Source organism: Paenibacillus sp. 2003, from assembly GCF_031455635.1.
In the GTDB taxonomy this organism is placed as follows: Bacteria; Bacillota; Bacilli; order Paenibacillales; family Paenibacillaceae; genus Paenibacillus; species Paenibacillus amylolyticus_B.
This window is the reverse complement of record NZ_JAVDTB010000005.1, coordinates 1-230,686: the sequence shown is the minus strand read 5'-3', so window position 1 is coordinate 230,686 and position 230,686 is coordinate 1. Positions and strand designations below refer to the sequence as shown.

At 47.7% G+C, this 230,686-nt stretch carries 194 protein-coding genes, 2 tRNA genes and 2 other annotated features; of the genes, 167 read left to right on the top strand and 29 right to left on the bottom strand.

Translation table 11 applies throughout. The annotated features are described in order from the left end of the window. Nucleotides 1-2: 2 nt before the first annotated feature. The 3 genes from J2X75_RS21095 to J2X75_RS21085 all read right to left on the bottom strand — a co-directional run bounded on the left by J2X75_RS21095 (nucleotide 3) and on the right by J2X75_RS21085 (nucleotide 1,802). Nucleotides 3-890 carry an SDR family oxidoreductase gene (locus J2X75_RS21095; protein ID WP_310339787.1) on the bottom strand — a complete coding sequence of 296 codons (888 nt, stop codon included), beginning with the start codon at nucleotides 888-890 and terminating at the stop codon, nucleotides 3-5. A 67-nt stretch (nucleotides 891-957) separates the two neighbouring features. After that, nucleotides 958-1,302, bottom strand: a complete 345-nt coding sequence (locus J2X75_RS21090) for a putative quinol monooxygenase (RefSeq protein WP_310339783.1) — start codon at nucleotides 1,300-1,302, stop codon at nucleotides 958-960. A 152-nt stretch (nucleotides 1,303-1,454) separates the two neighbouring features. After that, entirely contained in the window at nucleotides 1,455-1,802 is a 348-nt protein-coding gene (locus J2X75_RS21085) for a winged helix-turn-helix transcriptional regulator (protein ID WP_124117520.1), read from the bottom strand. Between the two features lie 252 nt (nucleotides 1,803-2,054). On the opposite strand from J2X75_RS21085, the gene J2X75_RS21080 reads away from it, so the two are divergent. Further along, complete coding sequence (locus J2X75_RS21080; RefSeq protein WP_310339781.1) at nucleotides 2,055-3,629, top strand: class I adenylate-forming enzyme family protein; 1,575 nt, start codon at nucleotides 2,055-2,057, stop codon at nucleotides 3,627-3,629. Nucleotides 3,630-3,777: 148 nt separating this feature from the next. On the opposite strand, the gene J2X75_RS21075 is transcribed toward J2X75_RS21080, so the two are convergent. Then, nucleotides 3,778-6,606, bottom strand: coding sequence for an endo-beta-N-acetylglucosaminidase (locus J2X75_RS21075; protein WP_310339779.1), 2,829 nt, complete (start codon nucleotides 6,604-6,606; stop codon nucleotides 3,778-3,780). 402 nt (nucleotides 6,607-7,008) lie between these two features. Between J2X75_RS21075 and J2X75_RS21070 the strand changes: the two genes are divergently transcribed. From J2X75_RS21070 to dnaI, 11 genes are all read left to right on the top strand, one after another. Beyond that, a complete protein-coding gene (locus J2X75_RS21070; RefSeq protein WP_373428313.1) occupies nucleotides 7,009-8,838 on the top strand; it encodes a sensor histidine kinase in 1,830 nt (609 codons plus the stop codon). Nucleotide 8,839: 1 nt separating this feature from the next. Continuing rightward, entirely contained in the window at nucleotides 8,840-10,360 is a 1,521-nt protein-coding gene (locus tag J2X75_RS21065; RefSeq protein ID WP_310339778.1) for a response regulator, read from the top strand. Between the two features lie 280 nt (nucleotides 10,361-10,640). Next, nucleotides 10,641-12,113: an ABC transporter substrate-binding protein gene (locus J2X75_RS21060; protein ID WP_124117530.1), complete on the top strand. Its 1,473-nt coding sequence runs from the start codon at nucleotides 10,641-10,643 to the stop codon at nucleotides 12,111-12,113. Between the two features lie 77 nt (nucleotides 12,114-12,190). Beyond that, nucleotides 12,191-13,120: an ABC transporter permease gene (locus J2X75_RS21055; RefSeq protein ID WP_307542345.1), complete on the top strand. Its 930-nt coding sequence runs from the start codon at nucleotides 12,191-12,193 to the stop codon at nucleotides 13,118-13,120. Between the two features lie 24 nt (nucleotides 13,121-13,144). Further along, entirely contained in the window at nucleotides 13,145-14,065 is a 921-nt protein-coding gene (locus J2X75_RS21050) for a carbohydrate ABC transporter permease (RefSeq protein ID WP_062837930.1), read from the top strand. A 36-nt stretch (nucleotides 14,066-14,101) separates the two neighbouring features. Further along, a complete protein-coding gene (locus J2X75_RS21045; RefSeq protein ID WP_310339953.1) occupies nucleotides 14,102-16,456 on the top strand; it encodes a glycoside hydrolase family 3 N-terminal domain-containing protein in 2,355 nt (784 codons plus the stop codon). 4 nt (nucleotides 16,457-16,460) lie between these two features. Beyond that, nucleotides 16,461-19,670: an alpha-mannosidase gene (locus J2X75_RS21040; protein ID WP_310339773.1), complete on the top strand. Its 3,210-nt coding sequence runs from the start codon at nucleotides 16,461-16,463 to the stop codon at nucleotides 19,668-19,670. Between the two features lie 254 nt (nucleotides 19,671-19,924). After that, entirely contained in the window at nucleotides 19,925-21,244 is a 1,320-nt protein-coding gene (locus tag J2X75_RS21035; protein ID WP_074096344.1) for a glycoside hydrolase family 125 protein, read from the top strand. Further along, complete coding sequence (locus tag J2X75_RS21030) at nucleotides 21,241-24,420, top strand: beta-galactosidase (RefSeq protein WP_310339769.1); 3,180 nt, start codon at nucleotides 21,241-21,243, stop codon at nucleotides 24,418-24,420. The genes J2X75_RS21035 and J2X75_RS21030 overlap by 4 nt, the downstream gene beginning before the upstream one ends. Beyond that, complete coding sequence (locus J2X75_RS21025) at nucleotides 24,417-27,200, top strand: alpha-mannosidase (RefSeq protein WP_310339767.1); 2,784 nt, start codon at nucleotides 24,417-24,419, stop codon at nucleotides 27,198-27,200. The genes J2X75_RS21030 and J2X75_RS21025 overlap by 4 nt, the downstream gene beginning before the upstream one ends. A 264-nt stretch (nucleotides 27,201-27,464) precedes the next feature. Further along, the gene (gene dnaI / locus J2X75_RS21020) at nucleotides 27,465-28,415 is read left to right on the top strand and encodes a primosomal protein DnaI (RefSeq protein ID WP_076319793.1); all 951 of its coding nucleotides are present in this window, start codon (nucleotides 27,465-27,467) and stop codon (nucleotides 28,413-28,415) included. 127 nt (nucleotides 28,416-28,542) lie between these two features. Here the strand turns inward: dnaI and J2X75_RS21015 are convergent, their stop codons facing one another. Next, nucleotides 28,543-28,698 (bottom strand): YqzM family protein, encoded by a 156-nt coding sequence (locus tag J2X75_RS21015; protein ID WP_143781130.1) that lies wholly within the window; start codon nucleotides 28,696-28,698, stop codon nucleotides 28,543-28,545. Nucleotides 28,699-28,962: 264 nt separating this feature from the next. On the opposite strand from J2X75_RS21015, the gene trxA reads away from it, so the two are divergent. Together trxA and uvrC are read left to right on the top strand one after the other, a co-directional pair. Then, a complete protein-coding gene (trxA, locus tag J2X75_RS21010) occupies nucleotides 28,963-29,280 on the top strand; it encodes a thioredoxin (RefSeq protein ID WP_017692451.1) in 318 nt (105 codons plus the stop codon). Nucleotides 29,281-29,754: 474 nt separating this feature from the next. After that, on the top strand, nucleotides 29,755-31,842 hold the full coding sequence (gene uvrC / locus J2X75_RS21005) for an excinuclease ABC subunit UvrC (protein WP_310339762.1): 2,088 nt from the start codon (nucleotides 29,755-29,757) through the stop codon (nucleotides 31,840-31,842). On the opposite strand, the gene J2X75_RS21000 is transcribed toward uvrC, so the two are convergent. Continuing rightward, nucleotides 31,811-33,508: a CPBP family intramembrane glutamic endopeptidase gene (locus J2X75_RS21000; RefSeq protein WP_310339760.1), complete on the bottom strand. Its 1,698-nt coding sequence runs from the start codon at nucleotides 33,506-33,508 to the stop codon at nucleotides 31,811-31,813. The two genes, uvrC and J2X75_RS21000, sit on opposite strands and share 32 nt — an antisense overlap. A gap of 666 nt (nucleotides 33,509-34,174) precedes the next feature. On the opposite strand from J2X75_RS21000, the gene J2X75_RS20995 reads away from it, so the two are divergent. Both J2X75_RS20995 and J2X75_RS20990 read left to right on the top strand, forming a co-directional pair. Further along, nucleotides 34,175-35,494, top strand: coding sequence for a TrkH family potassium uptake protein (locus J2X75_RS20995; RefSeq protein ID WP_076211309.1), 1,320 nt, complete (start codon nucleotides 34,175-34,177; stop codon nucleotides 35,492-35,494). Between the two features lie 53 nt (nucleotides 35,495-35,547). Beyond that, on the top strand, nucleotides 35,548-36,219 hold the full coding sequence (locus tag J2X75_RS20990; protein WP_091020848.1) for a potassium channel family protein: 672 nt from the start codon (nucleotides 35,548-35,550) through the stop codon (nucleotides 36,217-36,219). 60 nt (nucleotides 36,220-36,279) lie between these two features. Here J2X75_RS20990 and J2X75_RS20985 read toward each other — a convergent pair whose 3' ends face one another. Further along, nucleotides 36,280-37,203: a LysR family transcriptional regulator gene (locus tag J2X75_RS20985; RefSeq protein ID WP_307542361.1), complete on the bottom strand. Its 924-nt coding sequence runs from the start codon at nucleotides 37,201-37,203 to the stop codon at nucleotides 36,280-36,282. Between the two features lie 295 nt (nucleotides 37,204-37,498). Between J2X75_RS20985 and J2X75_RS20980 the strand changes: the two genes are divergently transcribed. The 6 genes from J2X75_RS20980 to J2X75_RS20955 all read left to right on the top strand — a co-directional run bounded on the left by J2X75_RS20980 (nucleotide 37,499) and on the right by J2X75_RS20955 (nucleotide 43,870). Beyond that, nucleotides 37,499-38,167: a succinate dehydrogenase cytochrome b558 subunit gene (locus J2X75_RS20980; RefSeq protein WP_310339756.1), complete on the top strand. Its 669-nt coding sequence runs from the start codon at nucleotides 37,499-37,501 to the stop codon at nucleotides 38,165-38,167. 44 nt (nucleotides 38,168-38,211) lie between these two features. Beyond that, the gene (gene sdhA, locus J2X75_RS20975) at nucleotides 38,212-39,954 is read left to right on the top strand and encodes a succinate dehydrogenase flavoprotein subunit (protein ID WP_215075709.1); all 1,743 of its coding nucleotides are present in this window, start codon (nucleotides 38,212-38,214) and stop codon (nucleotides 39,952-39,954) included. Between the two features lie 410 nt (nucleotides 39,955-40,364). Continuing rightward, complete coding sequence (gene sdhB / locus J2X75_RS20970) at nucleotides 40,365-41,129, top strand: succinate dehydrogenase iron-sulfur subunit (RefSeq protein ID WP_036605794.1); 765 nt, start codon at nucleotides 40,365-40,367, stop codon at nucleotides 41,127-41,129. A 175-nt stretch (nucleotides 41,130-41,304) separates the two neighbouring features. Then, a complete protein-coding gene (locus J2X75_RS20965) occupies nucleotides 41,305-42,279 on the top strand; it encodes a metallophosphoesterase (RefSeq protein ID WP_310339751.1) in 975 nt (324 codons plus the stop codon). Nucleotides 42,280-42,337: 58 nt separating this feature from the next. Next, entirely contained in the window at nucleotides 42,338-43,069 is a 732-nt protein-coding gene (locus J2X75_RS20960) for a metallophosphoesterase family protein (RefSeq protein WP_310339749.1), read from the top strand. A gap of 168 nt (nucleotides 43,070-43,237) precedes the next feature. Then, nucleotides 43,238-43,870, top strand: a complete 633-nt coding sequence (locus tag J2X75_RS20955) for a GNAT family N-acetyltransferase (protein ID WP_310339747.1) — start codon at nucleotides 43,238-43,240, stop codon at nucleotides 43,868-43,870. Nucleotides 43,871-44,335: 465 nt separating this feature from the next. Here J2X75_RS20955 and J2X75_RS20950 read toward each other — a convergent pair whose 3' ends face one another. Together J2X75_RS20950 and J2X75_RS20945 are read right to left on the bottom strand one after the other, a co-directional pair. Next, the gene (locus J2X75_RS20950; protein WP_310339745.1) at nucleotides 44,336-45,145 is read right to left on the bottom strand and encodes a histidinol-phosphatase; all 810 of its coding nucleotides are present in this window, start codon (nucleotides 45,143-45,145) and stop codon (nucleotides 44,336-44,338) included. 30 nt (nucleotides 45,146-45,175) lie between these two features. Further along, nucleotides 45,176-46,078, bottom strand: a complete 903-nt coding sequence (locus J2X75_RS20945) for a LysR family transcriptional regulator (RefSeq protein WP_036605798.1) — start codon at nucleotides 46,076-46,078, stop codon at nucleotides 45,176-45,178. 456 nt (nucleotides 46,079-46,534) lie between these two features. Here J2X75_RS20945 and J2X75_RS20940 point away from each other — a divergent pair, with 456 nt between their 5' ends. The 5 genes from J2X75_RS20940 to J2X75_RS20920 all read left to right on the top strand — a co-directional run bounded on the left by J2X75_RS20940 (nucleotide 46,535) and on the right by J2X75_RS20920 (nucleotide 51,408). Continuing rightward, nucleotides 46,535-46,993, top strand: a complete 459-nt coding sequence (locus J2X75_RS20940; protein WP_036605799.1) for a chemotaxis protein CheX — start codon at nucleotides 46,535-46,537, stop codon at nucleotides 46,991-46,993. Between the two features lie 56 nt (nucleotides 46,994-47,049). Beyond that, nucleotides 47,050-47,823, top strand: coding sequence for an SDR family NAD(P)-dependent oxidoreductase (locus J2X75_RS20935; protein WP_310339740.1), 774 nt, complete (start codon nucleotides 47,050-47,052; stop codon nucleotides 47,821-47,823). Nucleotides 47,824-48,034: 211 nt separating this feature from the next. Then, complete coding sequence (locus tag J2X75_RS20930) at nucleotides 48,035-49,408, top strand: DEAD/DEAH box helicase (RefSeq protein WP_310339738.1); 1,374 nt, start codon at nucleotides 48,035-48,037, stop codon at nucleotides 49,406-49,408. Nucleotides 49,409-49,435: 27 nt separating this feature from the next. Then, nucleotides 49,436-50,188 carry an ABC transporter ATP-binding protein gene (locus J2X75_RS20925; protein WP_091020857.1) on the top strand — a complete coding sequence of 251 codons (753 nt, stop codon included), beginning with the start codon at nucleotides 49,436-49,438 and terminating at the stop codon, nucleotides 50,186-50,188. A 2-nt stretch (nucleotides 50,189-50,190) separates the two neighbouring features. Continuing rightward, entirely contained in the window at nucleotides 50,191-51,408 is a 1,218-nt protein-coding gene (locus J2X75_RS20920) for an ABC transporter permease (RefSeq protein WP_310339735.1), read from the top strand. Between the two features lie 173 nt (nucleotides 51,409-51,581). Here the strand turns inward: J2X75_RS20920 and J2X75_RS20915 are convergent, their stop codons facing one another. The 3 genes from J2X75_RS20915 to J2X75_RS20905 all read right to left on the bottom strand — a co-directional run bounded on the left by J2X75_RS20915 (nucleotide 51,582) and on the right by J2X75_RS20905 (nucleotide 54,105). Continuing rightward, nucleotides 51,582-51,707, bottom strand: a complete 126-nt coding sequence (locus tag J2X75_RS20915) for a YjcZ family sporulation protein (RefSeq protein WP_206759599.1) — start codon at nucleotides 51,705-51,707, stop codon at nucleotides 51,582-51,584. Between the two features lie 303 nt (nucleotides 51,708-52,010). Continuing rightward, the gene (locus J2X75_RS20910; RefSeq protein ID WP_310339732.1) at nucleotides 52,011-53,309 is read right to left on the bottom strand and encodes an aminotransferase class I/II-fold pyridoxal phosphate-dependent enzyme; all 1,299 of its coding nucleotides are present in this window, start codon (nucleotides 53,307-53,309) and stop codon (nucleotides 52,011-52,013) included. A gap of 178 nt (nucleotides 53,310-53,487) precedes the next feature. Next, complete coding sequence (locus J2X75_RS20905) at nucleotides 53,488-54,105, bottom strand: pyridoxamine 5'-phosphate oxidase family protein (protein ID WP_310339730.1); 618 nt, start codon at nucleotides 54,103-54,105, stop codon at nucleotides 53,488-53,490. 151 nt (nucleotides 54,106-54,256) lie between these two features. Between J2X75_RS20905 and pdxR the strand changes: the two genes are divergently transcribed. Then, nucleotides 54,257-55,714 (top strand): MocR-like pyridoxine biosynthesis transcription factor PdxR, encoded by a 1,458-nt coding sequence (gene pdxR / locus J2X75_RS20900; protein ID WP_310339951.1) that lies wholly within the window; start codon nucleotides 54,257-54,259, stop codon nucleotides 55,712-55,714. Between the two features lie 176 nt (nucleotides 55,715-55,890). Then, nucleotides 55,891-56,676 carry an AraC family transcriptional regulator gene (locus J2X75_RS20895; RefSeq protein ID WP_169480586.1) on the top strand — a complete coding sequence of 262 codons (786 nt, stop codon included), beginning with the start codon at nucleotides 55,891-55,893 and terminating at the stop codon, nucleotides 56,674-56,676. A 347-nt stretch (nucleotides 56,677-57,023) separates the two neighbouring features. Here the strand turns inward: J2X75_RS20895 and asd are convergent, their stop codons facing one another. Continuing rightward, entirely contained in the window at nucleotides 57,024-57,815 is a 792-nt protein-coding gene (asd, locus tag J2X75_RS20890; RefSeq protein WP_047841263.1) for an archaetidylserine decarboxylase, read from the bottom strand. A gap of 85 nt (nucleotides 57,816-57,900) precedes the next feature. Beyond that, complete coding sequence (locus tag J2X75_RS20885; RefSeq protein ID WP_091020862.1) at nucleotides 57,901-59,031, bottom strand: YheC/YheD family endospore coat-associated protein; 1,131 nt, start codon at nucleotides 59,029-59,031, stop codon at nucleotides 57,901-57,903. Nucleotides 59,032-59,546: 515 nt separating this feature from the next. Between J2X75_RS20885 and J2X75_RS20880 the strand changes: the two genes are divergently transcribed. Further along, nucleotides 59,547-64,751: a WIAG-tail domain gene (locus tag J2X75_RS20880; RefSeq protein ID WP_310339726.1), complete on the top strand. Its 5,205-nt coding sequence runs from the start codon at nucleotides 59,547-59,549 to the stop codon at nucleotides 64,749-64,751. Nucleotides 64,752-64,915: 164 nt separating this feature from the next. Here the strand turns inward: J2X75_RS20880 and J2X75_RS20875 are convergent, their stop codons facing one another. Both J2X75_RS20875 and J2X75_RS20870 read right to left on the bottom strand, forming a co-directional pair. Continuing rightward, nucleotides 64,916-66,481, bottom strand: coding sequence for a M4 family metallopeptidase (locus tag J2X75_RS20875; RefSeq protein ID WP_310339724.1), 1,566 nt, complete (start codon nucleotides 66,479-66,481; stop codon nucleotides 64,916-64,918). Nucleotides 66,482-66,526: 45 nt separating this feature from the next. Then, the gene (locus tag J2X75_RS20870) at nucleotides 66,527-66,844 is read right to left on the bottom strand and encodes a hypothetical protein (protein ID WP_181156162.1); all 318 of its coding nucleotides are present in this window, start codon (nucleotides 66,842-66,844) and stop codon (nucleotides 66,527-66,529) included. 406 nt (nucleotides 66,845-67,250) lie between these two features. On the opposite strand from J2X75_RS20870, the gene J2X75_RS20865 reads away from it, so the two are divergent. The 31 genes from J2X75_RS20865 (at nucleotide 67,251) to J2X75_RS20715 (ending at nucleotide 99,923) form a co-directional block, all read left to right on the top strand. Continuing rightward, the gene (locus tag J2X75_RS20865; protein WP_310339720.1) at nucleotides 67,251-68,207 is read left to right on the top strand and encodes a glycosyltransferase family 2 protein; all 957 of its coding nucleotides are present in this window, start codon (nucleotides 67,251-67,253) and stop codon (nucleotides 68,205-68,207) included. Nucleotides 68,208-68,248: 41 nt separating this feature from the next. Further along, nucleotides 68,249-69,361, top strand: coding sequence for a glycosyltransferase family A protein (locus J2X75_RS20860; protein ID WP_310339718.1), 1,113 nt, complete (start codon nucleotides 68,249-68,251; stop codon nucleotides 69,359-69,361). Beyond that, complete coding sequence (locus J2X75_RS20855) at nucleotides 69,361-70,134, top strand: glycosyltransferase family 2 protein (RefSeq protein WP_310339717.1); 774 nt, start codon at nucleotides 69,361-69,363, stop codon at nucleotides 70,132-70,134. Before J2X75_RS20860 ends, J2X75_RS20855 begins: the two co-directional genes overlap by 1 nt. After that, nucleotides 70,131-70,862: a sugar phosphate nucleotidyltransferase gene (locus tag J2X75_RS20850; protein WP_307542395.1), complete on the top strand. Its 732-nt coding sequence runs from the start codon at nucleotides 70,131-70,133 to the stop codon at nucleotides 70,860-70,862. The genes J2X75_RS20855 and J2X75_RS20850 overlap by 4 nt, the downstream gene beginning before the upstream one ends. An 875-nt stretch (nucleotides 70,863-71,737) precedes the next feature. Beyond that, on the top strand, nucleotides 71,738-72,385 hold the full coding sequence (locus tag J2X75_RS20845; RefSeq protein WP_310339716.1) for a GT-D fold domain-containing protein: 648 nt from the start codon (nucleotides 71,738-71,740) through the stop codon (nucleotides 72,383-72,385). A 66-nt stretch (nucleotides 72,386-72,451) separates the two neighbouring features. Next, a complete protein-coding gene (locus J2X75_RS20840) occupies nucleotides 72,452-74,179 on the top strand; it encodes a glycosyltransferase family 2 protein (RefSeq protein WP_310339715.1) in 1,728 nt (575 codons plus the stop codon). A 194-nt stretch (nucleotides 74,180-74,373) separates the two neighbouring features. Beyond that, nucleotides 74,374-75,327: an aminoglycoside phosphotransferase family protein gene (locus tag J2X75_RS20835; protein WP_310339714.1), complete on the top strand. Its 954-nt coding sequence runs from the start codon at nucleotides 74,374-74,376 to the stop codon at nucleotides 75,325-75,327. Between the two features lie 217 nt (nucleotides 75,328-75,544). Continuing rightward, entirely contained in the window at nucleotides 75,545-75,823 is a 279-nt protein-coding gene (locus J2X75_RS20830) for a glutaredoxin family protein (protein ID WP_036605813.1), read from the top strand. Nucleotides 75,824-76,145: 322 nt separating this feature from the next. Then, complete coding sequence (locus J2X75_RS20825) at nucleotides 76,146-77,489, top strand: LLM class flavin-dependent oxidoreductase (RefSeq protein WP_124117584.1); 1,344 nt, start codon at nucleotides 76,146-76,148, stop codon at nucleotides 77,487-77,489. Between the two features lie 130 nt (nucleotides 77,490-77,619). Further along, on the top strand, nucleotides 77,620-79,263 hold the full coding sequence (locus J2X75_RS20820) for an ABC transporter substrate-binding protein (RefSeq protein WP_310339710.1): 1,644 nt from the start codon (nucleotides 77,620-77,622) through the stop codon (nucleotides 79,261-79,263). A 222-nt stretch (nucleotides 79,264-79,485) separates the two neighbouring features. Further along, nucleotides 79,486-80,418, top strand: a complete 933-nt coding sequence (locus tag J2X75_RS20815; RefSeq protein WP_036605816.1) for an ABC transporter permease — start codon at nucleotides 79,486-79,488, stop codon at nucleotides 80,416-80,418. Between the two features lie 60 nt (nucleotides 80,419-80,478). After that, on the top strand, nucleotides 80,479-81,396 hold the full coding sequence (locus J2X75_RS20810) for an ABC transporter permease (RefSeq protein ID WP_310339708.1): 918 nt from the start codon (nucleotides 80,479-80,481) through the stop codon (nucleotides 81,394-81,396). A gap of 25 nt (nucleotides 81,397-81,421) precedes the next feature. Then, nucleotides 81,422-81,970, top strand: a complete 549-nt coding sequence (gene ssuE / locus J2X75_RS20805) for an NADPH-dependent FMN reductase (RefSeq protein ID WP_210109855.1) — start codon at nucleotides 81,422-81,424, stop codon at nucleotides 81,968-81,970. A 69-nt stretch (nucleotides 81,971-82,039) separates the two neighbouring features. After that, a complete protein-coding gene (locus J2X75_RS20800; protein WP_091020874.1) occupies nucleotides 82,040-82,912 on the top strand; it encodes a LysR family transcriptional regulator in 873 nt (290 codons plus the stop codon). A gap of 240 nt (nucleotides 82,913-83,152) precedes the next feature. Then, nucleotides 83,153-84,211 carry an LLM class flavin-dependent oxidoreductase gene (locus J2X75_RS20795; protein ID WP_210109856.1) on the top strand — a complete coding sequence of 353 codons (1,059 nt, stop codon included), beginning with the start codon at nucleotides 83,153-83,155 and terminating at the stop codon, nucleotides 84,209-84,211. A gap of 50 nt (nucleotides 84,212-84,261) precedes the next feature. Then, the gene (locus J2X75_RS20790; protein ID WP_310339703.1) at nucleotides 84,262-85,488 is read left to right on the top strand and encodes an amidohydrolase; all 1,227 of its coding nucleotides are present in this window, start codon (nucleotides 84,262-84,264) and stop codon (nucleotides 85,486-85,488) included. A 331-nt stretch (nucleotides 85,489-85,819) separates the two neighbouring features. Further along, a complete protein-coding gene (locus J2X75_RS20785) occupies nucleotides 85,820-86,680 on the top strand; it encodes a histidine racemase CntK family protein (RefSeq protein WP_124117594.1) in 861 nt (286 codons plus the stop codon). A 41-nt stretch (nucleotides 86,681-86,721) separates the two neighbouring features. Continuing rightward, the gene (locus J2X75_RS20780; protein WP_310339702.1) at nucleotides 86,722-87,516 is read left to right on the top strand and encodes an SAM-dependent methyltransferase; all 795 of its coding nucleotides are present in this window, start codon (nucleotides 86,722-86,724) and stop codon (nucleotides 87,514-87,516) included. 66 nt (nucleotides 87,517-87,582) lie between these two features. Beyond that, the gene (locus tag J2X75_RS20775) at nucleotides 87,583-88,884 is read left to right on the top strand and encodes an opine metallophore biosynthesis dehydrogenase (protein ID WP_310339700.1); all 1,302 of its coding nucleotides are present in this window, start codon (nucleotides 87,583-87,585) and stop codon (nucleotides 88,882-88,884) included. 215 nt (nucleotides 88,885-89,099) lie between these two features. Further along, complete coding sequence (cntA, locus tag J2X75_RS20770) at nucleotides 89,100-90,728, top strand: staphylopine-dependent metal ABC transporter substrate-binding lipoprotein (protein ID WP_310339698.1); 1,629 nt, start codon at nucleotides 89,100-89,102, stop codon at nucleotides 90,726-90,728. Nucleotides 90,729-90,741: 13 nt separating this feature from the next. Further along, complete coding sequence (gene opp1B / locus J2X75_RS20765) at nucleotides 90,742-91,674, top strand: nickel/cobalt ABC transporter permease (protein WP_310339696.1); 933 nt, start codon at nucleotides 90,742-90,744, stop codon at nucleotides 91,672-91,674. Then, the gene (cntC, locus tag J2X75_RS20760; protein ID WP_310339693.1) at nucleotides 91,674-92,570 is read left to right on the top strand and encodes a staphylopine uptake ABC transporter permease subunit CntC; all 897 of its coding nucleotides are present in this window, start codon (nucleotides 91,674-91,676) and stop codon (nucleotides 92,568-92,570) included. The genes opp1B and cntC overlap by 1 nt, the downstream gene beginning before the upstream one ends. Further along, nucleotides 92,551-93,360, top strand: coding sequence for a staphylopine uptake ABC transporter ATP-binding protein CntD (cntD, locus tag J2X75_RS20755; RefSeq protein ID WP_310339691.1), 810 nt, complete (start codon nucleotides 92,551-92,553; stop codon nucleotides 93,358-93,360). The genes cntC and cntD overlap by 20 nt, the downstream gene beginning before the upstream one ends. Further along, nucleotides 93,361-94,113: an ABC transporter ATP-binding protein gene (locus J2X75_RS20750; protein ID WP_310339689.1), complete on the top strand. Its 753-nt coding sequence runs from the start codon at nucleotides 93,361-93,363 to the stop codon at nucleotides 94,111-94,113. A 14-nt stretch (nucleotides 94,114-94,127) separates the two neighbouring features. Then, entirely contained in the window at nucleotides 94,128-95,321 is a 1,194-nt protein-coding gene (gene cntE / locus J2X75_RS20745) for a staphylopine family metallophore export MFS transporter CntE (protein WP_310339687.1), read from the top strand. After that, on the top strand, nucleotides 95,318-96,583 hold the full coding sequence (cntE, locus tag J2X75_RS20740; RefSeq protein ID WP_310339685.1) for a staphylopine family metallophore export MFS transporter CntE: 1,266 nt from the start codon (nucleotides 95,318-95,320) through the stop codon (nucleotides 96,581-96,583). The genes cntE (J2X75_RS20745) and cntE (J2X75_RS20740) overlap by 4 nt, the downstream gene beginning before the upstream one ends. 336 nt (nucleotides 96,584-96,919) lie before the next feature. Continuing rightward, nucleotides 96,920-98,116 (top strand): GTP-binding protein, encoded by a 1,197-nt coding sequence (locus J2X75_RS20735; protein WP_310339683.1) that lies wholly within the window; start codon nucleotides 96,920-96,922, stop codon nucleotides 98,114-98,116. A 232-nt stretch (nucleotides 98,117-98,348) separates the two neighbouring features. Further along, complete coding sequence (gene rpsN / locus J2X75_RS20730; protein ID WP_310339681.1) at nucleotides 98,349-98,618, top strand: 30S ribosomal protein S14; 270 nt, start codon at nucleotides 98,349-98,351, stop codon at nucleotides 98,616-98,618. Nucleotides 98,619-98,661: 43 nt separating this feature from the next. Continuing rightward, the gene (locus J2X75_RS20725) at nucleotides 98,662-98,997 is read left to right on the top strand and encodes a DUF3024 domain-containing protein (RefSeq protein ID WP_169480557.1); all 336 of its coding nucleotides are present in this window, start codon (nucleotides 98,662-98,664) and stop codon (nucleotides 98,995-98,997) included. A 206-nt stretch (nucleotides 98,998-99,203) separates the two neighbouring features. Beyond that, nucleotides 99,204-99,680: a DUF2975 domain-containing protein gene (locus J2X75_RS20720; protein WP_307542436.1), complete on the top strand. Its 477-nt coding sequence runs from the start codon at nucleotides 99,204-99,206 to the stop codon at nucleotides 99,678-99,680. A gap of 9 nt (nucleotides 99,681-99,689) precedes the next feature. Continuing rightward, nucleotides 99,690-99,923 carry a helix-turn-helix domain-containing protein gene (locus J2X75_RS20715; protein WP_076211193.1) on the top strand — a complete coding sequence of 78 codons (234 nt, stop codon included), beginning with the start codon at nucleotides 99,690-99,692 and terminating at the stop codon, nucleotides 99,921-99,923. 74 nt (nucleotides 99,924-99,997) lie between these two features. On the opposite strand, the gene J2X75_RS20710 is transcribed toward J2X75_RS20715, so the two are convergent. After that, complete coding sequence (locus J2X75_RS20710; protein WP_310339675.1) at nucleotides 99,998-100,855, bottom strand: helix-turn-helix transcriptional regulator; 858 nt, start codon at nucleotides 100,853-100,855, stop codon at nucleotides 99,998-100,000. A gap of 173 nt (nucleotides 100,856-101,028) precedes the next feature. On the opposite strand from J2X75_RS20710, the gene J2X75_RS20705 reads away from it, so the two are divergent. Continuing rightward, nucleotides 101,029-103,101, top strand: a complete 2,073-nt coding sequence (locus J2X75_RS20705; protein WP_310339672.1) for a beta-galactosidase — start codon at nucleotides 101,029-101,031, stop codon at nucleotides 103,099-103,101. Nucleotides 103,102-103,245: 144 nt separating this feature from the next. Here the strand turns inward: J2X75_RS20705 and J2X75_RS20700 are convergent, their stop codons facing one another. Next, nucleotides 103,246-104,289: a substrate-binding domain-containing protein gene (locus tag J2X75_RS20700; protein ID WP_310339670.1), complete on the bottom strand. Its 1,044-nt coding sequence runs from the start codon at nucleotides 104,287-104,289 to the stop codon at nucleotides 103,246-103,248. Between the two features lie 237 nt (nucleotides 104,290-104,526). Here J2X75_RS20700 and modA point away from each other — a divergent pair, with 237 nt between their 5' ends. From modA to J2X75_RS20595, 21 genes are all read left to right on the top strand, one after another. After that, the gene (gene modA, locus J2X75_RS20695) at nucleotides 104,527-105,399 is read left to right on the top strand and encodes a molybdate ABC transporter substrate-binding protein (protein WP_310339668.1); all 873 of its coding nucleotides are present in this window, start codon (nucleotides 104,527-104,529) and stop codon (nucleotides 105,397-105,399) included. Then, nucleotides 105,396-106,082, top strand: coding sequence for a molybdate ABC transporter permease subunit (modB, locus tag J2X75_RS20690; protein ID WP_210109869.1), 687 nt, complete (start codon nucleotides 105,396-105,398; stop codon nucleotides 106,080-106,082). The genes modA and modB overlap by 4 nt, the downstream gene beginning before the upstream one ends. Nucleotides 106,083-106,355: 273 nt before the next feature. Beyond that, complete coding sequence (locus J2X75_RS20685) at nucleotides 106,356-106,688, top strand: hypothetical protein (RefSeq protein ID WP_124117622.1); 333 nt, start codon at nucleotides 106,356-106,358, stop codon at nucleotides 106,686-106,688. Between the two features lie 298 nt (nucleotides 106,689-106,986). Next, nucleotides 106,987-107,826 (top strand): transporter substrate-binding domain-containing protein, encoded by an 840-nt coding sequence (locus J2X75_RS20680; protein WP_310339666.1) that lies wholly within the window; start codon nucleotides 106,987-106,989, stop codon nucleotides 107,824-107,826. Between the two features lie 23 nt (nucleotides 107,827-107,849). Further along, complete coding sequence (locus J2X75_RS20675; protein WP_150366084.1) at nucleotides 107,850-108,593, top strand: amino acid ABC transporter permease; 744 nt, start codon at nucleotides 107,850-107,852, stop codon at nucleotides 108,591-108,593. A 4-nt stretch (nucleotides 108,594-108,597) separates the two neighbouring features. Further along, entirely contained in the window at nucleotides 108,598-109,308 is a 711-nt protein-coding gene (locus J2X75_RS20670) for an amino acid ABC transporter permease (protein ID WP_310339664.1), read from the top strand. After that, nucleotides 109,305-110,057, top strand: a complete 753-nt coding sequence (locus tag J2X75_RS20665; protein WP_017692508.1) for an amino acid ABC transporter ATP-binding protein — start codon at nucleotides 109,305-109,307, stop codon at nucleotides 110,055-110,057. Before J2X75_RS20670 ends, J2X75_RS20665 begins: the two co-directional genes overlap by 4 nt. A 121-nt stretch (nucleotides 110,058-110,178) precedes the next feature. After that, entirely contained in the window at nucleotides 110,179-110,466 is a 288-nt protein-coding gene (locus tag J2X75_RS20660; protein WP_017692509.1) for a hypothetical protein, read from the top strand. A gap of 23 nt (nucleotides 110,467-110,489) precedes the next feature. After that, a complete protein-coding gene (locus tag J2X75_RS20655) occupies nucleotides 110,490-110,831 on the top strand; it encodes an alpha-helical endospore appendage domain-containing protein (RefSeq protein WP_017692510.1) in 342 nt (113 codons plus the stop codon). Beyond that, nucleotides 110,828-111,127 carry a hypothetical protein gene (locus J2X75_RS20650; RefSeq protein WP_017692511.1) on the top strand — a complete coding sequence of 100 codons (300 nt, stop codon included), beginning with the start codon at nucleotides 110,828-110,830 and terminating at the stop codon, nucleotides 111,125-111,127. Before J2X75_RS20655 ends, J2X75_RS20650 begins: the two co-directional genes overlap by 4 nt. 1 nt (nucleotide 111,128) lies before the next feature. Further along, nucleotides 111,129-111,470 (top strand): FliH/SctL family protein, encoded by a 342-nt coding sequence (locus tag J2X75_RS20645; protein ID WP_051446920.1) that lies wholly within the window; start codon nucleotides 111,129-111,131, stop codon nucleotides 111,468-111,470. A 250-nt stretch (nucleotides 111,471-111,720) separates the two neighbouring features. Then, nucleotides 111,721-112,815, top strand: coding sequence for a CgeB family protein (locus tag J2X75_RS20640; protein WP_091020899.1), 1,095 nt, complete (start codon nucleotides 111,721-111,723; stop codon nucleotides 112,813-112,815). Nucleotides 112,816-112,875: 60 nt separating this feature from the next. Next, nucleotides 112,876-114,015 (top strand): CgeB family protein, encoded by a 1,140-nt coding sequence (locus J2X75_RS20635; RefSeq protein ID WP_310339659.1) that lies wholly within the window; start codon nucleotides 112,876-112,878, stop codon nucleotides 114,013-114,015. A 66-nt stretch (nucleotides 114,016-114,081) separates the two neighbouring features. Then, on the top strand, nucleotides 114,082-115,707 hold the full coding sequence (locus J2X75_RS20630) for a glycosyltransferase family 4 protein (RefSeq protein WP_310339657.1): 1,626 nt from the start codon (nucleotides 114,082-114,084) through the stop codon (nucleotides 115,705-115,707). 14 nt (nucleotides 115,708-115,721) lie between these two features. Further along, on the top strand, nucleotides 115,722-116,813 hold the full coding sequence (wecB, locus tag J2X75_RS20625; RefSeq protein ID WP_310339655.1) for a non-hydrolyzing UDP-N-acetylglucosamine 2-epimerase: 1,092 nt from the start codon (nucleotides 115,722-115,724) through the stop codon (nucleotides 116,811-116,813). Beyond that, a complete protein-coding gene (locus J2X75_RS20620) occupies nucleotides 116,806-117,792 on the top strand; it encodes a polysaccharide biosynthesis protein (RefSeq protein ID WP_307542461.1) in 987 nt (328 codons plus the stop codon). Before wecB ends, J2X75_RS20620 begins: the two co-directional genes overlap by 8 nt. After that, nucleotides 117,789-118,616: a dTDP-4-dehydrorhamnose reductase family protein gene (locus tag J2X75_RS20615; RefSeq protein WP_310339652.1), complete on the top strand. Its 828-nt coding sequence runs from the start codon at nucleotides 117,789-117,791 to the stop codon at nucleotides 118,614-118,616. Before J2X75_RS20620 ends, J2X75_RS20615 begins: the two co-directional genes overlap by 4 nt. Next, entirely contained in the window at nucleotides 118,598-119,539 is a 942-nt protein-coding gene (locus J2X75_RS20610) for an NAD-dependent epimerase/dehydratase family protein (RefSeq protein ID WP_307542463.1), read from the top strand. The genes J2X75_RS20615 and J2X75_RS20610 overlap by 19 nt, the downstream gene beginning before the upstream one ends. After that, a complete protein-coding gene (locus J2X75_RS20605) occupies nucleotides 119,536-120,252 on the top strand; it encodes a glycosyltransferase (RefSeq protein WP_310339649.1) in 717 nt (238 codons plus the stop codon). The genes J2X75_RS20610 and J2X75_RS20605 overlap by 4 nt, the downstream gene beginning before the upstream one ends. Before the next feature lie 96 nt (nucleotides 120,253-120,348). After that, nucleotides 120,349-121,065 carry a glycosyltransferase gene (locus J2X75_RS20600; protein ID WP_307542467.1) on the top strand — a complete coding sequence of 239 codons (717 nt, stop codon included), beginning with the start codon at nucleotides 120,349-120,351 and terminating at the stop codon, nucleotides 121,063-121,065. Between the two features lie 250 nt (nucleotides 121,066-121,315). Beyond that, nucleotides 121,316-121,846, top strand: a complete 531-nt coding sequence (locus J2X75_RS20595; RefSeq protein WP_150366091.1) for a GNAT family N-acetyltransferase — start codon at nucleotides 121,316-121,318, stop codon at nucleotides 121,844-121,846. A 144-nt stretch (nucleotides 121,847-121,990) separates the two neighbouring features. On the opposite strand, the gene J2X75_RS20590 is transcribed toward J2X75_RS20595, so the two are convergent. Together J2X75_RS20590 and J2X75_RS20585 are read right to left on the bottom strand one after the other, a co-directional pair. Continuing rightward, nucleotides 121,991-122,161 carry a hypothetical protein gene (locus tag J2X75_RS20590; RefSeq protein ID WP_167483784.1) on the bottom strand — a complete coding sequence of 57 codons (171 nt, stop codon included), beginning with the start codon at nucleotides 122,159-122,161 and terminating at the stop codon, nucleotides 121,991-121,993. Further along, nucleotides 122,158-123,396, bottom strand: coding sequence for a glycosyltransferase family 4 protein (locus tag J2X75_RS20585; protein WP_249912881.1), 1,239 nt, complete (start codon nucleotides 123,394-123,396; stop codon nucleotides 122,158-122,160). The genes J2X75_RS20590 and J2X75_RS20585 overlap by 4 nt, the downstream gene beginning before the upstream one ends. Nucleotides 123,397-123,582: 186 nt before the next feature. On the opposite strand from J2X75_RS20585, the gene J2X75_RS20580 reads away from it, so the two are divergent. Together J2X75_RS20580 and J2X75_RS20575 are read left to right on the top strand one after the other, a co-directional pair. Next, nucleotides 123,583-123,942 carry a hypothetical protein gene (locus tag J2X75_RS20580; RefSeq protein WP_076253288.1) on the top strand — a complete coding sequence of 120 codons (360 nt, stop codon included), beginning with the start codon at nucleotides 123,583-123,585 and terminating at the stop codon, nucleotides 123,940-123,942. Between the two features lie 218 nt (nucleotides 123,943-124,160). Next, nucleotides 124,161-125,690, top strand: coding sequence for a DHA2 family efflux MFS transporter permease subunit (locus J2X75_RS20575; RefSeq protein ID WP_310339643.1), 1,530 nt, complete (start codon nucleotides 124,161-124,163; stop codon nucleotides 125,688-125,690). A gap of 65 nt (nucleotides 125,691-125,755) precedes the next feature. Here the strand turns inward: J2X75_RS20575 and J2X75_RS20570 are convergent, their stop codons facing one another. Further along, a complete protein-coding gene (locus tag J2X75_RS20570) occupies nucleotides 125,756-126,829 on the bottom strand; it encodes a glycosyltransferase family 4 protein (RefSeq protein ID WP_310339641.1) in 1,074 nt (357 codons plus the stop codon). A 245-nt stretch (nucleotides 126,830-127,074) separates the two neighbouring features. Here J2X75_RS20570 and J2X75_RS20565 point away from each other — a divergent pair, with 245 nt between their 5' ends. The 7 genes from J2X75_RS20565 (at nucleotide 127,075) to J2X75_RS20535 (ending at nucleotide 133,920) form a co-directional block, all read left to right on the top strand. After that, complete coding sequence (locus tag J2X75_RS20565; protein WP_310339638.1) at nucleotides 127,075-128,208, top strand: ABC transporter ATP-binding protein; 1,134 nt, start codon at nucleotides 127,075-127,077, stop codon at nucleotides 128,206-128,208. After that, entirely contained in the window at nucleotides 128,205-128,921 is a 717-nt protein-coding gene (locus J2X75_RS20560; protein WP_017692528.1) for an ABC transporter permease subunit, read from the top strand. The genes J2X75_RS20565 and J2X75_RS20560 overlap by 4 nt, the downstream gene beginning before the upstream one ends. A gap of 4 nt (nucleotides 128,922-128,925) precedes the next feature. Further along, complete coding sequence (locus J2X75_RS20555) at nucleotides 128,926-130,320, top strand: GldG family protein (RefSeq protein WP_282320351.1); 1,395 nt, start codon at nucleotides 128,926-128,928, stop codon at nucleotides 130,318-130,320. Next, nucleotides 130,317-131,333 carry a DUF4340 domain-containing protein gene (locus J2X75_RS20550; protein ID WP_310339633.1) on the top strand — a complete coding sequence of 339 codons (1,017 nt, stop codon included), beginning with the start codon at nucleotides 130,317-130,319 and terminating at the stop codon, nucleotides 131,331-131,333. The genes J2X75_RS20555 and J2X75_RS20550 overlap by 4 nt, the downstream gene beginning before the upstream one ends. A 270-nt stretch (nucleotides 131,334-131,603) precedes the next feature. Further along, nucleotides 131,604-132,596, top strand: a complete 993-nt coding sequence (locus J2X75_RS20545) for a YhcN/YlaJ family sporulation lipoprotein (RefSeq protein WP_310339631.1) — start codon at nucleotides 131,604-131,606, stop codon at nucleotides 132,594-132,596. A 248-nt stretch (nucleotides 132,597-132,844) separates the two neighbouring features. Continuing rightward, nucleotides 132,845-133,069, top strand: a complete 225-nt coding sequence (locus J2X75_RS20540) for a helix-turn-helix domain-containing protein (RefSeq protein ID WP_017692532.1) — start codon at nucleotides 132,845-132,847, stop codon at nucleotides 133,067-133,069. Between the two features lie 320 nt (nucleotides 133,070-133,389). Then, the gene (locus tag J2X75_RS20535; protein ID WP_310339621.1) at nucleotides 133,390-133,920 is read left to right on the top strand and encodes a DUF4303 domain-containing protein; all 531 of its coding nucleotides are present in this window, start codon (nucleotides 133,390-133,392) and stop codon (nucleotides 133,918-133,920) included. A 123-nt stretch (nucleotides 133,921-134,043) separates the two neighbouring features. Here the strand turns inward: J2X75_RS20535 and J2X75_RS20530 are convergent, their stop codons facing one another. Next, complete coding sequence (locus J2X75_RS20530) at nucleotides 134,044-134,391, bottom strand: hypothetical protein (protein ID WP_310339619.1); 348 nt, start codon at nucleotides 134,389-134,391, stop codon at nucleotides 134,044-134,046. 226 nt (nucleotides 134,392-134,617) lie between these two features. On the opposite strand from J2X75_RS20530, the gene J2X75_RS20525 reads away from it, so the two are divergent. The 4 genes from J2X75_RS20525 to J2X75_RS20510 all read left to right on the top strand — a co-directional run bounded on the left by J2X75_RS20525 (nucleotide 134,618) and on the right by J2X75_RS20510 (nucleotide 137,919). Further along, nucleotides 134,618-135,481 (top strand): MurR/RpiR family transcriptional regulator, encoded by an 864-nt coding sequence (locus tag J2X75_RS20525; protein WP_310339617.1) that lies wholly within the window; start codon nucleotides 134,618-134,620, stop codon nucleotides 135,479-135,481. 3 nt (nucleotides 135,482-135,484) lie between these two features. Beyond that, on the top strand, nucleotides 135,485-136,213 hold the full coding sequence (nagB, locus tag J2X75_RS20520; RefSeq protein WP_310339616.1) for a glucosamine-6-phosphate deaminase: 729 nt from the start codon (nucleotides 135,485-135,487) through the stop codon (nucleotides 136,211-136,213). Beyond that, complete coding sequence (gene nagA, locus J2X75_RS20515; protein ID WP_310339614.1) at nucleotides 136,210-137,424, top strand: N-acetylglucosamine-6-phosphate deacetylase; 1,215 nt, start codon at nucleotides 136,210-136,212, stop codon at nucleotides 137,422-137,424. The genes nagB and nagA overlap by 4 nt, the downstream gene beginning before the upstream one ends. A 123-nt stretch (nucleotides 137,425-137,547) precedes the next feature. After that, nucleotides 137,548-137,919, top strand: coding sequence for a hypothetical protein (locus J2X75_RS20510; protein WP_074096289.1), 372 nt, complete (start codon nucleotides 137,548-137,550; stop codon nucleotides 137,917-137,919). A gap of 488 nt (nucleotides 137,920-138,407) precedes the next feature. On the opposite strand, the gene J2X75_RS20505 is transcribed toward J2X75_RS20510, so the two are convergent. Next, a complete protein-coding gene (locus tag J2X75_RS20505; RefSeq protein WP_310339612.1) occupies nucleotides 138,408-139,763 on the bottom strand; it encodes a dipeptidase in 1,356 nt (451 codons plus the stop codon). A 215-nt stretch (nucleotides 139,764-139,978) separates the two neighbouring features. On the opposite strand from J2X75_RS20505, the gene J2X75_RS20500 reads away from it, so the two are divergent. From J2X75_RS20500 to J2X75_RS20470, 7 genes are all read left to right on the top strand, one after another. Then, nucleotides 139,979-142,384, top strand: coding sequence for an AraC family transcriptional regulator (locus J2X75_RS20500; RefSeq protein WP_310339610.1), 2,406 nt, complete (start codon nucleotides 139,979-139,981; stop codon nucleotides 142,382-142,384). A 333-nt stretch (nucleotides 142,385-142,717) separates the two neighbouring features. Further along, nucleotides 142,718-143,647: an ABC transporter permease gene (locus tag J2X75_RS20495; RefSeq protein ID WP_026081491.1), complete on the top strand. Its 930-nt coding sequence runs from the start codon at nucleotides 142,718-142,720 to the stop codon at nucleotides 143,645-143,647. Between the two features lie 12 nt (nucleotides 143,648-143,659). Beyond that, nucleotides 143,660-144,547 (top strand): carbohydrate ABC transporter permease, encoded by an 888-nt coding sequence (locus J2X75_RS20490; protein WP_017692544.1) that lies wholly within the window; start codon nucleotides 143,660-143,662, stop codon nucleotides 144,545-144,547. An 18-nt stretch (nucleotides 144,548-144,565) separates the two neighbouring features. Further along, the gene (locus J2X75_RS20485) at nucleotides 144,566-146,071 is read left to right on the top strand and encodes an extracellular solute-binding protein (protein WP_310339607.1); all 1,506 of its coding nucleotides are present in this window, start codon (nucleotides 144,566-144,568) and stop codon (nucleotides 146,069-146,071) included. 236 nt (nucleotides 146,072-146,307) lie between these two features. Next, nucleotides 146,308-149,661, top strand: a complete 3,354-nt coding sequence (locus J2X75_RS20480; protein ID WP_310339605.1) for a glycosyl hydrolase — start codon at nucleotides 146,308-146,310, stop codon at nucleotides 149,659-149,661. Between the two features lie 17 nt (nucleotides 149,662-149,678). Next, on the top strand, nucleotides 149,679-150,500 hold the full coding sequence (locus J2X75_RS20475) for a polysaccharide deacetylase family protein (RefSeq protein ID WP_310339603.1): 822 nt from the start codon (nucleotides 149,679-149,681) through the stop codon (nucleotides 150,498-150,500). 57 nt (nucleotides 150,501-150,557) lie between these two features. Then, the gene (locus J2X75_RS20470) at nucleotides 150,558-152,735 is read left to right on the top strand and encodes a glycoside hydrolase family 88/105 protein (protein WP_310339601.1); all 2,178 of its coding nucleotides are present in this window, start codon (nucleotides 150,558-150,560) and stop codon (nucleotides 152,733-152,735) included. 191 nt (nucleotides 152,736-152,926) lie between these two features. Here J2X75_RS20470 and J2X75_RS20465 read toward each other — a convergent pair whose 3' ends face one another. After that, nucleotides 152,927-153,802 (bottom strand): DUF72 domain-containing protein, encoded by an 876-nt coding sequence (locus J2X75_RS20465; RefSeq protein ID WP_310339598.1) that lies wholly within the window; start codon nucleotides 153,800-153,802, stop codon nucleotides 152,927-152,929. A gap of 216 nt (nucleotides 153,803-154,018) precedes the next feature. On the opposite strand from J2X75_RS20465, the gene J2X75_RS20460 reads away from it, so the two are divergent. The 5 genes from J2X75_RS20460 (at nucleotide 154,019) to J2X75_RS20440 (ending at nucleotide 158,117) form a co-directional block, all read left to right on the top strand. Continuing rightward, a complete protein-coding gene (locus J2X75_RS20460; RefSeq protein WP_310339596.1) occupies nucleotides 154,019-154,762 on the top strand; it encodes a class I SAM-dependent methyltransferase in 744 nt (247 codons plus the stop codon). A gap of 27 nt (nucleotides 154,763-154,789) precedes the next feature. Continuing rightward, complete coding sequence (locus J2X75_RS20455; protein ID WP_310339593.1) at nucleotides 154,790-155,773, top strand: MBL fold metallo-hydrolase; 984 nt, start codon at nucleotides 154,790-154,792, stop codon at nucleotides 155,771-155,773. Between the two features lie 197 nt (nucleotides 155,774-155,970). Then, nucleotides 155,971-156,387 (top strand): hypothetical protein, encoded by a 417-nt coding sequence (locus tag J2X75_RS20450; protein WP_310339591.1) that lies wholly within the window; start codon nucleotides 155,971-155,973, stop codon nucleotides 156,385-156,387. Next, nucleotides 156,384-157,427: an FAD:protein FMN transferase gene (locus J2X75_RS20445; protein WP_310339589.1), complete on the top strand. Its 1,044-nt coding sequence runs from the start codon at nucleotides 156,384-156,386 to the stop codon at nucleotides 157,425-157,427. Before J2X75_RS20450 ends, J2X75_RS20445 begins: the two co-directional genes overlap by 4 nt. A gap of 36 nt (nucleotides 157,428-157,463) precedes the next feature. Continuing rightward, nucleotides 157,464-158,117, top strand: a complete 654-nt coding sequence (locus J2X75_RS20440) for a ferric reductase-like transmembrane domain-containing protein (RefSeq protein ID WP_310339587.1) — start codon at nucleotides 157,464-157,466, stop codon at nucleotides 158,115-158,117. Nucleotides 158,118-158,274: 157 nt separating this feature from the next. Here the strand turns inward: J2X75_RS20440 and J2X75_RS20435 are convergent, their stop codons facing one another. Further along, nucleotides 158,275-158,841, bottom strand: coding sequence for a phosphatidylglycerophosphatase A family protein (locus tag J2X75_RS20435; protein WP_307542531.1), 567 nt, complete (start codon nucleotides 158,839-158,841; stop codon nucleotides 158,275-158,277). 188 nt (nucleotides 158,842-159,029) lie between these two features. Here J2X75_RS20435 and J2X75_RS20430 point away from each other — a divergent pair, with 188 nt between their 5' ends. From J2X75_RS20430 to J2X75_RS20395, 8 genes are all read left to right on the top strand, one after another. Next, entirely contained in the window at nucleotides 159,030-160,085 is a 1,056-nt protein-coding gene (locus J2X75_RS20430; RefSeq protein ID WP_091037631.1) for a GerMN domain-containing protein, read from the top strand. A 118-nt stretch (nucleotides 160,086-160,203) separates the two neighbouring features. Next, the gene (gene rph, locus J2X75_RS20425) at nucleotides 160,204-160,959 is read left to right on the top strand and encodes a ribonuclease PH (protein ID WP_310339582.1); all 756 of its coding nucleotides are present in this window, start codon (nucleotides 160,204-160,206) and stop codon (nucleotides 160,957-160,959) included. Between the two features lies 1 nt (nucleotide 160,960). Then, nucleotides 160,961-161,584 (top strand): XTP/dITP diphosphatase, encoded by a 624-nt coding sequence (locus J2X75_RS20420; RefSeq protein WP_124117689.1) that lies wholly within the window; start codon nucleotides 160,961-160,963, stop codon nucleotides 161,582-161,584. Between the two features lie 348 nt (nucleotides 161,585-161,932). Beyond that, entirely contained in the window at nucleotides 161,933-162,775 is an 843-nt protein-coding gene (locus J2X75_RS20415) for an STM4015 family protein (protein ID WP_310339580.1), read from the top strand. 21 nt (nucleotides 162,776-162,796) lie between these two features. Then, nucleotides 162,797-164,044: an STM4014 family protein gene (locus tag J2X75_RS20410; RefSeq protein ID WP_310339578.1), complete on the top strand. Its 1,248-nt coding sequence runs from the start codon at nucleotides 162,797-162,799 to the stop codon at nucleotides 164,042-164,044. Continuing rightward, entirely contained in the window at nucleotides 164,037-164,822 is a 786-nt protein-coding gene (locus tag J2X75_RS20405; RefSeq protein WP_310339577.1) for an STM4013/SEN3800 family hydrolase, read from the top strand. Before J2X75_RS20410 ends, J2X75_RS20405 begins: the two co-directional genes overlap by 8 nt. Before the next feature lie 55 nt (nucleotides 164,823-164,877). Next, nucleotides 164,878-166,266, top strand: coding sequence for an STM4012 family radical SAM protein (locus J2X75_RS20400; protein WP_310339575.1), 1,389 nt, complete (start codon nucleotides 164,878-164,880; stop codon nucleotides 166,264-166,266). Further along, the gene (locus tag J2X75_RS20395) at nucleotides 166,263-167,126 is read left to right on the top strand and encodes an STM4011 family radical SAM protein (protein WP_310339573.1); all 864 of its coding nucleotides are present in this window, start codon (nucleotides 166,263-166,265) and stop codon (nucleotides 167,124-167,126) included. Before J2X75_RS20400 ends, J2X75_RS20395 begins: the two co-directional genes overlap by 4 nt. Before the next feature lie 186 nt (nucleotides 167,127-167,312). Here the strand turns inward: J2X75_RS20395 and asnB are convergent, their stop codons facing one another. Beyond that, nucleotides 167,313-169,157, bottom strand: a complete 1,845-nt coding sequence (gene asnB / locus J2X75_RS20390) for an asparagine synthase (glutamine-hydrolyzing) (RefSeq protein ID WP_091037612.1) — start codon at nucleotides 169,155-169,157, stop codon at nucleotides 167,313-167,315. 193 nt (nucleotides 169,158-169,350) lie between these two features. Here asnB and J2X75_RS20385 point away from each other — a divergent pair, with 193 nt between their 5' ends. Continuing rightward, nucleotides 169,351-169,650 carry a hypothetical protein gene (locus tag J2X75_RS20385; RefSeq protein ID WP_017692581.1) on the top strand — a complete coding sequence of 100 codons (300 nt, stop codon included), beginning with the start codon at nucleotides 169,351-169,353 and terminating at the stop codon, nucleotides 169,648-169,650. Nucleotides 169,651-169,681: 31 nt separating this feature from the next. Continuing rightward, nucleotides 169,682-170,038 (top strand): hypothetical protein, encoded by a 357-nt coding sequence (locus J2X75_RS20380; RefSeq protein WP_076211283.1) that lies wholly within the window; start codon nucleotides 169,682-169,684, stop codon nucleotides 170,036-170,038. 177 nt (nucleotides 170,039-170,215) lie between these two features. On the opposite strand, the gene J2X75_RS20375 is transcribed toward J2X75_RS20380, so the two are convergent. Beyond that, complete coding sequence (locus tag J2X75_RS20375) at nucleotides 170,216-170,509, bottom strand: magnetosome magnetite crystal formation protein family (protein ID WP_310339567.1); 294 nt, start codon at nucleotides 170,507-170,509, stop codon at nucleotides 170,216-170,218. A gap of 441 nt (nucleotides 170,510-170,950) precedes the next feature. On the opposite strand from J2X75_RS20375, the gene J2X75_RS20370 reads away from it, so the two are divergent. From J2X75_RS20370 to J2X75_RS20360, 3 genes are all read left to right on the top strand, one after another. Beyond that, nucleotides 170,951-171,024, top strand: a tRNA-Arg gene (locus tag J2X75_RS20370). A 289-nt stretch (nucleotides 171,025-171,313) separates the two neighbouring features. After that, nucleotides 171,314-172,084 carry a class I SAM-dependent methyltransferase gene (locus tag J2X75_RS20365; RefSeq protein ID WP_310339565.1) on the top strand — a complete coding sequence of 257 codons (771 nt, stop codon included), beginning with the start codon at nucleotides 171,314-171,316 and terminating at the stop codon, nucleotides 172,082-172,084. A gap of 394 nt (nucleotides 172,085-172,478) precedes the next feature. Then, nucleotides 172,479-176,438, top strand: coding sequence for a S8 family serine peptidase (locus J2X75_RS20360; RefSeq protein WP_310339563.1), 3,960 nt, complete (start codon nucleotides 172,479-172,481; stop codon nucleotides 176,436-176,438). 127 nt (nucleotides 176,439-176,565) lie between these two features. On the opposite strand, the gene J2X75_RS20355 is transcribed toward J2X75_RS20360, so the two are convergent. Beyond that, on the bottom strand, nucleotides 176,566-177,795 hold the full coding sequence (locus J2X75_RS20355) for a CynX/NimT family MFS transporter (RefSeq protein ID WP_310339561.1): 1,230 nt from the start codon (nucleotides 177,793-177,795) through the stop codon (nucleotides 176,566-176,568). A 384-nt stretch (nucleotides 177,796-178,179) separates the two neighbouring features. Then, nucleotides 178,180-178,253, bottom strand: a tRNA-Arg gene (locus tag J2X75_RS20350). A 233-nt stretch (nucleotides 178,254-178,486) separates the two neighbouring features. Between J2X75_RS20350 and J2X75_RS20345 the strand changes: the two genes are divergently transcribed. From J2X75_RS20345 to J2X75_RS20120, 46 genes are all read left to right on the top strand, one after another. Next, the gene (locus J2X75_RS20345) at nucleotides 178,487-179,419 is read left to right on the top strand and encodes a hypothetical protein (protein WP_124117785.1); all 933 of its coding nucleotides are present in this window, start codon (nucleotides 178,487-178,489) and stop codon (nucleotides 179,417-179,419) included. A gap of 138 nt (nucleotides 179,420-179,557) precedes the next feature. Continuing rightward, entirely contained in the window at nucleotides 179,558-180,898 is a 1,341-nt protein-coding gene (gene tig, locus J2X75_RS20340; protein WP_150364100.1) for a trigger factor, read from the top strand. Nucleotides 180,899-181,275: 377 nt separating this feature from the next. Beyond that, nucleotides 181,276-181,866 carry an ATP-dependent Clp endopeptidase proteolytic subunit ClpP gene (gene clpP / locus J2X75_RS20335; RefSeq protein ID WP_036605886.1) on the top strand — a complete coding sequence of 197 codons (591 nt, stop codon included), beginning with the start codon at nucleotides 181,276-181,278 and terminating at the stop codon, nucleotides 181,864-181,866. Between the two features lie 12 nt (nucleotides 181,867-181,878). Then, entirely contained in the window at nucleotides 181,879-183,132 is a 1,254-nt protein-coding gene (clpX, locus tag J2X75_RS20330) for an ATP-dependent protease ATP-binding subunit ClpX (RefSeq protein WP_036605887.1), read from the top strand. Nucleotides 183,133-183,252: 120 nt separating this feature from the next. Further along, on the top strand, nucleotides 183,253-184,350 hold the full coding sequence (gene ispG, locus J2X75_RS20325) for a flavodoxin-dependent (E)-4-hydroxy-3-methylbut-2-enyl-diphosphate synthase (RefSeq protein WP_017692591.1): 1,098 nt from the start codon (nucleotides 183,253-183,255) through the stop codon (nucleotides 184,348-184,350). A gap of 167 nt (nucleotides 184,351-184,517) precedes the next feature. Then, a complete protein-coding gene (gene lonB, locus J2X75_RS20320; protein WP_150364101.1) occupies nucleotides 184,518-186,272 on the top strand; it encodes an ATP-dependent protease LonB in 1,755 nt (584 codons plus the stop codon). 86 nt (nucleotides 186,273-186,358) lie between these two features. Then, nucleotides 186,359-188,698: an endopeptidase La gene (gene lon, locus J2X75_RS20315; RefSeq protein WP_310339553.1), complete on the top strand. Its 2,340-nt coding sequence runs from the start codon at nucleotides 186,359-186,361 to the stop codon at nucleotides 188,696-188,698. 156 nt (nucleotides 188,699-188,854) lie between these two features. Further along, nucleotides 188,855-189,511, top strand: coding sequence for a ribosome biogenesis GTP-binding protein YihA/YsxC (yihA, locus tag J2X75_RS20310; RefSeq protein WP_124117707.1), 657 nt, complete (start codon nucleotides 188,855-188,857; stop codon nucleotides 189,509-189,511). A gap of 267 nt (nucleotides 189,512-189,778) precedes the next feature. Next, nucleotides 189,779-190,366: a non-ribosomal peptide synthetase module gene (locus J2X75_RS20305; RefSeq protein ID WP_310339550.1), complete on the top strand. Its 588-nt coding sequence runs from the start codon at nucleotides 189,779-189,781 to the stop codon at nucleotides 190,364-190,366. A 335-nt stretch (nucleotides 190,367-190,701) separates the two neighbouring features. Further along, nucleotides 190,702-191,103 carry an adenosylmethionine decarboxylase gene (gene speD / locus J2X75_RS20300; RefSeq protein ID WP_091011877.1) on the top strand — a complete coding sequence of 134 codons (402 nt, stop codon included), beginning with the start codon at nucleotides 190,702-190,704 and terminating at the stop codon, nucleotides 191,101-191,103. Nucleotides 191,104-191,445: 342 nt separating this feature from the next. Beyond that, nucleotides 191,446-192,831 carry a glutamyl-tRNA reductase gene (hemA, locus tag J2X75_RS20295; protein ID WP_310339546.1) on the top strand — a complete coding sequence of 462 codons (1,386 nt, stop codon included), beginning with the start codon at nucleotides 191,446-191,448 and terminating at the stop codon, nucleotides 192,829-192,831. Between the two features lie 14 nt (nucleotides 192,832-192,845). Continuing rightward, entirely contained in the window at nucleotides 192,846-193,673 is an 828-nt protein-coding gene (gene ccsA, locus J2X75_RS20290) for a cytochrome c biogenesis protein CcsA (RefSeq protein WP_371129100.1), read from the top strand. A gap of 5 nt (nucleotides 193,674-193,678) precedes the next feature. Beyond that, on the top strand, nucleotides 193,679-194,329 hold the full coding sequence (locus J2X75_RS20285; RefSeq protein ID WP_091037580.1) for a precorrin-2 dehydrogenase/sirohydrochlorin ferrochelatase family protein: 651 nt from the start codon (nucleotides 193,679-193,681) through the stop codon (nucleotides 194,327-194,329). A 2-nt stretch (nucleotides 194,330-194,331) separates the two neighbouring features. Beyond that, nucleotides 194,332-195,288, top strand: coding sequence for a hydroxymethylbilane synthase (gene hemC, locus J2X75_RS20280; RefSeq protein WP_310339543.1), 957 nt, complete (start codon nucleotides 194,332-194,334; stop codon nucleotides 195,286-195,288). A 4-nt stretch (nucleotides 195,289-195,292) separates the two neighbouring features. Continuing rightward, complete coding sequence (gene cobA / locus J2X75_RS20275) at nucleotides 195,293-196,855, top strand: uroporphyrinogen-III C-methyltransferase (protein ID WP_310339541.1); 1,563 nt, start codon at nucleotides 195,293-195,295, stop codon at nucleotides 196,853-196,855. 102 nt (nucleotides 196,856-196,957) lie between these two features. Next, nucleotides 196,958-197,959 carry a porphobilinogen synthase gene (gene hemB / locus J2X75_RS20270; protein ID WP_017692601.1) on the top strand — a complete coding sequence of 334 codons (1,002 nt, stop codon included), beginning with the start codon at nucleotides 196,958-196,960 and terminating at the stop codon, nucleotides 197,957-197,959. 26 nt (nucleotides 197,960-197,985) lie between these two features. Further along, nucleotides 197,986-199,290: a glutamate-1-semialdehyde 2,1-aminomutase gene (hemL, locus tag J2X75_RS20265; protein ID WP_310339538.1), complete on the top strand. Its 1,305-nt coding sequence runs from the start codon at nucleotides 197,986-197,988 to the stop codon at nucleotides 199,288-199,290. Next, nucleotides 199,287-200,195 carry an RluA family pseudouridine synthase gene (locus J2X75_RS20260; RefSeq protein WP_310339537.1) on the top strand — a complete coding sequence of 303 codons (909 nt, stop codon included), beginning with the start codon at nucleotides 199,287-199,289 and terminating at the stop codon, nucleotides 200,193-200,195. The genes hemL and J2X75_RS20260 overlap by 4 nt, the downstream gene beginning before the upstream one ends. A gap of 364 nt (nucleotides 200,196-200,559) precedes the next feature. Next, nucleotides 200,560-202,146 (top strand): LysM peptidoglycan-binding domain-containing protein, encoded by a 1,587-nt coding sequence (locus tag J2X75_RS20255; RefSeq protein WP_310339535.1) that lies wholly within the window; start codon nucleotides 200,560-200,562, stop codon nucleotides 202,144-202,146. Nucleotides 202,147-202,301: 155 nt separating this feature from the next. Then, nucleotides 202,302-202,583, top strand: a binding site (T-box leader). A gap of 61 nt (nucleotides 202,584-202,644) precedes the next feature. Further along, nucleotides 202,645-205,311, top strand: a complete 2,667-nt coding sequence (locus J2X75_RS20250; RefSeq protein WP_036605901.1) for a valine--tRNA ligase — start codon at nucleotides 202,645-202,647, stop codon at nucleotides 205,309-205,311. Nucleotides 205,312-205,389: 78 nt separating this feature from the next. Then, nucleotides 205,390-206,766 (top strand): bifunctional folylpolyglutamate synthase/dihydrofolate synthase, encoded by a 1,377-nt coding sequence (locus J2X75_RS20245; RefSeq protein WP_036673600.1) that lies wholly within the window; start codon nucleotides 205,390-205,392, stop codon nucleotides 206,764-206,766. A gap of 56 nt (nucleotides 206,767-206,822) precedes the next feature. After that, on the top strand, nucleotides 206,823-208,142 hold the full coding sequence (murC, locus tag J2X75_RS20240; RefSeq protein WP_253442774.1) for a UDP-N-acetylmuramate--L-alanine ligase: 1,320 nt from the start codon (nucleotides 206,823-206,825) through the stop codon (nucleotides 208,140-208,142). A 118-nt stretch (nucleotides 208,143-208,260) separates the two neighbouring features. Then, a complete protein-coding gene (locus tag J2X75_RS20235; protein WP_310339533.1) occupies nucleotides 208,261-209,490 on the top strand; it encodes an SPOR domain-containing protein in 1,230 nt (409 codons plus the stop codon). A gap of 145 nt (nucleotides 209,491-209,635) precedes the next feature. Further along, nucleotides 209,636-209,878 carry a DUF4321 domain-containing protein gene (locus tag J2X75_RS20230; RefSeq protein ID WP_047841183.1) on the top strand — a complete coding sequence of 81 codons (243 nt, stop codon included), beginning with the start codon at nucleotides 209,636-209,638 and terminating at the stop codon, nucleotides 209,876-209,878. A gap of 95 nt (nucleotides 209,879-209,973) precedes the next feature. Continuing rightward, nucleotides 209,974-210,585, top strand: coding sequence for a Maf family protein (locus J2X75_RS20225; RefSeq protein ID WP_036673538.1), 612 nt, complete (start codon nucleotides 209,974-209,976; stop codon nucleotides 210,583-210,585). Nucleotides 210,586-210,622: 37 nt separating this feature from the next. Beyond that, complete coding sequence (radC, locus tag J2X75_RS20220; RefSeq protein ID WP_036673540.1) at nucleotides 210,623-211,312, top strand: RadC family protein; 690 nt, start codon at nucleotides 210,623-210,625, stop codon at nucleotides 211,310-211,312. 183 nt (nucleotides 211,313-211,495) lie between these two features. Next, nucleotides 211,496-212,530: a rod shape-determining protein gene (locus tag J2X75_RS20215; protein WP_017692612.1), complete on the top strand. Its 1,035-nt coding sequence runs from the start codon at nucleotides 211,496-211,498 to the stop codon at nucleotides 212,528-212,530. 185 nt (nucleotides 212,531-212,715) lie between these two features. After that, nucleotides 212,716-213,588: a rod shape-determining protein MreC gene (gene mreC, locus J2X75_RS20210; protein WP_047841182.1), complete on the top strand. Its 873-nt coding sequence runs from the start codon at nucleotides 212,716-212,718 to the stop codon at nucleotides 213,586-213,588. Then, the gene (mreD, locus tag J2X75_RS20205) at nucleotides 213,588-214,121 is read left to right on the top strand and encodes a rod shape-determining protein MreD (RefSeq protein ID WP_036605906.1); all 534 of its coding nucleotides are present in this window, start codon (nucleotides 213,588-213,590) and stop codon (nucleotides 214,119-214,121) included. The genes mreC and mreD overlap by 1 nt, the downstream gene beginning before the upstream one ends. A gap of 74 nt (nucleotides 214,122-214,195) precedes the next feature. After that, on the top strand, nucleotides 214,196-214,858 hold the full coding sequence (minC, locus tag J2X75_RS20200) for a septum site-determining protein MinC (protein WP_017692615.1): 663 nt from the start codon (nucleotides 214,196-214,198) through the stop codon (nucleotides 214,856-214,858). A 3-nt stretch (nucleotides 214,859-214,861) separates the two neighbouring features. Next, a complete protein-coding gene (gene minD / locus J2X75_RS20195) occupies nucleotides 214,862-215,656 on the top strand; it encodes a septum site-determining protein MinD (RefSeq protein ID WP_053783092.1) in 795 nt (264 codons plus the stop codon). 148 nt (nucleotides 215,657-215,804) lie between these two features. Beyond that, a complete protein-coding gene (locus J2X75_RS20190) occupies nucleotides 215,805-216,653 on the top strand; it encodes a peptidoglycan DD-metalloendopeptidase family protein (RefSeq protein WP_310339520.1) in 849 nt (282 codons plus the stop codon). Then, nucleotides 216,646-217,506: a M50 family metallopeptidase gene (locus tag J2X75_RS20185; protein ID WP_310339518.1), complete on the top strand. Its 861-nt coding sequence runs from the start codon at nucleotides 216,646-216,648 to the stop codon at nucleotides 217,504-217,506. Before J2X75_RS20190 ends, J2X75_RS20185 begins: the two co-directional genes overlap by 8 nt. Nucleotides 217,507-217,612: 106 nt before the next feature. Next, nucleotides 217,613-218,863 carry an Rne/Rng family ribonuclease gene (locus J2X75_RS20180; RefSeq protein ID WP_310339516.1) on the top strand — a complete coding sequence of 417 codons (1,251 nt, stop codon included), beginning with the start codon at nucleotides 217,613-217,615 and terminating at the stop codon, nucleotides 218,861-218,863. Between the two features lie 56 nt (nucleotides 218,864-218,919). Then, nucleotides 218,920-219,004 (top strand) — a sequence feature (ribosomal protein L21 leader region). Nucleotides 219,005-219,018: 14 nt separating this feature from the next. Next, a complete protein-coding gene (rplU, locus tag J2X75_RS20175; RefSeq protein ID WP_017692620.1) occupies nucleotides 219,019-219,330 on the top strand; it encodes a 50S ribosomal protein L21 in 312 nt (103 codons plus the stop codon). Between the two features lie 14 nt (nucleotides 219,331-219,344). Then, on the top strand, nucleotides 219,345-219,674 hold the full coding sequence (locus tag J2X75_RS20170) for a ribosomal-processing cysteine protease Prp (RefSeq protein WP_310339514.1): 330 nt from the start codon (nucleotides 219,345-219,347) through the stop codon (nucleotides 219,672-219,674). A 23-nt stretch (nucleotides 219,675-219,697) separates the two neighbouring features. Continuing rightward, the gene (rpmA, locus tag J2X75_RS20165) at nucleotides 219,698-220,009 is read left to right on the top strand and encodes a 50S ribosomal protein L27 (protein WP_017692622.1); all 312 of its coding nucleotides are present in this window, start codon (nucleotides 219,698-219,700) and stop codon (nucleotides 220,007-220,009) included. A gap of 90 nt (nucleotides 220,010-220,099) precedes the next feature. Continuing rightward, entirely contained in the window at nucleotides 220,100-220,897 is a 798-nt protein-coding gene (locus tag J2X75_RS20160; RefSeq protein WP_310339510.1) for a Spo0B domain-containing protein, read from the top strand. Nucleotides 220,898-220,914: 17 nt separating this feature from the next. Beyond that, nucleotides 220,915-222,225 (top strand): GTPase ObgE, encoded by a 1,311-nt coding sequence (gene obgE, locus J2X75_RS20155; protein WP_076216952.1) that lies wholly within the window; start codon nucleotides 220,915-220,917, stop codon nucleotides 222,223-222,225. Nucleotides 222,226-222,455: 230 nt separating this feature from the next. Continuing rightward, nucleotides 222,456-222,893 (top strand): ACT domain-containing protein, encoded by a 438-nt coding sequence (locus tag J2X75_RS20150; protein WP_017692625.1) that lies wholly within the window; start codon nucleotides 222,456-222,458, stop codon nucleotides 222,891-222,893. Between the two features lie 58 nt (nucleotides 222,894-222,951). Continuing rightward, nucleotides 222,952-224,238 carry a homoserine dehydrogenase gene (locus J2X75_RS20145; protein ID WP_133387123.1) on the top strand — a complete coding sequence of 429 codons (1,287 nt, stop codon included), beginning with the start codon at nucleotides 222,952-222,954 and terminating at the stop codon, nucleotides 224,236-224,238. Between the two features lie 112 nt (nucleotides 224,239-224,350). Continuing rightward, a complete protein-coding gene (gene thrC, locus J2X75_RS20140) occupies nucleotides 224,351-225,421 on the top strand; it encodes a threonine synthase (RefSeq protein WP_036673546.1) in 1,071 nt (356 codons plus the stop codon). Beyond that, complete coding sequence (thrB, locus tag J2X75_RS20135; protein ID WP_310339505.1) at nucleotides 225,418-226,386, top strand: homoserine kinase; 969 nt, start codon at nucleotides 225,418-225,420, stop codon at nucleotides 226,384-226,386. The genes thrC and thrB overlap by 4 nt, the downstream gene beginning before the upstream one ends. Then, nucleotides 226,383-227,255, top strand: a complete 873-nt coding sequence (gene pheA, locus J2X75_RS20130) for a prephenate dehydratase (protein ID WP_310339503.1) — start codon at nucleotides 226,383-226,385, stop codon at nucleotides 227,253-227,255. Before thrB ends, pheA begins: the two co-directional genes overlap by 4 nt. Before the next feature lie 148 nt (nucleotides 227,256-227,403). Further along, nucleotides 227,404-228,288, top strand: a complete 885-nt coding sequence (gene ilvE / locus J2X75_RS20125; protein WP_017692630.1) for a branched-chain-amino-acid transaminase — start codon at nucleotides 227,404-227,406, stop codon at nucleotides 228,286-228,288. 195 nt (nucleotides 228,289-228,483) lie between these two features. After that, nucleotides 228,484-230,112 (top strand): LysM peptidoglycan-binding domain-containing protein, encoded by a 1,629-nt coding sequence (locus J2X75_RS20120; protein WP_310339498.1) that lies wholly within the window; start codon nucleotides 228,484-228,486, stop codon nucleotides 230,110-230,112. Nucleotides 230,113-230,686: the final 574 nt, after the last annotated feature.

Below are 230,686 nucleotides of genomic sequence, written 5' to 3'. Positions count from 1 at the left end.
CTTCAATCTTTAACTTTAGAAAACGGAGATTTGATTTTAAAGAATTCCTTATATGTCATTGGTTTTCGGCCAATCAGACGTTCAAGATCCCCAGACGTTTCCGAGAATTCTCCAGTGTTAATTCCTCGCACCCAACCTAATAAGAAATCAGTCATAAAAACAGGTAAGCCATTCGCCACCATAGTGTCTATATATTCTTTTTCGCTAATTGCCTCATAAGGGATATTGATCTCACTAATCTCCGAGAGGGCTGCAGCGATGTCTTTGAAAGAGCTTCCCTCGCTGCCACTTAGAGTATATGACTTATTTTCGTGTCCGTTTTGGGTGAGAACGGCTACGTTGGCTGCCGCCAAATCATCCAGAGATGCAGCCGCTACTTTACCGGAACCCTCTGGTACTCGCACGCCGAATTTAAGCGCATCTCCGAAATACGAATGCATGACTTCAAGATACGGTGGATTCCGTAGAATGGTATAATTTAATCCGGATGCTTTAAGTGTTTGTTCAGCGAATAAGTCTGAAATCGATACTTCGGGCAAAATAAGATTTGAATTTTTTCTGCGTATGATCGACGTGAAGATCACTTGTTTAACACCAGCCTGCTTTGCAGCTGCGATCACATTGAAATGTTGCGTATTGCGGTCGGTAAATGCTTGCGCGGAAATAAGCATCACTTTTTCAACACCACTAAAAGCTAGGAGAAGGGAGGTATAATCAAAATAGTCGCCCTGGCGAGCTTCCACGCCTTCTTTAACAAATCTTGCCACTTTACCAGATTCTGGATCACGGACTAATATCGCGACCTGATTTGACGGAACTTTTTTGAGAAGAAGTTCTAGCGTTCTGCTACCGAGATTACCCGTTGCTCCAGTAATAAGTATTTTCCCCATATTAACAACTCCTTTGAACGTCTATAAATACATGAAAATATTTGTTTCACATTCTCATCTTGAAAACTTACCGTCTTACATTCGTCAGTGTACTACCCCATTCACCGACTGGTTCAAGCCAGCTTACGATTCTATCATCAATTAGGTTGGTAAGCGCACCTTCATACTCAGCACGATAAGGTTTAGTAAGTTCATCTTGAATCCAACTTTCTCTTGTTCCATGCCAGATCTCATAGATCACCAGATCATTAGAATGATCAAGATCATCGGAGACGATCGCATTGATAAAAGTGGGTTCGCTTTTGAAATTGCTAATCATCGCGAATAGATTGTCACGAAAAGTTTCTTTCTTACCGGGCTTAATTTTGAAACGGATATTGAGAATGACTTGTTTGTTGGTTGTTGACATCATTCCACACTCCTTAATTCTTTTATTTTCTTTATATTACAAGGCTCATTATGTACCATGTATCACTTTTAAAATAGTACGTACTTTTTGGTTATATAGTAACCAAAAAGTGATAATTGTGATGAATCAGATCATAAATTGATTTTGAAATTACTCTATTCTACATTTAATCTCTGATATTCATCCTTGCTCAACGTCTTCTCTGCATAGATCTGACCCCAATCACAAAGAGTTCGTAAAGCGGGTTCAAGTGACATACCCATTTCTGATATTGAATATTCCACTTTTGGTGGTACCTGATTGTACATTTTTCTTATAATTAAATTATTGCTCTCCAACTCCCGCAACGACTGGACTAGCATTTTCTGAGAAATTGTTGGTATGAGCCTTTTTAATTCACCAGTCCGTTTAGGACCTTTTATTAAGTAATACAGAATAAGAGGTCTCCACTTTCCGCCAATGACATCTAAGGTAATTTCAAGATCGCAATAAAAAGTTTTCATTTAAGAAACACCATCCCTCATTTAATTCCCATTATTATAGTACATGTGTTATGAAGGCATCAAAATGCCTAAATAAGCTAGCAAGTAGGTTAATGGCAAGGATCGTCTGTTGGCAGAACTGTAATATCAGAAGAATTTATGATTTTAATAGGGGATAATGATTACTTATTATTCCAGATATATGCTACTCTCTTTTTATTCCATAGTTTTCTTAACGGAAAAAGTGGAAATTAAAATGTTGGGGGTAATTGCTTGCTTCTATCCGAACGATTGCCAATTGCAGCAAGTCTGTATCCTGAGGAACCTGCGTTAATGCGACATGGCCAAACGATGAGTTATGGGGAGCTTTACGGTCTAGTTGAAAGACTGAGTCATGCTCTATATGTTGAAGGTCTCCGAGCAGGCGATCGGTTTGCCCTTTTAGGTGATCCAGATCCCCAGCTCGTTGTTGCGTTTTATGCAGCAGTTGGGATCGGAGCTATACCAATCGTGCCGTCACCTTTACTAACAGTGCCTGAACTCGCTGCCATATTACAGGATGCAGAACCGCATATGGTTATTCATGATGACCAACATGCTAACGCAGCTATCGCCACGGTAAAGCTTTTTGGGTATTGTCCAAAACTATTCACGATAGACGAAGAAGGGCCGAATGCCATATCGCTCGTAACTCTTTTACAGCATGAACCTGCGTTCTCTCCAAAAGACCATCTCAAACCAAGTGTAGACGATACGGCAGTCCTGATTTATACGGGTGGGACAACCGGTCGACCCAAAGGGGTCATGCATTCGCATCGTGGTATGGCTGCTTGGAATCAACTTACACCTTCTGCAGGCTTTGGTCATGATCTCAGTCGTCGTGTGTTAGTGCTTAACCTATCCCATCTGGTGGGTCAGTTCCAATTGTGGGCGACTATGGCTGCCGGAGGCTGTCTTGTATTTCTGGATAAATATCCGGCGGATGTACACCGCATAATGGAAGCTGTTGAACGTGATCAGATTACACAACTCAGCACCGTAGGCCAACTGCTTCGTGATCTTACCCGCGAGGCATCCGTAGGAGGTAGAAACTTGAAGAGTCTATCGCTTATTGGCTGCGGAGGGTCCATTATTTCCCCGGATACACTACAGGAGGTCGTATCGCAATTTCCTGAAGCTATCATTGTGAACAACTACTCTCAAGCGGAATGTGGAATGTCCATAAGCCGCCTTTTTCCTGCTCAGCATATGGGGAATTCTCATCGTCTTCGATCCGTAGGTCGTCCAGCCGACTTGGCTGTTCAGGGTGAGCAGGCCTTCGAAGTTCGGATATTAAATACGGACGGAAGTGAGACAGTTACGGGCGAGGCTGGAGAAATCGTTGTTCGAGGTGCACAGACCATGCTGGGGTATTGGCGCCAGTTGGAGGCTACTGCCGAGACCATGCCCGATGGCTGGATTCGAACTGGGGATATCGGTTGTCTGGATGTCGAAGGTTATCTTTATGTGTTTGATCGCTTGAAGGATATGGTCATTGTGGGCGGTTCCAATGTATTTTGTGCCCAAGTGGAGCATGTCATTATGACTCATGAGGCAGTAAGCGAGGCGGCCGTAATCGGAGTTCCTCTTCCTGACGAAGGAGAGGAACTCGTTGCTTTCATAGTATTACGGGACGGTGACAGTTTGGATCTGACACAGGTGCGGGCGTTTTGTGAGCCACACCTAGCTCCGTACAAATGGCCGACTCAACTGTTCATTGTGGATACTTTGCCGAGAACAGCCGTGGATAAAATAGACAAAAAGCAGTTACGGAAGCATCTATCCTCAATGTTATCCAACGGGATGTAATCGAAGAAATGCTCATTGCTTTTAACTGATTAACTGAGTTGACCAGGTTTGGACGTTCCTATAGGAACAAACAGCCCTTCAACTTCCTTTTGGAAGTGAAGGGCTGTACGTATCTTAACTAGCATACAGGCGTGAACGAAAATTATAATTACCTCAAAATCGTAGTGGCCTGATTGCCCGCATAATCCTCAATGACCAGCTTCAAAGAGCTGTTGCTGGACGCTGGTGTGAAGGTCAGTTCACTCAGCTTTGTTCTTCCCCGAATGATATACGGGAATTTCTGCAAAACGTAAGTGACGCCGAACTCGCGTGCTACCCCATTTTCATATACATAGATCTTGTACCAATCCTCCAGATCCGGCAGGGCAAGCGTATATTTCCCATCTTTTACCGTGACCTTATCCTTGGCGTATGGTGTAATCTGAAGATCTGCGAGTTGTCCGGTATGGGTAACCGGATTCTGCCCGCCAATGGCGATGTTCAGCACGTAATGTTCACCACTGGTCGGAAGTTCCGTCAGAGCGGCGGATGATTTTCCTTTTTTGACCTGAAGCGACTTGGTGAAGGGTTCTTTCGTATATTCGGTTTCTAGGGTGAGCTGAATGGACTCGTTGCCTTTTCCTTTGTCTTTATTTTTATCCTTGTCTTTATCCTTACCCGTATTTTTATCTTTGTCTTTGCCCGAATCTTTTGCCTTTTTCGGGTTTTTCCAGCTTACAATAGCATCGCCATTCTTTTTGAATTTCACATCGATATTCTGAACGGATGCATTCAGATCATAAGGCAAGACGGTTGCTTCACTTTCGGTACCATCTGCACCAACAGCACGAATGGACAGTTCACCAGAAGGCTGTTTTAGCGATTTGATATAAAAAGTGGAATCATACACGCCGCCAACATAGGCGCCATTTTCATATAAATTGTATTGCTTGACCTCTGAATATTCTTTCATGTCCCAGGCGACAACCAGTTCGTCGGTGTTGGTCAGTGTTTTGACAAGATGGAACCCGGTCGGTGCATCCGGTACAGCCGCTGAACCGTCGGAAATGCGGATCTCGCCAATATTCATCTGGTAATTCTCAATCGCTTTGCCATTCGGGTCAAAGGACAATCCCATAGCGGCAATGGTTTTGCCTTGATAGGCGCTCAAATCCAGCGAAGTTGTCTTCCAACCTGTAGTATGCTGGCCTGACTGAGGCACTTCCACATTGACCACGTTGGATGGATCGTCTTCGAAGATTAACCCAACATGCAGGGAAGAAGCATCGCTAGTGGACGGTTTGTTATACGTCAGCTCCAGTTTGGATTGTACGTTGACGGACAGGTCGGTCTTGTACAGGCGAAGGAAGTTCTCCGCGTTCAATGTACCGTTCACCACGAGAGAGCTACCGCCATTGAACGCACCAATGGAGTCATAGTTGTACCTTGCCCCTTTCTCATAAGATGGACCGTAGTCAAAATCAACACTGAGCTTGTCACCTTTACTATCCATCCACCATTGCCAGGTGACAGGGATATCCTGAATGTTGATATTTGACCATTCTTTATCGTTCGAGACAGCGCCGTCTTCATAATATTTCAGACCGTGACCCGTATTGAAGCTGGTCGCAAAATTAGAGCCGTTGATAACGGAGCGTTCGGTCAGATAAGCGGCGATTCCATCCCAGTTTGCACCGGAAGCATACACATCCGACAGATCGGCAGACGCATTACGACGTGCATCTGTCGGGTCTTGATTCGGCCCTGACCACCACGCACGATCGCGTACAAAGGTCATCCACTGGTACTCATCCTCAGCTCGGTGATTGGTACTGCCATCGCCCATCTCTTCATCCAGGGCGTTGTGGGTGAAGTCGGCACCCAGTGTCGCGATGCTGTTCATCGGTTGACCGTTCTCATCCAGGTTATGGCGCAGGTCATAGGATTGCTTCCAGCGGCCGAATTTGTCATGTCCACCTTCGACACCAGCAAATACGGTTTCCAGTGGATCAAGTCCCAGACTAAGGGCATGATCACGGGAATCGCGGAGCATCTTGTGGTTCCACACATAGTTCAGGAAGATGGAATCCGAGACTCTGCCGAGAACGGAATCTTGTACAAAGGGGCTGTTAAGCCCATTGAATTGGTTCTGGTATTGAATTTTGCCTGTTGTATTGATGGTGGAATCATACCACTGAACGTACAGGCCTTTATCTCTTAGATATTTCATGAATTTCTTGTAGGAAGCGATATCCTCAGGGGCTACACCCCGGGCAACCTCTTCCTGATTGAAGAAATATCCATCGTAGTTGTAGTATTCTGCCATCTCGGCCAGTTTCTCGGCCACAGGGAAATTACCGTTTTCATCCTGGATCAGCATTTGTTTATAGGTTTGTGGCCCACGGTCATTGTCCGAGAAAAAGATGTTGGCAATCGACTTGACGCCATTTTTGTGGGCTGCATTGGTGTAGGCCGGATTCGGAATGTTCAAAATACCAAACTCGAAATATTTCTCCGTCCATTCCTTACTTGGGTCATACAGCTCCTCCGGTACTCCGGCAGAAGCCATGCCATGCCAATAGCTGTAGTAGTCTGTATATTGCCAATAATTGAAGAGGTACTGGCTGAATTCATTGGTGTAAGGTGTGCTATCGAAGAATGCATTGCCGTAATCGCCGCTCATCGTGAATAGCTGGGTATCTGGACTAAGCTCAGGATAAGCCTGTGTGGCAGCGAACGCTTCATTACGGGTCTGCAAGGGAACATGGGCACGAAGCAGATCACCATGGATATCACTTTCGGGTGTCCAGTTCAGAATCTGGGCCGAGGTGTACCCGTGTTGATAGGGCTGATTCACCCCTTTGGCACTTTCACCGGTGTAAGGGAGCGTATCTCCGGCATAAACGGATGATGCAACAACTTGTCCAAGCAGAGCCGTGGTCAGGACCATGGCAGTGACCTTGGGAATGAGGCCTTTTGGTTTGAGTTTGCGTGTCATGCTGTTCCTCCTTCAAGTGGAATGAATGTAAGGTATTCTTTTACACAAAGCTAAACTTATGGTTAACGATAGTGGATGAAAGCGTTTTTAAATAGGGTGAAATTAAAGAAACACAGATATAAACTAAAGAAAAGTTGCAGGTGACAAGTTAATGTCAGAAGCCTAATGATATAATTCTATATAAGTTGAACTAATTTTTTACACGATAACGAAGAGGACAGAAAAAAACTGAAAAAGCGAAGCGTTCGCATTTATCACCGGATTTTCCCCTTAGAAAAAGGGAATTGAAAAATCTGGGGATAACAGCAATTGGAAGGTTATTCTGTCATCGTAGTGTCAGTGTAAATAATCTTTAGTTCAACTTATATAGTCAGGAAAACAGCATCGGAGGGAACATGCGACTTGAAAATTGTTAGCGTTTACAATAATTTCTTCAAAAATAATATGTTTATGAAAATGCTCCTGATCTTCTCGATGATATCGATTGTTACGATCATTACGCTGTCTTATATCATCTTCCTGTCGGTGTCCGACTCCACGATTCGCCGGGAACTGGCGATCCAGAAAGCGGCGATGGAACATGTGGATCGGTACATTCATCAGCAGTATGAGTCGGTACAGAATATGGTGAGGGATATGCATCAGAATGAGGCACTCTCGGCCAACATTACTTACCTGATGAATCATTCGTACGCTGAATATGTTCAGCACATGACGAATGGATATTACGCCAATCAGGATGACTATTCGGCCGATGTGTTGAAACATTTTCAGAACATCATGGATCGCAATTCGCAGATTAACCAACTCATGTTGTATAGCGCCGAGCAGCAGGATCTGTCTACGTTTAATCAACACAAGCAGTTCCGCAAGCTGGACGCCAATGTGGCTCATTCCTATATTCCGGACGTGATGGCGATGGAAACTCCCAATATCAGTGCACCCAACTACTGGATTCGCAAAGAGATTAATCAATGGGACCCTGCGCTCTACTCCATCCGCGTACCGATTAACAATACACAGACTCTTCGGAATCTGGGCCAATTTCTTGTCTTCTTTGACTCGGAGGGAATCGGTAATGCGCTGGACAACTACGAGAGTAATCTCAAGGGAGAAATCGTGGTGTTATCGGCGAAAGGGACAGTGTTATTTGACTCCAACAATCATTATTACGGGAAGAAGTATCCCTACGTGAATGTGGCCGATTCGCTGTTTGATCAGACGGATATGGATTCGATGAAAAAGGAGCAGAACATGTATGTGAACAAGTTTGTCTCCGCCGATCAGGGTTATGTGGTCATTGGCACCGTTCCGGTAGAAGAGATGGCTGAAACCTATGCGGGCATTCGCAATACCATCATCTCGATCAGTATCGTGTGTATTCTGTTTGCCGTGCTGGTTCCGGCGTTTTTCATTATTAACTTTGCCAAACGAACCCGTCGAATTATTCGTTTCACCCAAAAAGTGAAATATGGCAATTTGACGGCTCGCATCGACGATCCACGTGATGATGAACTGGGGCAGATCTCACATAGCTTCAACGACATGCTCGACGAGCTGAATCTGTATATTGAACGAGTCTACAAAGCCGAGATCAAACAGAAGGAGACCGAGCTGGTCGCATTACAGGCGCGCATCAACCCTCATTTTCTCTACAATACGCTTGAAGTGATTCGGATGAGGGCGATATCCCAAGGGGCGAGAGATGTCGGCGAGATGATCTATAGCCTATCCGTATTGTTCAAGAGCCTGGTACAGCAGAAGAAGAATTATACGCTGAAGGATGAGATGGAAGCTTGCCGCTTGTATCTGGAGTTATTCCGAATCCGCTACAAGGATATTTTCATATATACGATCCAGATCGATGCTGCTTATTATCAACACCCTGTGGTGAAACTTTCGCTGCAACCCATTATTGAGAATTATGTCGTGCACGGCATTCAGACGGAACGTTCGGATAACCGATTATCGATTATTGTGGAAGAGACGGATAATGTGGTGCAGGTGGAAGTCAAAGATAATGGCAAAGGTATTGATCCTGCACGCCTGACGGAAATCCTTGAAGAACTGGAACGTCCTGAAGAGTCTGGTCAGATGTTCGGGCTGCGCAGTGTCCATAGTCGATTGCGCTTCCTGTATGGGCCAGAGTTCGGTATCACCATAGAGAGTACCCTCGGAGAAGGAACACGGATCAGGGTGCGTTATCCACATACAGAAGGGACAGGTGTGTAATATGTACAAGGTGTTTATTGTGGACGATGAGCCATTCATCATTGAAGGGTTATACGATATTGTGGATTGGTCTTCATTTGGAATGGAAATTGTGAGCCATGCAGGTAATGGGCAAGCAGCGTTACAAGCGCTCTCTTCTCAGCCTGTGGACATTCTGATTACGGATATATCCATGCCACTCATGAATGGTCTCGATCTGATTCGGGAAGCAAGGCGAGTGCAACCTGAGCTTAAGGTCATTATCCTCAGTGGTTTCAATGAGTTCGAATATCTGAAGGAAGGCATGCAGCTGGGGATCGAAAATTATCTGCTTAAACCGATTAATGTGGAGGAACTGGAATCCACGCTGAGCAACACAGCATCCAAGCTGGATCATACAGTATCACCTCAAGCCGATGATGCGTATGGCATTCAGATTCTGAAAGATAACATTCTTCATCGATGGCTTACGGGACAGATTGCAGCTACCGAATTTGAAGAACGTGCCCAGTTTATGAACCTTTCTTTGGATGCACCGGACGTTGCTGTCGCTATATTGCGTGACAAAGACAAAGGGCAAACATTCGGCATGTTTGAACGTGTGGAGGAGATGCTGAAGGACAAGTCCCATCTGAATGTCTTTCATGACATCGATGGTGATCTCGTCATTGTTGCCAATGTCGACGGTAACGAGGATGAGGAACAGAAGTTAATGGATGGCCTTCAGGCATTATCTGATGCGATAACCGTAACCCATCCGGCGGCACGCATTGGAGCAGGTAGGTTGATGAAAGGGATATACCATGCTCCGGCCAGTTATGAAGAGGCAAAAAAGGCGCTCCAATACGTGATGATCTATCCCGATCTGAAAGTCATCGACCATGCCATTCTGGATCGTTGCGGCAACTCGGCAGCGTCCTTCTTCATTGACTGGAGGGATTACGCGAAACTGATTCTGTCCCGGAATACAGAACAACTTGCGGAACGGATTCGTATGGATTTTGAACAGCATCGCAATGGACTTACGCCTGGGGAGTTACAGAATACCGCATTGGAAGTGGTGATTCGCTTCAAAATGGAACTGGAGAGCATCAAATACTCGGATGAGTCTGCCATATACCAACAAGGGCTTCAACTTGTCCTGGACAGTGGCACTTTTGATGAACTCGTGCGGGCGCTTCAGCAAGTTGCGGCGCAGACGATCCAATCCCTATTGCAGGATCTGAAGAATCCAATTGTGAACCAAGTGCTTCAGCATATCGACAAACACTACGCAGAAGAACTTTCCCTGAAGCTGCTGGGTGCCCACTATCATCTGCATCCGGTGTATTTGGGACAATTGTTTCATAAGGAGACCGGGGAGACGTTTGCCGAATATATCAACAAATACCGGATTGAACGTGCGAAGGAGCAGCTGCGCAATTCCAATCTGAAGGTACATGAGATCGCCCGAAATGTGGGGTATTGGGAGACGGGGTATTTCTATAAACAGTTCCGCAAATATGTGGGGATTTCACCGACTGATTTCAAGGTGTTTGGTTAATTCGGTGACGGGTAGATCCAACCATGGGACAGAGAGCCAAGAGACATATCGGGAACAGGAATGGCATGGTAGAAAATCATGGCATACGTTACCCGGCATGTCTCTTTCATGTAAGCGATTTATTTAAATAGGTTCAAAATAGATGCCCATGGACAATTTCTCTTTAATTTGTACCTCGAAAACTTAAGTTTATCTTCTTTTTGTAAATGCTTTCATTCGATAAGGTTAAAGCAGTTAGTAAGTAGAGCCTAAGGGAACACGAAAAGGGAGGATCAAAGAAATGAGTAAACAAAGAAAACGCTTCTCACTCGTTCTTGCATTGTTAATGGCCGTTACACTTGTTCTTAGTGCCTGTGGAGGAAGCAAAGATGCTTCAGAATCCGGGGGAGCTGGAGATGACGCGGTAGAGTTGATCTGGTATACCATCGGTACCCCTCAGAAAGACGTCAATAAAGTGATGGAAGAAGTGAGCAAGTATACCAAAGAGAAAATTAATGCCACGGTAACGATGAAGATGGTTGACTGGGGTGACTACCCGCAGAAGATGCAGGTTAACGTAGCATCCGGTGAGCCAATGGACATTCTGTTCACTTCTTCTGGTGGATTTGATTATGTACAAAATGCCAGAAAAGGTGCATTCCTTGAACTGGATGACCTGCTTGCTGAATACGGTCAGGATCTTACCAAGACCATCGATCCTGCATTCCTAAGCGGTTCCAAGGTAGATGGACACAATTACGGAATTCCAGCCAACAAAGAGCTGCCTCAACAAGAGGTATGGCGCTTTAACCAAATGCTGGTTGATAAATACAAGCTGGACACCTCTGGTGTCCGTACGTTAGACAGTCTGGAGCCTTTACTGAAAACGATCAAGGAAAACGAGGCAAGTGTAACACCTTTTGCCATGGATAAAAACTATGTTCCTTACGTGCCTTATGACTATGTCATTCAGAATCTGCCAATGGCAATCAAGTTGGATACAACAGACTATAAGCTTGTAAACATACTGGAAACACCTGAAATGAAAGAAGCACTTACTACAATGCACAAATACTACAAGGCTGGTTATGTATCGGCAGAAGCGGCAACAACAGGTTCCACGAACGACCTGACAACATCGGGCAACTGGTTCCTGGATCGTGCACAGACTCAGCCACTCGCGGACAATCAATGGTCTGCAAGTTACGGTTATCAAGTCGTTTCAACACCTGCAAGTGAAGCAATTATAACGAATACATCTGTACAAGGTTCCATCATGGCCATCTCGGCCAACTCGGAATATCCAGAGAAAGCGATGGAATTCCTGAACCTGCTGAATACAGATCCTGTGCTGCGTAATATGGTGGACTCCGGTATCGAGGGCACACACTACAAAAAAGTGGATGACACGCATATGGAAAATCTGCCTGAATCGAAAAACTACGATATGCCTTCATACTCCCTTGGGAATAACATGCTGCTCTATCTGAACAGCAATGACCCGGACAACAAATGGGATGAGTTCAAGAAGTTTAACGCTGAAGGTACCAATTCCCCGATCCTCAGCTTTAACTTTGATTCAAGCAATGTATCTGCCGAACTGACGGCGGTACAGAACGTGAAAGAGCAGTATTGGGCAGCACTGATGACAGGTACACTGGACCCGGCAGCCAATCTGGATCAAGTGATTGAGAAGTTCAATCAAGCCGGACTGGAGAAAGTAATGGCTGAAGCCCAAAGCCAGCTGGATGCCTGGAGAGCGGAAAACAAGTAACAGTACATCGTAAGGATCGGGCGGCTGCTTATCGCGTCCGGTCCTTTTTCATTCAAGCCTGAAGGAGGAACTCCACAATGACTACATTTTTGAAAAACCTGATTAGAAACCGGGTCATGCTGTTCATGGTGCTGCCAGGCGCCATCTGGTTCTTCTTCTTCTCCTACTTGCCTCTTGTGGGTACAGTGGCTGCCTTTAAGGAATATCGGTTCAGCCGTGAAGGGTTCTGGGCAAGTCTGATGAAGAGTGAATGGGTTGGCTGGGACAATTTCAAATTCCTGTTCAGCACAAGCGACGCATGGCTCATTACACGCAACACCCTCTTTTATAACATCGCCATTATCTTCCTGGGACTGGTATTTGCTGTGGCATTGGCAATCCTGCTCTCGGAACTAGTGAATAAACGACTCGCCAAACTATATCAAACGGGCATGTTTCTGCCGTATTTTCTATCCTGGGTTATTGTTGGTTACTTCGCATTCAGCTTCTTGAGCATGGACCGCGGGATGTTGAATCAGATTATCGGCTGGTTTGGGATGGAACCAATTCAGTGGTACTCCGAGGCGAAATATTGGCCGTATATTCTGGTATTCGTAGCGTTATGGAAAACCATCGGTTATAGCAGCGTTGTCTATCTGGCTTCCATTCTGGGGATTGATAAATCGCTGTATGAAGCAGCCATGATTGATGGAGCAAGCAAATGGCAGCAGATTCGTAACATTACGATTCCGTTGCTGTCGCCCATCATCACGATTATGACTTTGCTGGCCGTAGGCCGCATTTTCTATGCCGACTTTGGACTGTTCTATCAGGTGCCAAGGGATTCGGGTACGCTCTATTCCGTGACAAATGTTATTGATACGTATGTATATCGTGGTTTGAAAACTAGTGGTGAGATTGGGATGAGTACGGCTGCCGGATTGTATCAATCTGTGGTGGGCTTTGTGCTTGTTATTATCTCCAACTATGTGGTCCGCAAAATCGATAAAGACAGCAGCCTATTCTAGGACAAGGGAAAGGAGTGAACCACTATGGCTCAAGCAGGGCTTGTTAAAAAACGCGACTTCCACCACGTATCCAGCGGCTGGAACGTGATCATGAACATCATCGCTGGTCTATTCGCTCTGATCTGTGTATTTCCTTTTATATTTGTAGTTATTATCTCGTTTACAGACGAGAAAGCACTGGCCCGTGATGGGTATCGTCTGATTCCGGCAGAATGGAGTCTCGCGGCATATCAGTTTGTCTGGCAGAGTGGGGACACGCTGCTGCGTGCGTATGGAGTTACCATTCTGGTGACGGTACTCGGTACCATTATCAGTTTGATTCTCATGTCGCTGTATGCGTATGCGATTTCCCGCAAGAGCTTCAGATATCGGAGATTTTTCTCCATCTTTGCGATTCTGACCATGTTGTTCAACGGCGGGATGATTCCAACCTATATGGTTGTATCCCAGCTGCTTGGATTGAAAGATACGTTATGGGCACTGATTCTGCCGCTGGCGATGAATGCCTTCTATATTATGATCCTGCGTACATTCTACTCCACCAGTGTGCCGGATGCAGTCATTGAATCTGCGAAAATTGATGGTGCCGGTGAGTTCTATACCTTTATGAAAATCGTGATTCCACTCTCCTTGCCGGGACTGGCAACCATCGGGTTGTTCAGTACACTTGGTTACTGGAATGATTGGTTCAATGCGCTATTATACATCGATAATCCGAATCTGGTACCGCTGCAATCCATGTTAATGCGGATTGAGTCGAGTATCCAGTTTATCCAGCAGAACTCTGCTAACAGTTCGATGAGTCTGGCAGCCATGCAGTCCATTCCGCAGGATACGTCCCGAATGGCGATGGTTGTGCTTGCTACGTTGCCAATTATATTCGCTTATCCGTTCTTCCAGCGTTATTTCGTACAGGGTCTGACGGTGGGTGCGGTCAAAGAATAACCGGATCACGTTATAGGATTGGAGAGATGCAGATTGATGACTTACAAAGACCAAAGCAAATCCGTAGAGGAGCGGGTACAACACCTGCTTAGCCTGATGACTACGGAAGAAAAGGTAGGCCAACTTACGCAGCCATTTGGCTGGCAGACCTATACGAATAATCAGGGAAACATCACATTAAATGAATCCTTTAAGCAGCAAGTGGGGAATGGGGGCATTGGCTCCCTCTATGGTGCACTTCGGGCAGATCCCTGGACTGGCGTTACGCTGGAAAATGGACTATCTGCCAGAGAAGGCGCCGAGGCAGTTAATCTGATTCAACGTTATGCGGTAGAGCATTCCAGACTGGGGATTCCCATTCTGATTGGGGAGGAGTGCTCGCATGGTCATATGGCCATTGACGGAACGGTCTATCCCGTTCCTCTTTTATTGGGGAGCACCTGGAATGTGGATCTGTACCGGGAGATGTGCCAGGCAGTAGCAAGGGAGACACGTGCTCAAGGTGGCGCGGTCACCTATTCTCCGGTATTGGATGTTGTGCGTGATCCGCGCTGGGGACGTACCGAGGAATGTTTCGGTGAAGATCCGTTTCTCATTGGAGAGCTGGCAGTTGCTTCCGTGGAAGGACTTCAGGGTGGAAGTCTTGACCGTGGAGATACAGTAGCAGCAACCCTGAAACACTTTGTTGGTTATGGCAGTTCGGAAGGTGGACGTAATGCAGGGCCTGTACATATGGGCTGGCGTGAACTGCTGGAAGTGGATCTGTATCCATTCCGCAAAGCGGTGGAAGCTGGCGCGGCGTCGATCATGCCAGCGTACAACGAAATTGATGGCACGCCTTGCACCGTGAATACGGAATTGCTGGAAGATGTTTTGCGTAAGGATTGGAACTTTGACGGTCTGGTTATTACGGATTGTGGTGCGATCAACATGCTGGCAAGTGGGCATGATGTCGCGGCAGATGGAATGGAAGCTTCCGTACAGGCGATTGAGGCAGGCATTGATATGGAAATGTCCGGTGAGATGTTTGGGCAATATCTGGTGCAGGCGGTGACAGAAGGCAAGCTTGATGTGCAGGTTCTGGATCAGGCTGTCTCTCGCGTGTTGGCGTTGAAGTTCAGACTGGGATTATTCGAACAGCCATATGTGGATGCCGATCGCGCAGCAGAAGTGATTGGCAGTGAAGCTCATGTTGAGTTGGCGCGACAATTGGCTGCGGAAGGTATTGTACTTCTCAAAAATGAGGCTGACACGTTACCTCTATCGATAACAAATGTGGGCCGGATCGCCGTCATTGGTCCCAATGCAGACCAGGCTTACAATCAACTGGGCGATTACACATCTCCGCAACCGAAGTCGAAAGTGGCGACGGTACTGGATGGGATTCGCAGTAAGCTTGCTAATCATGTGGATGGGCAAAGGGAGAAGAGTTTTGTTGGTCCTTTGACTGGTGACAGCAGTACAGATCAGGTGTTATATGCACCAGGCTGCCGGATCAAAGGTGATTCGAAAGAAGGATTCGAGCGTGCCCTTGAAGTTGCCAGCCAGGCAGATACAGTCATTATGGTGGTTGGTGGCTCCAGTGCGCGTGACTTTGGAGAAGGAACGATCGATCTGAAAACGGGCGCTTCCAATGTCTCGGATAACTCATGGAACGATATGGAGTGTGGCGAAGGGATCGACCGGATGACGTTGGGTCTTGCCGGAGTACAGCTGGAACTCATTCAGGAAATTCACAAGCTCGGCAAGAAGCTTGTCGTTGTTTACATTAATGGTCGTCCGATCACTGAACCTTGGTTAGATGAACATGCCGATGCAATTCTGGAGGCGTGGTATCCGGGTCAAGAGGGCGGTCGTGCCATTGCAGATATTCTATTCGGTGATGTGAATCCGTCAGGCAAATTGACGATCTCCATTCCAAAGCATGTCGGACAATTACCGATCTATTATAACGGCAAACGTTCCCGAGGCAAGCGTTACCTCGAAGAGGATTTGGAGCCACGTTATGCATTTGGATACGGACTGAGTTATACCACATATGAGTACAGCGAACCGAAGCTGAGTTCTTCGTCCATGACAACTGATGATTCAGTTAAGGTATCGGTGAATGTGACCAACACCGGCCGTTATGCAGGTGCAGAAGTTGTACAGATGTATATCTCTGACGTGGTCAGCTCACTGACTCGTCCCGCCAAGGAACTGAAGGGGTTTGCAAAAGTTAACTTGGAGCCTGGAGAGACACAGACCGTGGAATTCCGAATCGGAGCCGAGCAACTGCAGTATATTGGTCGTGATTTGAAACCTGTCGTTGAACCGGGACAATTCCATATTCATATCGGCAGCTGCGTTAACGATACGCAAATGGCCGAACTGACCGTAAGGGAGGCGTAAGACATTGGAACGTATCAGACGATTTATTCGCGAGTTGTCCGAACATCAGTGGCTGGAGCAATTACAGCTGCGTAGCTGGGACATTACCCGCGCTTATTATAATGTGCCAGGACAGTATGAGGATCATGGTGAGTACCCCGAAGGGCAAGATTTTGAGCGTTTTCCGAGCAAACAGGGAACGACTTATTTTTTTAGAACACGTTTGGAGATTCCTGCTACATGGCAGCAAGCACCTTATGGGCTTGTATTTGAGACAGGCGGAGAAGGTTTGCTTCGGGTAAATGGGCACTCTTATCAGGGCCTTGACCGCAATCATACCTACGTCACGCTTGATCCATCCAAAGTCGGAAACGCTCCGGAACTTGAGATTGAGATGTTTGACCCGGTACCTGAACCTGTGGACCCCTTGAATCAACAGGCGGTTATTCAGCCGCCGATCACATCAATTACGAGCCTGCTGGTGAGACCAAATGAAGCGGTTCGTAGTCTGATGTATACCGTCATTATTGTGCGTGATTCGGCTGTGTTGCTACCGGAAAGTGACTTTCGGCGGGTTCGCCTGTTAGAACTGGTGTATCGTGCGATGGATCAATTTGTAGGCATGTCAGCAGAAGAGATTGAGCAGGGAGAGGGTATTCGTCAGATTGAGAATAATCTGAAGCATCATGTGCGTGAGATTGGCGGAAACGCGGAAGGTCTGGAGCATATGGTGGGACAATCCCATATTGATATTGCCTGGCTGTGGCCTGTGCGCGAGACCGTACGTAAGACTAGCCGTACCTTCTCCACGGTGGATGCACTCATGAATGAATATCCTGACTATGTGTATTCGCAGAGCCAACCCTTGTTATATGCATTTTTGAAAGAGCATGACCCTGAGCTGTACGCGCGGGTGAAGCAGCGGATTGTAGAAGGTCGCTGGGAGCTGGTGGGCGGCATGTGGGTTGAGCCTGATCTGAACATCCCAAGCGGGGAGTCCCTGATTCGCCAGATGTTATATGGTCAGCGTTTCTATATGGAGGAGTTTGGCAAGACATCACAGATTGAATGGCTGCCGGATACATTCGGGTACTGTGCTTCCCTGCCACAGATTTTGAAGCATGGCAATGTAGAATATTTCATGACAACAAAGCTCGGATGGAATGACACAAATGTGTTTCCATATGATCTCTTCCACTGGGTGGGCATTGATGGAACACCCATTCTGTCTTACCTCAATCATGGTGTTAACGAGCATACGTTGCCGAAGGACATTCATGATCACTGGCAGTCCTACCGTGAGAAAGCAGCGCATCCGGAGCATATGCTTCTATACGGACACGGAGATGGCGGCGGTGGCGTAACACGCGAGATGCTGGAGTATGTGGATCGCGCAGACCTGATGGTAGGTCAGCCTGCGAGCCGTTATAGCACAGCTGGAGCTTTCTTTGCCGGAATTGAAAAGGAGCAACCTGTACTTCCGAAGTGGCATGGCGATCTGTATCTGGAGTTACATCGGGGAACCTACACGACCCATGCGCGCAATAAGCGCAACAACCGGAAAGCGGAAGTTCTATATCGTGAAGCTGAATTGTGGAATACACTCGCTCTGCCAGATATGGAGGCGGATACCGAAACTGAAGTGCGTTCAGCACTGCATGACGGCTGGAAATTAATTTTGCTGAATCAATTCCACGATATTATACCGGGATCGGCGATTACGGAATCCTACGTCACTTCGAATGAAGAATATGTACAGGTATTTGAATTGGGCAGAACCGGACTGGATCAAGGCATTGCAGCATTGACTACGGGTATCAACACAGAGGGACCGGAAGGTTCATTAGCCTATGTTGTATTCAACAGCCTGGGCTGGAAACGCAGTGCAGTTGTTCAATTGGTTGTGCAGGATAGCTTGGATCGCTACGGCATCGATGAAAAAGGCCAGCGCTTGCGGATGGATCGGGAGGATGGCAGCATGTCTATTCTCGTGACAGACATTCCGGCGTTTGGATATAAGACGATTTGGCTGGTACCGGAAAATACAAGGGAAACGAATGTACGGGAAATGACCACCCTTGCCGCACAACCAACCTTTAATGATACATGGGATACCACCTTTTATCATGTGCAGTTCAATGAACGTGGGGAGATCACCCGTCTGTGGGATAAAACCGCGGAGCGTGAGATGCTGAAGCCGGGTGAACGTGGCAATCAACTTCACTTCTTCCACGATCGTCCAACGCTCTGGGATGCATGGGATATCGACAGTCGTTATGAAGAGCAGATTGCTGGCGAAGTGGAACTGTTGGAGAAAAAGCTGGTGCTGGCGGGTACAACAAAGGATGTCCTGCGCTTCCGCTGGAAGCTGCATCAATCGGAAATCACACAGGATATTGTCTTTTATCATGACTCACGACGAATTGACTTCCAGACACAGGTGAACTGGAACGAAAATCACAAACTTCTGAAAGTTGGCTTCCCGATTGATGTGGTAACCTCCAAGGCCACATTTGAAATTCCATTTGGTGCACTGGAACGTCCAACACATCGCAACACAAGCTGGGAACAAGCCCAGTATGAAGTCTGTGGACATCGCTTCGCGGATGTATCCGAATATGGATACGGTGTGAGCCTGCTCAATGATTGCAAGTACGGGTACGACGTGCAGGGAAGTACCATTCGTTTGTCCTTGCTTCGTGCACCAAAATGGCCTGACCGTACGGCTGATCTGGGAGAACATGAATTCACCTATTCCCTGTATCCACACGACGGAGACTGGAGAAACGCACACACCGTACGCCAGGCAGCTGAACTGAACACGGAAGTGGTCGTGCAACAAGTAGAGCAAAAACAACAGGCACAACAAGAGCAATCGATGGAACAGATGCAGCAGAGGGATCAATCACAACAAAGCGCAGAGTCTGAAGCAACCGCAGGTGCAACAGTAAATTTTGCACACCCACGTCCAGCAACTGGCTCATGGATTAACTTCGAAAGCCAGCATGTCATTCTGGATACCGTCAAACTGGCAGAGGATGGACACGGCACCGTGCTGCGTTTTTATGAGTCGTCAGGCAAACGCGAAAACATCACATTGCAATGGCCACATGCGTTCGAGCAAGCATATCACTCCAACGCACTGGAAGAACCGATCAAACCACTGGCCCACACGAACGGCCAGATTACACTATCTTTTAAACCCTACCAAATACAAACCGTGCTACTGCGGTAAACCTTTTTGAAATATTTCTGAGCTATATAAGACGAACTTAAACATGTACACATAACGGAGAGTGCAGAACCAGATGGAGAAGCGAAGCGTTCGCCTTTATCCCCATATTCCCCCTTTAGAGAAGGGAATCGAAGAAATCTGGGGATAACAGCGATCGGAAAATGGTACTGCAATCGTAGTGTCCCAGTGTACAGTTAATGGGTTTATCTTTTATAGCTACACCATTCAATTTGTTTAAGGAGTTGCACTCATCCATGGAACAGTTCAGATTACCCAAAATACCCATGCCACCTGTTGCTTTGCCACAATCCATTCAGGCCGTGCTCGAAGAAGCAGAACAGAAACTGGCTCACCGACCAAAACTGCTTCAATTATTCAAAAACTGCTTCCCCAACACCATTGAAACAACAACCAAGTTGATGGAGGACGGTACGACTTTTGTTATCACAGGAGATATTCCGGCTTCCTGGCTGCGGGATTCCGTGGAGCAGGTGGTACATTACATTCCGTTTGCAAAAGAAGACGAGGACCTGCAACGCATCATTGGCGGGCTGATCAAACGTCATATCCAGTATGTTCACATCGATCCATATGCCAATGCCTTCAATGAGACTGCTAACGACTGGCATTGGAACACTACGGACGAGACCGAGATGTCACCTTGGGTGTGGGAACGCAAATTTGAGATTGATTCATTATGTTTCGTTGTGCGCCTGGCCTATTTATATTGGAAGGAAACCGAGCTGACTGATATTTTCGATTCCAGTTTCAAGGCAGCGATGCGTAAAATCGTAGATTTGTTCAAAGTCGAACAGCATCACATGGAACAATCCCCATATCGCTTCACACGCAATAACGGTATCCCAACAGATTCCCTGCGCAATCACGGAAAGGGCATGCCAGTCAATTACACGGGTATGATCTGGTCCGGTTTCCGTTCCAGTGATGATGCATGTGATTTCCACTACAATATCCCTGGCAACATGTTCGCGGTGGTAGCTCTGCGCCAAATGCAGGAGTTTGCCGAGTGGGTGTTCCGGGATATGGAACTTTTGCAGGAATTGAAGGATCTGGAGCAGGACGTGGATCACGGCATTCAGTTGTACGGTATTTATCGTCATCCGGAATTTGGACCGATCTATGCGTACGAGACGGACGGTTATGGCAACCACTGTCTCATGGACGATGCGGGTACACCGGGACTCATGTCCATTCCATATCTGGGTTACGTCACAGCGGATGATCCGATCTACCAAAATACCCGCCGCTTCGCTCTGAGCAAAGAGAACCCGTTCTATTATGAGGGCAAGGTTGCCAAAGGAATCGGTAGCCCGCACACACCACCAGATTACATCTGGCATATGGGATTGTCCATGCAAGGTCTGACTGCGCAGTCTGCCGAGGAGAAACTGGAGATTATTCGCATGCTCGAAGCGACAGATGCGGATACAGGTTATATGCATGAAGGCTTCCACGCTGATGATCCAACGATTTTCACACGAAAATGGTTTGCATGGTCCAATAGTCTGTTCTCCCAGTTGGTCTATAAATCCATGAAGGATGGCCTGTTATGAGTATCCAACCTAATGATAAAAAGCTGATTATCTTCGCTGATCCTGCGTTTCCAATGGAAGGTGCTTTTCCAACTGAGCAGGCTCTGAATACATGGAAAGCAGTCAAAGAGATCACCGTTGTAAACGCCGAAGAACTCGCAGAGTCTTTGAAGACTACAGCAGGTGAAGGATGTCTGGTCAATCTGCATGCACCCTATTTTCCCAAGTCCGCCTGGACGGAGATTGCAGCTTACCTGCACCAGGGCGGAAGCCTGATCAGTATGGGGGGCGCACCCTTTAAACGTCCGGTTCGATATGAGAATGGGGCATGGGTTGTAGAGTCCGAGCAGACCGCGTATCATCAGGAACTCTATATTCATGAGGCACTGAACGTATCTTCTGCCAATGTGCAATCGTACACTTCATCCGAACAGATCCCGCTTCTCACTGGGAAAGAGGGGCTGTTCGAGAAGGCAGATACATGGAATCTGGTTCCACATACAACCAAAACAAGTGATCTGCCCCACCAGATGGGTTCATCCGGTCCCATGAGTACGCAGATTTATCCATTACTTCGTGGCATGAGCAAGGATGGACGTAGCATCGCCGCTCCGGTCGTTCTGTGGGAAAACTCGCGCGGGACTTTCGTTGGTTCACGATGGATATTTGTGCACCTGCCGCTGACCACCTCATTCTGGACGCAGGATGGCGCTGACGAGATTGTGAAGTGGGCGCAATTCTGTGCGCAAGGTGTAACTGAGTTATCCCTGAAAACGAATTATGCTTCGTATGAGCCAGATGAACGGGCTGTACTCACACTTCAAGGCCAGATTTTACAGCGTGCAGGCAATAGACTTACCGAGTCCGAGCTGTGGACGTTTGACATAACGGTCGAGCATGAGGATCGCATAAGTGGAACGACGGAGAAGGTATGGAGCCATCAACTGGAGATGGAAGTTTCCGGTGAGCAGCGTTTCGAACGTATACTTCTCCCGGTTTCCATTGAAAGTGGGCTGTATCGGATCGTATGCCACGCGCAGGCACCTGACGGGGAAGTTCGGGCCTTGCGTCAAGGCTTCTGGGGACAAGATGCAGCATTGCTGGCAGAAGGGGAAGTGATTACCCGCAGCAGGGACTATTTTGTAAAAGACGGACGTCCTCTGCCCGTTGTGGGCATGACCTACATGACCTCCGATGTGGCACGGAAATTTTTATTTCTGCCGAATGCGGATGTTTGGGATCGAGACATGGCCCAGATGGCAGAAGCAGGAATCAACTGGATTCGGACGGGAATTTGGACCGCCTATCGCAACATGATGCAGGTGGACGGACATATGGCAGAGGATGTGCTTCGTGCCATTGATGCATTTATTTTAACGGCGAAGCGCCACGGCTTGCAGGTCACGTTCACTTTCTTCTCCTTTACACCGGAGACATGGGAAGGAACGAATCCGTATTTGGACCCGCAGAGTGTCGAAGCACAGAAACGTTTCATCCGCAGTATCGTCAGTCGTCACACGCATACAACCCATGTGGACTGGGATCTGATTAATGAGCCATCCATGTTTGATCCGGTGCGCATCTTCTCAGCTGGTCCACGCTCGGCGAGGGATTCATATGAACAGCAAGCCTTTGTCGAATGGCTTCAGCAGCGGCATCAGACGATTGAAGCGTTGCAGGAGGCATGGAACATGTCACCGAAGCAGCTCCCCAATTTTGCAGCCGCGGTGATCCCGGAGGCAGAAGAGATTAACTTTGATGTACAGGACATGCACAAGGCCAAAAAAGGAACACGCTGGCTCGATTACTGTCTTTTCTCCATGGAAATGCACAATGTTTGGGCAAGAGAGCTTGTAGGTACGATCAAGGATCTGGTACCGGATCATCTGGTCACTGTGGGACAGGACGAAGCCCTTGGTGCACAGCGTCCTTCGCCATTCTTCTATGAACGAGAAGTGGATTATACAACCGTGCATTCCTGGTGGTTGAATGATGATCTGATCTGGGATGGAATTTTCGCTAAAACGCCACATAAGCCAAATCTCATCCAGGAGACGGGCATCATGTATGTGGAAACCCCGGATGGGCGAGCCAAACGTACGGAAGAAGAGCTTCGTGGCATTCTCGAACGCAAGTACGCCTATGCTTTCTCGACAGGCGGCGCAGGAGCGGTGCAATGGATATGGAACACCAACTTTTATATGGATAATGCCAATGAGTCCCATATCGGAGCCCTTCGTGCAGATGGTACGGAGAAACCGGAGGCGGATGTATCTTATGATTTCGGCCGATTCATGCATGGCATTCGTGATCTCTTTGAAGACCGTGAGCTGGAGGATATTGCAGTGGTGTTCCCGTATTCCAATGACTTCTCCAACCGTGCCCTGGCATATGATGCCACAACGAAGCTTACTCGTGTGATGTCCTATGATCTGAAATTGCCATTCCGTGCGTTATCCGAATATCATCTGGAAGCACTGGAGCAGCAGCTACCGAAACTGATTATCGTGCCGAGTCCGCACAATATGGACAGCGATGCACTTCAACAATTGCTCACGTTTGCGGAGAAGGAAGGTACAAGTCTGCTCATCACTGGACCACTGGGGCTGGATGCATACTGGAAGGCAACTGACCGGGCAGATCATATCGTAGGCAAACGCAGTCTGGGTAACGTGCAGCGGGAAGAACTGCTGAATATTAATGGCGTGAATCACCGGGTGACCTATGGACGGCGTCGTATCGCCGAGGTGGCGAAGGAGACTTTGCTTCACAGGGATAATGTTACACCAGATGAAGTACACGTTCTGCCTTTGGGCAAAGGGAAATTAATCTGGACTCCACTGCCGCTCGAGTTAAATGGACGGGATGAGCCACTTGCTGAATTGTATCGTTTTGCAACCGAGATTTCGGGCATCGAACAGGAGTTGGAATGGATATCTGGCGGAGATGTCGCAGGAATCTACGGGCGGAAGCTGAGTTTTCCAAAAGGAAATCTGTATGTAATTGTATCGGAGTTTGCCTTGAACCACGATGTTCACGTAAGAGATCAACGTACAGGTGTATCGTACTCGTTCCAATTGGAGAAAAATCGTTCGGTGCTGTTTGCGACAGATGCTTCCGGAAAGCTGACTGCGGTGTATCGCCCTGATGAGGTTGAGATTGTACAACAAGATGAAAGAGGTGGGATCACACGATGACCAAGAAGAAGAGAGCACATATTATTTCGCATACCCACTGGGATCGGGAATGGTACTTGCCGTATGAGAAGCATCATATGCGGCTTATTAAGCTCGTCGATTCACTGTTGGATCAGCTTGATGAGGGATCGGACTACAAAAGCTTTTATTTGGATGGACAAACGATTATCATCGAAGATTATCTTCAGGTTCGACCGGAGCAGAAGGAACGACTGGAGAAACATATCCGCAATGGACGGATTGTGATTGGACCATGGTACATTTTACAGGATGCGTTTCTAACAAGTGGAGAAGCCAATGTGCGCAACATGCAGGTTGGACATAAGGATGCCAAACGTTACGGCACCCCTTCGAAAATTGGTTACTTTCCCGATACATTTGGATTGGTCGGACAGACCCCGCAGCTGATGCAGCAATCAGGCATTGATAATGTGTTCTTTGGACGTGGTGTGAAGCCTACGGGATTTAATAATACGGTTTCGGATGCCGGATATGAATCAAGCTTCTCGGAGCTGATGTGGGAAGGACCAGACGGATCAAAAGTGCTCGGCGTATTGTTTGCCAACTGGTACTCCAACGGAAATGAAGTTCCAGTAGACGAGGAATCTGCCCGCAAGTTCTGGGAAACCAAGCTTGCAGATGCCGAGAAATATGCATCGACCAATGAGTTGTTGTACATGAACGGATGTGATCACCAACCGATTCAACGAGACCTGCCAGAAGCGATTCGCATGGCTGAACAATTATATCCCGATATCGAGTTTGTTCACTCGAATTTTCCAGATTATCTGGAAGCTTTGAGAGCATCGTCTGAACATGAACTGTCCACGGTCAAAGGCGAACTGCGCAGCCAGCGTACCGATGGCTGGGGAACTCTGGTGAACACGGCCTCGGCTCGTGTGTATCTGAAACAGATGAACCAACTGGGCCAGACCATGTTGGAAAAAGTGGCTGAACCCCTGGCATCCTACGCCTATCTGCTTGGACATGCCTATCCACATGATCAACTGACGTATGCCTGGAAAACGCTGATGCAAAATCACCCGCATGACAGCATCTGTGGATGCAGTGTGGATGAGGTGCACCGTGAGATGGTGACACGGTTTGATAAGAGCCGTCATGTAGCAGAGGCATTGATTGAGGAGAGCACCAGCCAGATTGCCACAGCCGTGGATACCTCCATATTTGCACGTTATGGCGAGCAGGCTCGACCTGTTGTGGTGTTTAATACAACGGGTTGGGAACGCAGCGGTGTGGTTCAGATGGAACTGGACGCGGCTCGGTTGTATTTCCGGGATGGATATACATTGGAAGAGATGGCGGCACAGATGAAAGCCGTTGAACTGTCAGACCGCATACTTGTAGATGAAGATGGTAACCACATTCCATGTACGGTGGAGGATCTGGGTCTGCAATTCGGCTATGATCTGCCGGATGACCGTTTCCGCCAGCCGTATAGCTGTCGGCGCGTTCGTATTCGTTTTGAAACAGAGAATGTAGCTGCATTTGGCCTGAAAACCTATGCATTGGTCAACTTTGCGGATGATGCTAAGAGTGGTACTCCGTCGAAAACGACCACGCTGTTGCGTGGTGAACGTGGCATGGAAAATCAACATATGATTGTCACGATTGCAGACAACGGTTCATTCACACTCACGGATAAACGAACAGGCCGGACTTATAAGGACCTTGGCGTGTACGAAAATGTGGGTGATATCGGTAATGAATACATGTTCAAGCAGCCAGAGAATGAAGTTGCATTGACAACACAAGCACTTCAGGCCGAGATTCGGGTTCTTGAGGATACATCATACTTGGCCTCGTTCGAAGTGATTCATCATTGGGAAATACCAGAGTCAGCAGATGAGATGCTGGATCAGGAACAGCGGGAACTGATTTATTATCCACATCGTAAAGCCCAGCGTTCAACTAAAATGATTCCACTTCAGATCCGTACGGTTATATCACTTAGTCGTAGTGGAAAAGGAGTACAATTGGAGACAACCTTCAACAATCAGGCGAAGGATCATCGGGTACGCGCCCTTTTCCCAACGGATCTTGTATCTGCTGTTCATCATGTGGATTCCATGTTCGAAATTGCAACACGTGATAACAAGCCTGCACCGGAGTGGCAAAATCCAAGCAATACACAGCATCAACAGAGTTTTGTAGATGTAAGTGAACAAAACGCAGGATTGGTCGTTGCCAATCTGGGCCTGAATGAATATGAAGTCCTTCAGGATGGTCGCAATACTATTGCGGTTACGCTGCTTCGTGCTGTGGGTGAACTTGGAGACTGGGGCTTGTTCCCGACACCTGAAGCACAATGCCTTGGTGAACATACGTTTAAAATCGAGATCATTCCGCATGATGGCAATGGTGCAGCGTCAGGTGCATATATTGAGGCGTATCAGTTTCAGGTTCCTTGGACGCTGGCACAGACTGAAGTACACCCGGGTTATCTGACACCTAGCAACACACCGTTTGCATGGCAAGGAGACGGTTTAGCATTTTCTTCTCTCAAGGTAAATGAGGATTCCGGTGATGTGATGCTCCGCTGGTTCAATATGACCACCAACTCTGCCACGTTGAAGCTTGCAACATCACAAGTGATTCCACAGCCATTCGAAACGGCATACAAAAGCAACATCCTGGAGGAAGAGGGCGAAATGCTTCATTCCCACAACATAGAAGAGGCGTTGACATTATCATTTGCCAGCAAGGAATGGAACATACAGACAGGTTCATGCGAGATCGTTACTGTCGGCTTGCGCCGCTGATAAAAGTTGTTTAAAGAGCCGAAAAACAGACTTTTGAAAACACACTAAAAGGTACAGGACTGCAAGTGTGCTCTAAACTAGGCATTACGTACGGTGGTGAAAGGGTTACGCTATTTACCAGATGTATCTGTTGAGTTATTGGTTGTTTTTCTATAGAATGAACAGTAGAATTGCAAATGATCGAAAGTTCCTATGCCATCAAGATGGTCAGGGGTACACTTCAATTGTTCATTCTATATTGAAACATTAAGGGGGCTTGAAGCCATGGAATCCTTGGGAGGACTGCTTCAGCAGCTGAACCCTGCCTTTCGTGAGCAATCGCGGCGGATTGCGGCGGAATTGATGGAAAATCCGTACGTACGCGAATTCCGCGCAGGTCATCCTGAACTGCAAGATGCACAGCTCATGACCGATCTGAGCAAGCTGTTTCAGTACGCCAAAGACTCTAAGAACTGTGCGAATTGTCCGGGACTCGACAACTGTCCTAACGATTTTCAGGGCCACTTTTGCAAACTGGAAGTAGAACATTTTAACGGTAAACCCGAAATCATAGATATAAAAGCGCCTTGTTCCAAACATATCGCTCGGCAAAATGAACATATCATTAAGCAACGCATTCGCAGTTTCTATGTGGACGAGCGTGCGCTCAGTGCTGGGTACAACGACGTTGAGATTATGGGCAAGGATCGGATGCGTGCTCCGGCAGTGAATCAGGTGCTTCGTTATATTAGGGAGACCAAGGAGAATGGATTATCTCCGCAAGGACTGTTTCTGGAAGGAACATTCGGGACGGGTAAGACGTTTCTGATGTGTTATCTGCTGCATGAACTGGCGGTTGCAGGTCACACGGGTGTCATTATCTATATGCCTGACTTTGTGGAGGATCTGAAATCCATGATCAGTGAAGGGCAGAAGCTGAAGGAAATGACGGATATTTTGAAAAGTTGTGATCTGCTCATCTTTGATGATATCGGGGCAGAGAATCTGAACCCCTGGGTTCGAGATCATGTGATGGGGTCCATTTTGAACTATCGGATGAATCGTAAACCTACGTTCTATACGTCCAATTACAATCTGGATGGGCTTGAAAAACATCTTAGTTTCACCAATCGGGACGGCGAGGAAATGAATAAAGGCCAGCGACTCATGGACCGGATTCGTCCATTTGTGGATGTCATCTCCGTTCGGGGTGAGAATCAGCGCGGCAAACGTTAATTGTTTAGTCTTTTGGTCTGATCTACAAATTATACTTTTTAAACAATAAGTAGTCCCAAAAAAAGCCTGGCTTTCGCATTGTCGCGAAAACCGGGCTTTTCTGGTCCTGCGTGAGCCTGGAAGCATCCTATTCGGTGAGGAATTTGAAGATAACCATACCGAAAAAGATCACTGTCATCAGGCCGGCCATGCCGGCAACACCCGCGATCAGATCAAATAGATCGTTGCGGGGTTCCTCGTTCACATGTTCACGCGGGTCGTTGATCCGCACATTTGCATCCATGTTATTGCCTCCTTATGGGGAATACAGCTTGCCCGTATGGGGGCTGAAACCCGGAGTAATTTTAGTATACTTGGAAAAGAAAGCGTTTGTAAAGATTTTGAAGTTGGCATGCCACATCCTGTAATTGTGAAGATTTGATGTTGGGAAGATGAACATTGCAGCGTTCAATTCACAAGTTTGACGTACCTGTGTTATACTGGAAGTGTCGTTCACGACGTTACAGGTTAAAATAAAACCGTAAGTATATATAAGGAGGACAATTTCATGGCTATTGTTAACGTATCCGATCAATCCTTCAACGCTGAAGTAGAAGGCGAAGGAACGGTTCTTGTTGATTTCTGGGCGCCTTGGTGTGGTCCTTGTAAAATGCTCGCTCCAATCCTGGAAGAGCTGTCCACAGAAGTTGGCGATGCAGTGAAAATTGCTAAAGTTAACGTGGATGAAAATCCGGAATCTGCTTCCCGCTTTGGCGTAATGAGCATTCCAACTTTGATCTTCTTCAAAGACGGTCAACCGGTAGATAAAGTGGTTGGTCTGAACTCGAAAGATGCACTCAAAGGAATTATCGCAAAACACCAATAATTTACAGGCTTACACATACGCCTCCGGTTTACATGCCGGGGGCGTTTTGCGTCGAATACCTTTATATAGGACAATATAAAGTAAAAATATTTTTTACACTTGAATGTAGAGTACAGAACCGATCTGGAGAAGCGAAGTGCTCGCGTTTATCCCGGATTCATCTCTGATATATAGTTGGAACTAATTATTTACACAGTAACGGAGAGGACAGAAAAAACCTGAAAAAGCGAAGCGTTCCCCTTTATCAACAGATTTTTCCCTTGAGAAAAGGGAATGAAAAAAATCTGGGGATAACAGGGATTGGAAGGTTGTTCTGTCATCGTAGTGTCAGTGTGAATTATCTTTAGTTTCTTCTTATAAAAAAAGGTGACTCAGAGACAATCCAATAACGGATTGGAAGACGGTATTGTAATCAGAATGGCTTAGTGTAACCTTTTATTTATACTTTTTTCGGGAAGGAGGATTCACCGAATTATGGATCAATTCATGAATGATTTGCAGGATCAGGAGAAGGCATTGGAGCAGATTCGTCACAAGCTCGCTTTGTTGCCAGATATGTCTGGATGTTACCTGATGAAGAACAGTGAAGGCACCATTATCTATGTAGGTAAGGCTAAAGTGCTGAAAAACCGCGTACGCTCTTATTTTATCGGCAGTCATAACGGAAAGACTCAGCGACTGGTGTCTGAAATTCGTGATTTTGAATATATCGTGACAGGCAGTAACATGGAAGCACTCATTCTGGAGTGTAACCTGATCAAGAAACATATGCCGCGGTATAACGTGTTGCTCAAGGATGACAAGACATTCCCATATCTTAAAATTACAAATGAAAAGCACCCCCGGTTGGAAGTAACCCGGCGTGTGCTGAAAGATAAAGCCAAATATTTCGGACCTTATCCGAACTCATATGCGGCACATCAAACGAAAAAACTGCTCGACCGCATGTATCCACTGCGCAAATGTGGTGTAATGCCCAAAGAAGTGTGCCTGTACTATCACATGGGACAGTGTCTCGCCCCTTGTGTGAAGGAAGTGGAGAAGGAGCAGTACGACCAGATTTCCCAAGAGATTGGTTCATTTCTGAGCGGTGGTCACGAAGAGATCAAGAAGGATTTGCAGCGTAAGATGCAAGAGGCTGCGGAGGATCTTTATTTTGAACGTGCCAAGGAGCTGCGCGACCAGGTAATCGCCATCGATGCGATGATGGAAAAACAGAAAATTACGATGGCCGATGCCAGAGACCGTGATGTATTTGGTTTTGCCATTGATAAAGGCTGGATGTGTGTCCAGATCCTATATATGCGTCAGGGTAAAATGATTGAACGTCACGTATCTACCTTCCCGTTCTACGGTGAGGCGTACAGTGACTTCATGTCCTATGTAACGCAATATTACAGCGATAATCCGGCATTGCCACAAGAAATTTTGTTGCCGGAAATGCCCAAGGATCTTGCAACGGATAACGACAGTTTGGATATGGTATCTGTTGATGATGGATCGGTACCTGCCGCAGTTACGGTAGAGTTTGAGCAGGCGGGACAAGTGGAGCACAGTAACGCTTCCCAGCCATTGGTTGCTGAGACTCGTGCAGCTTACGGAGGTTCCACTGAGGCAGAAGGTGAACAACCTGACAGTATGCAAGAGGATGCTCCAACAATGGACTCAACTGATTCAACTGAAAAGCTCCCAGCAGGTCTGGAAGACCCAACTCAGGTTGCCGCTGCTTTACAAGAGTGGTTGGAGATCAAAGTGCTCATCCCGCAACGTGGATTGAAACGCCAGATGATCACCATGGCCGTGGATAACGCACGTGTGGCATTGGAAGAGAAGTTCCGTTTGATTGAGCGAAATGAAGAACGTACATCCAAAGCTGCCGAAGGACTGGGACGTTTTATTGGTTTGGATCAGCTTCACCGTATTGAAGCGTTTGATAACTCGAACATCCAGGGTACAAACCCGGTATCTGCCATGATCGTATTTACCGATGGTAAACCGGATAAGAAGGAATATCGGAAATACAAGGTCCGTTCGGTTGAAGGACCGGATGATTATGAAACGATGAGAGAAGTCATCCGTCGCCGTTACGAGCGGGTATTAAAAGAAAATCTGCCCCAGCCTGACCTGATTGTGGTCGATGGTGGTAAAGGACAGATCTCGGCTGCGGTTGATATTTTGGAAAATGAGCTGGGGCTGTTTATTCCGGTATGTGGTCTGGTGAAGGATGCGAAGCATAAGACTTCACAGTTGATGATTGGCAATCCACCGGAAGTCATCTCCCTGCCTCGGGATAGTCAGGAATTCTACCTGTTGCAGCGGATACAGGAAGAGGTCCACCGTTTTGCGATCTCGTTCCACCGGGAACAGCGTGGCAAATCGATGGTGACATCACGTTTGGATGCCATTCCGGGGATCGGAGAGAAGCGGCGTAAACTGCTGTTGAAGCATTTTGGCTCTTTGCGCAAAATAAAAGAGGCCAGCGTCGAAGACTTCCGGCCTCTATCTATTGGTGACAAGTTGGCAAATCAGATTATTGCAGCACTTCGGGATGAGGAGTCGTAACATACGGCTTCTCTTTTTGTTTTGGATTGAATTTGTAGACCAGATACCCAACAATGGCCGGCAGTATAATCCAGAAGAGTCCGGCAGCCATATTCAGAGCATCGCCCATAAAGACCAGGCTGAGTCCCATCAGCAAGCTGTCGAAGATCACATGGGCGAATACAACGGCAATGAAGCCGTGACGCAGCATGATCAGACTGAATAGCAATCCAATCACCAACAGCTCAATGGGACGGGTGATTACTGGATAGATCGGATACAATGTGTGTCCAAGTGCCCAAATGATGGTTGGAATCAGACAGGCAATAAACGTGTTACGCACAATCTTTTGCATCATGCGAATGCCAAACAGTCGATAAACAGTTTCTTCACCAATACCGGCCATCCAGGCCATGATTGGGAAGAGCCAGGCATAGGTCATATTAAATGTAGATTGATCTGCTGACGTTGTTGACCATGTGCCAATGCTTCGCTCCAGAATGAAGAACAGGATGGATTGCACACCCAGTAGAATGAATGCCCACAGGTAACCAGCATACATGCTGTGAAGTACATATTTTCCATATCCTGGTTCTTTGGCACGAGGCCATGGGTTTAGACCTATTTTACGCCACATGCCGTCACCGGCAACAAGGGACAGATAGATGGTTGCACTCATGACCAGTGTAATACCCGTCTGCATTAACATCAGGAACGCTAACATGAAGCTGGAGAGCCCTTGTGCCTGAAAGAGTGGAATCATGTTCAGCGTACCAATTACCGAAGCTGCGAAATACACCAGTGAGAGAATGATCCCGCGTTTGAAAGATGTATGTGCTCGGGTCAGAATGCTATAGATGATTGCCAGCACGCCCAGTACAAAGGTCAGGAATGCATAGCCACCATAAGTCATCCAATTGGCTTGACGCGTTTGAACTTTCACATAATCAGTATGGGATTCAGGAACCGAGAAGCCAGGATCGAACGAGCGTACCGCACCCTCTTCAAAGGTAAAATTCAGTTCAAGCTTGGAGTCTCCAATGGCTTTTTCAGAGTCCACATACTTCAGTCCCGCTTCACCATCGCGAGTATCCAGTTGAAGTGCCGGTACTTCATAACCGAATTCGGTCAGAACGCCAGCAGCGAGCTGTTGTTTCTCGTCCAGAGATATATTGCCTTCAGCAAGTACTTGCGATGTGGTCACTCGTCCACTAACCTGCTCCGCCTCAATGGCGGTATAGAGGGAAGAAGGCAGTTCCCGTTTGAAGCCGACCACTTTTCCTGTTTTCATATGTACGTCAACATTAAGATATCCGCCTTTGTCCTGATCAGGCAAACGAACGCGGAATACATCGTAAGGATAGCTTGTTTCCCATTTCTGGTTATAGGTATCAAGTTGTTTGGTTTTGGCCATATACCCGTAGATATCGGAATGTGTCTGGTAGGTTACCAGAGTTTTTTCATCATCATTTGGCAGTGAATAGTCATTCACAGAAGCTGCGAATGATCGTGCGGATTGCGCCGCCTGCTCCTTGGTTATGAAGGACGTGGACGGAATTTCTGTCGTTTGTGATGAGGTAGCAGGAAAGATCTGAAATACAAAAAATAGAATCAGGCCAATCGCCGCAAGCAACCCCAGCCGCTTGAAGTTAGCCTTGAGTTGCAAAGGCTGCCCTAAGGGATTCATGTAATGTTGTTCCTCCTTATTTAATAGAGGTTGTTCAAAAAGTCCGCTTTTGATTACGAAGGGTGCCTAACGGCATCATCAGCATCGAATATGGAATTCAGCCGAAATAAGTAGAGGCTTACGAAGTATGTTTCCTTCGGAAACATTGCGGTTGCTCACGCAGCTCTATCTACGCTCCGCTACTCCATTTCTAACTTTATCCCATCTTCTTGGTACTGAAAACCGCCCTTTTTGAACACGCACTAATATGGATATTAAAGTTAACATAGCACAGGCCAAGCACCGAATGCCAATGATGCAACGAAAACAGGTGCAAATCCTTGAAAATGAATGAAAAGGACCGAAAGAATCTGATCCATCCGTCGCCATATCTGAGTTCTTCCCTTTTTGGCTGAATTCGATGCTATTTACACAAAAAACGTTTTGTCTACAAACGTCGCAGCGCTTATAATTTTGAAGCAAATGTGCAATGATTCGCATGTCTTTTGCCCAACAAGGGAACGAATAGAATATATTCCAACTTCATTATATATGTCGTTTTAATCTGAATCATACTTGTTTAACGTTTGGCAACAGCATTTCAAATGAAGAAAGCTCCACGGGTGTGGAGTTATTTTCATTTTAGAATAGGTGGAAGATACTCAAGTGAAACTGAATGTTCAATGGATGCGTTTATCGCCACCCCGTATTCTTGTGTTAGGGTTTGCTGGCATCATATTGGTAGGCACACTGTTGTTAATGCTTCCGGCATCCAACCGTAACGGTGACAGTCTTGCATTTATTGATGCGCTCTTTACAGCAACTTCGGCTGTTTGTGTCACTGGTTTGGTTGTGGTTGATACAGGGACTCATTTCTCGGTGCTTGGTCAGGTTGTGATCGCGATTCTGATTCAGATTGGCGGACTGGGCTTCATGACAATGTCCACATTGGTTGCCATTGCGTTCAAACGGCGGATCTCGCTTAGAGAGCGGTTGATTCTACAGGAAGCGATGAACCAGAGCACGATGGAGGGCATCGTCCGGCTGATTCGGAAAGTTGTGATCTACTCACTTATTATCGAAGGCATATGTGGCACACTGTTTGCCATCCGCTGGTCGTTCGACATGCCAGTCGGACAGGCGATCTATTATGGCTATTGGCATGCGATCTCTTTGTTCAACAATGCGGGCTTTGATATGTTTGGGGAATTCCGCAGTCTGACCGGTTATGTGTATGACCCATTGGTTAATTTTACAGCGATGTTCCTGATTGTCTCTGGCGGTATCGGTTTTGTGGTGTTGTCAGACCTGGTGGATTACCGCAAAACGCGGAAGCTGTCTTTGCACTCCAAAGTTGTACTGTTAACGACTGGATTGTTGATTGTGTTTGGTGCACTTGTCATTTTCGTATTTGAATTCAGCAATCCGCGGACACTGGGTGGCCTGAACTGGGGTGGCAAAATTCTCGGTTCATTCTTCCAGTCCATTACGCCACGAACAGCAGGAGCCAATACGGTAGATATTGCCGGACTCAGACAGGCAACACAGTTCTTTATGATCATTCTGATGTTTATTGGTGCTTCACCGGGCTCTACCGGTGGCGGGATCAAAACAACGACATTTATGATTATGGCTGGAGCGGTCATCGCCATGATGCGTGGACGTGAAGATATCGTGTTTTTCCGCTATCGGCTTGTACAGGAACGGATTTTCAAGGCGCTTACCATTACATTGCTGGCGCTTTTGTTCATCATAGCTGTAACGATGGCACTGAGCACCACAGAAGACGCCAGTTTTATGATGATCTTATTTGAAACGACATCAGCCTTTGGTACCGTGGGATTATCGCTCGGACTAACGCTGAAGCTGACTACATTGGGCAAGCTCCTGATCTGTTTTACGATGTTTGCAGGAAGGCTTGGACCGATCACATTAGCGTATGCACTTGGGCAGAAAAAGGGTAAAGAGTTATACAGGTATCCGGAAGGCAAAATGATTATTGGATAAATCTATTTTAGTGAGTTATGAAATTGATTTGGATAAGGAGTTCGTGAAGAACAATGAAAACACAGCAGTTTGCGGTGATTGGGCTTGGGCGGTTTGGCTCCAGTCTGGCACAGGAATTAATGGAACTCGGCTACGAGGTGCTTGGAATCGATAAAAATGAAGAAGTCGTCGAAGACATGAGTGAATTGGTCACCCATGCCGTTGTAGCGGATGCCACAGATGAGGAAGTGTTGCGCTCTCTGGGTATTCGCAATTTTGATTGTGGTATCGTAGCCATCGGAGATGATATTCAGACGAGCATTCTCACCGCGATTCTGTTAAAAGAGCTGGGCGTCAAGACGGTCGTGGCCAAGGCCATATCCGTCCTTCACGGACGAGCATTGGATAAACTGGGGATTGATCGTGTCGTTTATCCTGAGCGGGATATGGGCATTCGGGTTGCCCACCAGCTGGTTACCCCGAACTTGCTGGATTACATTGAATTATCCAATGATTACAGTATTGTCGAGATGAAGGTTCCCGCCTGTCTGCACAACAAAACACTTTCAACCCTGAATGCACGCGTACGTTTTGGTTGCAGCATTGTAGCGTTACAGAAAGAAGCCGGGGTCATTATCGCTCCGACGGCACTGGATTCGCTTCAAATGGGGGATATCATGGTCATTATTGGTAATAATGCAGATATCGACCGATTTGAAGAAGAGGTTATCAGCCAAGAGAGCTGATAATTAAGATGAGTTAAATATGGAAGCCAGGCGTCAGAGCCTGGCTGATTCAGATCAAAGCTAAGGCGTCGTAGTCCTCCGTGAGGGCAATGGCGCCTTTGCTGTAAAGAGTGCAGCCGTCTCCTTGACCCATTGTCTGGAGGTCTCGCTGAGGTCCTCTTTTTCCCCATAAATCATGCAAGTTGTTCTGCGGGTTTGCTGTAATTGAGGCAAATGAACAGAAACAAGATCATTGTCAGCGAGCAATTGTGGACGAAGATATGACTTGGGCAATAGAGCAGCAGCTTTGGCAGAAGGCAGAAGTCGGATGATTGCTTCAAAGGAATCAATCTCCATGCGAATATCCGGCATCACGGCACAGCGCTGGAAGAGGTCGTCCGTTAATTTGCGGTACCAGGTGCCTTTGGAGAACGTGATCATCGGCAGATCCTGCAAATGCTCCATCCCGGCTTCCTTACCGGACAAGGGGTGTGTGAGCGGCACAACCAGCTCCAGGTGATCGTCAAAGAGCGGCACACAGTTAAGCCCCACTTCGCTGATGGAGGAGGCGACAATGCCCACATCGGCTTTTTTGTCACGCACAAACGAGACAATCTCATGTGTTTTACCCGTCAACAGTTTCAGTTCGGCATTTGGATGTTTCTCCATAAAGGCATTGACGAGAGGTGGTAACGTAGTTTGAAGCGTCGTCAGACTGGCTCCGAGTGTAATGGTGCTTTGTTCTTCGTCTTTATACTGGGCCAGCATGGTGAGGAACTTCTGTTGCTGCTGCTTCTGTTCTACAGCGTAGGTATAGGCGAACTGGCCCACACTGGTTAACTCCAGCCGTTTGCCACGGCGGTGGAACAGGGCAACCCCGAGTTCATCCTCCAATTTGGCAATTTTCCGTGAGAGTGCGGGTTGGGACAAGTTCAGTAACTTGGATGCACGGTTCAGGCTGGACTGCTCCACGACCGCTGCAAATGCATCTAACTCCTCAAACATGAACAATAACCTCTTTTCCATGAATGTGATTCTTGCCCTTGCTTAATCGTTTTCCATGTTGTATGGCCTGTAAACCCAATGTTTCACTGCTTATACCTATAGGGTATAACATTTAATAATTATATTGCAATTCCCTTATAAGAAAAAAAGGAGTAACATGAATCGTGACACAAGTTGTTCACACCTGGGGAAAACGGAACAATTTGTCGAACCTTTTCATGGAAAAGGATTCGTGTCATGATAAGTGAAATCATTTATGAAAACGTTGTATTTAGCGAAAGGGGATCGACATTTTATGAAAGGGTTTTACTCCAGAAAGCTGCACTCCTTGCTTGGCGTCATTCCGCTCAGTTTGTTTTTTGTTGAGCATTTGGTGACGAACTTCTCGGCAGTTGAAGGCGGCAAAGAGGCTTTTGACGGTGCTGTTGCATTCTTGAACAGTCTGCCACTGGTTATTGTTTTGGAAACGCTCCTCATCTGGTTACCGTTGTTCTATCACGGTGTATATGGTCTGTATATTGCTTATCAGGCCAAGCCTAACGTGGGCCGTTATGGCAATGAGCGCAACTGGCGTTACACGTTGCAGCGGGTCAGTGGTGTCATTACGTTTGTATTCGTAATCTGGCACGTATGGGAGACTCGGGTGCAGGTTGCGTTGGGTACAGTCACCCACGAAGAACTTGGTGGTGTCATTCATGAGATCGTGATGAACCCGGTAACATTTATTCTATATCTGATCAGTGTGGTTGCGGCATCCTATCACTTTGCCAACGGTCTGTGGTCGTTTCTCGTTAGCTGGGGGATTACCGTGGGTCCGCGTGCGCAGCGTGTGTCCTCTTACGTATGCATGAGTTTGTTTGGTATTATTTCCATTATGTTTATTGCTTCGTTGTTCGCTTTCCGGAGCCTGGATTTCCAAGCAGTAACTTCGATGGTTGATGTAGTAAAAACAGTTCTAATTTAAGCATTTATCGATTTAAATGCTGACTTATAAGGGAGTGAACAGCAATGGCATCAACGAATGTAATTATTGTGGGCGGCGGTCTCGCGGGATTGATGGCGGCGATCAAATCGGCTGAAGCCGGAGTCCATGTTCATTTATTTTCACTGGTTCCTGTTAAACGATCCCACTCTGTATGCGCACAAGGCGGCATTAACGGGGCGGTAAATACCAAGGGTGAGGGTGACTCCCCATGGGTACACTTTGACGATACGGTATACGGCGGTGATTTCCTCGCGAACCAACCTCCAGTTAAAGCGATGTGCGAAGCAGCACCTGGCATCATTCACCTGATGGACCGTATGGGCGTAATGTTCAACCGGACACCGGAAGGTTTGCTTGATTTCCGTCGTTTCGGGGGAACGAAGCATCACCGTACAGCGTTTGCCGGAGCGACAACAGGACAACAATTGCTCTATGCATTAGACGAGCAGGTACGTCGCTGGGAAGCAGCGGGCCTGGTTACGAAATATGAGAACTGGGAGTTCCTGCAGGCGGTTTTGGATGATGAAGGCGTATGTCGCGGGATCGTAGCTCAGGATCTGAAAACGATGAAGGTACAGACCTTCCCGGCAGAAGCGGTTATTCTGGCGAGTGGTGGTCCGGGGATCATCTTCGGTAAAACGACCAACTCTGTAATTAACACAGGTACAGCGGCAAGTGCCGTGTATCAGCAAGGTGTAAATTATGCAAACGGGGAGTTCATTCAGATTCACCCAACAGCCATTCCAGGGGATGACAAGCTGCGTCTCATGTCTGAATCCGCGCGTGGTGAAGGTGGACGGATCTGGACGTACAAAGACGGAAAACCTTGGTACTTCCTTGAAGAAAAATATCCATCCTACGGTAACCTGGTTCCACGTGATATCGCGACTCGTGAAATCTTCAGCGTCTGCGTGGATATGGGGCTGGGTGTGAACGGTGAGAACATGGTTTATCTCGACCTGTCTCATAAAGATCCGAAGGAACTGGATGTTAAACTCGGCGGAATCATTGAGATCTATGAGAAGTTCATGGGTGATGACCCGCGTAAAATCCCAATGAAAATCTTCCCGGCAGTCCATTATTCCATGGGCGGTATGTGGGTAGATTACAACCAAATGACTAACATTCCGGGGCTGTTCGCAGCTGGTGAATGTGAATATCAATACCATGGTGCGAACCGTCTGGGTGCAAACTCATTGGTATCTGCGATCTATGGTGGTATGGTGGCTGGACCAAAAGCGGCTGAATATATCAAAGGACTTAAAAAATCGTCTGCTGATATCCCATCTTCTGTATTCGAGAAACACACCAAGCAACAAAGCGACAAATACGAAGGTATCTTGAAAATGCAGGGCACGGAAAATGCCTATGTCATTCATAAAGAGCTTGGCGAGTGGATGACAGCCAACATGACGGTTGTACGCTACAACGACAAGCTTGAAGCCACGATTGGCAAGATCAAGGAATTGAAAGAGCGTTATGGCAAAATCAACATGTACGATAGCTCCGGTTGGAACAATCCGGGTGCAGCGTTTACCCGTCAACTGTGGAACATGATTGAATTGGCAGAAGCAATGACTCTCGGCGCACTGCTGCGTAACGAAAGCCGTGGCGCCCATTACAAACCGGAATTCACGGAACGTAATGACGAAGAGTTCCTGAAAACGACTATCGCAAGCTGGTCTAAAGAAGGTCCGAAAATCTCGTACGAGCCAGTAGACGTATCCTTGATCCCACCACGTATCCGGGACTACTCCAAGGATTAAATATCACGGATTTATTTATAAGGTTAAATATTAAGCACCTGAACGGAGAGGCAGGACAACTTTGGAGAAGCAGAGCTTCTTCAAAGTTACTGCCATCAACGTGAGGGAAATGCCCAGAAGAAGCAAGCGCCTAGCGATGCTTCAGCACTTCAATACTGCCTCCAGCATGAATGGAGTGCAGTTTCCAGCAAAGTGACCCAGTGCACGACGTAGCGGAGGAAGCGGAAATGCCCAGAAGAAGCGAAGCGCTCGCCTTTATCACCGGATTTTAACCCTGAGAAGGGTTGATCAAAAAAATCCGGGGATAACAGCGATCAGAGGGGCATTCCGCTGACGAAGCGTCTGCCGTGCACCAAAACATTTTGCGCATCAGCAATACAATCATCGTCACCAGAGGAGGGGACAACGATATGGCGGAACAAGCTACAGCCAACAAAACCGTCAAGTTTATCATCACCCGTCAGGATAGCCCGGAGTCATCTTCGTACAACGAAGAATTTGAGCTTCCGTACCGTCCCAACATGAATGTGATCAGCGCCCTGATGGAGATTCAGCGGAACCCGGTCAATACAGATGGCAAATCCATTGCTCCCGTGTGCTGGGATTCCAACTGTCTCGAAGAAGTCTGCGGTGCCTGCTCCATGGTCATCAACGGCAAGCCACGTCAAGCATGTGCAGCCCTGATCGACAAGCTCGAACAGCCCGTTCGCATCGAACCGATGAAGACATTCCCGGTGGTGCGTGACCTGGTCATCGACCGTAGCCGGATGTTTAGCGCCCTGAAACGCGTAAAAGCATGGATTCCGATCGATGGTACCTATGACCTCGGTCCAGGTCCACGGATGCCTGAGAAGAAGCGTCAGTGGGCATATGAGCTGTCCAAATGTATGACATGTGGTGTATGTCTGGAGGCATGCCCGAACGTCAATGAGAAAACAGACTTTATCGGTCCAGCAGCACTGTCCCAAGTGCGCCTGTTTAATGCTCACCCAACAGGGGAGATGAATGCCGATGATCGCCTGGAAGCGTTGATGGAAGACGGAGGCATTGAGGGCTGTGGTAACTCACAGAACTGCGTGCAATCCTGTCCAAAAGGCATTCCACTGACAACCTCCATTGCCGAAATGAACAAACAAACGACCAAGCATATGTTCAAACGCTGGTTGGGTGTATAATCTCGTCATAACATGTGCAGAAGTGTAATCTGCAACTTAGAAGAAGTCGTGATCCCGTGCAGCAACATGCCGGAGATCACGGCTTCTTTTTGTAATGAAGCAGAGGAACCGGGCTACCCATGCAGAATATGGTATACTAAGGGGATGGATTAAGAGCGTAGAAGGAGGGGGAGATATGGCAGAGACACCGCGTCAGGGCAGCAACAACTCGCCGTCCCAGCGCTCGTACAAAGCACCAGATGCAGAAGAGTCTGTGTTTCCTGGGGAAGAAAAGGATCATGATCCCTCTCGCCGAAGTTTCTTATTGCGCATGGTTTTGATGACAGCGGGTGCCAGTTTGCTTACAGGTGGTTATGCCTGGTTATGGGAACCGCGTCGTCTGGAGATCAAGCAAGTGGAGCTGAAACTTCCGAAGTTTCCAAAGGCATTTGACGGTTTGCGTGTCGTTCAGTTCAGCGATGCCCATCTTGGTTTTCATACCGGGGTGAAAGAGCTGAAGAAGCTGGCAGCAACGATTGAGGAGCAGCAACCGGACTTGATTTGTTTTACCGGAGACATCGTCGAGAGGGAAGCAGAGCCGATGCATGAATGTATTCCGGTACTCGCCTCCATGCAAGCAAAGTATGGCAAATTTGCGGTTTTGGGGAATCATGATTATCGGGGCGGACAGCAGAATGAAGTGACAGCCATGTTCCGTGAAGCCGGATTCACTTTGTTACGGAACGAACATGTGGTGATTGAACAAGGGGGCGAACGTCTGGCCATAGCTGGCCTGGATGACGCACTTACAGGCAGGCCTGATCCTGCCCAAGCCATCAAGGGATTGGATCATGATGTGTGGAAATTGTTACTTATGCATGAACCGGATTATGCCGACATTGCCACTCCCTATGGTTTCGGATTACAACTTTCCGGTCATAGCCATGGTGGACAGGTACATTTTCCCTGGATCGGGGCACTGACAACTCCGCGAGGTTCACACAAGTATGTTCAAGGGTTGTATTACACGGATGTCCAGGGGGTATATTACACCACCCAGACTCAGATGCCTGTGTATGTGAATCGTGGTTTTGGCATGACTCAACTGCCCATTCGTTTTCTGTGCAGACCAGAATTAACGGTGTTTGAGCTTAAAGGATCAACCACATAAAAGTATATAAGATGAATATAAAAACATAAAGGATTCAACATGAATGGAGGTTATCCAGATGGAACGAATTGCGATTGTATCCGACATTCATGGCAACATGACTGCCTGGGAAGCAGTGTTAAAAGATATCCGAAGTCGTAGCGTGGAGCGAATCTTTTGTCTTGGTGACCTCGTGGGCAAGGGGCCAGAACCGGTAAAGGTTGTGGATCAGGTGAGAGCAACGTGCGAACTTGTCATCCGTGGCAATTGGGATGAACTGGTTGCGGTTAACCAAGACAACGAAAATTTCACGTGGCAAGCAGAACGGCTGGGTGAGGAACGATTGGCGTACTTGGCGGGCCTACCCTTCAGTCATCATTTTCAACTGAGCGGTCGCACCATCCGTCTGGTCCATGCTTCACCTCAAAGTGTATACCATCGTGTACAGCCGTGGGACGCGATGGAAAAGAGGTTGGCAATGTTTGATCCTCCGGCTGATGAGCCTGAGCAAGGTGTTGCAGATGTTGTAGGTTATGGGGATGTGCATAACGCATACTTGCAGTATATGAACGGCAAGTTACTGTTTAATGCAGGCAGTGTTGGTAATCCACTCGATCTTCCCCAAGCTTCCTACTGTATTCTGGAGGGTGAAGACAGCAACGATAACAATACCCCCTTCAATGTACAATTTGTGCGGGTGCCTTATGATATTGAGCGAGAAGTACAGGTTGCACAGTCGGCGAATGTTCCTGCATTGGATTTCTATATTCGTGAGATTCGTACGGGTATCTATCGCGGGTTGCAGGAGTAATCAGCATCTGGGCCTTTTAGCGTGAGGAATTGAATGATGCAATATATTAATACTAAAATGCGAATACTAAAGTTCGTGGATCAGTTCAAATGGTATTACGCCGGATCATCATCAGAGCATGCTTGTCTTACCGGACTAGAGCCCGTTTAGGCAAAAGGAGCGATTGTCATGCTTACCCGAAAAATGCTGGTTCAAGGTCTGCCGGCTTTGTGGACAGAGCGTCTTGTCCTGCGATCATTACGTCAAAGTGATTACAGCACATTATCGGAACTCTTTTCCGATCCTCAAGTCATAAGATATGTGAATAGGGGAAGCCAGCCCACGCCAATCAGGGCGAGACGGTTATTGAACCAGATACGGAGCAGCAGCGCCAAGCTGGATTCGTTACATTATGGGATCTGCTGGAGAGGCAAGGAACAAGTGATTGGGATCACCTCATTCCAGCACTGGAATGATCAGAATGGTACCGCACAGATTGGTTATATCCTGAACAGGTCCTGTTGGGGCAGGGGGGTGGCTACCGAGGCGGTACAGCGGCTGCTGCAGTTTGGATTTGACGATCTTCATCTGGGGAGGGTGGAAGCACGTTGTTATGAGGCCAATGTATCTTCACAACGGGTGTTAAGCAAAATAGGGATGTCCTATGAGCGGAGTCTTCCCTCGTTCGGACTGCATGATGAGGATGACGAGGGATCAGAATCCCTGATGGATGTTAAAGTGTACAGTATGTACCGGGAACAATACGCCCGCCCGCTTCAGGAAAAAGACCTGCAAACCCTGGTATCTGACAAGCCGCAATGACATAGAGTAAGAGTAGTCAAACGTGAATGAATCGAACTTCAATCATTTGTTACACAATTGAAATATAGCTGCAATTGAACTCTAACAGACAGGGGGTAAACTTATCTCATGACCCCCTTTTTGATAATAGATAATGCTGTTGGGACCCGCGCGAGCGGGTTCATTTTTTTTGAATTTTTACCACAGTCACTCCGATGACAAAATAACCTTCCGATCGCTGTTATCCCCAGATTTTTTGATTCCCTTTTGAAAAGGGAAAATCTGTTGATAGCGTATGCTTCCGATGCAGCTTTCTTTCAGAAAGCTTTTAGGCGAACACTTCGTTTCTTCTAGTTATTTCTGTCCCCTCCGTTATCGTGAAATATGTAGTGTAACTTATTATAGTTTCTTTGCTGATATAGGGTACTACAAAGCCCCCCACGGCGTGAACAAACGCGCTGTAGGGGGCTTTGTGTATGCTCTATTTTACAGTGACACAACCTGCATCTGTTTCTGCTTGAAGTATACCCAGTCGGTGAATCCGATCTCCTTGAGACGTGTACGAACGTCATCCAGCTCGTCTGCCACCCGCTGTGGTTTATGAGCGTCCGATCCAAATGTCACCTTCACTCCATAATGATGGGCCCGTTCCAGAATGGCATCTGACGGGTACCATCCACCGCTGAGTTTGGTTTTGCCAGATGTGTTAATTTCAATCGCTACGTTGGATTTTGCAATGACCTGCAACGTTTCATCAATGGCCTGATCAGCGATAATTTCGGAGAAAGGTGGATAGTTTCCTTTCATCGCATCAATGTGTCCAAGGATCTGGAACATACCGCTGCGAGCCGATTGCCGGATCAATGAATAATAGCTTTCTTTCACTTCAACTTTGCGAGCAGTGCTCAGTCCGTTCCATCGGGTTTTGTTGAAGATACTTACATCCTCAGTATGATGAACTGAACCAATAATATAGTCAAAAGGATACTGTCCCAGTGTGGTACGGTACAATTCTGCATAAGCAGGGAAGTAGTCGGATTCAATGCCGAGCAGCACATCGATTTTACCAGCGTACTCTTCTTTCAAAGCAAGGACTTCTTTCACATAATGCTGCAATTCAGACTTACCCATTGCGATCCGGGGAAATGCCTGCTCAAGCTCACTGCCAAAGTATGGCGTATGATCCGAGATACCGATGGCCTGAAGTCCTGCCTTAATACCTGCCTCTATATAATCGCGGATGTTGCCGTCTGCGTGACCACAACGAAAATGATGTGTATGAAGATCAAATTTCATATGGAATCCTTCCTTTCTCATGGCTCATTGTCATTCTGAACTGATGAATTGGGTTTCCGGCATGCCTTTGAGGTCACTTATAAATTGCTGCATCGCTGAGTTGAGGTAACGACTGGACTTATAGATGACACCAACAGGGTGACTGACCTCCAGCTCACTTAAGGGTATCATACGCAATGTACCTTGACGCAACTCATGCGCAACAGATTGTTTGGAGATGACAGCTGCTCCGAGATCAATCTCGACCATCCGTTTCACTTCTTCGCTGCTGGATAATTCCATTACAATATTAGGTTCAATATTATGTTTCTTGAAGATGGTTTCCGTAAACCGTCGGCCTACTGTATCAGGGGACAGCAGAATCAATGGTGTACTCCGGAGCACATCCACTGCAGCATGTTTTTTCTTAGCCAGCGGATGGGAAGGAGATACCACGAGTTCAAATGTGTCATAGTACAGCACAGATGTATTCAGGTTGGGATTACGCTCCGTGAGATAACCGATACCAATATCAACCAGACCATTTTCGACCTGGGTATAGATCTGTGATGAAGGAAGGGATTGAATACTGGTTTTGATCAGCGGGAATTGATCTTGGAAATAGGATAACACCCTTGGCAAGATCTGAATAGCAATGGAAGTTGTTGTGCCTAACACGATACGTCCCTGAGGCGTTTCATCAAGATCGGACAATTTTTGTTTCAACTCATCGACGATGTCGAGCATCCGTTCAGCGTGCTCCAGAAATACCTGTCCACGGTCTGTAAGGGTAACGGGTTGGTTCCGGTCCACAAGAACGGTGCTGAATTCGTCCTCCAGACTTTTGATCTGGGCAGAGACGGCAGGCTGGGTCAGGTTCAGAAGTTCTCCCGCTTTGCGGAAGCTCATCGTTTTGGAAATGGTAATTAGTGTCTCCAGTTGGCTTATGTTCATAGGTGACCTCCTTGCAGGCAAAGTATCTTGATTATGTAGTGTTTGGTCCGACGAAATCCCGTAACTGGTTATTGTTCCGTTATCTTAAATTATAGGTGATTCAGGACAGCAGAGCAATGAAGGCAATTGTCATGATCAAAAGTAGTTCAAGAGGCTGTGAAAAAAACGCGAATACAAGAATTTGATTTTTTTAACAGTTGTGAGAAGCAGTAATAAAGTCCTAAATGCCTTTTGCCACGCACAATGAACGAAAAGCTTTCTTCAAAAGAAGTAAAAAGCTCTGTTTATTCGCTAGAATCAGCTATAAACATTTGCCCCACGGATGACGATAAATTATAGTACACATGATTTAACGAATTCTTAATGAATTCTTGTACGTGATAAAGTATAATAAATTTAATGAATATGGGACTTTTGGTGTGTGACCAATAACCCAGTGTGAGGGGGACATAGACAGTGAAAGCGGAAGTGATTAATCCTTTCCTGGAATCGGCACGGAACGTATTTGAACAGCTCATCCAGGTTTCGCCTTCCACCGGGAGTCTTGGCGTGAAAAATGTAGAGTACATTGCAGACCATGTCTGGATCGTGATCGGAATGACCGGACAACTTAGCGGAAACATTGTATTTGGAATCAATGAACAAGTTGCATTGAAAATTGTATCTGCGATGATGGGTGGTTTTGTCATTACAGAAATGGATGAAATGAGCAAAAGTGCGATTTCGGAACTGGGTAATATGATCAGTGGTAATGCCAGCACCATCCTGTCAAACCAAGGTGTTGTTGTCGATATTACACCTCCACAAGTGATGAAGTCCGAACATCTGACTACATTTAGTGCAACGAAAGCACTGAGCATTCCTTTGTTGATGGACGGCATTGGTGAGATGGATATTCAGGTCATGATCTCGTAGAATAGAACCATACGCCTCAAGAGGCAATATGTGTTCAATACGGGAGGACATCACGGATGCTGAAAGATCAGGTAGTGTTTATCACAGGTGCATCGAGTGGTATCGGTGCGCTGTGTGCGCAGATGCTGATAGAAGAAGGAGCCATCCCGATTCTGACTGCCCGTTCGCGGGACAAGCTGGAAGAGATTGGTGCCTCGCTGAAAGGGCAGCATGAATTACTCACACTTGATGTTACGGATAGTGAGCAGGTTCAGGCAGCTGTGGATGCGATATTGCATAAATACGGACGAATCGACATTTTGCTGAACAACGCAGGTTACGGGAAATTCGCAGCGATGACAGAGATGTCTGTACAGGAATTCGATGAGATGATGGACGTTAATTACATGGGCATTGTCCGCTGCACCAAAGCAGTGCTTCCACAAATGCTGGAACGGGGCAAAGGTCAGATTGTGAACGTGGCCTCCATGGCTGGCAAAATCGGTACGGCCAAATCCGCTTCCTATACAGCTACGAAACACGCTGTACTCGGATTTAGCAATGCGCTGCGTCAAGAGCTTCGCAAGACTGGCGTCATGGTGACAACGATTAATCCAGGTCCGATTGATACACCATTTTTCCAACGGGCTGACCCATCTGGCAATTATGTGAATAATGTACGTTGGATGATGTTGAAACCGGAAGACGTTGCGGGTCATATGATTCGGGCGATGAAAAAGCGCAAGGAAGAAGTGAATCTGCCAAGACTTGCTTCTGCTGGCATATGGCTGTACCAGCTATTTCCTCGTCTTGCAGATCGATTGTCGCACGGTGTAATGAATCAGAAGTAAATGTGATAAGAGGCATCATATACGGAATGAAAGAAAGGCTCCGCCGAGGGGCTTTTCTTTTTTTTGGCGTGTATACATACAATTCTGGAATAAGATTTGGTACACGGGCTTTTTTCGCATATAATGAAAGGTAATGTGATGACAGGCTTCGGTTTTAGTAAATACAAGCAGGGCTAGCATCAAAATGAATAAATTAAAAGGATGGACATACATGACGAATCAAACATTTGCTTCAATTGGCGTGGAACAGGATCTGGAGGCCGTTTTGGCGAAACATGGCATTCACGAACCTTCACCTGTACAGGCTCAGACGATCCCGGTTATTTTGGAAGGCCGGGATGTCGTATCCAAATCCCAGACAGGAACAGGAAAAACGCTGGCATATCTGTTGCCACTGTTACAATCCATCAAAATGGATATCAAAGGCACGCAGAAACTCATTATTGCACCTACGCAAGAACTTGCGATGCAAATTGTACGTGAAGCGCAGCGTTATGCGGAAGAACGTAAGATCGGCGTATTGGGTCTGATTGGTGGCGCAGCGGCTAAACGTCAGATCGAGAAGTTACGTGAGCATCCGCAATTAGTTGTGGGTACACCGGGACGACTGAAGGAATTGATTACACTCAAAAAACTGAAAATGCACAACGTCTCTACGATTGTTATCGACGAAGCGGACCAAGTGTTCCAGCTTGGCGGTGTAAGTGACGTGAACTTTGTACTCAAGAGCGCATTGCGGGACCGTCAGCTGATCTTCCTGTCAGCAACCATTGATGAGCATACAGCTGGACTCGCAAAGCGTGAGATGAAAGAGCCTGTTCAGATCGGAATTGAACCGGATCGAGCTACAGCTGCGGGCCTTGAGCATTATTATTTTGTAGAAGAAAACCGGAACAAAATTGACATGCTGCGTCGTCTGGTTAGACAGTACAATCCGGATCGGGCAATCGTATTTGTGAATGCAACCGAAGATATTGGTGAAGTTGAAGCAAAAATGAATCATCTGGGCTTGTCCGCTGCTGCGCTGTATGGAGATGCTGACAAAGTGACCCGCAGTAACGTATTGTCTGCCTTCCGTAATGGCAAACTTCAGTTGCTGATTGCCAGCGAAGTGGCTGCCAGAGGACTGGATATCGAAGGATTGCCAATGGTCATTAACTATGACCCTGCCTTTGACTCGGAGCACTATGTTCACCGTGCAGGTCGTACAGGCCGAATGGGACGTTCGGGTATTGTTTTGTCCATTGTGGATGAAACACAGATCTTTATTATGCGCAAATTCGCACGCGAACTCGGAATCGAACTGTCAGAACGTGTACTCTTTGGCGGTAAAGTACTGGAGGCTGATCCGCGTCCGGACACGCGGCCTGAGGGACATTCGTTCTCCAGAAAACCAGGACAATCCAGAGATCGCAAACCAGGTCAGGGCAATCGTAATGGGGGAACCCGAGCTACAATCTCCAATTCGCGTCCAGCAGGTAGCAAACCAACGGGCAATACAGGACGCACGGAGCGCGATCAGGATCGTAAAAACAAGGGAGCACCCAAGTGGAGTAAAGACAAAACGCCACGCTCCGAAGAATAGAATCTGACGAAAGGGGTGCAGGGATAGATGGAAAATGTTCAATCACCTGTTCTGCAAATCAGCGGGTTAAGCGGAGGTTATAGTGCCAAACGGCCGGTCCTTCACGGCATCGATCTGGAAGTTGGACGTGGAGAGATGGTTGGACTAATCGGCTTAAACGGTGCTGGCAAAAGTACAACCATGAAACATATCCTCGGCTTGATGACACCTCAACAGGGTGAAGTACGAGTGATGGGCAAGAAGCGGGACGAGGATGCGCAGATCTACCAATCAGCCATGGCATTTGTACCGGAATCACCCGAACTGTATGATGAGATGACGGTAATGGAGCACCTGGAGTTTACGGCAAGAGCGTACAATGTGTCAGAGGCTGACTTCAAGCAACGTACGGAGAAATTGCTGCAATTATTCCGTATGAATGAAAAAAGTACAAGTCTGTCGACTCACCTGTCCAAGGGTATGCGGCAAAAGGTCATGATCATGTGTGCTTTTGTGGCCGGACCACCACTGTACATCATTGATGAGCCTTTCCTGGGGCTGGACCCGCTCGGTATTCGCTCCTTGCTTGATTTTATGCTGGAGATGAAAGCTTCAGGATCATCCATCCTGCTCAGTTCACACATTCTGTCCACGATTGAAAATTACTGTGACCGGTTTATCGTACTGCACCGTGGACAGGTTATTGCTCAAGGGACGCTGAATGAACTGCGCTCCCAATTCGGGGAATCGGATGCCACGCTGGAGCACATGTTCTATTCCCTCGTACAAGGCAGGGATTGAGTATGGATCTCAAGCTGCTATGGAAGCAAAGACGCACAGGATTCTGGAACGGAATTCTTCCTTATCTGGGTTATGTGATCCAGAGCGGTGTAGCTATGGTCTTTTTATTTCTCGTCATTGCGTTCTCCGCCTGGTATACATCGTTTGTCCAGAACATTCCGGCGGAATTTCCGATTCGCTGGATTGCATTGCTGCTGCTGGCGCCACTGGTGCTGTTTAGCAGTTATCGTACATATCTGCTTCCAGCAGATATTGTATTCCTGCGGCCACAGGAATACCGGATGCAGGAATATTTGAAGAACAGCTTTGCCCGGGGCATCATCTATAAAAGTCTGGGCCTACTGCTTGTGTTTGTTACACTGTGGCCTCTCTATGTCAGAGCAGATCTGGATGCACGGCCATTTGGCTGGTTCATCGTATTCCTGCTGCTGTGGAAAGGGCTGTCCAGTTATGGAGCATGGCAAGAGCTAAGAATGGTTCAGGTCGGGGCATCAAGAGGATATCGCCTCTTGCGTTGGGCTCTGGCAGTTCTGGCGGTTGGCGCATGGTTATGGCAACCACCTCAGCGCAGCGTATGGTTCCTGCTGTTACTGGCTGTTGTCTATATCGTTGCCTTGCGTATACCGGTGAAACATCGGGTGGCGTGGGAACGTCTGATTCAGGTGGAGCAGGGGCAGGCTGGCAGGGTTATGCGGACGCTCGGCTGGTTCGTGGATGTGCCTTCATCCGGACAGAAAGTAAGTTCGCGTCGCTGGCTTAGCAAATTGGGGAGCGGTCTTCCATGGAACGCGGGAAAAGCTTACCGTTACTTAATAACCAAAACGTTTATTCGAACTGAAGTGTTCTCGATTGTGTTACGTCTAATTGTACTGGGCATGTTACTATCCTGGTGGACAGCAGGCAGCTACTTTGGTGTAGGCGTGTATCTGTTCTTCCTGTTGCTTGCAGGTGTACAACTTGGTGCGCTGCGTCGCAGTCATGGTGAATCGTTCTGGATTATGATCTATCCGATCTCGGGAGAAAGTCGTCGTTCTCAGGTGTTGGGATTCATATTCCATCTGCACGCATTGGCTGCATTACTCATGTGGCTGCCTATGTTAGTTGCTGGAGTGAGCGGACTAAGCATCACCGGAGTGGCACTCGTATTGGGCATACTGGTAATTGTAATTATGCGGCGTTCGCAAGGTAACAAGTGGTTGAAGGAAGAAGAAGACGAGTAAACAATCGATCGGACACCTGACCAACTTGGATTATTACATTGGGTTCATCAGTGAGAGGTACAAAAGATAACAAAAGAAGGGTATTCCGGGCTGTATCCCGGTATACCCTTCTTTGTGCTGTAATGGAATCATGCAATCAGATCACTTGGTTCTCGCGCAAGTGTGTTTTGGTACTAACAGAGGAACGATTTAGTGATGATCACGAGCAAGATGAACAGAACGAGAATGGCACCTGTGTTAGTAAATCCTCCGTAACCGCCGCATCCATAACCGCCTCTTGTATCTTCAACTCCAGACATGGTCATTCCCCTTTCAAGTGGTTGTTTGGCACGCCCTTGCGTACATCGTATATTATGTGCCTTGGGGTTAGGCTGATTGGGCCGATGCCCGGTAAAGCTAGAAATTCGAGCTTTTGGGCAGCTGTCCCGGTGTGGTAAGTGATATCTGATGAGTTGTAAACCACCAAAAGAACCCTCTGTATATTCGGAGACATGTAACGTCATCCCGGCATACAGAGGGTTCTTATATCATTCAGGGTTCAGACATGATCCTCTTTCCCCTGAACCATTGAAATTGCGTTAATTCGCTACTGTCTGTTTTAACTAAGTCGTCCGCAGATCCTGAATTCCACGATAGATGGTTTCATACAGATCTTCCAATCCGGATTCTTCAATACAGGAGAAGGCGATTCGCAGATCTGATTCACCCAGCGCAATTGTACCCACACCGTATTTGTGCAGCAAATGGCTTCGAAGTTCTTCAGCGCCAACTTCTTTCAGCTTCAGGCACATGAAGTAACCGGAGTTGAACGGATAATAGTCCCATGCATCTCCATACTTGCCGCTATCGAGAATGGCTTTTACCTTATTGGCGCGGCCTTTCATAATCTCGAACTTCTCTTGTTTCTGTGCTTCAAACTCCGGTGCTTTGAGCGCATCCAATACAAAAGTCTGGGAAGGATGCGGGCCACTGGAGATCGTTGCCCGGATAATACCGAGTGTCTTCTGTTCCAATGCGTGCAGAACGGTTGCATCTTCATGGGCATACGTAATGAATCCAACGCGGAAGCCCCATACGAATTCTTCCTTGGTTGCACCATCCACTTTTACAGTTAACACACGTGGATGAATGTTGGCAAGTTTGCCAAACAGGGATTCATGAATGGAATCTTCGAAGAACAGTCCGAAGTAGGCATCATCTGTTACAGCAACCACGTTAACGCCGGCTTCAGCTGCCTGAAGAATCGTGTTCACAATTGCATCTGCTTCTTCCGCTCCAGGCGTATAACCTGTTGGGTTATTCGGGAAGTTGAGCAGTACGATCGCTTTACCTTTGTCCTTTTGATCAAGCAAAGCCTGAAGCAGACCATCACTGTTGAAGTTCAACTGATCATCGAACAGGGGATAATGAACCAACTGGCCATGACGACGAATTCCGAAGGTCAGCTCGTAATTTTCCCAGTTTTTATCCGGATATATGACAGCGTCCCCTTCATCGGCGAACAGGTCGGCTACGATACTTAGTCCATGGGTTAATGCATTGGTTACAATTGGATTGCCAAACGTTTTGCCTTTCAGGGAAGGCGTTTCCTTCAGCATCTTGTCTCTCCAGACGGTCCGCAATTCAGGTTTGCCTGCAGGTGGAGCGTAAGGATACAGATCCTTTGGCTGGAATGCAGACAGCTTCTCCTGAATAACCTGAAGATGCATCGGCACACCACCCTCCAGGGCGATACCAATCGTGGCATTATGGGTCTTGGCCAAGCTTGCTGCTTCAGCAGATTGACTCAAGATCCCCTCTTTTGGAAAATAAATTTCTTTGCCAAGCTGTGACAGCATGGAGTAGACGTGACTGCTGCCTGTCTGAATACTTTCGTTCAACTGTTCAGCCAGTGGATTCATTCTTTTCATCCTTCCAAGTCTTTGTGATTCAACTGCCTAACATTATATCACCTTGACATGCCCCCGTCACGGAAATTACGCAATATGACAGTTATATCGCTTTACCGCGTTGTTGCAGAGGGTTTTCGAGTGGGTTATCGTTGAATTCAACCTTGGAGTAATCCTTAAGAAATGAAACTTATTGCTGATGAAATGGACAATATTTCCGCATCATCTCAGCGGTTTCAGCATCTCGTCCCTCATTGCGCTGTTCCAGTTCACCACGTATGTGATCCAAGCGTTCAATGGACCAATTTTGTCCGAATTTAAATTTGGCAGTGACTCGTTCCGGGATAATTCTTACAACGGCTACAGCTTTGAGGTTTCCTGTGTAACGCGAGTCAGTAGCGTCAATGGGTACATATCCGCCTTGCGGCTGGAGTTTCTCCATGAATCGTTGAAGTACCTTACTTTTGATATCAAGATCCTTAACCGGTTCTGCCTGACCGAAGGCCATGACACTTTTGAAGAAAGAAGTTGCCGGACAAGCAAGCTCAGGATCACTGAAGTAGGATGGAATCAAGGAGAACTCTTCAGCCACCGTGAAACTGACCGACGAATCCTGTTTGATCTGTTTCATCTTCTCACCAGCCAGACTGCCGTGAAAATAAAAGCAACCGTCCATATATACGAAATTCAGCGGTGTAACCCGTGGTTGTCCGTCCGGACTGACCGTTCCCAGAAACCCGAAGGAGCACTGATCCAGAAATGCCGTAATCTCTTGTTCTTCATCTACTGTGAATTCTTTCCGTCTCATGCGTATTCCCCCATCAATATATAATAGAACGCCATCTCTTATGAATAACAATAGTTCATACATTGACAATGAAATAGATCCAATTTACATTCACTTTAGTAGGCCAATTAGTTGGAGATCACAAATGAAGACAAATGAAGAGAGGTGCATGATGGAAATGTGGCTGCCGATGGATACCTATGAACTTCAGCATCGATACAAGTATGAGGCATTGTACCATGCGTTACGTGATGCCATTCATGCAGGCACATTGGTGGGAGGCACGCGGCTTCCTTCAACCCGTGAGTTGGCAAAGCAATATGAGATGTCACGTGGTTCGGTAGCTCAGGTATACGACATGCTGCTTGCGGATGGTTATGTCCATGCACATCGGGGAAGAGGTACATTTGTAACCGAAACATTATCCACTCAGGAAAATGAAAAACAGGAAGCTGTTCTCAAGCTGTCTGCCTGGGGGGAACGAGTACAGATGTTGAATACGCAACATGAAGTCCTGCGGACTCCAATGTCTTCACCGAAGGCGTCCATCATTAATTTTCAAATGCAGCGCATGCCTGCCGAACATTTCCCGTTAGGGGAGTGGAAAAGTGCACTCGCTGCGGTTCATCGCAGTGGTTGGCGAGAATCGAGCGGTGTAGCCGGAGATCCGGAGCTGCGTGAGGCCATCGCCTCCCATCTCAGATGGACACGTGGTATTCAGGCTGAACCCTCTCAGATTGTATTGTTCAGTGGTTCAATGCAAGGCATCACCTTACTATCTCAATTGCTGATTACGGAGAATACAGCAGTTGTATTGGAGAATCCGGGTTACCCGGGCATTGCCCATGCCGTCAAGTCCTGTGGTGGGCATATCATCCCGGCAGAGGTGGATGCCGCAGGCATTATTCCTCAGCCTTGGGAGGCACAGACGTTATTTGTCACCCCTACCCGGCAGTTTCCAACAGGGGCCGTATTGGGATTGGATAGAAGACGTGCCTTGCTTGCGTGGGCCTCAAAGCGGAATGCGGTCATCATTGAAGATGATTATGACAGTGAATTCCGATGGGGCGGAAGACCGATTGAACCCCTCAAAGTGCTTGATCGTGAACAGCGCGTCATCTACGTTGGTTCATTCTCACAAACGATGGTTGCTTCGTTCCGACTTGGTTATGCTGTACTGCCGCCTGGCCTGGTAGAACCTCTCCTTGCCGCCAAAGCGCTGTATGAACCGGTACCTCCGGCGCTGTTAGAGCAGCGCGCACTGGCGAAATTTATGACCAGAGGAGGTTACCTGAGGCACTTACGGCGGTTAACCCGGTTATACGGGGAACGGCATGATTTTTTTGTGCGAGAGATGGAACTACAGTTGCCGGAAGCATTCACGATGCAGCTTGGTGATGCAGGACTGCATATCTACGCTACCTGGAATGGCGATGTGGACAGTTATCAGCGATTTAAAAAGCTTGCTGAGGAGGATGGCATACTGTTTCGTGATGCAGAGCGATATCGGCTGACTTCAGGTCATCCGGCGGCCTGTTTTGCTTTTGCACATCTGGAGAAAGAAGAGATGACAGAGGGAATCCGGCGAATGCGGTTAGCCTGGGAGAAGTGCACATTTTCGTTTCGGTGAATTCCGCTGTATAATGGGATAAGACATTTCGCTCCTAGGAGCAGAGATCATATATGAGCAAGTTGTATTTAATCATGCAAGATACTGAAATACATATGGCCTTGATTGAAGATGTGAGATTCAGATCAGAATGATGCCATATGCAGAGAGATTAACTATCAAGGGGGAGTGGCGACATGCTGCAGGCATCGCCGTCATCATTTGTTATTTTGCCCGCTGTCGCCAAAATTGTCTGTGAACCGGGCTGGAAGTGGCAGAAACGGGAAAAACCGATGCAAAACTATGATTTATTTTATGTATGGAGTGGTGAAGGAACGCTTATACTGAATGACCAGTCGTATGAAGTTGGCAAGGGTAGTTGTTTTTTGTTCAGGCCAGGCGATCATCCTACTGCAACACATAATAAGCAAAAACCGTTGGTACTTACGTATATTCATTTTGATGTGGACGTGCCTGTTGCTGATGTTCCCCAGTCCTATCGCGAAGTACAGGAAACGGTGGAGTTTGAGCACTTGCTGGCACGTTATGTAAGACTGTTCTTATCGGATGTGTACGGACGTGATGAAGAGAGCCGATTGATTCTGAAGCAATTGATGATTCATTTGCTGCGGGCTGATACGGAAGAACCTGTGGAGAAAAAGGTAAGCAACCAGTTGTCTGATGTCATCCAGGAGGTCGCCAATTATGTGCGTCAGCATCCGGGGATTACGCATCGGGTGGAAGATCTGGCTGCGCGGGCTGGCTTATCGCCCCGATACTTCTCGATCAAGTTCAAGGAATTGGTTGGATCATCGGTGCAATCTTATATTATCCGCATGCGTATTGAACGGGCGGAACATCTGCTGGTGCATACCGGCATGAATGTGACCGAAGTGGCGGATGCTCTGGGATACCGGGATATTTTCTTCTTCAGTCGTCAGTTCAAGCAGTATACAGGCAAAAGCCCGTCCGAGATTCGTTGAAATTCTGATGAGAAGAACAGGAAACCGTTTCAAGTCTGGAACGCAAGGGTAATTATCTAGCATTCCAGATGACCAAAAGGGGGAACTTGTGATGAACGGAAAACGTCGGGTCCGCAACCGGGGATGCTCTACGAAGGGATGCAATATTTTCCGGAACCGTCTGCGTCGCTTCAAACCGGCAGAGGACTTGCAAGATGTGTGGTTTTGAGGAGAACTCAGCAGACCAATAACGACGGAGCGAAGCTTCGTATTGCATGTATATATGGATGAATATGAATTCATAAAGAGGATGGCGCAATACCTGGTTACAGGTGCTGCGCCATCCTCTTTATTTGCGTATGGACTCATTAGTTCTTCGGTTTCAAACGACCAAGCAATGCGCCCATTTTGACCGAATCGCCTGGCTGTAAGCCGGGGTTTGGTTCGAATGTGCCACTTTGCGTCAGCAGAACAACGGTGGAACCGAATTCAAAATAGGCCAGATCATCGCCTTGTGCCCAGGTACTTGTGTCCGTATCAGCATACTGTATGCTACTCACGTTCATTGCACCTACTTTGACAACCGCCACTTCACCGTAATCATGTGCGATATACGTAATGAGCCGTTCGTTTCGACTAAGCACGGATCTCATATGGGTCAGGCCAAAGTCATTCACGGGATAAACTTTGCCTTTGATGTGTTCGCTCTCTATTTTGCGGCCGCTGACAGGTGCATGAATGCGGTGATAGTCGCGAGGGCTGAGATAGAGGACGAACCCGTACCCGTGCTTGTACTTCTCCAGATGGGGAGAATGGTTTAATAATTCAGCAAGTGTATAATTTTGTCCCTTAACATTCAGGAGTGTCCCTGCAGATATTGGACCGGCTGCCGTAATCTTGGCATCTACCGGGCTGATCAGTGCATGCTCTGAAAGTTCCAACGGGCGCATGCCCGGCTTTAATTTGCGGGTAAAGAAATCGTTCAGTGAACGGTATTCTTTCCAATCTTTCTCGGCCTCTTGAACAGGGATGTCGTAGGTCCGGACAAAATAAGGGATAAATGCCTTACTTCCCCGGCTTTTGGAGAAGGCTCCCACGGTCCGGGAGATCCATTTGCGCGAAGAAAGCTCGGTCATTAATCGCAACAGCGTTTTTGCCATGAATATCCCCCTTAGGGTTAATGCGAACTTCAAGGCCGGCAAGACCGGCCGTTCTGCATAATATTGACACAGAATGCACACGAAATCAATATAGTCTCCTATCGTATGTCTGCGGTTGTCTCGGAATCCTCGAATTCTGTTCCAGCAGCAGACGCCCATAAGCCATTGGTTTGCTGTACGTTGCCTTCCAGTGTTCCGACATTCCCGCCTTGCGGAAACCGTAACGCTGATCCCGTCCATTGCATTCAATAAAGTAGATCTGGCCGCTGCGCGTTATCCCGAGATCAAGACCCAGATCAGCCAGATGTGGCAGACTGGCCGCCAGATTCTGGGCAATTCGAAGTGCAACGAGTCCGATTCTGTATTCCAGTCGTGCCAAGTCAAAGCCAGATTCTCCTAATCCAAGGGCCTCTGCGAGCTTCATGACTTTACCGCCCTGGGCGATATTGCTGACAAACGTATGGGCAGGAGCCGCTTTGGCAAACATGCCTGTTATTCCCCAAAGACCATCGCCGCCACGTTGTACAGATACCCGTAAATCTACCGGTCTGCCCTCATAACGTACCAGCGGGATACGCTCTTCAATGAGGTAGGCATGGCGAAAGATCCGCCTTAGGGTAGCGGAAGGAAGCTGTCCTTTGCTCAATCGGAAGGTAGCCCACCCTTTGCGTGCAGCCTTCGTCTCACAGGTTAGTTTCCACTGTCCATCTCGCTCAAAGACTCGCATAATACCATGACCGATGCTGCCGCTGCATGGTTTGATGACGAGGTCATCATATTGTTCCATCATATAGGCCAGAGACTCTGGCGTAGCTTTAACTGCATGGGGCAGGTGTTCTCGCAAGGCGAGGTCCTGATGAAGCATGTCATGAATGTGATCTTTACGGTACCGGTTGCGAACGTTGAATACCTGGATACCCTGCAACATCAGCTTGGTAATCTGATGCTGTTCCGTCCGGCGAAGCTGGAGTGAGCGGTTATGAATGACGGAGGGCAGTGGCATGCGCTCGCGAACATATCTGCCTTCTTTTTTAACATAGGCAAGACATGTTTTTTGATCCGAATCGATATCTTCCAGCCTCAAAAAGCAGGGAGTTAATCCATAACTGGCCGCTGCCTGTTCATAATTCGCGAGTGATTCCTGACCGGTCCTTCCGGCCGGTATCCCCCGGTACATGCGTGAATCGAACATAATGCCGATCGTTTCTTGGAGCATGACCGTTCCTCCTTCGATGTTATCGCGACCATGGATCGTCCATTCATGGAATGCCGGCCTGTCACCGCATGGCTCAGACATCGCGATAACGCAGACCGGTGTGTAAGATGCATCGCCAAGCACTAGTGCTTGCTCAGGGCGTGTCTAAAACTCCGAAGGAAGCAGGTTTTGCCGAATTTTCGTTTCAAACAAGGAAGTTTTCCGCAGGCGTGCCGGAGCACGTCAAGGGAAAGTGACGTAGCAGGGGGCGAAAAGACGGTGAAAGATGCACTTCAGCGAGTTTTCAGACACGACCTAGATATAATATCCTATGACATGACTGGGACGGGGGCGTGGACAGCCGCCTTTCCTCTGCTGCCCTGACACGCCTATTTCCACGAAGATCATCGAACCTTCCTGTCTTGACGCCTGTACATTCGTGCTCTGGAATCCGTAAAAGTCATAAATGAAGTGGCAGATGCCCATATGGAAGCATATGATGCCGGAGACGAACGTTAGAGGAAGGAGCAAGCTGCATGAGTAAAAATGGCAAAAAGAAGGTTCCGACGCCGAAACTGCGGCATGTGAGCCCGAAATTTAAGGAATTGGAACTGACTGATCGCCGGGCAGACAAGATGAACTCAGGTTTCACTGTGAATAGGGAAGAACGCTTGAATACGAATAAAAGGGATTCGAGAGCTGTTCAGGAGTCGGAAGAATTCCTATTTGAACCAACGGAGCTACCTGCTTCAACAAACGAGCTGGAAGAGCTAGAGATCGAAGCCAAAATCAAGCCGGAACCCGTAGAGTCTGATAGCAAGGAAGTTGAGACACAAGATAGCACGGAAAAGCAGATTCAGGTTAGCAGCTTGGCTCCGGTTGCTCTGGAAGAAGAGCAGGACATCAACAAACAGGAGATAACAAACAAGGATCGGCTGCAAATCCTGAACCAAAACCAGATGCCGGGTCATACCGGACACTACATCTACACGGACGACTTGAGTGAATTTGCTGTTACGGAGAGCAAGTTGGCTCCTTTCTCTGTGGATGCCTCCAAGCTGAAACCGGATGCGGTCGGCAGTGAAGCATTGCAGGATTATGCGGTGACCAGCATTCACATTGCCGACGGGGCCATCGTTTCGGCGAAACTTGCGGAAGCGTCTGTATCTGAGGAGCACCTGATTGACGGCTCTGTGTCTGGTCACAAAATACGAAATGCTTCTATTGCAGGTGAGAAAATCAGAGATGGCAGTATTACTTCTCAGAAGCTTGGCAACCAGGTCATCGATTCGGCCAAAATTGCCGACGGTTCCATCGGCACAAGACATCTCAGCCGGATGCTGGTAACGGAAGAATTAATCAAGAATCATGCCGTAACTGGAGACAAGATTGCGATTAGCGGGGTGGATACAAGACATCTCACGGGGGGAGCTGTGAATACCTCCAAACTGGCTGACGATGCAGTGACTACATCCAAAATTCGCGAAGCTGCAGTCACAGGCAGCAAAATCGAAGAACACTCCATCGAGTCTCACCACATTCAGGCAGGTGCTGTTAAACAGACACATCTGGCAGAAGGGTCTGTCGGTCGTTCACAACTATTAAGTGGCAGTATTGGAAGTGACCAGATAGAGGATGGATCCATACAAACAAGACATTTAGCTGAGGGTTCACTAACTGGAAGACATCTCCTGGACGGTTCAATCGGATCAAGTCAGATTCGCGCTCATTCCGTTGGCAAGGAGCAGATTGGCAATGGAGAAGTGGGCAGTGAGCATTTGAAGGAAGGTGCAGTAACCAGCAGCAAACTGGCAGACCAGTCTGTGGGAACAGCAAAATTGCTGGAGCAGTCCATTACGGCATCCAAGATCTCTGATCAGAGCGTCATTTCTTCCAAAATTGCGGATGAAGCCGTACAAGGTAAACATCTTGCCAAGGGGTCCATTCGTGCGGAACACATTGCGAATCGGGGAATCACACCGGTACATGTGGACAATTCTGCAATTCACTCCATTCACATTGCAAGTGGAAGCATCGAGGCAACTCATCTATCTACCGGCAGTGTGTCCGGAGATGCTCTTGCAGACGACGTGGTGAGTGAGCGGCATCTTGCAGAGTCGGCCGTAGGTACGTATGAATTGCAGGATGGTGCGGTTACAGACGTTAAGCTCGCGGATGGAAGTGTGACAACAGAAAAGCTTGGAACGGCATCGGTTAGTAGCAGGGCGCTTGCCCCGGGAAGTGTCATATCCTCACATCTTGCAAGTGGTGGAGTCACAGGTACACATCTGGCTCCAGGGAGCGTTGGTTCCGAGGCCCTGAGACCTTATGCAGTGAAATCAGATCACCTGACAGAACATGCAGTAGGGGTACCTCATCTTCAACCAGGCAGTGTTGAAACGGATGCTATTGCACGGGCGGCAGTCACAACAGACAAATTGGCTCCTGGTAGTATAACTTCAGCCCAGCTGGCTGGTGGGTCCATTTTTCCGCCTCATCTAACAGATCATGCGGTTACCTCCCCCAAGCTCTCGCCAGAGAGTGTTGCCACAGATAAACTGGCAGATTTTGCTGTTACGTCGGCTAAACTGGCAGACGGGAGCGTGACTTCTTCCAAAATTATGGCAGAAAGTATTAACGCCAAACATATTCCAGCAGGAACGATTCGTGGGTATCACCTGAAGCAGCATTCCGTTTCACTGGAACATTTGTCGGAAGAAATACGCTCACCGGAATTATTTGCTGATGGCAGTATTACCGGCAACAAACTTCGGCATGGCTCCATAAGTGCGGACCATTTGACAGCAGACTCGGTATCCGGGACAGAATTACAACAGGCTGCTGTAGGTAGCGAGCACTTGCAGCCATCCGTTGTACAATCCGTCCATCTGGCTGAAGGCAGCGTGAAATCTGACCATTTGGGGACTCAAGTAGTGAGCTCACAGCATCTGAAGGCAGACATCATTCATGAGGAGCATATTGCTGAACAGGTGGTCACATCGCATCACTTGGCACCTGGAGCTGTCGAAACAGACCATCTGGCACCTTTATCCATTACAGCGGCTCACCTTCAGCCAGGTTTGATCAGTGGTTTGCATCTTCAGGCAGAGTCGACAAGTGCTGTTCACCTGCAGCAAGGAGCTGTGCATTCCCGTCATATTCAAGATGGTGAAATTCTTCCTCATCATATCCATGAACGCAGCATCGGAACATCTCATCTGGAAGAAGAAGCGGTAAGTACAATTATTTTGCAGGATGAATCTGTAACACGCTCCAAACTAGCAACGGGTAGTGTGGATGGCAGCAAATTAGCTGCAGGAACCGTATCGGCTACTCACCTTGCCAATGAAAGTGTGCAAACCCGTCATATCCAAGAAGGCGCAATCCTTGCTGATCATATTCAAGAGTGCAGTATTGGCGCAGTTCATCTGGATGAGGAGTCTGTAAGTGCAGTTCATTTGCAAAATGGATCTGTAACAAGTGCCAAACTGGCGGATGGCAGTATAAACGGCAGCAAATTGCTTGAAGGAACCGTATCGGGGATTCATATTGCGTCAGAAAGTGTGCAACCCGGGCATATCCAGGCTGGGGCCATTCATGCTGACCATATTCAGGAGCGGAGCATCGGCACAACACATCTGGAGGAGGAAGCCGTAAGTGCGATTCACCTGCAAAATGGGTCTGTCATCAGTGCCAAACTGGCCGACGGCAGTGTAACCGGCAGCAAGTTGATCGAAGATGCGGTGTCGGGAATCCATATCGCTTCTGAAAGTGTGCAATCCCGCCATATCCAGTCAGGAGTAATCCTTGCTGACCATATTCAGGAACACAGCATCGGCATGCTTCACTTGGAACAGGAAGCAGTAAGTGCCATCCATCTGCAAAATGGGTCTGTAACAAGTACCAAGTTGGCCGACGGCAGTGTAACCGGCAGCAAATTGCTTGAAGGAGCAGTATCAGATATCCACATTGCAGACGATAGTGTGCAATCCAGTAAGATTCAAGCAGGAGCTATTCATGCTGATCATATTCAAGAGCGGAGCATCGGCACAGCACATTTGGAAGAGGAGTCGGTAAGTGCCATTCATTTGCAAAATGGAGCTGTAACGAGTGCCAAACTGGCGGATGGCAGTATAACTGGCAGCAAGTTACTCGAAGGTACGGTATCCGGGGTTCATATCGCATCGGAAAGTGTGCAATCCGGGCATATTCAGGCAGGAGCTATTCATGCTGGTCATATTCAGGAGCGAAGCATAGGCACAGCCCATCTGGAAGAGGAAGCGGTAAGTGCGGTTCATCTGCAAAATGGGTCCGTAACAAGTGCCAAATTGGCTGACAGTAGCATTAGCGGCAGCAAATTGCTCGAAGATACTGTATTGGGGAGCCATATCGCGTCGGAAAGTGTGCAAACTCGCCATATCCAGGCAGGAGCGATCCTTGCTGATCATATTCAGGAGCATAGCATTGGTACGTCCCATCTGGAGGAGGAAGCAATAAGTGCGGTTCATCTGCAAAGTGAATCCGTAACGAGTGCCAAACTGGCGGATGGCAGTGTGAGCAGCGACAAACTGCTTGACGATGCGGTGTTGGATGTCCATATTGCCAATGGAAGTGTGCAATCCCGTCATATCCAAGAGAGAGCCATACATGCTGACCATATTCAAGAGCGAAGCATTGGGATCTCCCACCTCAAAGCGGAATCGGTAAGTTCGATTCACCTGCACAATGGTTCCATAACAAGTGCCAAAATGGCTGACGGCAGTGTAAATGGTAATAAATTGCTTGAAGGTGCGGTATCGGCTATCCACATAGCAGACAAAAGTGTGCAAACTCGTCATATTCAGGATGGAACGATCCTTGCTGATCATATTCAGGAGCGCAGTATTCGCACAACTCATCTGGAAGAGGAAGCAGTAAGCGGGGTTCATCTGCAAAATGGGTCTGTCACCAGTGCCAAATTGGCCGATGGCAGCGTGAACGGCAGCAAACTGAGTGAGCAGAGTATTACCTCTAATCATTTGAATGTGGGGATTGTAGGTCCAGCGCATCTGAGCGAAGAGATATGGAATGCGATTCGTCAGTTCAGTGGAGAAACGCTGGAGCAACTGGCAGCTATCAAAAGACAAGAGGGATTGTTTCAACCAGAAAATGAAGGTGTACAGCAATCACAGCGGGTAACCGTCGAGGCATTACCGAGTGCTGGTCTGGAGCAACAACAAGAGTTGATATCCCAAACAGATCAGCTTGGCGAACCATCGGCAGCTTTGTTCACGACGGAGCAGGCAGATCAGGCAGATCAGGCTCAGCAACCACAGCTTGAACGGTCACAGGAGATCGCTGGAACTACGGAGTTTATGTTAAGTGAACAATCGATTACACAAGAGCATCTGTGTGATGATGCCGTGGGCAGCAGCCAGTTGCAATCGGGTGCAGTTCAGGCCAAACATCTGGCCTTCCAACCCGTTCGCAGCGTAAGCAAGCAACCGGTTGTACAACAATTCGGAATGGAAGCTTTTGTACTGCCAGAGAGTGAAGGAAGCACAGAGGTAACCGTTGTTTTTGAAGAGTCATTTGCTTCAGAACATTATGTGATTGTGGGCATGAGTAATGATCGGGGATTCCAGATTTCCTTGCTCTCGCAGAGTGAGGATGAAGCGGTACTTGAAGTGTCACGTACAGCAGATTGCAAGCATACGTACGGGTTGTTGTCATGGATTGCTGCGGGACCTTCGCAAGGATAGTGCAGGATTGTATCAGTAATAACTAAATGACAAAAGCGGTGTCCAGAGTTGTCCGGGACACCGCTTTTGGTTGATCTAAGCTTAATCCGTTCGGACGGTGAGGGGTGTCTGAACGTTTTGTTACCATTATGATGAGTACATTATAAGTTCATTAAAATAAGATTTTACAGGCCTACAGCTTGATACGCTTTGGTAATAGCAGTAGCTTCAGCGGAAGTTGCTCCGTACAGATCTTTGGCTGCTTGAATGGTAGCTGTTTTGGCAGCGGCAAATTTGGACGTTGGTGTCAGGTAGTTCACCAGTGTGCTGTAGAAAATCTGGATCGCTTTATCCCGGCCGATTCCGGTGACAGTCACACCATTATGTGTCCCGCCTTGAGCAGCAAGGTAGTAAGCTTTGTTGATGATACCACTGTTGGTATGGACACCGCCATTGTCCTGTGTGCCTGTGTAGCGATCGCTGTATTTGTCAGGTTGACCATACAATGTAGGATTGGAGAGGGAGCGCAGCGCATCTCCTGGAATGTTAGGTGTGTAGATATCATCACCGAGCAGCCAGTTTTTGCTTTGGATCGTATTACCGAAAATATCGGCAAAGGCTTCGTTGAGTGCACCTGGTTCATTACGATATTCCAGATTGGCTGTGTACTCAATGACACCATGCGTCAATTCATGACCCACAACATCGAGGTCACCAGACAGGGATCGGAACGTCGTTCCGTCTCCGTCACCAAAGACAATCTGTGCCCCGTTCCAGAAGGCGTTATTGTAATTGGAGCCGTAGTGAACGGTTGATCTGATCAACAATCCGTTACCATTAATCCCGTTACGGTTGAATTTGTTTTTGTAGAAATCATACGTAGCAGCCGCATGAGCGTGAGCATCTACACCTGCACGATCAGTCCATACATTATCCGAATCTGTGAGCAAGCTACCAGGCAGTGAGGAGCCATTGTTTGCCGTGTACGTTTGGATGCCATTGCCGCGAGTGGTGTCTTTCAGTTGGAAGGTGCTGCCGGATTGGGTGGTTGTCAGGGTTTTGGTATCTCCAAGCACACCTGTACCTGTTCCAGTGGCAAAGTTAATGAGGTCAAACTGGGATACGATACTGCCATCCACTGCGTTAATGAAATATTTGGTCCGTAGAGGGGCAGGTTCCAGTACGTTTACTTCCGTAATGTAAACCAGATACGTCTGACCATCTTCTTCATGATGGTAGATGTTCAATTCAGCTTGAGGCGTGATTTCCGCGGCGCCAAGCTCTCCAATCCGGGAGGTTGCTTCTTCGGTTGCAATACGGATCGCGTCTTCTCCGCTGATCTCGGCTACACCATCATTCGGAATGGCCTGCTCTTCAATCGGTGGAAGATCGCCAAGTGCGGAGCTCACGGCTCCGGTTTTGTCCAGGTGGACCGTCTGTTCTGCACCATAAACCGGGATACCTTTAATATACTGTTTCAGGCGGAAGTGTCTTACGCCAGATGTATCTGTGTTTCTTTTGACAATTTTGAGCTGGGATTTCACATCGGAATTCAGGAATTGTTCCTGCTGTCCAAGGTAATTAAAGATGGTGTCATCTGTTCCACTGTTCAATGGAATACCCTCCTCAGAGGCATAAGGGGCCTGAAGTGGAATGGATTGATCAGACACTGGAGCTGCAGTAGCAGAGGATACGGAAGCGAGCAAAAGAGCTCCTCCAAGAATTGTTGGCATAACTTTGGCGAATTTCATAGTAAACTCTCCCATTCTTAAACTTATTTTTTGGTTGGAAAATGTTCATGCCAGTCTCGGTTGGAATTCCGTCTGCAACTTGGGCAGCGCGGAGCGTGGGGCTGAACCTGAAGCGTGGAATAAGACAAGAAACGATTGGAACAAAATCGGCTTGGCCTTAGCTCGTGAAGTGTTAAGCACGACACCAAACAAAAAGGATAACCGTTTATTCAGTTCAGCCCGAAGGTTTAATCGTCTATTGTGTTCCTCTTTCAGAAAGCCGGGGGTTGTCCAATTGCGCAGGTAGAAGATACGTTCACGGAAAACTGGGGTGTTCAATCCGGGTTTGCGTAAATGACAAAGGCAGTGTGTTCTGAACGGCATCACTCCTCTCAAGAGTAAAATGTATCTGCTTAACAGGTTCTGTGAATGAGGTCATCATCTAATCAACCTAAGGTCAATAAATTGATTTAAAAAATATATGGGAACTTATGTTCACCATAAGGTTTTTTTTGTAAATAAAACTGCTTGGAACGTATATTATCACAATGTAAAACTTTGGAAAAGATACAAATTTAGATTTTTTTTAAAATTGTATCTGAAGTAGGGGAGAGGTAGCGTTTTTCACATATTTTGGCGTATTTTGTCTAAAAGCAAGGCCTGTACCCTCGTGTTCACAGGGAGAACCTGCTTCGTGCAAGGACAAACGCCGTTTCCACTGCTCCACGAATACATAGAATAACGTGTACTCCCTTGGCATGCCGATGATCGAATGCGGGAGGTGAAACTGTTGCGCAAAACCCGTACCACAGCACGTTATGCAACCCGATCCAATGTGACACGAAGAAAAACAGTGCTGAAGAAACGAAGATGGAAGTCTGGACACAAAAAGGGTACAAAGGCCTATACGTTCGTTATTCCATCCAAACAGCTGATGTCACAGGCTGAGGATAGAGTAGAGAATGGAGCGGAAAATGGCATGAGTGATGCTCCTTCACACAGGGATGTTTCTCAGCGACCGATACTCTCGGTCATTATTCCTGCCATGAATGAGGAGAAAAGGATTGGTGCAGTTGTCCGTGAAGCGCGGCGGATATGCCGTGATGCTGAAGTGCTTGTCGTTGTGAATGGTTCAACAGACGGTACGGCTAACGCAGCCAAACGGGCTGGAGCACGAGTGCTCACGTATACAGAAGCGCTGGGGCATGATGGAGGACGAAAAGTAGGCGCAGCGGAGGCGCGCGGTCAGGTATTGTTATTTACTGATGCAGATATCGCAATTCCCGCAGAGCATCTTGCGCCTTACGTGAAGGCTGTGCTGAAGGGAACGGATGTGGCGCTTAACGACTACCATGGGCCGGTCACTCATCATCCCGTTCATCCGGTAGTGGAGGCCAAACACATGTTGAACAGCATACTCGCAAGATCCGATCTCCGGGGGGCATCCATGACAGCTATTCCACATGCAATAAGCCGAAAAGGACTTGAGGTCATGGGGATATCCTCACTGGAAGTTCCGCCACTCGCACAAGCGAAGGCAGTGATCAGCGGACTTCGGGTACGCGCTGTTCATCACGTACCTGTGGGTAGAATGAATGCAGTACGAATCAAGAAGCGAAGCGGACCTGATCCGCTCAGTCAAGTGGTACTGAATGATCATATGGCAGCGATCAAGTGGATTACGGATACGCTTGGTCCCCGCGGAGGTTATACCGATCTGCAACGTGTTCGAAACCTGGCGAGGTAAGCATGTCGCATCGGATGATGCAGCATGCTGGAGGTGAGGAAATGAAGGGACGTTCAGGGGTTGTCCGCCGCAGGCGGACAACAAATAGACACACGACAGCAGGAAGAACAGTAATGAACAAGCGTCTTAGGAACAAGAAACATTTCGATATCAAAAAAACAAGAAGAAGCCGATCAAAGTCCGGCCAAGTAGATCTGCACTTGATGTGGAAAGCGGGGCAAGTTGCAGGAAGCGAGGCAAAGGCGAACAACACAGTATCAGAAAAACACGCACGTCTCGTATGGAATGCACACGCGGTGAACGTTGCGGAGCTAAGCAACTTCGAGCTAGCTCTGAAGGCAGGTAAGGCATTTATGCAAGGTTATGCTCAGGCCTCGGGACATTCATTCCAGATCTTGCCGCTACCTCTTCGTCATTCGGCTGCTGCCGTTGTCTGTGCCTGTAATGAGGAACACACACTGGGGCAGGTGTTATTGCAACTAAAGCGGTTGCCTCTGACGGATATTATTGTGGTACTGAATGGAACGACAGATGACAGTTTGAAGCAGGTACTAAGGCAGCCGGGAATTACAGTAATCTATGAACCGGATCGAGCAGGACATGATGTGGGCCGGGCACTTGGAGTCAAGATGACGGATGCGGAGACGGTACTTTTTGTGGATGGAGATATGGTCGTCTCGGCTGAACAGCTTGCACCCTTTCTGTTCGCGGTTGATCGGGGACAGGATGTGGCGTTGAATAATCTGACGTCTTTGCTTCCTGCGTTTGCCGGGCAGGATGAGGTAAGCCGGATCAAAGCATATCTGAACCGAACATTAGGCAGGGCAGATCTTGGTTCCAACTCCATGACAGCCGTGCCTCATGCATTATCTCGTCGTATGATTCAGACCGTGAAGCCAGCATCTCTGGCCGTTCCACCTAAAGCACAAAGTCTAGCTATTCAGCATGGAATGAACGTCTCGGCACCAAGTCAGGTGGATGTTATTCGTTCCAATCGGTTGCGTCCTGGTAACACGGGAAGTGGGAATGATGTCGCCAAATTGATCATCGGAGATCATCTGGAGGCACTGGCTACATTGCTGGGTACAGGTTGGAATCCAGTCCAGGAACATACACTCTCCCGTGTAGAAGTGGCTTACAGGAGGAACGCCTAATGACACTGACGAGTATGATTATCCCAACTTACAATGGGCTGGATCTGATCAGGCCCTGCATCGATGCCATACGTCAATACTCGGGCGGTCCTGCGTCATATGAAATTATCGTGGTAGATAACGGTTCGACGGATGGAACGGCTGAATATTGTGCGCTGGAGCGAATTCGATTTGTAAGGTTCCCGGATAATCGGGGGTTTCCGGCAGCGTGTAACGCTGGACTTCGTGCAGCTTGTGGGGATGAGCTGTTGCTGTTGAACAATGATGTTACGGTCACGCCCCGTTGGCTGGAGAACCTGCGAACGGCTCTGTACAGTGACGCAAGTATTGGAATCACGGGTCCTGTTACGAATTATGCAAGCGGCATCCAGCAGATTGAACTGGCGTTTCGAGACATGGAACATTTTCAGGAGTTGGCCAATTCCAATAATGTTGCGGATTCTTCAAGGTGGAGGGAAGTACGCCGGATCGTCGGTCTGTGCATGCTGATGAAACGAGATGTCGTGGAATCGGTTGGACTGCTTGACGAGGCATATTCTCCGGGACACTATGAGGATGACGATTATTGTTATAGAGCAAGATTGCAGGGATATCGCCTGCTGGTATGTGGAGATGTTCTCGTGCATCATCAGGGAAGTGCCAGCTTCCAGAAGACAGATCCGGTAGCGTGGAAACAGCTGCTTGAGCGTAATCGTTCGATTTTCATGAACAAATGGCATGTCGATCCGCTTGAATATATGGACATATCCGATGAAGGAGGGAACGTGGAATGAAAGGTGTAATTCTTGCCGGCGGAACAGGAACTAGACTGTATCCGCTGACCCGGCTCATTAACAAACATCTGCTTCCAGTCGGTAAACATCCGATGATTATGTATGGCATCGACAGGCTCCGCCAGGCAGGCATTGATGAACTATTGATTGTGATCAACAAACATTCCGCCGGGTTATATACAGAGTATCTTGGTGGCGGAGCGGAGCATGGGGTGAAGTTGACTTATCGCATTCAGGAAAAGGCAGGCGGGATTGCGGAAGCATTGGATCTGGCAACTTCCTTTATTCTTCCTGGCGAAAAATTTGTTGTGCTTCTCGGAGATAATCTCTTCAGCGATGATCTGAAGCCTTATGTGGACCGTTACATGCAGCAACCTGCTGGTACAGCGCGAGTTCTGCTCAAAGAGGTGGATGATGCAAGACGTTACGGGGTGCCTGTTTTTGATCCAAAGCATCCAGAGCGAATCTCGTACATTGAGGAGAAGCCAAGCCAGCCGAAAACCTCTTATTGTGTGACGGGCATATACATGTATGACGATCATGTATTTAATCTGATTCGCAACATTGCGCCGTCTGCGCGTGGAGAACTTGAAATTACGGATGTGAATAATCACTACGCGTCTGCTGGCGGACTGGAATACGATATTTTGCAGAAATACTGGAGTGATGCAGGTACATTTGATTCGCTCCAGGAAGCAGCTGTCCGTATGAAAGGACAATTGCCCTAAAATATATGCGACTGATGCTGCCGCTGTGCGGTGCCCCATGGGAGCAGAACACTCTGCGCCGGAGCTGGAAGGATGCTCCGGCGCTTTGCGCAGCGACAATCCTCGTGCATGCCAAAGGAGGGAATGGCGTGAGAGTAGTGACACGCACCGGGGCTGCTAGGGCCTCCGTGTCGGGTAAGCCCCGGGGCATCCACCCGGCCGTATTTATGGGCAGTGGCACTCCGGCAGCAGCAGATACAGGGTCTGCTGGAGTCAGAGGTGTGAAGTCAGGGAAACGTAGTACCCTGACCAAAGCGGGTACATCTGCAGGCGCAGCGCATAAGGCTGCTGCAAGGAAAGCGAGCAGCACAGGCAGTGTTGTTGGCAGAGCAGGCAAAGCGGCAAGAGCCAGCCGCACCGGCAAAGGCAAAGCCGGCCTGCGCCAGGCCACTGCTGGGCGCAGGCCTGCACCCGCGCGGGGCCGGCGTGCCGCTGCCCGCGCCAAGCAGCGCACGGCGATGCGCCGTGCGCCCATGCCAGCACCGCAAGCCAGCACGCCACAGGCGATGCCTGCCAGCGGTGCTGGCCCCGCCCCGCGCCAGGCGACACACCCAAAGGGTGTCGCCCCCGCGGGGCGGGGAGGCGCTGCCGGCGCGAAGGCGGGCAGCGCGAAGGGTTTGCCGCCTTCGCCCGCGGAGCACGCAATGCAGGCGGAGGCCGTGCCCGGTGGCTACGCCGAGGGCTACCGCGACGGCGTATTCGCCGGCGGGGAGGCGCTGGTGGCGCAGCACATCCCGCCGGATCACATTCTGCCTGCCGTGGCGGCGGCAGATCTGATCGCGGCGGGATTTCGCCAATATGCGCCCAGCCTGACCCGGCTGTCCAGCCCGCATGAGATGGCTGGACACATCATGGCGGCGCTGGATGCGCAGCGCCCCTTGTCTGTCGTTCGCCTCGGAGATGGCGAACTGCTCACGCTGGCAGCCGATACTGTGCTGCCAGGTCAGGAAGTGCAGGAGCTGGCACCGTTTCTGCCCTATGCAGGGGTGCCATGCTCAACGCCAGACATCCGCGCGATGCTTGCGGAAGCCATACAGGCCGCCGACTGGGTTGGCGTGCCGATCTCGCGGGCGCCGACATTCCAGGGGCTGTTATTTCCGGTATTGCGCCACTTCGGGATCGACTGGTCCCAGCTGAAATTGACCAGTTCCACGATCAATTACAGTCTGCATCAGTCCGGTCTGGTGTTGCCCTTGCTGCAAGGACGGCGGGTTCTGCTCATAGGCAGCCAGGCATCAGAGCTTGCGGCACTGCTGCATAACCGGGGGATACATGTCACAGGTATCATTGGTTCTGTGGCGGGAGTCATGGATATTCCGAGGGTAATGCAGCAAACCGCAGAACATGCTTTTGATATCGCTTTGGTGGCGGCGGGAATTCCGGCGGTCATTCTGTGTCGGCGAATTGCAGGTGAACTCGGCAAGGTCGCTCTGGATTTTGGACATTTGGCTGACAAACTGGTAACAGGAGAGCTTCAACTCTAGTGGACCGTCCGGGGGCTGGTCATGTGCGTGTTAGCCTCACGGACAAGTGGAAATGGAGGGAGCAACATGAGCACACCCGATCAACAGCGCGGGGAAGAACGTCATAGCCGCAGCAACAAGGTTAAGGTTCGAAACGTCATCCGTCGAAAGGGGCACAGTCATCTGAACATCACTCCAAATATCAGCACTCGCAGTGACAACAGCCGCAGTGAAAACAACCGGAATGGCAGCATGAGCAGCGAAAAAAAAGTGGCCCGCCGTGCCACACAGCACGATGTCTCGCGACCTGCCATGGCAGTCCTGCATGCAGCAGGTCGTCGCTCAATGCGGAAATCCAGACGTAAAGGCAAAAGCAGGCGCACAGCCAAAGGCGCCAAGCTCTACAAACAGGGGTATACCAGAGGATACAACGAAGGTGTCCGCCAGGGACAGAGCTCGTTTGGTCTTGTTTTTGAAGGAGTTAGCATCATTATCCCCACGTACAATCAGCGGGAATATGTGCTGCAATGTGTGTCGAGTATCGAAAAGCATACCCCTGCCCCCTTCGAGATCATTGTCGTGGACAATGCCTCCAAGGATGGAACTGCCGAGGCCATGCTCCGCAAAGGTGGTATGGTGAGGGTGGCTGCCCTGGATCAGAACCGGGGGTTTGCCGGAGGTGTCAATCATGGGCTGATGATGGCGAGAGGACGACATATCATCGTGCTGAACAACGATACGCTCGTTACTCCTGGCTGGCTGGATAACATGATGACTTGTCTTGCCAGTGATCCGAAGATTGGTGTGGTGGGTCCGGTGACCAACTATATTGGCGGGGATCAGCAGATTCAGGTTCCGTACCGTGAGGTAGAAGAGATGTGGTCTTTTGCCGCCACACATAATCGTCCGGATGCAGACAAACATCGAATAACCGATCGCCTGGTCGGATTCTGCTGGCTGTTCTCACGGGAGCTGCTGGAACGGGTAGGTTATCTGGACGAAGGATACACGGTGGGCAATTTCGAAGATGACGATTGGATCATTCGGGTGAAGCTGGCTGGATACCAGCTTGCGGTAGCTGGGGATGCTTTTATCCACCACTTCGGAAGTGTCAGTATGAAAGCCTTGGGTGAGCAAGACTTTGCTGTAGTGAATAAGGATAACGAGCAGTTTTATAGCCAAAAGTGGGGAGATCCCCATGCGCTGGTTGCCGAAACCTGCCGCTTGGCTAGACAACAAACCTCTGGTACCCCATCCGGTCAACAAGAGGATGGTGACACAAACCCAATGGATCCGCGTCAGCGAATCTCAACGCAGGGCAGCCAAGATCCAGCATTACAGTTCAGACACAGTTATGACTTCTACCCGGAAGGTTCGTTCCTGTCCGATGCCAAAGGAGATGTCTATGCTTTAACTGGCGGTCGGCGGCGTAAGCTGAACATCCCTGTACCGCGTGGAATATCTCCTGTTCAGGTTGCCAAGCCGGATCTGCTCGCCATTCCTGCCGGAGAAGCACTGATATCAGCGGGGGAGTTGCATGGATGGCCGAGGGAATCACAACAGGTGCATACGACAGCGGTTCATGGTTCTCACAATGGCTGGGCAGAAGGAAGTATTGTTGCCACAGTGGATGCACCCGAGATTCGATATCAGATCAGCGGAGACAAGCGGAGACGATTTGTATCGGTCTATGCGGCAGAACGTTGGGGTGTACATTCTGGGCATATTATCAGCGTATCTGCGGACCAACTGAATTCGATGGAAGAAGGCTGGCCTATTATCGCCCCACCTCAGCTCTTGAACCCAGATCTGTAATGTCAGGCGATCTGTTTATGCGAATCAGCAGCATGATGCGGAATGGAAAATGTAGCGGTGTCCTGTGTAATCGCTCTGATTCATTCCGCATCCGAAAAATTGAAAGATCAACGAATTCCTTTTAGAATATGACCAACGCAGTTATCACCCAAGCGTAACTTGGAATCATGAGAGAGGGATAGGGAGGAAGCGGGATGAAGAATTCTATAGTTAGACAAGCCGAACAGATTGCCAGTGAGTTTCTGCTGGAACAAGTAACATGCTCACATCATATCGTGGGTAAAGGTTTTGTTAATCAGGTCTGTCTGGTGGAGACAGCAAGTCATAAAGTGGTTGTACGCATGAACGATCCAGATACATATTCTACCTATGTGAAAGAAAAATGGTGCATCGAACAAGCGGCGAGTGCCGGTATTCCTGGGCCAGAGACATTGTCCGTTGGGGTCAACGCTGAACATGCCTATATGATTCAAACGGTTGTGGAAGGGGACAACGGATTGGATACGACAGTGCCCACGTCCGTGATTTGGAGGAAACTCGGTGAGTACACACAACGTATGCAATCCATCCCGGTGGCAGGTTTCGGAAGGGAAATGCACGATCCCGTACAAAACAAATTTTACTCTCCCCCTCATGCAGGATCAGATGGAAGTTGGCAAGGATATGTGCAATACAATATCAATAGTCTGACGGAGCAAGATCCGCTGATTGAGCTTGGTGTCATTACGATGAAGGAATCACAGCTCGTAAGGCAATGGTTCGAACAATTGAAATTGCAAAAGTTCCGCTTTGGTCTATGCCATGGCGATCTCTCCTTGAAGAATACAATCGTAAGTTCAACGGGTGAGATTACCCTTCTGGACTGGGGGAATGCGGAGGTCACCGTCGTGCCGTATGGCGATATCACTCAACTCATGCAATGCCAGCTAAGGGGTGAGGGTCCTGACAAGGAAGAATTGAAAGCGTTTTTAGAAGGATATGGGACAAGTACACAAGAGCAAGAGCGTGTACTGAATCAAGCCAGGTATGTGTTGTTATTGAAAGCTTTTGATACCCTGAGATGGGCCATAGATCGAAGTCCGGATCAGATCGAGTTCTACACTGATTTAGCAAAACAAGCTTTTAAACAGGTTAGAAAGGGTCAATAGCGATTCATTCCTGTAAAATAAGCCATCTTTCAAATTTATAATTTAATCTTTCTATTTGGTTATAGGTTTATTCTATTAACAGATCCATTGACGCAGGAAGGGCACAGGAGTACATTTAGAGCCATAATTCTTATTTAACAGATGGGAATTGAAGGTCTAGGGCTTTCATATTCAATGGCCCAGATCTTGATCTTAAAACTAATCAGGAGGTATGTCGATGTCATCATCAACCAAAAAAGTCGTGCTGTGGAGCAAAACAGGCTGTCATTTCTGCGGGGAAGTGAAAGCATTTTTGACAGAGCGAAACCAGCCTTTTGAGAACATTGAAGTGCAGGGTAATGACGTGCTGCGTGATGTGCTTGAAGCAAAATATGGCATTCGGCATGTACCCGTTATTGAAGTGGGAGGGGACGGCAAGTTTGAAGCCTTGCTGGAACCTGATCTGGAGAAGCTGGCTGAACTTCTGGCACGAGCGGACGAAGCGGCAGCAGTCTAACGGGAGTTGATATATACCTTTGAAGCAAGCCGTTCCGGCTGCTGCATGATGCAAGATCGCATTTGTACAGCAGCTGGAACGTTCATAACCTAAGGCTCACTTGGGATGTAAATGGTCTTATTTACATCTTCAATGTTCATATAGAAAAAATCTATTAGTCACGCTGTTGACCCTTTTACGGGGCAGTGATAAGATTTGTGAAATTAAAACAAACCAAACTCATAGGAATAGTTAACTTTTAAGTTATTTCGCATACGTAATCAGTTCAGTTGGCCCTTGATCATTCTTTTGAAGATTCTAATCCAAGGAAGGCGGAGTGCATATGACAGCGAAACGCAGTTTGAAATTTGGAGCCATTATTCATGGGGTTGGAGGAAGCAACACCACATGGAGACACCCGGAGGTTCTGTCGGATGCCAGCGTTAACTTTGGATTCTACAAACGTCAGGCACTGAAAGCGGAGGAAGGCAAGTTCGATCTTGTTTTTATCGCAGACGGTCTGTATATTACCGAGAAATCTATTCCGCATTTCCTGAATCGCTTCGAACCAATCAGTATCCTCTCCGCTTTGGCTGCCGTTACTTCACGCATTGGACTGGTGGGTACCCTCTCGACATCCTATAGTGATCCGTTCACCGTAGCCAGACAGTTCGGTTCCCTCGATCAGATCAGTGATGGCCGTGCAGGCTGGAACGTCGTGACTTCTCCGCTGGAAGGTACAGCGAAGAACTATAGCAAGAGCAGTCACCCTTCGCATCCGGAACGTTATCGCATTGCCGCGGAATATTTACAGGTAACCAAAGGGTTGTGGGACTCTTGGGAAGATGATGCCTTTGTAAGAGACAAAGAGAGCGGTGTATTCTTCGACCCATCCAAACTGCACACGCTTAATCATGAAGGAGAGTTTTTCTCCGTACAAGGTCCGCTCAATATTGCCCGTTCACGGCAAGGACAGCCGGTGATTTTCCAGGCAGGTTCTTCGGAAGATGGCAAAACGCTGGCGGCGCAAGAAGCGGATGCTGTCTTTACCGGACACGATACGATTGAAGATGCACAGGCATTCTATAAGGATGTCAAAACACGTGCTGCTTCCTATGGACGTTCTTCACAGGATATTGTTATTCTGCCAGGCATCAATCCCATTGTTGGACAGACCGAAGAGGAAGCTGAACAGAAATATCAGGAGATCGCGAGCCTGGTTACCATTGATAAAGCGCTGGATTATCTGGGACGTTTCTTCGAACATCATGATTTCTCCCAATATCCGCTGGATGAACCATTCCCGGAGCTGAATGGCATTGGAAGCAACAGTTTCCGCAGTGGAACCGACAAGATCAAGAAGGATGCCAAAGAGCAAGGATTGACCTTGCGTGAAGTAGCTCTGCGGGCAGCAACACCACGCAGCAAATTCCTAGGCACACCGGAGCAGGTCGCTGACAAGATTCAGGAATGGTTTGAGACGGAAGCCGCGGATGGTTTCATTATTGCTTCGGAGCTGCCAAGTGGATTGTCTGATTTTGTGGAACTGGTTGTTCCGATTCTGCAAGAACGCGGTCTGTATCGTACGGACTATGAACACGATACTTTGCGGGGGAATCTTGGGGTACAGATTCCGGTTAACCGTTACACGGCTGCAAAGAAGCAAGTTGTATCTGATTTGGCATAACTGAGATGAACCCTATTCAATGTACACTACGTTTCGTACTATCTTAAAACCGACTTAACTCATAGGATATATAGAGTATTGGTATAAACATCAATTTAATGACACCTGTATACACAGAGGGGGAAGCGATATGAACAGGTCTATCTCATGGATGAAATATATGGCATTGGCAGCAGTATTGGTGATGGTATTGTCCGGTTGCGGAGCAGCGGGAGGCAGTACGAACAGTACGGCACAGGCATCAGGCGGGGGTCAGACCGGGCAAGCGGAAGGAGGCAACCTGACTTTTGCACTTGCAACTTCACCGGATACGCTGGACCCTCATCGCAGTGGGCTTGCCGTAACGGTGCGTGCCATCCGAACGATCTACGACAATCTGGTCGTGCAACTGCCTGATGGTTCCATCAAACCTTGGCTCGCCACGGAATGGAGCGTATCCGAGGACGGCAAGAGTTATACGTTCAAGCTGCGTGAAGGCGTGAAGTTCCACGATGGCACACCGTTTAATGCGGAAGCCGTGAAATACAATCTGGACCGGGTGATCGATCCGGCCACCAAAGCTGCCAATTCCCTTGCCCTGATTAGACCTTACAGCTCCTCCGAGGTCATTGATGAATATACCATCAAGGTAAATCTGGAATCACCATCACAAGCCTTTCTCGGCAATTTGAGCCAGGCACTTCTGGGGATCGCATCCCCTACAGCTGCCAAAAAATATGGCGACCAGTTGGGTAAAAATCCGGTGGGCACAGGCCCGTATACCTTTGTGAAATGGGATGAAAATGCGGATATCGTCGTTGCCAAGAACAAGGATTACAACTGGGGACCTGAGACGGTTGAAAATAAAGCCGCGCCCCATGTGGATACGATCACATTTAAAATTGTACCAGAAGAAGCGACGCGCATCGGAAGTGTTCAGAGCAGTCAGGTACTCGCTGCCGAGACCGTTCCACCGCAAAATATTGCAGCTTTGAAAAACGATCCGAACCAGCAACTTTTACAGGCCAACACAGTTGGGTTGCCATATACACTCTTTTTCAATCTGCGCAAAGCGCCTTGGGATGATGTGAAAGTACGGCAGGCGGTACAATCCGCCGTAGATGTGGAAGCGATTGTCAAAACATTGTATCTGGGCAACTACGAACGTGCGTGGTCTGCACTATCTCCTGGAATCCTGGGTTATGATGCATCGTTGGAAGGAAGCATCAACCCGGACATCAACAAAGCCAATCAGCTGCTGGACGAACAAGGCTGGGTGAAAGGCGCTGATGGTATTCGTGCCAAAGACGGGCAGAAGCTGACCCTGCGGTATGTTGATGGTTCGCCCAATCGGGAGAAACGTAATGACATTGCCGCCATTATCCAGCAACAGTTGAAACAGGTGGGCATTGCCGTTGAAGTCGAGATTACAAAAGATATCGCAACAGTCATCTATCAGAACTGGGATTATGATCTCTATGGCAACAGTCAGGTCAATTCTGATCCAAATGCCTTGTATGCTTTCTATCATACGAGTGCAGAGGGCGAGCGTCCGACATTGTCCGGTTTGTCTGATCCAAAGATCGATGAACTGCTGGAGCAGGGAGCGGTTGAGACGGATCCTGATAAACGTGTTCAGATCTACAATCAGATCCAGCAATACCTGATTGAGCAAGCGGTAATTCTGCCAATCTATGTATTCCCTTATACCGTCGCAGCATCCAAAAAGGTCGAAGGCATCAAGTTTGATTCATTGGGGTATCCACTCTTTAACGACGTCCGCATTCAGCCCTAACAGAGGTTGTTCAAAAAGTCCACTTTTGATTACGAGTCATGCCTAATGGCATAATCAGCATCGAATATGAAATTCAGCCGAAATGTCCGTTGCTCACGTAGTTTCCTACGCTCCGCTACTCCATTTCTAGCTTCATTCCATCTTCTCGGTACTGAAAACTGGTCTTTTTGAACACGCACTATAGGAACGGCCAATCCAGATTCAGGAAGGAGATATCCCGGTATGGTTCAAACGATACTGTCACGACTCGCAACATCGCTTCTGGTTATATTCGGAGCTTCGGTGCTGGTGTACTGCATCATGTATCTTCTGCCGGGTGATCCGGTTCTGCTCATGCTGGATCCGTCCTCGGCTACCCCGGAGATGATCGAGAATCTGCGGGTCCAGCTAGGACTGGATCAACCGTTTTACATCCAGTTTGCGAACTATTTCGGTGATATGCTGCGTGGCGATTTCGGCAAATCAATGATCAATTCGGATCCGGTTTTGCCAAAAATTCTGGAACATTTCCCAGCCACACTGGCTTTGACCGCACTCAGCTCTATCATTGCCATCACGATTGGAATTACACTTGGTGTATTGTCTGCGATTCATCGCAATGGCGTGATTGATTTCGTCGCCCGGCTCGTTGGACTGTTCGGCATTTCCATGCCAACCTTCTGGACGGGGATTCTGCTCATCCTGTTATTCTCGGTACAGCTTGGCTGGTTCCCGGCGATGGGTTCCGACGGATTCAGCTCACTGGTTCTTCCGGCTGCCACACTGGGTCTCGTGGGTGCAGGATTTATCGTACGGATGGTACGGAACAGCATGCTGGAAGTGATCAATGAACCGTTTATCGTGGCGTTACGGGCCAAAGGACTTTCGGAACGTGCGATCATGTATGGTCATGCACTACGTAATGCACTTATTCCTGCAGTAACGGTAATCGGCATGCTGATCGGTGATCTGCTTGCGGGAACCGTTGTGGTGGAAACTGTCTTCTCCAGACAAGGAATCGGTCGAATTATTGCCGATGCGCTAATGGCCAAGGATCTTCCCGTGGTGCAAGGTGTGGTTTTCTTTACATCTATCATCTACGTTGTCTTGAACCTGCTGGTGGATATCTCGTATTCGTACATTGATCCCCGGGTTCGGCGTGCAGTCCGCACATAATCATGGATGGAACAGTCAGAAGTGTCCTGACGCGGAGTATGAAAGGAGGAGTTGTTGCTCATGAGCATGAAACCTTTGGCTGGTGACAAAAAAGCATGGGCGGGCAGTGTAGGACGTATCCGTCTGTGGAATCGCCGCCCTTGGCGCTATCGCGTCTCATTCGCGGTATCCCGATTATTCTTTTATGCAGCATTGCTGGTGGTGGTGTTTACCGTGGCATGTGCGATTGTACCGGGCTGGATTGCGCCCTATGATCCAACTCAGATGATGACGGATGTTATCCTGCAGGCTCCTTCTGCTGCGCATCTGTTCGGGACGGACTATTTTGGCAGGGATATTTTCAGTGTGGTTGTGCATGGAAGCAGGGATTCGCTGCTCATTGGATTTGCCTCTGTGCTTGTGGGCGGTATTGTTGGTAGTGCTCTTGGTATTATCTCCGGTTATGCCGGAGGCGTTGTTGATACCGTCACGATGCGGGCTGTCGATATTCTGATGGCTGTACCCGGCGTGCTCCTGGCATTGTCTGTTGCAGCTGCTCTCGGGCCAGGACTGATAAACATTGCACTGGCTGTTGCGGTTTCCTCCATTCCGGGCTACGCACGGGTGATGCGTGGGCAGGTCATATCAGTTAAAGGTCTGCCTTTCATTACAGCGACACGTTCACTGGGCGGTTCCAATGCACGTATTTTCTGGAAACATGTACTGCCACATTCATTGTCACCCCTGCTGGTCATGGCTACCCTGGGCGTAGGGACATCAATTCTAACCGGCTCCGGACTCAGTTTTCTGGGACTTGGGGTGTTGAAGGAAATACCGGATTGGGGCGCATTACTCTCGCAAGGTAGAGGGTATCTGACGGTTGCCTGGTGGATCTGTACGTTCCCGGGTCTGGCGATCACTTTGTTTGTACTGGCGGTTAATCTGATTGGAGACGATATTCGCGATCGGCTGGACCCCAAAGTAAAAGGAGCGGCTTGACCGCTATTCCAAGGAGGAGATATTCATGTCACATGTTGTCATTATTGCCGGATCACCTTCCAAGCGTTCGCGTTTGACAGGTCTGACGGATTACAGCAGCCAAAAATTAACGGAGGCAGGCATCACCGTCGAAGTTATTCACGTTGTGGATCTGCCCGCTGAGGATCTGGTGCAAGCCCGGTTTGACAGCTCATTCATTCGTGATGCACTTGCTGTCGTGGAAGCGGCGGATGCAGTTATTGTGGCTACGCCGGTATACAAGGCGTCGTACTCAGGAGTGCTCAAGTTGTTCCTGGATCTGATTCCGCAAGAAGGGTTACGGGGTAAGTTGATACTCCCACTCGTCATCGGTGGCTCCATTGCTCATCTGCTGGCCATTGATTATGCATTGAAGCCTGTACTGGCAGCCCTTGGTGGAAGACATATTCTGGGTGGCGTGTATGCTGTGGATCAGGGAATCGAACGACTGGATGATGGGAAATTTGTGCTCTCTGCAGATATTACTACACGTCTGGATCGCTCACTGGATGAATTGTTATTGACACTGGAAAAGGATGGGATTACGATATCGTAAAACCAAGTAAATATATTGGATAAATCAATATAAGATCAAACGTCCGCGGACGTGGATACGGAGACGCTCATGAATATCGAGAATATTGAAGCATTTGTATATATCAATCATTATGGAAGCTTCAATAAGGCTGCCGAAGTACTCTTCTTGTCCCAACCTTCGGTCACAGCTCGCATTCAGTCACTGGAAAGGGAGCTGGGCTGCAAGTTGTTTGATCGGCTTGGCAAGCAAATCGTGCTGACAGAAGAAGGTCGGAAATTCCTGCCGTATGCGCAGCAAGTGCTGCAAGTGATTCAGAAGGGCAAGCAGAAGATTCAGCAGCGCAGAACAACACCGGATGCTCTTCGGCTCGGTAGTACAGTATCGGTATCCAATTATGTCATTCCCGATTTTCTACCCAAGATCAAGGATGCTTACCCCGAAATTAATATCAAACTGACGACAGCAACGACGGATCAGCTGATTGCCAAACTGCTTGGTCAGGAGATCGATCTTGCTTTTGTGCGCAAGGTCATGCACCCTGCGATCCGTACGGTTGCTTTTTATGAAGATCCTATCCAGCTCTATGTGTACAAAGGGCATCCATTCATTGAGAGCGGGCATGTCAGCATGGAAGCCATCCGGAATGAGCAACTGGTCTTTTTCGAATGTGGTTCACTGGACTGGCTTCGCATTCACCGGGCTTTCGACTCGCTGGAACATCCGCCAAATATTACATATCATGTCGACAATTCGGAGACAGCGAAGAAACTGGTTATGCAAGGGGCAGGCATTGCTTTTCTCCCGGGACTCACGGTGAAGAAGGAAGTGCAGAATCAGGAGCTGTTCCCCATTCAGGTACATGAGGTCGCAGGTGTATCGCTGCAGATCAGCGTTGTCACGTTAAAGGAAGAATATTCGCCATTGGCAGAGCCCTTCGGGGAACTGCTGCGGCAATTATAGAGCGTCTAACGTTGAATCTGACTTTTACACCAAAACGGAGAGTGCAGAACCAATCTGAAGAAGCGAAGCGTACGCATTTATCAACGGATTTTTCCCTTGGACCAAGGGAGTACAGAAAATCCGGGGATAAGAGCGATCGGAAGATGGTACTGCAATCGGAGTGATAAAGTGTAACATCTCTAGTTCAACCTAGTAGTGATTCAAGAACAGCGGTTCAGCACAATCAAGGAGGAGAAGGATATGAGTATTCGTGTTGGCATTTTGGATCAGACTCCCATCTATGAAGGGGAAACGGCAGTGGATGCTTTTCGGCATACGATTGAGCTGGCACAGCGGGCAGAGCAGCTTGGATTCCATCGATTCTGGGTGTCGGAGCACCATGATTCAGGGCATGTTGCAGGTTCCTCCCCGGAAGTACTCATCTCCCACTTGCTTGCGCATACAAAGCGGATTCGGCTGGGGTCCGGCGGAGTAATGCTCCAGCATTACAGCCCATACAAAGTCGCCGAGAATTTCAATATCCTCGCAGCGCTCGGACCAGGAAGAGTTGACCTGGGAATCGGTCGTGCGCCAGGTGGGTTGCCCCGTTCGACACAGGCGTTGCAGGAAGGTATTCAGGAATCGGCATCTCTTCAAGAGAAAATTGTTCAGGTGAAACGATACATCCACAATGAGCCGCTTGAAGATTCATCACATCCACTTGCAGGTCTCAGCGCTTCGCCTCTGTCCGACATTCCAGCAGAACTGTACGTACTTGGAGCCAGTGTTGATAGTGCAGGCATGGCTGCGGAACTGGGACTCCCATATGTCTTTTCACTGTTCATTAACAGTAATATAGAGGTAGCACTTCAAGCGATCCGTGTATATCGTGAACAATTTGATCGTTCCCAGGGACGGGAGCCCTACGCTGCACTAGCCATATCGTTAATTGTGGCCGAGAGTGAGGAAGAAGCGGAAGGACTTGCGAGTGAGCATATGCTGGTGAAGATTCATCTGGAGAGTGGAAAGGTGCTGACGGTTGGTTCTGTGGAACAGGCGGAAGAATTCGGCCGGCAATCAAACGAAACCTATCGGATCGAAATTTTGGAGCCAAGTGTGACCCGGGGTACGAAGGAAAGCGTAGGTCAGGCACTGCTGAAGTTCCAGCAGGAGTTTGCTGTAGAAGAGTTCATTGTGACTACAGCTACACGGGACTTTGCCAAGCGCATTCGTTCATTCGAATTATTGCGTGAAATTTTGGCAGAGCAGGGACTAAGCGAATTTGCACTGGAATCCAAGGAAGAAGCAGCAATCGGATAGAAGTAGACAGTGAATATAGCAGTGAATATATACGAATGGGAGGCCGTGTGATGAAAAGTGATCTGGAACAGCCTAAACAGCAGGCTGAGCAACAAGTACAGGGCCCCGAGCATGAACTTCACGGTGAACGGGCGGAAGAATTCGCGGAACGTTTAATCACCATTCGGCGCCATATGCATCGTAACCCGGAATTGTCCGGCGAGGAAAAGGAGACGACGGCAGCTATTCGCAGGTGGCTGGAAGAGGAAGGCGTCCGTATTGCAGACGAATATGGGCTGCGGACAGGACTTGTCGCTGAAGTAGGTCAAGGGGACGGTCCTGTGGTTGCCCTAAGAGCAGATATTGATGCGCTGCCCATTCAGGAAGAGACAAAGCTGGAATTTGCCTCCCAGGTAGATGGAAAGATGCACGCTTGCGGACATGACGCACACACGGCAATTCTGATCGGTGCTGCACGATTACTGAAACAACGCGAGTCCAGTTTGCCGGGAAAAGTACGGTTGATATTCCAGCCGTCGGAGGAAAAAGCAACGGGTGCACGCCAAGTGATCCAGAGTGGTGCATTGTCCGATGTTCGGGCCGTATTTGGATTGCATAACAAGCCTGATCTCCAGGTAGGTACGGTGGGTATTCGGGAAGGCGCATTGATGGCAGCAGCAGACGGTTTTGTTGTCAAAGTGGAAGGTGTAGGCACCCATGCAGCCGTGCCTGAAGCCGGCATTGATCCAATTGTGGTTGCCGCACATATTGTTACGGCATTACAGGCCATTGTGAGTCGCAATGTGGGAGCACAGGAGAGTGCTGTAATCAGCGTCACCAAGCTTCATAGCGGCACAGCCTGGAACGTTATTCCCGATGAAGCGATCCTTGATGGCACAGTGCGTACCTTTGATGAGAAAGTGCGTGCACGGATTCGCGAACGTTTCAATCAGGTAGTCGCCGGTGTGGCCGCAGCCTATGGCACACGGGCTACGGTTCGCTGGATTCAGGGACCGCCTGCCGTGGTCAACGATGAGTCTCTGGCATCTGCGGCGGAGCAAGTTGCAAGTGAGATTGGATTAAACAGTGTTAGACCGCTACCTTCTCCAGCAGGTGAGGACTTCTCTTTTTATCAAAAAGAAGCTCCCGGCCTGTTCCTTTTCCTGGGCACCTCTGGCCCGCATGAGTGGCATCACCCTGGCTTTGATGTGGATGAACAGGCGCTGCCGTTGGGAGCACATCTTCTGGCTGCACTGGCTGAGAAAGCACTGTACAATGTGCAAGCACATCAAGAGTGATGAGTATAGTGAATCACTGGATCATATCCAGATCGAAACGGTTCCGTTCGACGGCAGCCGTTTTTCGTATTCCCTTTTTTTAGTGAGAGCGGGTAGGAACGACGATTCGCTGAATCTTATCAGACGGTATAGTTATGGCTAGGGCTGGCGCAAGAGCGTCAGCTCTGTTTGGGCTTTCTTATAGGAAGGGCTGCTAAAGGTATTGTTAAATTTTAATTTTTTTAATGGAAATATTTGTTGACGCTTCCCAAAAGGATGTGCTATATTTTTCTCGACCTTTAATCGTAATAATTACTATTAGATAAAAAAGAAGACAGGAGTAGTCGCTGCGATGAAACAGGAGATCGATTTTATCAAGTTCAGTCCCACCCAAAACATGACGATTCTGGTTAAAACGGATCATGCAGCAGAGAAATACAATCATATTGCTACCCGTCTAATGTCGTATGATAACGTTTACGCCGAACAAGTGGGATTCATTGAACCAACGAGGAGACCGGAAGCTGTGGCCCGTCTGGAAATGGCCGGAGGAGAGTTCTGTGGCAATGCCTGTATGGCACTTGCAGCACACCACGCATCTGAAGCAGGACTGGCACAACAGGAGTCTATGGATATCATGCTGGAGGTTTCCGGAACCGATCAATTGATCATGTGCCATGTGAAGAAGCAGCAGCATGAATACAACTGTCAGGTAACCATGCCGGTTCCCAAACAGATCGAGCAGCGAACAATTCGATATGAAGGCATCGAGCTCGATATGGTGATCATCCGGTACGCTGAGTTCATCCATATCGTGATTGAAGTCGATGACTTTGACGATACGATGAAGAAGAGGGCACAGACCCTTGCAAGATTACTGGGATTAACCCTGGGAGATAAGCTGATCGGTATCTTGTTATATCAATCACACTTGGAAGAAATGGCCCCACTCATCTATGTTCCGGAGCTGGATAGTCTGATCTGGGAGAGAGGATGTGGATCGGGTACGGCCTCCGTCGGAGCCTATCTCGCATGGAACCAACAGAGAGGAATTACTCAGTACATCAAGCAGCCTGGTGGTGCGATCAAAGTGGTAGCCCAGTGGGATGGCGCAGAACTTGGGAGTATTACGATTGAAGGATCGGTTGGCATCGTGGCTCAAGGCAAAGCCTTCATAGATGCTCCAGCAGAATGGAGCGTTATAAACGCATGAGGTACATGACATGATCGAGACAACGTATTGGGGGAAAAGAAATGATCACATTGGTTCATTTTCAGACATGTTTGAGTGAATTTGCAGAGAAATTCGATAAGCTCGCGAGCAAGTATGATCATACGATTCAGCATAGTTCGGAGCTGGAAGCTGTGATCAATGACTACTCCCGCTTTGTGACCAATCAGGAGAATAAGGTAGCCTGGGAACAGTTGGAGCATTCGGAGTTGGAAGAACTGGATTCGCTTGTATGGCAGTTAAGAAATAAATCCGCCCAGTGTGTGGCGATCATGGAGAAATATCGTGCATTGAAGTTAGAGAACGGGGATGTGCAGATTGCCGATTATTTCAAAAACATAGAAGAGTGTATCGATAAAGAATTCGGCAGCTTCCATGTCACCTCCGATTCCAGAGTGTTGTTGGTAGGCTCCGGTTCATTCCCCATGACACCATTACTCATCGCCAAGCGAACAGGTGCAGAGGTCGTAGGGATCGATATTGATGAAGAATCCATTACCCTCGGGCGAAAAGTGGTGGAGACACTGGGCACGGGTTTGAAGATTCGTTTGGAGTCAACATTGCTGGAGAATCTGGATTATACCAGGGAAGCAACCCATATCATTTTCAGCTCTACCGTGGCCCCTAAATATGAGCTGCTCGATCAACTGCATGCTCTGACGAATACACAGGTGGTTGTAGCCATGAGATACGGTGATCAGTTGAAATCTTTGTTCAATTATCCGATGAAAGCGACGGACAGCAACAAGTGGAAGCTGGTGGATACGATCTTGCGCCCGGATGATGTGTTTGATATTGCGTTGTACCAAAAAGCATAGGTATGCAAGTGCATCCAAGTGTGTCCAAATGGATTACAGATTGAACTTTGAATATAGGAGGCATATATGAGCAATCTTCAGCGAATTCTGATACTCGGAACCGGCCCTGCATCCATTCAGCTTGCGGTAACGCTCAAAGATCATCTCAACTGCTGTATAGGCTTTGCGGGGAGACAATCGGTTCGTTCAGCATCGATTTTTTCAGCCCTTGAAGAGAGCAATCAACGTATTCAGGTCAGCATTCAAAATGAGAAACATCAATCGCTCGCAGGTGAATGTTTCGTTGATCATGTGTTCAAGGGATATGACACCATTGATGGTGAGTGGGGCACACTCATTTTGGCTGTAACAACGGATGCTTATATCGATGTATTGGAGCAAATGAAAAATGAATTCATCAAACAACTGAAATGTATCATTTTGGTTTCTCCAACGTTTGGGTCGAATCGACTTGTGACCCATTATATGAGAGAGCGGAATGCGGAGCCGGAAGTGGTCAGTTTCTCTACCTACCTTGGAGATACCCGTTGGATGCACGAACATCCGTCGAATCATGTGATTACTACAGGGGTGAAGAAAAAGGTTTATATCGGTTCCACTCTTTACCCGTCTGAACAGGTGAGTAAGCTATGCCAAGTATTTGAGCGTTTGGGTATTGCGCTGGAAGTGATGCGATCCCCACTGGAGGCGGAAACGAGAAATATTTCGTTGTATGTGCATCCACCCTTGTTCATGAATGACTTCTCATTAGAGGCCATCTTTGGAGCATCGGATATTCAGAAATATGTATATAAGATGTATCCCGAAGGTCCGATTACTCAAGTTTTGATACGGGATATGCGGGCACAGTGGCAGGAGATTATGAACATTACGGACCGACTCAATATCCCGGGAGTGAACCTGCTTCAATTCATGACGGATGACAACTATCCGGTTCGATTAGAGAGTATATCACGCCAGGATATCGAGAATTTCAATCAGCTGCAGGTCATTCATCAAGAGTATTTATTATACATACGATACACCTCATTATTGATTGATCCATTCTCGGAACCCGATTCGGAAGGCAAATATTTTGACTTTTCAGCAGTCCCATTCCGTCAAACGTTCATGAACCGCGAAGGGGAACTGGACATCCCCCGTATGCCCAATGAAGATTACTACCGCATCAAAATCATTCAGGGCATTGCCAGACATCTCGATGTGAGCTGTCCAACCATTGATCAATTTATCGCCAGGTATGAGGCGAAGATTCAGGAAGTGGCTGACGCACACCCGAATCAACGCTTGTCCGAAGCCTTTGTCATCCAATCCTTTGACGAGGATATCCGCATGATCTGCACCGGACTTTCAAGCAGTCGGGTCTAGTTACATTTAAATAATGCAAATTAAATTTTGTTTTACACCTAACGGAGGGGGCAGAAAGAACCTGAAGAAGCGAAGCGTTCGCATTTATCCCCGGATTTTCTCTTTGGAAAAGAGATCAAAAAAATCTGGGGATAACGGCGATCGGAAGGTTGTTCTGACCACGTAGTGGTCTTGTGAAAAGTTTGAATTTTATTTGCTAGTCGGGAGGAAATGTTGTGAAAAAGGGTCTTACTTTTACATCCGTACTATTGCTGGTGTCTGCCATTGCGCTGCTCGCCGGATGCGGACAGAGCCCAAAAGAGAAAGAGAGCGCCCAAACGGAGCCTGCCAATAGCCAGGTACAAACTGAACTTATCTATGCTTCTGCCAAAGATATTAATGATATGAACCCACATCTGTATACAGGTTCCATGCCTGCGCAAGGAATTGTATATGAGTCGCTGGTGGAAAACACACCTGACGGAATCAAGCCATTGCTGGCTGAATCATGGGATATCTCCGAGGATGGCAAGACCTATACCTTTCATCTGCGACAAGATGTGAAATTCCATGATGGAGAGCCGTTCAACGCAGAGGCGGTTAAACAAAATATCGATGCAGTTCAGGCGAATGCCGAAAAACATGCTTGGATCAAGCTGTCTACCAAAATCACGAGTGTAAAAGTTATCGATGAGCATACGGTGGAGCTGACGCTGTCGGAAGCCTATTATCCGGCACTGGTGGAATTGTCCATGACAAGACCTTACGTCTTCATATCCCCCAAGGATTTCAAGGATGGCGGAACCAAAGACGGAGTAAGTGGTTTCCACGGCACAGGACCTTACAAGCTTACTGCTCATAAAGTCGAAGAGAATGCCACGTTTGAAGCCAATGAAGACTATTGGGGTGGTGCACCTGCAATCAAGAGAATCACATCCAAGGTTCTTCCGGCAGGTGAAACAACATTCCTGGCGTTGCAAAAGGGAGAGATCAACTTTGTGTTCACCGATGACCGGGGAGCAGATAGTATCGATGTCGAGGCCATGGACCAATTAGCTGAATCTGGTGATTATCAAGTGGTTCGAAGTGAAGCGATGAACACCAATATGATCGTAGCCAACAGCAGTCGCCAGAATAGTCCGGTTCAGGAAACGGCAGTGCGGGAAGCACTTTGGTATGCCATTGATCGCGAAACGATCAGTAAAGATATTTTCAACGGAACGCAGACTGTAGCGGACACGCTATTTTCGGCCAATGTCAATTACGCCAAGGTAGACCTTAAGAAACGGGAGTATGATCCGGAATTGGCTGAAAAACTTCTGGACCAAGCTGGCTGGACATTGACAGACGGTGAAGTGGTGAGAAAGAAGAACGGTCAGCCTTTAGCCATGAAATTATACTATGACAGCAATTCGTCTTCACAGAAAATACAGGCCGAATTGATCCAGTATTCCCTGAAAGAATTGGGTGTTCAGCTTGAGATCATGGGCGAAGAGTCCACTTCCATTGCGAATCGGAGAGCCACCGGGGAATATGATCTGCTCTTTAATCAAACCTGGGGACTGGCCTATGATCCACAGAGTACCATTGCTGCATTTACGTCAGATTCAGCATACAAGCATACGACAAGCGGAATTGCTGAAGCGGATGAACTGTACCAGAAAATCGATTCGGTCATGGTTTCCACGGATGAGACATCACGCCAATCTCTGTATGCCGACATTATGAAGATCGTCCATGATGAAGCGTTGTTCATTCCGATTACCAACGGGCGGGTCACCGTAGTCGCTCCTGAGAATCTTGATGGAATCTCATTCAAACAGACCCAATATGAACTGCCATTCGAACAAATGAATTTTAAATAGAGCGGAGATGGATATGGGAAGTTATATCGTCAAAAGGATTCTGTTAACCATCCCTTTACTGATTATCATTTCATTTATAACGTTTGTTCTGATTAATCTATCTCCCTTGGACCCGGCGGTTGTTGTCTTACAGGCACAGGAAGTTCCGCAGATTACAGAGGAATTAATTGCCCAGACCAATCAGGCATTGGGGTTCGATCAGCCGTTCATGATCCAGTATGTGAACTGGATCATGGCTGTTGTGCAGTTGGACTTTGGCAACTCTTATGTATCTGGTGAACCCGTGTGGTCATTGATGGGGCCTGCTTTTATGAACACATTGAAGTTAACACTTGTCTCATCGGTATTCATTATTGCGCTGTCCATTCTGCTGGGAGTGATCTGTGCCATGAGAGAAGGCAAGCTGCTGGATCGATCGGTCAGAGGTGCATCATTTTTCCTTACCGCCATGCCATCCTACTGGCTTGCAGCCATGATGATCTGGTATTTTTCCGTCAAGCTGGACCTGTTACCTACCAGCGGCATGGACTCGTATCGAAGTTACATTCTACCGGTGATCGTAATCACGGTGAGTTATACGGGCATTTACTTCCGAACGGTTCGAAGTTCCATGCTGAGCAATATGAATGAGGACTATGTGTTATATGCAAGGGCAAGCGGTCTGAGTGAGAAGAAAGTTACCCTGCATATTCTGAGAAATTCATTACAGGTGGCTGTGTCCATCTTTTGTATGGCGATCCCGATCGTGCTGGGCAGTACGGTAGTCATCGAAAATGTATTTGCCTGGCCGGGACTCGGTAGGCTCAGCGTGAAATCCATTTTAAGCAGGGATTTTCCGATTATCCAGGCGTATGTTCTGATGTTGGCTGTAACCTTTGTCTTATTTAATACGTTATCCGACATTATTAATGCGGCGATGAATCCCCGGTTGAGAAAGGAATTCTGATGCGAATATTGAAAAATCTGAGCAAAGACAAGCTGGCCATGACCTCTTTGATGGTAATTATCGTCATGATTATAGCGGGCATTTTCGCCCCTCTTATTGCGCCCCATGATCCTGGACAAGTGAATATGAAGCTTCGTTATGCCTCCTCATCCTGGGATTATCTATTAGGCAATGATCATCTGGGCAGATGTGTATTATCCCGGCTTATCTATGGAATCCGTCCAAGTGTGTTATGGGTTCTGGTTGCGCTGAGCCTTTCTGTTCTGATTGGAGCTATTGTCGGATTCGTCGCGGGTTACTTCAAGGGAAAAGTGGATGCGTGGATCATGAGAGTCTGTGACATTATGCTGTCTTTCCCTGGGTACGTGATGACACTTGCAGTGGTCGGCATTTTGGGTGCAGGACTGGAGAATATTTTGATTGCCTTTGTGTGGATGAAATGGGCCTGGTTTGCCCGCGTTATTCGAACATCTGTGATGCAATTCTCCGATATGGATTATGTAAAATTCGCCAAAGCCTCCGGCACACCCAATCTGAGAATTATAACCAAACATATTGTTCCAGTTACCTTTGCTGATATTGCTGTCATTGCCAGTGGTTCCATGTGTTCGATGATGTTGCAGATCTCCGGCCTTTCCTTTCTGGGGCTTGGAATCCAGGCTCCGCATGCGGAGTGGGGCATGATGCTCAATGAGGCGAGGGAAGTCATGTTCTCCAGACCTGAATTGATGTTGGCACCAGGCCTGGCCATTGTGGTGGTGGTGTCTGCTTTTAATTTTTTATCGGATGCCCTTCAAGTGGCTCTGGACCCCAAATTGATGACCTCTCAAGGTAAGTCTGACAAGTCTTACGAAAGTGAGGTGAGAAAGGCCGCTTATGAATATAGTCGAGGTTGAACATTTGAAAGTATGGGACACCAATACAGACAAAGTGATCATTCATAACAGTTCATTCGAAGTTAAACAGGGAAGCTGTATGGCCATCGTAGGGGAAAGTGGTAGCGGCAAGTCCGTCACGTGCAGGGCCATCATGCGACTGAACAAGCCATGGATTCGTCAATCGGGCAGGATGTTATTTCAGGGCGAAGACCTGAACCAGCTTTCGGAACCGGAGATGCGGCGTAAGCGGGGCAAACATCTGTGTATGATTTTGCAGAATGGCATGAGTGCATTTGATCCTTCCTGTGTCATTGGTGTTCATATTCGAGAGACGCTTCAGCAGCATTTTGGCTGGAATACCCGTGAGATTGAACGGAAAATCATCAATGCCATGGAAAGTGTCATGCTCAGACATCCGCGCGAGATTCTGAATCAATACCCACATCAACTGTCCGGTGGGATGCTGCAGCGAATCATGATTGCACTGGCATTGGTGCTTGAGCCCGATCTGATTATTGCGGATGAGCCAACAACGGCGCTGGATACGATCTCCCAATATGAAGTAGTGGAGCAATTGATTCAATTACGCGAACGCATGGGCTGTTCCATGATGTTCATCTCCCATGATCTCGGTGTAGTTCAGAAGATTGCAGATGACGTGATGGTCATGAAGGACGGAAACATCGTCGAGCGTGGCAGCATGCATTCTGTTTTGACACAGCCGGAGCATGCCTATACGCAGTATCTGGTCTCTACCCGGCTGGAGCTGAGCAATCATTTTAAGGCGTTGATGCAGGGGGACTTATAGATGCTAAAGGTGGAAGGTATTGAAAAATCATATAACCAAGGCGGACTGTTCTCCAAGCATAGACAACAGGTATTGAAACAGGTTACCTTTGAATGCCAGCATGGCGAATGTCTGGGCATCATTGGTGAAAGCGGAAGCGGTAAATCTACGTTGGGCCGTCTGATTCTGGGCATTGAACGGCCGGATCATGGAACGATCTCGCTGGATGGTAAAGACGTACAGGATCGACGTGTACGGAGGGGTAACCTCAGTGCCGTTTTTCAAAATTATACGTCATCCATCAATCCATTTCTTAATGTGGAAGCTGCCATTATGGAACCTATGCAAGCGCAGCAAAAGCTGCGAAAGGGTCAGGGTAACTCAGAGAAGGTGGATCTGTTGCTGAACCAAGTTGGATTGGACCCTTCTTATAGATCCAAATATCCGCATGAACTATCCGGCGGTGAGGCTCAGAGAGTGTGCATAGCCAGGGCCATCTCCACCGCTCCCAAATGCATCGTGTTCGATGAAGCGATCAGCTCACTGGACGTGTCTGTTCAGATTCAGGTGCTGCAATTGTTGAAAGAGCTTAAGGAAATCTACAAGCTGAGCTATGTCTTTATCACACATGATATACAGGCGGCAGCTTATATCTGTGACAGGGTTATCATTTTCAGAGACGGTCAGATTGAAGAGATCGTTCCTATTGAGCAGCTAAAGGATGTTCAGTCAGACTATGCGAAGAAATTATTGAAGCATTTAATTACATTTTAGGGGGAACACCCATTGTGAGTGGAGCGATGTCTTGGCCTTTTCTGCGCTTGTACATACTGGTTCTTCTATATTTCAGTGCCAATGCCATTCTTAACGTGATCACCCCATTGCAAGGGGCGTCTTTGGGCGCGAGCGGTACAACGATTGGACTGATCATGGGCGCGTATATGTTCACAACCATGTTTTTCAGACCATGGGCAGGTCGGATTATTCAAAAGCACGGTCCGATCAAAATATTGCGTCTTATTCTGATCATCAATGGATTTGCCCTGATTTTATATACCTTTACGGGACTCGAGGGTTATTTGGTTGCTCGTATTTTGCAGGGGGTATCGACAGCGTTTTTCTCCATGGCCTTGCAGATTGGCATTATTGATGCACTTCCGGAGAAAGATCGGTCACAGGGAATTTCATATTATTCGCTGTTCAGTTATATTCCGGGGATCGTGGGGCCTGTTATCGCGTTAGGAATCTGGCAGACGGGTGGTATGGATTATTTTACAGTGGTTCTGATCGGCATTGCCGTCTGTACGGGTGTCTTCGGATATACCGCCAAAATGGAACCAAACAAGGAGCAACCTGCTGAGAATCTTTCGGAGCAGAACGTCAGTATGTGGGAATCCTTTGGTCAGTTGGTGAAGAATCCGTTTCTGTTTCGATGCAGTGTGTTAATGCTCGCCGCTTCCGTTGTATTTGGTGCGATTACCACCTTTATCCCGCTGTATGCGAGTCAAGTACCAAATGGGAATGCGGGTGTGTATCTGATGCTTCAGGCAGGGACGGTGGTGCTGGCTCGAATCATGCTTAGGAAAAGGATTCCGTCCGATGGCAGTTGGCATTCTCCTTTCATGATGGGCACCATGTGTCTGCTCGCCGTAGCTGCGCAATGTGTCAGTTTTGCCGTGACAGGCGGGGTGGTCTTTTTCTATGTGGGCGCTGTATTCATGGGAATCGGTCAGGCGATCCTGTATCCGACACTCACGACCTATTTATCTTTTGTGTTGCCTAAGCTGAACCGGAACGTTCTGATCGGCCTATTTATTGCGATGGCGGATCTGGGTATTTCTCTGGGTGGTGTGATTATGGGACCCGTCGCTGACTTCTCTTCCTATTCATTTATGTACATGATCTGTGCTATCCTAGGAGCGGTAATGATCGTTTTTGCCTATGAACGGCGTAGACCCGTGACAGGTACATCTATGAATTGACTGCCAGAAGAGAAAGTGGTGACGAACGTTTGAAGGCTTCAATGACGGCAACATCCAATGGAAAATTAAATCCGGTATCCTTTTCGTTTATCCGGTTTTATATGCTGGCCTTTTTATTTTTTGCGGCAAATTCAGCTTTGACGATTATTCTGCCTTTGAGAAGCGAAGCCGCGGGATTGAATCAGGCTGAGATTGGTCTGATGATGGGGGCATATATGTTCACCTGTATGCTCTTGAGACCTTTTGCAGCACAGCTGCTGGGTAAGCATGGGCCGCTTCGTGTGATGCAATGGCTATTGCTTTTACACGCCGGGACGTTGCTGCTGTTTGTTGTTTTTGGTGTGGAGACGTATCTGTGGTTGCGAGCCCTGCAAGGGGTGGCTACGGCCTTTTTCTCCATGACGATGCAGGCAGGCATTGTGGAAAAGCTGGAGGACAAAGACCGGGCACAAGGGCTGTCCATGTACACCCTGTTTACGATGGTTCCTTCTCTGGTCATTCCGATCCTCGCCATACAAATCTGGGAAAATGCCAGTGATCTGGCGTTTACGCTGCTGATGATCGGATTGGCGGCTTTGCCACTTCTGATTGGATATAATGTGGATCTGCCACGGAGTACCGTGCAGAACAAATCGTACACCTTGGGTGACATGTTTCGTTCATTCGGCGGCATTTGGCAGAGTACGCCACTGCTGATCAGCAGTGTGGTGATGTTGTTTGCGTCCTGTGTCTTTGGGGCGACAGCGACCTTTCTTCCCCTGTATATGGTATCCACTGGACTGGCGAGTGCAGGGGTATTTCTGACGATACAGGGATTGGTTGTGATCCTGTGCAGGTTTATTTTGCGTAAAAAAATTCCGTCCGACGGTAGCTGGAATACCTGGCTGATGGCAGGGCTAATGCTGTGTGCAGCACTGGGGACCCAGTTGCTCAGCCTGATGGAGATCATCGGGCCGTTGGTGTATCTCTCCGCAGTGTTCAGCGGCTTTGCCTTGGCACTGTTGTACCCGACATTAACCACATACCTGTCTTTTGTGTTGCCTGCGGATTCCAGATATGTACTCATGGGAATCTTCATGTCCTCGTATGACCTTGGATTCTCTTTGGGCGGACTGGCGATGGGGCTTATTGTACAGGTAAGTTCGTATTCGACCATGTTTATGATCTGCACGTTGCTCTCTATTGCAGCGATGGTTCTGGTGTTGGTATTCAGGCAACGGATGGAAGCGGGCAATAAGGCCAGATCTGTGGTAGCAAGCTGAACAGTAAAGTAAAGGCTCATGAACTGAATTTTCCGGCACGTATCATCAGGATACAAGCGGCAGGAGACAGATCATGGGTCTTTTTTATATCTTAGAATTTATAAGTTTTCAAAGGATCTGAACAGTTCAATTATCGCAAGAAAAACTACAACTGAACGCGGTCTTTCTTTTGTGAAAGTACGTTGATAAATGTTTTTCTTATCCATTTTTCTGGACTATTTCGTAAAAATAGTTTGACAACGACCGTGCAACAGGATTATAGTCATTGTTGTTAATCGTAATAATTACTATTAAAGTCCAAGTTACACAGACTGCAAATATAAGGAGTAGATTTCTATGACACAAAAGCAAGTTCCGGTAACCGTACTGAGTGGTTACCTCGGTTCAGGGAAAACGACGGTTTTGAATCATGTGTTGAACAACAGACAGGGACTCAAAGTTGCGGTGATCGTCAACGACATGAGTGAGGTGAACATTGATGCTGCGCTGGTTAAGGGGGAGGCAACCTTGTCTCGAACCGAAGAGAAGTTGGTGGAGTTGTCGAACGGCTGTATCTGCTGCACCTTGCGAGATGATCTGATGCAGGAGATTGAGAAGCTGGTGAACGAAGGCAAGTATGACTATATTTTGATCGAATCCACCGGCATCAGTGAACCTGTTCCAGTTGCACAGACCTTTACATATGCAGATGAAGAGTCGGGTATTGACCTGACTAGTCTGGCCCGATTGGATTGTCTGGTAACGGTGGTGGATGCCAATCGATTCTGGCATGATTTTGGATCAGGACAGAGTCTTCTGGATCGTAACCAGGCGACCGGAGATGAGGACACCCGTGATGTTGTAGACTTGTTGATTGATCAGATCGAAACCTGTGATGTACTGCTGCTGAACAAATGTGATCTGGTCGATGACACCGAGCTGAACAAGCTCGAAGGTATCATCCGGAAGCTACAGCCTAACGCCAAGATCATTCGGACCCAGAATGGACAGGTGAATCCTTCCGAGATTCTGAATACAGGCCGTTTTGATTTTGAGAAAGTGAGCATGTCCGCTGGATGGATTCAGGAGCTGGAGAAAGAGTCGCATACACCGGAAACGGAGGAATATGGTATTGGTTCCTTTGTCTATCGCCGGAGAAAGCCGTTCCATCCTTCCCGTCTGGCTGAATTCATGAGTTACTGGCCGGAAGAAGTGGTACGTGCCAAAGGTTTAGTATGGCTTGCGGCTGAAGGGGATGTTGCTGCAAGCCTGAGTCAGGCAGGACCATCCATTCAATTTGGTCCTGCGGGACATTGGGTCGCGGCGTTGCCGGAAGCGGACAAAGAAGAGATTTTACGTAACGAACCGGATGTTCTGGAGAAATGGGATGCCCAGTGGGGAGATCGCCAGACGGAGCTTGTCATGATCGGAATCGACATGGAACGTGCGAGCATTGAAGATGAGTTGGACCAGTGCCTGCTTAGTGATGAAGAAATGCTGGCAGACTGGGGCCATTTTGATAATCCACTGCCATGGCCTGTGGAAGCTGTATAAGTCGGAGAGGACAGAAAGGACCTGAAGAAGCGGAGCGTTCGCCTACAAGCTTTCTGCAAGAAAGCTACATCGGAAGCATACGCTATCCCCGGATTTCCCCTTTATAAAAGGAATTAAAAAAATCTGGGGATAACAGCGATCGGAAGGTTGTTCTGTCATCGGAGTGTGCAGTGTAAATATTCTTTAGTTCAATTTATAAACATAAATTCAATGGATAAAGGAGCTATAATTCATGGCTAAAAAATCTAAAGTGGTACGTGAGAAGCAACGTCAGGCAATCGTGGCAAAATATGCGGACCTGCGTCGGGAATTGAAGGAAAAAGGGGATTACGATGCATTGCAGAAATTGCCGCGGAATGCATCTCCGACCAGACTGAAGAACCGTTGTGAAGTGACGGGCCGCCCGCGGGGTTATCTACGCAAGTTCAAGGTATCTCGGATTAAGTTCCGTGAATTGGCCCATCAAGGACAGATTCCTGGTGTAACAAAATCCAGCTGGTAACATGATCAAAGGGTGGTATTTTGCTGAAAGGGTGTGCATCTTCATGTTGGACTCGTTTACGTTACGAAGAATTCAGTCGGTGATGAATGGCTATATTCACGAGAAGGTTCCTGCGCCACTACGTACGATGGTGAAGTTGACATATGAGATGAATGATAATGAATTGATCCTGACCGAAGAAAGACCTGCCGAGGAACGGTATCAATGGGATAAGATGCATATTGCCCGATTTTACTGGGAAGAAAATCAGTGGAAAGTGTATGCCAGAGATGAACAGAGTAGTTGGAATCCGGTAGATGTTATTACACCTTGTTCCGATTTTGAGAATGTGCTCGAGCAGGTGGAACGGGATGAAGCTGGACTGTTCTGGCGTACGTGAGCGAGTTCAAAGATAACCACATTCAGTGGCTATCTTTGGACTTTTTTTGTGTCCAAGAATCAATGAAGCAAAGAGGGGGGATCTTTTGGTCTTCCTTCCTTAATGGGCAAAAGAATAAATAAAATCTGTTTTGCAATAAAAATTTATTGTAAAACGATAAATATTATGATAAATTCATATCACTTAAAACAAGTGAGGTGCTTTTTGTGAAGCGAGGTACAACCATCTTTTTAAAATTGGCTGTGTTGCTTATTGGTGTTCCCATTCTTGCCTTATGCATATTCGGCATACCCTGGTTAGCGAACAATCCGGTGAATCCGAATTATGCAGGTGCGCTATACCCCATAGTGATTATTATGTATGTGTCAGTTATTCCGTTTATCGTTGCACTGTACCAGGCATTCCGTCTGCTGAGCTATATCGACAAAAATGAAGCGTTCTCTCTAATGTCAGTGAGATCCTTAAAAACAATAAAATATTGTGCTATTGTAATTAGTAGTCTTTATTTTGTGATGTTGCCATTCCTTTTTGTTGTAGCAGAGAAAGATGATGCCCCAGGCCTCATTCTTATGGGAATGGTTCCTATTTTTGCTTCATTGGTCATTGCAGTGTTTTCCGCAGTGCTCCAAAGATTGTTACAGGAAGCGATTGATATCAAATCAGAAAATGACCTAGTGGTCTGAGGTGAATATATGGCCATTATAATCAATATTGATGTGATGTTGGCAAAGCGGAAAATGACGGTTACCGAGCTTGCAGAGAGAGTTGAGATCACGATCGCCAATATTTCCATATTAAAAACAGGAAAAGCAAAAGCGATCCGTTTATCCACTCTGGATGCCATCTGTAAAGCACTGGATTGTCAGCCTGGAGATATTTTGGAATATAAGGCTGACGAGGACGAAGATACAAATGAACATTTGTGAAAAATGACCGAAGAAGACTCTGCATGTTGTATGCAGAGTCTTCTTTTGCATCAGCTTGTTCAAGGAACATCTGCCTATAACGAATGATTGTGCATCATTCGAAATTGCATAGGTGTTACGTTTTCCTGGGTTTTAAAACAGCGGATGAAGTAGCTTGACTGTGAAAATCCCGTTTCCAGCGTAATTTGCTTAATGGAAAGGTTGGTTGTTGCGAGTAGCTGTTTCGCATGTAGTAGCCTGGATTCCAAGAGGAATTCAGGGAAAGAGATTCCAAACGTCTGACTGAACTTTCGGCTAAAGTATGTTGTACTGTATCCTGCAATCCCGGCAGCGTGGTCTAGTGTAATGTGCTCGTTACTATGGGAACGAATATAATTCCCTGCTTCACGAATTCGCTCCGAGGTGTGATTCAACGAAACATTGATTTGGCTCGCTGCGGATTGCAATCGGGTCAGAAGCTCATATAGAGTAGCTGCCACACTGTGCTCGTCCTCCACCTGATAGCCTCTGCCTAGCTCCAGCAATCGATCCATGAGAGCGGTAACCACGGGGAAGTTGGAACATTGAAACAGCCATGGCTCGTCAACGCCTTTTCCATTTAACAGTTCTTCGAGACGAACGCCGTAGAAGTGAATCCAACGAATACTCCAAGGATCATCCAAATCGGAGTAGTAGGTTTGTCTGAGACCGGGACCATAGAGGAAACCCTGTCCTTGCATTAACTCATATCGTGTGGTTCCGGTGTCCAGGAATCCTTTGCCGTTCAGTACAAGGTGCAGATTGTAGCATTGATCCAAATTAATTTCAGTGGTGCCATATTCTCGATGCACACGGTGCTTCGGAAAGTCACTGTACCCTCCAATAAAATCAGGAAAACATACATGTCTGGGAAAAATCGGCTTGGGGAGAAAGATGTGTTCTTTCACGTGCATCCTCCATTTGAACGCAATATTTTTATGTAATCATTCCAAATAGATTCAGCCAACTGTGATTTGAATCTAAAGTAATGACAATATTTTATTATAAGTCGCATAATCTTGTCATTTATTATATGTGAAGGTTCTAATAGAATGGAGGCAATATGGCATTAAGGGGGCAATTAAAGGTGGCAAAATCAATCCAAATGGATGAATTAAAAATGGGGGTCTGTTATTACCCTGAGCACTGGTCGGAAGCGTTGTGGGAGGACGATTTCCGTAGAATGAAAGAGATGAATATCACAGTTATTCGGATGGCTGAATTTGCATGGTCCATCTTTGAACCGGAAGAAGACCAGTTTGATTTTAGTTTTTTCCAGAAGGCACTGGATCTGGCGCATCAATACGGTTTGAGCGTTATTTTGGGAACACCTACTGCAACTCCGCCAGCATGGTTAACATCCAAATATCCTGGAGTATTAAACGCAAATAAGGACGGGGTATTGTATCAACACGGTATGCGGCGTCATACCAATTACAGCAGCCCAATCTACAGACAGCAATGTGAAAAAATCGTGCGCAATATGGTGATTGCCTATAAAGATCATCCGGCTCTTATTGGATGGCAGATCGATAACGAATTCAATTGTCATATGGATGTTTTCTATGCTGAGGCGGACCATGTCGCCTTCCGTGAATGGCTTAAGAATCGTTATGAATCGTTGGAGAATCTGAACCAGGCTTGGGGAACCGTTTTCTGGAGTCAGACCTATACCGACTGGGAGCAAGTTCACCTTACCCGAAATATGGTCAGCCAATCGCCAAATCCTCATTTGGCACTAGATGAAAAGAGATTCATCTCAGCTAATACCATTTCATTTGCCAAGCTCCAGGTGGACATTATTCGGGAACTGGATCCGAAACATTGGATCACAACGAACGGTACGTTTGGACACTTGGATAATCATGAAATGACAGAAGACCTGTTGGATTTCTTCTCCTATGACTCGTATCCGCAGTTTGCAACGATCTTCCCAGGGACAGACGATAACTCATTACAAGATCGGGCCTGGAGCATGAAATTGTCGAACGTACGCAACATGTCACCGAACTTCTGCGTCATGGAACAACAGTCTGGGCCAGGAGGCTGGGTTGACAGTATAGGCATGGGTACGCCAAGACCGGGACAGATCCGATTATGGTCATATCAATCCGTTCTGCATGGTACGGATCTGCTCGTCTACTTCCGCTGGCGGACGGCAACATTTGGCACCGAGATGTACTGGCATGGCATCAATGATTACCATAATCAGCCCAACAGAAGGGTACGCGAGGTTGCACAAGTAGGGGAAGAGTTTGCCAAGATCGGGCGTGTTATTGCAGGCACTACATATCAAGCCGATGTTGCGATCCTACAGGATTACGATAACATCTGGGACGGGGAGTTGGACGAGTGGCACGGTCCGCTTCAGCAACAGAGTGTACGCTCCTGGTATAAGCAGCTCCAGTATCGTCATATTCCGACTGATATGGTTACACTGCAACCAACGACAACACTGGAGGATTTATCCGAATATAAGGTGATCATCTATGCTCACCCGGCCATTATGACAGACGAGACAGCAGAACTTCTCCAAGCCTATGTCAGTCAAGGAGGCACTCTGTTTTTCGGTGCTCGCACCGGATATAAGGATCTCAAGGGGCATTGTTATATGAGACCGTTCCCTGGGGCTGTCGCTGAGTTGTGTGGTGTAACCGTAGAGGACTTTACCTTAATCAAAGGAACCATTCCAGCAGCCAAACTGCAATGGAATGGGACGAGTGAGCAGCTTCAGGAGGGAACGTCAACGGCCGGATTTAACGAAGTTCTTCATGTGGAGCATGCTGACGTGCAGGTCATGGCTGAGTATACATCCGAATATTATGCAGGTAGTCCTGCTTTGACCAAACGTACGGTAGGTCAGGGGCAAGTATGGTATTATGGAGCGGCTTACAATGAACCGGTTGTTGATGCTCTACTAGATGAGATAGGGCTATCTTCACCTGTGGGTGACCTGGTAGCGGTACCGTCCGAAGTTGAGCTTGGTATCCGTTCCGGTAAGGATAAAGCTTATGTATTTTTACTCAACTACTCGGATCACCAAGTGGCCATCCAGCTTAAGAAGGAGGCCACAGAGTTACTGTCAGGTACAACACTTCAGAATGAGATCAACATGCCCGCGTATGGTGTGTTCATTTTTGAGATCGATTTGCCATATTAAGAAATTCATTCATCCATATCATGCGTTATATATAGAAAGAAACACCAAAAACGCCTTGCAGCGAATGCAAGGCGTTTTATATATGCATGATGTGATGTTGAATACACGTTGAGTATGGGCTGTTATTGTCTACATTTCGTATAACTATGCTTCGTACAAAATCTCACCTGTCCGGGATACATCATATCCCTCGAATGATTGCAGTTCCTGCCTGAACTCCGGTGATTGGAGAATTCGCAGTACAGAATCTGTCCAGGCTTCATTACCTTGCTTCCTCAGCATGACCAGATCATAGCGCTCCTGAGTGAGCGGGACAAAATCAACCTGACCCACAAGTCGCGCAGCTTTCTCAATGCCAACTCCGACATCAGCTTCACCTGAACTGACTTTGGCAGCCACGCCCATGTGACTGGTTTCCTCCATTTCGTATCCGATCAGACCTGCGGCAGGAATTCCATGCAACCGAAGTTGCTCATCCAGCAATACTCGCGCGCCAGAACCTATCTCCCGGTTAGCGAGTCGAAGTTCAGGCTTGCTCAGATCGGTCCAATTCTGTATGTTCTGCGGGTTGCCACGCTGTACATACAGTCCGGCAGGACGTGACAGTAGGTTTACCACAACATAGGACCGTCCCGTCAGAATTTTGCGAATATACGGCAGATTATACTCACCGGTATCCCCGTCGAGCAGATGAGTGCTGACCAGATCGGACTCACCACGATACATCGAGATAAGTCCGTCCAGACTGCCCATGAACGAGCGAAGCGGACGGATGTCCCGAGTTTTTTTTTCCATATGGCGCATTAGGATATCCAGACTGACATCCTGACCTGTTATGACTAGATGCCGTGGTGCAGAAGTCATTGTATGGGTAGAACTCGCTGGAGTAATCGCATGCGCAGACCCAACGGGTGAAGTAACTTGTAAGGAAGTTCCCTGAGAATCACCATGACCTGGCTGAGTCCCTGATACCGAGGTCTGAACCGAAGTCGGGATACGCTGACCTGAGGACTGAAGTTGCTTGGAGCGACGTTTATATGCCTCCAGATCGGTTGCATCAATTCGCATTTGTTTACCTACACGGTATGCGACGAGGTCTCCTTTTTTGATCAGGTCATAGACCGTCAGTTTCGATATTTTGAGCAGCTTGGATATTTCTTCGGTTGTGTAGGATTGCTCCTCCGTCATAAGTGAAGATCCTCCTTCAAAGGTATAGAGCAATTATGGTTTTGTTATGAATGTTTCTTGTACTATATCATTAATTGAGGGATGCCATAAACCTGAGAACACGCAATAAACGCATAGGACAGATAACAAAAATCAAATGTGATCTTAATCACCTTCCTATTTTTTTTGTCATGTGTATAATTAGATATAATCAATTATAACTAGTTATAACCAAAGATAACGTTGGGGGAGAAATGAATGAGAAAGAGAATCGGATATGTGTTGGGAAGTATGTCACTGGGACTGGCTCTTGTATTGGCTGGTTGCGGCGCAAGCACGGGCACTACGGATACATCCACAGGTGCAGAACAAACAACCCCAACGCCAGCGGCATCAGTTGAAAGTTCATCAGCAGGAAATACCGATCCGCAGGAAACGGTAGATCTGACGATCTCTGCGGCGGCCAGTCTGACCGATGCGATGAAAGAGATTGAAACCAATTATGAGCTAGCTAATCCTTATATAGAACTTAATTTTAACTTTGGCGCCTCGGGTGCCTTGCAACAGCAGATTGAACAGGGTGCCCCGGCTGATGTCTTTGTATCGGCGGCAACAAAAAATATGAATGCGCTAGTAGATGAAAACCTGATTGCATCGGGTGATCAGAAGAATTTGCTACAGAATTCACTGGTGGCCATAGTGCCAGCAGATGGGACCCACACAGTAACCAGTGAAACGGATCTCACCAGCGACTCCATCAAGACGGTAGCCATTGGGATTCCGGAAAGTGTTCCTGCGGGAACCTATGCCAAGGAAGCTCTGACCAATGCCAAGCTGTGGGATGAACTGGAAAGCAAACTTGTGCAGGGGAAAGACGTTAGACAGGTTCTTCAATATGTAGAGACAGGTAATGCAGATGCAGGATTTGTATATAAAACAGATGCTCTTACTTCGGATCAGGTGAAAATTGCGTTTGAGGTGGACAAGAACAGCTACACACCAGCCAATTATCCAATAGGCATTATTGAAGGAACCAAACACCGTACAGAGGCCGAACAATTTTATGCGTATTTACAAACCCCTGGAGTGCTCGATATCTTCGCGAAATACGGATTCACAATTCCGGAATGAATGTGAACGCCATAGACTGGTCCGTATTCTGGTCACCGGTGCGCTTGTCACTTCAGGTTGCGCTGTTATCCAGCGTGGTGGCCACTGTGCTCGGAATCGCGATAGCCTGGAAGATGTCACGTTCTTCATTTCGGGGAAAGATTCTGCTGGAAACGGCATTTATGCTGCCGCTAGTCCTTCCCCCGACGGTGGTTGGATTTCTGTTACTTGTCATACTGGGGCGTAAAAGTCTGTTTGGACAATGGATTGAAGCCATATTCTCCGCACCGGTTATTTTCACCTGGTGGGCTGCGGTGATTGCTTCGGTGGTGGTTGCTTTTCCACTTGTGTATCAGACGATGAAATCGGGATTCAGTGGTGTGGATCGGGATTTGGAAGATGCAGGCCGTTCGATTGGGGCAAATGAGTGGCAGGTTTTTCGTTACATCTCCCTCCCGCTCGCAGGCAGAGCATTGATGACCGCTTTCATCCTGGGCTTTGCCCGTGCACTCGGGGAATTTGGTGCGACACTGATGATTGCAGGCAATATTCCGGGCAAAACGCAAACGGTACCCACGGCAATCTATGTCGCTGTGGATTCCGGCAATCAGACCATGGCTTGGGCATGGACTGTTTCCATTATTATCATCTCGTTTCTCATGTTACTGATGACCAGACAGCAGCGAGATGGAAAAAATAACTGACATTGCATGTGTGCATATTATATAAAACATGACGAAAAACCCGTGTTAAGGTAAGAAATGATTCCTTAATACGGGTTTTTCGTCACAGATTTAATATGTATCAATACCAAAGTTATGTGAATTTTACCTTAATGGAAATGTAAAGCTGTTTTAACATAAAAAAATAAAAAAATTCCCAAAATTTAATCGTTCAGTACTCGCTTTCAGTGGGCTTGTTCCTGTAAGATAGAAGTAATGGATTCCAGCCAAGTACTGAAATAAGGAGAGACGACGATGAACACTAAACCTGATTGCGGCGTTTCGTTGCAAATCGATGACTATCTGGATCTTTTGCATTTTGCCATCCAAATTCAGGATCAGGAATGGCAGCAATCCCTTATCCGCCAACTCAAAATATTTCAGACGGCGACGGAGCAGCAACGCACACCTGAAGAGGAATTATGGACACGGTTTGATTACATCAACAGCAAACTGACAGGTCTGTGCCACCAGATTCATGCCGCTCATTCCATGGATGAACGCAAGAAGTTTGAGGAACGGATCGGTCTCTTACAATTACAGCGAGTGGAAGTTGCACGTAAAATTAAATGGGCGAGTCGCAGATAGATGAGTAGTGTATACACCAAGTGATGCACCGCCAAAATGGTATAATCAGTGAGAGTCATACGAGAAAAAGCCATCCGCCAATCGATATGGGGGATGGCTTTTTCTCGTACTATAGAGAAGTCCTATAACCATATCAGGATGTCCTATTAGTTTAGTTATTGCCCTCAGATGACTTGTAGTGATATTCTTTGTTCAACCTAATTCCGACTATACAAGTAAGAATGGTTTGTTAATAGGATAGAGGAATAGGAGTACACATCATATTCGCTGTGATAACAGCCTGTGGAGGAGATTGGGAATGGTTAAAAAACGGGGGATTCAAAAATTCCGGACAGCACTACTGTTCATTACAATGCTGGCGGTACTGGCTGGATGCAGCACAGGAACTGCAAGCAATGATTCAGAATCTGCTTCGGCAGCAGGCGACACCAAAGTGAAAAAGATCATTGTAGGAACAGGTACACAGTTCCCAAATGTCTGCTTCATTGATGAGAATGGCAAGTTAACAGGTTATGATGTGGAACTGATCCGGGAGATCGACAAACGTTTGCCTGAATATGAATTCGAATTCAGCACGATGGATTTTAAAAATCTGCTGCTGAGTCTGGAAACGAAAAAAATTGACCTGATCGCTCACCAGATGGAAGTGAATGATGAGAGACAGGCCAAGTTCCTGTTTAATGATGAAGCCTATAATATTTTTCCAAATAAAATTGTCGTAAGTCAGAAAAATGAGGAAGTAAAATCGATTGAGGATCTAAAAGGGAAAAAACTGATTGTTGGTGCTACAAGTAATGCGGCTGTACTTGCTGAGAAATGGAATGCAGCGAACGGCAACGGGATTGATATCGTCTATTCCGGAGCGGGTGAGGATACCATTACCCAGATCAAAACAGGCCGGGTAGATGCCACCATCAGCACTCAGTTTGCCATTGATTATCAGAATAAGGCGGTTGATGCTCAGTTGAAAACGATAGGAGATGCCCTCTCCAACTCCAAAGTGTACTTCATTCTGAACAAAGATGAGCAGGAGCTCAAAAACAAAGTGGACGAAGCTCTCAAAGCAATCAAAGAAGATGGAACGTTAGGCAAACTGAGCACAGAGTGGCTTGGAGCTGACTATACGGTTGAAGAGTAGTCTGAGAAAGGTGTGCAGCGGTAATGGGAAAATCATTTGATCTGTCATTGGTTCTGGATTTCATCCCGGAACTGCTACGATATTTGCATATAACACTGATTGTACTGGGTGGTTCCATCGTGCTCGGACTGGTGGGCGGCGTGCTTCTGGCCATTCCCCGGCTGTATCGGATTCCGGTACTAAGCCAGTTGGCTACCCTGTACGTCTCATTCATGCGGGGCACACCGATCCTGATCAAATTGTTCCTGGTGTATTACGGACTTCCCGAGTTGCTCAAACCCATTGGCATCGACCTGTCGAGAACCGACCCGTTGTTATTTGTCATTGTGACCTATGCGCTTAGTGACGCGGCATCCTTTGCCGAGATCTTTCGCGGAGCGGTGCGCAGTGTGGATAAAGGTCAGACGGAAGCTGCCTATGCTGCGGGTATGACCACATTCCAGTCTTTTCGGCGGATTGTTGTTCCGCAGGCACTGATTGTTGCTTTTCCGAACATGGCCAATACATTAATCGGTTCATTGAAGGATACTTCTCTGGCCTTCTCCATTGGTGTCATGGATATGGTGGGCAGAGGGCAGACGTTAATTTCGGCTACATCGCATGCACTTGAAGTGTATATAAGTCTGTCTGTGGTCTATTATGTCATTGTCATTGTACTCGAAAAAGGATTTGCCTTTGCAGAACGCAGACTCCAGCGTCATGAACGCAAGAGGGTTGTACACAAACCGGCAATTCGAGCCAAACGCCTGAAACGAATAGCGGGGTGAGCATATGTCGATTGATCTCCAGTTTATCTATACCTCTTTTTTTCAAATCCTGAAGGCATTGCCACTGACACTCGTCATTACGATTGTTCCGTTGATTGCAGGCTTCGGAATCGGTCTGGTTACGGCTCTGATCCGTATCTATCGCGTGCGGTGGATTCACCGCATTGCTGAGTTCTACGTTTCTTTCCTGCGTGGAACACCGATGCTGATGCATCTATTCCTCATCTATTACGGCATTCCGATGATTATCGATAAGCTGGCGGAACGTTACGGTTGGGCTTTCCAATCCTCGTCGATTCCAATTCTCGTATTTGTACTAATTGCTTTCTCGCTCACTGCGGGCGCCTATATGTCCGAGATTATCCGCTCAGGCATTCTTTCTGTGGATATCGGCCAGATGGAGGCGGCTCACGCTGTAGGCATGAGCACATTCCAGGCTTTAAGGCGTATCATCATCCCTCAAGCGATCGGGGCTGTATTGCCTAACCTGTGCAGTATGTTTGTTGGGTTCCTGCATGGATCAACACTCGCTTTTACCGTGTCTCAGATGGACATACTCGGTAAAGCGGATGTGGTGGCATCCGTCAGTCTGAAGTTTCTGGAGGCCTTTATCGCCGCAGCGTTTATCTACTGGGGGCTGACCATCATTGCCGAGCGGATCACTGCTCTTCTTGAGCGTCGGGTTGCCGTTTACAGCAAAGGAGGCGTGTCATGATTACACTAACGAACATACACAAAACTTTTGGCAAGCAGGAAGTATTGAAGGGAATTGATCTGACCGTGGAACAGGGCGATGTCGTAGCGATCCTTGGACCGAGCGGATCAGGTAAAACAACGCTGCTGCGCTGCGTCAATTTTCTGGAACGTGCCGATGAGGGCGAGGTTCAGATCAGTGGATTAACCGTCGATTGCAAGCATGCACGCAAACATGACATTGTGCAGTTGAGACGAAAAACGGCGATGGTGTTCCAGCATTATAATCTGTTCAAACACAAGACAGTGCTGGATAACGTCACCGAGGGATTAATTATTGCCCAGAAAATGTCCAAAGCCGATGCCCGCACGCGTGCCTTGCGAGTGCTTGAACAAGTCGGACTGTCTGCCAAAATCAATGAGTATCCAAGTATGTTGTCAGGTGGACAACAGCAACGGGTGGGCATCGCCAGAGCATTGGCACTGAATCCCGAAGTGATTTTGTTTGATGAACCGACCTCGGCGTTGGACCCCGAGCTTGTGGGTGAGGTGTTGTCTGTCATCCGCTCCATTGCTCAAGAGGGGATTACCATGATTGTAGTCACCCATGAAATGGGGTTTGCCCGTGAGGTGGCAAATCGGGTTGTTTTCATGGATGGAGGTTCCGTTGTGGAGGAAGGAACCCCGGAAGAGGTGTTTGTACGTCCCAAGCAGGAACGTACTCGCCAATTCCTCAGTCGATATTCTTCCGACTGGAGTTATGTCATCTGACGATATAGGCGCAAGCTGTAGTAACTGACGATCCCGGCCCGGCATATGCTGTAACAGGCAAATGCTGATAGGCCGGGTTTTTCTATGGGTGAAGCAGGCCGTGACGGTAAGGAGGAGGACCATGCAGAGCAAAATCGATGAAATCATCACACATATTGCACACTCTCACCAGCAGATCGCACGTGTGCTGGATGCCAAACGCCAAGTCGCTGTACGCATGTCTGAAATCATCAATCATTTGCCAGATATCGAACCGGAGTTGGATGGCGTTGACGGTCTGCTGGATAGCTCTGGGCAAATCAACAAAAGCATTATCTCTTACTTGGGGGGCCTTGCAGATCTGGAAGAGGCTGTAGCCGAAACGCTGACCCAAGTCATGCGGGAGATCGCGGTTCAAGAAGAAGAATAAGCCCGGAAGGCGGGTGAAGGAACATGAGTAGAGAACAGAGCCTCATTCTGATGCTGGACGCAGCAGCCAAAATGCAGTGGAATATTGCCCTGATCTTGGAGGCAAAAGCGATTGAGGCCGAGAAGGTACGGAACTGGACGCTGAATCATTTGAATGGGGATACCTTTCTGACGCATGGGGATCAGGTAGGCGAACCGCTCAAAATGCATGATCAGCTGGTGGAATTGCTGGAAGGATTAACCCGAATGGAGACCGGACTGTGCAACAATCTCAAAGCGGTGATGGTGCAGAACGATAGCGAAGATGGCGGCGGTATGGACGGTGGCATGTTTGGCGGCATGGATCTGGGAGACATGGGAAAATGAGTCTGATGCGGCGTGAGCAGGAAGCCAAACTGGCGCTCATTGAATCCATTGCACACAGTCAGCAGGCGCTGGCACGCATTCTGGACAGTGTAGCCAGTGTAACCGCTCATTCGGAAGTATCTGCCCGCAGTCTGGCCGAGAACATTCGTTTGCTGAGTCGCTATCAGGCAGAAATGTCTCGTATGGTTACGGGAATCAGGCTGGCCCGAATCCAGCATGGGGAGCCTGGCTTGCCGTGGCTCAAAGACCCCGGGTGTGCAATTCGTATCGTTCGGGACATACAGGAGGAATGTTGACATGTTAAAGAAGAAGAAAATACGACTGAGAACCAAAAGAGCTTTGTTAATCCGTGGAGCCCGTCTGCGCAAAATTCGCAAACTGCGTGCGCTCAGAGCCAAACGTGTTCTTCACAAACGCCCACTTAAAGGACGCAGTGCGTGGCTCAAAAAAAAGAAACGTGCGGTACGGCGGCACCGGAGTCCAAAGCCCGTACAACCAGTCGTCCCGGCTACCCCTACCGATCCGAACCCGGACGGTGCTTACAGCCAGGGATACAACGAGGCGTACAACGAGGGATTCAACGCGGGTTTCGCCAAGGGATTCGAGGACGGACATCAGCTGGCGTACAAAGCACAGTAACCGAGTAGACAGGATTATTTCTGCATGGAATGATACCTGCTAGCAGTTAGCCCGGGGGACAGATCCCTCCGGGTTATTTGCATCGCCGCAAAAGCGGACATGCCCGTACAGGCGGATGTGGAGGGCAAGCGCCAATTTTGCGCCTTGCAGGACACCCGTCCATGATGCATCTGACCCCGAGGCATATCCTTTAGAGGGAAGACCAATCTCGGGGAGAGTCTGGAAGTGAGATCTCCTGAAGGAAGACAGGGTGAAGAATGTGGCAAAACGAAAGCACCGTCCGCTGACCGAAGCGGAAACGGCTTACCGCGGCGGATATGCAGAAGGCCGCAGATTCGGCGGCTGTCAAGCCATGATGGAGCGGGTGCAGATGTTTGAACCGACCCTGCGGGATATGAAAGTGTTATATATCCCGCAAGGATTCGATGCCATCGATGAAGGTGTCACCTTGGCTCTGCAGCAATCTGTACGTGAATGCGTTGTTGGATCGCCAGCAGCGATGTTGCAGGAAGCCAGTCAGCATCGGCCCGATGTCGTGCTCGTCATGAATGGTCTGCATGTATTTCCCGCAGATCATGTGGAGCAGGTGAATGGCATACGTGCACTCGGTATCCGAACTGCCGTGTGGTTTGTGGATGATCCGTATTTCACCGAAGATACAACGTCCCTTTGCCAGCACTATGATGTCGTGTTCACGCATGAAGAGGCCGCGGTGCCCTTCTATCTGGCACATGGAGCGAACCAAGTCATCTATATGCCACTCGCGGTGAATCCAGGCATGTTTCAACCGCGGCGCGCGGCACCGCAGCATCAGCACGACATTTGTTTTATCGGTACCGGATTCTGGAACCGGATTGCCTTGTTTGATGAGCTGGCCCCTTTTCTTGCGGACAAAAAGGTATTCATCGCGGGTAGCCAGTGGAATCGGTTGGCACGCTTTGATGTACTAGGCCGTTTCATCCACGAAGGATGGATTGCTCCTGGAGAGACAGTGGATTATTACAATGGCGCCAAGATTGTCATTAACATTCACCGGACTTGCGAGAATGGGGAAGACAATCGCAACACACATCATCTTGAAGGTCACTCGATTAATCCACGCACGTATGAGATCAGCGCCTGCGGCACAATGCAGATTACGGATGCACGTGCAGATTTACCCCGTTATTATAAGCCGGGATATGACATCGAGACGTTCACTAACGCTGCAGAACTTCAGCGCAAGATCCACTATTATCTGAAGCATGAAGAAGAACGACAGGCGATGGCGTGGCGTGGACTTCTCACCACGATGAACCAGCATACATTCACTCGCCGGATCGGTCAGTTGCTGGAACATTTGTAATCCCCGTCTGAAGTGCAGCACCAACGAGAACCCTATCCCAAAAAATAAAGGAGTGGCGGTATGTCTCTCAAACACCGTAAAACCAAAAAGGTTCATGCACCCGTACTGAGCCTGGCTGATCAAGCACGCAAAAATGGGCAACATGCCGGATATGACGCAGGTAAGGAAGAAGGATATCTGCGCGGTCGCGCCAACTATATTGTGAATTGTGCACAGGAACCGTTGCCTTTCCGACAGCTTCACGTGCTGTATGTATCCTCGGGTAAAGGCTTCCCTTACTCCCCGTTGGATGAGGCCATTATGGCCACGCTACAGGGTATGGTAGCTCAAGTAACCCTCTCTGATCCGCGTCAACCGGTTTCTGAAATTGCGCTGCAGACGCGTCCTGATCTTGTGCTTGTGCTGGATGGAATGGATATCCCCATTGAGCATATCGATGCGATTCGCCAAGCGGGCATTCAGACGGCGATCTGGCTCACGGATGACCCGTACTATACAGATATGACGCTGGATATTGTGACACATTTTGACCATGTCTTCACGTTGGAACTGAACTGTATTGATCTATATCGACAAATCGGCTGCGCGTCAGTTCACTACCTCCCTTTTGCCGCATTCACTAATCATTACTTTCCGATTACAACTCCTTCCCCGTTAAAACGGGATGTCAGCTTTATCGGCTCGGCCTATTGGAACCGGGTATACTTCTTCAATCCGATCATGCCTCAGTTGATGTCACACAATACGGTATTTAACGGAATCTGGTGGGACCGTCTGCCTGACTATACTGCCTATGGAGAGAAGATTGAGCTCGGGCGCTGGATGAGTCCGCCGGAGACCAATGATGTGTACAATGGCACCAAAATTGTCATCAACCTGCATCGATCCCACGAAGATGATTCCGTCAATAATAATCACCTCAAAATCGCGCCAGCTTCACCGAACCCGAGAACGTTTGAAATTGCCGCGTCCACGACGCTACAGCTGACCGACGCCCGGGATGACATTGCTCGTTTCTACAAACCGGGTGTGGAGATTGAGACATATTCCTCGCCGCAGGAGTTACTCGAGAAAGTGGAATATTATCTTACTCATGAAAAGGAACGCCGTGAGATTGCACTTCGTGGACTTGAACGTACACTGAAAGACCACACGTATGGCAAAAGAATTAATGAAATGTTAACCATCATATTCCCTTAATTCTGGCCGGGAGGAGGTGTGCACAGTACCCTGTATCCGATACCCGTGTACAGGGTCCGTGCGGCCATGGCAACGAAACCAAAGATGATGTTATTTTCACATGTGTGCAATACTCGCAGCATTACAGGCGCCGAGAAGCTGCTGCTTCATTTTATGAGAGAGATCGGTGCGATCTTTGAATGTGTGCTCGTAGCCCCTCAGGAGGGGAAGCTTGCGGGGCTTGCGCGGAGATTCGGCATTCAGGTCAAAATATGCACTCTGCCGATGCTTCACGGTGTGTACACACCTTACCTGGGCATTGCAGATGATGCGGAGCATCTTCGCCATACACCAGCGTATCAGGAAGCGGTCTCCCTCATACGGGAGACTGCTCCCGATATGGTGTTAACGAACACCTGCGTTAATGTGATGCCGGCTGTAGCGGCAAAGTCCCTTCAGATTCCAGTCATCTGGAAGATTACCGAGATCATTCATACGAATGAACATACAACCGAGGCGATCCAGATGATTGGCCGTTACGCGGATTGGATTATCGGTATATCCGAGACAGCGGTAGCCCCATTCCAAGAAGCCGGCATGGGTGACAAAGTGACCATCATTTCCCCCACTTGGGAACCCGCGCTACCAGCACCCGACCGCTGGGTTCATCTGCGCGAACGCAAGCGTAAGGAGCTCGGTTTTAAATCATCGCAGACCTGTATCGGTTATATTTCTTCATTTATATATGATGCCAAAGGGTTGAAACCTTTTGTGGATATGGCCTTGAGGATCTGTGAAACGCATTCGCGCTGTCGCTTCTGGATCATCGGGGCACCATCGGATAAAAAGTATTACGACGAGTGTGTATCACGGGTGAAAAAATCGGGGTATTCACGCCGGTTTACCTTCACCACATTTGAAGAGAACGTATCTCTGGCGTATACCGCGATGGATATCCTGGTCATCCCAAGCATGGTCAAGGAAGGATTTGGCATGACCGCACTGGAGGGTCTCTATTTTGCCAAACCGGTCATCGCTTTTGCCCAAGGTGGACTGAAGGAGTTAATGGAATCCGTAGGCAGTGATGCATTTTTGGCCCCGCCGGGCGATACCGAAGCGCTTGTCACCTTGGCAACAACCTTGCTGAATGATGCAGAGCTGGCCTCAAATACGGGGTGGCGCAATCGGACAGAAGCGGAAAGGCTCTATGGCGTTGAAACCTACCGAACGAAACTGCATACGATGGTGACACAGTGGTTATTGCGTTTTCCCGGATGGTTTGCTTATATCCAACCTCCGAATGGACCTGTGTATGCCTATGGAGAGGGCGGACTACGCACTGTACTGGTTCTGGAGCCGGCTACGGTTCGGGCACTGTTATTCCCACTGACCGTCATACAGGCGTTGCCACATTCCTCATTACCTCCGCTCGCATTGGGTCACGATGCTCCTGTTGCCTCAGGTACTGGCCCAGCTGCAAAGCTGATTCAACAGAGGGGCAAAACGCGGAAACGTCGTCGCAAGCCACTTGCACCTCATTCTCGCCGAGACCGTGGGGGGCTGAAACGTACTTCCGGAACTGGCAGACGTAAGGGGAGACCCCGTACAACGAAGGGACCGCGTCCACATATGGGGAAATCGGCTAGTCGCAGACGCAAATCTGCCAAGGCGGGACGTAGCCGAGCAGGGCGCAAGGGTTCCAATACAAGATGAAGGCAGGGATTACGATGAAGATCATGACGGTGCTGGGTACGAGACCTGAGATCATACGGCTCAGCCTGATCATCTCCAAGCTGGACCAGTACGCGTCCAAACATATTCTGGTGCACACGGGACAGAACTTCACGGAAAGTCTCAGCGGTCTCTTTTTCAAGGAAATGGGCCTGCGCGCACCGGATTACATTCTTCAGGATGAAGCGGCCACTCTGGGACGACAGCTATCCTCGATGTTTACGCAGATGGAAGATCTGATATTGCAGGAGAAACCCGATAAATTGCTGCTGCTCGGCGATACCAATAGCGCATTATGTGCAGTATTGGCTGAGCGCATGGGTGTTCCTGTTATTCATATGGAAGCAGGCAATCGTTGCTTCGATTTGGATGTGCCTGAGGAGAAAAATCGTAAGGTTATTGATGCCATCTCCACCGTTAATATGCCTTACACGGAACAGAGCAAAAAACATTTGGTCAGCGAAGGGGTGCCCAGCAGGCGGATCGTGCTCACGGGCAATCCCATCTATGAAGTGATGCAGCACTATGACGCACAGGTAAGCTCCAGCAAAATACTCAAGAAGCTCAAGCTGAAGTCCGGGCAATACTTTTTGGTTACCGCCCATCGGGCTGAGAATGTGGATCACCCTCCTCATTTGCTGGAGATTATGAAAGGACTGAACCAGGTCGCTGAGGAACATGGGTTGCGTGTGATCTGCAGCATTCATCCACGAACAGCAATCCGGATTGCGGAGCATCTGCAACTGGAGATGAACCCGCTGGTGGAGTTTCACGAGCCGTTTGGATTCTTCGACTTTGTAATGCTTGAACGTCATGCACGCTGCGCACTCACGGATAGCGGTACCGTGCAGGAGGAGTGCTGCATTATGGGTGTACCGACCGTGACCATGCGTCGAACGACAGAACGTCCGGAAACAGTAGATTGCGGAAGCAATGTGGTCTCCGGTCTGGATGCGGCACGTATCGCCGATTGTGTGAAGGTCATGACTCAGATGTCTAACGATTGGGACTGTCCGCAAGGTTACAAAGCAACAGACGTATCCAGTAAAGTGGTTAAATTTCTGCTTGGAGGGAAAATGCATGTTTGAAAATAAGCGTATACTCGTGACTGGCGGTACGGGATCATGGGGTTATGAACTTGTAGCTCAACTGCTGCCCCAGCAGCCCAAAGAAATTATTGTGTATTCCCGGAACGAGTCCAGCCAAGTGGCCATGAGTCGTGATTTTGAAGACTCGCGTCTTCATTTCCGGATTGGAGATATCCGTGACAAGGACGCCTTGACGGCTGCCTGCCAGCATGTGGACTATGTATTCCATCTGGCTGCGCTCAAGCATGTTCCGGTGTGTGAAGATCAGCCGTACGAAGCACTCAAAACCAATGTCATTGGTACACAGAATGTGATCGAAGCGGCTATTGAGAACAAGGTGAAAAAGGTTATCTATATCTCGACTGACAAGGCTGCCAATCCATCCAACTTTTATGGCATGACGAAGGCCATCGGCGAGAAATTGATCGTATATGCCAACTTGTTGCACAGCGACACCAAATTTGTTACGGTGCGGGGTGGAAATGTACTGGGAACAAACGGCAGTGTGGTGCATCTGTTCAAGAATCAGATCCGCCAGAAAGGGCAGGTGTCCATCACGGACATGAGCATGACTCGATTCTTTCTTACTCTGAAGGACGCGATTACCCTGCTGTTCAAAGCTTCGGTGGAAAGTGTCGGTGGAGAGATCTTTGTCATGACGATGCCGACATGCAAAATCGTGGATCTCGCTGAAGTGCTGATTGAGGATTCCGGGGTGGAGAACGTGTCCATTGTGGAACGTGGTATTCGTCCAGGAGAGAAAATCCACGAAATATTGATGAGTGAATTCGAGAGCATGACCACCGTTGTCTACGATGAGCAGTACCTGGTTATTCTGCCTACCCTGGGTATACCGGGTCTGCGTGAACATTATACCAATTGTCCCCCGGTCTCCTTTAACAGTTTCAGTTCTGAACACCAACTCATGACCAAAGAGGAGATTCGTGAAATTCTGATGCGCGGAGGATTCTTGTCATGAAACTGCTGATACTTGGTGGAAACGGAATGGCCGGCCATATTTTGGTCGACTATTTCCGCCGTCAAGGTGCACACAGCGTCTTCTACACATCTCGGGATGTAACGGACCCCAATGGTCTGCTCCTGGATGTGAACGACAGCTTCATGGTTGATCGATTGGTAGAAGCTGTGCACCCGGATGTGATTATTAATGCTGTAGGTGTGTTGAACAACTTCGCAGATGAGGACAAAATTACTGCATATCATATTAACGGTTTCCTGCCACATCGTCTGCGGCGGGTTGCAGATACGATTGGTGCACGCCTGATTCATATCAGCACGGACTGTGTGTTCAGCGGGGAACGGGGAGCATACCGGGAAGATGATGTTACGGATGGGACTTCAGCTTACGCCATCACCAAAGCACTTGGCGAAGTTCAGGATGAAGGTCATCTGACGATCCGTACGTCCATCATTGGACCCGAGATTCGGCAGGGCGGTATTGGTCTGATGCAATGGTTTATGTCCAGCACAGGTGAAGTCGGCGGGTATACCCGCGTATTCTGGAACGGTGTGACCACACTTGAGCTGGCCAAATGGGTAGACCATTACCTGGCTTCACCCGTTAGTGGTCTCATCCATCTGGCTCATCCGGTACCTGTGAGCAAGCATGACCTGCTTGTGTTATTCAAGCAGACCTGGGATAAGCAGGATGTGACGATTGTACGTGATGACAGTGTAGTGCAAGACCGTACGCTGGTGTCCACTCGCGAGGATGTGAAGACAGACCTGCCGGAGTATTCTACAATGCTGAAGGAGTTGGCATTATGGATGGAGCAGAGCTGAGAGGCAAGAAAGTGCTGATTACAGGCGCCTCCGGTTTTACCGGGCGACATGCCGTATCTTATTTTCGGGAAGTTGGTGCAGTGGTTGCGGCGGTAGTCCGGAGACCGGATGTGTATTCGTTTGGTAATGGTACTCAGGTCCATGTCTGTGATCTGAACGATAAACAGCAAGTGCGTCATCTGATCGGCGAGGTGCAGCCCGACTATGTGCTGCATCTTGCTGGCAAAAATTCAGTGCCTGATTCGTGGTCTGATCCGCTACTGGTCCTGGAGACCAATGTGATGGCCGTGCTGTATCTGCTGGATGCGCTTCGCAGTTGTCCGACAGCACGAACCGTTATTGTAGGATCGAGGTTAAAATATACGCCGGAACCTGGCCGGATTCCCCAGCCTCCGCATCCATACAGCCTCAGTAAAGCGCTGGAAGAGATGGTGTCCTTGTCGTGGATGTCGCTCTTCGGACAACAGATCATGTTGGCGGAGCCAGGCAATCTGATTGGTGCGGGTCCTTCCACAGGCATCTGTTCACTGCTTGCACGCCATGTTGTTGCCTGTGAGCAGGCGGGCAAAACCGAGGCATTCCGTCTGTCCGGACGGGACAATACGCGTGACTTTCTGGATGTGCGGGATGCCGTCAGAGCGTATGCGACACTTTTGATACACGGGTCCAGCGGTACAGTATACCCGGTGGTGTCTGGAGTCGAGCGCAGTCTTGGTGAAATTGCAGATCTGCTGTTGTCCATGACAGCAGCGGAAGTCCCTGTTCGCTGGGACGGGGCATCTTCTGGTCCGGATGGTTCGGGGAAACAGGAGGAATTATCACTGCTGCGCAAGCTTGGGTGGCAGCCGATGATTCCATTTGCCACATCGCTTCAGGATATCCTGAGTGATGTTCGTGTCCAGCAAGGGAGGACGACAAGTTGAATCCGAGAGTAACCATTGTCATTCCATTTTACAACTGTCCTTATGTGCCTCAGGCAATTCAGAGTGCGCTGAACCAGACGTATCCCGATGTGGAGATCGTTGTTGTGAATGACGGTTCAACCCGGCATGCAGAGTTGCTTCAACCCTATCTTCCTTATATTAATGTGCTTGGCAAAAGCAATGGCGGGACGGCTTCAGCACTTAATCATGGCATCCGCCATGCCTCTGGTGATTATGTAGCCTGGCTCAGTTCGGATGATTATCTGTACCCGGATAAAATCCGGCATCAGCTGGAGTTTATGCAACGCGAGAATGTGCTCGTCTCCCATACGAACTTTCATTATATCAATGAACATTCCGCAGTGACCAAGTTAAACGGAGGACCTGCACCGATGGCCGATCTGGATTGGCTGCGAGTGTTCGTTAACAGCAATCCAGTCAACGGTTGTACTGTCATGATCCGCAAGGATCTGTTCAGCGGAGTGGGATTGTTTGATGAGCTTCTGCCCTACACCCATGATCTGGATCTCTGGATGCGGATTTTGCTGAACGGTCATCGGTTTCCATACCTGAACGAGTCACTTACCGCATATCGCTGGCATGGTGGAATGGGATCGGTACGTCATGCGGATGTCATCGGCAGAGAGGCATCCATGGTATGGTCCAGATATCGGGAACCACTGTTGCAGCGAATAGCGACGCTTGGCGGGTAGCGTAGGGAGGGCAGTTATGAAAGCCAAAAGATGGCTGATTAACGCCCTCTTTGCGCAGCATTTTACCTAAGACAGTAAGAGGAGGGGAAGGCCCGAATGGAGCCAAAAGTATCGATCGTCATTCCTTTTTACAATTGTGCTTATATCGAGCAGGCTGTTCACAGTGCCATTCACCAGACGTATCCGCATATCGAAGTCATCGTAGTGGATGATGGGTCAACTGAGCACGTAGAGAAGCTACAACCATTTATGGATTCCATCCGCTATATTCACAAAGAAAACGGTGGAACAGCGACAGCATTAAATGAGGGCATCAAGCATGCAACAGGGGATTACTTTGTCTGGCTCAGCTCAGATGATGTGATGCTGCTAGATCGGGTAGAGAAACAACTGAAGTTTATGCGAGAGGTCAAGGCTTCATTCTGCCATGGTGCCTACCATTATGTGAATGAGAAGAGTGAATGGTTGGATACGGTGCATCCGGAAGTGGGAAGTCGTCTGGAGATGTTGCAGGTACTGCTGGAAGGTTGTCCGATCAACGGCTGTACTGTCATGTTAGAGATGGAAGCATTTGAGCGGTTTGGACTGTTCGACACTGATTTTCGCTACACCCATGACTATGAGATGTGGATGAGGCTGTTTCCAATGTATGAGCTGTTCTACTACAATGAACCTCTGATGTGCTACCGATTGCATGAGTCAATGGGAACCAAACGTCACTTCAAGGCACTGGTTGCCGAGATGGAACGGGTTCAGGCGAAGCATCGGCCTATTCTGTTCAACTTGCTTCAGGTTGGTGGGTATTGGAAGTAGACGGCTTTGGCAATGATGGCTAAATGGAATAGATGTTAAATGGACAGGAGAGCACCCTTATGAAACACTCTTTAAGTGTTATAAGTGGTAAGCTCTTTTTTTGCTCTATGGACAGATTCGTGGACAGAAAGGGTGAACGATTGCTGAAGTCTCTGTATAATGAAATGATTCATACACGGAAGGGACTGGACTATGCGCAGATATCAATATCTTAAACCCAACTATTAATAAACTAATGGAGGTAAGAGTATTGATTACAGAGTTACACACAGAACGGTTATATTTGCGAAAAATGGACGTAGCGGATTCGGCCAGTTTGTTTAAGATTTGGTCTGATCCAGATGTAACTAGATTTATGAATATCACTCATTTTACGGATGAAAATCAAGCTATAGCCATGATTAATCTTCTGGATGATCTTTCTCAGGAAAATAAGGCCATTCGGTTCTCTATCTTTGCGCAAGAGTCCAACGAAATCATAGGTTCATGTGGTTATAATTCACTGGATTTTGACAATCTTAAAGCAGAAATCGGGTATGACATTGCCAGATCACACTGGGGGAAAGGATATGCTGCGGAAGCGATCTCTTCTTTATTAGCTCATGCATTCTCGACTATGAAGCTGAATCGAATCGAAGCAAAGGTTGATCCCGGTAATGTGAATTCTATCAAGCTATTACAAAAGCTCAATTTCACATGCGAAGGCACCCTCAGAGCATACGAGAGGGTAGGCGAAACGTTCAGTGATCTGAATATGTATTCCAAGTTGGCGACAGATTAAAGAGATCTGTAATAGCGTGTTCTCGGTCCGTTAGAACACATTTGAAGCGAACAAGGGGTGTCCTCAGTCATTCATATGACAGATGGGACACCCCTTGTTTGATATTTCGGCATGTTATATAAAGACGGCATATCATTGGACAACTCAATCTTTTGAATTCATGATCGCCATGGATGCAGGATCGGGAAATACATATCCTTTAGGCAGCTTCTTCATCAATTCATTCATTACAGCGTAATCCACGTCGATGTGAGGTGTGGAAACTGGAGTCGAAAACCAGCGATTGTACAGATCACTCGGTACAAGTAACGTCATATCGTATGTCCTCCTCTGTAGATGGCTTCTTGGTAGACTTGAAATGTACGCAATCCCATCACTTCCAGTGAACGATGTTGTTCAGCCCAGGCTTTCGCCGCCGCACCCACTGTTCTCCGGGTAAGATTATCCTCAAGTAGTGCATCCAACAGTTCACGGAGCGAGTCGACATCCTGCGGAGGAACAACCCATCCCGTACGTCCAGGTTCAACCATCTCAGGCATGCCGGCTGTACCACTGACGATAACAGGTACACCCGCCAGTTGCGCTTCGGTAACGGAGAACGGCTGGGTGTCCTGCAGGCTGGGCTGGACATAGATATCTGCATGGCGCAGGAAGGAAGGAATATTGTCCAGCTTGCCCCAGAACACAACATCCGCTCCAATACCCGTTGACGCGGCCTGTGCTCGCAATTCATCGGTTAGATTGCCTTCTCCTGCGATCCAGCAGACCCAATCGGAACGTTTGTTTTTCAGACTGGCTAAGGCCTTGATTAACACATGAACACCCTTGATGTATTCAAGTCGTCCGGTAAAGGCAATGACTTTCTTGCCCGCAGGTGGTCGCTGGCGGAACTTCACAGCTGCTGAGGCACGGTAGGCTGGGAGATCTACAGCATAGGGAATCTGTCTGAACTTTGATTCAGGAACGGCAAGCTCTGTAAGCGTACTCTTGATCCAGTGGCTTGACACGAGAATGAGCTCGGACTGTGCTGCACTTCGCTCTTCCAATGAGAGAAAATAACGTCCACGCTTGGATTGCAAATATGAAGGGAGAGTAAGCTGTGGGTTGGAATTTTGTGCATCGTAAAAGGCTTCGCGTGCAAGAGCGCCATGATAGCTTGTAACCAGTGGGATATTGCGGTTCAAGATGCGTTTTATGGCTACGGCAGCTACTGGGTCTTGTGCATGAATAACGTCGTAGTGGTCCACCCCCAGATAAGCGGCTGCCATCTCGAAGGCATATCTATTCAGTTCATAATAAGCGAGAAGAGGATCGGCAGTGAATTGTGGCAGATCAGTCGGATTGAGTTTGGCTTGCAGCATGGGCCACACCTTATCCTTGGAGAAAGCGCGGTTCAGATTACGAACATATACTTCGTTATTGGCACCATTTGTGCCCATGATATCAACCTCTACACCAAGTGCGATTAACCTGTCGGCCAGTTGTTTAACATATGTCCATATGCCTCCCATATGTGTAAGCTCCCAATACGTAACGAGCAGAACTTTCATAGCTACCTCCTTGTCACGGCCTGCACCGGCCGAGCTTCTATCCTTTTATTCTATGAAAAAAGAGGACCGGAAGGTCGGGCATTTCCGTGTAATTGGTCGAAAATGGGTGAATGCAAATGGCAATGGACGAGAGGAAGCATATCCTATGTACAGGAAGGTTCATGTGCTCCGAAGGAGGGATCTACAGTGGCGGTATATTTACTTGAAATTCATGAGAATCTGTTACAGACATTTGTTCCCGTCAAGTACATGGATGTGGAGTTGGCCTATGTGGGCGGGGAGGAAGGGACGGATGTATTTGTTGGTGGAGCCAGTATTCACGGAGAACTGTACCGACATCTTTTTCACCTAACGTCAAATTCGGGGGGAGCGGGCGGTAATCAGGTCATTCATAATCTGGATGTGTCATCCGAGCCTTATGAACTGAGGATCATCAGCAACAGCTCTTCACCGAAGCATCTGGTTATTCGAATATATTGCAGAAGTATTCACGGTCAGACATTGGGCATACTGTCAGAATATCAGATGATGAAGCTTGCAGATTGATATGGACATCATTGCATAGTCATGATTAATCAACGTGTGGAGCAGGGAAGGTGCCTGTTCCATTTTTTTGTGGTGCATCCATAGTAGAAATGCTTGAAAAAATAGCTTGACAGCAAAGGTATTTTCATTAGAATTAGATCAGTATTAAACGAAAGTTTAAAACGACGATTTAAAACGATAGTTTGAAATTAGTCGTGAATATAGGCTGAGTGAGACGCATGGATAAGCCTGCGATCTCCTGGCTGGAAAAGAGTGTGGAGAACGTGAAAGAACAAACAGCAGTATCCCAGGAGCCCGCAGAGTTTTCAATCAAAACGATTATACTGCCACTCCTGGCAATTATCGTCGGTATGATCATGGTTATACTGGACAGCACGGTGGTGAACGTGGCCATTCCGAATCTCGTTCAATATTTCGAGACCGACCTGAAGACCATTCAATGGACGGTTACGGGTTACACCTTGGCTTTGTCTGCAGTTATTCCACTGGCAGGCTGGTTAACGGACCGTTTTGGTGCCAAAAGAGTGTTCCTGTTCACGATTGCCATGTTTACCTTGGGTTCTGTATTATGCTCGATTGCCCAATCACCTGAGCAATTAATCATTTACCGTATCATTCAAGGCCTTGGTGGAGGCATGGTTGCCCCTATTGGTATGGCAATGGTCTTTCGTCTGGCTCCTCCTGAGCGAAGAGGTTCCATCATGGGGATGCTGGGAATTCCGATGCTGCTTGCCCCTGCATTGGGTCCGGTGTTGTCCGGGTGGTTTATTGAATCACTGAGCTGGCACTGGATCTTCCTGATTAACTTGCCCATTGGTATTGCAGCTTTCATTCTATGTATCAAGTTTTTGCCCGATACAGATCGTGGACGTACGCCTGCACTGGATCTGCTCGGCATGATTCTGGCGCCAATTGCATTCTCGATGCTCGCTTACGGTGTGAGTGAGGGTGGAACGAGCTGGACGTCTGCAACAACTTTGACGGGTGTCATTGTGGGTGGTGTTGCGCTCATTTTGTTCATTATTGTGGAGCTTCGTCATCAAAATCCATTGCTCGAACTCCGGGTATTCAAATCATCTGATTTCTCACGGGGAATTATTCTCGCATGGGTGTCACAAGTGGCGCTGTTCGGTGCGATGATCCTGATCCCGCTTTATTTGCAGCAGATCAAAGGATACACTGCACTGGAAACAGGATTGATTCTACTGCCACAGGCGTTGGCTTCTGGAGTGGGTATGCCGCTTGGTGGTCGGTTGTTTGATAAAATCGGTGCTAGACCTTTGGCCTTCGTGGGTCTGGGTATTATCTCGGGTGCATTGTTTATTCTGTCCTCCATCACGGCAGAGACAGGTCTTGGCCTGATTATAACGGCTCTGGTTATGATGGGTCTGGGTATGGGCTTGTCCATGATGCCACTCAATACGCATGTATTAAATGCTGCACCGCGTAAGTTGGTTGGACGGGTGACACCGCTCACGGCCGCTGCACAGCAAGTGGTCGTGTCCTTTGCGGTTGCAGGGCTTACAGGCTTCCTTACTTCAAGAATCGCAGACAATACAACGAGTCCAGAGCCGACCGCTATCGTTCATGGTTTGGTGGCTGGTTTTAATGATACGTTCTTCCTGGCCGCTTGCATTGCATTGTTCGGATGTTTGCTCAGTCTGATTTTGCGCAAACCTAAGCCGATGCAGGAAGAAGAGCTTCAAAATGGCGACAAGCCTGATCCCGCGATGATGATGGGACACTAAGATTTCTTGAAAGCCATACTAAGGCAGTTCAGAGAATTTTTGCTGAACTGCCTTTTTTGCTATGCTCAATGGAAAATTCGCAGTGCTGTCATCATTTCACGGAAAGAAATGGCATATCGATCTGGTGAAAAAGACAAGCTCATATGCTGTCTGCCCTGAATGCGAATATACTCACGCAGTTTCTTGTTATTCATGAGGTCCCTTGCTTCGGCTACAGCTGCCTCTACATTTCCAATTGGATAAAACTTTCCAGTCTTATTATGTGTGATAAATGAACGTACACCATCCGAATCCGTGCTGAGCACCGGGCAGCCACAACTAATGGCTTCAGCGACGGCATAACCGAATCCTTCAAGCAGAGAAGTGGATAACATGATGCCCCCTGAAGCGGCAATCATGGAATAATATGCAGGCATCTGAGAATGAGGAACATTGATGAAGATGCCAATCCGATCCTCAAGCCCGTATTCTACCAGCATGTGCCGGAACATGACCTCATCTTCTGGATTAGCCAAAGTTGGATCATGGAATAACCATAGTCTGGCTTCCGGATTTTTTTTGACGATTTCACTCGATATGATTAAATATTCACGCCAGTTTTTATTGTGTTCAAGTCGTCCTACCCAAGCCAGCACCGGATAGGGTGGGGTATCCACCAAGATTGGTGCGAAGGTGTCCGTATCCAGCATATTGGGAATAACAAACCGATGAAGCCAAGGACAGATATGAATGAACATATCCAGCAGGTGATCTGTGGGAGGTATAACGGCAGCATCACAATGAGCTTGGAGGTAGGGGACACCCATCTGTATCGTTTCCAGAGCCTGATCGCGTGTTCCGAGTCCCTGCGCTTCAAAAATTATTCGTCCCGTATAACCAAGTCCTCTCAAGCGGCCGGGCATAGCGATGTCTGAAGTGGCAATGATGGCATCATAATGATGAGTATGAATGATATGATGGATATCCTCATCACTGGACGCGGTGAAAATGGGCGTATCACTGTTGTTCTGCAATCCCGAGCCTGTGTTGAGATACAATAGGTGCGCTTCAATGCCATGGCGTTTCAGAACAGCGGTGCGCAGTCGATTTAACGTATCCACGCCACCGCTCGGAACATAAAACGTGAATAATACTTTCACACGATTCACCCTCTGACTTTTGGTCAGGAGCACATTCTCCTGTACTCTATGTTACGTTGGCTTTAAGCGCAGGGTGTGGGTGTTGGTCAGAATGTTCACATTTTGGACAAATATTTTTAAGCTGTTTTTTAAGTGTCATTAAGCTGAGGCTAGGATACCTCACGTATTATACAAGGAACTTCCCGTGTACATCATTTATCCTAAACGATGCTGCACGGGTATTTTAACGGGAAAGGATGAATGATGTGCTCGAAGTGAAACAGGTCAGCAAAGTTTACGAAGGGCAGCGCGGCGTACATCAACTGGATTTCACCATGGAACGTGGTGAGATTGTTGGCTTTCTCGGACCCAATGGTGCCGGAAAAACAACAACGATGCGTATGATTACAGGCTATGTGCATCCAACCGCGGGTTCCATTATGGTGGATGGGGTATCGGTGCATGAGCAGGGTCAGCGTGTTCGTTCCAAGATTGGGTATCTGCCTGAAACTCCGCCACTGTATCCGGATATGACGGTGCAGTCCTATCTTAAATTCGTAGCCAATTTGCGAGATGTCCCGGCACGTGAGGTTAAGCTGCGGGTCAGTGAGATGGTTAGCAGACTGGGACTTCAGGGTCGGGAAAGACAAATGGTACGTGGGTTATCCAAAGGATATAAGCAACGTCTCGGGCTGGCAGGAGCCATTATTCACAAGCCGGATCTGTTGGTCCTGGATGAGCCAACATCGGGCCTTGATCCAAATCAGATTATCGAGATTAGAGATCTGATTCGGGAACTTGGGGAGAACCATACGGTGCTGCTCAGTACGCATATTTTGCCTGAAGTGAGCACGCTCTGTAATCGAATGTTGATCATCAATCAGGGACAGCTCGTGCTGGATGGTTCACCTCAGCATTTCGGATCAGCAATGGGGGATCAGTTCAAGGTGTCGATTGAAGTGAAGGCCACTGCGGAGCAATTACATAATGTGCTGACACCATGGGAGAAGGTGCGGAGTGAAGTCATTCAAGCGTCGGATGTGAATACCAGCAAAGATACTTCACTTACTTCAGATTCAGCGGAAACGGTTAAAATGCTGCTTACTGGAGAAAACTCGGAAGATTTCCGGGAGGAGTTGTTCTACCTTTTGTCAAGTGCAGGATTACCGATACTGGAGATGAAGAAGGAGAACCTGAGTCTGGAGCAAATCTTCCTGAAGCTGACCACAACCGAGGCAATAGACACAGACGCAAATTCGGCAGATGTGGATAAGGTTACTGGGGCAGAGATGGATCAGGACGTAACTTCGGACATCGACTCGTCGAGTATATCGGGAACATCAGTTAGTACAGCAGCCGAAGCTTCGCCCCATTCTCGCAAAGGGGAGGACTCCAAATGAGACGAATGATGGCGGTATGCAATAAAGAGCTGCAAGCTTATTTTCTGTCACCAACGTCCTATTTTGCTTTTGCCGTATATGTACTGATGACCAGTCTGCTGTTCTATTCAAGCTTTGTATATTACCAGCCGAGTATTGTCGATTATCGTCTCGTGTTGGGCGATACGTTGTCCATGCTGCTGTTTGTTGTGCCATTGTTAACGATGCGACTGGTTGCAGAGGAATTTAGACAGGGAACGGATGAATTGTTGCTGACTTCTCCGGCACGTGTAACAGAGATTATTTTTGGCAAATATCTTGCTTCTCTGGCCATTCTGGTTGTGCTCATCCTGTGTAGTCTGGTATACCCATTCATCATGTCGTTCTATGGGACATTGGATATGACGACGGTATGGATGTCTGCGCTGGGGTTATTTTTCCTGGGCGGAAGCATGATGGCGATTGGACTGTTCGCATCTACATTATCCCAGCATCAGATGGTGTCTGCGGTGGCGGGTTTTATTATTTTGCTCGTTTTGTGGATGCTTGATTCATTCGCAGGCAATACAGGTTCTGCTTTGCAACAGTGGCTGGACCCGTTTGCCCTGACTAATCGGTTCGACAGCTTCATGAAAGGTGTGCTTAGTGGGCCGGATATCTTGTACTATGTCACCCTTTCGGGTGTGTTTCTGCTGTTAAGCATTCAAATTGTGGAACGGAAGCGGTGGAGGTGAGAAGATGAAAAAATGGTTAAGTCATACCAACAGTACCGTGTTATCCGTAGCCGTGATTGGCATCTTTATTTTGCTAACACTGTTCCTGAATTCACTTGGCGGCTTCCAGCTGGATCTGACCTCGAACAAACAATACACGTTATCTGACCAGTCTCTTACTGCGATCAAAAATGTGAAGGATGACGTCAACATTCTGGTGTTAACCGTCGAAAATGCCAACAACACCGTCCTGAACCGTGAGGTCACGGATATGGTCGAGGAATACACGAAACGCAATAGCAAGTTGAAGCTAAAACAGTATAATCTGACGCAGGAACCTGCGCTTGCATCCAAATACGGCATAACAGGCAGCTCCATTGTGCTGGAGCAGGGAGATCAACACAAAGTGATTGATATCGCCAGTTTGTTCACTGCGACAGGTGACGGAAGTGACGGATCATATCAGTTCACAGGTGAGGAAAAACTTACGCAGGCGCTCATGAACATGTCATCCACCGAGATGCATAAAATGGTCTTTCTGACTGGACATGAAGAGCTGAGTCTCGCTCAGATGACTACGCTGCAATCCTCCTTGGAACAAAATAATGTGCAGACGGAAGAGTTGCAGCTGAATCAAGCAGGGAAGGTTCCGGAAGATGCAGATGTACTCGCCATTATTGGCCCACAACGTGATCTCAGTGATACGGAAATGAAAGCCATTCGGACATATCTGAGTAATGGAGGCAAGCTGTTATTATCCCTCGGATTTGTGGAAGATATGAAATCCAGTTGGAAAAACATCGATGCCCTCATGGCTGACTATGGCGTCGTTGATGAGCATGCGGTCATGGTGGATAATCAGCAAGCCAGTACGATGGGGCCACTCTGGGTGGTGCCGGAGTATGGTACACATGCAATTACGGACAAACTTGCTGCAAGCCAATTGTATCCGATGTTGTCGTTGTCGATTGCGCTGACCAGCAAAGAACAGGATAAATATACCCTTTCACCGTTAATGCATTCTTCGAATGACAGTTATGGGGAGACGAATATCGGCGGCTTATTGCAGAATGAAACAACCAATGATGCCGAAGAGGACATTCAGGGACCCGTTGAATTAGGGTATGCAGCCGATACGACGGATGGCAAACCGAAGGCGGTTATTCTGGGTTCGTCCATTTTCATGCAGGATTCGGAAATTGCGAATGGTGGCAATCGGGACTTTATTTTGAATACGGTAAACTATTTGAGTGAGAAAGAAAATGGATTGACGATTCGCCCAAGGGTACAAGCTGGGTATGAGATGGCATACCTGAATGGCGAACAGGCCAGAACGATTTTCTTCGTGGCTATTGTAGCATTCCCACTCATCTTTGTTATCATAGGTGTACTCTTATGGTGGAGGCGCAGACGGGTATGAGAAAATGGGTCCCAACAATTCTGGTGGTCATCGTACTGATTGTGGGCTGGGTGTACGCGGCCAGTCAAAATTATTTTCGAGAAGAAGAAGCGGTGCAAGCCAAGTTGCTCGGTATTCAATCCGGGGATATTCAATCTATCACAATACATGACACAACGGAGGAGACATCTGGTACAGCAGCATCTTCAACCCTGACGCTTGAAAATGGTGTATGGCAGATGGTTGAGCCAAAAGCCTATCCTCTGAACGGTTACAGTGTTAGCAGTTGGTTAGATGCTCTGAGTGGTGCGAATCAGGAACTGGTGGTGGAAGAAGCGCCAACGGATCTGGATAAGTACGGATTAGGAACAGATGCTACACGTATGGATATCAAACTCAAAGATAATCGGGAGATCAAATTGGCTATTGGTGGCCAGCTTCCAGCAGATGACGCACGATATGTGCGCGTAGATGAGGGTCCCGTAGTTGCCGTACAGACAGAGGCGATTACTAACATAGCTTTGTCTCGTCGTGATTTGTTGGATACTACACCGTTCAACATGGATGAGACAAATGTTGGATCTCTGGAGTGGGAAGGTGAAGCAGCTACCTGGATGTTAACATCAACATCGGAGAACGGTGCTGCAGAGCAGACCTGGACACTGAATGGAAAAACGATTGATTCCACAGACGCCATATCCCTTATCGGTAAAATCAAAAACCTGTCAACAGCAGATGATGTACGCAAAGCGTCCGAGCTGAAAGGTACTGTTCCACGATTCACCTTGTCTATTGAACAGACGGTAAATGGGCAACCAGTTAGAGATGTGTATCGGGGACTTACGGTGCCATCCAAACCGGATCAGATCTGGGTCATTACACCGGATGGTCAATGGGCATATGGCATGGATGCAACCAGTTTAACGGAAGCAGAGAAATTCCCGGATACAATTAAAGCATCCACAACTTCTTCGAAAGAGTCGTCGAGTTCTGCACATGACGCAACGACTTCCTCATCAACAGACGGGAAATGAGCGGGCGGAAGATAAGTGATATTATTGCGTTGAGATGCAAATATTATTTCGAGGCAGTGCTGCGAACAAGCAGCACTGTTTTTATTTTATATAGCGAAGAATCTCACGGTCCACAGATCAAAACCAAAGATCAATAAGCAAAGCTGAAAGACCTAAACCAGAAGACCCAGACCTACAGGGTAAGGTACCATATCCTTTCAGCATATCGGTACGTACAGAAGCGCATCCTATCTTTGTGACCAAAACCAACAAACATTGGAGGATGAGTACATGCCAGCAGTCAAAAAGGCAACAGCTATTACGTTATCATTATCTACTGCAATCTTTGTAATGGCCGGTTTGACAGGTTGTGGCACGAATCGGGATACCAACAATATGCATACGCAAAGTGTTCGTCAGCAAGCCAACGGCATCAACCGTTATGGTGTGGAAACAAATGGAATGGATGGCATCCGTGCGAAAAGTTATCGCATGCACAATGTTACTGACCTGAAATCCAGTGAAGAGCTGGCAAAACGCATCACGGAGATGAAGGAAGTAAAATCCGCCCGTGTCATGTTAACGGATCGTAATGCTTATGTGGCGGTTCGTTTGGCAGATGGTCATGCAGGCAAGTTGGAAAGCAAGTCCAATGGTCGTACGAGCATGCTGAATGGAACAATGCGTAATCATGCCAGTGATACCATGCGTGGGGGCAACATGAATCACGATATGGGTGGTATGCGTGTGAATGGTGGTACGGGCACAATGTCTCCATACAGCACTAGCGGAATTGCTCCAGGACTGAACACAAATTCAGCAACGGATCGCAGCCATATGGGGAATGACCGCAGCATCTATGGAACCATGGGCACAGGCACAATTGGCATGATGCGTGGTCTGACAAACAGCGGCAAAGCACGTGGGACGGACGATGGGCATTATGGTATGAAAAGTGAAGGACAACGTGTAGATAGCACGGACGATAACACATCAGCTGAGATTAAGGGTAAGATTTCAGCCAAAATCAAGCAGTTTGCACCAAACATCGAGAATGTATATGTATCAGCCAATCTGGAATTTGTGGAGCATGTCGAGAACTATGCCACCGATATTCGTAATGGTAAGCCAGTCAGTGGCATGATCGATACGTTCCAATCGATGGTGGAGCGCATTTTCCCAACAAACGGAACAGGTATGAATCACCGCGATGGCATCCTTGACGATGGCCTGTTGAACCGTAATCACAATGATGGCGGCATGATGAACCGAATGAATCGGTAGTTTTTTAAGACATGAACAAGTGTGCCTTTGCGCAGATGGTAACATCCGCTGCAGAGGCATGTTTGTTTTGTTTTACATGATCCAATACATATACAATTGCATACGTTCTCTTTGGACAATGAATCACATGTTTACTGCCCATTTTTCTTATAAAACTGAACCAACGCCCTTGACCTGACATAAGATGAGTTGACTGTATCCCCTTAACCTTGTTACACCAACACAACCCGAGCAAGGAGGGGTGAACATTGAAGGGTATCGATCATAAAAGCAAATTTTTGTTGACCCACCGTGAACGCGAAGTATTCGAATTACTGGTTCAAGACAAAACAACGCGTGACATCGCAGGGCAGTTATTCATCAGCGAGAAAACGGTGCGTAACCATATTTCGAATGTGATGCAGAAACTCAATGTTAAGGGTCGTTCGCAGGCAGTTGTCGAGCTGATTAAGCTTGGAGAACTGAAGATTTAGTTGCGAATTACAGTTAGGATTAAGTAGCAGCATGAAAGCCTTTCTCTATTCTTTGTCATGAAGAATGGGGCAAGGCTTTTTTGCTGCTATAGACCATGAAATGAGGGAGTTAACAATAAATTGAGGGAAGATCCGAAACTTAGCATCGCTTGTTTTCATTATTTTAGTAGATCATAATGATTACATATATGAAGATAAGGCAGTAGAATTGAAACAATGGTTTGAACGATAACAGTGATCAGAAGGTTATTCTGTCAGCGAAGTGGCAAGTGTAACTATTCGGTATTTCAACTTATAATAATAATGAAAGGATGAGCTGAGTGGACCACTTTTTAAGTGCATTTGAAAATCAATTTCGAACGGGCTTTCTACCCGATCTGGAACAAACGCTGGCTAAGGTAGAGCACGAAAAAGTATATGCTTGTGCATTCGGAACAGACAGTGATTGGGCAACGCTGTTCATGGCGGTGAATACCGAGGAATCCCTGGCTGGGCATATTTCGAGTATGAAAGAGCAGGGGCTGTGTGATACTGAGGAGGACGAGATCTATTACAGATGGGGCTGCTCCGAATATCAATATGGCGAGGATACGCACTTTAACCACATCAGCCGATTGTTGTATGCAACAGAAGAAGTTCAGGAGTATAAGGATGAGATCATTCGAATCATTGCCAAAGTTGTGAATGAGACAGCAGATGACGTTTTTGCCCGGTATGGACAAGCAAAAGCAGACATTACGTTCTTCGTTTCTCTAACAGATGACGATCTGGCGGAGGAGATTGAAAATCAATCGGTTCATCAAATGACAGTCCCCAGCTTAGCCAGTGAGTTCTTAAAACGATATGAATGAATCAAATTGAATTGAATCGTTGTACCGCGAAAGTCTTTCCTATTCTTTTATCCAAAGAAGGGAAGAGGCTTTTTTGTTTTAGCGTGAAAAAATGAAACAACCGAATCCATAATAATTTATCACTTATAGATTCCTATTTGTTTGAATGAACATCCGCCATATTTTCTTCGAAAATGGCTGATAAAAGAGCTGCTCCAATTCCTCGAACTGTGCATCATTCAGATAAAGATGGAGCGCTCTTTTTGCTATTTTGGCGGCAGGCTGGGAAGAAGTTTTCCGGCCTCTGGCTTTTCGTTTGATCGGAATATGAAATTGCAGCAAGTCTTCAAGTCGATTCCAGCCTTCCCAACTCAGCCTACCTCCGTGTTTCCAGTCGATGGCATAGAGGGCATAATAGGCATGTCCTTCTGTTTGTTTGGTAGCAATAATCCAGATGGAAGGAATGAGCTTTTTCCTTTGTCTTCGATTCATTGAATTGCTCCTTCTTTTAATACGATCATATCTCGATTCTCAAAATAAAGGACATCCACTATGCGTATCAAGCAGGTGAGGGTCTTTACACGCTCAGCATACTTGCAAAAGTCATGTTAAATTCCTCTTGATTTGCAGGATCGTCTTGATTAGAATGAAGTTATAAAAATAATTTTCTTATTTTAATTAAAATAAATAAAAATAATTTTCATTAAGTGAGGTCCTTATGGCAGCCATATTACGTGCGTTGCAGCAAGAACTGAATAACCTTCCGTCTCAGGAGCGACGTATTGCCGAAGTCATTATGCAATCTCCATCGGACATTCCCGGCTGGACAATTAGTCATCTGGCAGAGCAGAGTGGTACAAGTGCGGCGACGGTAACCCGCTTTTGCAAGTCGTTTCATTTCAAAGGATTTCCCGATTTCAAAATGAAACTCGCCGCAGAACTGTCCCACGCATCTGATGAAACGGCGTATCAGGATATTGTAGCGGGCAATTCCCTATCCAAAATTGTTGAAGCTATTGAAGCCAATCACCTCGCGTCTATTGCAGATACTACCCGTTTGCTGGATTTGGGCAGATTGGAACAAGGCGTTCAATTATTGTGCCAGGCTCGCCGTATTGATCTGTACGGTGTGGCTACCTCGTCCATTGTTACACAGGATTTCTATCAGAAACTGGTGCGGATCGGCAAGAGTTGTACGGCTTTCTCCGACTCCCACATGCAGATTACATCCGCATCTTCGCTCACCGAGGGAGATGTGGCGATGGCCGTATCCTATTCAGGCGAAACACCAGAGACCATCGATGCCCTGCATTGTGCCAAACAGGCCGGAGCTTCTACGATTTCACTGACTTCCTATGGAAGTAATACACTCGCAACGGTATCCGATATTCCACTGTTCACCTCTTCTCTGGAAGAAGGTATGAGGCGTGGAGATATGGCTTCCCGTATTGCGCTGCTGCATGTGGTCGATATTTTGTTCACAGGCATGGTAAGTGCCGACTTCGACCGTTTTATCCCCAGACTGGAACAATCCTATCACAATGTGCAGTCTTATCGAGTCCAACACAACGGAGGTGCCTGACAGATGAATATCCGCATTTTTGAAAATGAAGAAGATCTAAACGCCACGGGTGCTGGCCTCATTGCCAGCTTGTTGCAAACCAAACCACGGGCTGTATTGGGACTTGCAACAGGAAGTTCTCCTGTAGGCATATATAAACAGCTTATCACGTTGTACCAGAAGGGGCTGGTTAGCTTCTCACAGGCTTCTTCTTTTAATCTCGATGAGTATGTTGGACTTCCAACAGAACATCGCGAAAGTTACCGCAGTTTCATGAACGAACAATTATTCCATCATATTGATATGGATCTTGCGAGAACGCATGTGCCTGATGGTCAGGCTACCGATCTGGAACAGGAATGTAATTCCTATGAACAACGGCTGGACGATTGTGGACCGGTAGACCTTCAACTGCTGGGCATTGGACATAATGGCCATATTGGCTTCAATGAACCGGGAACGGAGCTGACTGGGCGGACACATGTCGTGGATCTGAAAGACGAGACGCGAAAGGCAAACGCACGCTTCTTTGACAGCATCGATGAAGTTCCGGCTCAGGCGATTACAATGGGTGTCGGTACCATTTTGAAAGCCAAACAAATTCTGCTCATTGCCCGTGGCGAGGAAAAAGCCGAGATTATTCGCGAAGCTTTTATGGGCCCAATCACAACGGCCTGTCCTGCATCGTTATTGCAATGTCATCCAAATGTGGTGGTATTGCTGGACCGTGCAGCAGGGAGGCTGGTGAGATGACCGGAGCGAATAGCCATGAGCCTGGGAGCCTGCGTGATGAAAATATTTCTCTTCTTCGGGGCAAGCTACTCCTTTCCAATGAAATATTGGAAGATGGTGTATTAGCCTGGAGGGATGGAAAAATCCTTTATGCTGGGGTACCGGAAGGTCTCCCTGAACGGATTCGGCGAGAGGCTTTGCCGCTGTCTGCACCGGAACGCGGCCTCATTGTGCCTGGATTCATAGATATCCATGTGCATGGTGGGAATGGAGAAGACTTTATGGATGCAAGCCCGGAGGTGTTGGACAAGATCACTTTTTTCCATAGTACGCAGGGAACAACAGCGATGCTTGCGACTTCCATGACGGCTCCGAAAGAGCGACTGGATAACGTACTTGCTGAGGTCAACCGGTACCGTTCCGGTGAAATGCCTTATGCTCAGCTTGAAGGTGTACACCTGGAAGGTCCGTTTTTTAGTCCGAAATGGCCTGGCGCGCAAAATCCTGAACACATCATTCTGCCTGATGTAACTTGGCTCGAAGCATGGGAGAAGCAGTATCCTGGCCTGATCCGTCAAGTTACGTTGGCACCGGAACGTGAAGGCGCACTGGAAGTCATTTCATGGCTGCGAGAACAGCGGATTACAGCGGCACTCGGCCACACGGATGCGACCTATGAAGAGGTCGAACGTGCAGTTGAAGCAGGACTTCATCATGCGGTACATACGTTCAATGCGATGACACCGCTGCATCACCGGCTACCCGGGGCTGCCGGAGCCGTGCTGAGTGATCCACGCATCAGCGCCGAAGTGATTGCTGACGGCATTCATGTACACCCAGCGGCGATATCAATTCTCGCTCAATTGAAGCAACATAACGATCAACTCGTGTTGATCACGGATGCCATGTCTGCTGCGGGATTGGATGACGGGGAATACAAGATCGGCGACCTGCCTGTAATCGTGAAGCACGGTGAAGCCAGACTGAAGGACGGCGGCGCACTGGCGGGAAGCACACTGACGATGATTCGCGGTTTCCGTTACCTGGTACAGGAAGTGGGCCTGAGTCTGAACGCTGCATCACGTGCAGCAAGTCTGACACCGGCACGCCTGCTGGGCATTGATCACCGGACAGGTTCCCTGGCTCAAGGAAAACAGGCAGATATCGTTTTGCTGAATGCGGAGCTGGATATTGAGGGTGTGTGGGTGAAGGGCGGACGGATCGGTTTGTGATGCATCGGTCTTCGGAGTTAAAACTTGGCTTCTATCTGTGGAGAGGCAACACCTTGCACAATATGTTAAAATAGATCTCAAAAAGACGGGATCTGCGGATCACGCATAACGGAGGCGTGAAACATGGAACGTAACGCTATGCTCGAACATGATCCGTTCATCACAGTGTTGGCGGAGAAGTTGCACATACACGGATATTATGCCTTTTATGGCGAGCATTACAATGAGACCGATATGGAGCTGTACCGCAGGCATCTGTTCACATCATTCAGCAACATCGTATGGGTAGAGCTGGATGCACGCAAAAAGTATATGATTGTCGATCATCGTGGACGCAACACGGTCATGAAACTGATCGAGGGTATGCTGAACACACGTAGAACTCTGCGAGCGAACCAGGCAATGGCAGGAACGGACACCTCTGGAGTCCAGCAGGAAATTGCACACTTATCCAAGCTTGTGCACATGCTGAAGTTCACAACATTCCGCACATAAAGGGAATGAGGGGAGTAGAATCTGGAGGATGTCCCGAAAGTGGGTTGCTCCTTCTAGTTACAGGGCTAATGAACGTACATTGAAACGAAATAGATCTACCAATTATAAAAGGGGTGTACCGTCATGAAGTTGGACGGCACACCCCTTTTGTATACTTATATACCTACCTACTACCCTACATTTGTAAAGTAGGCTCAATCCTAAAATCAGTCTGCGACAAACTGCAAGGTAGTGAAGGGGACGAAATCGATTCAAACAAAAACGATGACCTGTAGGCCACCGTTTTTGTAATATCTATCTGCCCCTACTCTATGAAGTTGAGTAAATAATTTACACGTTAACGGAGTGGGGAGAAAAAAGCTGAAGAAGCGGAGCGTTTGCCTTTATCGCCCGAATTTCTCCCTTTAGAAAAGGGAATCAAAGAAATCGGGGGATAACAGCGACCGGAAGCTTATTCTCCCCGCGTAGTGACCTCCGTGTAAGAGTGTTTACAAACTCTTCAAGAACTGAACAATGGTCAACAACCCTTTATCAAAGTTCTCCAGGTTGAAGTGCTCGTTCGGTGCATGCAGATTCTCATCCGGCAAGCCAAAGCCCATCATGACAGCAGGGATTTCGAGTACACGTGAGAGTTTCTCAACAATCGGAATGGAGCCGCCATCTTTGGTAAAGAGGGCACGAACGCCATACACGTGCTCATACGCATCTGCCGCTTTTTGCAGAATTGGATTGGAAGGATCAGTGTTGAAAGCAAAAGCTTTCTCGATCTGTTTCACATGCAGCGTTGCACCCGGTTGAACGTGAGCGCGCAGATGTGCTTCGATACGATCCAATACATGTTGTGGATCTTGATCCGCCACGAGGCGGCAGGTGATTTTGGCATGAGCTTCCTTCGGAATAACCGTTTTGCTGCCTTCGCCTTGGAAACCGCCCCATACGCCGTTTAGTTCCAATGTTGGACGAGCGCCAACACGTTCCACGAACGAGTAACCTTCTTCGCCGTACAATTGCTCCAGCCCGAGGTCTTGACGAAGTTGTTCTTCATTGAAGCCCTGTTTCACAAATTCTTCTCTCATCTCAGGAGACAATGGCAGTACGCCGTCGTAGAAACCATCTACACTCACGCGGCCTTGCTCATCATGCAACGAAGCGAGCAAGGATACGAGTGCGTGCAGTGCGTTGGGTACACCGCCACCAAATGAACCGGAGTGCAAGTCGGTATTGGCTGTATTCAGATCTACGTGAAGCGAGCATAGGCCACGCAGGCCTGTAGAGATCGCCGGTTTACCTTTTTCAAGCAAGGACGTATCCGAGATCAGTACCATATCTGCACGCAGCTTGTCTGTATGTTCATTCAGATAGATGGGCAAGTTCGGGCTGGAGATTTCCTCTTCGCCTTCAATGCAGAACTTGATATTAACTGGAAGTTCTTTGTTTTCGGCGAGAATGGCTTCAACTGCCTTGATATGTAGGAATATCTGTCCTTTGTCATCCGTCGCACCACGGGCATACAGCTTGCCATCGCGAATGGTAGGTTCGAAAGGAGGCGTGTCCCACAGGTTAAGGGGGTCTACGGGTTGTACATCATAGTGTCCATAGATCAGAGCCGTCGGTTTGCCGGGTGCATGCAGGTGATCTGCATAGACAATCGGATGTCCAGCCGTTTGAATGACCTCTACGTTTTCCATGCCTGCACGTGTGAGCGCATCTGCTGCCCATTGTGCTGCACGGTTAATATCCTCTTTATGCTCTGAAATGGCAGAGATACTTGGAATGGACAACCATTCATTCAGTTCTGCCAGGTGTTTTTCTCTATTTTGTTCAAAATAAGTCTGTTCTTTCATTAAAAAGGCCTCCTTCATGTTTGCTATATCTCATTGTAATCCATTTTGTCATGTTAATAAAACATTGGTTGAAAAAATGATCGGTTACAGATCATTTCATTCACCTGAGGATTGTGCGTATAATACAAGAAAAGGATTTCATCCATATATTCTCAGGGGAGTTGAGGAAGTTTCCATGACAGTCAGACCCGATGCAAGCAGGCAGGTGAGCAGCGATGGAACCGACTAGGAGCGATCGAATATTTGGCAGATTCAAGCGGTTACCCGATTTGAAGGCAGGAAGGCATAAAGGACGATTTTATCGAAACAGCCTGATGCTTATTTTACTCATTGCCAGCATTCCCGGACTAATCACAGGTATCGTCATGTATCAACAGGTTGTTGGCCGGATGGAAACCGAGTTCAATCAGATGCATCAGAACCAGATCGAGAACCGGGCACGCAATGTGGATGACCAGCTGGCTTATCTGGAGATGAACTTATCCCATTGGGCTTTTGAACCGAGGTTTGGCAATGCACTGCGAACGCTGGATTTTGTGTATTATTTTAATGAAACGCAGGAGATTGTGACTACCTTATACGTATTACAAGGTTCCCATCCGCTGATCAAGTCAGCACAGCTGTATTTGCAGGAACCGAAGCCAATCTTGTTTAATCGGGATTATACCGAATTGAACGATGAAGCCAAAGTACAAGCATATGATCGATACCTTTCCATGGGGAACCACGTGTACTGGACAGACTGGGTTTCCAGCATCAACAGAGATACCGAACCTTCGACCAACGATAGTCCACTGCATACGGATGCAGGCACTGCACTTGTTCTAGTACATAAGATACCGGGGGAGAGCATTAATCCGTTTGGTGCACTGATCATCACGCTGGATAACGAGAAAGTCGCCAGTTTATTGAAAACGCTTACTCCTTATGACGAAGGTTTGACGTTCCTCATGGATCAGGAAGGAAACACTCTGGTTACCGGGAATCCGGGAACGGCGGGAGAGACATCTGCTTTTGAGCAGCAGCTAAAAGAAGAAGTAGCCCTGCATGCGGGCAGCCGCTCATTCCTGTTCCGATATGAGGATCAGACCTATTCTGTCTCATACGGTTCATTGAGTCGGATCGATTCAGACTGGACTTACGTCTCCGCAGCACCTTTGACCTCTGTCACTTCGCCAGTCAAGCTGGTATCCAAAATCATCGTTATTGCGAGTGCAGGCAGTCTCATCCTGGGATTGTTGTTATCCTGGTTTGCTTCCCGCCGCATCTATTCGCCTGTAGCACGGATGCTGCATCTGCTTACGCCTGGCAGAAACGAAACAACACCAATGGATGCCAAGCTGGACGAGTTTGAGCTGCTGGAGCAACAGTGGAACGAACTGACCTCCCGGAGTGTCACGGCACATCGCCAATTGCAGGAGCAGCTGCCCCATCTGCGCGACAGCTTTGTCTTACAACTTGTACAGGGGCATCTATATGCCTATAACGAGCAGGATCTTCAGCAGCGGATGCGTAATCTTGGTTTTGAGCTGGAGGCTCAGCAGTATTTGCTGGTGCAGATGTATTTTACGGGGTACGAGCAGCTGCAAGGCAGATTTGGAAGCCAGGACACGGGACTGGTTACTTTTGCAGCAGTGAATATTACACAGGAAGTGGCAAAAAATTATTTCAGGCAGATCAGTGTCATGAACTTTCATGACCTGTCTTCCGCCATGCTTGTGATCGCTCCTCAGGACGAACCTGTGAAGTCACAAGCGATGTTATGGGGACAAGAGCTAGTGGAGGTCATTGGACGAACACTCAAAATGAAGGTGACCTTGATGATCAGTCACCCAGCAGCTTCACTTCAGGAACTGCCTGGACGATTCGTGGAGATGGAACAGGCCGTGGCTTATCGCAGTGTGGAGGAAGGAAGTCAGATTCTCGATCTGGAGGATGAGGAGTGTTTCCACAGAAACGAAGCAGCTTCCTATCCCCTGGGGCTGGAACGTGAGTTGCTACAGGCAGTCAGACTGGGCAAACAAGCCGAAGCGGAACGTGTGCTGGAGCAATTCATGAGTGAGATTACGCGGACGGGCAGTACCGAATTCCAAGTGCAGCAGATGATGCTGCAATTACTCGGTAGTATTCAGCACATGATGCTGCAAACCGGGGTCACACCTTATAAGCTGTTTGGTGGTAGCAACATGTATGAGCGATTATCCGGTATTCGTGAACCTGTACAGATGAAGCAATGGATGATGAATGAGGTATTCATACCTTATATACAAGAGGTTGAAGCACGATCGCAGGAACCGCTGAAACTGGTGGTGGAACGAACGATGTTGTATATCGATACACATTACCGCAGCGACATTTCGCTGGAAAACTGTGCTGACGAGGAGCAGATGACACCCTATGCACTGAGCAAGGCATTCAAACAGGTATCGGGCATCAATTTTATTGATTATTTGACACGTGTGAGAATGGATGCGGCGAAGCAATTGTTACGTGAGACAACGATGAAAATCAATGATGTTGCGACGGCTGTGGGATATCAGCATAGTTATTTTAATCGGATCTTCAAGAAACAGGAGGGAGTTACTCCGAGTCAGTATCGCGATCAATGGTTTGGACAATAACCGTTTATGTCTTTGTCATTTCAGACCGGCATTCAGCTTTAGCGGATGTCGGTTTTTTCTTTTTTTTACCGTGATACAAAGAAGGATAAACCCGCAAAAATGTGCAATTCTACCTGCTACGTTATGTGCAATTTCTTGTGAAAATGGCGTTATAGCGGGCTTTCCAGCCAGTGTGCCGGAGGTATGCAAAAAATGAAGGTTGCCGGAAAAAGATCGGCTGTATAGTCTGAGTATCAGGTTAATTGATAACGCTTACATCTTTGAGGGAGGGGAGACATGATGAACGGGAAGACGGACTGGAATACCAACGGCGCTGCAACTGCTCAAGCGGATATGGCCACAAGGCCATTAAAACAGGAGTCCAATTGGAAAAGGCAGATTAAACGAAACAAATGGTTATATGTACTTGTGCTTCCCGGCTTTTTGTACTTTGTCATCTTTAAATACTTGCCCATGTGGGGGATCATCATTGCCTTTCAGGATTACCAGCCTTTCCTTGGCATTCGGGAGAGTAACTGGGTGGGGCTAGAGAACTTTACGAACTTTTTCTCCAACCCGGACTTCTTCCGACTATTACGCAATACGCTGGTTCTTGCTCTGTATGATCTTATTTTCTTTTTCCCGGCACCGATCATTATAGCTTTATTATTAAATGAAATTCGGGTCGCTTTCTTCAAAAGAACGATTCAAACGCTGGTCTATGTACCCCATTTTGTATCCATGGTGATTATCGCCAGTATCACGTACGTGTTTCTGACCCCGCAGGGCGGGGTGTTATACGACCTGATCGCCTGGATTACAGGCAAGCCTATTGATGTACTCTCCAGTCCGGGTTCGTTCCGTCCGCTGATTATTGTTCAGATGATGTGGAAGGAGATGGGTTGGGGCACAATCATTTTCTTGGCAGCCCTCGCAGGTGTCGATACGGAACAATATGAAGCCTCCATTGTGGATGGCGCCGGACGATTACGGCGGATGTGGCATATCACGCTTCCAGCCATTCGTACGACCATAGTCATTTTGCTTATTCTCAGACTGGGGAACTTCCTCGATACCGGATTTGAGCAGATCTATCTGATGACCAACTCCCTCAACCGGGATGTAGCGGACGTATTTGATACGTATGTGTACACGGTAGGGATTACGCAAGGTGCATTCAGTTACAGTACTGCTGTTGGGCTATTCAAGTCTGTGGTGGGCATCATTCTGGTGCTTGGCAGTAATAAACTTGCGAAAAAATTTGGTCATCCCGGAATTTATTAAGGAGGAGCGCCCATGAACAGCCGTCTATATAACAGCCCTGCCGGCAAGGTGTTTGATATCTTCAATTACGTTATGCTGGGGATTCTGGGCATATTAACCGTCCTTCCTTTCCTGTATATTATAGGGAATTCTTTCGCAACGGAAGCCGAGATCACCGAACGCAGTTTTTTCCTCATTCCGAAGGTGTTTTCCTTCAGCGCGTATGAGTATATCTTTTCATCGTCCACGATCTTTCGCAGCATTGGTGTTTCCATTTTCATCACGGTGGCAGGTACACTGGTCAATCTGTTTTTCACACTAACGATGGCTTATCCACTATCCAGAAGTGACTTTTGGGGTCGCAACGTCATGATGAACATGGTAATTTTCTCGATGTTATTTGGCGGTGGCATGATTCCAACGTATCTCGTCATTCGTGGACTGGGACTGCTTGATTCCTACTGGGCCCTTATGCTTCCTGGCGCGATCAGCGCTTTTAACTTAATAGTTGTCAAAAACTTTTTTCAGCAAATGCCGCCCGGGCTGGAGGAAGCGGCCCGCATCGACGGCTGTTCGGATCTCGGGGTGCTGTGGCGAATCGTTCTGCCTTTATCGAAGCCGGTCATTGCCACGTTTGCCTTGTTCTACGCCGTAGGCCACTGGAACAACTTTTTCTCGGCACTGCTGTACATTTCCGACAGTGACAAATGGCCACTGCAAGTCATGCTGAGACAGATCGTGTTACTCTCGCAAGCCAGTGTCGGAGATATGGCAAACATGGACCCCAATTTTGTTCAGCCACCAGAGCAGTCGATCAAAATGGCGGTGATCGTTGTAGGTACCATTCCGATTTTGCTGGTGTATCCGTTTTTGCAGAAGCATTTTGCCAAAGGTGTCATGTTAGGTTCAATCAAAGGCTAAAGCCAAGGGGGAGAACGTATGGGACAAAAAACGGGATTCAAAAAAGGGGCACTGCTACTCTCTGTGTCACTGGTACTTAGTACAATTCTGGGCGCATGCTCCACGGACAAAGCAGATTCAGGAACCGCTGCGGGTGGCACCGATCAGCTCACGATTATGCTACCGAACTTTGAAGCGGAGAATCCGCCGGACAACAGCCCTGTGATTCAGAAGCTGGAGGAATTGACCAAGGTGGATGTGAACCTGCAGTGGGTGCCAAGCAGCTCGTATGAAGACAAATTCAACATTACACTGGCCTCGGGAAAGCTGCCTCAGATTATGGTGGTGTTAGGGAAGTCTCCAAGTTTCATTAATGCGGCACGAACCGGAGCATTCTGGGAACTTGGTCCTTATCTGAAGGACTATCCGAACCTGAGCCAGATGAATGAAATCATCACCAATAATGCATCTATCGATGGCAAAACTTATGGGATTTATCGGGCTCGCCCTCTGGGACGTAATGGGGTGACTATCCGTAAGGACTGGCTGGAGAATCTGGGGCTGGAAGAGCCAAAGACGATTGATGAATTTTACAATGTATTGAGAGCGTTCACGAAGGATGATCCGGACGGTAACGGAAAGGATGATACGTACGGTCTGGTAGCCAGCAAATTCACTGGCCCGTGGGATAACATGCAGGTATGGTTCGGTGCCCCCAACAAATGGGGAGAGGATGGCAGCGGGGGGCTAATCCCTGCGCATGAGACACCAGAATACATGGAAGCACTGAAATTTTTCCGCCAGATCTACAGCGAGGGTCTGGTGAACAAGGACTTTGCGGTAATGGATGCGACGAAACTGCCTGATCCATTTGTGAATGGGCAAGCGGGTGTCATGGTCGATGTGGCAGACAATGCCCAGCGCATGGACCAGAAAATACTTGATAAAGATCCGAATGCGACAGGACGTGTGGATGTGCTGCAAGCCATGGAAGGTCCGAAGGGGCTGCGGGATATGCCAACGTCCGGATATTCCGGAATGATTGCCATCTCCAAAGGCAGTGTCAAAACGGAAGAGGAATTGAAGAAGGTGCTAAGTTTTCTGGATCAACTCAATGAACCTGAATTGCAGGCACTGCTCGGGAACGGACTGGAAGGCAAGCAGTATGAGAAAAAAGGGGACTACATTATCCCATCCACTGATAAGCTTGCACTCCGCGATCTGCAGGGCTTAAATCAGATTTTGATGTTTGTTCCCGAGGATAAAACGCTTCGTGTAGAACAGACACCTGTCCGTGAAAAAGTTGCACAGGTGCAGAAGGCCAACGAAGAGATTGTCATCGCCAATCCTGGTGAACCGCTGATCTCTGATGTTTATGCTCAGAAAGGACCGCAGTTGGACAATATCATTAACGATGCACGGATCAAATATATCGTAGGTCAGATTGATGAGAAAGGATTCGAAGATGCTGTTTCTCTGTGGAAGAACAATGGTGGAGACGATTATGTCAAAGAAGTTAATGAACTGTACGCTGCACTGAAGTAGTCGTATAAGCCAGAGCCCGGCAGCCGTGCTTTTAGTGTAGCGGAAACAGTCGGGCTTTTTCTTATCGCTGTAATAGCTTGATTCGCGAACCAAATTCCATCCAACTTTCTGGAAAATACGACTTCCTGATTATGGTTTTTATTGTATAATCAAAGCGAAACAAACCTATTCGAACTGAAATGAACGTTATTGGTAAAGTTGGACACCACTCTTGAACAGGCAGGGAGGAAGGCAACATGTGGGACGGGGATGCATTTAGTAATCCAGAGGCGCAGTACCGGGTTCATCCCTTTTGGTTCTGGAACGGGGATATGGAAGAAGAACAGATTAAGCGGCAGGTGGCTGAGATGGCCGTGCAAGGAGTAGGTGGATTCTTTATCTGTCCACGTCAAGGACTGCAAATTCCCTATCTCTCCGAAGCATGGTTTGATAAGGTGCGGGTTGCAGTGCAGGCAGCTGCCGACCATGGCATGCAGGTATGGTTATATGACGAGTATCCTTATCCGAGTGGAATGGCTGGCGGGGAAGTGACCCTTGATTTTCCTGAAGCGAAGCAGCGCCAGCTCGTGCATCATCAGTTGGTGGTTCAGGGCGGAGAAGCTGTGGATCTGGAGTTGCCATGGGGACGAGTCTTGGTTGCCAAGGCGATTCCCAAGGATGCACAGGGCAAACGGTTGTGGCATGAATCCATTGACTTGCGAAATAAAATCGGCAATATCCAGACGGACCAGGTGTATCAGGAGACAGGGCTCACATCGTATAACCGTAAGCGGTTCTTCACCTACCGAACAGCATTCCGCTTGTTGTGGGATGTTCCCCCGGGTGATTGGGAGTTGATTATATTTCAGGAAAAAGAGATCGATGATTTCAAATATTACGGCAACTTTGTTGATCCTTGTCACAAGGAAGCGATGAGCCGTTTTATTGAACTGACACATGAGCGTTATAAGTCAGCGGTTGGAAATCAATTTGAAAGCGTAATCAAAGGCATGTTCTCGGATGAGATTGCACCGCTGGGTCGTATCCCCTGGTCACCACAGCTTCCCCGTTATTTCAGCGAGCGTTGTGGTTATAGTCTGATCGATTCGCTACCGGCGCTGTTATATGGTGATGTTCCGGACGCGCATCGGATTCGGTATGACTATTACCAGTCACTGCACCTGCTTCTCAGGGAGTCCTATCACAAACAGGTGCATGACTGGTGTGAGGAAGCAGGAATCCAGTATGCGGCTGAAGTGCCTGGCGTACGGATGACCACCCAGTTGTTCAGCCATATGCCAGGTGGTGATTCGGCCCATGAGAAAATTGGACGATCCTTATCGTGGATTCTGGAACGATACGGCCAAAAGATGCGTGACAATCCCAAGATGGTCAGTTCGCTTGCCCGGCAATTGGGCCGAAGCCGCAATCTGATTGAATGTTTTCACAGTGTGGGCTGGTCGATGACGCTACAGGATGCCAAGTGGATGATCGATCGAATGGCCGCCATGGGCACCAATTTTTATAACTTTCACGCCTTTTTCTATACGATTGGTGGGCTGGCAAAGCATGATGCACCGCCATCTCAATTTTTACAGAATCCCTACTGGAAGCATTTCCGGCAGTTGGGGGATTATACCGGACGTTTGAGCTATCTCATGAGCACCGGAGCAGCAGATATTCGTATTGCCGTGCTTGACCCAACGACGACATTCTGGAGTCTGATGGGTAATCCGCTGCATGGATTTGAGTATAGCGGCGAAGACGAAGCAGAACGGGTGCAACTGAATCGTCTAACGAAGGACTGGATGAGGATCACGACACATCTGCTTGAGAACAGACGTGACTATGATCACCTTGATCCCGAATTGTTGGCTGAAGCTGACTTAACGGATGGCATCATTCAGATCGGCGTTGCCCGTTATGACGTACTGATTCTGCCACCGATGCTGAATCTGGAGGCCGCGGCCTGGGAACAGGTGAAGCGATTCGTTCATCAGGGAGGGACCGCCATTTCTGTTGGGATGCCTCCACATATTGCGATTCAGCCGGGAAGTCCGGAGGGAGATGAAGCTACCCAGTTCTTTGGTGCGGGCGAGCAGCCGCAAGAGGTGTACTGGGGCCGTGGAGGGGACACGGGTCACGATAACCGTGAAACCATGTGGCATCAAGGTGAGGGGAATGCTTATTTTCTACCCGCAGGAACGGGGCAGGGAGATGACTTTTCGCTGGAGCTGATCTCTCTCCTGCTCGATCAGGTATTGCCGGAACCCATTTGCTGGATTATGGAGGAGGAGAGCGCCTCCCTGTTGATGCACACCCGTCAATTGTCCGATGGGGAGCATATGGTTTTCTTGACCAATCAGGAGGGTCAGGACCTGAAGGGACAGTTGAAGCTGGTCACCAGACAGCTGTGGGAAGGAACGGAGCTGGCAGAGGGTGCTTGTCTCGTGACAGAACGACTCGATCTGGAGACAGGACAGCTTCAGACATTACCGTATACGAGCAGTGGAGGGGAATGTTGTATTTCACTTACGCTGGCGCCTTATGAAGCACATGCTGTTCGTCTTACTTTACAACCTGCGAAGGAAGAGGCATTAACAACGAAGGTGGATGTAACAGACAAAACGGGTTCGGCGTTCGTAACGGCTGTATCGGCAGGAGCTAATCAGGCCCGTAAGATCATGGTCCCTTCGGAAGGGCCATGGCGACTGGAAACGGTGCAGCCTAACATTTTGCGAATGGGACAATTCCATCTTCAGGCTTCCCATGCTAATGGTGTGATTCTGGAAAGCCAGCATGTAGCTGTAAAACCGTTTATTGATCAGGCGGCAGAATTATCGAAGCAGCAGCATCTGCCAGTCCAGTTTAATCAGGTGTTTGGCACACCGAAAAAGGCATCCGTTGCTTACCCGATCGAGTGCCGTTATACGACCACATTTGAGCTGAGAACGGCATTGTCTGCATGCCTTTTATTCATGGACAGAGCGGCGATATCAGGCACTTGGTCGATGGAGATTAATGGGCAACCGCTTGAAAAGAAACAATTCGATCCAATTGAAATAACCGACCACAATAATATCGCTTGTGATATTACAGAGCTGCTGCACAGCGGTCTTAACGAAATGACGGTGATTGTGCAGGTAACGAAAGATGAGGATGGCCTCGTGGATCCCCTGTATCTACAGGGAAGATTCGGCGTGGAGTTCCATCATGAAGGCATGGCTTCGCTTGTACGGGAGTCGGACACGGCCCTTCGTATCGGACCTGAACCGCAGCCGCTGTATCCCTATTTTGCCGGGGAAATGAGTTATAAACGCACGTTCTGGCTGGATGAGCCAGGGGAAGATATTACCTCGTTTGAACTGGAATTTAGCGATTGGCGTGTGCAGGATGTGGTGGAAGTGCGGGTGAACGGACATAGTCTGGGTGTGAGATGCTGGTCTCCGTATCGCTGGCAGGGAGAGGCCTCCTGGTTGCGTTCGGGAGACAACGACATTGAAGTGCGGATTACCAACACATTGATCGGCCTGCTGGAAGGTACGTATTTTGATTCGGAACATCATCGATTACAGGATGCAGGTCATGTACCTGTTGAAGAATTGGTATAAAGGAGTGGAAGTAAGGGATGGGACATCGTATTCAGTTTGACCGCTATCCAGGTGGTGTGATGAAAGCGTTAACGCTCAGTTATGACGATGGAGTGGTGCATGATCGCAGACTGGTGGAAATCTGTAATCGGTATGGTCTACGGGGAACCTTTAATCTTAACTCCGGTACCTTGGGTAATCCAGGCCGCATTGAGGCTGGGGAAGTCGCTGAACTTTATACGGGGCATGAAGTAGCCGTTCACACCGTTACTCACCCTTCGCTACCTTATGTTCCGAATGAACTATTGACCGAAGAGATTATGGAAGACCGAAAAGCCTTGGAGCAGCTCGTCGGTTATCCGGTACGAGGCATGGCATATCCCAACGGAGGATATGACCGTGCGTTAAGTACAAAGCTGGAGTGGCTTGGCATCGATTATGCTCGTACCGTTGAATCACATGGCAGATACACGTTGCCAGACCGTCCCCTTGAATGGCACCCGACCTGTCATCATAACCATGATCTGGCGGGACATGCCAAACGTTTTATCCAACATTCCAAAACAGGTACGCCACTATTACTCTACGTCTGGGGTCATAGTTACGAGTTCAATGATAACGACAACTGGGAGATCATCGAACAGTTTGGTGAGCAGATTGGCGGCAGGAACGACATCTGGTACGCGACGAACATCGAAGTGATTGCCTATTGGAAAGCGGTGCAACGATTGGAGTGTTCAGCCGATCGATCCATCATCCATAATCCGTCTGCCATCCCGGTTTGGTTCACGGCAGATCAACAGGTTGTTGAAGTGCAGGGCGGAGAGACATTGCGGCTAAGCGAACGAATCAAGGTATAAGGAAGGGAGCTGACGATCATTCGTTATTTTCATGAGAACGAGGCGATTGCAGGCAAGGTGTACGATTCAATTCCGGATATATTGACAACGGTGGCTCAGCGTTATATTGGTGATCATCCGAAACATTCATTTTTGTTCAGAGCTTATCATCAGGGTGGTTTTCGTAGACTTGGGGACTATCGCTACGACCTGAATCTGAATGAGAAATGCGTAGAGGCGCATGCAGGGCAGTACGTGTATGTATGGGGCAAGTTATGGAGCGAGCAGAATACAACGTTAAATACGGGCCTGAACTGTTATAGTCCGGTGACGATCTATGTGAACGGCGAAGAGGTATTCAAGTCTGAGTTGTTGCAGGAGTTATTTCCCGAGCGAAGAACCCAGATTCCGATTTCCATGAACTATGGCTGGAATGATGTGTTGCTATGTTTTGTCAAAACAGAAGTAGGATTCGGCGGTATTTACGGAACAGCCTCGTTCAAAAATTTCCCGCTGCACTTCCTCACTCCTGGGGCAGATCGTCAAGGACAGGAGGGCTGGTTATATTCGGAACCCGTCGATGAACCTGTATTATCTCTTCCTCGTGTCGGCATGACGGAAGAAGAAACGGGCCTTTCCTGGTATCCGCGAAGGGGCTGGACAGATGAGGAGCAGAGCAAGGGTTCATTTGCTCGCATCTTTGGTACGGAACAACCCGCTGTGGCTTATGCATGGACGAGACTGGATGTAATCTTGCCGGGATCAACGCCAATTATTTTAAAAGGAAATCATGATGGTGTTTTGACTCTGTATGTGGATGGGACGGAAATATACTCTGCTGGAAGTAGCGGTAACTTCCGCGTTGAACTCCCACGCCGTTACGGTTCTTCGGATCTGGTCGCGAAAGGTGAAATTCAAGCACTTAGTGGATCATGGGGATTCACTTTGGAAGATGCCGAGCGTTCGGGTTCCACAGGCTGGAGCCTGAAACCACCTCATCCGGTTGCAGGATGCTCTGACCCCTGGCTGTACACAGGTGTGTTTGCTCCCGGCGCTGAACCATCCCATGCTGACATCGTGCGAACAGATACCGTGTTTGATGATGGCGCACAAGGTGTATATTGGCGGGTAGATCTTCCCGATACGCATGTTCGTCCCTATCTGGAGAATACACATTACGGAAAGTGGAATTATCCGCTTGGCGTTACCCTGCTTGGACTGCTCCAGACAGGACAGGAATTGGGACGGGATGATTACATTCAGTATGTTCGGCAACATATTGAACTGAGTACTTCATTCGACCGCTATGGTCTGTGGGATCGGGAAGGATATGGTGCGGCAGGAATCAATAATCAACTGTCTGCGATAGACAGTCTGGATGATTGTGGTTCGTTTGGCTCTACACTGCTTGCTGCGATGGAGTTGGGTGATATTCGTGGGGGAAGAGACACGGCGGATCGGATTGCGGGCTACATTACGGATGAGCAGGAACGTCTGGAGGATGGTGCCTTTTACCGGGTTCGCGGCAGTGGGGAGATGCGTCAGGAGACGATGTGGTGTGATGACTTATACATGAGCACACCTTTTCTGATGCGTTATGGTCAGTTGACAGGAGAGGCGACGTATTGGGATGATGCGATCAATCAGTTTCTGATGTTCCGTAAATACCTCTACCTTCCCGAACAACAGATTATGTCCCATGTGTATGATTTTGTGCGTGGTCGGGCGACAGGTATTCCATGGGGACGAGGGAACGGGTGGGTGCTCTTTTCATTGACCGAATTGTTAACGATCTTGCCACATGATCATGCGAAGCGGCCGGAACTATTATGTTTCTATCGTGATCTAAGTCAAGGTTATCTGGCGCTGCAAGGGGAAAATGGACTATGGCATCAGGTGCTGAACCGCCCGGATTCGTATGAAGAAACCTCCTGCACCTCCATGTTCATCTACGCTTATGCCCGTGGTATTCGGGAAGGCTGGCTGGAACAGCCGGAGCCTTATTTGGAGGCGGTACGTAAAGGATGGGAAGGTATGACACGTTTGTCGATTGACTATAAAGGTAATATATACGGGGTATGCCGCGGTTCCGGGTACTCGTTTACAGCCTTGTATTATCGCGATGATCTGGGATGGAATCTGAACGATACCCACGGGATTGGCATTGTGCTCTTGGCTGGCATTGAAGCGCATAAAATGAATCAGCAGCTCCGTGAGGCGCATATCGATTCTTCGGTTACAGCCGCGCAGCGCTGATGTTTGACGCAACGAAACGAAGGTATGTGGATAGCCTTCTATAGGTAGATTACCAGCTAAAGAAAGCGGCAATGCCCTCAGGCTTGCCGCTTTTTAGTGTTATTCCAATCCCGAATTTGATCAGCATAATAACAATGATAAATACACTTACCTTCACCTAATAATATGAATAACTCTGTTTTTAGCGTGCATTAAAATAACTCCAGCTGCTCCGGTCCTTCTTTCTGTTCTGGTTCAGTACGGTCAGGAAAAGGCTTCACTGGCAGGTCCAGCAGGTCCATCATCATCTGTGCATTCGCCGCTGCATCGCCACCGGAGTTGTTATTAAAAATAACATAGATATCCTTGCTCTGCTCTTGCAATTGCTCCAGATACCCTTTCCATTCCAACAATTCTTCCTTGTTGTAACGGTACAAATAACGGGTCTCGCGCCAATTAGGCGCACCATTCTGATGCCAGCCGGACACGTTGCGTCCGTGCATGCGAACCAGCGTCATCTCCGAATCCGTCGCCTGTGGCACGATAGGAATGGAACCTAAACCCGCCTGAGGTTCGTCACAGACACTATGAATCCAGCCTTGCTCCTTCATGAACGAAAGCGTCCGCTCGCGCATGCCATCTTCATACCAGCTGCGATGACGGAATTCTAGGGCACACGGAATACCTTCCATTCTCAGTTTCACTTCACGAAGCTCTTTTACGTTGTCCTTATTGCACTCAAACCAAGGTGGATATTGAAACAAGGCTGCCTGCATCTTGCCAGCTTCAATGACAGGCTCCAGTGATTCCCGAAAAGCTTTATACATCTCCGACGTGCTGGTGAAGTAGGGTTTGCCCCGCAGATGTCCGGTCATTCCCTGATAGGCTTTGATGATAAAAGCAAAGGATTCGGGCGTCTCTGCAGCCCACCGTGCCATTCGATCCCGGGGTTGAACGGCGTAGAAGGAACTATCCACCTCCACGGTGGAGAAGTATTGTCCGTATAGACTGAGCTTGTCTTTGGCTTTGGTACGGTTTGGATAGAGATCTTCCTGATCCCCCCATCCGGTAAGTCCGATGTGAATCATAAGAACACCTCCTGTTGCTTATAATTAACCGATCTGCAGGCATATGTCTAACATTATATCGTGTGCATTTTGGCTGTTCAATGTTGGAAAATCACTGGAATTTTTTGAGTTTGCAGAATAAAGACGGTACAATACATTAAAGCTAGGGGAAATGATCAGGCTTGTACAACAGTGACTATAGATAGAGAGCCAGTGACAAGTGGAGGGCGAGAATGGATGACGGAATGGTATGAAAAGAGTTTTGGAGAAGATTACCTTCTCGTATACAAGCACCGGGATGTGCAGGGTGCCTATCAGGAAGTACATAAAATGATTAATTGGTTGAAGCTTGAGCCCAATGCTGAAGTATTGGATCTATGCTGCGGTATGGGACGGCACTCCATGGCACTTGCTGATGCAGGATTGCGAGTGACCGGAGTTGATCTGTCCGATGTGCTTCTACGTGAAGCGCGCCTAATGGACACAGAACACCGAGTATCGTGGTGTCATGCGGACATGCGTGAACTGCCGTTGAAAGGTGGCTTTGACGCTGTAGTTAATCTGTTCACATCGTTTGGTTATTTCCTGGAGGACGGAGAACAACTGAAAGTATTACGTGCCATTCATCGCATGCTTCGCCCGGGTGGCAGCTATATTATTGATTTTATGAATACGGCTTATGTGACTCGTCATCTGGTGCCACACTCCGTCCGAGAGGATGAAGGGCAGCGGATTGAGGAGTTCCGCAAGATTGAGGATGGGTTTGTGCAGAAGGAGATTCGCATTACGGACACCACATCCGGACATGAACCGCGGGTATATCAGGAGCGTGTGAAGTTGTACACACGGGATCAACTGAGTCAGATGTTAAGTGCCGCCGGACTCCGGGTAGACCAGGTACATGGCGGCTATGATGAAGAGAAATATGACGAGCAGACTTCGCCACGCATGATTTTTGTGGGTCTTCGTCCTGTGGAGTGAACAGAGACAGTCTGGAAGGGGGATAACATGAAGCGCACAGAAGAGATGCCCATGACAGAGGGCATACACCGGGTCAAGATCAGCATGTCGTTTCCCTTAAGATGGGTGAACAGTTATCTGTTATCAGAACCGGATGGGAAGATAACCATTATAGATCCGGGACCGCGTAATTCGGAAACAGAACAGGAGTGGGTTGAAGCGCTGGCAGATCTCGGCCTGACCTTTAGCGATATCCGTCAAATTGTACTGACCCACCATCACCCCGATCATCTTGGATTGTCGGGTTGGATGCAACAGATGACAGGGGCACCCGTTCGCATGTCCACACGTTCCCGCCAAGAGGCCGATTATATGTGGGGACCTAATTCACACATCAATACAATATTACCTGATTATTATGGTTGTTATGGTATGCCGGAAGACAAGACTGAGCAGATACATGAACATATGAAGGCATTTGCTTCGCAGATCACGCCACTTCCGAATGTCACACCTGTTGAAGATGGCGAGTGGCTCGATATGGGCGGGAAACGTTGGATTGCTGTAGAGACAGGTGGACATGCCCCAGGCCATTTATCCTTTTATGCGCCGGAGTCCATGGAGATTCTGTGCGGAGATGCCGTTTTGCCACAGATTTCACCGAATATCAGTCTGCAACCCGGCAGTGACCCTCAGCCATTATTGTCTTATATGGAAGGATTGGAACGTCTTGGGGAGCTGAACGTCAAGCATGCGTATCCGGGACATCGGAATCCTTTTGCCGAGTTCACCGAACGGACAGTACAATTGCTGGCTCATCACGAGGAACGTCTTCAGAAGATGACGGAGCGAATTCAGGAGTCACCGGCGAATGCTTATGACATCTGTGTGCACATGTTTGGGAATCGGCTGGGTACCCATCAACTGCGGTTTGCCATGAGTGAGACGTTAGCCCATTTGCAGGAGTTAATTCGACGCGAAGTAGTGAAGCAAAAGCAGCAACCGGATGGCACGTTCTATTTTCGATTTTAACGGTATGTTGATATGGATATGAAATGATAATGCGATCTTATATAGAGGCTCGGGACAGGAAATTCACCTGTTCTGGGCCTTTTTAGCCTCTCTTAACGGTTCATTCATCTATTTTTAAGCCAGCGCGCCTATGATACATCTATGAACTTCGCTAGGGCGTGTCTTGAGACACACCCTAAAGAAAGCAGGGAAGAGCGATGACCAGAAGAAAACGGAATCAATGGAGAAAATGGCAAGCTTCAGCGGCAGCAACGTTGACAGTGGCTGCACTCTTTCAATATGTAAGAACTTCGGATGCCTTTGATATAGCCTATGCAGCAGCGAATGGTACGGATACAAGCGTTACTGCTTCAAGCCAGGTGGATACGCGGGATGATGTGATGGACGAATGGATCAACAGTACAACGGACAGCAACAACTGGAACACGCAGGACAATGACAATAATGATAGTCAATATAATGGAACAACCGATAGCACACAAGCAGCTCGGCCAGATCAGAGCGTGAGTAACAAGGATAATTATTCAGATTCTCAGCGTATCGGGCAAAATAACCAGGGTACAGACCCCGGATACAGCAGTGGCAACTATCAGTCACGTACAGGTGCATCATGAGCCGCACGGAGCAAGTCGCTCGTCCGCTCCGATTTCAATTCCGTGCGATGAACACAGATGTTGAAGTGCAGCTGTCCGCTGGGCGGGAAGAAGCTGAACATGCAGCCACTGTGGTCAAGAATTGGTTTGAGACGCAGGAGCAGCGCTTCAGCCGATTTGTGGCAGACAGTGAACTGAATCGTCTGAATCATGCAACCGGATGGATACCCATCTCCGCTGCTATGGATGAAGTGCTGAGTCTGGCCTATGGATATATTGGTCTGACTGAAGGAATTTTCCAACCGGGTATCTCGCAGGCTCTTCAGGCTTCGGGATATGATATAAGCTTCGAGAAGGTGCAACAACGACAACCGCAACGTCCGCTGCTTGAGCGCATTTTGCGAACAAGAACACCTGAAAGTTCAGGAATGATGGAGGATCGGCATGACCACAGTCGTCCGGGATGGATTCAGCGGGAAGGTAGCCGGATGGTTCATCTGGACCCTGGAGCTGAGTTGGATCTGGGAGGGATCGTTAAGGGATGGGCGGTGGAGCGCATTGCGGACTGGTTGCAGCGAACATTGCATATCCCGGCGGGTTTAATTAACGCGGGTGGAGATATTCAGGTATGGGGTACACCGGACTATCCCCAGTGGACCTTGCAAGTAGAAGATCCTTTGCAGAATCAGGGTGCTGTGTCGGGAGCGATCCGTTTACAGCGAGGAGCTGTTGCCACTTCGGGTATTTCCCGCAGACAATGGCAGAATACGGATGGAAGCTTTGCACACCACCTCATTGACCCACGGACGATGGAGCCGGCAGATACGGACGTATTGCAGTGTACGGTTCTGGGACAGCATGCTTCGCAATGCGAGATCATTGCCAAGACGGTCTGCATTTTGGGTAGTGCCGAGGCGGTGGGTTGGTTAAACCGACATTACGATCGGCATGACGTCCTGTGGATGACACGGGATGAGAGTATTTTTTTTAGAGGGAATACGGATACGCTCGCTGAGCACTGGCCCGGTTTTGATCCGGATCATCGCTTCAGTCTGATATAAACGGGGACAAGTCTAACAGATATGGGGGAGCCGGTTATGGCACAATGGATTGTAGATTACCTGCCGACGTGGAATATCATTCGAATTAGTGGAATTGCTGCTTATGTGCTGCTCTTTGCCGGTGTATTTCTGGGCATTGCACAAGGGATGCCTATGGCCAAAGGCAAACCTAAAGCGACCATGTTCAAATGGCATACTCGAACGACCTGGCTCGCCTTCGGACTTGGACTCGTGCACGCATTAACATTATATATTGATCACTATAGCCCGTTGACCTGGGGCGAACTTCTGATTCCTTTTACCGCTTCTGTGCATCCGATCGGCAGTGGTCTGGGAACGTTAGCCTTCTACGGATTAGTGATTGTCCTGTTATCCAGTGATCTGCGGAACAAGCTGGGCCGTAAATGGTGGTTCATGTTCCACATGTTGTCCTATCCGGTGTTCATTGGTCTGCTGGTTCACGGCATGGTAACAGGATCAGATTCAGGCAACATTATCATGCGGATGATGTATGTATTTACCGGACTCAGCATCGCTGGCATCACTGTGCTGCGTGGCATGTTGCGAGAGCGCAAAGGCCCGGAAATCACGATTGGACCGAAACGGGCAACATCTGGTTCACCTACCGAGCAGAATTGGGTTGAAGGTTTTGGTTTGGTGGGAACGGTACGACCTAAACATCTGAAATAAAAACATGAGGATCATCAAAAAGTATCTTACACATGCAAAAAAGCGGCCATCTGGCCGCTTTTTCCATGAACAGTTATTTTATTGAACAGTTATTTCACGAAGCATCCATACACATGTCCAATGTTCCACATGACTTCAGATATGAAACGAGTTAGCATTATACAGCGTCATCACTGACAGGTTTTTCTCCCAGTGCTTCTTCAAGCTCGGATTGTTTGCGATGGGCGATCCGACTGCTCGCTGCCGATGCAATCGCACCGACAATATCATCGAAGAACGTGTGGACAGGGCCCAGGCTCTTGTCATTAAGTCGTTCAAGCACCCCTGGTTTCAGCTTGTCCACATAACCATAATTCGTAAATCCAATGCTGCCATATACATTGACGATGGAGAATGCCAAAATCTCATCCACGCCATACAGTCCTTCATCGTTCTCAATCATCTCCTGCAAAGGAGATATGAGTTGACCCTGTTCTGCCAGAATATCGAGCTGAATACCGGTCAGGACAGCGTTCTGTACCTCGCGTTTACGGAGAACCTTCTCCACATTTTCAATACATTCTTCCATCGTAAGATCAGGATAGTACTTTTTCTGCAATAACATAACCAGCTCTGCGATCTCAGGGATCGTGACGCCCCGCTTATGCAGCCATTCCCTTGTTGCCTCCGCCACTTTGCGGCTATTCAGGCTGTAAGGGATTTTTTCTTGCTCAGGATGTTCCATGGGCGATTCCTCCTCTGAAGTTAGCAATGTCCCTACTCTTGCTTCCTAATACGTTATTAACCTGTTTTACGTTTCTTTAAGATAATATATAAGTTTTTAGCGAAGCGATTATCTTTTAGTTATTTTTTGGACAAAGGCTCGTATACATGGTAGTACAAACTGTAAAAATGATGAGGGGGAACGTGATCATGAGAAAGATCCAATCTTTGCGTACGGTATCGGCAGCAGCGCTGCTGAGTATTCCTATGGTATTGTCAGGCTGCGGCATGTTTGGAGCACAGTCTTCCGAAGCTGTTGATCCACCACCGCCTATTCAGGAAGCAGCCATGATTCAAGCAGCCGAAGGGAATGGTGCGCTCGCAACGCTCCCATTAACGACGGTATATCTGCAAGACCAGCAGGGGCTGCTCGCTCCGGTATCCCTGACACTTCCTTCTGGAACAGACGCCAGCAGTCCAAAGACAGCACTGGATACACTTGTCACAGGCGGGGCCTATGCAGGTATGCTGCCTGAAGGATTCCAGGGCGTTCTCCCGCAGGGAACGGTTGTGCAGAATGTAACGATTCACGCGGATGACAAGCTGGCGGTCGTTGAGTTCTCGGGTAATTTTGCCAAGTATGATGCGAAGGAAGAACGGAAAATGCTAGAAGCTGTCACGTGGACATTGACGGGAACGCCTGATGTGGAGAATGTGCAGATCTGGGTGGATGGCAAAAAGTTAACACAAATGCCGGTGAACAGCACGCCGCTGCCTGAACCGCTGAATCGGGCTGTGGGAATCAATCTGGATCTGGGTGATACGTTTGTGACCAACAGCAGCCCGGTAACGGTCTATTTCTCCGCTGCTTCACCAGCAGGCATCCAATATTATGTTCCGGTGACACGTCTGGTTACACCTGGTGAAGATCGGGTGCAGGCAGCGTTGAATGAACTGATCAAGGGACCTGACAAAGGTGGAGAACTGGAAGAGGTCATGACAGGCGGAACGGAGCTGCAATCGGTCAAAACGGCAGAGGATGGCACGGTCACGGTTGCCTTGAAAGATGATATGTTTGCCGAAGGGGATATCGTGCCAAGCGAGCTTTTACAGTCTGTCGTATTAACTACTGCGGAGAACACAGCCAGCAAGGATGCCAAAGTGCAGATCGAATGGAATGGCCAAAAAACGGTCATGGGTGACGACAACAGGGATTACAGTGCGCCGGTTTCCAAGCCTGAATATATCAACGAAATTCCGATTTAATGAGCAAGGAATGCTTAAGGATGCTTTTAATCGAACTCTTTGGTAAAATATAAGGGATTCGTAAAAATGTTAACAAGCTCAACATTACAGGATGCTTAAGTCGTAGGAGGCAGAAAATATGAGATCAAACGGACGAACCAGCGAACAGCTGCGCCCGCTGAATTTAACAGTGAACACGAATAAATACGCCGAGGGCTCTGTACTGATTGAAGTTGGAGATACAAAGGTGATCTGTACAGCTACAGTGGAGGAACGTGTTCCTCCCTTTATGAAAGGGCAAGGAAAAGGCTGGGTAACAGCTGAATATTCCATGTTGCCACGTGCAACACATACTCGGAACCAACGTGAAGCCAATCGCGGGAAATTAACTGGACGCACCATGGAAATCCAGCGTCTGATTGGTCGGGCACTGCGCTCGGTAGTTAATCTGCAGGCTCTTGGCGAGCGTACCATTACCTTGGACTGTGATGTCATTCAAGCTGACGGAGGCACACGCACAACGTCCATTACCGGTGCGTTTGTAGCGCTGGCGTTTGCTGTGAACAAGATTTCCCAACAACACAAACTGCAAGTATTCCCGATTACGGATTTCATTGCTGCGGTAAGTGTGGGTGTTGTGGGTGAACAGCCTGTACTGGATCTGAACTATGATGAAGATTCCAAAGCCAAGGTGGATATGAACCTGGTGATGACAGGCGGCGGTAAATACGTCGAGCTTCAGGGAACAGGTGAGGAAGCTCCATTTGATCGCCGTGAGTTGAACGCGATGTTGGAACTTGGTGAGCAGGGAATTCTGGAGATGATCGAGCGTCAAAAAGAAGTGCTCGGCCCGATTGCGCTCAAGATCGGCGCGCGTGGATTAGGGGAAGCTTAAGATGAGTTTGGACAGCCCAATCCTCATTGTTGCAACCCGCAATGCGGGTAAAGTCCGTGAATTCGCTCATGCTTTCGCACCGCTTGGTAAAGAGGTTAAGAGCATGTTTGACTATCCGGAGCTGCCGGATGTGATAGAAGACGGCGTAACGTTTGCGGAGAATGCCTGGAAGAAAGCCAAGGCGGTTGGTGATGCGCTTGGTTTGCCTGTTCTGGCAGACGATTCAGGACTTTGCGTAGATCTGTTGGACGGGGAGCCGGGAGTATATTCAGCGAGATATGCAGGCGAAGGAGCAACGGATGCACAGAATAATGCGAAGTTGCTGGAGACGCTGGAATCGTTGAAATCCGGTGAGGACACCGAACAGCCGCTACTAAGTCCGGCTCGTTTTGTCTGTGCGTTGGTACTGTACGATCCGACAACAGGTGATAAGTATGAATCGGAAGGCACTGCCGAAGGCTGGATCACGGCTCAAGCTGCAGGTGCTGGCGGTTTTGGATATGACCCACTTTTCTATGTACCTGAATACGAGATGACGATGGCAGAGCTGACGCTTGAGCAAAAACAGGCGATTAGCCACCGTGGTCACGCGCTGAGAGCGCTTGTATCCAGACTTGAAGGCTGAGACTAAACGAAACATCTTGATTTAAATTCATGATATGTGAACATCAAAGCGTTAATGGAGGGACAGGACATTCCGATGGAATGGTTCACCCGCCATTAACGCTTTTTGTATGAAATGAAGTGTTTGATCGGGTTTGGTGAAGGTCCATCCATATACCTAATGGTGAGGGCTTTTTTTGTGACTACATATCAGAACGTATGTTCTTTTACCTACAAGAGAAATGGTTTACATTGCACGATTGGGAATCTCATTGGGACTGGAGTTGGAAGAAGTTGCAAGCCTTGTGTGGTATGGGTTAACATTCAAATTAACGAATCATATATGAACCTTAAACGGAGGGATCTACTCATGCAAGAAGTGAAGCTTGTTGTATCTTACGATGATTATGAGGACGGCATTCGTATGGAAAAGTTAATAAAGGAACTGGCGGCTAAACCGGAGGCCAGCTCATTGGAAAGTCTGGTCATCGGAGATTGGGGACAGGCTTATGAAAATTCGCCTGATGAGTTCATGGGTACGCTTATCGAGTCGGCTCCAAGTTTTCCGTCATTGAAGAAACTGTTTATTGGAGATATGGGATTCGAAGAATGTGAAGTATCGTGGATTATCCAGACAAATCTCACACCGCTGTTAGGTGCCTTTCCAGAATTAAAATCATTCTCTGTAATGGGCAGTAGCGGCCTCAGTCTGGAACCACTCCAGCATGCCAAGCTTGAAGAATTGATTATTATTTGTGGTGGTCTCCCGAAAGAAGTGTTATCTTCAATCACCCATGCCAAGTTGCCTGAATTGCGTAAACTGGAACTGTACCTGGGTGTGGATAATTATGGTTTTGATGGATCACTTGAAGACGTACTCCCTTTGCTAGAAAAAGGATTATTTCCAAAGCTGGTTTACTTGGGTCTGAAAGACAGTGAAATTCAGGATGAGATTGCCAAAGCAGCAGCTGAAGCACCTATTCTGGATCAACTTGAAGTACTGGATCTATCGCAAGGAACGTTGTCCGATGAAGGGGCTGAGGCGTTGCTTGCCAGTGACAAGATCAAGAAACTGAAACATCTTGATCTAAGTTACCATTACATGACCAATGAAATGATCAGTCGCTGGAACGAATCGGGTATATCTGTAGATGTTAGCGACCAGCAACAGAGTGATGAGGATGACTGGCGTTACCCGTCGTTAACGGAATAGATGATGTCAGGTGTTACGGAAATGAAAGAAAGCATGCATCAACCAATAGGTATGCCTGATCCAACGCAAGATCAGCCCTTTTTATTGATTGGAAACCCTGATAACCGACGAACACAAGGGCTGCAAGAGGCTAGGCATAGATTAGGGCTGAAACCTGCGGTTGTACTGCCATATGCTCAATTGCTCCAGAATTGGAGACACGGACGAACCGTCGCTGATACAGTAGATGCGAATCTGCCTGTACCCCTGATTCGAATAGATGCTCCAGGAGAGGATTGGGAAGTGGAGCGTGAACTACTGTCCCTTGGAGCTATGAACGATACGTCAACATTAACGGGTGGAATGGGTACAGAAGCATTTTTCGCAGAACAGGCACTTACGCTGGAACAGGAGTGGGGAAGAATATACGCTCCTGCCCAGTGGTTCCGTGGCTGGAAAGAATGTCTGGATCGAATTGGCCGTGAGTCTCGGGAAATATGGCCTGTAGTCCGATTCATGAATGATCCCGCCGATATCCAATTGATGTTTGACAAGAGAACATGTCAGCAGCATCTATCTTCACATGGAGTTGATGTACCTCCAGCGCTTCAATCTTCGCAGCCAATCTGCGATTATATGGACCTGCGTAGCTCAATGAAGGTTGCCGAGATGCATCGTGTGTTTGTGAAGCTTGCGTGCGGCTCCGGGGCTTCAGGAGTTGTTGCCTATCAAGTCAATCCTCGAACGGGTGATGAAATCGCTGTAACAACGATGGGGATGGAACAGAGACAGGGCAAGACGATTTTCTTCAATGAAGGACGTCTACGCAAGTATACCCGCAGTGAAGAGATTATTACGCTGATGAACTGTTTATGTGCAGAAGGTGCACAGATTGAACGGTGGATGCCCAAAGCTACGCTTGATCAACGGGCCTACGATATTCGCCAACTGGTTGCGGGTGGACAGGCAGGTCATGCGATTATGCGGCTGAGCCGTACGCCAATTACTAATCTACATCTGCGCAATGAGCGTATGCTGCCTGCTGAAGCAGGGTTGGATGAACAGCGGATGTCACTGATTCGGTCGGTAGCGCAAGCAGCCATGTCTGCATTTCCCAACTCGTGGTCAGCCGGGATTGATGTGATGCTTACTAGTGGGTCGAATCCGCGTGCCTATGTGCTGGATGTGAATCCGTTTGGAGATCTGTTATACAGGGTTGAGCATCATGGCCTCGGAACCTACGAGTGGGAAATGGAACTTTTACGAAAGGAGCCTATTCAACATGCCTGATATGAACACCATCGTGGGCTCCCATGATTTGTTAATGATTACGCTGGATACGTTACGATATGACGTAGCCAAGCTGGAAGAGGAGAATTGTCCTAATCTATGTGGTTCGGGTCCGTGGGAGAAGCGTCATACCCCAGGCAGTTTTACATATGCGGCGCACCATGCTTTTTTTGGTGGTTTTATGCCGACCCCTGCCAATACAGATAAGGCATCTCATGTAAGGCTATTTCATTCCCTGAATACCGGACTCAAGACACATCCGCACACCTGGTTGTTTGATACACCGGATATCGTATCCGGGTTCGCAGCTGAAGGTTACCGTACCATCTGTATTGGCGGCGTCATTTTTTTTACGAAAAAAAACCCGCTTGCGAAAGTATTGCCCAGCTATTTCCAACAGAGTTACTGGCGAATGAACTTTGGGGTAACCAACCCCAAATCAACAGAGCATCAGGTACAGCATGCATTAAAGTTGCTTGAACAGACATCGCCGGATGAAAAGATATTTATGTTTTTGAACGTGTCTGCCATTCATGGACCCAATCGTTACTTTGTAGAAGGAGCGAAGGAGGACTCGGTGGAGACTCAGCGAGCTGCACTTCGATATGTAGATGAGGCTCTTGGACCATTGTTCGAGGCGATGAGGAAACGCGCTCGGCCTGCGTATTGCCTGGCTTTTTCCGATCATGGTACAGCTTACGGTGAAGACGGGTATCAAGGACACCGGCTTGCACATGATGTCGTCTGGACGGTGCCTTACCGTGAATTTTTAGTATAGAATTATAGAATGTATTGATCTTATGAGGACAACAACCGGAGACAGGAGGAAACCGATGGATAAACAATCACAACATATTACAACAGGCCATTCCACACAGTCCGGATCCAATATAGCTACAGGCCTCAGTGAAGTACTGGCATTCCCTTATCGTTCTTACTTATACTCGTATCCGCACAAGACCGCCTATCGGGAGCTTGACCCACCACTGCCGTTAGGAACACTGTGGGAACGAGAAAATACCGATACGTATTTTTTATATATGCATATTCCCTTTTGCGCTGCTCGTTGCGGATTCTGTAATCTGTTCACCCTGCCGGATCGACGGGATGATACGCATGAACGTTATGTGGATGCTCTGGAACGTCAGGCGAAGCAGTGGGCACCCATTACATCTCGAAGACCGTATTCCCGGTTCGCGATTGGTGGAGGAACGCCTACATTATTAAATGAGGTTCAGTTGAATCGTCTTTTTGATATTGCTGAACATGTGATGGGGCTGGACCCTGCGCAAGCATCGATTTCGGTGGAAACGTCGCCGGATACCGTTACGGACGCCAAGCTGGCCATTATGAAGGAGCGAAGTGTGGATCGTATTAGTATGGGTATCCAGAGTTTCATTGAAGCTGAAGCATCTGCCATCTATCGTCCACAAAAACCGCAGGAGGTCGAACGAGCGCTTGAGAAGCTTACTCGGTACGATTTCCCATTGTTAAATCTGGATCTGATCTATGGTTTGCCGGGTCAAACGGTGGAATCGTGGATCTATTCACTGGAAAGAGTGCTGGCCTACGAACCGGGCGAGATCTTTATCTATCCCTTGTACACACGGGAAAATACAATCGTAAAGCCTGATGATATTCGCCGTCAGGGACCTGACATTCGGATGGAGCTGTATATAGCGGCACGTGAGACATTGAAAAGCAAAGGTTATGTGCAATATTCGATGCGCAGATTTGCCAAAGAACAGTCGTCCTCGAAAGCACTTCTGCCATACAGCTGTCAGGAGGAAGGCATGGTTGGTCTGGGGTGTGGCGCACGCTCTTATACGAGTGAAGTACATTATGCTTCCAAGTACGGCGTGAGTTACAAGGCCACACAGAGCATTATTGCCGATTATGTGGCAACTGAGCGCTACGATGTGGCGGATTATGGCATCGTGTTAAGCCGTGAGGAACAGAGACGACGCTTTATTCTGAAAGCCTTGCTGCATCGGGAGGGATTGACGTTGTCTGACTACCAACAGCGCTTTGGTACCGATGTGATGTCCGACTATGTCTGGTTGGCTGAACTGTTGACAGAGGGCATGGCGGAGTTGGAGAGCGGTGAGGGCAAGCAGGTGCTACGTCTGACAGAAGAAGGACTGGGTTACTCCGATGCGATTGGAGATTGGCTTATATCTGCCGAAATTCGTGAACAGATGGAAGGGTTTGTTTTCTCATGAGAGCAACTTTGTATTATCGGGGGAAGTTGTCTTCCTGTAATTACGACTGTCCATACTGCCCTTTTAGCAAAACCGTGGATTCCAAAGAGACGTTGGAAGTGGATGATCAACAATTGCGTCAATTTGTAAATTGGGTCAGGGAGCAAGAGCGTGCCGGGCATCAATTTTCGATTTTTTTCAATCCCTACGGTGAAGCTTTGGTACGTCGTTGGTACCGGGAAGCGATGGTTGAGCTGTCACATATGCCACATGTGGATAAAGTTGCGATTCAAACGAACCTGTCCGTCAAGCTGGATTGGGCGAGGGAGCTGGATGCGAATAAAGCAGCCTTTTGGGCGACGTATCATCCTCGTGAGACAAAAGAAGCTTCTTTTGTAAAACAATGTCTGACCTTGCGTCAGATGGGACTTGCTTTTAGTGTCGGTACTGTCGGACTCCGTAGTGCTTTCCCCGCAATTGAGTCCATGAGACAGGCTTTGCCGGATGATGTGTATATGTGGGTAAATGCCTTCAAAGATCGGCCCAAGTATTACACGCCGGAAGAAATTCAGTTTTTACGTGGGCTTGATCCGCTTTTTGAAGGTAATCTGCAGGATTATGAGAGCTTGGGCAAACGATGTGCTGCCGGTTCGGAAGTATTTTATGTACAGGGGTCCGGGCATGTGAAGAGGTGTTACAAGGATCGCCGAATCATTGGACATCTATATCGCGATGGTTTGCAGGCTTTGTCTGAGGATCGGCCTTGTCGCATGAAAAAATGTGGCTGTTACATCGGTTATATCCATATGGAGGATTCCCCGTTCAGGGAAACGTTTGGCAGCGGGCTGCTTGAACGTAATCCGGTATTCATTAACCGATAAGCACGGCAAGGGAGAACGAAATAAACATTAAAGTAGCTTCACTAAAAATGTAACGATGGACGGGTTTCAATGTCAATTTCAGCACATATGAATTGATTTGTGTATAACAATAAGATGTCCGGTGAGCAACAGTTATGCTGTTCACCGGACGTCTTTTTTTTGTGAATGGAAATCAGAAAGGCAATTCTATCGAATAGCGACTTTATATGTCCGCAACCAGGTATTGATCTGAGTCAGATATGCAAATAACTGTGGCCCTGACATTAACTGTCCGAACCAGGGAAGATTGGAAGCTGCATCTGGTGAAGACGCAAGATTGCGGATCTGAGTTTTGTCGATCAAAGGCAAAATAGGTGATGTGGGATCATCCAGGATATCAAGTACCTGTTGTTTGACCGCGGCCAGATATTGCGGATTATGTGTTTTTGGATATGGACTCTTTTTGCGATATAACACATCGTCAGGCAGGACACCTTCGAGTGCTTTGCGCAGAATACCTTTTTCCCGTCCGCCGGTTATTTTCATTTCCCACGGGATGTTAAACACATACTGGATCAGACGATGGTCACAGTAAGGTACCCGCACTTCCAGTCCTGCCCCCATGCTCATTCGGTCTTTGCGATCCAGAAGTGTAGGCATGAAACGTGTAATGTTCAGGTAGGACATCACACGCATTTGTGCAGCTTTACCTGTTTCTCCATCCAACAGAGGCACTTCAGCCACTGCATCCGAATAGCGGTCTGCCAAATAGTCGAGTGGCCGAATCCATTCCCTAATGTCCGGGGATAACAAGGCTGCTCGCATATCAGGCGCTACAGACCACGGAAACGTCCCGGAGTTCAGCATATCTTCTCGATGGAACCAGGGGTAACCGCCAAACACTTCATCCGCTGCTTCACCTGAGATGGCAACCGTGGCCCCTTTTTTGATTTCTTTACAGAACAAATAGAGCGAGGAGTCTACATCTGCCATACCTGGCAGGTCCCTTACTAGCATGGCCTGTGTCAATGCATGAACCAGTTCTCCGTTCTCAATCTCAATCCAGTGATGGTCGGTCTTGAGTTCATCCACCATTCGCTTAATCCAGGGTCCATCCGCACCCGGCTGAAAGGAATGCGCCTGAAAATGCTTGGCATTATCCACATAATCGACAGAATACGTACTGACTTGGCCTTGCCCGGTCCGGTTGTAATAATCCACGGCTAATGCAGACAAGGCACTGGAGTCCAGTCCTCCTGATAAAAGAGAGCATACTGGAACATCCGAAGCCAACTGGCGCTCCAGTGTATCTTGCAAGAGAGATCGTACCTCGGCTGCCGTCTCTTCCAGGTTATGTTCGTGGTTCTGGCTTTCCAGTTTCCAGTAGGCATAGGTTCGGATCCCGTTTCGGTTATAGATCAGCGCGTGCGCAGGCTTGAGTTCGCTTAGTGAAGAGTAAACGCCGTGTCCTGGTGTCCGTGCAGGACCTACGATAAACACTTCGGCCAATCCCTCGGGGCCAACAGCGGCTTCTACATCTGGATGAATAAGCAGAGCTTTGGGCTCTGAGCCAAATACGAGTGTGTCTTTGGCATTACTGTAGAACAGAGGTTTCACGCCAAGGCGATCTCGTGCGATAAAAACCTGTTCGCGTCCCCCATCCCATATGGCAAAAGCAAAAATACCGTTAAACCGGTCAACACATGCCGGTCCCCACTCAATATAAGAGGCGAGCAACACTTCCGTATCACATTGCGTGCGGAACTGATGCCCCCGCTGGAGCAATTCCTTTTTCAACTCGGGTGCATTGTATAGTTCTCCGTTATACACGACGGTATAGGAGGTATCTCCCTGTAACGCATGCATGGGTTGTGCGCCGTTCTCGGGGTCCATTACACTAAGACGCCGATGTCCAAAGGCACAAGGATTGGAGATCCATGTACCTGAAGCGTCGGGCCCCCGGTTCGACAAGCTATCCGTCATACGGACCAGCAGCTCTGATTCCTGGGTCAAATCCCGATTCCACTGTATGAAGCCGGTAATACCGCACATGGTTTGTTCATCCTTTCTTGGTCGAGTCATTCATCCGTATGGCTGCTTAATTACTGGCAACCAGCAAATGTTGTCTTTTTCGTCAGAGGTCGTAACAAATATATGCCGAAAGCAGGCATAAAATGTCTGTCCTCTTCGGAAACTAGTTCTAGGGACAACGGCCTCAACATGCCTGTGAAGGAGAGAACATGCAATGGACAGTATGAAGTATTATGTGTCTGTCATGGGCCGCTCCGTTATTCCGGATCCGTCGGTAACATCGTATGAATGGATCATTCAGGCAACGCCGCAGGAAGCGGAGCAATTACTGGGACTGCTGAGCCTCATGCAGGAAAAGGAGGAAGAGGCCTTTCCTGGCATGGTATTCCCATGGCCAGATACACCGGAGGAGTCCGTAAACCGAGCGTATGAAACGGTATTACAACAGGTGTATCGGGAGATTTACCGATTGGGCACACCAGAGACACGATACCAGATTGAACAAAGTACATGATAAGCACAAAGGAAAAGGAGCGCGATGACGAATGTATGCCATTCAAGATGCCAAAATACGCAGATTAACCGAGGTGGATGGATTGTCTTGTGCAGAGGTTGAAGTGCAGCCTGGAAATGCCGGAGATCCGTCGTTACTTGTATACGTGGCCTCAACACAGCCCGGAAATTCGCTGGAAGTTGTTCGGATTGTACGCAATCACTCCGATTCGGCGATCGACTGGTATAACAATAATATGCATACCGCGTTTGAAGAGGCGACAGATACCGCATTTGAGAACAGTGAAGGCATGACAGTCGAAGAAGATAAAGCTCGGTTTCAAAGTGAGTTGTTTGCCTTTGGTTTGCTTGGTCCGACACTTCAGCGTTATCTGATCGGGCAGGCTTAACAGGTAACGCTCCGGCAATACATGTGGTGTTAGCGGGATAGAGTTCGATGTTGAGCTATATGTAGATGTGACCTGTTGCTATTGCTGGTTGCTCTGACTGTATCTGTAACTGGAAAAACCCGCCGTTGTTGAACGGCGGTTTTTTTTGTGCGATGGTCAGATCAGGTGGAGATGTGATCAAGCATACTCGCGCAGTACTTGAATCCCTTTAACCACATTGTACACAAAGCTTAATCCGTAGATCACAAAGAATAAAATGACAAACCCAACGGCGGAACCCAGACTATGCGCAGTCACGAAGAAATAAAATAGCGGAATGGCAGCGAGAAAGGGGAATACATGTGAGAATAAGGCACGTTTTGCATGTCCCTCAATGTAATCATCCTTGGCAACAATCCATATAATGATCGGAAACAGGAACAGAGCAAAGAAAATACTAAAGTAGGACAGGGCTGATAAAAGTTGTCTCATGACGATTCTCTCCTTCAATGGATCATTGAAATGTATGTATGCAAAAGATTACCCAGCGATTCTGACATTGAAAATGTCTGCTGTTAATCTTACTCTAAATGTCCCTATCTCCTCAATATAACCTGTTCAAGCTATCATATTCTCAAAGGGATTGGAGTATGAGAATAATACGGTAAAGTACATTTATCGCCTTTGATTACGAATGATGCCTAGTGGCATCATCAACATCGAATATGGAATTCAGCCGAAATGTCCGTTGCTCACGTAGTTTGCCTACGCTCCGCTACTCCATTTCTAGCTTCATTCCATCTTCTCGGTACTGAAAACCGGACCTTTTGAACCCGTGGTTAAGTATAATTATTAATTTTTTTATAAAACTATTGAAAAATATAGAAATCAGAGTATAATAAGAACCGCGCCGAAAATTTATTATACATATTTGTCTCAGTAGCTCAGCTGGATAGAGCAACGCCCTTCTAAGGCGTCGGTCGGGGGTTCGAATCCCTCCTGGGACGTAAAAAAAGAAAACTTCCTTCGGGAAGTTTTCTTGCGTTCAGGGGAAGAGAACCCCAATGGTTCGTCGGAGCATTCGCTTCGTTAGCACTACATCGCAGTCTCGACTGGAAGGAGAGTATCCCTCCTGGGACGTAAAAAAACAAGAAGCTTCCTTCGGGAAGTTTTTTGCGTTTTGAGGGAATTGGTTTATTGGTTATACCTATAAATAATATAGAATTTATATATTTAAAGAATAAACAATTCTATGCCACAATGAGGATAGCAATAACGAAAGCGACGGTGGTATTCATGAAATCATTAAATCAATGGCAAGCAGATGAGTATGACAACAAACTGGCTTTTGTGTCCGGATACGGCAAAAATCTGATCTCTTGGCTTCAACCCCAAAAAGGGGAATACATTCTTGATCTGGGTTGCGGGACAGGGGATTTGACGCATGAAATTTCTCTGACCGGAGCTGAAGTTATTGGCATGGACGCATCGCCAGACATGATTCGCCGTGCGGGGGAGAAATTCCCTGAACTTGAGTTCGTGGAAGGAGACGGTCATCAGTTTGAGACGAATAGACTGTATGATGCCGTTTTCTCCAATGCAGCCCTGCACTGGATGCGAAGCCCGCGATTAGTGGTGGATAGTATATGGAAATCTTTGAAGTCTGGAGGGCGTTTTGTCGCAGAATTTGGTGGTAAAGGGAACGTGCAGACCATTGTGAATGCATTAGAGCAGGTTATGGAGCGAAACACGGGCATTCGTGCATCGGAACGTAATCCTTGGTATTTTCCGTCGATCGGAGAATATAGCCATATTTTAGAGCAACGTGGTTTTGTGGTGCGTCATGCCTATCACTATGACCGTCCTACCAGATTGGAAGATGGTGAGCAAGGTATAGTAGGCTGGTTGACTCATTTTGGAGGGGACTATTTTGAGGGTCTCAGTCATGAAGAGATACAACAAATATGCAAGGAAACCAGTCAGATCGTGAAGCCTCACCTTTGGAAAGATGATGCTCTGTATGCCGATTACAAACGTCTGCGTATTGAAGCCGTGAAGCCAGAATAAGTAGAATTTTGTGATATGTAGCAATTTTTATCGATGTTAAACGAATTGTCAAGATCCTTTGTATGCTAACCACGCTTCCCCTATACACCAGGAATCTCTTTCGGATAAAGAGGCTCTTGGTCTTTTTTTGATGCATTATTTTAAAAATGAAATATACAAACGACAAATAATTACAAAAGGATATTTTTATCATACTCAAGACCCATATAAGTAATTTCTATATCATATTTGTAAGTATTTAGAAGGAAAATGTGGTATTTTGATAGAATAATTTACCAAGGGTCAATCTTTCTTGCAGATAGGCGGTGAAATTGGAGTGTGTATTGCAGTACGCACAAACAGCAGGAACCCATCATTTGGTGACGTATTCACATTTAAAAGGAGGGGCAAAGCCTTGAGTAAACGATTGATATCCACGTTATTAAGTGTTCTGATGGTCTTTTCCATTATTCTCCCCGCAGCTGGAGCCGCTCCCGCAGATTCAGTTATTCAGCTTGACAACTTACCCAGTACAGCCGAAGCCAAACAATGGAGAGAGATTCTTGCAGGACGGGAAGCAAAACTTGCCGCAGATCCATTTTTGGATAAAAGCTTGGAAGGTCTGGGTGGAGAGAACACCCGAGTGATCGTTGAGCTTTCCAATAAACCTGTTGCAGTAGCGCAAGGTGAATCAACCCTCTCCGGAAAATCTTTTACCTCCTCTATGGAAACAAAGGCTGTGACTCAAGTTGAGCAACAACAACAGTCATTTGTACATAGCCTCACTCAGAAGAAAATCAAACATGAAGTATTGGAAGAATATGCATATGCCCTGAATGGTGTAGCGATTGAGCTTAAAGGAAACCAGGTGGGACAATTGCTTCAAATACCTGGCGTGGTCAGCGTATATCCTGACCTTGAAGTTACAATAGCGCCAGAAACAGATGAAGTGAACCCGTACATGAAAGACACAGCGCCTTTTATTGGTGCACCTGAAGTATGGGATCTGGGTTACAAAGGAAATGGCATTAAAGTCGGAGTCATTGATACAGGCATTGACTATGAACATCCTAATTTGCAAGAAGCCTACAAAGGTGGATGGGATTTTGTTGGAAACGACAATGATCCGTATGAAACAACATATCAAGAATGGAAAGGATCGGGCGAGCCTGAGCTTAACGAGCTTGGAAGCCCCTATTACACATCTCACGGTACACACGTAGCGGGTACCGTTGCTGCTCGCGAAGCGGGGGACTATGGTATTGTTGGTATTGCTCCTGAAGCAGATATCTATGCTTACCGTGTACTTGGACCGTATGGTAGTGGTCAAACCTCATGGGTACTCGGCGGAATTGATCGTTCTGTTCAAGATGGCATGGACGTAATCAATCTCTCGTTGGGTAACGCCGCCAACGACCCGAGTTATATTACTTCAGTTGCCCTGAACAATGCGATGTTGTCTGGTGTGACAGCGGTTGTAGCAAGTGGTAACAGCGGACCCAACCGTTATACACTCGGTTCTCCAGGTGCGTCTGCAATGGCTATTACGGTAGGTAACTCTACAGGACCTAGCCAGCTGATTACAGCTGATACTCACTTCTGGATTGGTGAGGAAGGCGAAGAGACACAACCTGAACAACAACCGGTGCCAGAGGTTGAACAATCTCCTGAACTGGGGACGGCACCTGGAACAGAAGCACCAGAAGTTTCAGAGCAAGGTGTACCCGCAACTGCTGATGAGGAAAGTGCAGCAGCTGTGGAGGACGCGGTTTCCGACGACGCTGAAGTTCCGAATGTAGAAGAAGCTACAGCAGAAGAAAATACTCCATCAGCATCACCTTCTGCACCGGTTGAAGCTTCTCCTGAAGCTGCCCCTGTGGAAGAAGAGTCTGTAATTGCTCCGACTGAAGCTCCACTGGCTATTACAGAGTCGGTTTACCGTCTGGATCTGATGGGATGGAGCCTGTCAGCAGACCCTGAAACTGTTTTGACAGGAAAATATGAGCTTGAATTTGCAGCACTGGGTAAGCCAACTGATTTTGAAGGCAAAGATTTTACAGGTAAAGTGGCATTAATACAGCGTGGTGAACTCGCATTTGTAGAGAAAATCGCCAATGCCAAAGCGGCCGGAGCCTTGGCTGTTATTGTATATAACAACATTCCCGGTCCAATCGGTGTAAGCCTGGGCGATAACTTTGAACTCATTCCAACACTGAGCATGTCCAAGGAAGATGGAGATGTGATCAAGGCTGAGCTAGACGCAGGCCAAGCCGTTGAAGTGAGCTTTAGTGATTTTGAACGTTCCCAAACTCCGGGCGATGAAATGAATTCATCCAGTTCACGTGGACCTGCAAAGGTAACACTGGACATCAAACCGGATATTGTTGCACCAGGTACAAGCATTTTGTCTACGATTCCTGCCTACGGCAAGGATGAGCCAGACGCAGATTACGCACAAGCTTATGATCGTAAATCAGGTACAAGTATGGCTACACCTCATGTAGCAGGTTTGATTGCGCTGCTGATCGAGAAGCATCCGGAATGGACACCATTTGATATCAAAGTTGCACTGATGAACAATAGTAAGGTGCTGGATACAACCAAGTTTGATGTATTTGATCAAGGTGCTGGCCGTATTCAGGCTGTTAATACCATTGATCCTGCAGCTTTTGTCAAAGTGCTTGATGTAACTCAATACACAGAAAGTGGCTCTGTTGTTGAAAAGGAAAATATCACCGGAAGTATCAACTACGGTAATTTCCTGAGCACAGATGAAAAGACGATTACCAAAACGATTAAAGTTGAAGCGCTGAATGGTAGTGGCGGGGATTACACCGTAAATGTGAATCCGACTCGTAATGTCGCTGGTGTATCTGTTGCCGTAGACAAGAATTCCTTTACATTGAATGGTGAGGAAGAACTTGCAGTGACAATCACCGTTCCGCGTGGGGTTACTGCAACTACGGAAGCACAAGGATACATTGAGTTCTCGAATGGAACCAATACTTTTACTGTGCCATATGTTGCTCATTTCAATGTTACGTTGAGTGGAGTTAAGTATATTGAAACTGTAAAAGGTACTGAAAAAAATCCATTCCACTATCCATTGAAGGCTGATGGTACGTTGGATACCCTTAATGTAGCGATGGAATTTTATAATCCAATGACATTTGCCCTGATTGAGATCTATGATGGTCTTAATCCGGAAGGTGGATATTATCAAGATGGTTATATCGGCTCCATCTTTGGTAACTATTTTAACTTCAATGCCAATGCAAGATACAACCTTGCTTGGGACGGCTCATATGCAGATTACACAACCGATGAAGTGACTGAGATTCCGGATGGTTTATATACGGTAGACATCACTACTATTGGTACGGACGGCAAAACTTATAAGGAAGACACTTCGCCATTTTTGGTGAAAAAGACAGCTCCGGCTGTAACTGCACCAGAAGCGTTGGAGTTCAAAGAGGATGAGTCTGCTGTTCTTAATGGTAGCGTGGAGGACTTGTACTTCCGTGTAGCTCCTGCGCTTGCCAGCGGATGGGACATCACGTTTGATCCGGCCGCTTCCCTGGAAGCAACGTATGTTGTGAAAAAAGAGGATGGTTCGGTTTATAAAGAAGGAGTCTTTGAAGTACAAGCTGATGGTACCTTCAGCCTTCCTTTGGAGGGAATTGAAGCAGGCGAGTATGCTGTTGAACTTACGGTAAAAGACCAACAGGGGCTTTCGGGCACAGCCAATACGGCACTGAAGTTGGAAGCCGTGGAGACCGAACCTGAAACTCCGGCAACTAAGGCCCCAGGTACGCCTGTATTGTCTCACAATAACTGGGTAGGCAACGGCTTACCAGAGGGCGCGTATATCGTTACAATGAACCTGTGGTGGGGCGAGAACGCAACTAGCTACAAGTTATATGAGGACGGGGTTTTGGTTGATACGCAAAAGTTGACTTACAACTCACCTTGGGCGCAGTTTGCTCAGACGAAGATCACGGGCAAAGCCAATGGCACGTATACGTACGTGGCTGAGCTGACTAACGACAAGGGAACAACGCGTAGTCAAACGTTGACTGTTCGGGTTACCAACGCAACGCCAGGCAAAGCGGTTCTCTCTCAGGATAACTGGGATGGCGACGGCCATTATAAGGTGACCATGAACCTGTGGTGGGGGACCAACGCTACAGAGTATCGTCTCTATGAAAATGATAAGTTGATCGATACGCAAGAACTCCGTTCGGCTACACCTTATGCGCAAAGTGCTGTGACTACACTGTCCGGGAAAGCATCGGGCACGTATACGTATCGGGCAGAGTTAATTAACGCAGCCGGCGTTACCAGCACAGACACGATTAAGGTAAAAGTGAAGTAACTTCATTCCTCATTGAAATTGATTAAAATTGAATAAATTAATGAAGGAATTGTTCTATGCATAAACGGCCTCCATCCTGATTTTCAGGATGGAGGCCGTTTTGTTTTTCTATAAATAAATTGTATGGCTAACCGATCATTCTATTTTTGCTGGCCTGAATCCCTGCGATTAGCAAAGCGATGGCCAGAATGACCTGTATTAGCAACGGAAGGGTCCATCCTTTTGTCCAGTCATGAAGCATGCCGAACAGTAGAGGTCCCACTGCAGCAAGCATATATCCGAAGGACTGAGCCATCCCGGACAGGCTGGCAGCTTGTCTGGCATCTTTTGTGCGAAGGACGAAGAACATGGTTACCATTCCAAATGAAGCTCCAGCACCTATTCCTGCCAACGTGACACCAATGGTAACGAGCGAAGCGATACCAGTTAACAATAAAGCATACCCGACAATTAAAGAAGAGCACGTTATCGCGGTTAGAACACGCTGATCTCGCGTTCGGCCAGCGAGGATTGGAACGATAAAGGTAGCCGGTACACTAACCATCTGCATTAGGGAGAGCATCCACCCTGCTGAGGTGGGGCTGAATCCTTGCTCAGCGAGAATCTCGGGAAGCCAGGTAATCGTTGTATAGAATATTAGAGACTGCAGACCCATAAATAAAGTAATGAACCAGGCCAGAGAAGAGGTCCGTAGACGTACAGGCGTCCCTTCACTTTGTGTGGCTATGAATAACATTCGCTGACGTCCTGCGGCGATCTGGGGGAGCCACAAGAGAAGCGCCAATATGGACAACAAGGCCCACATGCCTAACGAAGCACGCCAACCCATAGATGTGGCTCCTGCTACGGGCACACTCACACCTGAGGCGATGGCGCCAAATATGTTCATGGATACAGAGTATAATCCGGTGACGATACCTACCCGCAATGGAAAATCACGTTTGATCAAACTTGGCAAAAGCACGTTGCTTAATGCAATGCCGCACCCCAAAATTGCGGTTCCTGCATATAAGGAGAGAACGGAAGGCAACAAGCGTAAGGCCACCCCAAGGGTTACAATCATAACAGCCAATAGCAGAGCAGATTCGAGTCCTAACCGCTTGGCTAGACGTGGTGCAAAAGGAGAGACTGCTGCAAAGGCAAGCAAAGGAAGTGAGGTCAGAAGCCCAACCATTGTATGGCCGATACCTGTATCTGAGCGGATCATCTCCACTACAGGTCCGGTTGCTGTAATCGGTGATCTCATGGTAGCGGCGATGACGATAATGCCTGCTAACAACAGGCCGAATCTTTTGGATGTCGAAGAATGTTCTTCCTCGGTATGGATAGGTGAGTGCTGCTGTATTGAAGATGACATTGATAAAATCTCCTGTTTCCTAAGAAGTTAATATGTATGGATTGTTACATAATCCACTCCGTAAGCATAACATTCTATGTCAATATTGAGCAATGAAATGAAAAAACACCCAATGGACCGTGGGTGCCTCGTGCGGCTGCTCCAATGCAGCGACATAGAGCATATAACGAAGTGAATGCTCCGACGAACCATTGGGGTTCTCATCCCCAGACGCAAAAAGAAGCTTCCCGAAGGAAGCTTCTTTTTAATACGTCCCAGGAGGGATACTCTCCTTGCAGTCGAGACTGCGAAGTGGTGCTAACGAAGCGAATGCTCCGACGAACCGTTGGGGTTCTCATCCCCAGAACGCAAAAAAAGCTTCCCGAAGGAAGCTTCTTTTTAAGACGTCCCAGGAGGGATTCGAACCCCCGACCGACGCCTTAGAAGGGCGTTGCTCTATCCAGCTGAGCTACTGAGACATGAATTTTTTCAAGCAAAATTGATTTTATCATATGCATACAGGAATATCAAGCATTTTATTTTAAACTGTTTTTCGTATATGATATTTGGCGGCAGTAACGTTTTTTTCATTATATTTAAGGTTATGTTAGAATATCAGGAGAACTCAAAAATAGATCAACAATCGTTTTAATATATACATCTATTTAGGTTGATTCCAACTGGATATTCAGGATATAGAGGAGGTGCTCCCATTAAGGAATCCACGACCCCGGAAACCGAGCATAACAACAATATTGTGCTGTTTCCTAAGACGCTGGACTATTACCAGATTCAATTGACAGTTATGCTTGAAAATGAACGGTATGGTGAAGCGATGAAATTGCTTCACTTTTTGCTGCAATGTCAGGGACAGGAAGAGCGCCACTATGATGAATGGCGGGCCCTGCTTGAATGGCTTCAGGCTGCGTTTCCTCAATATGAAGAAACCTCGCCTGTCGTGCTTGAAGAACGAGAAGAAGAAGAGATTAGTGAGGAAGACATGGCACGGCATCATGCCCGAATGAAGCTTGAACAGGATGATGGCTATGCAGATAAGATGCTTCGCACAGTCATGGAGGAGCCGCTGTCTGAACAGACGATGCTGGCTTTGGAGCAGCTGGCTTATCTTGATCTGCCGAAGATTGACGAGGCACTTACGAGTTGGTTAAAAGATAAGTCGCTTCACCCTCTGCTTCAATTCCGGGTGCTGCAAACCTTGCGTCGCCGAGGTGTTCAAGGTATGATCCTGTTTACGAGAGGCGAAGAGCAGGTTGAAGTCGAGATCGACACCGTGCCTCTTAGACCAGAGGAATTCCCAATCCAAATCGTTCAGATTCTGGAACGAGTGGCAGATCAGACGGAGGTTCATGAACCTACGCTCTTTTATTTTGCCCAGGAACTGTGGATACAATATGTCATGGCGGTGTATGGAACCCGTGATTATGTATCGATGCTGGAAGAAAATGATTCCATGACAGATATATGGGCAGCAGCTCTACATATGACCGTTGCAGACAGTCTGGGTGGTTCGCATGATGAGGAGAATACCCGCTCAATGTATGCTGTGACAGGCGCGATGCGCTTTCGACTGGAGCAGGCTTATCGTTCCATGAAACAGTTTGTATCTGCCGGTTTGGATGGTTAATCGAGGCCGGAAACGTTTTCCTTAAACCGTATCAAGGGATTCCCCTTGAAAAAGAATCTAATCTTGTTTATACTAAAATGGTTATTTTGTACGTGATTGCCTACGTGAACATGTGAATTTTGGAGGGGAAAGTATACAATGAAAGCAACTTGGGAAAAGATAGAGAAGAACCTTGGGGTTCTTGAGGTTGAAGTGGATGCAGATCGTGTAACTGCAGCACTCGACAAAGCTTTTAATAAAGTGGTTAAACAAGCAAACGTACCTGGATTCCGTAAAGGTAAAGTACCACGTTCCATCTTCGAAGCACGTTTTGGTGTAGAGAGCCTTTATCAAGAAGCAATCGACATTTTGCTTCCTGAAGCTTATACAGAAGCAATCGACCAAACGGATATTTTCCCGGTTGATCGTCCTGACGTAGATGTTGAACAATTTGCTAAAGGACAAACATTCAAGTTCAAAGCAAAAGTAACTGTGAAACCTGAAGTTACTCTTGGTGAGTACAAAGGAATCGAAGTTGCTGTAGCAAAAGGTGAAGTAACTGACGCAGAAGTGACTGAAGAACTTGAGCGTCTTCAACAACGTCACGCTGAACTCGTTGTAATTGACGAAGGTTCCGCTGCTAACGGCGACGTTGCAGTAATCGACTTCGACGGTTCCGTTGATGGTGTACCTTTCGAAGGTGGACAAGCTGAGCGGTATTCCCTGGAACTGGGTTCCAACACATTCATTCCTGGATTTGAAGAGCAAGTTGTGGGTCTGTCCACAGGTGACTTCAAAGACGTAGAAGTGACTTTCCCAGAGAGCTACCATGCAGCAGAACTTGCTGGCAAACAAGCGGTATTCAAAGTGAAAATTCACGAAATCAAACGCAAACAGCTTCCTGCATTGGATGATGAGTTTGCTAAAGATGTTAGCGAATTTGACACACTTGAAGAGTACAAAGCTGACCTGAAAACACAATTGGAATCCCGTAAAGCTGACGAAGCCAAAGCTGCACAAGAAAATGCAGTTGTAGAAAAAGTGGCTGAGAACGCTGAAGTGGACATTCCTGCTGCAATGGTTGAGAGCGAAGTACAAAACATGATGCGTGATTTCGACAACCGTCTGCGCAACCAAGGTATGAACCTTGAAATGTTCCTGAGCTTCTCTGGCCAGACTCAAGCTGACCTGAGAGGACAAATGCAAGAAGATGCTTCCAAACGTGTTCGCAACAACCTGGTGCTTGAAGCTGTAGGTAAAGCGGAAAACATTGAAGTATCTGACGAAGAAGTGAATCAAGAACTCGAGAAAATGGCTGAATCTTACAAGCGTCCTGCTGATGAGATCCGTGGCATCCTCGAAGGTAATGGTTCCCTGGACAGCCTTCGCGATGAAGTAAAACTGCGTAAAACGATTGATGTTCTCGTTGAGAACAGCACAGTTGTTGAACCAGTTGAAGCTCCAGCTGAAGAAGTTGTTGCAGAAGCTGACGAAAAATAAGACAAGCTGTTATCAACTTGTCAGTTGAATAAACGATAAGGCACGTGAATTATTGCGTGCCTTATTTTTAAATTATGACATCCATTTTATAGAAAATGAAGTAATTATATGGATGAATACTAATTTTATTGATCCACGTACACTTTTTACATACCTATGTACTTCATGAAATAAAAAACGGCAAGACGGCATAGGATGGCTTCAATTTGCACATACATAGAAAACATGGTTAAATATGATCAGGCTAAAAAGTAAACAAACGGATGTCTGACCCCTCTTGTGAAAAATGACATTGTCACAGGAAAGTGTTAGAATGAATTTGGGTTTGCTTTACAGGTGGCCTATGTCTAATTACATGTAGAAAAGAGGTTGGTCTCATGAGTCTGGTGCCAATGGTTATAGAACAAACTAATCGAGGCGAGCGGTCTTACGATATATATTCGCGTTTGCTGAAAGATCGCATTATCTTTCTAACCAGTGCGATTGATGACGATGTAGCCAATCTTGTCATAGCACAGCTTTTGTTTTTGGCAGCCGACGATCCTGAGAAGGATATCAGCTTGTACATTAATTCACCTGGTGGTTCTGTCACCGCAGGGATGGGTATATACGATACGATGCAATTTATCAAGCCGGATGTATCTACCATTTGCGTAGGGATGGCAGCTAGCATGGGCTCGTTATTGCTGACAGCCGGTGCACCTGGCAAGAGATATGCGCTGACAAACAGCGAAGTAATGATTCATCAGCCGCTTGGCGGCATTCAAGGACAGGCTGCGGATATTAAGATACACGCAGAATGGATTATTAAAACACGTCAGAAACTGAATCAAATATACGTCGATCGTACGGGTCAACCTCTTGAGAAAATTGAGCGGGATACAGACCGTGACTTCTTCATGAGCGCTGAAGAAGCTAAGACGTACGGCATTATTGACCAGGTGCTCAGTAGACCGATCAATTCCTAAAGGGGTGGTTTCATGTTTAAATTTAACGATGAGAAAGGGCAATTGAAATGCTCTTTTTGCGGTAAATCTCAGGAGCAGGTACGCAAGTTGGTCGCTGGACCAGGCGTGTACATTTGTGATGAATGTATCGAACTTTGCACCGAAATCGTTGAGGAAGAACTTGGTCATGATGAAGAAGTAGACCTGAAAGATATTCCGAAACCAAAAGAAATTCGTAATATTCTGGATCAATATGTTATTGGACAGGAACAAGCGAAAAAATCATTGTCTGTTGCCGTGTATAATCACTACAAACGGATCAACACACAAAGCAAAATTGAAGACGTTGAATTGTCAAAGAGTAACATTTTGTTGTTAGGACCAACAGGTTCTGGTAAAACGTTGCTTGCGCAAACGATGGCAAAAATTTTGAATGTTCCTTTTGCTATTGCGGATGCTACGTCATTAACAGAAGCGGGTTACGTGGGTGAGGATGTAGAGAACATCCTGCTCAAACTGATTCAAGCTGCTGATTATGATGTGGAAAAAGCAGAGCGTGGCATTATTTATATCGATGAGATTGATAAAGTAGCGCGTAAATCCGAAAACCCATCCATAACTCGTGATGTATCGGGCGAAGGTGTGCAACAGGCTCTCTTGAAAATTCTTGAAGGAACTGTGGCTTCTGTACCACCACAAGGTGGTCGTAAACATCCTCATCAAGAATTCATTCAGATCGATACAACGAATATCCTGTTCATTTGCGGCGGTGCCTTTGATGGTCTGGAGCAAATGATCAAACGCCGGATCGGTAAAAAAGTCATTGGCTTCAATACCGTTTCTGAGCAAAAAGATCTGAAACCAGGTGAATACCTGGGTATGGTATTGCCGGAAGATTTGCTGAAATTTGGTCTGATTCCGGAATTTGTAGGCCGTCTGCCAGTCATCTCCACTTTGGAGCCACTGGATGAAGATACGCTGGTACGGATTCTTTCCGAACCAAAAAACGCGCTTACCAAACAGTACCAAAAACTGCTTGAGCTGGATAATGTGAATCTGGTATTTGAACCAGCTGCATTGCTCGCGATTGCAAAAGAAGCAATTAAACGTAACACAGGTGCACGTGGATTGCGTGCCATCATTGAAGGCATCATGCTTGAAATCATGTATGAAGTGCCTTCACGTGAAGATGTTACGAACTGTGTCATTACCGAAGAAGTTGTTGAGAAAAGAGTCGTGCCTGAACTAAGCCAATCGAAGGACGATAAGCAGGAAGAGAGCGCCTAATAAAGGCCTGAATCCCGTTGAACTCTGAAATATAGACTTGTCAGTTCTCCACTTTGGCAGAAGGCGAATTCATGTCTCTGTCAGGGTGGAGCTTTGACGTTGTGGGGAGAGAAATCACTCATGTATTTAAGACAGGATACACGTCCCGTAAAAGTGGGAAACGTAACGATCGGTGGCAGTAACGAAGTCATTATCCAAAGTATGTGTACAACCAAAACGGCAGACGTTGAAGCAACGGTTGCAGAGATTCTGCGACTGGAAGAAGCGGGTTGTCAAGTGGTACGTGTAACGGTGAATAATGAGGAAGCTGCCGCAGCCATCAAGGAAATCAAAAAACGCATTAATATACCGCTAGTAGCGGACATTCATTTTAACTATAAGCTGGCTTTACTTGCGATTGAGAACGGCATCGATAAAGTTCGGATTAATCCAGGTAACATCGGTAAACGTGCAAAAGTGGAAGAAGTGGTTAAGGCTTGTAAAGACCGCGGCATTCCGATTCGGATTGGAGTAAATGCGGGGTCTTTGGAAAACCATCTCCTTGAGAAGTACGGGTATCCTACGGCAGATGCTATGGTAGAAAGTGCATTGTATCACATTGGTATTTTGGAAGAGCTTGATTTCCATGATATCATCGTGTCTCTCAAAGCATCGGATGTGCCGATGGCGATTGAGGCGTATACCAAAGCAGCTCAAATCATTCCGTATCCGTTGCATCTCGGGATTACCGAAGCGGGTACCTTGTTCTCCGGTACGATCAAAAGCTCCGCAGGTATGGGAGCCTTGCTCTCTATGGGTATTGGTTCAACGATGCGGATCTCACTGAGTGCGGACCCGGTAGAAGAAATCAAGGTTGCTCGTGATCTGCTCAAAACATTTGGACTCATCACAAATGCAGCTACATTGATCTCCTGCCCAACGTGTGGACGTTTGGATATCGACCTGTTCTCCATTGCCAACGAAGTGGAGGAGTATATCTCCAAACTGAAGGTGCCGATTAAAGTATCGGTGTTGGGTTGTGCGGTTAATGGTCCAGGTGAGGCCAAAGAAGCGGATATCGGGATTGCCGGTGCTCGTGGAGAAGGTCTCTTGTTCCGTCACGGCAAGATGATCCGTAAAGTGCCTGAAGAAATCATGGTTGAGGAATTAAAAAAAGAGATCGACAAAATCGTCGAAGCCTACGAAGAGACAGGTGTTATTCCTGGTCGTTCGCACTGATTGATTCATATCTTGTTACAACAAAAGCTCGCCAGCAATGGCGGGCTTTTTATTTTCTCGCATACAAATTCCGCATCGCCCGTTTACGTCGCGTTGAAAAGGCTATACTACCAAGTATTAGCATGATCTCATATGAGAATAGCGACAAAATAGGAGGATGTGAAGACATGGAATTTGGTATGGTCATCATGTTGATTCAGTTATTTTTTGGAGTGGTGATTGGTTTGTATTTCTGGAACCTGCTGCGTGGCCAGAAAACAAACCGTAGTGCCGTTGAGCGTGAATCTCGCAAGGAACTGGAGAAGCTGCGCAAGCTGCGTTCGATCTCACTCACCAAGCCGCTGTCGGAGAAGACGCGTCCAGCTACCATTAACGATATTGTTGGGCAAAAAGATGGGTTGCGTGCCCTTAAAGCTGCATTATGCAGTGCGAATCCGCAACATGTTATCATTTATGGCCCTCCCGGAGTCGGGAAGACAGCTGCCGCAAGGGTTGTGTTGGAAGAGGCCAAGAAGAATCCATCTTCTCCTTTCAAGCCAGACGCCAAATTCACGGAGCTGGATGCAACAACAGCCCGTTTTGATGAGCGTGGTATTGCGGACCCCTTAATTGGTTCGGTTCATGATCCGATATATCAGGGAGCAGGAGCTATGGGCGTTGCCGGTATTCCCCAACCAAAACCGGGCGCTGTGACGAAAGCGCATGGAGGAATGCTTTTTATTGATGAAATTGGTGAATTACATTCGATTCAGATGAATAAGCTGTTGAAAGTGTTGGAGGATCGCAAGGTGTTTTTGGAGAGTGCGTACTATAACTCGGAAGACACGCATACTCCTGCTTATATCCACGATATTTTTCAAAATGGCCTGCCGGCCGATTTCCGCCTTGTTGGAGCAACGACTCGTTCGCCTCATGAACTGCCACCAGCTTTGCGTTCCCGCTGCATGGAAGTTTATTTCCGTCCTTTGTTGCCTGAGGAGATTGGGCGAATTGCAGAGGATGCTGTTCAGAAAATAGGGTTCAGTCCATGTCCGGATGCCGTTGATGTGGTCAAGCGATATGCAACCAATGGACGTGAAGCAGTCAATATCATCCAGCTGGCTGCTGGACTTGCGCTGACAGAGAAGCGTGAGACGCTTCAGGCGTCTGATGTGGAGTGGGTGGCGGGTAGCAGCCAGATTCAGCCACGGCCTGATCGGAAGGTCCCTACACAGCCGCAGGTGGGGTTTGTTAATGGCTTGGCGGTATACGGGCCGAATATGGGAACCATTTTGGAGATCGAAGTGTCTGCTGTTCCGGCTCTTAAAGATCAAGGCCGAATCAACATTACAGGCGTTGTGGATGAAGAAGAGATTGGAGGCGGTTCGCGTACACTCCGGCGAAAAAGTATGGCCAAAGGGTCGGTTGAAAATGTGTTAACCGTATTAAAAGCCATGGGTATTCGTCCGAATGATTACGATTTACACGTGAATTTCCCAGGTGGGACGCCTATTGATGGTCCATCTGCCGGGATTGCGATGGCGACTGCCATTACATCAGCCATTCAGGGACGCCCTGTGGATCATGAGATAGCGATGACTGGCGAGATCAGTATTCATGGTCGGGTTAAGCCTATTGGTGGCGTGCTGGCCAAGGTGGAGGCTGCCTTTCAGGCAGGAGCGAAGACCGTTATTATTCCTGCGGAGAACTGGCAGTCCATTTTTGAGAATCTGGATGGCTTGCGCGTTATCCCGGTAGATACGGTACAGGACGTATTCCGTGAAGTGTTCGACTGGGTTCCGGAATTACAACAGATGGAACAAACGAAGCTTGCAGAGGAGACAGTTGCACCTGCACCGGAGATTTTTCCACCGGCATCCGCTTCCTATTTGCGTGCGGACGTGCCTCGTCCAGGACAGGTTACAGATTCGGGAAGCTGCTAAGCGCTTCCCTTCATTGGTTTTTTATGTGAACATTTGATAGAATAATGAATGACTACAACCTGAGAGCCATTGGAGGTGCGAAAGCGATGGGACCGAGCAAAGCGAAAGGTCGTCGTTTTCCTTTACTGCCTTTAAGAGGACTTCTCGTCTACCCGAGTATGGTACTGCATCTCGATGTGGGCCGGGAGAAATCGGTCAAGGCTTTAGAAAAAGCGATGGTAGAAGAACATCTGATTCTCCTATGTTCCCAAGCCGAAGTAAATATTGAAGAACCAACACAAGAGGACATTTTCAGAATCGGAACCGTGGCCAAGGTCAGACAGATGCTGAAGCTTCCGAATGGTACGATTCGTGTACTCGTGGAAGGCTTGGAACGGGCTGAAATTATTGAATATACGGACAACGAGGAATATTATGAAGTACTGGCTAAAGAGCTGCCTGAAGAGGAGAATACCCATCCGGAGACGGATGCCTTGATGCGTACCGTTCTGAACCAGTTCGAGAATTATATTAATCTGTCCAAAAAAGTGACACCAGAGACACTCGCAGCGGTGTCTGACATCGAAGAACCAGGGCGTCTGGCCGATGTCATCACGAGTCACCTGTCCTTGAAGATCAAGGATAAACAGGAAATTCTGGAGACCATCGACGTTCGGGAACGTCTGGAGAAATTGCTGGATATCCTGAACAATGAGCGCGAAGTGCTGGAGCTTGAACGCAAGATCAGCCAACGTGTGAAGAAACAGATGGAGAAAACGCAGAAGGAATATTATTTGCGCGAGCAGATGAAAGCGATCCAGAAAGAACTGGGTGAAAAAGAAGGCCGCGCGGGTGAGGTCGAGGAACTTCGTACTCAGATGGAAGAACTCGGCTTGCCGGACAAGGTGAAAGAAAAGGTCGAGAAAGAAATTGATCGACTGGAGAAAATGCCTGCAAGTTCAGCCGAGGGCGGAGTCATTCGCAACTACGTGGATTGGCTGCTTGGCCTTCCTTGGAGTCAGATGACAGCGGATGATCTGGATATCCAAAAAGCCGAAGATGTGCTCAATGCAGATCATTACGGACTGGAAAAGCCCAAAGAGCGTGTGCTTGAATATCTGGCTGTCCAGAAGCTCGTCAAGAAGCTCAAAGGGCCAATTCTCTGTCTGGTTGGACCTCCAGGGGTCGGTAAAACATCACTTGCTCGTTCGATCGCCAGATCGCTGGGTCGGGAGTTTGTAAGAATATCTCTTGGCGGCGTACGTGATGAAGCCGAGATTCGTGGTCACCGACGCACCTATGTAGGAGCAATGCCTGGGCGTATCATCCAAGGGATGAAAACGGCAGGTTCACTGAATCCGGTATTCCTGCTGGACGAGATCGATAAGATGGCTTCAGACTTCCGCGGAGATCCTTCCGCAGCGTTACTTGAGGTGCTTGATCCGGAACAGAATAATACGTTTAGTGATCACTTTGTCGAATTGCCGTTTGACTTATCCAACGTTATGTTTATAACAACTGCCAACACGGTACACAATATTCCGCGTCCATTGCTGGATCGGATGGAAATGCTCAACATCCCTGGTTACACGGAGCTGGAGAAGCTGCAAATTGCGAAAAACTATTTGTTGCCCAAACAGAAGCAGGACCATGGTCTGGAAGAAGAGCAATTGGAAATCCCGGATGACGCGTTGTTGCGTGTAATTCGTGAATATACACGGGAGTCAGGTGTGCGTAATCTGGAACAGCAGATGGCTTCGTTGTGCCGAAAAGCTGCGAAAAACATCGTATCTGGTGTGGAAGGTCAGATTAACATCTCATCAGATGAGATCAAAGAATACCTTGGACCTGGCAAGTTCCGTTATGGTATGGCTGAACTGGAAGACCAGATTGGTACCGTAACAGGTCTGGCGTGGACTGAAGTGGGTGGAGATACCCTTGTCATTGAAGTGACTGTTGTGCCTGGAACAGGTAAATTGACTCTCACAGGTAAACTGGGGGATGTCATGAAGGAATCGGCACAAGCCGCATTCAGTTACACCCGTTCCAAAGCTACACAGCTTGGAATTTCGCCTGACTTCCATGAGAAGAACGATATCCATATCCACGTTCCGGAAGGAGCGATTCCGAAGGATGGTCCATCTGCCGGGATTACGATGGCAACAGCGTTAATCTCAGCCTTGACGAACAAACATGTGTCCAAGGATATCGCGATGACTGGTGAAATAACACTACGTGGACGTGTGCTGCCGATTGGTGGCCTGAAAGAGAAATCACTGGCAGCCCATCGTGCCGGCTATAAAAAAATATTATTGCCTAAGGATAACGAACGGGACCTGCGTGACATTCCAGACAGCATCAAGGAAGATGTGGAGTTTGTCCCTGTAGCCCATATGGATCAGGTATTGCAGCATGCACTTGTTGAGCAGACAGGAATTCACCTGTAATCCACGTATCCGAAAGGTTCGTATGAAGATTAGACCGTTCTGCGGAGGCTTCGGCGTCCGCTTGAACGGTTTTTTTGGTATGATAGAACAATCCATGGCATAATACCTTCAACAGGTGATGCATAGCACAGGCTTTCAAGAGAGGAAAGATACAATATGAAAGTAAATCAATCTGAATTTATTATCAGTGCCGTTCGGCCTGAACAATACCCCGAGGACGGTCTGCCAGAGATTGCTTTGGCGGGACGCTCCAATGTGGGAAAATCTTCCCTGATCAACCGTTTGATCAATCGTAAAAATTTGGCTCGGACGAGCTCAACACCGGGTAAGACACAGCAACTCAACTATTATAAAATTAATCAGGATCTCTACTTCGTCGATTTCCCGGGATATGGCTACGCTAAAGTTTCCAAAGAGCAACGCTTTGCCTGGGGCAAAATGATGGAGAAATACTTGTTGGGACGCGAAGAATTGAAACTGGTTATGCAGATGGTGGATATGAGACATGAGCCATCCAAGGATGACAAGATGATGAATGAGTGGCTTCGTCATAACGGATTGCCTTTGGTTGTCGTAGCGACCAAGATGGACAAGATTCCAAAAACACGCAGAGCCAAACATATCAAAGTCATTAAGGAATCACTGGGTCTTCGTTCAGGGGATTTGTTTGTACCGTTTTCATCCGAAGAGGGATTGGGGAAAGAAGAGTTATGGGATATCATTACCCGCCATGCCCGGATAGATAAGTATGCACCAGTGCTGGAAGCAGAGGGTGCTTCTGATGAGGAAGAAACCAACGAAATTAACGGATAACCGAGATAGTATACCGTTTTAGTGCAGGAAAGTGAGCATGCTAAGTGAATCTTTGATGAGATTAAGATTAATCCGGTTTTTTATGGAATTTCGTGAGAATTCATCATCTGGATCTGGAGAAAAATAACGTTAGGGTAGTGTATAATGAGCATAGGTGCATATTGCCAACAGTACCAAAATTACCGGCCATGCCGGCCTGAAGAATTTTGAGATGACTGCTACATGTGCAGGAAGACAAAACAATCGGGAAAGAATTGAGGGATTTGTATGGCTCAGCGGTTAGCCACAGAGTATGTTAAGGCCACTTTGAAATTGTCAGAACCCCAGATGCATCAGTTTTTGCGCATGACAGAAGATGGCAGGCTTCATCACCGGGTTAAGGTGTTGGACAATGGTTGTCAGGAGGTTGTGCTGGGGGATGTAAGTGGAGAAGAAGTGCATTTCCCTTTTGACCGCATAGAAGGGTTTTATATCTGTGAGTTATCTTGCCGCCTGGTGAATCTGCATCTCACCAATGTTGTCCGGAAGCTCTTTGTGACTTTTAAAGGTGACGGGGTCGTTCATCGGATCTATAAAGGGTTCACCATGACGTATGTTTATGCTCAAGGCACTGTCCGCAAAATTGTGGAGAAGACCGGGGAGAACACCCGAGTGATCTATGAATACAAAAATACGTTGCTTGAATTGCAACATCTGTTCCAGGCCAGAGATGTAGAACGCGAAATAAACCGTGTGTATGCCGAGATCGATTCACTGCTGGATACTAGAAAAGATGCGACTGCTGATCAGCTCCATCATATTGATGAGACGCTTGCTCGTCATCAAAAACGATTGTTTGAGCTTGAAGCTTATTAGCTTAAAATTGTATGTTTATAAACGTATATGTATATAATGAATTCCCTTGTATCTTCCGGGCAGTGGCACTCGCCAATGCGGAGGTTTCAGGGGGATTTTTTGATGTGAAATCGAATATTCCGAATTGAAAATATTTATTTTACAATCTTCTGGAAAAGGGTTGATTTCACTCTGATTCAATGTTATTTTTAATCTCGTTGAAAACAATATAGGAACCAGGATTCACTCAGGACATTATATGTTGCGAGAGATTTTTCCCTCGGGAAGTGAATGACGTAGGTCCTAGCGGATGAAATTTTTCAAACATTTTATTCCTAGGAAGGGGGAACCGAAGGGTGGAATATTCAACTTTCGGAAGACACGTTGCTGTTGATACTTGGGGTGTCGACTTTAATCTACTGAACAATGCAGAGTATCTGGAAGCCCAAATGGTTGAAGCAGCGGAGGCATGTGGCGCGACAGTGATGTCCGTACAATCCAAGCAGTTTGATCCACAGGGAGCAACCGTACTTGTACTATTGTCTGAGAGCCATCTCTCCATTCATACGTATCCTGAGAGAGGTTTTGCAGCAATAGACTGTTACACTTGTGGGGAGACCGTAGATCCACAGCTTGCTATTGACTACCTGGTATCCGTATTAAAGCCTGAAAAAACGTATGCAAAGAAGTTGGTACGTGGATTGGGCGAATTGCAAGTTGAAACACCAGAGATGAACAACCAGACTGAACGGGTTTAAATAAAAAGTATATTGCATACACAATGTTCACATATCGGGATGGACACATAACCTCCCAAACTTTAATAGTCATGGAATAATTCCATGGCTATTTGTTTTAATATGCGTATCGTTATGAATATTCATAATCGACACTTTTTAACGCATAACAGTGAACTTTGGTGAGACACTACAATAAATGACAGTGCATATGATGATGAACATGGTGATTTCATAAACATTTCATAAAAATGACCCGGTCACGGCTATGATGTGTGATATAATTAACCATGTCAATCCTAAATGGATAGACATATGCAGTAAGCACTTTGATTGGAAATTTATTAGGCAGGTGAACTTGCAATGCACATCGTTGTCGTTGGTTTGAATTATCGCACGGCGCCTGTAGAGGTTAGGGAACGATTCACATTTGCAGAAAAGGACTTGTCTGAAGCGCTGCAGCAGCTCAAGCTGACCAAGAGTGTATTGGAAGGTGTAATCGTAGCCACATGTAACCGTACCGAGTTGTATGTTGTGGTGGACCGTCTTCACATGTGTGGTTATTTTATTCGAACATTCATGGAACAATGGTTTAATGTACCACGGGAAGAATTTACGCAACACTTATATATATATGAAGATGATCAAGCCATGCGCCATTTGTTCCGTGTCATCTGCGGACTGGATTCCATGGTCATTGGCGAGACTCAGATTCTTGGACAGGTGAAACAGTCTTTTCTTAAAGCGCAGGAAGAGAAATCAACAGGTACATGGTTTAATAAGTTATTTAAGCAGGCCGTTACACTGGGCAAACGGGCACATTCGGAGACTTCCATTGGGGAGAGCGCCGTATCTGTCAGTTATGCTGCTGTCGAACTCGGTAAGAGGATTTTTGGCATGTTCACAGACAAGAAGGTGCTCATTTTGGGTGCCGGCAAGATGAGTGAACTAACCGTGAAACATCTCTATGCCAACGGGGCATCCGAGGTCATCGTGGCGAATCGTACGCTTGCAAGAGCAGAAGAATTGGCAGCCAAGTTCCGGGGCACACCTTGTACGATGGAACAGGCATTAGATCGACTTAATGAAGTTGATATTGTGATTAGTTCCACTGGAGCTGAACGTTATGTCATGGATGCAGCAGTGGTACGGGAGAGCATGAAGCGTCGTCAATCTCGTCCATTGTTCCTGATTGATATTGCGGTTCCACGCGATATTGATCCGGCGATTGGTGAATTATCCAATGTATTTCTCTATGACATTGATGATCTGGAAGGAATCGTGGAGAGTAACCTGGAGATGCGTAAGGTGGAAGCTGCCAAGATTGAGAGAATGATCGAGCTTGAGATGGAGGATTATTACCATTGGCTCAAAACGTTGGGTGTTCGTCCCGTTATTCGCGCTTTGCAGGAAAAAGGTGTCTCCATTCATGAAGAAACGATGGATAGCCTGTTTAATAAACTGCCTGAGCTCGATGAACATCAACGTAAAGTCATTCGTCGTTTGACCAAGAGTATTGTGAACCAAATGACGACAGATCCGATTAATCGGATTAAGGAAATGGCAGGCACGAAGCAAGGTGATGAAGCTCTGCGCATGTTTACTCAGATTTTCGCTCTGGAAGATGCAGTAGAGATGGCCGCTGAAAAAGTGAGTCAGAGTGATGCCACAGCTCTGGCGAAACCAGCTGCTCATCTTAACGAAAACCGGCAAGACCCCGTGCCGGCTTATGCTCCGGCAGGCGTATAAGGCGGGTGGGCAGCTTGACCCTTGCTGAACAAGTCTATGAAGCTCTAATCTATATGTATGCCCTGAGCCTACTGTTCTATTTCTCGGACTGCATTCGACGCAATGCGGGGGCGAAGCGGACAGGCACAGGGTTTCTTGTCGTTGTTTGGGGGTTGCAGGTAACGCATGTTATATTGCGCATGTGGACTGAAGGCCATTTCCCCATCTACACTACCTTTGATTTTTTGTTTATATTTTCATTCAGTATTGTACTGATGTCTCTTGTCATGACTCGCATCCAGCGTTCCGAATTTGTGATTTTGTTGCTGAATGTTGTAGGTTTTTCCGTTACGGTATTAAACCGACTGTGGTTTACGGCCGGAGAGATATCACTGCATAACTGGCAAACGGTACATGGATTACTTATCATGCATATTACCTTGGCGAATCTTGGTTTTGCGGCGTTAACCGTTGCTACGGTATTTGCCTTGTTATATCTGTTCTTGCACCGTAAGTTGAAGAAAAAAAAGTGGAATGATACGATGCGACGGCTGCCAAGCCTGGAAGTGATCGGTAAGTATATGGATGGTGCTACGTTGATAGGTACACCGCTCCTTGGTGTTTCTGTGATGCTTGCCGTATTATCCATTGTGGCGGAAAGACGCTGGATTCTGCTCTTGGATCTCAAAGTTATTTCGACAGGTCTTGCTATAGCCATCTATGTGGGTTATTTCGTATCCAAGAGAAGGAAACAGTTCTCTACAATTATCATGGCAAGATGGACACTGATCGGGTACGGATTTGTCATTATAAGTTTTTTATCCAATGCGTATTCAGCGTTTCATCGTTGGACGGGAGAGTGAAGGGGATGGACCGTTACACGCCGATATTTGTGAATACTTCAGGCAAGAAGTGCTGCGTGGTTGGTGGTGGACGTGTTGCCGAACGTAAAATTAAGGGATTGCTGCATGCTGAGGCACAGATTACGGTCATTAGTCCGGAGCTTACTCCCGTATTAAAACAACTGCATCATGAATCCCGAATTCAATGGATAGACCGGTCCTACCGCAATGGAGATTTGCGGGGGGCCTTTCTCGTATATGCAGCGACTGACCATTCAGAGGTCAATTCAACTGTGGTTCGGGATGCTGAGGCTGCGGGCATATTGGTGAATGACGCAATGTCTTCGAAGCACAGCAGCTTTATTACACCAAGCGTGGTAAGGCGCGGGAGATTAAGCATAGCGATATCCACAGCAGGAGCGGGACCGGCAGCAGCTGCGGAGATACGTGCCACACTCGAACGACAGTTCGGTGATGAGTATGAGACGTACCTTGAGTTTTTGCACCAGATGAGGACCGAGGTGAAGTCACGCGTATCATGTTCAAGTCTCAGAAGTACGTTGCTTCGGCAATTAACTGAAATGCACATATTAGAAGATATTCGAACAGGCCATTTTCGGTGGTGGACCGAAGAAGAAATCGGGGACTGGATATCCCGTAATCAGGAGGAAGTGTAGATATGCGTATAATTAAAGTTGGAAGTAGACAGAGCGCGCTTGCGCTAACCCAGACAGGCCATGTCATTCAGGATTTACGCGATATTTGTGAGCGGGAAGGATTAGCTTTTGACTTTGAAGTACATAAGATTGTTACCAAGGGAGATCTCATTCTGGATGTAACGTTGTCAAAAGTCGGAGGCAAAGGTTTGTTTGTCAAAGAGATTGAACAAGCGATGCTTGATCGTACGATTGATATGGCTGTGCATAGCATGAAGGATATGCCTTCCGAGTTACCCGAAGGATTAATCAATGGTGCTATTCCCCGTCGTGCAGATCCACGGGATGCGCTGATCTCTAATGGTGGACTAACTCTGGATCAACTGCCAGAAGGAGCTAGAGTCGGAACAAGCAGTCTGCGCCGGTCGAGTCAATTGAAAGCCTATCGTCCAGATTTGCAATTGGAATCGATTCGCGGCAATATTGATTCCCGTCTGCGGAAGCTGGAGACCGAAGGATTCGATGCGATTATTCTGGCAGCTGCAGGATTGTACCGTATGGGCTGGGAAGACCGAATCACAGAGTACCTGACTGAAACAGCTTGCCTTCCGGCAGTGGGTCAAGGCGCGCTTGGTATCGAATGTCGTGAAGACGATGAGGAACTGTTGCACTTGCTGCAGCTGTATAATGATCCGGAGACGGCATTTCCTGTACAGGCGGAACGCCGTTTTCTCAGTGTATTGAATGGGGGCTGCCAGGTTCCGATCGGTGCTCATGCGGTGTGGGTGCCTCAGCAAGATGCAGATTCCCTGAATGGTGAAAACACGTTACAATTAACAGGTATGGTCGGTACGCCTGATGGTGGACTGATTCTTAAGGAAGCTCTGATCGGCAAGGACCCGGTCCGTCTGGGTGAAGAAGTGGCTTGGAGATTGATTGAACGGGGAGCAGAGCAGATACTGGCAGAAGTTAGGGGATGAAGACATGGTGGGAAAGGTCTTTTTGGTAGGGGCAGGTCCTGGGGATGCAAAGCTGATTACGGTAAAAGGGTGGGAATCCATCGGTAAAGCTGATGCTGTAGTCTATGATCGTTTGGCAAGTCCGAGATTGTTGAAACAAATGAAACCCGGCGCAGTCAAGATTTACGTGGGCAAGCGCCCGGATCGGCATACGATGAAACAGGAAGAGATCAATCAACTGTTAGTTGATCTGGCGCTTGAAGGCAAGGTTGTAGTTCGACTTAAGGGTGGCGACCCGACGATCTTTGGACGTGTAGGCGAAGAGGCGGGTTTGCTGCACAAAAACGGAATTCCGTTTGAGATTGTACCTGGGGTTACCGCTGCAATAAGTGTACCTGCGTATGCCGGAATTCCCGTCACTCACCGTGACTATGCATCTTCCATCTCTATTATTACGGGGCACGAGAGTCCGGACAAGCTTGATCGCAGTATCCATTGGGATAAAGTGACGAATGCAACGGGCACACTTGTATTTATGATGGGGGTTGCCAAAATTGGATATATCAGCGAACAATTGATTCGTCATGGTCGTCCAGCGCAAACACCGGTAGCTCTGATTCGTTGGGGAACACGAGCGGAACAGGATACCCTTATAGGTACCCTTGAGGATATAGAAGCGAAAGTGATCGCAGCCAATTTCCAACCGCCTGCTGTTATTGTGGTGGGGGATGTCGTGAATCAACGGGAACAGTTGAAATGGGCAGAGGCGCTGCCGCTGTTTGGCAAACGAATTCTGGTAACCCGTGCTCGCAGTCAGGCGAGTGAACTGGTGAATCGCATTGAGGAACTCGGCGGCGAACCGTATGAGTTTCCGGTCATTGAGACGGTCATGCCTTCCAGTGAATCTGCGCAGCAAAGTGTCATAGAAGCCTTCAGTGCTTTAAATACCTATGACTGGGTGTTTTTCACAAGTGTGAACGGCGTGGAGTTTTTCTTCCGCCACCTGGAACAGGAAGGTAAGGATATTCGCTCGATTCATCAAGCGAGAATTGCTGCCGTAGGACCTTCCACAGCAGACGCTTTGCGCAAACATGGCATCGTTGCAGAGGTTGTCAAAGGTCCTTTCCAGGCCGAAGGCATGCTTGAGGCTTTTGAAAGCGAATTGAAGGAAGGTCAGAGAGTATTGCTCCCGCACGGTGATCTTGCACGTACATGGTTACGTGATCAGTTGAGAGAACGAGGACTTCAGGTCACCGAAGCCATCACCTACGATACGATCCTCGCTGGTGAGGATGATGACGAACTGCTTAAGCTGCTTGAAGAAGGTGGTATTCATGCGGTGACCTTTACAAGTTCATCGACGGTTACCAATTTCATGAGTATGTTGAAACGTATGGGGTTGCAAGATCCACTGCCTTTATTGAAAGATGTGGAGGTTGCGTGTATCGGACCTGTTACAGCGAAGACAGCAGAAGCCGCTGGACTAAAGGTTACACTGATGGCAGAGGAAGCAACGATGGATAGCTTGATCACAGTGCTATGCGACTGGAAACGGACAGGCACCAAAGAAGGCGCTCTTCGAAATTAATACACATTTAATCATGTCAACATATGAAGCGTGCTGAATTCGATAGGATACCAGCGCGCTTCCCTTTTTGCTCTATTTAACTTTCAGGGAGGTTTTACACGTATGAGTTTTCCAATTGTACGGCATCGCCGTTTACGCCAATCCACAGGTATTCGTAATATGGTCAGAGAGACCCATCTAACCGTGGACGACTTTATTCAACCGATCTATGTGACGTATGGAGAAAATGTGAAATCTGAAATTAAATCCATGCCTGGCGTATTCCGCTTCTCGTTGGATCGTCTTCAGGAGGAAGTAACGGAAATTGCCGAGCTGGGAATTCCAGCCGTGTTATTGTTCGGTATTCCGGAGACGAAGGACAGTGTGGGTTCATCTGGCTTCGCTGAAGATGGCATTGTGCAGGAAGCGACGAGATTGATCAAATCCTGGTACCCGGAATTGCTGGTTGTTGCGGATACTTGTCTGTGTGAATTCACGGATCACGGTCACTGCGGTATGGTACACACCGTGGAGATTGACGGCCACATCTGCGGAGATGTATTAAATGATGAATCACTGGATCTACTCGTGCAAACGGCAGTGTCTCAAGCCAAAGCAGGAGCGGACATTATTGCACCATCCAACATGATGGATGGATTTGTACAAGCGATCCGCGCCGGGCTGGATGAGAATGGATTCAGTCACATTCCGATCATGTCCTACTCTGTTAAATATGCATCCGCATTTTATGGTCCATTCCGTGAAGCAGCAGATTCCACACCACAATTCGGAGACCGTAAGTCCTATCAGATGGACCCGGCGAACGCGCGTGAAGCCTTGCGTGAAGCAGAGACGGATGTGCTCGAAGGAGCGGACATGTTGATGGTAAAACCATCCCTTTCCTATCTGGATGTTATGCGCACCATCAAGGATCAATTTGATCTTCCGCTTGTTGCCTATAATGTAAGTGGCGAGTATGCCATGGTGAAGGCGGCGGCGATTCAAGGCTGGATCGATGAGAAAAAAGTTGCCATGGAAATCCTGCTCAGCATGAAACGCGCAGGTGCAGATATGATCATTACCTACTACGGAAAAGACGCTTCACGCTGGTTGGCTGAGAAATAAAATAAATTATATTAAGGAGGATATTCATGACTGCACAACAAGGTAATCGACGCAATGATGAGCGCTCACGCAGCGCGTTTGAGGAAGCGAAGCAGTACATACCCGGGGGTGTGAACAGCCCTGTACGCGCATTCAAATCGGTGGGACTTACTCCGATCTATGCAGAACGCGGCGAAGGGTCCAAAATCTACGATATTGATGGCAATGTTTTTATTGACTATGTGGGATCGTGGGGCCCACTCATTATGGGACATGCACACCCTGACGTTGTAGAAGCTTTGCGTGAGACAGCCCTCAAAGGAACAAGCTTTGGTGCGCCTACCTTGCTGGAGACCGAGATGGCAAAACTGGTCTGTGAGCGTGTACCTTCTATCGATATCGTGCGGATGGTTAATTCCGGCACGGAAGCAACCATGAGTGCCATTCGACTGGCACGCGGGGTAACCGGACGCAGTAAAATTCTGAAGTTTGAAGGATCATATCATGGACATGCGGACAGCTTGCTGATCAAGGCTGGTTCAGGTGTTGCAACACTGGGTCTACCGGATAGTCCAGGTGTACCTGAAGGTGTAGCTGTGAATACAATTACGGTACCTTATAACGATCTGGAGTCCGTGAAGCTTGCTTTTGAACGTTATGGTGAAGAACTGGCTGCTGTTATTGTGGAACCTGTGGCAGGTAACATGGGGGTTGTACCACCGGCTTACGGTTTCCTTGAAGGCCTGCGCAGTTTGACGACCCAATATGGCAGCCTGCTTATTTTTGACGAAGTCATGACCGGTTTCCGCGTAGGGTTGAACTGTGCTCAGGGACGGTATGGGGTTACACCTGACCTGACTTGTCTGGGTAAAGTTATCGGTGGCGGACTCCCGGTTGGTGCTTATGGTGGTCGTCGGGATCTGATGGAACAGATTGCTCCAACAGGACCAATCTATCAGGCGGGTACACTGAGTGGGAACCCGCTGGCTATGGCAGCAGGATATACAACGCTCAAATTGTTAACACCAGAGGTCTATGACCGTCTGGAGACATTGTCCGCACGTCTGCAAGCCGGATTCGAGAAAAATGCAGCTGAGACGGGTATTGCGATAACCATTAACCGTGTGGGTTCCATGGTTTGTCCATTCTTCAGTGCCGTTCCAGTAACCAATTATGATATTGCCAAAGAAAGCAATCTGGATCAATTCCGTCGTTATTTTGCGGCCATGATTGATCAAGGTGTGAGTGTTGCGCCTTCGCAATACGAAGGCATGTTTGTCTCTGGTGTGCACACGGAGCAGGATATTGACGATACGATTGAGGCGAATCGTAAAGCTCTTCAATCGCTATGACCATCAAAAGTTGGAAACGCCGCGGGGAATGGCTGGAGCTGATGCCAGGGAAAGCCGTAACAGGCAGTTTGGACAAACAGATGGCCGCAGAGCAATGGCTATTGTCTGAGCTGCAGTTTCCGGAGAAACTGCTCCGTCAGCTGAAAGCAAACCGAGGAATACAACTTGCAGGGGACCGGCTTCGGCTGGCCCTTTTTGCGTCCCAGCCAATCGATGTTGAGCCACGCTGGGCTGATGTGGATGTATTGTATGAGGATGATTTCTGTCTGGTTATGCACAAACCGGCAGGCATGAAACTGCATCCGGATGGAAACCGTGCCGATCAGGCCATCACGCTGGATCATGTGGTTGCCTCTTATTATGAAATGAACGGAATACAGGCAAGCGTACGCCATGTTCATCGACTGGATGAGGATACAACCGGACCTGTTCTGTATGCCAAAAATGCTTTTGCCCTCGCCAAACTGGATGAAGCGATGCGTCGCAAAGAGATTGGCCGCCATTATGTTGCCATTGCAGGTGGACAAATTCCCCTTGAACTCCACAAAATTGATGCTCCCATTGGCAAGGACAGACATCACAAACAGCGCAGGCGTGTCTCGGAAGGTGGGCAGGGAGCTGTTACCCATGTGGAGATCGTTGAAGTATGGGAACGAGCAACCCTTGTACGATTAAAGCTGGATACAGGACGTACACACCAAATTCGTGTACACCTGAGCTACGCGGGACACCCGCTTATTGGTGATGCGTTGTATGGAGGTAGAGCGGATGTCATTGGGCGACAAGCACTTCACGGAGAGATGCTTAAGTTTAGTCATCCTTTAACCGGAGCCGTGATTGAAGTGGATGCCCCTTGGCCGCCCGATTTCACACAATTGGCAGAACGTGAAAAGGTGTATTCATAAATGATATAGAGCGAACTTTACTAGTTACACGAGAACGGAGAGGACAGAAATAACGTGAAGAAACGGAGCGTTCGCCTAAAAGCTTTCTGAAAGAAAGCTGCTTCGGAAGCATAAGCTATCCCCGGATTTTCCCTTTGAAGAAGGGAATCGAAAAATCTGGGGATAACAGTGATCGGATGGTTATTCTGTCATCGAAGTGGCTAGGTTCAACATTCTCTATTTCGCTTTATATAACAAGGTTTTTCAAAAGGTGGCATGCTCATCTCATTCAAGGCATATAGATGGGGTAACGAAGGATTTGGACCATGGATCAGTCCCATGAGAAGGATCATGGTGAACATATGCCGAAAGGAGGACGCCACCTTTGTTGAATCAACCTTATGGTTTGCGGTTCGATATTTATGAGCGCGTTCATTTGTCTGAGGGAGTCCCTGCGATTGAGGAATTGGAGGAGATTGAACTATACCCGCGCATTCAAGTCATAGGGCAGGATGATCATGCCACGTTAAGAGGGCATCTTTTACTTACAGGTGCGTACAGAGGAGAAAATGAGGCTTCAGAGGAGCTCAAACATTTTATTCCCGTGGAGATCACAGTGCCGCTGAACCGGGTCAGATCGATTGAGGATATTTCCATCGAGATCGAAAATTTTGACGTGGATCTGTTATCCAATCGTAGTCTGAACATTACAGGCGTGTTGTCGCTGCGAGGCATCGAGGGCTTTCCTGTTGAAGAGCCACAAGTGTGGTCAGCAGATGAGTTTACAGTTGTCCACTCACCTGATGCTCAGCAATCCAACCGTTCCGATGAAGCAGCACAGACAGGCAGCAGCGACCCCAACACATTTGCACAAGAGTACCTGCTCCAGCGGAGTGAGGAAGAGAGACTTGCGAATGCAGCAGAACTTGCCTATGGTGCTCCGGAATTCGCTGACCTGTCCACAAGGGAAGAGACATTAAGGAATAGCGAAGAATGGCAGCAGGAATATGCGGATTCGTCATCGGCCGAGCCACTTCAATCTGAGGAGCAAAGTGCAGAGTACGCTAACGGAAACAGACAACCTGATGCAAACGAAGATCCCTCCTCCCTGGCAGCGAATGGGGATGAATTGGCATCTCATGAGCAATACAGCGAACCTTCTCCGATCTCGTCATTTATGGCTGAGACCGCAGATCGGTTAGCTTCTTACCCTGAGTCGGAACCATTGCTGCCTCTGGAAGATGAGTCTTCGGGTTGGTCCGAGCCTTCCGTGGATGCATTGCCTGCGAACTCGAGAAGTGCAGATCAAGCAGTCACAGAGCCTGCTGCTCAATCATCTAATGAGTTCGCAGCACCAGATGTACCGGACGGACCTGAAGTATGGCATTTCGAATCAGCGAGATCTGTACCTCAGCAGGAGAATCAGGCAGTTGCCGATGTCCCGGGCGAATCACAGGCGGAGAACTGGCAAGGTGTATTTGCTTCGTCCGAATCAGGCAACGCTGAGGAAGATCGGCCGTCTTTTGAAGCGACTGGGGTAGACGAGTTCGTACAGAACGAAACATTTGTTCCTGAACCTGTGGCTGAGACGGAAGACAAGCCGGAGCTGAAGGTTGCTTTTGGCAGCAAAAAAGAATCGGCGCCACGGCAAGAAGAGGGCGTAGGTATCTCTTCCTTGTTATCCTCGGGCAGAGCGGCACGCGATGCTGAAGTGGAGCGAGGTGATGAGGTTCCTGCGGGTGTGGTACAGGAAGAAACATATCCAGCTGATGATGTGGAATGGAAGAACCTGTTCCTGGGAACGATCGTGGACCAGACCCCATTCCGCAAGGTGAAACTGTGCATCGTTCAGCGAGAAGATACACTGGATGCCATTGCAGATCGATATCAATTGAGCACGAGGGAACTTCAGTTGTATAACCGATTATCTGAGCAGGTTGTGGAAGAAGGTCAGATATTATACATCCCTTAATTCGCAGTTAAAGCCTTCGTTACGGCCCGTGATCCCCTTGAGGATTGCGGGTTTTTGCATGATTCGTCCTAAACCTGCATTCCAGCGCTCTTTATCCGCTATTGTCAGGTTGACTATCGCGCACGAGCAAGGTATGATGTGTGTAGGTTTTTTGAAGAACAACGTGGAACGGGAGTAGTAGACAGTATGACCTTTCAGAGAGTGGAATTGCAGCGCTGTGAGATTCCGCAGGAACCAACTGATCGAAGTCGCCCGGGAGTTGCCTGTTTGAATACAAGGGATGAATGAGATTTATCGTCATTTATTTCTGAGGTAGGATGGGCCGGTAGCAGCCGTTATCTGCTTGAAGTGTCACGTCATATACAGAGGGTGAAGTCTATCTTGCTGTAGGCGTGAAACAAAGGTGGTACCGCGAAAGCTAACCTTTCGTCCTTTGATGGATGAAAGGTTTTTTTTGTTTTTTTTGGCGAAGATGATGAAGTAACGGAGGAATGACACATGTCTGAGGAAAAAAAATCAGCTGCAACAGAAATGCCGACCACTTACGATCCTAAAGCGGCAGAGGACAAATGGTACTCCACCTGGATGGAGCGCGGATATTTCAAAGCCGGTCAACGTAAAGATGCCGAGCCGTATACGATTGTAATTCCACCCCCAAATGTGACCGGGATGCTGCACATCGGGCATGCGCTCGACTTTACACTACAGGATATTCTGATCCGCACCAAACGGATGCAGGGTTATGATGCACTATGGCTTCCGGGTTCGGACCATGCAGGTATTGCTACCCAAACCAAAGTGGAGCAGAAGCTACGTGAAGAAGGTCTGACCCGTTATGATCTGGGACGCGAGAAGTTTCTGGAGAAAGTATGGGATTGGAAAGATCAATATGCCACAACCATTCGTCAGCAATGGGGCAAAATGGGTCTGTCGCTTGACTACTCACGTGAACGTTTTACGCTGGATGAAGGTCTGTCCCAAGCGGTTCGCAAAGTATTTGTTCAACTGTATGAAAAAGGCCTTATTTACCGAGGCAAACGCATCATTAACTGGGACCCGGTGAACCGGACAGCTCTGTCCGACATTGAGGTTGAATATAAAGAGGTTCAGGGTCACTTGTACCATCTGCGTTACCCCCTCAAAGACGGAAGTGGCTACGTTACCGTGGCAACAACGCGTCCTGAAACGATGCTGGGTGATACAGCGGTTGCTGTTCATCCGAAGGATGAGCGTTATGCAGATATGATTGGTAAAGTACTTGTACTGCCTATCATTGGACGCGAAATTCCAATTATCGCTGATGATTATGTGGATAAAGAGTTCGGAAGTGGTGCAGTTAAAATCACGCCTGCGCATGATCCAAATGACTTTGAAGTAGGTCTTCGTCATGATCTGCCTCAAATTACGGTAATGGATGAGAGCGGCACAATGAATGCTGAGGCAGGCAAGTATCAGGGACTGGATCGCAGTGACTGCCGCAAGCAGATTGTTGCTGACTTGAAAGAGCAGGGCGTATTGATCAATATCGAGGATCACACGCATCAGGTTGGACACAGTGAACGTACCGGAGCTGTTGTTGAACCATATCTGTCTACACAGTGGTTCGTTGAGATGAAGCCACTTGCAGAGAGAGCGATTAAAAAACAACAGAGCGGCGAAGGGGTTAATTTTGTTCCAGATCGTTTTGAGAAAACCTATCTGAACTGGATCGAAAACGTTCGTGACTGGTGTATTTCCCGTCAACTGTGGTGGGGACATCGTATTCCTGCTTGGTATGATGAAGAAACGGGTGAAATCATCGTATCTGCTGAAGATCCAACAACGCTGCCAGAGTATGCTGGACGCAAGCTCAGACAGGACGAAGACGTACTCGATACTTGGTTTAGCTCCGGCTTATGGCCATTCTCCACACTAGGCTGGCCGGAAGATACGGAAGACCTGAAACGTTATTATCCGACAAGTGTACTTGTGACAGGGTATGACATCATATATTTCTGGGTTGCACGCATGATTTTCACTGCACTGGAATTCACGGATGAGATTCCATTCAAGGATGTGCTGATGCATGGTCTTGTTCGTGATGCAGATGGACGCAAAATGTCCAAATCACTGGGCAACGGTGTAGATCCGCTGGATGTGATTGAGAAATACGGCGCAGATGCAATGCGTTACATGATCTCAACCAGCAGCACGCCAGGTCAGGATCTCCGTTTCCGTTGGGAACGGGTGGAACAGGCACGTAATTTCGCCAACAAGATCTGGAATGCTTCGCGCTTTGCATTGATGAATCTGGAAGGATTCACCTATGAGGAACGTGACATTAGCGGAGAGCTTGGTACAGCGGATTATTGGATTTTGCATCGTCTGAACGAAACTTCCCGCGATATTACGCGTCTAATCGAAGCGTATGAATTTGGGGAGACGGGTCGTGTGTTGTATAACTTTATCTGGGATGACCTGTGTGACTGGTACATTGAGTTTGCTAAGTTGTCCTTCTATGGGGAAGATCCGGTTGCCAAGAAGAAAACACAATCCGTGCTTGCTTATGTGCTGGATCAGACCATGCGCCTGATTCATCCGTTTATGCCATACATCTCCGAAGAGATCTGGCAGCATCTGCCGCATGAAGGTGAGACCATTACGCTGGCATCATGGCCGGTATATGATCCTGCTCTTGAGAACCCAGAGGCTGTTGCCGAGATGAACCTGCTCATGGATACCATTCGTGCAGTGCGAAATATTCGTGCAGAAGTGAACGTGCCGATGAGCAAAAAGATCGAGTTGATGGTCAAAGCAAATAGTGCTGAGACGTCCAGCATCATTGCGCGTAACAGTCACTACATCAAACGTTTCTGTAATACGTCCGAGTTCGATAGTGGGCTGGATTTAAACTCACCGGATAAGGCAATGACTGCGATCATTACGGGGGCAGAACTATACTTGCCGCTCGCAGGTCTTATTGATATCGAGCAGGAAGTGGCTCGTTTGGAGAAAGAGTTGGAGAACCTTGAGGGCGAAGTTCTCCGTGTAGAGAAAAAGCTGGCGAACGAAGGCTTTGTTGCCAAAGCTCCTGCCAAAGTTATTGAGGAAGAGCGCGCCAAGCAAGCAGATTATTCCGATAAACGGGATAAAGTGATTGCACGAATCAAGGAACTTAAAGGTTAATATATTTGGGTCGGATGGAGAGCCATTATGCCATCCGGCCGCTTTTTTCACTCAAACTCGGGACCGAAGGTGAATCAGATGACGGAATTAGACGGGACAGATGCAGCAGCTCCTTTACTTACGTATAACGAGGCCGTGGACTGGATCAATGGCCTTATTCCTTTTGGCATCCGACCTGGATTGGAACGAATCGAGAGTCTGATGTCCATGTTAGGCAACCCACACCAACGTCTCAAATTTATTCATGTCGCGGGAACGAACGGCAAAGGTTCGACTTGCGCTTTTTTGACGTCAGTGCTTCTTCAGGCTGGATATGATGTGGGTACCTTTACGTCGCCTTATATCACCAAGTTTACAAACCGTTTTCAATACAACGGTGAGGATATTCCTGAAGAAATCCTGCTTAAGCTTTCGAACCGATTACATCCACTGGTCATGGAAATGGCCTCCACTCCGCTTGGATCACCCACGATGTTTGAGGTGTCCACGGCTCTCGCGCTTCTGTACTATGCAGAGGAGTGTTACCCTGACGTTGTGGTATGGGAGACGGGGCTAGGGGGAAGGATGGACGTAACGAATATTGTCGCACCTGTTGTGTCCGTCATCACCAACATTGGTATGGATCATACGGATGTGCTTGGAGATACGATTGAGCAGATTGCTGGAGAAAAGGCAGGTATTATCAAGCCGGGAGTACCCGTTGTGACTTGCGCGACTCAGCCCGAAGCTGTGAAGGTGATTCAGGAGAAAGCACAGCAGCTTCAATCAAGCGTGTATTTGGCTGGAGACCAATTCTCTTATCATAGACTGGACAGCAATGAGAACGGACAATCTTTTCATTTTACAGGCCCGTTCCGTGATCTGGACGTTCGCATACGCATGCAGGGCTCACATCAATGTGACAATGCAGCGGCCGCACTTATGGTGCTTGAATTGCTTAGACAATACATGGCATTTATGCTGGATGACAACGATATTGCACTTGGACTGGAGAATGCTTTCTGGGCAGGAAGATTCGAAAAAGTCGTCGATGAACCCCGAATTGTGCTTGATGGAGCACATAATCCGGAAGGGGCAGAGTCACTGGCCAAGAGCATTATGGATGTCTATCCGCACAACAAGTTAATTTTGATGATGGGTATGTTGGCAAATAAGCATCACGAAGCGTATTTGCAGCATATACTGCCACTAGTGGATACGCTGATCCTGACCGAGCCAGATTTCCGACGCAAAATGGATGCAGCCGAATTGCTGCAGATTGTTGAACGGGTACGTCCCGCCATTGCGAAGCAGGAACTGGAAATCATCGTCGAGCCCGAATGGGCAAAGGCACTTGATCTATTGAAGTCACGGACGGAAGCGGAAGATCTGGGGGTGGTCTCCGGCACACTGTACCTGATTGCGGATGTGCGGGCAGCCCTTTTGCATCAAACCGATTCTGAAAAAGGTTGGTGAAAGTTTTGTTAAATACATCGGAACACGTTCATTTTATAGGGATTGGCGGATATGGCATGAGTGCCATCGCAAGAGTTATGTTGGAAATGGGATACACCGTTACCGGATCGGATGTCGCTTCACAGGAGTTGACCGAGAAGTTGGCAGCCAAGGGAGCGAAAATATATATCGGACATACGGCAGAGCACGTCACTGGAGCAGACCTTGTTGTCTACTCTACGGCAGCGCCTGCTGATAATGTGGAACGGGTAGCAGCTGCAGAGCTGAACATTCCGATTTTGCATCGTTCCCAGATGCTTGCACGTTTGTTGAACGAACGTAAAGGTGTGGCTGTTGCTGGAGCTCACGGTAAAACAACCACCTCATCCATGATTGCACTTGTTATGGATAAATGTGATACGGACCCGACATATATCATTGGCGGAGAAATCATGAATGTGGGCACCAACGCCAAGGCAGGCCAGGGCGACTGGGTAGTCGCTGAGGCGGACGAGAGCGATGGTTCATTTTTGCAGTACCATCCATGGCTCGGTATTGTAACCAATATTGAGGCAGATCATCTGGAGAATTACAACAGTGATTTTGAGGAGCTCAAAAAGGCTTATGTGCAGTTCCTGAGCCAGATTCGTCCGGAAGGAACAGCGATTGTGTGTTCTGACGACGAGAATGTTCAAGCGATTTTGCCAGAACTCAAGTCGCGGATTACAACTTATGGTATTGATCGTGCTGCAGATTATACGGCAACGGATATTGTATTGGGCGATCGCCGTATCTCCTTTACGATGAATCATCAGGGTGCTGCTATGGGCACGGTGGAATTATCGGTGCCGGGTAAGCATAATGTTTATAATGCGATGGCTACTGTGATTACCTGTCTGGAAGCAGGCATTCCATTTGAGAAGATTGTGGCAGCTATCATCCAGTTCCACGGAGCCAAACGCAGATTCCAGGTATTGGGTGAGGCGCGCGATATGCTGATCATCGATGATTATGCTCATCACCCAACTGAGATTGAAGCTACCATTAGTGCAGCCAAAGCAACGGGCAAACGTATTATTGCGGTATTCCAGCCACAGCGTTATACGCGTACGTTCTTCCTGCTGGATGCGTTCAGCCGTGCTTTCGCGGAAGCGGATGAGGTGCTTATTACGGATATCTATTCTCCTGCGGGCGAAAAACAGATTGAAGGGGTAACCTCAGCCAAACTGGTTGAACTGATTGTTCAAAACAGTAATGCTTCTGCACGTTACCTCCCTACAAAAGAAGAAGTTGTAGCTGATCTGCAGCATCGTTTGCAGCCAGGAGATCTTGTGATTACGATGGGTGCAGGTGATATTTGGAAAGTCGGCGATACACTTGCCAAAGGTTTGAAATAAATCAATTGAGAAAACGTCTGTCTTCGATACGAAGCAGGCGTTTTTTTTGCGTTATATGGAATGTATTCTCCAGTCTCTGCATATAGCTGATATAAATGGGACAAAGGAGAGGGTACGGGTGAGCAATGCTAGAATGACGTTTCGCTTCGGGGATCATGAGTCGGACAAGCCTGAAAACAAGAGGATATCCGCGTCCAGTCCATTGGTGACGTTAAGTGAAGAGTTACCGCATAATCAACCGCTAACGCCTAAGCAGATGGATACAACCCCATCATGGACGCCTGAGGATATCCCCGGAGACTGGGGAGAGACGGTGCTGACAAGCTCTACTGTACCTGAACCTGATGAGCGGGTGAGCCCTGATTCGAACTTGAACTTGGATGAGGCTCATTATTTTGGAAACCGTTCCGGTTACGGTTACGTTAGTCACACCGATAATCCGGAGGAAGAGCGTCATGATCTGTCCAATACCCATGATGATCAAGGCCACGACTGGCTTGCAGATTCGGAGAACTATTCCTATAAGCGCAATCGCCCTCCAAGGGGATGGAAAATGATTGGTTCTGTCACTGGGGCACTTGTTACCGGAGCACTCTTTGGTATGGTTATTCTTTCATTTTTTAATAAAGAAGGAGCCGTCAAGCCAGGCGATCTTCTTCCCGTCAATCAGGCAGTTTCCACTGTGACGGGTCAGGAGGGGGCTGCAGGTACAGAACAGCAGGTTCAGACAGCGGCTACTGGCAGCACGTATTATGCACTTCAATACGGCGTGTTCAGTTCTCCTGAACGAGCTGAGCAGGCCAAGCTTGAGCTGGCTCAGGCAGGTATAGCTGCAGGGTCTGATCCTGAAGATGGCAATCGAGTATATGCAGGCATTTCGGCTGATCGTGAAGAGGCCAAGCTACTTAGCTCCAGGCTAAAAGCTCAGGGAGTCGAACTGTATGTCAAGGAGATCGTGAACCCTGAGATCAATCCGGCTATATTCGGTGGCAAGCAAGAGGATGTGCAGCTTTTCTTCACAAACAGTTCTGAACTGGTCGAACAATTGTCTACCTTGTCCATTCAGCAGTTGGGACAATCCGCACCGACAGCAGTCTCTGCAGAAACGATGACCGCGATTCAGAATAAGCACCAGTCGTGGTTAACCGGTTTGAATAGCCTCTCACCCGGCCTGACTGCGGAGGTACAACCTATTGTTGGTGGAATGGAGAAATCAATGAACGATGCAATAACGGCTATTGCAGAGTACAACAAGAACCCGGATGATGTGCACATGTGGTCCGTGCAGTCCGATCTGATGGAATATGTACTACAGCAGAAAAAATGGCTCGAAGCGATTAAGCAGTAACATGCTCTTTCCCATAACAACGCTTGGAAATACCCATCCGGCAAGGAACTGGAAATAGTTCCCCTTGCCGGATTTGTGTTTGTATTGACGTACAAAACCCCGTATAATAATGTGGGTGTCAAAAAATGGCGAGGGAAGATTACCGATGAAAAAAAACTTCGGCATGTTATTGCTGTTTCTGCTGCTCGGCTGGATGGCCGGAGCGTGGATCGCCAAGGCACTGCAGCCTGTAAAGGCAGTAGCCTTTCTTACGAAAGCCACGACCATACGTTGGTCGCCACAGGCTGATCTGGATATTATCAGTTATGATATTTCACTTCAATTTCAAATGAGCCTTCTGAGTCTGATCGGTATGATTGCCGCTGTGTGGCTGTATCGCAGACTGTAGGAGAATGACGAGTTATGACGAAAAAAAATTAAACCAGTGACATCTATTATCGTGATCCGGACAGGATGTTGCCGTGGCATAAGGAGCCGTTCATTTTGGATAACACACAACAGCGCCCTATTATTCTGGCCTCCACATCGCCTCGGCGCAAAGAACTGATCGCATCACTCCACCTAGCGTTTGATGTAATACCAAGTCATGCCAATGAAGATACACCACCAGAGTGGACACCTGAACAGACGGTACAGGAACTTGCTTTGCGCAAGGCGCTTGCCGTGTATCGCGGGCTTGAAGGCCGCGAGCAGGAAGCCATTATTGTTGGTAGTGACACCGTTGTTGTTCTGGATGGTGAGATTCTAGGCAAACCCTTGGACGAAGCGGATGCTGAACGTATGTTATCGCGGCTGCAGGGCCGCGTACATCGGGTGTTCACGGGCGTCGCTTGTATTGATGCGGGCAATGGACAGTCGTTAGTTCATTACCGCCAGACCGATGTAACGATGAAAGAGCTGTCGGATGCGACCATCCGTGCTTATGTGCAGACAGGTGAGCCTTCAGATAAGGCAGGATCATATGCCATTCAGGGCATTGGTGCTTCACTGATCGACCGCATTGAAGGATGTTATTTTAATGTGGTTGGCTTGCCGCTATCCTTGCTAAGTGATATGTTGGACGGGTTCGGCGTACATGTGTTGCCACGAACATGAATGAAGCCAAATGTTGTGAAATGAAAAGAGGGAACATATGGAGTCGCCTCAATACATGATGCGCGACATCCCCCAGGAAGAACGCCCGAGAGAACGCATGATGGAATACGGGGCGGGCGCCTTAAGCCATGCTGAATTGCTGGCAATTTTACTTCGAACAGGCACAAGACAGGAATCCGCGGTGCATATGGCACAGCGGATTCTGGCCGAAGCGGGTGGCATTCGCTCGTTGATGGATTTGAGTCTGGAAGAACTGACCGCGATGAAAGGGATCGGCAATGCCAAGGCTGTGCAATTGAAAGCTGGCATTGAGCTGGGGCATCGGATTGCCAAGAGCAGACTCACACAGTCGACTTCAATTCGTACACCGCGTGATGCAGCTGATATCCTGATGGAACAATTGCGTTACTTGCAAAAAGAACATTTTGTGTGTCTCTTTCTGAATAGCAAAAATCATATTATTGCCCAGGAAACACTCTCCATGGGTAGCCTCAACGCTTCGATTGTACATCCACGTGAAGTGTTCCGGGCTGCCATCAAATGCAGCAGCGCATCGATTGTGTGCGCACACAACCATCCGAGTGGTGATCCTACGCCCAGTCCGGAGGATATCCAAATAACCAAGAGACTGATTGAAGCAGGCGCTATTGTTGGCATTGACGTGCTTGATCATATTATTATCGGAGATGGAACGTACGTAAGTTTGAAGGAGAAGGGCTTAGTATAATATAATGGTTGGCGTTGATGTTTTCCTATGAATGTTAACGGCGTTGTCCGTAAAAGATAGGTTCACTTTACAAATGCAAAAAAACAAATGCGAATATTAGCTCCACGTATTGCGTGGGAATAAAATTATTACGCTCTGGATCAGAATGGAGCGGCTATATGAGGCAGAAAAGGAGATTATGTTATGTTTGGTGGTTTTACGAAAGATTTGGGTATTGACTTGGGGACAGCAAATACGTTGGTTTATGTACGAGGAAAAGGAATTGTGGTGCGAGAACCTTCGGTTGTCGCTATACGGACAGATACAAATAGCATCGAGGCAGTAGGTGAAGCCGCCAAAAAAATGATTGGACGTACACCAGGTAACATTCGTGCCATTCGTCCAATGAAAGATGGCGTTATAGCCGATTTTGATACAACGGCAACGATGATCAAATATTTCATCCGTGAGGCGCAAAAACAACGCTCCATGTTCCAGCGTCATCCAAACGTGATGGTATGTGTACCATCCGGGATCACGGCAGTAGAACAACGTGCGGTTGAAGATGCAACCAAACAGGCTGGAGCACGTGAAGCCTATACGATTGAAGAGCCTTTTGCTGCTGCAATCGGTGCAGATCTGCCTGTATGGGAACCAACGGGTAGTATGGTTGTCGATATTGGTGGCGGTACAACGGAAGTGGCTGTTATCTCTCTTGGTGGTATTGTAACGAGCCGTTCGGTTCGTGTAGCAGGTGACGAGATGGATGAATCCGTTATCCAGTACATCAAACGCCAATACAATCTCATGATCGGTGAGCGTACATCGGAGCAATTGAAGATGGACATCGGATCAGCTATGCCATTGGAACAAGTAGAAACGATGGAAATTCGTGGACGTGACCTTGTAACAGGTCTGCCGAAGACAATTACGATTACTTCGGACGAGATCAGTGAAGCGCTGGCTGATACCGTGAATGCAATTGTTGAAGCGGTAAAAGTAACACTGGAAAAATGCCCGCCTGAACTTGCTGCCGATATCATGGATCGGGGTATCGTTCTTACAGGTGGTGGGGCGTTGCTTCGCAACCTGGACAAGCTTCTCGCTGGTGAGACAGGAATGCCTGTCATTGTGGCTGAGAACCCGCTGGATTGTGTAGCGATCGGAACAGGTAAAGCGCTTGAGAATATTCATTTGTTCAAAAGCAGAAGCAGTTCGGCAGTTCGTTCCAAACGTTAATTGGTATTTGCCTAACTTGGCATAGCGACCAAGTGGCAAAATATTTTTATAGAGGACCCGGTTAACCCCGGGGATGAGCTATTACCCGCTTAACAGGGGAGGATCGGCTGATATTCTCGCAGGGACTACAGGTCTGACAGTCTCCCCGCCGGGCATGGCTCGGAAGAGAATATGGATGTTAGAGGGTGTTCGAACTGTTTAAACTGCTAGGCAACAAAAGACTTTTTGTTTTGCTGGTGGGCCTTGTTACATTTATCGCGTTAATGGGCTTTACGCTCAGTCCGCGAACCACTCTATCCTGGCCGGAGAAATTCCTGAAGGATTCAGTTGGATTTGTACAATACGTATTTTACAAGCCCGCTTCCTATGTAGCGGGCTTTTTCAAAGATGTAGCGAACATGCGTACGGTATATGAAGAGAACGAAGAGCTTCGTATCGCGATGGGTCACTATACCCGCGATCGGCTGAAGTACAATGATATGGAGCAAGTGAATGAGCAGCTTCAGAAAGCGCTCAATTTCACCGAAGAACAGAAGAATCGCTATAATTACGGTTCTCGAATAGCCCAAGTTATCAGTGCCAATTCGGATCCAAACAGCAGAACCATTAACATTGATATCGGTGAAAATGCGGGAATCAAGCCGGGGATGGCCGTTACCTCCCAGGAAGGGCTGGTCGGCGTGATCAGTCATGTCAGCTCATATACATCAACGGTTAATCTGTTAACGTCCATGGACGCCAATGATCCGACATCCAATGCCATTGCAGCAACGGCAGTAGGTAAAGAGAAAGTGTTTGGTATGATTGAGAGCTACGATCCGAAGACGGGCATGCTCAAGATGACCAAAATCTCGGAGGATTCAAACATCAAAAAGGGTGATGAGATCATCTCTTCGGGAATCATCAATAACTTTCCCAAGTATATGCGGATTGGTGAAGTGGAAAAGGTTGAAGTTGGGGAGTACGGTTTAACTCGGACTGCGATTATCAAACCATACGCAAGCTTCCTTGATTGGAAAGAGCTGATTGTCATTATCCCGCCTGAGGTAAAAGAATAATGGTAACGCGCAAGCAAGTTTTGTTCCTGTTACTATTCGTTTTGTTCATTGCAGAAGGCACAATTTTGCCGCTGCTCATCCCTTCTGGCTGGCAGATGCGTATTTCTGCCAATCTGGTCTATATCGTCATTTTGTTTATTGCTGTATATCATCATCGACACACGGCACTAGTGCTCGGTATATTTTTTGGACTATTGCATGACGTTGTATTCTACGGCGAGATGATTGGACCTTATGGATTCTCGATGGGATTATCGGCATATATGATGGGACTCATTTTTCAAGCACCACGTGCACCACTGCCGGTTATGGTATCGGTTGTCATTTTGGGAAGTCTGCTTAATGACACCATGCTATTCTTCCTGTACAAGCTCTTCCAACTTAACCACGTGACCTTTGACTGGGCGTTGATTGAATACATGATTCCTAATTTGTTCATTCATTTTGTGTTTGCCTTGATCATATATGTCCCGCTTCGGAAACAACTGGAGCGGATCGGCAAGAGACGGAGCAAGACAGAAGAAGCTTCCTAAATACATTTATGGAGCGCAAAGCAGGAACTTGGGGCCCCGGGCACGAAATGTAATGAGATGGGAGGGACAGGCTTATGACGGTAAAATCGAATCACGTAACGATTAAAGGCATCCGAGACGGCCTGGTTTTCCTGTTGGACGATCAATGTGAATTCGAGGAATTGCTCTATGAGCTCCGCTATAAGCTGGAACACAGCCATCAAAATATTTTGACCGGACCGATTGTTCATGTGGATATCAAGTTGGGTGCCCGCGAAGTGACAGAGGACCAGAAAGAAGCAATCCTCGATATATTGAAGCAAAAAGGGAATCTTCTTATCCGATCCATCGACTCACCTGCACTCCAACCGGAGGTTAAAGGACCGCCGCCGATTGTAACCATGTGTGGTATGGTGCGTTCAGGTCAGGTGCTTCATCATGAAGGAAATCTCCTGTTTCTTGGGGATATCAATCCGGGGGGCACAGTGACGTGTACCGGAGATATATATGTGTTGGGTTCACTCAGAGGTATGGCTCATGCCGGAATTGGCGGGGACGAGGAAGCGATCATTGCCGCTTCGGTATTTGCACCGACGCAGCTGCGGATTGCGGATATCATCAGTCGTCCTCCCGATGAATGGGAGAGCCGAGAGACCGGAATGGAATTTGCTTACTTACAGGACAATCAGATGCAGATAGACAAAATGAGCAATATCGTTCGGTTACGCCGAGATTTTAATGTGTTTAAAGGAGTGTAGCTCATGGGAGAGGCGATCGTGATCACTTCGGGTAAAGGCGGCGTGGGTAAAACAACCACCTCGGCAAACATCGGGACAGCGCTGGCGCTGCTCGGCAAAAAGGTTTGTCTGGTAGATACCGATATCGGCCTTCGTAATTTGGATGTCGTGATGGGACTCGAAAACCGTATTATTTACGATCTGTGCGACGTTGCGGACGGCCGCTGCCGTCTGAATCAGGCTTTGGTCAAAGACAAGCGTTTCGAAGAATTATACATGTTGCCTGCGGCGCAGACGAGAGACAAAAACTCAGTATCACCAGAGCAGGTCAAGGATATTATCCTTGAATTGAAAAAAGATTTTGAATACGTCATTATTGATTGCCCAGCCGGTATAGAGCAGGGTTTCAAAAATGCGGTAGCAGGAGCAGATCAGGCCATCGTGGTCACTACACCGGAAAATGCTGCAGTGCGTGATGCGGATCGTGTCATCGGCCTGCTGGAGAGTTCACACATTCAATCACCAAAGCTGGTGGTGAATCGAATTCGCAATAATATGGTTAAATCGGGTGACATGTTAGATATCGATGGTATTTTACAAGTACTTAATATTGACCTGATTGGCATCGTGCCTGATGATGAACTGGTCATCAAAGCTGCCAATTCAGGAGAACCTACGGTCATGAATCCGGATTCACTTGCAGCGATTGCGTATCGAAATATCGCACGACGCATTCTGGGAGATACGGTCCCATTGATGCAGCTGGAGCAGAAAAAGGGAGCTTTCACTCGTTTCAAAAAGTTCTTCGGAATGGGTTAACTCGTTAAACGAACTTATTCATAAAGCAATTACATGACAGCCGTGGCTCATAGCCCGGCTTTTTTTGTTACCTGCGGGCAGGCTTGTTCATATTATCAAGCGCCTCTTCATAGGATGTAGTAAACAAGCCTCGGCGGGAGGACATTCCATGAACACGAAACTCAGAATCAAGCAGAGACGAGAAGAACGCATTCGGCGACTGATGGATGGTGCCACTGTGGAGGTCTTACAGGAGCAGAAATTAGGTTCACTGTTGGACAAGAATGAGATCATACACCCAAAACCATTTACGCCTAGTGAGGGGATACAGGAAAGAGATCCGGAATGGTTGTGGAAAAAAGAGAATGGTCATTTCGTTCCAGGGGGGCATTCGAGATTCAACCTGTTCAAGTCACTTCTCAAACGGACGGTTATTAGCGCTTTGATATTTGGCGGAGTATGGGGGCTATTTCAGTTGGATACATCGTGGACGACATCACCCAAAACAGTAATTGCGGATGCACTCCATCGGGATATGGATTTTGCCTCAGCCGCGGCCTGGTATGAACGGCATTTTGGAGGAACACCTTCGTTTCTTCCGGTCCTCGGACATACGACGGATGCCGTGAACGGATTGAAAGTAAGGCAGTTACTGGGCAAACCGATCTCAGGCACAGTTGTTCAGCCATTCGCGCTGAGCATGAAGGGAATTGAGATCGTTCCGGATGCCGCAGGTGCAGAACTTATACAGGTCGCAAGTTCGGATGCTGGGCGTGTCATGGAGGTTATCGGAGATGCAGCAAGTGGATTCACAGTTGTCATCCAACATACAGGTAATGTCACTGCAATATACGGTCGGCTGAACGAAAGTGAAGTGAATGTGAATGACTGGGTGGAAGCGGGGAATCCAGTGGGGAGTCTTAAGGCTACGGGTGGTGAACAACCGGCCACGCTCTATTTTGCAGTCAAAGAGGGGGAGGAGTACGTAGACCCGGCGGAAGTCGTTGCCCTTGATTAGGGTGTGGGGAGTACGCATTACGTTTCATCCGTTTTTTGTAATTATCATGATGGCCTCCCTTCTGACTGGACATTTTATTGAGCTTATTACGTTGTTTGCCATCGTATTTATTCATGAATGTGGACATGCTGCGGCTGCTGCCCTTCTGGGCTATCGTGTCTTGTCGATCCAGATGCTTCCTTTTGGAGGAGTAGCGGTTATCGAAGATGGAGGTAAGATCACGGCCTACCGGGAAATCATCATTGCTCTGGCAGGTCCATTACAAAACATGCTGATGGTTGGCGTGGTTATGCTGTTGCAGTATAGCAATCTCGGCGACCCGGTTTTTCTCAACTATATCATTCAGGGGAACCTGCTCATTGCCCTATTTAATCTGCTGCCTGTACTTCCTTTGGACGGAGGTAAAATTGTTCAAGCACTTGTCAGTCTGTGGGCACCCTACTATACAACTTTAATGTGGACTTACAGAATTAGCATCCTGTGTAGCGTAGGGGTTGTTTTGTATGCGATCAGCCGATGGTTTACTGGAGACTATGGCTTACCGTTAAACATTCTGTTAATCGGCCTTTTTTTGTTCTATTCCAACGTAACGGATTACCGAAATGTGCCCTATCGCTTTATTCGTTTTCTTATGAATCGAGAGGGTGCGTTCGCTCGTCACGCGGCTACTGGCAGTTTGGCGCAGCCAATAATCTCATTTCCAGCGAAACCTTTGGACACTATTTTGCGTCTATTAAAGAGAGAAAGATACCATATGGTATACGTGATGAACAGACAGGGTCGAATTATGGCCGTCTTGCCTGAGCAACGGATTATCGGTTCCTATTTTCAACAAAATGGTGATAAATTGTAGAGTTCTGGTGGACCTGTTCTGAAATGGGTTAATACATGTACAATGAGAATTGCAAAGATACTGAAATGGATGTGGATGAATTGAATTGTCTTCTAGAGGTGAAGCCATGAAACAAATGATAGTACATAATGAACATAACCTCATGCAAATGGCGCTTCTGGAAGAAGGCAAAGCTGTGGAATTTACGGCAGAGCGTACACGCGAGCGTGGACTGCTGGGTTCCTTTTTCAAGGGACGGGTCGTGAATGTGTTACCGGGTATGCAGGCTGCTTTTGTGGATATTGGTCAGAAAAAGAATGCGTTTCTTTATGTGGACGATGTGTTGCATCCTCATCTGGAGAAACAGTCCAAGGTGAAGCCTTCCATCTCGGAGTTGCTTCGTCCGGGTCAGGAAGTCATTGTTCAGGTTCTGAAAGAACCGGTAGGAGGCAAGGGAGCCCGGGTGACGACTCATTATTCACTCCCGGGCCGTTGGCTTGTCTACATGCCTGTTGCTGACTATGTAGCGGTATCCAAGAAAATTGCCCGTGAAGGGGATCGTTCCCGTCTTAAGGCACTTGGGGAGCAACTGAGGCGGGATGAAGAAGGACTTATTATTCGAACCGTATCTGGAGAAGAGCAGCATGAAGCCATTAAGTCGGACTTGGAAACATTACGCGCGCAGTGGTGTCTGATTCGTGAAAAAGCGGACAGTTTGCCTTCACCAAGCCTCTTGCATCGGGATCATAGCATGGTACAGCGAATCATCAGAGATGTGTATACACCAGGGAGTGACGAAGTCATCACTGATAGTGAAGGACAAGCCCGTGAGGTAAAAGCATTGCTCGAAGAGATTAGTCCTGGTCATCAACCCAAAGTACAGGTGTATCGGGGAACAGAATCCATCTTTGCTGCCTATGGTGTGCAGGAACAGTTGAATAAAGATTTTGCCCGGAAAGTGTGGTTGCCCGGAGGCGGATACATTGTCATTGATCATACCGAAGCTCTGACTGTAGTGGATGTGAACACGGGTAAATATACGGGAGCTGGCGGTGACAGTCTGGAAGAGACCGTGACAGAGACCAACATACAGGCAGCAGTGGAGATTGCCCGTCTAATGCGCCTGCGGGATATCGGTGGCATGATTATTGTCGACTTCATTGATATGGAGGAAGCCTCGAATCGGCATGAAGTCGCGGCAACCTTGGAGGGTGAGCTCAAGAAGGATCGGACCAAAGCGTTTGTAATGGGTTGGACCAAGCTGGGCTTGCTCGAACTTACCCGTAAGAAAGTGCGGGAAGAAAGTACGCTGCCCTATGTGGAGCCGTGTTCTTCCTGCCATGGTACGGGAAAAAGATATATTTCACCTTTGCATTGATTTTTGATATATTGCGTGATATAATCTTCAAGTATGTGTTTAGCCTAATGGTCTTGCACATGCTGTAACCGCACTGGCCGGGTATAAGAACAGTTCTGCAAGGACACTGTCACCTGAGAACGGGCGAGTCTGAGACATGAGGAGGTGCAAGGCAAATGTACGCAATTATTGAAACAGGCGGCAAACAGTACAAAGTCCAAGAGGGCGATGTTCTGTTCATCGAGAAATTGACTGCGAACGATGGCGAAAGCGTAACGTTCGACCGTGTCCTGGCTGTATCTAACGATCAAGGTTTGACAGCAGGTACACCATTGATTTCCGGAGCTACTGTAACGGCTAAAGTGGAGAAACATGGCAAAGGACAAAAGGTTATCGTATACAAATACAAACCTAAAAAGAACTACCATGTGAAGCAAGGTCACCGTCAACCGTACACTAAAGTAACTATCGAAACAATCAAAGCGTAAAGAAGGTGCGATAAGTGATTATCGTTCAAATCTTTCGTGATGAGGACGGGAACATCGAACGTTTTTCCATTGAAGGGCATGCTAATTTTGCCAAGCGGGGAGTAGACATCGTATGTGCCGGGGTATCCGCTGTTACAGTGGGTACGGTGAACTCGATTGAAACATTGACCGGTGTCGAAATGGATGCCAAGATGAAGAATGGCTTTTTAAGCGGTTCTTTACCTTTGTTAGAGAGAGGGGAAACCTGGTCCCAGGTACAATTGTTACTCGAATCCATGGTGGTTATGCTCTCTAATATTGCAGAGTCATACGGGAAGTATATTAAAATACAGCAATTCAAATAAGCAAAGAAGGAGGACAACCAATCATGTTGAAATTAAATCTTCAGTTATTCGCATCGAAAAAAGGTGTAGGTTCCACGAAGAACGGACGTGACAGTAATGCTCAACGTCTGGGTGTTAAACGTGCTGATGGTCAAACTGTAACTGGTGGTAGCATTCTCGTTCGCCAACGCGGAACGAAAATTCACCCAGGAACTAACGTTGGCATCGGTAAAGATGACACTTTGTTCGCGAAAATCGACGGCGTTGTAAAATTCGAACGTTGGGGACGCGATCGCAAAAAAGTAAGCATCTATCCTGTTAATGTTGCTCCTGTAGCAGCAGCAGTAGAAGCGTAATATCGGCATTCCGCCTAAGGAGCCTTCGGCATTTTTGCCGAAGGTTTTTTGTATTCAACGGTTATTCGATAATGAACTGGCAGAAAAGACATGTTATACTTGGTTACGGTGGGTGTAGACCAACCGAGTTTTGTAGAACGGGGAGAAGCCATGAAATCTTGGAAAAGAGTGCCGTGGATTGCGGCATGTTCACTTCTGATTCCTTTGGTTTTCGTTATGTTGTATCCGGCGATGATCTCAAGCGTCGTGTGCGCATTGTGGTCCGTCGCAGTATTGCTCATTTCTGTGAATGCGATGAAGAAACAGGCGGAGGCGGAACGCAGAACCATCATACAATCCATGGAAAAAACAGCAATTGCTTCATTAAATCATCATCGACACGACTGGATGAACGACCTTCAGGTGTTATATGGATATCTTCGGCTGGGCAAACTTGATAAATCATTGCAATGTGTGGAAAGAATAAAAGAGCGGGTTACAGAAGAAAGCCGAATCTCCAGATTAGGCATTCCTTCCCTCGTATTTTATCTTCAGTCTTTTCGCGCCAGTGGAATTGCGCTGGACTTGCATGTGGAAATAGAAGATGAGTTGCAGCTTAGTGCTCTGGTCTCTCCCGAGGATGGCGAGTCACTTACCGGGGCGATTGCTGATGCAATCAGGGCCTATCAATATGGCGGCGGCCGGTCTTCTTGGGGAGAGGTTCGCAAACTGACCTTGAACTTCGGACAGGATCATGGAGATGTGGTTGTCCGACTGGATGGGGATCAAACACCCGATCCGGAAACACTGCGGCAGCTTACTGCCGTACTCAAAGGAAAAAAAGTCAGAACGGAGCAGTTTCCGTCTGAGGATACGTTTATACAATTCAGAATGCCGTGTGGAATATAGGAAGAAGGGGTTAACCAATGTTTGTAGATAAAGCGAAGATTTATGTAAAAGCCGGAGACGGAGGGGACGGAATTATTTCGTTCCGTCGTGAGAAATATGTACCAAACGGCGGACCTGCCGGGGGCGATGGAGGCAGAGGAGCTGACATCATTTTCCGCGTGGATGAAGGTTTGCGTACGTTGATGGATTTCCGTTACCAGCGTCACTTCAAGGCCCCACGTGGTGAGAAGGGGCGTAATAAAAGTCAGCATGGTGCAAACGCGGAGAACATGATTGTGCGCATTCCACCAGGAACGATCATCTTGGATGAAGACAGTGGAGAAGTGCTGGCGGATATGACACGTCACGGTCAACAGGTTGTTATTGCTCGTGGTGGACGGGGTGGACGGGGTAACATCCGATTTGCTACACCGAACAATCCTGCACCTGAACTTGCCGAGAACGGTGAAGAAGGACAAGAGCGTTACATCGTACTCGAACTGAAAGTTATGGCAGATGTTGGTTTGGTTGGTTTCCCGAGTGTCGGGAAATCCACATTGCTTTCTGTCGTTTCGTCAGCCAAGCCAAAGATCGGTGCATACCATTTCACAACCATTACACCGAATCTGGGTGTAGTCGGTGTAGGAGAAGGCCGAAGCTTTGTCATGGCCGATTTGCCTGGACTGATTGAAGGTGCGCATGAAGGGGTCGGATTGGGACATGAGTTCCTGCGTCATGTCGAGCGTACTCGTATTATTGTTCATGTCGTAGATATGTCGGGTTCGGAAGGACGCGATCCTTTTGAAGACTGGCAGAAAATCAATGACGAATTGAAGTTGTACAATCCGCTTCTCGCCGAGAGAACGCAAATTGTAGCAGCTAACAAGATGGATATGCCAGACTCTGAAGCGAACCTGGAGCAATTTTTACAGCAAGTTCGTGAAGTTCAACCTGATATTGAAGTGATGCCAATTTCATCCTTGACCCGGAAAGGGATTCAAGAACTTCTGTATCGTGCAGCTGATCTGCTGGATCAGGTTCCAGACGAGCGAGTGGTTGAAGAGGTAGCAGATGTATCTGAACGTAAAGTATATAGTCTGGACAAAAAAGAAGACGATGGTTTCAAAATTGTGCGTGAGAATGAAATGTTCGTTGTCGAAAGTGCCAAGATTGACCGCATGATGAAACGGATGCAACTGAACTCACATGAAGCCATACTGAAACTCGCACGTACACTGCGTTATATGGGTGTCGACGCTGAGTTGCGTAAGCGCGGAGCTGTAGAAGGTACCATCGTGCGTATTGGAGACTTTGAATTCGAATTCGTGGAAGGCAGCAGTTACTACTAAGTAGCCGTCTTCTGTGGAGAGACAGATCGATATAGGAACGCAGAGAAGTGGGAAGTTGACCCGCAACTCTGCGTTTTTTTTTGTTTTTTCCTGACATGGGAGAGGGATAAACTTGTATACTGTGAGGAACGTATTTCAAAAAATAGGCGTGTCATGTATTGCCCTTTTGTCATAGATCCTATATAATGTCCACTATATGAATACATGAGTCTTTGAGGAGAGGACGTTCTGTGAACGAACGCTATTACTTAGTACGGGAAGATATTTTACCAGAGGCTGTGGTGAAGACCATGCAGGTAAAAGAACTACTGGCTTCTGGTGATGTTAAAACAGTGCATGAGGCGGTTGAACAGGTCGGATTAAGCCGGAGTGCCTTTTACAAGTACAAAGATGGAATTCATCTGATTAACCAGCTTGAGCGCGAGAGAATTGTAACGATCTCCATTGATCTGGAGCATCAGTCGGGTATCTTGTCTCGTGTGCTTGGACATGTAGCTGGTTATGGAGCTAATGTACTCACGATTAATCAGAGTATCCCGCTTCAAGGAAGAGCCAATGTTGTCATTTCGGTGGAAACAACACATCTTCATGGTGAAATTGGTGAAATGCTGGATCGAATGCAAGATATGCCTGGAGTAAGACGTACACGTATTGTAGGCCAAGGGTAATTAGGCTTTAACATACAGGACTGACGGACAAGAATAGACATTAGGGGGTAGATCGTTAGTGAAACCAGTAAAAGTCGGATTGTTGGGTCTGGGAACTGTCGGAACGGGAGTCGTTCGCATTGTGGAAGGGAATCAGGAGGATCTGAGCAGTCAGGTTGGATCGCCGATTGTCATCGAGAAGATCGCAGTGAAAAATACGGAGAAAGAACGTGTTATTGCTGTAGACCGTGCCAAGCTTACGGAAGATCCTTGGGAAGTCATTCGGCATCCGGATATTGATGTCATCGTTGAAGTCATGGGCGGCATTGATCAGACGAAGGAGTATATTCTTGAAGCGTTGGAACGTGGGAAACATATCGTAACAGCAAACAAAGATCTTATGGCACTGCATGGTACAGAGATTTTGGCGAAGGCACAGGAAAAACAATGTGACGTGTTCTATGAGGCGAGTGTTGCTGGAGGGATTCCGATCATTCGTACGCTGATTGAAGGTTTTTCTTCTGACCGGATTACTCGCATTATGGGGATTGTGAACGGAACAACGAACTTTATTCTGACCAAAATGAGTCAGGAAGGTGCATCCTATGAAGAAGTACTGGCTGAAGCACAAGCTCTGGGATACGCCGAATCGGATCCAACTTCCGATGTGGAGGGACTTGACGCAGCTCGCAAAATGGCGATCTTGAGTACACTCGGTTTCCGTACCAATGTGGAGTTGAAGGATGTAACCGTTAAAGGAATATCCTCCGTAACCCGTGAAGACATTATGTATGCCAAAAGACTGGGCTATGAGATGAAGTTACTTGGTATTGCGGACCGTATTGGCGATGAGATCACGATCAGCGTTCAGCCGACGATGGTTAGACAAAATCACCCGATTGCTTCAGTCAACGGTGTGTTCAACGCAGTATATGTACACGGTGAAGCTGTAGGGGAGACGATGTTCTACGGTGCAGGTGCGGGAGAACTCCCAACGGCAACTTCGGTTGTAGCTGACATTGTGGCGGTTACCAAAAACCTTAAACTTGGCGTGAACGGTCTCAAAGCAATTGTGCCTTATAAGACGAAGCGACTGCAAAGCGACGAGCAGATTGTGTCGAAAAACTTTATTTTACTACACGTAGACGATAAAGCCGGTGTATTGGCACAAATCACACAAATTTTCGCAGAGTATGATGTCAGTCTGGCGTCGGTTGTTCAACAGCCGAATGAGCACAACCCGGATGCCGAGATCATTATCGTTACACATAATGCAAGTAAGGCAAGCATGGATAAAGTGTTAAAACATTTTGAATCACTCAGCGTCATTCGCCGCATTAAGAGTGTCTATCGGGTGGAAGGGTAATTGTCCGTACTCCATACATCTCAATTATTTCAGTTATAACGTACAAGTTAATCATATCTGGTTCAACAGGTCATCATTTCAGATTATCAAAACATAAAGGAGTTTACCCACAATGAGATATCAAGGACTTTTGCAAACGTACAGAGAGCACCTTCCAGTTAATGAAAATACACCCCTGCTTACGCTTCAGGAAGGAAATACACCGTTGATTCATGCAGAGAATCTGTCTGAGGAACTCGGTTTGAATGTTTATTTCAAGTATGAAGGTTTGAACCCTACGGGATCTTTCAAAGACCGCGGTATGGTTATGGCTGTTGCCAAAGCTATGGAAGAGGGCAGCCGTACGATCATGTGTGCATCCACAGGTAATACGTCAGCAGCTGCAGCGGCCTACGCCGCACGTGGTGGCCTCAATTGTATCGTACTGATCCCGAATAACAACATTGCACTGGGTAAACTGGCCCAAGCCATGATCTATGGAGCTAAGGTGATTGCGATCAATGGTAATTTTGACCGTGCACTGGAGATTGTGCGTGAGATCACAGCCAAACATCCGATCACGCTTGTAAACTCTGTGAATCCGTTCCGGATTGAAGGTCAGAAGACAGCAGCATTTGAAGTAATTGAACAACTTGGCGAAGCGCCTGACGTTCTGGCTATTCCAGTCGGTAATGCGGGGAATATCTCGGCTTATTGGAAAGGTTTCAAAGAATATAAAGAGGCAGGTAAGTCCAGCACACTTCCACGTATGGTTGGGTTCGAAGCAGAAGGTGCGATGGCCATTGTCAAAGGTGAGCCGATCCTTGAACCTGAAACAGTAGCAACAGCGATTCGAATCGGTAATCCGGCGAGCTGGAAAACGGCAGTAGCTGCAGCTGAGGAATCTGGTGGACAGATCAACTATGTAACGGATGAACAAATCCTGACAGCGTATCGTACACTTGCTTCTCGGGAAGGGATTTTTGCTGAACCTGCTTCTGCGGCTTCACTTGCCGGTGTATACAAACTGAAGAGTGAAGGGTACTTTAAAGGCGGAGAGACTGTCGTTTGTGTACTGACAGGTAATGGCCTGAAAGATCCTAATATTGCGATCAAAACAGTAGCGACTGAGCCACTTGTTGTTGAAGATACGGAAGAAGCAGTAATGGCGGCCATTGCACAACTGGAGCAGCAATCTGTATGAGTTTGCGTGAAAAGGTAACTGTAAAAATACCTGCAAGCACAGCCAATCTAGGTCCGGGGTTTGATACCCTGGGCATGGCATTGTCTTTGTATGCCTGGTTGGAAATGAAACCTGCCAAGCAGACGACATTTCATCTTCACGGCGATCATTTGACAGGCCTGCCAACAGACAAATCGAATTTGATTTACGAAGTTGCACAGATGGTATTCAATGAAGCTGGGGTATCCATCCCTGAATTGGAGATTTCCATGTATTCCGATATTCCGCTTACGCGAGGGCTCGGGAGCAGTGCATCAGCCATCGTTGGTGCATTGGCAGCAGCGAATGCATTAATTGGTGCTCCTTTATCCGATGCGAAGCTTCTAGATATGGCCACATCTCTCGAGAAGCATCCTGATAATGTGGGAGCATCTCTGTATGGCGGTATTATTACGGCTGCATGGAATGGACAACAGGTAGATCATATACGTATTGAACCACACCAAGATCTGCAGGCTTTGGTTATTGTACCTGAATTCCAGCTATCTACTTCAAAAGCGAGGAATGTAATTCCAGAGCAATTAGGCATGTCTGATGTGGTGCATAATATTAGCAGATCCTCTCTACTCGTTGCCGCTTTGGCGAGTGGACGACTGGATATGATTCAGAAGGCGATGTCAGATCGAATTCACCAACCATATCGGGCATCATTGGTGCCAGGCATGGCTGAGATATTGGAACATGCTGTTGAACATGGAGCGTTGGGAGCTGCCTTGAGCGGAGCTGGCCCGACCGTATTGACTTTGGTAGATCGTCATGACACCCGGAAAGCGGGATTGGAACGATATTTGCTGGACACCATGGAGCGGGAGGGCATATCTGCTTCTGCACTGTGGCTCGATCCGGATTTGGACGGTGTAACCGTGCTGCCTGATCAAGACGAACGTCCTTTTCTGGACAGAATCAAAGGGGAAGTTAATGCATGAAACGAATTGCAGTATTACCTGAAGGCTCAGTCTCTCATGAGGCAATTGATTTCCTTTTCAACGGAGAACCATTAGATTTGCTTCATTCCAAGCTGATTTCGGACGTGTTTAGAGCAACGGATAGCGGGATTGCACAATACAGTGTCATTCCGATTGAAAATACCATTGAGGGTTCCGTTAGTCTTCATATGGACTGGCTTGTAAATGAAGTGGATATTCCGATGCAAGCAGAGTGGGTATACCCATCCATCCAGAATGTGATTGGACATGGCTCGGAATTTAAGACAGAGAGTGGCGAGTATGATTTTAGTAAAATCACCAAGATTATGTCTCATCCTGTGGCTATTCCGCAGTGTCAGAACTTTATTCGGCTACATTCGCATGGGGCGGACCTTGAAGGTGTGAACAGTACAGCTGAAGCTGTAGAAATTGTGAAAAAAAATCCGGGTAAGGGCTGGGTGGCGATCGGTACAAAGCTTGCTGCTCAGAAGCATGACTTGGACATTATGGCTGAACGGGTTACAGATCATGACAACAACTACACCCGTTTTGTGCTCATCGGCCATGAACCTGTGAACATTCCACGTGAACCGGATCATGTAAAAACCAGCTTGCTGGTGACGTTGCCAGAAGATGCACCGGGTGCGTTGCATCAGGTATTGTCAGCTTTTGCATGGCGGAAGCTGAACTTGACCCGTCTCGAATCTCGTCCAACGAAGAAACGATTGGGCAGTTACTATTTTTACATTGATGTTGTGGAAACGGTCGATTCGGTATTGCTTACCGCAGCCATGGCGGAGATTGAAGCATTGAATTGTCAGGTGCGTGTTCTGGGTAGCTATCCTTGTTATACATATCCTTCGATATAATTGACCTGATGGTGTTTGGGAATGTTAGAAGGTTGTCATAAGTCGGGGTAGAATGAGCGAGTAATGGCTTGTCATTTGGTGTACAATGGACGGGTTAATAACGTTTCGGAGTACAGGGAATGGATATTTTATGGAGGTGCAGTCATCAGTGGCAGAACAATGGATCTATTTGGATGGTCAGTATGTGACCAAGGAGAACGCAACCGTTTCGGTATATGACCATGGATTTTTGTATGGAGACGGAATTTTCGAAGGTATTCGGATCTATAACGGAAATATTTTCAGATGTAAGGCCCACTTGGATCGTTTGTATGATTCGGCAAAATCCATTAGTTTGAACATTCCGCTGTCCATTGATGAGATGCTGGAAGTCATGGCTGAAACGGTGCGCCGCAATGATATGCGTAATGGTTATATTCGTCTTATTGTATCGCGTGGCCCTGGCAATCTGGGGTTGGACCCGTTACGTTGCCCTAAGGCATCCGTAATCATCATCGTGGAGCAATTGGCGATCTATCCGGAGGAAGCGTATCTTACTGGATTGAAAGCCGTGTCCGTATCCCAACGCCGGAACATTCCGGACGCATTGAATCCTAAAATTAAATCATTGAACTATCTGAATAACATCCTGGTTAAAATCCAGTCTAACTATTCAGGTGCTGGTGAAGCAATTATGCTGAATTCCCAAGGTTACGTTACTGAGGGTTCAAGTGATAACATCTTCATCATCAAAAATGGTGTAGTGTACACGCCGCCTTGTTATCTCGGAGCACTTGAAGGGATTACACGTCAAGCGATTATTGATCTATGTGGCGAACTTGAGCTTGAATTAAAAGAAGTGCCATTCACCCTGCATGATGTGTATATCGCAGACGAAGTCTTTTTCACCGGGACAGCTGCAGAAGTTATCGCTGCATATGAAGTGGATGGAAGAACAATTGGCACGGGAGTAGCAGGTCCGGTAACGCTGAGACTGCTGGAAGCATTCCGTCAGATTGTTGACAAAGATGGATATAAAGTGTGGGAATCTTAAGTTAGAATTGCATAATATAGGGAACATGAATCCTCCTTGTCCGATAAAATTCTGCATACCTTGTGTATGGGGATTTTGGAGACAGGAGGATTTTTTTTGTTTAGTTGATGTCATTAGCCCGGTTTCTGCATAGGATGTAGTAACGGTATGGGCGAATGTACTGCCCAAGTATGACGTCTAGGAGGTTAGTTCCCTGTGAAAATACACATGGTGAAAAAAGGCGACACATTATATCTGCTGTCCCAAAAATACAATGTAGCGCTGGACAAATTGATCGCGGCTAATCCGCAAATCACAAATCCCGACAAGCTGGATATTGGCATGAAGGTCAAAATCCCTGCAGAGCCAGTAACACCGAAGCCGGAGGGTGTTCTCCACAGTCACAAGGTGCAGCAAGGAGATTCGTTATGGAAGTTGGCACAAGCCTGGGGAGTTCCTTTAAAAGATATGATCAATGCCAATCCACAGTTGAAAAATCCGAACGCTCTGCTGGTGGGGGAAACAGTTTATATTCCATCTATGCACGCACAAGGAAACAGCACATCTAATTCGGGTGCCGGCAACATTGCTGCTCATGAAAAGTTGTCACCTGAAGGTAAGGAATACACGGGAGTCAAAGAACCGGAACCACCGGCTCCAGTAGCGCCAACTCCCCCTGCTCCGGTAGCAGAGGTTCCTGTTCCAGTCCCAGTTCCTGCTCCACCACCAGCCAATACGGAGAAGCCAAATGTGAAGCCAGAACTGGAGGTACTGCCGCAGTTACCAGAGCTTCCTGAAGTGAAACCCGAAAAGGAAACACACAAAAAAGAAGAGGTTAAACCCGAAGTTCATGTAAAACCGGTAGCAGAATCCAAGAAATACACAATGCCTAATCTTTCACCTGAAATTATGCCTTTGCCTGTAATGCCTAATACAAAGTCTCCAACTGAGGTTGCACCAGCAACGAAAAAGCCTTGTGGTTGTGGTAATAAGTTGCATTATGCGCCTGCCGAGCACCCTTATGTTCAAATCCCGGTTCCTGTACAAGAGGTATATAGTGCTCAGCAAGACATGTACACGGCAGGAGCGAGTAACAATGCGTCGTTTCCAGGGATTCCGGAAGTTAGTCCTTATAGTGGCAGTGATCTACCTAACAGTCCGTGGACTGGCGCGGAGCAGGGTTATAACCACAATAACGTTATGCCGAATCTGTCCGCAGAAATGCAAAACAACTCATTTCCGATTGCGCCAGCTGGCGAAGTGAATAGTCCATTCCCAACGTATGCAGCACCTAGTCATATGAATCATCAGCCGCCTTTCATATCTCCATACTCAATGCTTCCGTACCCTCCATGCGGATGTAGCTCACATACACATATGCCTCAGTATACTTATCCTTCTCATGGTTATCAGGATCCGGCTTGGAATATGTATGGTCCTTCGTACGGTATGCCGCCTGAAATGTCCACATCAACGATGCCAAACCAGCCGATTGAGTATGCTTATCAGAATCCGTACCCTACTCAGAACATGGTTCCGCCGTCCCCGCTAGGAGCATTTGGTGAAATGTATCCTCCTCAAGAGCAAGGCAAGGGTGGTAAAAAAGGGGGGCGTGAAGAGGCTAACTTAAGTCAGGTAGCAATTGAAGAGGTTGGATCAGATTCGGAAGGGAAGTCCAAACAAGCAGGGAATAAGCCGGCAGCTGCAAAACGCAGAACAAGCAAGGCTCCTCTGAAAAATAAATCCAAGGTATCCGTGTCCGGGAAAACATCCAGAGAGGGTACAGCTACTTCCAACCAACGGAAATCCGATAAAAAGCGTCGTAATCCATGGATACAAAACTAACCTGGGGATTGCGATTGATCAATAAGTGAGGTACCTGTTATATCAGAGGGAAGCCAGCTCTGTAATACAGAGCTGGCTTCCCTCTGACCTAGAGTGAACATTGAGTTGCGAATAACGGGGATAGTTGCTCAGGAAATAATAGAAAGTATTTTATTAAGAAGTTATTGTAAACCCTTTCATAAATGTGTTAAAATATTTGTACCCTATGAGCGTAACCTAATATGATAGGACAAGATAGGGAACGGATAATGATAGCTTTAGCTAATAAAAAACTACTAAAGAAAAGAAATGAAAAAAACTGTTGCATTACATTCAGCCGTATGATATATTATTTAAGTCGCCGCTGAAACACACGGCTGACAAGGGAAACAAAAGAAATAACGAAACAAGTTTGATCTTTGAAAACTGAACAACGAGTGAGTGAACATTCTGCTTGCAGAATGAATGCAAAAGTTCGAGACAAGCCTTGGCTTGAATCGACTGGAGCACAAATGAGATTTTTAATCTCGTCAGATTCAAAATGAGCTTATCGCTCTTTTCAATACTTTATTGGAGAGTTTGATCCTGGCTCAGG

What these genes read in the sequence shown, in the direction of transcription:
- J2X75_RS21095 (WP_310339787.1), bottom strand. Translation starts at nt 890, where the DNA reads ATGGGGAAAATACTTATTACTGGAGCAACGGGTAATCTCGGTAGCAGA.
- J2X75_RS21090 (WP_310339783.1), bottom strand. Translation starts at nt 1,302, where the DNA reads ATGATGTCAACAACCAACAAACAAGTCATTCTCAATATCCGTTTCAAA.
- J2X75_RS21085 (WP_124117520.1), bottom strand. Translation starts at nt 1,802, where the DNA reads ATGAAAACTTTTTATTGCGATCTTGAAATTACCTTAGATGTCATTGGC.
- J2X75_RS21075 (WP_310339779.1), bottom strand. Translation starts at nt 6,606, where the DNA reads ATGACACGCAAACTCAAACCAAAAGGCCTCATTCCCAAGGTCACTGCC.
- J2X75_RS21065 (WP_310339778.1), top strand. Translation starts at nt 8,840, where the DNA reads ATGTACAAGGTGTTTATTGTGGACGATGAGCCATTCATCATTGAAGGG.
- J2X75_RS21060 (WP_124117530.1), top strand. Translation starts at nt 10,641, where the DNA reads ATGAGTAAACAAAGAAAACGCTTCTCACTCGTTCTTGCATTGTTAATG.
- J2X75_RS21055 (WP_307542345.1), top strand. Translation starts at nt 12,191, where the DNA reads ATGACTACATTTTTGAAAAACCTGATTAGAAACCGGGTCATGCTGTTC.
- J2X75_RS21050 (WP_062837930.1), top strand. Translation starts at nt 13,145, where the DNA reads ATGGCTCAAGCAGGGCTTGTTAAAAAACGCGACTTCCACCACGTATCC.
- J2X75_RS21045 (WP_310339953.1), top strand. Translation starts at nt 14,102, where the DNA reads ATGACTTACAAAGACCAAAGCAAATCCGTAGAGGAGCGGGTACAACAC.
- J2X75_RS21035 (WP_074096344.1), top strand. Translation starts at nt 19,925, where the DNA reads ATGGAACAGTTCAGATTACCCAAAATACCCATGCCACCTGTTGCTTTG.
- J2X75_RS21030 (WP_310339769.1), top strand. Translation starts at nt 21,241, where the DNA reads ATGAGTATCCAACCTAATGATAAAAAGCTGATTATCTTCGCTGATCCT.
- J2X75_RS21025 (WP_310339767.1), top strand. Translation starts at nt 24,417, where the DNA reads ATGACCAAGAAGAAGAGAGCACATATTATTTCGCATACCCACTGGGAT.
- dnaI (WP_076319793.1), top strand. Translation starts at nt 27,465, where the DNA reads ATGGAATCCTTGGGAGGACTGCTTCAGCAGCTGAACCCTGCCTTTCGT.
- J2X75_RS21015 (WP_143781130.1), bottom strand. Translation starts at nt 28,698, where the DNA reads ATGGATGCAAATGTGCGGATCAACGACCCGCGTGAACATGTGAACGAG.
- trxA (WP_017692451.1), top strand. Translation starts at nt 28,963, where the DNA reads ATGGCTATTGTTAACGTATCCGATCAATCCTTCAACGCTGAAGTAGAA.
- uvrC (WP_310339762.1), top strand. Translation starts at nt 29,755, where the DNA reads ATGGATCAATTCATGAATGATTTGCAGGATCAGGAGAAGGCATTGGAG.
- J2X75_RS21000 (WP_310339760.1), bottom strand. Translation starts at nt 33,508, where the DNA reads ATGAATCCCTTAGGGCAGCCTTTGCAACTCAAGGCTAACTTCAAGCGG.
- J2X75_RS20995 (WP_076211309.1), top strand. Translation starts at nt 34,175, where the DNA reads ATGCGTTTATCGCCACCCCGTATTCTTGTGTTAGGGTTTGCTGGCATC.
- J2X75_RS20990 (WP_091020848.1), top strand. Translation starts at nt 35,548, where the DNA reads ATGAAAACACAGCAGTTTGCGGTGATTGGGCTTGGGCGGTTTGGCTCC.
- J2X75_RS20985 (WP_307542361.1), bottom strand. Translation starts at nt 37,203, where the DNA reads ATGTTTGAGGAGTTAGATGCATTTGCAGCGGTCGTGGAGCAGTCCAGC.
- J2X75_RS20980 (WP_310339756.1), top strand. Translation starts at nt 37,499, where the DNA reads ATGAAAGGGTTTTACTCCAGAAAGCTGCACTCCTTGCTTGGCGTCATT.
- sdhA (WP_215075709.1), top strand. Translation starts at nt 38,212, where the DNA reads ATGGCATCAACGAATGTAATTATTGTGGGCGGCGGTCTCGCGGGATTG.
- sdhB (WP_036605794.1), top strand. Translation starts at nt 40,365, where the DNA reads ATGGCGGAACAAGCTACAGCCAACAAAACCGTCAAGTTTATCATCACC.
- J2X75_RS20965 (WP_310339751.1), top strand. Translation starts at nt 41,305, where the DNA reads ATGGCAGAGACACCGCGTCAGGGCAGCAACAACTCGCCGTCCCAGCGC.
- J2X75_RS20960 (WP_310339749.1), top strand. Translation starts at nt 42,338, where the DNA reads ATGGAACGAATTGCGATTGTATCCGACATTCATGGCAACATGACTGCC.
- J2X75_RS20955 (WP_310339747.1), top strand. Translation starts at nt 43,238, where the DNA reads ATGCTTACCCGAAAAATGCTGGTTCAAGGTCTGCCGGCTTTGTGGACA.
- J2X75_RS20950 (WP_310339745.1), bottom strand. Translation starts at nt 45,145, where the DNA reads ATGAAATTTGATCTTCATACACATCATTTTCGTTGTGGTCACGCAGAC.
- J2X75_RS20945 (WP_036605798.1), bottom strand. Translation starts at nt 46,078, where the DNA reads ATGAACATAAGCCAACTGGAGACACTAATTACCATTTCCAAAACGATG.
- J2X75_RS20935 (WP_310339740.1), top strand. Translation starts at nt 47,050, where the DNA reads ATGCTGAAAGATCAGGTAGTGTTTATCACAGGTGCATCGAGTGGTATC.
- J2X75_RS20930 (WP_310339738.1), top strand. Translation starts at nt 48,035, where the DNA reads ATGACGAATCAAACATTTGCTTCAATTGGCGTGGAACAGGATCTGGAG.
- J2X75_RS20925 (WP_091020857.1), top strand. Translation starts at nt 49,436, where the DNA reads ATGGAAAATGTTCAATCACCTGTTCTGCAAATCAGCGGGTTAAGCGGA.
- J2X75_RS20920 (WP_310339735.1), top strand. Translation starts at nt 50,191, where the DNA reads ATGGATCTCAAGCTGCTATGGAAGCAAAGACGCACAGGATTCTGGAAC.
- J2X75_RS20915 (WP_206759599.1), bottom strand. Translation starts at nt 51,707, where the DNA reads ATGTCTGGAGTTGAAGATACAAGAGGCGGTTATGGATGCGGCGGTTAC.
- J2X75_RS20910 (WP_310339732.1), bottom strand. Translation starts at nt 53,309, where the DNA reads ATGAATCCACTGGCTGAACAGTTGAACGAAAGTATTCAGACAGGCAGC.
- J2X75_RS20905 (WP_310339730.1), bottom strand. Translation starts at nt 54,105, where the DNA reads ATGAGACGGAAAGAATTCACAGTAGATGAAGAACAAGAGATTACGGCA.
- pdxR (WP_310339951.1), top strand. Translation starts at nt 54,257, where the DNA reads ATGGAAATGTGGCTGCCGATGGATACCTATGAACTTCAGCATCGATAC.
- J2X75_RS20895 (WP_169480586.1), top strand. Translation starts at nt 55,891, where the DNA reads ATGCTGCAGGCATCGCCGTCATCATTTGTTATTTTGCCCGCTGTCGCC.
- asd (WP_047841263.1), bottom strand. Translation starts at nt 57,815, where the DNA reads ATGGCAAAAACGCTGTTGCGATTAATGACCGAGCTTTCTTCGCGCAAA.
- J2X75_RS20885 (WP_091020862.1), bottom strand. Translation starts at nt 59,031, where the DNA reads ATGCTCCAAGAAACGATCGGCATTATGTTCGATTCACGCATGTACCGG.
- J2X75_RS20880 (WP_310339726.1), top strand. Translation starts at nt 59,547, where the DNA reads ATGAGTAAAAATGGCAAAAAGAAGGTTCCGACGCCGAAACTGCGGCAT.
- J2X75_RS20875 (WP_310339724.1), bottom strand. Translation starts at nt 66,481, where the DNA reads ATGAAATTCGCCAAAGTTATGCCAACAATTCTTGGAGGAGCTCTTTTG.
- J2X75_RS20870 (WP_181156162.1), bottom strand. Translation starts at nt 66,844, where the DNA reads ATGCCGTTCAGAACACACTGCCTTTGTCATTTACGCAAACCCGGATTG.
- J2X75_RS20860 (WP_310339718.1), top strand. Translation starts at nt 68,249, where the DNA reads ATGAAGGGACGTTCAGGGGTTGTCCGCCGCAGGCGGACAACAAATAGA.
- J2X75_RS20855 (WP_310339717.1), top strand. Translation starts at nt 69,361, where the DNA reads ATGACACTGACGAGTATGATTATCCCAACTTACAATGGGCTGGATCTG.
- J2X75_RS20850 (WP_307542395.1), top strand. Translation starts at nt 70,131, where the DNA reads ATGAAAGGTGTAATTCTTGCCGGCGGAACAGGAACTAGACTGTATCCG.
- J2X75_RS20845 (WP_310339716.1), top strand. Translation starts at nt 71,738, where the DNA reads ATGGCTGGACACATCATGGCGGCGCTGGATGCGCAGCGCCCCTTGTCT.
- J2X75_RS20840 (WP_310339715.1), top strand. Translation starts at nt 72,452, where the DNA reads ATGAGCACACCCGATCAACAGCGCGGGGAAGAACGTCATAGCCGCAGC.
- J2X75_RS20835 (WP_310339714.1), top strand. Translation starts at nt 74,374, where the DNA reads ATGAAGAATTCTATAGTTAGACAAGCCGAACAGATTGCCAGTGAGTTT.
- J2X75_RS20830 (WP_036605813.1), top strand. Translation starts at nt 75,545, where the DNA reads ATGTCATCATCAACCAAAAAAGTCGTGCTGTGGAGCAAAACAGGCTGT.
- J2X75_RS20825 (WP_124117584.1), top strand. Translation starts at nt 76,146, where the DNA reads ATGACAGCGAAACGCAGTTTGAAATTTGGAGCCATTATTCATGGGGTT.
- J2X75_RS20820 (WP_310339710.1), top strand. Translation starts at nt 77,620, where the DNA reads ATGAACAGGTCTATCTCATGGATGAAATATATGGCATTGGCAGCAGTA.
- J2X75_RS20815 (WP_036605816.1), top strand. Translation starts at nt 79,486, where the DNA reads ATGGTTCAAACGATACTGTCACGACTCGCAACATCGCTTCTGGTTATA.
- J2X75_RS20810 (WP_310339708.1), top strand. Translation starts at nt 80,479, where the DNA reads ATGAGCATGAAACCTTTGGCTGGTGACAAAAAAGCATGGGCGGGCAGT.
- ssuE (WP_210109855.1), top strand. Translation starts at nt 81,422, where the DNA reads ATGTCACATGTTGTCATTATTGCCGGATCACCTTCCAAGCGTTCGCGT.
- J2X75_RS20800 (WP_091020874.1), top strand. Translation starts at nt 82,040, where the DNA reads ATGAATATCGAGAATATTGAAGCATTTGTATATATCAATCATTATGGA.
- J2X75_RS20795 (WP_210109856.1), top strand. Translation starts at nt 83,153, where the DNA reads ATGAGTATTCGTGTTGGCATTTTGGATCAGACTCCCATCTATGAAGGG.
- J2X75_RS20790 (WP_310339703.1), top strand. Translation starts at nt 84,262, where the DNA reads ATGAAAAGTGATCTGGAACAGCCTAAACAGCAGGCTGAGCAACAAGTA.
- J2X75_RS20785 (WP_124117594.1), top strand. Translation starts at nt 85,820, where the DNA reads ATGAAACAGGAGATCGATTTTATCAAGTTCAGTCCCACCCAAAACATG.
- J2X75_RS20780 (WP_310339702.1), top strand. Translation starts at nt 86,722, where the DNA reads ATGATCACATTGGTTCATTTTCAGACATGTTTGAGTGAATTTGCAGAG.
- J2X75_RS20775 (WP_310339700.1), top strand. Translation starts at nt 87,583, where the DNA reads ATGAGCAATCTTCAGCGAATTCTGATACTCGGAACCGGCCCTGCATCC.
- opp1B (WP_310339696.1), top strand. Translation starts at nt 90,742, where the DNA reads ATGGGAAGTTATATCGTCAAAAGGATTCTGTTAACCATCCCTTTACTG.
- cntC (WP_310339693.1), top strand. Translation starts at nt 91,674, where the DNA reads ATGCGAATATTGAAAAATCTGAGCAAAGACAAGCTGGCCATGACCTCT.
- cntD (WP_310339691.1), top strand. Translation starts at nt 92,551, where the DNA reads ATGAATATAGTCGAGGTTGAACATTTGAAAGTATGGGACACCAATACA.
- J2X75_RS20750 (WP_310339689.1), top strand. Translation starts at nt 93,361, where the DNA reads ATGCTAAAGGTGGAAGGTATTGAAAAATCATATAACCAAGGCGGACTG.
- J2X75_RS20735 (WP_310339683.1), top strand. Translation starts at nt 96,920, where the DNA reads ATGACACAAAAGCAAGTTCCGGTAACCGTACTGAGTGGTTACCTCGGT.
- rpsN (WP_310339681.1), top strand. Translation starts at nt 98,349, where the DNA reads ATGGCTAAAAAATCTAAAGTGGTACGTGAGAAGCAACGTCAGGCAATC.
- J2X75_RS20725 (WP_169480557.1), top strand. Translation starts at nt 98,662, where the DNA reads ATGTTGGACTCGTTTACGTTACGAAGAATTCAGTCGGTGATGAATGGC.
- J2X75_RS20715 (WP_076211193.1), top strand. Translation starts at nt 99,690, where the DNA reads ATGGCCATTATAATCAATATTGATGTGATGTTGGCAAAGCGGAAAATG.
- J2X75_RS20710 (WP_310339675.1), bottom strand. Translation starts at nt 100,855, where the DNA reads ATGCACGTGAAAGAACACATCTTTCTCCCCAAGCCGATTTTTCCCAGA.
- J2X75_RS20700 (WP_310339670.1), bottom strand. Translation starts at nt 104,289, where the DNA reads ATGACGGAGGAGCAATCCTACACAACCGAAGAAATATCCAAGCTGCTC.
- modA (WP_310339668.1), top strand. Translation starts at nt 104,527, where the DNA reads ATGAGAAAGAGAATCGGATATGTGTTGGGAAGTATGTCACTGGGACTG.
- modB (WP_210109869.1), top strand. Translation starts at nt 105,396, where the DNA reads ATGAATGTGAACGCCATAGACTGGTCCGTATTCTGGTCACCGGTGCGC.
- J2X75_RS20685 (WP_124117622.1), top strand. Translation starts at nt 106,356, where the DNA reads ATGAACACTAAACCTGATTGCGGCGTTTCGTTGCAAATCGATGACTAT.
- J2X75_RS20680 (WP_310339666.1), top strand. Translation starts at nt 106,987, where the DNA reads ATGGTTAAAAAACGGGGGATTCAAAAATTCCGGACAGCACTACTGTTC.
- J2X75_RS20675 (WP_150366084.1), top strand. Translation starts at nt 107,850, where the DNA reads ATGGGAAAATCATTTGATCTGTCATTGGTTCTGGATTTCATCCCGGAA.
- J2X75_RS20670 (WP_310339664.1), top strand. Translation starts at nt 108,598, where the DNA reads ATGTCGATTGATCTCCAGTTTATCTATACCTCTTTTTTTCAAATCCTG.
- J2X75_RS20665 (WP_017692508.1), top strand. Translation starts at nt 109,305, where the DNA reads ATGATTACACTAACGAACATACACAAAACTTTTGGCAAGCAGGAAGTA.
- J2X75_RS20660 (WP_017692509.1), top strand. Translation starts at nt 110,179, where the DNA reads ATGCAGAGCAAAATCGATGAAATCATCACACATATTGCACACTCTCAC.
- J2X75_RS20655 (WP_017692510.1), top strand. Translation starts at nt 110,490, where the DNA reads ATGAGTAGAGAACAGAGCCTCATTCTGATGCTGGACGCAGCAGCCAAA.
- J2X75_RS20650 (WP_017692511.1), top strand. Translation starts at nt 110,828, where the DNA reads ATGAGTCTGATGCGGCGTGAGCAGGAAGCCAAACTGGCGCTCATTGAA.
- J2X75_RS20645 (WP_051446920.1), top strand. Translation starts at nt 111,129, where the DNA reads ATGTTAAAGAAGAAGAAAATACGACTGAGAACCAAAAGAGCTTTGTTA.
- J2X75_RS20635 (WP_310339659.1), top strand. Translation starts at nt 112,876, where the DNA reads ATGTCTCTCAAACACCGTAAAACCAAAAAGGTTCATGCACCCGTACTG.
- J2X75_RS20630 (WP_310339657.1), top strand. Translation starts at nt 114,082, where the DNA reads ATGGCAACGAAACCAAAGATGATGTTATTTTCACATGTGTGCAATACT.
- wecB (WP_310339655.1), top strand. Translation starts at nt 115,722, where the DNA reads ATGAAGATCATGACGGTGCTGGGTACGAGACCTGAGATCATACGGCTC.
- J2X75_RS20620 (WP_307542461.1), top strand. Translation starts at nt 116,806, where the DNA reads ATGTTTGAAAATAAGCGTATACTCGTGACTGGCGGTACGGGATCATGG.
- J2X75_RS20615 (WP_310339652.1), top strand. Translation starts at nt 117,789, where the DNA reads ATGAAACTGCTGATACTTGGTGGAAACGGAATGGCCGGCCATATTTTG.
- J2X75_RS20610 (WP_307542463.1), top strand. Translation starts at nt 118,598, where the DNA reads ATGGATGGAGCAGAGCTGAGAGGCAAGAAAGTGCTGATTACAGGCGCC.
- J2X75_RS20600 (WP_307542467.1), top strand. Translation starts at nt 120,349, where the DNA reads ATGGAGCCAAAAGTATCGATCGTCATTCCTTTTTACAATTGTGCTTAT.
- J2X75_RS20590 (WP_167483784.1), bottom strand. Translation starts at nt 122,161, where the DNA reads ATGACGTTACTTGTACCGAGTGATCTGTACAATCGCTGGTTTTCGACT.
- J2X75_RS20585 (WP_249912881.1), bottom strand. Translation starts at nt 123,396, where the DNA reads ATGAAAGTTCTGCTCGTTACGTATTGGGAGCTTACACATATGGGAGGC.
- J2X75_RS20575 (WP_310339643.1), top strand. Translation starts at nt 124,161, where the DNA reads ATGGATAAGCCTGCGATCTCCTGGCTGGAAAAGAGTGTGGAGAACGTG.
- J2X75_RS20560 (WP_017692528.1), top strand. Translation starts at nt 128,205, where the DNA reads ATGAGACGAATGATGGCGGTATGCAATAAAGAGCTGCAAGCTTATTTT.
- J2X75_RS20555 (WP_282320351.1), top strand. Translation starts at nt 128,926, where the DNA reads ATGAAAAAATGGTTAAGTCATACCAACAGTACCGTGTTATCCGTAGCC.
- J2X75_RS20550 (WP_310339633.1), top strand. Translation starts at nt 130,317, where the DNA reads ATGAGAAAATGGGTCCCAACAATTCTGGTGGTCATCGTACTGATTGTG.
- J2X75_RS20545 (WP_310339631.1), top strand. Translation starts at nt 131,604, where the DNA reads ATGCCAGCAGTCAAAAAGGCAACAGCTATTACGTTATCATTATCTACT.
- J2X75_RS20530 (WP_310339619.1), bottom strand. Translation starts at nt 134,391, where the DNA reads ATGAATCGAAGACAAAGGAAAAAGCTCATTCCTTCCATCTGGATTATT.
- J2X75_RS20525 (WP_310339617.1), top strand. Translation starts at nt 134,618, where the DNA reads ATGGCAGCCATATTACGTGCGTTGCAGCAAGAACTGAATAACCTTCCG.
- nagB (WP_310339616.1), top strand. Translation starts at nt 135,485, where the DNA reads ATGAATATCCGCATTTTTGAAAATGAAGAAGATCTAAACGCCACGGGT.
- nagA (WP_310339614.1), top strand. Translation starts at nt 136,210, where the DNA reads ATGACCGGAGCGAATAGCCATGAGCCTGGGAGCCTGCGTGATGAAAAT.
- J2X75_RS20510 (WP_074096289.1), top strand. Translation starts at nt 137,548, where the DNA reads ATGGAACGTAACGCTATGCTCGAACATGATCCGTTCATCACAGTGTTG.
- J2X75_RS20505 (WP_310339612.1), bottom strand. Translation starts at nt 139,763, where the DNA reads ATGAAAGAACAGACTTATTTTGAACAAAATAGAGAAAAACACCTGGCA.
- J2X75_RS20500 (WP_310339610.1), top strand. Translation starts at nt 139,979, where the DNA reads ATGGAACCGACTAGGAGCGATCGAATATTTGGCAGATTCAAGCGGTTA.
- J2X75_RS20495 (WP_026081491.1), top strand. Translation starts at nt 142,718, where the DNA reads ATGGCCACAAGGCCATTAAAACAGGAGTCCAATTGGAAAAGGCAGATT.
- J2X75_RS20490 (WP_017692544.1), top strand. Translation starts at nt 143,660, where the DNA reads ATGAACAGCCGTCTATATAACAGCCCTGCCGGCAAGGTGTTTGATATC.
- J2X75_RS20485 (WP_310339607.1), top strand. Translation starts at nt 144,566, where the DNA reads ATGGGACAAAAAACGGGATTCAAAAAAGGGGCACTGCTACTCTCTGTG.
- J2X75_RS20480 (WP_310339605.1), top strand. Translation starts at nt 146,308, where the DNA reads ATGTGGGACGGGGATGCATTTAGTAATCCAGAGGCGCAGTACCGGGTT.
- J2X75_RS20475 (WP_310339603.1), top strand. Translation starts at nt 149,679, where the DNA reads ATGGGACATCGTATTCAGTTTGACCGCTATCCAGGTGGTGTGATGAAA.
- J2X75_RS20465 (WP_310339598.1), bottom strand. Translation starts at nt 153,802, where the DNA reads ATGATTCACATCGGACTTACCGGATGGGGGGATCAGGAAGATCTCTAT.
- J2X75_RS20460 (WP_310339596.1), top strand. Translation starts at nt 154,019, where the DNA reads ATGACGGAATGGTATGAAAAGAGTTTTGGAGAAGATTACCTTCTCGTA.
- J2X75_RS20455 (WP_310339593.1), top strand. Translation starts at nt 154,790, where the DNA reads ATGAAGCGCACAGAAGAGATGCCCATGACAGAGGGCATACACCGGGTC.
- J2X75_RS20450 (WP_310339591.1), top strand. Translation starts at nt 155,971, where the DNA reads ATGACCAGAAGAAAACGGAATCAATGGAGAAAATGGCAAGCTTCAGCG.
- J2X75_RS20445 (WP_310339589.1), top strand. Translation starts at nt 156,384, where the DNA reads ATGAGCCGCACGGAGCAAGTCGCTCGTCCGCTCCGATTTCAATTCCGT.
- J2X75_RS20440 (WP_310339587.1), top strand. Translation starts at nt 157,464, where the DNA reads ATGGCACAATGGATTGTAGATTACCTGCCGACGTGGAATATCATTCGA.
- J2X75_RS20435 (WP_307542531.1), bottom strand. Translation starts at nt 158,841, where the DNA reads ATGGAACATCCTGAGCAAGAAAAAATCCCTTACAGCCTGAATAGCCGC.
- J2X75_RS20430 (WP_091037631.1), top strand. Translation starts at nt 159,030, where the DNA reads ATGAGAAAGATCCAATCTTTGCGTACGGTATCGGCAGCAGCGCTGCTG.
- rph (WP_310339582.1), top strand. Translation starts at nt 160,204, where the DNA reads ATGAGATCAAACGGACGAACCAGCGAACAGCTGCGCCCGCTGAATTTA.
- J2X75_RS20420 (WP_124117689.1), top strand. Translation starts at nt 160,961, where the DNA reads ATGAGTTTGGACAGCCCAATCCTCATTGTTGCAACCCGCAATGCGGGT.
- J2X75_RS20415 (WP_310339580.1), top strand. Translation starts at nt 161,933, where the DNA reads ATGCAAGAAGTGAAGCTTGTTGTATCTTACGATGATTATGAGGACGGC.
- J2X75_RS20410 (WP_310339578.1), top strand. Translation starts at nt 162,797, where the DNA reads ATGAAAGAAAGCATGCATCAACCAATAGGTATGCCTGATCCAACGCAA.
- J2X75_RS20405 (WP_310339577.1), top strand. Translation starts at nt 164,037, where the DNA reads ATGCCTGATATGAACACCATCGTGGGCTCCCATGATTTGTTAATGATT.
- J2X75_RS20400 (WP_310339575.1), top strand. Translation starts at nt 164,878, where the DNA reads ATGGATAAACAATCACAACATATTACAACAGGCCATTCCACACAGTCC.
- J2X75_RS20395 (WP_310339573.1), top strand. Translation starts at nt 166,263, where the DNA reads ATGAGAGCAACTTTGTATTATCGGGGGAAGTTGTCTTCCTGTAATTAC.
- asnB (WP_091037612.1), bottom strand. Translation starts at nt 169,157, where the DNA reads ATGTGCGGTATTACCGGCTTCATACAGTGGAATCGGGATTTGACCCAG.
- J2X75_RS20385 (WP_017692581.1), top strand. Translation starts at nt 169,351, where the DNA reads ATGGACAGTATGAAGTATTATGTGTCTGTCATGGGCCGCTCCGTTATT.
- J2X75_RS20380 (WP_076211283.1), top strand. Translation starts at nt 169,682, where the DNA reads ATGTATGCCATTCAAGATGCCAAAATACGCAGATTAACCGAGGTGGAT.
- J2X75_RS20375 (WP_310339567.1), bottom strand. Translation starts at nt 170,509, where the DNA reads ATGAGACAACTTTTATCAGCCCTGTCCTACTTTAGTATTTTCTTTGCT.
- J2X75_RS20365 (WP_310339565.1), top strand. Translation starts at nt 171,314, where the DNA reads ATGAAATCATTAAATCAATGGCAAGCAGATGAGTATGACAACAAACTG.
- J2X75_RS20355 (WP_310339561.1), bottom strand. Translation starts at nt 177,795, where the DNA reads ATGTCATCTTCAATACAGCAGCACTCACCTATCCATACCGAGGAAGAA.
- tig (WP_150364100.1), top strand. Translation starts at nt 179,558, where the DNA reads ATGAAAGCAACTTGGGAAAAGATAGAGAAGAACCTTGGGGTTCTTGAG.
- clpP (WP_036605886.1), top strand. Translation starts at nt 181,276, where the DNA reads ATGAGTCTGGTGCCAATGGTTATAGAACAAACTAATCGAGGCGAGCGG.
- clpX (WP_036605887.1), top strand. Translation starts at nt 181,879, where the DNA reads ATGTTTAAATTTAACGATGAGAAAGGGCAATTGAAATGCTCTTTTTGC.
- ispG (WP_017692591.1), top strand. Translation starts at nt 183,253, where the DNA reads ATGTATTTAAGACAGGATACACGTCCCGTAAAAGTGGGAAACGTAACG.
- lonB (WP_150364101.1), top strand. Translation starts at nt 184,518, where the DNA reads ATGGAATTTGGTATGGTCATCATGTTGATTCAGTTATTTTTTGGAGTG.
- lon (WP_310339553.1), top strand. Translation starts at nt 186,359, where the DNA reads ATGGGACCGAGCAAAGCGAAAGGTCGTCGTTTTCCTTTACTGCCTTTA.
- yihA (WP_124117707.1), top strand. Translation starts at nt 188,855, where the DNA reads ATGAAAGTAAATCAATCTGAATTTATTATCAGTGCCGTTCGGCCTGAA.
- J2X75_RS20305 (WP_310339550.1), top strand. Translation starts at nt 189,779, where the DNA reads ATGGCTCAGCGGTTAGCCACAGAGTATGTTAAGGCCACTTTGAAATTG.
- hemA (WP_310339546.1), top strand. Translation starts at nt 191,446, where the DNA reads ATGCACATCGTTGTCGTTGGTTTGAATTATCGCACGGCGCCTGTAGAG.
- J2X75_RS20285 (WP_091037580.1), top strand. Translation starts at nt 193,679, where the DNA reads ATGGACCGTTACACGCCGATATTTGTGAATACTTCAGGCAAGAAGTGC.
- hemC (WP_310339543.1), top strand. Translation starts at nt 194,332, where the DNA reads ATGCGTATAATTAAAGTTGGAAGTAGACAGAGCGCGCTTGCGCTAACC.
- cobA (WP_310339541.1), top strand. Translation starts at nt 195,293, where the DNA reads ATGGTGGGAAAGGTCTTTTTGGTAGGGGCAGGTCCTGGGGATGCAAAG.
- hemB (WP_017692601.1), top strand. Translation starts at nt 196,958, where the DNA reads ATGAGTTTTCCAATTGTACGGCATCGCCGTTTACGCCAATCCACAGGT.
- hemL (WP_310339538.1), top strand. Translation starts at nt 197,986, where the DNA reads ATGACTGCACAACAAGGTAATCGACGCAATGATGAGCGCTCACGCAGC.
- J2X75_RS20260 (WP_310339537.1), top strand. Translation starts at nt 199,287, where the DNA reads ATGACCATCAAAAGTTGGAAACGCCGCGGGGAATGGCTGGAGCTGATG.
- J2X75_RS20250 (WP_036605901.1), top strand. Translation starts at nt 202,645, where the DNA reads ATGTCTGAGGAAAAAAAATCAGCTGCAACAGAAATGCCGACCACTTAC.
- J2X75_RS20245 (WP_036673600.1), top strand. Translation starts at nt 205,390, where the DNA reads ATGACGGAATTAGACGGGACAGATGCAGCAGCTCCTTTACTTACGTAT.
- murC (WP_253442774.1), top strand. Translation starts at nt 206,823, where the DNA reads ATGAGTGCCATCGCAAGAGTTATGTTGGAAATGGGATACACCGTTACC.
- J2X75_RS20230 (WP_047841183.1), top strand. Translation starts at nt 209,636, where the DNA reads ATGAAAAAAAACTTCGGCATGTTATTGCTGTTTCTGCTGCTCGGCTGG.
- radC (WP_036673540.1), top strand. Translation starts at nt 210,623, where the DNA reads ATGGAGTCGCCTCAATACATGATGCGCGACATCCCCCAGGAAGAACGC.
- J2X75_RS20215 (WP_017692612.1), top strand. Translation starts at nt 211,496, where the DNA reads ATGTTTGGTGGTTTTACGAAAGATTTGGGTATTGACTTGGGGACAGCA.
- mreD (WP_036605906.1), top strand. Translation starts at nt 213,588, where the DNA reads ATGGTAACGCGCAAGCAAGTTTTGTTCCTGTTACTATTCGTTTTGTTC.
- minC (WP_017692615.1), top strand. Translation starts at nt 214,196, where the DNA reads ATGACGGTAAAATCGAATCACGTAACGATTAAAGGCATCCGAGACGGC.
- minD (WP_053783092.1), top strand. Translation starts at nt 214,862, where the DNA reads ATGGGAGAGGCGATCGTGATCACTTCGGGTAAAGGCGGCGTGGGTAAA.
- J2X75_RS20190 (WP_310339520.1), top strand. Translation starts at nt 215,805, where the DNA reads ATGAACACGAAACTCAGAATCAAGCAGAGACGAGAAGAACGCATTCGG.
- J2X75_RS20180 (WP_310339516.1), top strand. Translation starts at nt 217,613, where the DNA reads ATGAAACAAATGATAGTACATAATGAACATAACCTCATGCAAATGGCG.
- rplU (WP_017692620.1), top strand. Translation starts at nt 219,019, where the DNA reads ATGTACGCAATTATTGAAACAGGCGGCAAACAGTACAAAGTCCAAGAG.
- rpmA (WP_017692622.1), top strand. Translation starts at nt 219,698, where the DNA reads ATGTTGAAATTAAATCTTCAGTTATTCGCATCGAAAAAAGGTGTAGGT.
- J2X75_RS20160 (WP_310339510.1), top strand. Translation starts at nt 220,100, where the DNA reads ATGTTATACTTGGTTACGGTGGGTGTAGACCAACCGAGTTTTGTAGAA.
- obgE (WP_076216952.1), top strand. Translation starts at nt 220,915, where the DNA reads ATGTTTGTAGATAAAGCGAAGATTTATGTAAAAGCCGGAGACGGAGGG.
- thrC (WP_036673546.1), top strand. Translation starts at nt 224,351, where the DNA reads ATGAGATATCAAGGACTTTTGCAAACGTACAGAGAGCACCTTCCAGTT.
- thrB (WP_310339505.1), top strand. Translation starts at nt 225,418, where the DNA reads ATGAGTTTGCGTGAAAAGGTAACTGTAAAAATACCTGCAAGCACAGCC.
- pheA (WP_310339503.1), top strand. Translation starts at nt 226,383, where the DNA reads ATGAAACGAATTGCAGTATTACCTGAAGGCTCAGTCTCTCATGAGGCA.